Source organism: Bacteroidia bacterium (assembly GCA_041391665.1).
Taxonomy (GTDB): Bacteria; Bacteroidota; Bacteroidia; order J057; family J057; genus JAGQVA01.
Window position 1 is genome coordinate 2,076,175 of the sequence record JAWKNO010000001.1, and the last position, 230,686, is coordinate 2,306,860.

General features: G+C 45.8%; 164 protein-coding genes, 3 tRNA genes, 1 rRNA gene and 1 pseudogene. 82 read left to right on the top strand and 87 right to left on the bottom strand.

Annotation, left to right across the window (positions count from 1 at the left end; genetic code table 11):
- The first annotated feature begins 71 nt into the window (after positions 1-71).
- The 6 genes from R3D00_08720 to R3D00_08745 all read left to right on the top strand — a co-directional run bounded on the left by R3D00_08720 (position 72) and on the right by R3D00_08745 (position 10,959).
- Positions 72-1,346, top strand: a complete 1,275-nt coding sequence (locus tag R3D00_08720) for a neutral/alkaline non-lysosomal ceramidase N-terminal domain-containing protein (protein ID MEZ4773253.1) — start codon at positions 72-74, stop codon at positions 1,344-1,346.
- 30 nt (positions 1,347-1,376) lie between these two features.
- The gene (locus R3D00_08725) at positions 1,377-2,105 is read left to right on the top strand and encodes a formylglycine-generating enzyme family protein (protein ID MEZ4773254.1); all 729 of its coding nucleotides are present in this window, start codon (positions 1,377-1,379) and stop codon (positions 2,103-2,105) included.
- A gap of 595 nt (positions 2,106-2,700) precedes the next feature.
- The gene (locus R3D00_08730; GenBank protein MEZ4773255.1) at positions 2,701-5,685 is read left to right on the top strand and encodes a COR domain-containing protein; all 2,985 of its coding nucleotides are present in this window, start codon (positions 2,701-2,703) and stop codon (positions 5,683-5,685) included.
- A gap of 11 nt (positions 5,686-5,696) precedes the next feature.
- Positions 5,697-6,416 carry an SUMF1/EgtB/PvdO family nonheme iron enzyme gene (locus tag R3D00_08735; protein MEZ4773256.1) on the top strand — a complete coding sequence of 240 codons (720 nt, stop codon included), beginning with the start codon at positions 5,697-5,699 and terminating at the stop codon, positions 6,414-6,416.
- A 1,743-nt stretch (positions 6,417-8,159) separates the two neighbouring features.
- The gene (locus tag R3D00_08740; protein ID MEZ4773257.1) at positions 8,160-9,002 is read left to right on the top strand and encodes a formylglycine-generating enzyme family protein; all 843 of its coding nucleotides are present in this window, start codon (positions 8,160-8,162) and stop codon (positions 9,000-9,002) included.
- 511 nt (positions 9,003-9,513) lie between these two features.
- Positions 9,514-10,959, top strand: a complete 1,446-nt coding sequence (locus R3D00_08745) for a caspase family protein (protein ID MEZ4773258.1) — start codon at positions 9,514-9,516, stop codon at positions 10,957-10,959.
- A 29-nt stretch (positions 10,960-10,988) separates the two neighbouring features.
- Here R3D00_08745 and R3D00_08750 read toward each other — a convergent pair whose 3' ends face one another.
- The 3 genes from R3D00_08750 to R3D00_08760 form a co-directional block, all read right to left on the bottom strand.
- Positions 10,989-11,324, bottom strand: a complete 336-nt coding sequence (locus R3D00_08750; GenBank protein ID MEZ4773259.1) for a hypothetical protein — start codon at positions 11,322-11,324, stop codon at positions 10,989-10,991.
- Positions 11,293-11,625 (bottom strand): nucleotidyltransferase domain-containing protein, encoded by a 333-nt coding sequence (locus R3D00_08755; GenBank protein MEZ4773260.1) that lies wholly within the window; start codon positions 11,623-11,625, stop codon positions 11,293-11,295. The genes R3D00_08750 and R3D00_08755 overlap by 32 nt, the downstream gene beginning before the upstream one ends.
- Before the next feature lie 67 nt (positions 11,626-11,692).
- Positions 11,693-14,071: a glycoside hydrolase family 31 protein gene (locus tag R3D00_08760; protein MEZ4773261.1), complete on the bottom strand. Its 2,379-nt coding sequence runs from the start codon at positions 14,069-14,071 to the stop codon at positions 11,693-11,695.
- Between the two features lie 378 nt (positions 14,072-14,449).
- On the opposite strand from R3D00_08760, the gene R3D00_08765 reads away from it, so the two are divergent.
- The 4 genes from R3D00_08765 (at position 14,450) to R3D00_08780 (ending at position 20,758) form a co-directional block, all read left to right on the top strand.
- Positions 14,450-14,890 (top strand): hypothetical protein, encoded by a 441-nt coding sequence (locus R3D00_08765; GenBank protein ID MEZ4773262.1) that lies wholly within the window; start codon positions 14,450-14,452, stop codon positions 14,888-14,890.
- 171 nt (positions 14,891-15,061) lie between these two features.
- Complete coding sequence (locus R3D00_08770; GenBank protein ID MEZ4773263.1) at positions 15,062-16,144, top strand: efflux RND transporter periplasmic adaptor subunit; 1,083 nt, start codon at positions 15,062-15,064, stop codon at positions 16,142-16,144.
- A 26-nt stretch (positions 16,145-16,170) separates the two neighbouring features.
- Positions 16,171-19,332: an efflux RND transporter permease subunit gene (locus R3D00_08775; protein MEZ4773264.1), complete on the top strand. Its 3,162-nt coding sequence runs from the start codon at positions 16,171-16,173 to the stop codon at positions 19,330-19,332.
- The gene (locus R3D00_08780) at positions 19,325-20,758 is read left to right on the top strand and encodes a TolC family protein (protein MEZ4773265.1); all 1,434 of its coding nucleotides are present in this window, start codon (positions 19,325-19,327) and stop codon (positions 20,756-20,758) included. The genes R3D00_08775 and R3D00_08780 overlap by 8 nt, the downstream gene beginning before the upstream one ends.
- 109 nt (positions 20,759-20,867) lie before the next feature.
- On the opposite strand, the gene R3D00_08785 is transcribed toward R3D00_08780, so the two are convergent.
- On the bottom strand, positions 20,868-21,842 hold the full coding sequence (locus R3D00_08785; protein ID MEZ4773266.1) for a YceI family protein: 975 nt from the start codon (positions 21,840-21,842) through the stop codon (positions 20,868-20,870).
- A gap of 271 nt (positions 21,843-22,113) precedes the next feature.
- Between R3D00_08785 and R3D00_08790 the strand changes: the two genes are divergently transcribed.
- Together R3D00_08790 and R3D00_08795 are read left to right on the top strand one after the other, a co-directional pair.
- On the top strand, positions 22,114-22,509 hold the full coding sequence (locus R3D00_08790; protein ID MEZ4773267.1) for a cupin domain-containing protein: 396 nt from the start codon (positions 22,114-22,116) through the stop codon (positions 22,507-22,509).
- 229 nt (positions 22,510-22,738) lie between these two features.
- On the top strand, positions 22,739-23,182 hold the full coding sequence (locus tag R3D00_08795; GenBank protein ID MEZ4773268.1) for a hypothetical protein: 444 nt from the start codon (positions 22,739-22,741) through the stop codon (positions 23,180-23,182).
- 255 nt (positions 23,183-23,437) lie between these two features.
- On the opposite strand, the gene R3D00_08800 is transcribed toward R3D00_08795, so the two are convergent.
- Positions 23,438-23,511: transfer RNA gene (locus R3D00_08800), tRNA-Met, on the bottom strand.
- Positions 23,512-23,821: 310 nt separating this feature from the next.
- Between R3D00_08800 and R3D00_08805 the strand changes: the two genes are divergently transcribed.
- Both R3D00_08805 and R3D00_08810 read left to right on the top strand, forming a co-directional pair.
- Entirely contained in the window at positions 23,822-28,234 is a 4,413-nt protein-coding gene (locus R3D00_08805; protein ID MEZ4773269.1) for an AAA domain-containing protein, read from the top strand.
- A gap of 65 nt (positions 28,235-28,299) precedes the next feature.
- On the top strand, positions 28,300-29,406 hold the full coding sequence (locus tag R3D00_08810) for a Fic family protein (GenBank protein ID MEZ4773270.1): 1,107 nt from the start codon (positions 28,300-28,302) through the stop codon (positions 29,404-29,406).
- Here the strand turns inward: R3D00_08810 and R3D00_08815 are convergent.
- The 6 genes from R3D00_08815 to truB all read right to left on the bottom strand — a co-directional run bounded on the left by R3D00_08815 (position 29,403) and on the right by truB (position 33,855).
- Positions 29,403-29,819, bottom strand: coding sequence for a PIN domain-containing protein (locus R3D00_08815; GenBank protein ID MEZ4773271.1), 417 nt, complete (start codon positions 29,817-29,819; stop codon positions 29,403-29,405). The genes R3D00_08810 and R3D00_08815 overlap by 4 nt on opposite strands.
- Complete coding sequence (locus tag R3D00_08820) at positions 29,797-30,033, bottom strand: DUF6364 family protein (protein MEZ4773272.1); 237 nt, start codon at positions 30,031-30,033, stop codon at positions 29,797-29,799. The genes R3D00_08815 and R3D00_08820 overlap by 23 nt, the downstream gene beginning before the upstream one ends.
- A gap of 83 nt (positions 30,034-30,116) precedes the next feature.
- Positions 30,117-31,631, bottom strand: a complete 1,515-nt coding sequence (locus R3D00_08825; GenBank protein ID MEZ4773273.1) for a PH domain-containing protein — start codon at positions 31,629-31,631, stop codon at positions 30,117-30,119.
- The gene (locus R3D00_08830) at positions 31,624-32,148 is read right to left on the bottom strand and encodes a PH domain-containing protein (protein MEZ4773274.1); all 525 of its coding nucleotides are present in this window, start codon (positions 32,146-32,148) and stop codon (positions 31,624-31,626) included. The genes R3D00_08825 and R3D00_08830 overlap by 8 nt, the downstream gene beginning before the upstream one ends.
- Positions 32,149-32,225: 77 nt before the next feature.
- On the bottom strand, positions 32,226-33,164 hold the full coding sequence (locus tag R3D00_08835) for a bifunctional riboflavin kinase/FAD synthetase (GenBank protein MEZ4773275.1): 939 nt from the start codon (positions 33,162-33,164) through the stop codon (positions 32,226-32,228).
- A gap of 7 nt (positions 33,165-33,171) precedes the next feature.
- Entirely contained in the window at positions 33,172-33,855 is a 684-nt protein-coding gene (gene truB / locus R3D00_08840; GenBank protein ID MEZ4773276.1) for a tRNA pseudouridine(55) synthase TruB, read from the bottom strand.
- 190 nt (positions 33,856-34,045) lie between these two features.
- Here truB and R3D00_08845 point away from each other — a divergent pair, with 190 nt between their 5' ends.
- Complete coding sequence (locus R3D00_08845) at positions 34,046-35,839, top strand: acyl-CoA dehydrogenase family protein (protein MEZ4773277.1); 1,794 nt, start codon at positions 34,046-34,048, stop codon at positions 35,837-35,839.
- A gap of 259 nt (positions 35,840-36,098) precedes the next feature.
- On the opposite strand, the gene R3D00_08850 is transcribed toward R3D00_08845, so the two are convergent.
- The 4 genes from R3D00_08850 to R3D00_08865 form a co-directional block, all read right to left on the bottom strand.
- On the bottom strand, positions 36,099-36,785 hold the full coding sequence (locus R3D00_08850) for a hypothetical protein (protein ID MEZ4773278.1): 687 nt from the start codon (positions 36,783-36,785) through the stop codon (positions 36,099-36,101).
- 419 nt (positions 36,786-37,204) lie between these two features.
- A complete protein-coding gene (locus R3D00_08855) occupies positions 37,205-38,122 on the bottom strand; it encodes an SIMPL domain-containing protein (protein MEZ4773279.1) in 918 nt (305 codons plus the stop codon).
- Between the two features lie 11 nt (positions 38,123-38,133).
- Positions 38,134-38,478 (bottom strand): hypothetical protein, encoded by a 345-nt coding sequence (locus R3D00_08860; protein ID MEZ4773280.1) that lies wholly within the window; start codon positions 38,476-38,478, stop codon positions 38,134-38,136.
- A gap of 98 nt (positions 38,479-38,576) precedes the next feature.
- Positions 38,577-39,476, bottom strand: a complete 900-nt coding sequence (locus R3D00_08865; protein MEZ4773281.1) for a PHB depolymerase family esterase — start codon at positions 39,474-39,476, stop codon at positions 38,577-38,579.
- Positions 39,477-39,568: 92 nt separating this feature from the next.
- Here R3D00_08865 and R3D00_08870 point away from each other — a divergent pair, with 92 nt between their 5' ends.
- Positions 39,569-41,008 (top strand): sulfatase, encoded by a 1,440-nt coding sequence (locus tag R3D00_08870; protein MEZ4773282.1) that lies wholly within the window; start codon positions 39,569-39,571, stop codon positions 41,006-41,008.
- 26 nt (positions 41,009-41,034) lie between these two features.
- Here R3D00_08870 and R3D00_08875 read toward each other — a convergent pair whose 3' ends face one another.
- From R3D00_08875 to R3D00_08945, 15 genes are all read right to left on the bottom strand, one after another.
- A complete protein-coding gene (locus tag R3D00_08875; protein MEZ4773283.1) occupies positions 41,035-41,676 on the bottom strand; it encodes a class I SAM-dependent methyltransferase in 642 nt (213 codons plus the stop codon).
- 32 nt (positions 41,677-41,708) lie between these two features.
- Positions 41,709-42,302: a hypothetical protein gene (locus tag R3D00_08880; GenBank protein ID MEZ4773284.1), complete on the bottom strand. Its 594-nt coding sequence runs from the start codon at positions 42,300-42,302 to the stop codon at positions 41,709-41,711.
- Positions 42,299-43,384, bottom strand: coding sequence for an alpha/beta hydrolase (locus R3D00_08885; protein MEZ4773285.1), 1,086 nt, complete (start codon positions 43,382-43,384; stop codon positions 42,299-42,301). Before R3D00_08885 ends, R3D00_08880 begins: the two co-directional genes overlap by 4 nt.
- Positions 43,385-43,532: 148 nt before the next feature.
- Positions 43,533-45,935: a glycoside hydrolase family 95 protein gene (locus tag R3D00_08890; GenBank protein MEZ4773286.1), complete on the bottom strand. Its 2,403-nt coding sequence runs from the start codon at positions 45,933-45,935 to the stop codon at positions 43,533-43,535.
- Between the two features lie 22 nt (positions 45,936-45,957).
- Positions 45,958-46,341 (bottom strand): DUF3037 domain-containing protein, encoded by a 384-nt coding sequence (locus R3D00_08895; protein MEZ4773287.1) that lies wholly within the window; start codon positions 46,339-46,341, stop codon positions 45,958-45,960.
- Entirely contained in the window at positions 46,319-47,104 is a 786-nt protein-coding gene (locus R3D00_08900; GenBank protein MEZ4773288.1) for a HipA family kinase, read from the bottom strand. The genes R3D00_08895 and R3D00_08900 overlap by 23 nt, the downstream gene beginning before the upstream one ends.
- Before the next feature lie 151 nt (positions 47,105-47,255).
- Positions 47,256-47,867 (bottom strand): outer membrane beta-barrel protein, encoded by a 612-nt coding sequence (locus tag R3D00_08905; GenBank protein MEZ4773289.1) that lies wholly within the window; start codon positions 47,865-47,867, stop codon positions 47,256-47,258.
- A gap of 150 nt (positions 47,868-48,017) precedes the next feature.
- Complete coding sequence (locus tag R3D00_08910) at positions 48,018-48,617, bottom strand: GNAT family protein (GenBank protein MEZ4773290.1); 600 nt, start codon at positions 48,615-48,617, stop codon at positions 48,018-48,020.
- A 4-nt stretch (positions 48,618-48,621) separates the two neighbouring features.
- Positions 48,622-49,158, bottom strand: a complete 537-nt coding sequence (locus R3D00_08915; protein ID MEZ4773291.1) for an RNA 2'-phosphotransferase — start codon at positions 49,156-49,158, stop codon at positions 48,622-48,624.
- A gap of 4 nt (positions 49,159-49,162) precedes the next feature.
- Entirely contained in the window at positions 49,163-50,068 is a 906-nt protein-coding gene (locus R3D00_08920; protein MEZ4773292.1) for an alpha/beta hydrolase, read from the bottom strand.
- Between the two features lie 59 nt (positions 50,069-50,127).
- Positions 50,128-50,688 carry an AAA family ATPase gene (locus R3D00_08925; protein ID MEZ4773293.1) on the bottom strand — a complete coding sequence of 187 codons (561 nt, stop codon included), beginning with the start codon at positions 50,686-50,688 and terminating at the stop codon, positions 50,128-50,130.
- 37 nt (positions 50,689-50,725) lie between these two features.
- Positions 50,726-51,649, bottom strand: coding sequence for a helix-turn-helix domain-containing protein (locus tag R3D00_08930; protein MEZ4773294.1), 924 nt, complete (start codon positions 51,647-51,649; stop codon positions 50,726-50,728).
- A gap of 71 nt (positions 51,650-51,720) precedes the next feature.
- Entirely contained in the window at positions 51,721-52,296 is a 576-nt protein-coding gene (locus tag R3D00_08935; GenBank protein MEZ4773295.1) for a Crp/Fnr family transcriptional regulator, read from the bottom strand.
- Positions 52,297-52,337: 41 nt separating this feature from the next.
- Positions 52,338-52,982 carry an FMN-binding negative transcriptional regulator gene (locus R3D00_08940; protein ID MEZ4773296.1) on the bottom strand — a complete coding sequence of 215 codons (645 nt, stop codon included), beginning with the start codon at positions 52,980-52,982 and terminating at the stop codon, positions 52,338-52,340.
- Positions 52,983-53,206: 224 nt separating this feature from the next.
- Positions 53,207-54,373 (bottom strand): glycoside hydrolase family 5 protein, encoded by a 1,167-nt coding sequence (locus tag R3D00_08945; GenBank protein MEZ4773297.1) that lies wholly within the window; start codon positions 54,371-54,373, stop codon positions 53,207-53,209.
- Between the two features lie 478 nt (positions 54,374-54,851).
- Here R3D00_08945 and R3D00_08950 point away from each other — a divergent pair, with 478 nt between their 5' ends.
- Positions 54,852-58,865, top strand: a complete 4,014-nt coding sequence (locus tag R3D00_08950; GenBank protein MEZ4773298.1) for a two-component regulator propeller domain-containing protein — start codon at positions 54,852-54,854, stop codon at positions 58,863-58,865.
- Positions 58,866-58,977: 112 nt separating this feature from the next.
- On the opposite strand, the gene R3D00_08955 is transcribed toward R3D00_08950, so the two are convergent.
- Together R3D00_08955 and R3D00_08960 are read right to left on the bottom strand one after the other, a co-directional pair.
- Positions 58,978-60,537: a RagB/SusD family nutrient uptake outer membrane protein gene (locus tag R3D00_08955; GenBank protein ID MEZ4773299.1), complete on the bottom strand. Its 1,560-nt coding sequence runs from the start codon at positions 60,535-60,537 to the stop codon at positions 58,978-58,980.
- Positions 60,538-60,572: 35 nt separating this feature from the next.
- Complete coding sequence (locus R3D00_08960; GenBank protein MEZ4773300.1) at positions 60,573-63,527, bottom strand: TonB-dependent receptor; 2,955 nt, start codon at positions 63,525-63,527, stop codon at positions 60,573-60,575.
- A gap of 525 nt (positions 63,528-64,052) precedes the next feature.
- On the opposite strand from R3D00_08960, the gene R3D00_08965 reads away from it, so the two are divergent.
- The 6 genes from R3D00_08965 to R3D00_08990 all read left to right on the top strand — a co-directional run bounded on the left by R3D00_08965 (position 64,053) and on the right by R3D00_08990 (position 73,902).
- A complete protein-coding gene (locus R3D00_08965) occupies positions 64,053-65,456 on the top strand; it encodes a carbohydrate-binding protein (protein ID MEZ4773301.1) in 1,404 nt (467 codons plus the stop codon).
- A 147-nt stretch (positions 65,457-65,603) separates the two neighbouring features.
- Entirely contained in the window at positions 65,604-68,117 is a 2,514-nt protein-coding gene (locus R3D00_08970; GenBank protein MEZ4773302.1) for a glycoside hydrolase family 3 C-terminal domain-containing protein, read from the top strand.
- A gap of 18 nt (positions 68,118-68,135) precedes the next feature.
- A complete protein-coding gene (locus tag R3D00_08975; protein ID MEZ4773303.1) occupies positions 68,136-69,590 on the top strand; it encodes a hypothetical protein in 1,455 nt (484 codons plus the stop codon).
- Positions 69,591-69,633: 43 nt separating this feature from the next.
- On the top strand, positions 69,634-70,581 hold the full coding sequence (locus R3D00_08980; protein ID MEZ4773304.1) for a sugar phosphate isomerase/epimerase family protein: 948 nt from the start codon (positions 69,634-69,636) through the stop codon (positions 70,579-70,581).
- A gap of 45 nt (positions 70,582-70,626) precedes the next feature.
- Positions 70,627-72,069 carry a PQQ-dependent sugar dehydrogenase gene (locus tag R3D00_08985; protein ID MEZ4773305.1) on the top strand — a complete coding sequence of 481 codons (1,443 nt, stop codon included), beginning with the start codon at positions 70,627-70,629 and terminating at the stop codon, positions 72,067-72,069.
- Between the two features lie 24 nt (positions 72,070-72,093).
- Positions 72,094-73,902 carry a glycoside hydrolase family 2 TIM barrel-domain containing protein gene (locus R3D00_08990; GenBank protein MEZ4773306.1) on the top strand — a complete coding sequence of 603 codons (1,809 nt, stop codon included), beginning with the start codon at positions 72,094-72,096 and terminating at the stop codon, positions 73,900-73,902.
- Between the two features lie 112 nt (positions 73,903-74,014).
- Here R3D00_08990 and R3D00_08995 read toward each other — a convergent pair whose 3' ends face one another.
- Entirely contained in the window at positions 74,015-74,611 is a 597-nt protein-coding gene (locus R3D00_08995; GenBank protein ID MEZ4773307.1) for a hypothetical protein, read from the bottom strand.
- Positions 74,612-74,648: 37 nt separating this feature from the next.
- On the bottom strand, positions 74,649-75,872 hold the full coding sequence (locus tag R3D00_09000) for a serine hydrolase domain-containing protein (protein ID MEZ4773308.1): 1,224 nt from the start codon (positions 75,870-75,872) through the stop codon (positions 74,649-74,651).
- A gap of 399 nt (positions 75,873-76,271) precedes the next feature.
- Here R3D00_09000 and R3D00_09005 point away from each other — a divergent pair, with 399 nt between their 5' ends.
- From R3D00_09005 to R3D00_09030, 6 genes are all read left to right on the top strand, one after another.
- On the top strand, positions 76,272-77,159 hold the full coding sequence (locus R3D00_09005) for an ABC transporter ATP-binding protein (GenBank protein MEZ4773309.1): 888 nt from the start codon (positions 76,272-76,274) through the stop codon (positions 77,157-77,159).
- A 36-nt stretch (positions 77,160-77,195) separates the two neighbouring features.
- Complete coding sequence (locus R3D00_09010) at positions 77,196-80,822, top strand: M1 family aminopeptidase (protein MEZ4773310.1); 3,627 nt, start codon at positions 77,196-77,198, stop codon at positions 80,820-80,822.
- Between the two features lie 27 nt (positions 80,823-80,849).
- A complete protein-coding gene (locus tag R3D00_09015) occupies positions 80,850-81,224 on the top strand; it encodes a hypothetical protein (protein ID MEZ4773311.1) in 375 nt (124 codons plus the stop codon).
- Positions 81,225-81,289: 65 nt separating this feature from the next.
- Positions 81,290-84,352 (top strand): two-component regulator propeller domain-containing protein, encoded by a 3,063-nt coding sequence (locus tag R3D00_09020; protein MEZ4773312.1) that lies wholly within the window; start codon positions 81,290-81,292, stop codon positions 84,350-84,352.
- 61 nt (positions 84,353-84,413) lie between these two features.
- A complete protein-coding gene (locus tag R3D00_09025) occupies positions 84,414-85,631 on the top strand; it encodes a hypothetical protein (protein ID MEZ4773313.1) in 1,218 nt (405 codons plus the stop codon).
- Between the two features lie 118 nt (positions 85,632-85,749).
- Positions 85,750-86,886: an ATP-binding protein gene (locus R3D00_09030; protein MEZ4773314.1), complete on the top strand. Its 1,137-nt coding sequence runs from the start codon at positions 85,750-85,752 to the stop codon at positions 86,884-86,886.
- Between the two features lie 4 nt (positions 86,887-86,890).
- On the opposite strand, the pseudogene R3D00_09035 reads toward R3D00_09030, so the two are convergent.
- From R3D00_09035 to R3D00_09050, 4 genes and pseudogenes are all read right to left on the bottom strand, one after another.
- Positions 86,891-87,409, bottom strand: a pseudogene (locus tag R3D00_09035) (thiamine pyrophosphate-dependent enzyme).
- Positions 87,410-87,417: 8 nt separating this feature from the next.
- A complete protein-coding gene (locus tag R3D00_09040) occupies positions 87,418-89,115 on the bottom strand; it encodes a T9SS type A sorting domain-containing protein (GenBank protein MEZ4773315.1) in 1,698 nt (565 codons plus the stop codon).
- A gap of 6 nt (positions 89,116-89,121) precedes the next feature.
- Positions 89,122-90,489 carry a T9SS type A sorting domain-containing protein gene (locus R3D00_09045; GenBank protein MEZ4773316.1) on the bottom strand — a complete coding sequence of 456 codons (1,368 nt, stop codon included), beginning with the start codon at positions 90,487-90,489 and terminating at the stop codon, positions 89,122-89,124.
- Between the two features lie 131 nt (positions 90,490-90,620).
- Entirely contained in the window at positions 90,621-90,872 is a 252-nt protein-coding gene (locus R3D00_09050) for a hypothetical protein (GenBank protein ID MEZ4773317.1), read from the bottom strand.
- A gap of 138 nt (positions 90,873-91,010) precedes the next feature.
- Between R3D00_09050 and R3D00_09055 the strand changes: the two genes are divergently transcribed.
- The 7 genes from R3D00_09055 to R3D00_09085 all read left to right on the top strand — a co-directional run bounded on the left by R3D00_09055 (position 91,011) and on the right by R3D00_09085 (position 99,504).
- On the top strand, positions 91,011-91,955 hold the full coding sequence (locus R3D00_09055; protein ID MEZ4773318.1) for a hypothetical protein: 945 nt from the start codon (positions 91,011-91,013) through the stop codon (positions 91,953-91,955).
- A 100-nt stretch (positions 91,956-92,055) separates the two neighbouring features.
- Complete coding sequence (locus R3D00_09060; protein ID MEZ4773319.1) at positions 92,056-93,117, top strand: endo-1,4-beta-xylanase; 1,062 nt, start codon at positions 92,056-92,058, stop codon at positions 93,115-93,117.
- A 28-nt stretch (positions 93,118-93,145) separates the two neighbouring features.
- Positions 93,146-94,114 carry a T9SS type A sorting domain-containing protein gene (locus tag R3D00_09065; protein MEZ4773320.1) on the top strand — a complete coding sequence of 323 codons (969 nt, stop codon included), beginning with the start codon at positions 93,146-93,148 and terminating at the stop codon, positions 94,112-94,114.
- 202 nt (positions 94,115-94,316) lie between these two features.
- Positions 94,317-96,476 carry a T9SS type A sorting domain-containing protein gene (locus R3D00_09070; protein MEZ4773321.1) on the top strand — a complete coding sequence of 720 codons (2,160 nt, stop codon included), beginning with the start codon at positions 94,317-94,319 and terminating at the stop codon, positions 96,474-96,476.
- Positions 96,477-96,479: 3 nt separating this feature from the next.
- Entirely contained in the window at positions 96,480-97,094 is a 615-nt protein-coding gene (locus R3D00_09075) for a Uma2 family endonuclease (GenBank protein ID MEZ4773322.1), read from the top strand.
- A 30-nt stretch (positions 97,095-97,124) separates the two neighbouring features.
- Positions 97,125-98,762 (top strand): carboxylesterase family protein, encoded by a 1,638-nt coding sequence (locus R3D00_09080; GenBank protein MEZ4773323.1) that lies wholly within the window; start codon positions 97,125-97,127, stop codon positions 98,760-98,762.
- Positions 98,763-98,859: 97 nt separating this feature from the next.
- On the top strand, positions 98,860-99,504 hold the full coding sequence (locus R3D00_09085) for a response regulator transcription factor (protein MEZ4773324.1): 645 nt from the start codon (positions 98,860-98,862) through the stop codon (positions 99,502-99,504).
- Positions 99,505-99,508: 4 nt separating this feature from the next.
- Here R3D00_09085 and R3D00_09090 read toward each other — a convergent pair whose 3' ends face one another.
- Both R3D00_09090 and R3D00_09095 read right to left on the bottom strand, forming a co-directional pair.
- Positions 99,509-100,321 carry an aminoglycoside phosphotransferase gene (locus R3D00_09090; GenBank protein MEZ4773325.1) on the bottom strand — a complete coding sequence of 271 codons (813 nt, stop codon included), beginning with the start codon at positions 100,319-100,321 and terminating at the stop codon, positions 99,509-99,511.
- A 1-nt stretch (position 100,322) separates the two neighbouring features.
- Positions 100,323-101,573 carry an AAA family ATPase gene (locus tag R3D00_09095; protein ID MEZ4773326.1) on the bottom strand — a complete coding sequence of 417 codons (1,251 nt, stop codon included), beginning with the start codon at positions 101,571-101,573 and terminating at the stop codon, positions 100,323-100,325.
- 169 nt (positions 101,574-101,742) lie between these two features.
- On the opposite strand from R3D00_09095, the gene R3D00_09100 reads away from it, so the two are divergent.
- Genes R3D00_09100 through R3D00_09110 form a run of 3 tightly spaced genes read left to right on the top strand, consistent with a single transcriptional unit; the run spans position 101,743 to position 105,174 of the window.
- Positions 101,743-102,012: an OadG family protein gene (locus R3D00_09100; GenBank protein ID MEZ4773327.1), complete on the top strand. Its 270-nt coding sequence runs from the start codon at positions 101,743-101,745 to the stop codon at positions 102,010-102,012.
- A gap of 43 nt (positions 102,013-102,055) precedes the next feature.
- Positions 102,056-103,966 (top strand): biotin/lipoyl-containing protein, encoded by a 1,911-nt coding sequence (locus R3D00_09105; protein MEZ4773328.1) that lies wholly within the window; start codon positions 102,056-102,058, stop codon positions 103,964-103,966.
- A 2-nt stretch (positions 103,967-103,968) separates the two neighbouring features.
- Complete coding sequence (locus tag R3D00_09110) at positions 103,969-105,174, top strand: sodium ion-translocating decarboxylase subunit beta (GenBank protein ID MEZ4773329.1); 1,206 nt, start codon at positions 103,969-103,971, stop codon at positions 105,172-105,174.
- 102 nt (positions 105,175-105,276) lie between these two features.
- Here the strand turns inward: R3D00_09110 and R3D00_09115 are convergent, their stop codons facing one another.
- Positions 105,277-105,693 (bottom strand): hypothetical protein, encoded by a 417-nt coding sequence (locus tag R3D00_09115; GenBank protein ID MEZ4773330.1) that lies wholly within the window; start codon positions 105,691-105,693, stop codon positions 105,277-105,279.
- Between the two features lie 283 nt (positions 105,694-105,976).
- Here R3D00_09115 and R3D00_09120 point away from each other — a divergent pair, with 283 nt between their 5' ends.
- The 3 genes from R3D00_09120 (at position 105,977) to R3D00_09130 (ending at position 108,524) form a co-directional block, all read left to right on the top strand.
- On the top strand, positions 105,977-106,660 hold the full coding sequence (locus R3D00_09120) for a DM13 domain-containing protein (GenBank protein MEZ4773331.1): 684 nt from the start codon (positions 105,977-105,979) through the stop codon (positions 106,658-106,660).
- 6 nt (positions 106,661-106,666) lie between these two features.
- Complete coding sequence (locus R3D00_09125; protein ID MEZ4773332.1) at positions 106,667-107,533, top strand: hypothetical protein; 867 nt, start codon at positions 106,667-106,669, stop codon at positions 107,531-107,533.
- Positions 107,534-107,609: 76 nt separating this feature from the next.
- Positions 107,610-108,524: a bile acid:sodium symporter gene (locus R3D00_09130; protein MEZ4773333.1), complete on the top strand. Its 915-nt coding sequence runs from the start codon at positions 107,610-107,612 to the stop codon at positions 108,522-108,524.
- Positions 108,525-108,557: 33 nt separating this feature from the next.
- Here R3D00_09130 and R3D00_09135 read toward each other — a convergent pair whose 3' ends face one another.
- Positions 108,558-109,874, bottom strand: a complete 1,317-nt coding sequence (locus R3D00_09135; GenBank protein ID MEZ4773334.1) for a Gfo/Idh/MocA family oxidoreductase — start codon at positions 109,872-109,874, stop codon at positions 108,558-108,560.
- A gap of 81 nt (positions 109,875-109,955) precedes the next feature.
- Between R3D00_09135 and R3D00_09140 the strand changes: the two genes are divergently transcribed.
- Together R3D00_09140 and R3D00_09145 are read left to right on the top strand one after the other, a co-directional pair.
- On the top strand, positions 109,956-110,633 hold the full coding sequence (locus R3D00_09140) for a CAP domain-containing protein (GenBank protein MEZ4773335.1): 678 nt from the start codon (positions 109,956-109,958) through the stop codon (positions 110,631-110,633).
- Positions 110,634-110,650: 17 nt separating this feature from the next.
- Entirely contained in the window at positions 110,651-112,177 is a 1,527-nt protein-coding gene (locus R3D00_09145; GenBank protein MEZ4773336.1) for a sulfatase-like hydrolase/transferase, read from the top strand.
- Positions 112,178-112,180: 3 nt separating this feature from the next.
- Here the strand turns inward: R3D00_09145 and R3D00_09150 are convergent, their stop codons facing one another.
- A complete protein-coding gene (locus tag R3D00_09150; GenBank protein ID MEZ4773337.1) occupies positions 112,181-113,323 on the bottom strand; it encodes a Gfo/Idh/MocA family oxidoreductase in 1,143 nt (380 codons plus the stop codon).
- A gap of 167 nt (positions 113,324-113,490) precedes the next feature.
- On the opposite strand from R3D00_09150, the gene R3D00_09155 reads away from it, so the two are divergent.
- Entirely contained in the window at positions 113,491-114,186 is a 696-nt protein-coding gene (locus R3D00_09155; protein ID MEZ4773338.1) for an NUDIX domain-containing protein, read from the top strand.
- A 27-nt stretch (positions 114,187-114,213) separates the two neighbouring features.
- On the opposite strand, the gene R3D00_09160 is transcribed toward R3D00_09155, so the two are convergent.
- The gene (locus tag R3D00_09160) at positions 114,214-116,403 is read right to left on the bottom strand and encodes a glycoside hydrolase family 3 N-terminal domain-containing protein (GenBank protein ID MEZ4773339.1); all 2,190 of its coding nucleotides are present in this window, start codon (positions 116,401-116,403) and stop codon (positions 114,214-114,216) included.
- 142 nt (positions 116,404-116,545) lie between these two features.
- On the opposite strand from R3D00_09160, the gene R3D00_09165 reads away from it, so the two are divergent.
- On the top strand, positions 116,546-118,396 hold the full coding sequence (locus R3D00_09165) for a sodium:solute symporter family protein (protein ID MEZ4773340.1): 1,851 nt from the start codon (positions 116,546-116,548) through the stop codon (positions 118,394-118,396).
- A gap of 18 nt (positions 118,397-118,414) precedes the next feature.
- The gene (locus tag R3D00_09170; protein MEZ4773341.1) at positions 118,415-119,617 is read left to right on the top strand and encodes a glycosidase; all 1,203 of its coding nucleotides are present in this window, start codon (positions 118,415-118,417) and stop codon (positions 119,615-119,617) included.
- On the opposite strand, the gene R3D00_09175 is transcribed toward R3D00_09170, so the two are convergent.
- Positions 119,610-122,666 carry a ThuA domain-containing protein gene (locus tag R3D00_09175; protein MEZ4773342.1) on the bottom strand — a complete coding sequence of 1,019 codons (3,057 nt, stop codon included), beginning with the start codon at positions 122,664-122,666 and terminating at the stop codon, positions 119,610-119,612. The two genes, R3D00_09170 and R3D00_09175, sit on opposite strands and share 8 nt — an antisense overlap.
- Positions 122,667-122,873: 207 nt before the next feature.
- Between R3D00_09175 and R3D00_09180 the strand changes: the two genes are divergently transcribed.
- From R3D00_09180 to R3D00_09205, 6 genes are all read left to right on the top strand, one after another.
- Complete coding sequence (locus tag R3D00_09180) at positions 122,874-123,362, top strand: T9SS type A sorting domain-containing protein (GenBank protein ID MEZ4773343.1); 489 nt, start codon at positions 122,874-122,876, stop codon at positions 123,360-123,362.
- Positions 123,363-123,414: 52 nt separating this feature from the next.
- Complete coding sequence (locus R3D00_09185; GenBank protein MEZ4773344.1) at positions 123,415-125,001, top strand: tail fiber domain-containing protein; 1,587 nt, start codon at positions 123,415-123,417, stop codon at positions 124,999-125,001.
- Between the two features lie 30 nt (positions 125,002-125,031).
- The gene (locus tag R3D00_09190; GenBank protein ID MEZ4773345.1) at positions 125,032-125,382 is read left to right on the top strand and encodes a hypothetical protein; all 351 of its coding nucleotides are present in this window, start codon (positions 125,032-125,034) and stop codon (positions 125,380-125,382) included.
- 319 nt (positions 125,383-125,701) lie between these two features.
- Entirely contained in the window at positions 125,702-126,862 is a 1,161-nt protein-coding gene (locus R3D00_09195) for a mannonate dehydratase (GenBank protein ID MEZ4773346.1), read from the top strand.
- 20 nt (positions 126,863-126,882) lie between these two features.
- Positions 126,883-127,977 (top strand): plastocyanin/azurin family copper-binding protein, encoded by a 1,095-nt coding sequence (locus R3D00_09200; GenBank protein ID MEZ4773347.1) that lies wholly within the window; start codon positions 126,883-126,885, stop codon positions 127,975-127,977.
- On the top strand, positions 127,974-129,464 hold the full coding sequence (locus tag R3D00_09205) for a PQQ-dependent sugar dehydrogenase (GenBank protein MEZ4773348.1): 1,491 nt from the start codon (positions 127,974-127,976) through the stop codon (positions 129,462-129,464). The genes R3D00_09200 and R3D00_09205 overlap by 4 nt, the downstream gene beginning before the upstream one ends.
- Before the next feature lie 6 nt (positions 129,465-129,470).
- On the opposite strand, the gene R3D00_09210 is transcribed toward R3D00_09205, so the two are convergent.
- Complete coding sequence (locus tag R3D00_09210; protein ID MEZ4773349.1) at positions 129,471-129,845, bottom strand: helix-turn-helix domain-containing protein; 375 nt, start codon at positions 129,843-129,845, stop codon at positions 129,471-129,473.
- A 122-nt stretch (positions 129,846-129,967) separates the two neighbouring features.
- On the opposite strand from R3D00_09210, the gene R3D00_09215 reads away from it, so the two are divergent.
- From R3D00_09215 to R3D00_09230, 4 genes are all read left to right on the top strand, one after another.
- Positions 129,968-131,479: an alpha/beta fold hydrolase gene (locus R3D00_09215; GenBank protein MEZ4773350.1), complete on the top strand. Its 1,512-nt coding sequence runs from the start codon at positions 129,968-129,970 to the stop codon at positions 131,477-131,479.
- 1 nt (position 131,480) lies between these two features.
- On the top strand, positions 131,481-132,254 hold the full coding sequence (locus tag R3D00_09220) for a DUF481 domain-containing protein (GenBank protein MEZ4773351.1): 774 nt from the start codon (positions 131,481-131,483) through the stop codon (positions 132,252-132,254).
- Positions 132,251-132,868, top strand: a complete 618-nt coding sequence (locus tag R3D00_09225) for an NAD(P)-binding domain-containing protein (protein MEZ4773352.1) — start codon at positions 132,251-132,253, stop codon at positions 132,866-132,868. The genes R3D00_09220 and R3D00_09225 overlap by 4 nt, the downstream gene beginning before the upstream one ends.
- Before the next feature lie 77 nt (positions 132,869-132,945).
- Positions 132,946-133,815, top strand: coding sequence for a hypothetical protein (locus tag R3D00_09230; GenBank protein ID MEZ4773353.1), 870 nt, complete (start codon positions 132,946-132,948; stop codon positions 133,813-133,815).
- Between the two features lie 10 nt (positions 133,816-133,825).
- Here the strand turns inward: R3D00_09230 and R3D00_09235 are convergent, their stop codons facing one another.
- Genes R3D00_09235 through R3D00_09250 form a run of 4 tightly spaced genes read right to left on the bottom strand, consistent with a single transcriptional unit; the run spans position 133,826 to position 138,023 of the window.
- Entirely contained in the window at positions 133,826-135,172 is a 1,347-nt protein-coding gene (locus R3D00_09235) for a TolC family protein (GenBank protein ID MEZ4773354.1), read from the bottom strand.
- 17 nt (positions 135,173-135,189) lie between these two features.
- Positions 135,190-136,326 (bottom strand): FtsX-like permease family protein, encoded by a 1,137-nt coding sequence (locus R3D00_09240; protein ID MEZ4773355.1) that lies wholly within the window; start codon positions 136,324-136,326, stop codon positions 135,190-135,192.
- 10 nt (positions 136,327-136,336) lie between these two features.
- The gene (locus R3D00_09245) at positions 136,337-137,293 is read right to left on the bottom strand and encodes an HlyD family efflux transporter periplasmic adaptor subunit (GenBank protein ID MEZ4773356.1); all 957 of its coding nucleotides are present in this window, start codon (positions 137,291-137,293) and stop codon (positions 136,337-136,339) included.
- A gap of 31 nt (positions 137,294-137,324) precedes the next feature.
- Positions 137,325-138,023 carry an ABC transporter ATP-binding protein gene (locus R3D00_09250; protein ID MEZ4773357.1) on the bottom strand — a complete coding sequence of 233 codons (699 nt, stop codon included), beginning with the start codon at positions 138,021-138,023 and terminating at the stop codon, positions 137,325-137,327.
- A gap of 120 nt (positions 138,024-138,143) precedes the next feature.
- On the opposite strand from R3D00_09250, the gene R3D00_09255 reads away from it, so the two are divergent.
- On the top strand, positions 138,144-138,815 hold the full coding sequence (locus tag R3D00_09255; GenBank protein MEZ4773358.1) for a winged helix DNA-binding protein: 672 nt from the start codon (positions 138,144-138,146) through the stop codon (positions 138,813-138,815).
- An 82-nt stretch (positions 138,816-138,897) separates the two neighbouring features.
- Here R3D00_09255 and R3D00_09260 read toward each other — a convergent pair whose 3' ends face one another.
- The 4 genes from R3D00_09260 to R3D00_09275 all read right to left on the bottom strand — a co-directional run bounded on the left by R3D00_09260 (position 138,898) and on the right by R3D00_09275 (position 146,193).
- The gene (locus R3D00_09260; GenBank protein ID MEZ4773359.1) at positions 138,898-139,698 is read right to left on the bottom strand and encodes a hypothetical protein; all 801 of its coding nucleotides are present in this window, start codon (positions 139,696-139,698) and stop codon (positions 138,898-138,900) included.
- A gap of 250 nt (positions 139,699-139,948) precedes the next feature.
- Positions 139,949-140,941 carry a dihydroorotate dehydrogenase-like protein gene (locus tag R3D00_09265; protein ID MEZ4773360.1) on the bottom strand — a complete coding sequence of 331 codons (993 nt, stop codon included), beginning with the start codon at positions 140,939-140,941 and terminating at the stop codon, positions 139,949-139,951.
- Between the two features lie 18 nt (positions 140,942-140,959).
- The gene (gene nifJ, locus R3D00_09270; protein MEZ4773361.1) at positions 140,960-144,532 is read right to left on the bottom strand and encodes a pyruvate:ferredoxin (flavodoxin) oxidoreductase; all 3,573 of its coding nucleotides are present in this window, start codon (positions 144,530-144,532) and stop codon (positions 140,960-140,962) included.
- 32 nt (positions 144,533-144,564) lie between these two features.
- Positions 144,565-146,193 (bottom strand): NAD(P)-binding protein, encoded by a 1,629-nt coding sequence (locus tag R3D00_09275; GenBank protein ID MEZ4773362.1) that lies wholly within the window; start codon positions 146,191-146,193, stop codon positions 144,565-144,567.
- Positions 146,194-146,671: 478 nt separating this feature from the next.
- Here R3D00_09275 and R3D00_09280 point away from each other — a divergent pair, with 478 nt between their 5' ends.
- Complete coding sequence (locus tag R3D00_09280; GenBank protein MEZ4773363.1) at positions 146,672-147,190, top strand: DUF1295 domain-containing protein; 519 nt, start codon at positions 146,672-146,674, stop codon at positions 147,188-147,190.
- A 37-nt stretch (positions 147,191-147,227) separates the two neighbouring features.
- On the opposite strand, the gene R3D00_09285 is transcribed toward R3D00_09280, so the two are convergent.
- From R3D00_09285 to R3D00_09340, 12 genes are all read right to left on the bottom strand, one after another.
- Positions 147,228-150,653: an alpha/beta hydrolase-fold protein gene (locus R3D00_09285; GenBank protein ID MEZ4773364.1), complete on the bottom strand. Its 3,426-nt coding sequence runs from the start codon at positions 150,651-150,653 to the stop codon at positions 147,228-147,230.
- A gap of 21 nt (positions 150,654-150,674) precedes the next feature.
- Complete coding sequence (locus R3D00_09290; GenBank protein MEZ4773365.1) at positions 150,675-151,397, bottom strand: SDR family NAD(P)-dependent oxidoreductase; 723 nt, start codon at positions 151,395-151,397, stop codon at positions 150,675-150,677.
- A gap of 41 nt (positions 151,398-151,438) precedes the next feature.
- The gene (locus R3D00_09295; GenBank protein ID MEZ4773366.1) at positions 151,439-152,281 is read right to left on the bottom strand and encodes an alpha/beta hydrolase; all 843 of its coding nucleotides are present in this window, start codon (positions 152,279-152,281) and stop codon (positions 151,439-151,441) included.
- 45 nt (positions 152,282-152,326) lie between these two features.
- Positions 152,327-155,686, bottom strand: a complete 3,360-nt coding sequence (locus tag R3D00_09300) for a ThuA domain-containing protein (GenBank protein MEZ4773367.1) — start codon at positions 155,684-155,686, stop codon at positions 152,327-152,329.
- A 157-nt stretch (positions 155,687-155,843) separates the two neighbouring features.
- Positions 155,844-158,420, bottom strand: a complete 2,577-nt coding sequence (locus tag R3D00_09305; GenBank protein MEZ4773368.1) for a transglycosylase domain-containing protein — start codon at positions 158,418-158,420, stop codon at positions 155,844-155,846.
- 202 nt (positions 158,421-158,622) lie between these two features.
- Entirely contained in the window at positions 158,623-159,642 is a 1,020-nt protein-coding gene (locus tag R3D00_09310; GenBank protein MEZ4773369.1) for an AAA family ATPase, read from the bottom strand.
- 93 nt (positions 159,643-159,735) lie between these two features.
- Positions 159,736-160,659 (bottom strand): J domain-containing protein, encoded by a 924-nt coding sequence (locus tag R3D00_09315; GenBank protein ID MEZ4773370.1) that lies wholly within the window; start codon positions 160,657-160,659, stop codon positions 159,736-159,738.
- Between the two features lie 106 nt (positions 160,660-160,765).
- Positions 160,766-161,197 (bottom strand): Hsp20/alpha crystallin family protein, encoded by a 432-nt coding sequence (locus R3D00_09320; GenBank protein MEZ4773371.1) that lies wholly within the window; start codon positions 161,195-161,197, stop codon positions 160,766-160,768.
- 180 nt (positions 161,198-161,377) lie between these two features.
- On the bottom strand, positions 161,378-163,816 hold the full coding sequence (locus tag R3D00_09325; GenBank protein ID MEZ4773372.1) for a TonB-dependent receptor: 2,439 nt from the start codon (positions 163,814-163,816) through the stop codon (positions 161,378-161,380).
- Between the two features lie 360 nt (positions 163,817-164,176).
- A complete protein-coding gene (locus tag R3D00_09330) occupies positions 164,177-164,692 on the bottom strand; it encodes a DUF4199 domain-containing protein (protein MEZ4773373.1) in 516 nt (171 codons plus the stop codon).
- Positions 164,693-164,705: 13 nt separating this feature from the next.
- Complete coding sequence (locus R3D00_09335) at positions 164,706-168,371, bottom strand: M1 family aminopeptidase (protein ID MEZ4773374.1); 3,666 nt, start codon at positions 168,369-168,371, stop codon at positions 164,706-164,708.
- A gap of 35 nt (positions 168,372-168,406) precedes the next feature.
- Positions 168,407-169,303, bottom strand: coding sequence for an ABC transporter ATP-binding protein (locus tag R3D00_09340; GenBank protein MEZ4773375.1), 897 nt, complete (start codon positions 169,301-169,303; stop codon positions 168,407-168,409).
- Positions 169,304-169,451: 148 nt separating this feature from the next.
- Between R3D00_09340 and R3D00_09345 the strand changes: the two genes are divergently transcribed.
- Positions 169,452-169,628 (top strand): type II toxin-antitoxin system VapB family antitoxin, encoded by a 177-nt coding sequence (locus tag R3D00_09345; GenBank protein MEZ4773376.1) that lies wholly within the window; start codon positions 169,452-169,454, stop codon positions 169,626-169,628.
- A 299-nt stretch (positions 169,629-169,927) separates the two neighbouring features.
- Here R3D00_09345 and R3D00_09350 read toward each other — a convergent pair whose 3' ends face one another.
- A complete protein-coding gene (locus tag R3D00_09350; GenBank protein ID MEZ4773377.1) occupies positions 169,928-170,233 on the bottom strand; it encodes a helix-turn-helix transcriptional regulator in 306 nt (101 codons plus the stop codon).
- A gap of 163 nt (positions 170,234-170,396) precedes the next feature.
- Here R3D00_09350 and R3D00_09355 point away from each other — a divergent pair, with 163 nt between their 5' ends.
- From R3D00_09355 to R3D00_09375, 5 genes are all read left to right on the top strand, one after another.
- Positions 170,397-171,560: an ATP-binding protein gene (locus R3D00_09355; GenBank protein MEZ4773378.1), complete on the top strand. Its 1,164-nt coding sequence runs from the start codon at positions 170,397-170,399 to the stop codon at positions 171,558-171,560.
- Positions 171,561-171,704: 144 nt separating this feature from the next.
- Positions 171,705-173,141, top strand: coding sequence for a DASS family sodium-coupled anion symporter (locus R3D00_09360; protein MEZ4773379.1), 1,437 nt, complete (start codon positions 171,705-171,707; stop codon positions 173,139-173,141).
- Positions 173,138-174,475: an ATP-binding protein gene (locus R3D00_09365; protein ID MEZ4773380.1), complete on the top strand. Its 1,338-nt coding sequence runs from the start codon at positions 173,138-173,140 to the stop codon at positions 174,473-174,475. The genes R3D00_09360 and R3D00_09365 overlap by 4 nt, the downstream gene beginning before the upstream one ends.
- 5 nt (positions 174,476-174,480) lie before the next feature.
- Complete coding sequence (locus tag R3D00_09370) at positions 174,481-174,963, top strand: response regulator (GenBank protein MEZ4773381.1); 483 nt, start codon at positions 174,481-174,483, stop codon at positions 174,961-174,963.
- A 38-nt stretch (positions 174,964-175,001) separates the two neighbouring features.
- Positions 175,002-175,739: a DUF2490 domain-containing protein gene (locus R3D00_09375; GenBank protein MEZ4773382.1), complete on the top strand. Its 738-nt coding sequence runs from the start codon at positions 175,002-175,004 to the stop codon at positions 175,737-175,739.
- A 29-nt stretch (positions 175,740-175,768) separates the two neighbouring features.
- Here the strand turns inward: R3D00_09375 and R3D00_09380 are convergent, their stop codons facing one another.
- The 7 genes from R3D00_09380 to R3D00_09410 form a co-directional block, all read right to left on the bottom strand.
- Complete coding sequence (locus tag R3D00_09380; GenBank protein ID MEZ4773383.1) at positions 175,769-176,464, bottom strand: RloB family protein; 696 nt, start codon at positions 176,462-176,464, stop codon at positions 175,769-175,771.
- A complete protein-coding gene (locus R3D00_09385) occupies positions 176,449-177,741 on the bottom strand; it encodes an ATP-binding protein (protein MEZ4773384.1) in 1,293 nt (430 codons plus the stop codon). The genes R3D00_09380 and R3D00_09385 overlap by 16 nt, the downstream gene beginning before the upstream one ends.
- A 167-nt stretch (positions 177,742-177,908) precedes the next feature.
- The gene (locus R3D00_09390) at positions 177,909-179,738 is read right to left on the bottom strand and encodes a phosphoenolpyruvate carboxykinase (GTP) (GenBank protein MEZ4773385.1); all 1,830 of its coding nucleotides are present in this window, start codon (positions 179,736-179,738) and stop codon (positions 177,909-177,911) included.
- Positions 179,739-179,850: 112 nt separating this feature from the next.
- Positions 179,851-181,236 carry a sodium-dependent transporter gene (locus R3D00_09395; GenBank protein MEZ4773386.1) on the bottom strand — a complete coding sequence of 462 codons (1,386 nt, stop codon included), beginning with the start codon at positions 181,234-181,236 and terminating at the stop codon, positions 179,851-179,853.
- 70 nt (positions 181,237-181,306) lie between these two features.
- Positions 181,307-185,707 (bottom strand): hypothetical protein, encoded by a 4,401-nt coding sequence (locus R3D00_09400; protein MEZ4773387.1) that lies wholly within the window; start codon positions 185,705-185,707, stop codon positions 181,307-181,309.
- Positions 185,708-185,734: 27 nt separating this feature from the next.
- Positions 185,735-186,757: an adenylate/guanylate cyclase domain-containing protein gene (locus R3D00_09405; protein MEZ4773388.1), complete on the bottom strand. Its 1,023-nt coding sequence runs from the start codon at positions 186,755-186,757 to the stop codon at positions 185,735-185,737.
- A gap of 149 nt (positions 186,758-186,906) precedes the next feature.
- Positions 186,907-188,412 carry an ATP-binding protein gene (locus R3D00_09410; protein MEZ4773389.1) on the bottom strand — a complete coding sequence of 502 codons (1,506 nt, stop codon included), beginning with the start codon at positions 188,410-188,412 and terminating at the stop codon, positions 186,907-186,909.
- A 123-nt stretch (positions 188,413-188,535) separates the two neighbouring features.
- On the opposite strand from R3D00_09410, the gene R3D00_09415 reads away from it, so the two are divergent.
- Entirely contained in the window at positions 188,536-188,967 is a 432-nt protein-coding gene (locus R3D00_09415; protein ID MEZ4773390.1) for a hypothetical protein, read from the top strand.
- Between the two features lie 73 nt (positions 188,968-189,040).
- Positions 189,041-192,178 carry a M4 family metallopeptidase gene (locus R3D00_09420; protein ID MEZ4773391.1) on the top strand — a complete coding sequence of 1,046 codons (3,138 nt, stop codon included), beginning with the start codon at positions 189,041-189,043 and terminating at the stop codon, positions 192,176-192,178.
- 3 nt (positions 192,179-192,181) lie between these two features.
- Here R3D00_09420 and R3D00_09425 read toward each other — a convergent pair whose 3' ends face one another.
- The 9 genes from R3D00_09425 to R3D00_09465 all read right to left on the bottom strand — a co-directional run bounded on the left by R3D00_09425 (position 192,182) and on the right by R3D00_09465 (position 203,898).
- Positions 192,182-193,597, bottom strand: coding sequence for a hypothetical protein (locus R3D00_09425; protein ID MEZ4773392.1), 1,416 nt, complete (start codon positions 193,595-193,597; stop codon positions 192,182-192,184).
- 511 nt (positions 193,598-194,108) lie between these two features.
- Entirely contained in the window at positions 194,109-194,969 is an 861-nt protein-coding gene (locus R3D00_09430; protein MEZ4773393.1) for an ion transporter, read from the bottom strand.
- Positions 194,970-195,333: 364 nt separating this feature from the next.
- Positions 195,334-196,473 carry an acyl-CoA dehydrogenase family protein gene (locus R3D00_09435; GenBank protein MEZ4773394.1) on the bottom strand — a complete coding sequence of 380 codons (1,140 nt, stop codon included), beginning with the start codon at positions 196,471-196,473 and terminating at the stop codon, positions 195,334-195,336.
- A 31-nt stretch (positions 196,474-196,504) separates the two neighbouring features.
- Complete coding sequence (locus R3D00_09440; GenBank protein MEZ4773395.1) at positions 196,505-199,381, bottom strand: hypothetical protein; 2,877 nt, start codon at positions 199,379-199,381, stop codon at positions 196,505-196,507.
- Positions 199,382-199,421: 40 nt separating this feature from the next.
- A complete protein-coding gene (locus R3D00_09445; protein ID MEZ4773396.1) occupies positions 199,422-199,949 on the bottom strand; it encodes a putative metal-dependent hydrolase in 528 nt (175 codons plus the stop codon).
- Positions 199,950-199,981: 32 nt separating this feature from the next.
- Complete coding sequence (locus R3D00_09450; protein MEZ4773397.1) at positions 199,982-201,130, bottom strand: ATP-binding protein; 1,149 nt, start codon at positions 201,128-201,130, stop codon at positions 199,982-199,984.
- Positions 201,131-201,226: 96 nt separating this feature from the next.
- Positions 201,227-201,679, bottom strand: coding sequence for a response regulator (locus R3D00_09455; protein ID MEZ4773398.1), 453 nt, complete (start codon positions 201,677-201,679; stop codon positions 201,227-201,229).
- Positions 201,669-203,159: an ATP-binding protein gene (locus tag R3D00_09460; GenBank protein MEZ4773399.1), complete on the bottom strand. Its 1,491-nt coding sequence runs from the start codon at positions 203,157-203,159 to the stop codon at positions 201,669-201,671. Before R3D00_09460 ends, R3D00_09455 begins: the two co-directional genes overlap by 11 nt.
- A gap of 85 nt (positions 203,160-203,244) precedes the next feature.
- Positions 203,245-203,898 carry a histidine phosphatase family protein gene (locus tag R3D00_09465; protein ID MEZ4773400.1) on the bottom strand — a complete coding sequence of 218 codons (654 nt, stop codon included), beginning with the start codon at positions 203,896-203,898 and terminating at the stop codon, positions 203,245-203,247.
- Positions 203,899-203,974: 76 nt separating this feature from the next.
- Between R3D00_09465 and polA the strand changes: the two genes are divergently transcribed.
- Complete coding sequence (polA, locus tag R3D00_09470; GenBank protein ID MEZ4773401.1) at positions 203,975-206,740, top strand: DNA polymerase I; 2,766 nt, start codon at positions 203,975-203,977, stop codon at positions 206,738-206,740.
- Positions 206,741-206,808: 68 nt separating this feature from the next.
- Here the strand turns inward: polA and R3D00_09475 are convergent, their stop codons facing one another.
- Together R3D00_09475 and R3D00_09480 are read right to left on the bottom strand one after the other, a co-directional pair.
- Positions 206,809-207,618, bottom strand: a complete 810-nt coding sequence (locus R3D00_09475) for a M48 family metallopeptidase (GenBank protein ID MEZ4773402.1) — start codon at positions 207,616-207,618, stop codon at positions 206,809-206,811.
- Positions 207,619-208,214: 596 nt separating this feature from the next.
- Entirely contained in the window at positions 208,215-209,666 is a 1,452-nt protein-coding gene (locus R3D00_09480) for a hypothetical protein (GenBank protein MEZ4773403.1), read from the bottom strand.
- Between the two features lie 239 nt (positions 209,667-209,905).
- Here R3D00_09480 and R3D00_09485 point away from each other — a divergent pair, with 239 nt between their 5' ends.
- From R3D00_09485 to R3D00_09505, 5 genes are all read left to right on the top strand, one after another.
- Positions 209,906-213,580, top strand: a complete 3,675-nt coding sequence (locus tag R3D00_09485; GenBank protein MEZ4773404.1) for a carboxypeptidase regulatory-like domain-containing protein — start codon at positions 209,906-209,908, stop codon at positions 213,578-213,580.
- A 24-nt stretch (positions 213,581-213,604) separates the two neighbouring features.
- A complete protein-coding gene (locus R3D00_09490) occupies positions 213,605-217,582 on the top strand; it encodes a hypothetical protein (GenBank protein ID MEZ4773405.1) in 3,978 nt (1,325 codons plus the stop codon).
- 82 nt (positions 217,583-217,664) lie between these two features.
- Positions 217,665-218,738 carry a PorV/PorQ family protein gene (locus R3D00_09495; GenBank protein ID MEZ4773406.1) on the top strand — a complete coding sequence of 358 codons (1,074 nt, stop codon included), beginning with the start codon at positions 217,665-217,667 and terminating at the stop codon, positions 218,736-218,738.
- 133 nt (positions 218,739-218,871) lie between these two features.
- Positions 218,872-219,348, top strand: coding sequence for a transcription elongation factor GreA (gene greA, locus R3D00_09500; protein ID MEZ4773407.1), 477 nt, complete (start codon positions 218,872-218,874; stop codon positions 219,346-219,348).
- Between the two features lie 13 nt (positions 219,349-219,361).
- Positions 219,362-219,757, top strand: a complete 396-nt coding sequence (locus R3D00_09505; GenBank protein ID MEZ4773408.1) for an HIT family protein — start codon at positions 219,362-219,364, stop codon at positions 219,755-219,757.
- A 5-nt stretch (positions 219,758-219,762) separates the two neighbouring features.
- On the opposite strand, the gene R3D00_09510 is transcribed toward R3D00_09505, so the two are convergent.
- Positions 219,763-221,466 (bottom strand): T9SS type A sorting domain-containing protein, encoded by a 1,704-nt coding sequence (locus R3D00_09510; protein ID MEZ4773409.1) that lies wholly within the window; start codon positions 221,464-221,466, stop codon positions 219,763-219,765.
- Positions 221,467-221,481: 15 nt separating this feature from the next.
- A complete protein-coding gene (ruvC, locus tag R3D00_09515; protein MEZ4773410.1) occupies positions 221,482-222,036 on the bottom strand; it encodes a crossover junction endodeoxyribonuclease RuvC in 555 nt (184 codons plus the stop codon).
- Between the two features lie 87 nt (positions 222,037-222,123).
- Here ruvC and R3D00_09520 point away from each other — a divergent pair, with 87 nt between their 5' ends.
- The 9 genes from R3D00_09520 (at position 222,124) to R3D00_09560 (ending at position 230,605) form a co-directional block, all read left to right on the top strand.
- Positions 222,124-223,146, top strand: coding sequence for a lysylphosphatidylglycerol synthase domain-containing protein (locus R3D00_09520; protein ID MEZ4773411.1), 1,023 nt, complete (start codon positions 222,124-222,126; stop codon positions 223,144-223,146).
- Positions 223,147-223,155: 9 nt separating this feature from the next.
- Entirely contained in the window at positions 223,156-224,286 is a 1,131-nt protein-coding gene (locus tag R3D00_09525) for a glycosyltransferase (GenBank protein ID MEZ4773412.1), read from the top strand.
- Entirely contained in the window at positions 224,283-224,555 is a 273-nt protein-coding gene (locus R3D00_09530) for a hypothetical protein (GenBank protein ID MEZ4773413.1), read from the top strand. Before R3D00_09525 ends, R3D00_09530 begins: the two co-directional genes overlap by 4 nt.
- Positions 224,556-224,567: 12 nt before the next feature.
- On the top strand, positions 224,568-225,674 hold the full coding sequence (locus tag R3D00_09535; protein ID MEZ4773414.1) for an ABC transporter permease: 1,107 nt from the start codon (positions 224,568-224,570) through the stop codon (positions 225,672-225,674).
- A 35-nt stretch (positions 225,675-225,709) separates the two neighbouring features.
- Positions 225,710-226,936 carry a PP2C family protein-serine/threonine phosphatase gene (locus R3D00_09540; GenBank protein MEZ4773415.1) on the top strand — a complete coding sequence of 409 codons (1,227 nt, stop codon included), beginning with the start codon at positions 225,710-225,712 and terminating at the stop codon, positions 226,934-226,936.
- Between the two features lie 82 nt (positions 226,937-227,018).
- Positions 227,019-228,413: a nucleotide sugar dehydrogenase gene (locus R3D00_09545; protein ID MEZ4773416.1), complete on the top strand. Its 1,395-nt coding sequence runs from the start codon at positions 227,019-227,021 to the stop codon at positions 228,411-228,413.
- Between the two features lie 389 nt (positions 228,414-228,802).
- Positions 228,803-230,319: ribosomal RNA gene (locus R3D00_09550) — 16S ribosomal RNA — on the top strand.
- Between the two features lie 118 nt (positions 230,320-230,437).
- Positions 230,438-230,514 (top strand) — tRNA-Ile (locus R3D00_09555).
- A 17-nt stretch (positions 230,515-230,531) separates the two neighbouring features.
- Positions 230,532-230,605: transfer RNA gene (locus tag R3D00_09560), tRNA-Ala, on the top strand.
- Positions 230,606-230,686 lie beyond the last annotated feature (81 nt).

The window sequence follows — 230,686 nt, forward strand, 5'->3', positions numbered from 1 at the left end:
GGCTTTTGGGGAAAATGGGCGTCTGTCCGTTTACAAAATTGTGTATCTTTTCTCCCTCAAAAGAAAGCTATATGAAAACTACCAACTTCCTTCTCCTCCTTTTGCTGGGCATTTTCCCTTTTGCGGGCATTTTTTCCCAAAAAGATCAGCCGAAACAGGAAAGTAATCTCCGTGCCGGCATAGCAAAAATTAATATTACCCCTGCTGTACCCATTCTCATGAGCGGGTATGGAAACCGCGTAGAACCATTTAAAGGGGTTCACGATTCTATTTTCGCAACGGCCATGGTATTTGATGACGGTACACATCGGGCTGCCATGATCACTGCGGATCTCATCGGATTTTCCCATGATTTTAGTTCGGAGGTGGCAAAACGCATCGAAAAAGCCACGGGAATCTCCCCCGAATATATCATGCTCGTCGCCACCCACAACCACGGAGGCCCTGCCAACCGCACTTACGGCGATGGTGCCGCACCTGAAACGGAAGCCTATATCAATGCTCTGAAAGACAAACTGGTAGCCGTCGTTCAAACAGCGGCGAGCCGCCGTCAGCCCGTAAGGATGGGTGCGGGGACAGGCAGTTGCACAATGAATATCAACCGCCGGGCACGACTGGCAGACGGCAGTATATGGCTGGGCCGTAATCCCGACGGCCCCTGCGACCACACGGTATCGGTTGTCCGCATCGACGATATGAACCGCAACCCATTGGCAATATTTGTCAACTGGCCCTGCCACGGTACTGTCAGCGGACAGGACAATTACCAGATTACCGGAGACTGGCCGGGCGCTGCTGCCCGTTTTGTCGAAAAGGCCTTTGACGGAAAGGTGATCGTTCCGGTTACCGCGGGTGCTTCTGGCGATATCAATCCGATTTACGGTCCCGGCAACGATTTTCGCGACATCGACGCGATCGGGATGCTGGTCGGCGAGGAAGTAGAACGCGTCGCGAGATCCATCGAGACCTTCCCCAATGGAAAAATAGAAGCCATTCAGAAAACCGCCTTTGCCCAGGGAAAAAAACCACTGGAAACCCGCGCACCCAACCAAAAACCAGAGTCAGGCCCTGACGTGGAACTACGCTTTTCCACATTAAAAATCGGCAAGATCGTATTTGCCGGCATCTCAGGAGAACTTATGACCGAGATAGGCATGCGCGTCAAAGCCGATTCACCCTATGCCAACACCATCGTCATTACCCATTGCAACGGGAGCAGCGGCTATCTCTGTACCGATGCCGCCTACCCCAAAGGCGGGTATGAAGTCATGGTCACCCGCTGTATGCCCGGCACCGAAGCCCTGATCACGACGACCATGAGGGAGATGGTTCATGCTTTGGAGTGAGGGGGAGCTATTATACTAAATAGAAATGAAATGCGAGATTTTCCCTATCTTCCCATCATGTCTGTTTCCCAACCTGCCACACTATCCATCCACACCGAAACCTTGCCCGGCGGGCAATCCTTCAATATGGTCAAAGTTGAAGGTGGGAGATTTTTGCTGGATGACAAAATCGAAACCCAGATTAGTACTTTTTATATGGGGCAGTACCCTGTAACGCAGGTTTTGTGGGAGGCTGTGATGGGGGAAAATCCTTCAAGTTTTAAGGGCCGTTACCTGCCGGTAGAATATGTGTCATGGATTGATTGTCATTCATTTTTGAAAAAGCTCAACCGACACCTGGGTTTGTCGGGCAACAGCGCCTATCGCTTGCCGACAGAGGCAGAGTGGGAATATGCCGCAGGTGGGGGGATCTACCGATCTGGGAATGAATATGCAGGAAGTTCCAGACTTGAAAGTGTCGGCTGGTACAGAGAAAATAGTCATCGTGAAACCCAGCCCGGCGGTTTACTCGCCCCCAATGAACTGGGAATTTTTGATATGAGTGGAAATATCTGGGAATGGTGTGCCGATTGGTATGGCAAATATACTACCCCCCCTTTGAATGACCCCAAAGGCCCTGAAAATGGCCGTGTCCGTGTGCTCCGCGGGGGTAGCTGGAGCAGCAACGAGTCCGACTGCCGCGTTGCCTTTCGCGACTTCTACCTCCCGGACAGCCGCAGCAGCATTATTGGCTTTCGCCTCTCCAGGACGGGTTTGTAGGGAGGGTTTTACCTTTTTGGTTTTTTACCTTTCCCGAAGGGATTTACCTTTTGCAAGGGCCGCATTCAAAATCACGCTTTATAAAAACGTCCCGGAACGGGACAGAAAGAAGTTGACGCGCAGGAAAAATCTGCGATTTGAGGTTTGAGAAGGTCCCTCCTCGCTATCGCTCGTTCGGGATGACTTTGCGATTTATAATGAGATGTGCTTCTCCGGCTGGAGAAGCAGGGCTGCGCGCTTCGGCGCATAATGAGAAGGAAATTAATAGGGGGCGCCGGAAGGCTACAAACATTTGACCTCTCCGAGGTCTTTGCTGATAGCAAAACCCGGCGAAAACTAGCAAAAACACCCTTTTCCGTTTTTCCCGGCTTCGCCAATCAAATGCACCTGAGGCATCTGCCAGGCAGAAGGGTATAGACCACGAAGGTCGGCTAGACTTTTGTCCCTTGCGCCTATATGCCGATGTCCTTTACAATTTCATGCTTTCATCTATTTCCCCAATAAGTTTTTATTCTCTAACAAAATAACCCCAACTTTTTTTATCAATAATGCCGGGAAATGGTTATTTTTTGTCGCTTCGTCGTAATATAGCCTTATGTCTGAATCTGAGATCCTCCAAAAATTGAAAACCTGCCTCAACCAGGTGCCTGTACCTTCCAAAGAAACGCATCTGCCGATTGATCTGCATTTGCAGCGGTTTATGGTTCCTGCCCGCGATAGCCGCCCGGTATATCATATCGAAGCGGGCGAACTGGTCGCGCTGAATCTCTCCGGAATGGGGCTGGATGACAATATTTTTCGCTCACTGCAGGATTTTCCGCACCTGCGGGCGCTCAATCTTATGGGCAATTCTCTCCTAAAGATTGATTTCCCCGATAAACTGGCACAAATCGAATACCTCGATCTGAGCAATATGCAGTCACTCCGGGAATTGCATTTTTTGTCCCCCCTTACAAAACTAAAACGGCTGGATATCAGCGCCTCCGGATTGGAAACTCTGACCTTCTGCGATGGTTTTACTTCGCTGGAAGTCGTTCAGCTTCAGGGAAATCAACTCTCCACGCTCGAACTTCCTTCGGGCCTCGTCAGCCTTCGTTACCTCGACCTGAAAGGCAATCGCCTTCAATCTTTTTCTTCCAGGGGTGAGTGCCCTGCCCTGTGGACGCTGTATCTGGATGGAAACCAACTGTCCAAAATTAAGGCGGATTTTCTGTCGCATTTTCCCGGCCTGGGCAGACTGCGGCTGGAAAATAATCCGCTCCACGGATCGATATTAAACAATATCCGGGAGAATTCGACTGATACCCTGGCTTTCATACGGCGATATACCACCGATATGAAAGGAGGATCTGACAAGGACAGGGAATGTAAGGTGCTGCTTCTCGGCAATGGAAACGTGGGTAAAAGCTGTCTTGTCAAACGACTGGTCTATAATCAGTTTGAAAAAGAATGGCACTCTACTCATGCCATATCACTCGAACAGTTTCCTCCGGCAGATCAGACCCTCGTCTCCCATCCGGAAGCTTTGGCGGAAGCGCGGGAGACCATAAATCCCTATCTGCTCAACCTCTGGGATTTTGGCGGCCAGGATATCTACCACGCCACTCACCGGTTGTTTATGCAGGAAAATGCAGTGTATCTCCTGCTATGGGATCAAAAAACGGAGAGCAAAGACTTTACCTACCGGATAGAGCAGGGAGAGGAACGTAAATATGAAAATTTCAAACTCAAATACTGGCTGTCTTATGCCCAGTCTCTTGGCAAAAACAGCCCAGCCATTGTAGTGCAGACCAAGGCTGGAAAAGATCAGAAACAGGAGCCTCCCGGAAATGTGAGAAGCGTATTTACCCCCGCATTTTCCCGGCTGGAGTTTCTTCATATAGAATCCGCCGATGACAACTGGAAGTCCAATGGATACAACCGGCTGATCAGAGAAATCAGGGATGCCGTTCAGGAAATAAAAGAAAAACATGAATTTCCCGCCCTCTGGTCCAATATCCGCCAGGAGATACGAAATCTTCAGAAAGCTGGTAAAAAACGCCTGGAACAGGTAGATTTTTACCAGATAGCGAAAGCAGTGGAGGAACCTATGGATGTGCTTCACTGGCTGACCCAGAGCGGGGTGGTTTTTTACAAGCAGGGATTGTTTAACGACGAAATTATCCTCGATCAGGGCTGGGCGATAGAGAAAGTATATACGCTGTTTGACAGAGACAGCATTTACTACTCCTTTCTGGAAAGGAAAAACGGTACTTTTTCCGGCAGGGATCTGGAAAAATGCTGGAAAGAAAACTCCGAAGCCGAGCGGGAATTGTTTGTGAGTTTTATGCTTTCCTGCGAATTGTGTTTTGAGACAACAAAAGAAGACAGGGAGCGATATCACACCCCTTTTCCCGAGCGAACCTTTATCGCACCGCAGTTGCTGCCGCCAAAGGAGGATTCCCACGAACTGATCTGGAAAGACAAAGAGCCGCTTTATGTATGTATGGAGCACGAATTTCTGCATTATGGCGTCATTCAGAGTTTTATCGTGAGGGTTCAAAAGTGGGGTATTTCTAAAAAAATATGGAAAACCGGCATTCTTCTGGAGGAAGGTGCGCAGATGGTTCAGGTGGAAGCGGGGAAGGATGTGGTAAATGTGAAAGTTACCAGAGGATCTGAAAAGCTGCTGGCCAAAATACGAAGAGAACTGGCAGATGTGCAGGGCGATAAGGTCTCGGTTTTGGCAGGTTATGATGGAAACAATTTTGCGCAGCTTGCAGACATCGAAGAACTATTGACCCGGGGGAATAATCAGGAGATAAAATGTACCAATGGGCAATTTATTCTGATAGATGGTTTCCGCCCGTTTTTTTCCAAAATCCTGCATCTGCATAAAAAAGAGGATGTTTTTCGAGAGGAAATGTTAATAGAAGAAGTCCGGGAAACCGAAGAAAAATCCCCCGAAAAACAGCCTTTTGTAATGCCCGAAAAAGGCCTGCCGAAAGTCTATTTCTCTTATGCGTGGGGTGATCCGGATGATGCGGGGCAGAGCAAGGAAGACCTCGTGACGGCAATGTTTGAATCACTTGAAGCAGAAGAAAAATTCCAGCTACTGAGAGATAAAAAAAATATAGCCTACGGAGATCTGATCAGTAGTTTTATGAAAGCATTGGGAGAGGGTGATTTGATCGTCGTATTTATTTCCGACAAATATATCCGCTCCGAATACTGTATGTATGAGTTGTATGAAATCGCCCGTAACAGCGGTTTTGATAAAGAAAAATTCAGCAAACGGGTGTTGCCGGTGAGAGTTGAATCTTTAAGGCTAGATGATTTAAGTGTTCTTAAAAAATATTATACGCATTGGGAGAATGATTGTACAGAATGGAAAGAGTTTGTAAAACAACGAATTGAAAAGGGAAATATGTCCGAATCTTTAAACAGGCGGATGATGATTCGTACCTATATCGAACAAAAACTCGGAGACCTGATTGACTGGGTGCAGGATATGAATGCTTCTACATACAAACTTCTCTCCGACAATGATTATCAAATCGTCAAAGAAGCCATCGAAAAAAGATTATCCGGCGCTCAGTAACCCTTCTGCCTGTGAAACCCTATCTGATATTACCCCATATCCCGCATTCTGCCATGATCCCGGTTACGGGGAATGGTAAGGATTTGCGTGATTATTTTATCGGACAATATCCGGTAACACAGGCACTGTGGGAGGCTGTAGGTGTAGAAAATCGTTCTTCGTTTATAGGCCCGGACCGGCCTGTGGAAAGTGTACACTGGTATGACGCAGTGGAGTTTTGCAACCGGCTGAGCGAAATGTGTGGTTTGGAACCTGTATATCAGATTGATAAAACAGTCAAAGATCCCAATAATCAAAGTAATTTCGACGATCTCAAATGGCTGGTCATTCGGAAAAAAGATGCCAACGGCTATCGTCTTCCGACCGAGGCGGAGTGGGCGTTTGCTGCCCATGGGGGAATCTATGGCTCAGGTTTGGAATTTTCGGGAAGTTCAGCTCTGGATAAAGTCGGTTGGTACAACGAGAACAGCCATCGCGAAACCCAGCCAGTGGGTTTGTTTGCCCCCAACGAACTGGGACTTTACGATATGAGCGGTAATGTTTGGGAGTGGTGTTTTGACTGGCTTGGTGAAAAATCGGGTGATGATCCCAAATCGGGCCATTTCCGTGTGCTCCGCGGGGGTAGCTGGTACGACGTCGCGTCCTTCTGCCGCGTTGCCGATCGCCGCAGCCTCCACCCGGACGTCCGCATCGGCGATTTTGGCTTTCGCCTCTCCAGGACGGCCTTGTAGGGAGGGTTTTACCTTTTGGGCTTTTTTACTTTTTACCTTTTGCAAAGCGCAAAAAATGGGCTGGGTAAAAGGAGAAATCTACGATTTGAGGTTTGAGAAGGTCTCTCCTCCCTTCGGTCGTCGAGATGACGCGCCGCGTTAAAAGAAAACGCGCTTCTCCGGCCGGAGAAGCGTTTTTACGGACGGAAGTCCCGTCATCTCCGAATGGAGTCCTCCGGACCCGAACGAGCGATAGCGAGCCAAAGGCCCCTTTCGGGGAGGGACCTTTTCAAAAGTTATCTGCATTGCAGATAACTTTGCAAAAGGCGTATTCAAAATCACGCTCTATAATAACGTCCCGAAACGGGACCAACCCTGAAGGGTCCGAAGGACTCCTTTCGGAGGTGGTATTATTATAGGCCAAGCGGCCATCCCCAAATTTTCCACAAAGTAGCGCGTCGTTGCGCGCGCAAAGAAATAAAAAAACTATGGGCGGCCTGTTGGCTACAGATCAAAGATGCCTTCGGTACATTGGACACCTCCGGCGTCCCTGCCTGGGCAGAAAGAAGTTAACGCCCGGAAAAATCTGCGATTTAGGGTTTGAGAAGGTCCCTCCTCGCTATCGCTCGTTCGGGATGACTGTCTGGGCAGTTTGAGTTGCGCTTCTCCGGCCGGAGAAGCACATTTATACTAACACCGTCTGTCATCTCGACGACCGAAGGGAGGAGAGACCTTTTCAAAACTTATCTGCATTGCAGATAACTTTACAAAAGATGCATTCAAATAAAAACGTCCCGAAACGGGACAGAAATAAGTTGACACCCGGAAAAATCTGCGATTTAGGGTTTGAGAAGGTCCCTCCTCCCGTTGGTCGTCGGGATGACCTGTTATGTCAATAATAACGTGCTTCTCCGACCGGAGAAGCGCATTTATACTAACACCGTCTGTCATCTCGACGACCGAAGGGAGGCCCTTAGGCCCCATTAAGGGGAGAGACCTTTTCAAAAGTTATCTGCATTGCAGATAACTTTACAAAAGGCGTATTCAAAATCACGCGCTATAATAACGTCCCGAAACGGGACCAACCCTGAAGGGGTGGTATTCTTATAGGCCAAGCGGCCATCCCCAAATTTTCCACAAAGTAGCGCGTCGTTGCGCGCAACCAGAAATAGAAAATTGGGGGGCGGCTGTTTGGGCTACAAATCGAAGATGCCTTCGGTACATTGGACACCTCCGGCGTCCCTGCCTGGGCAGAAGGAAGTTGACGTGCAGGAAAAATCTGCGACTTAGGGTTTGAGAAGGTCCCTCACTGCGTTCGGGATGACTGCTTGGGCAGTTTGAGTTGCGCTTCTCCGGCTGGAGAAGCGAAGTTTCTTTTAACGCGGTGCGTCATCTCGACGACCAAAGGGAGGAGAGACCTTTTCAAAACCTATCTGCTTTGCAGATAACTTTGCAAAAGGTGCATAGAAATAAAAACGTCCCGAAACGGGACCAACCCCGAATAGAGTGACAGTATTATAGCTAAATCGGCCACCCCCAAGTTTTCACAATGTAGCGCGTCGTTGCGCGCAACTAGGAATAAAAAATTGTGGGGCCTCAGTAATGGGACTAAGTTTTTCAGGCGCCAGGATTTTTCCCGCCATAATACGGAGGAAACATTTCTCCAAAGTATGAACAGTTATTGGGCATATCTTAATTCTTTTGATACCTTAGGGTTACGAAGGCAAATGGTCAGACAAGGTTTTTAAACTAAAACTTGATACAATGACACTACTCACCAATACCTACACCATTCATCAGGAAAAGCTCGTAAACGGGGTTTCCTTTAATATGGTTTTTGTGGAAGGCGATAAGTTTATTATGGGAGATGATGAGGGGGACTACGGAAGTATTTGGGAACCTAAACCCGCGCATGAAGTAGAGTTGGGAAGTTTTTATATCGGGCAATATCCCGTCACGCAGGTTTTGTGGGAATCTGTGATGGGAGATAATCCTTCTTATTTTAAAGGCTATGATCGCCCTGTGGAAAGGGTACACTGGTATGATAGTGTAGAGTTTTGCAACCGACTGAGTGAGAGGTGTGGTTTGGAACCTGTTTATCAGATTGATAAAACGGTAAAAGATCCCAATAATCAAAGTAGTTTGGGTGATCTCAAATGGCTGGTCATCCGAAAAACAGGTGCCAATGGATACCGCCTTCCGACAGAGGCAGAGTGGGAGTATGCCGCACGTGGATGTATATACCGGTCTGAGAATGAATATGCAGGTAGTGCCAGGCTTGAAAATGTTGGCTGGTTTCGCGAAAACAGTCATGGCGAAACCCAGCCGGTGGGTTTGCTTACCCCCAACGAACTGGGACTTTACGATATGAGTGGCAATGTTTGGGAGTGGTGTGAAGATTGGTTTGATGAAAACTATTACCGGGAATGTTATCAGACAGCTGTGGTAAGCAATCCAAAAGGCCCGGAAAAAGGCCGTTACCGTGTGCTCCGCGGGGGTAGCTGGGACGGCGGCGAGTCCGTCTGCCGCGTTGCCTTTCGCCTCAACGGCCTCCCGGACGACCGCTACAGCTTTTTTGGCTTTCGCCTCTCCAGGACGGGTTTGTAGGGAGGGTTTTACCTTTTGGGCTTTTTTACCTTTCCCGAAGGGATCTTTGACTTACCTTTTGCAAGGGCCGCATTCAAAATCACACCCTATCCAAAACGTCCCGGAAGGGGACCAACCCTGAAGGGTCCGAAGGACTCCTTTCGGAGGTGATATTATTATAGGCCAAGCCGGCCACCCCCAATTTTTCACAGTGTAGCGCGTCGTTGCGCGCAACCAGAAATAGAAAATTGGGGGGCGACTGTTTGGGCTACAAATCGAAGATGCCTTCGGTACATTGGACACCTCCGGCGTCCCTGCCTGGGCAGAAATAAGTTGACGCCCGGAAAAATCTGCGATTTGAGGTTTGAGAAGGTCCCTTTCGGGGGAGAGACCTTTTCAAAACTTATCTGCATTGCAGATTGCTTTTCAAAAATAGCATTTTGGGAAACGGGAAGGCCATTTGTTGACTCAATAAAATTTTTTGTATTTTTCGTTATCCGAAAATCCAGTATAAATTTACCAAAAGCACATCATGGCTGACCGCAAGCTGAAATGGGACCAACCATCCGCAGAAAACGCCTATCCTTTGCGCACCAATCACCTCCTGGCGATTGGGATAAATGCCTACGAACATGTAGGGCATTTGGGAAACTGTGTGATGGATACGCAGGCGCTGGTCAACGTGCTGACAGAAAAATATCAGTTTGAACCCGCGCAGGTAACTACGCTGTACGACTACGAAGCAACCCGGGTGGCGATCCTGGATACGCTCGACAGGTTGTCCCGTCAGCTTTCGGCCAACGACAATCTGCTGATCTACTTCGCCGGGCATGGATACTACGGCGAGCACGTCAAAAAAGGATACCTTGTCCCGGTTGACGGCAAAATCGAAAGCATATCTTCTCTGATCTACAATTCCCAGATTCGCGATTATATCCAGGGTATTCCTGTACATCATCTGTTTCTGATTGTGGATAGCTGTTTTTCCGGAGAACTTATCCTCCGAAAAGCGGAAACAGCGGAAGAAAAAGGCGGGGAAATCTACGCCCAAAGGGTAGATGCCTTCCCGTCGCGTTGGGGCCTGGCAGCCGGGAGGATCGAAGTGGTGTCCGACGGATTGATTGGCGATCACTCTCCTTTTGCCAAAAGTCTGATTACCTTCCTCGAAAAAAATCCTGCAGATATATTTTCCGCCTCAGATCTCATTCAGCACGTCAAAAAAATCACCACCTACAACGCCCGCCAGACGCCTGTCGGTGGCGTACTGCAAAATGCCGGTGATCAGGGCGGCGAGTTTGTCTTCCGGAAAAAGGGGGTAAAAACAGTTTATCCTGCCCAGTCCATAAACTCTCCCCAGACACAGGTCGTCAGCACTTTTACTCCGGAGAAGCCGAAAATCTATTTTTCCTATGCCGGTGAGACGAATGAAACAGGTGAGAGCCGTGGCGCGATTGCAGATGCCCTCTATCATGCGCTGGAGAAGGAAAATTTTACTGTGATCCGCGACAAAATGAACCTCGAATACGGCGGCCTGATCAGCAGGTTTATGGAAGAGACCAGCCGTGGCGAGCTGATTGTGGTTTTTCTTTCCGACGAATATATCCGCTCCGCCTACTGCATGTTTGAGCTGTATGAAATTGCCCGCAACAACAAGTGGGAGAAAGAAGCCTTTGCGAAAAGGATACTTCCTATCCGGCTGGAAACCCTGCGCCTCGACGACCCCACCGAACTCGAACCCTACTTCAAATACTGGGAATCGGAAGCTGTCAAATGGAAGGAATTTATCAACAAACGCATGGAAAAAGGCAATGCCAGTCGCGCACAGCAGGAGCGGTATATGATGGTAAATGAAATCAACCAGCGATTTGGCGACCTGGCCGACTGGCTGCAGGACATTCAGGCGATGACCCTTCCCCTTCTCTCCGAAAATGATTTTCAGCGGGTAAAAGAGGCGATAGTGAAGCGGGTTGGGGGGTAAAGTTGCGGGATGGTTAAGCCCATAAAGGCTTATTCTTCTTTTAGAAGTTCCTCGACTGTTTCGCTCAGATCAGATAATTTATACTGAACAAAATTCCACAAGTTTGCCGGGCGGGCAGCATCGTATTGATGAACTAATGTATTCCTTCTATTAATAGCTTCATCCTGTCCGGGAAAATAAAGTTGAAGCTTATTTAATTGGTATGCAGCTTCACCGATAATCGCCAATTCTCTTTCTACGGATCGAATAGTTTTCAAGTCATTACAAAACTCGTCTTCTGTACTTATTCCATCCATGTGAACCAGCCGTATGTCTTCAATACTCTGAAGAATATCAAACAGATACTTTTTCTGCTTCCGCGTCATAAATTAAAATCTTCGTTTCGTCAACTTCTTCTTTAAAATACGGGTTTCGCAGACCGGGATACCACACCAAATCTATCGGATGTCCGAGGATTTCTTCTACCTGATCCTTGAATGCAAAAAAGAAATTAATGGAAGTCAGACCAGACAATTGGGAATGGTCAAGCTCATATAACATATCAATATCAGAATCAGGGCGAAACTCTGGGGTTAAAACAGAGCCAAACACCCACAATTTGCTGAAATGATACTTTCTGCAAAGTTGTTTTATCCGATCAATATTTGGATGTATTACAGCAATCATTAGGTTGAATATACGATTTTCTCAGGAAAATATCACAGATTATCCAATCTTCAACCTTCCCCCTGCCTCAAAATCCTCCAAACCTCACATCCTTCGGCAAATCCGTTTTCTGCAATTGCCACTTTTTGCCCTGGCGGGTCATTCTGATTTCGCGCAATACGTTGTCTTCCGGCAGGCACAGCCATCCGCTGGCTTTGCTGTCGCTGCCGTAAACGGCCAGTTCGATGTTTTTCCAGTCCATCTGGTCGGTGGACTGCGCTACCTGGATTTTGGGTAAAATCGCGCCCGATCTGACCAGAATGATGGCCTCAATCTCACCAGCTTCGATGGTGTGCCAGCCCCTGCCATAAGTTTTTCCTGTCTGATAATCAACCCATTCCCCTCCGGGAAGATAGACGGCGCGGGAGGTTTTCCCCTCCTCAAACAGCGGCGCAACCATGATGTCTGAGCCAAACATATACGCATCATCGACTTCCCAGGCTCCGGGATCGTCGGGGTATTCGATCAACAGTGCGCGAACCATCGGCAATCCCTTCTCCGAAGCGATTTTCGACTGGGCATACACATAAGGCATCAGCTGGTACTTCATTTCGATGACTTTACGGAAATAGTTCTGGAAGTCGTCGCCATAGTCCCACGGCTCTTTGGGCGGCTGCCCGTGGCAGCGGGTATGCGAGGACATTGCCCCGAAAGGCAGCCACCTCCGGTAAAGGTTTTCTGGCGTGCGTTTCGTAAATCCGCCGATGTCGTGACTCCAGAAAGTAAATCCCGAAAGCCCCAGCGACAATCCGCCCCGCAATTGCGCCTCCATGCCCATATCCGAACTTTCTGCATCGCCGCCCCAGTGTAGCGGATAACGCTGACTGCCTGCCCAGGCACTGCGCGCCCAGATGATCTGTTCGCCGTTGATCTCCTGTGTCAGGTCTGATACTGTCTTGTTGTACCGCAATGGGTAGAGATTGTGTTCGTAAAAACCGGTACTCCCATTGGCGTAAAGGCCATTGTAGGGCGCGGCTTCGCCAAAGTCCACCTTGATCACGGCAACGCCCATCTTCAGGAGGGTACCGATTTTCTGCCGATACCATGCCACGGTCTCCGGATTGGTAAAATCGAGGACGGCGTCTTCAAAAGGAATATTGCCTTTGGCATTTTTGACGTGGAGGCCTTTTTGAATGATTTCGGGAAAAAGTTTGTTTTGCGGCACAAAATAGGGCAGTTGCCACAGGCAGGTGCGAAAACCGTCGGCCTTCAGGTCAGCGATCATTTTCCGGGGGTCGTCAAAACGGCTTTTGGCAAATTCGTAATCACAGCGCCAGTCAGTCTCAAACCAGCCGGTATCAAAGTGTAAGACATCGGTGGGGATTTTATTCGCCCTGAGTTTAGCTGCCACATTCCGCCCGTCTGCCTCTGAAAAATAGGTAATTCTGCTCATCCAAAGCCCAAATGACCACAAGGGCGGCATGGGCGCTTTTCCGGTAAGATTGGTATAGGAATCGAGAATGTCTTTGGGTTGTCCCAAAAAGATAAACAAGTCCAGCGATTCGTCTCCAATCAATAATTTATTCGTAGCGCCGTAACTCTGCCCAAAATCGCAGGTGATGGGGGAGGAGGTATGCATAAACATTCCGTAACCCCTGCTGCTCAGGAAAAACGGAATCGGTTTGTACATGCCCGGCGTTTCTACTCCGTTGGGGTCGCAGGTGTAGAGGTTGACCTTTTGGCCGTATTTGTTGAGGTTGGTGAAGGATTCTCCACAACCAAAGATTTTTTCGTCAGGCGAAAGCTCAAATACTGCGCCCACACTTCGGCTGTAATCCGCCGCCCTTCTTACAAAAGCAAAAGGCATATTGGCACAAAACCCTGCATTGTCGCTGCTGTGGCGTGTTTTGGTAAGCACTTTTCCGCTGGCATCAAAAAATTCTACCGCCCAGGGTTTTTCCCATACAATCACTTTTCCGTGGAGACTGGTGTATTGATGACCGCCTTTGACTTTGTTGTACACCCAGTCCTGAATATGATTTTCCGGTTCTGAAACCAGCATGAGAGAGGGTTCATTTTTTTGAATAACCGTTCCGGTTTTCATCTGTAACCGCACTGTGCGACTGTCGATAAATTGCAGGGAAAAAGGCATAACCGGGTTTTCCTCGTATTCCGTGGCGGGAAACTCATTTTGCGCCATGGGGCGGAAACCGTGTTGTGTGAAGTTGAAGGCATGGGCGGGCGTATAACGCATGCGCTGCCAGTTCAACAGCCCTTCCGCCGTAGCGGGATTAAACGTAACGAGGCTATCGGTAAAAAAGTAGGTATTGAGGTAATCTTTAAAATCGGGGCTGAGATCGACGGGTTCGTTCATCAGCAATTGCTGATTTTGCCCCGACAAGTTTGTCAGCGCAAATAAAAAAACCACAAAGAGGAAAATCGCCGGATTCAGTCTGAAAAAAGCCATGAGCAATAGGGGTTAAAAATCAATGACTTCAAGTTAAGCTGAAAAATGAAAAGATTATATGAACAGTTTCATATTTGCCGAACTACTGGTCAGGATCAAGTCGCTGCTCCGAAGAAGCAGCAAGGCTGACGCCCGGAACCTACGAAGCAGAAGTGTTTAGTGAAAATGAGTCAATAGGAAGCATACGATTCTCTTTTCGGCAGCATTTTCCTTCAAAAACGCATGAGGGGACCCCATTTTTCTGAAGAGGAAGATGGGGTTTTTCTATTCATTGTTTTGCGAAATGCATTTCCCAATTGTAAATCACGACGTTAACAAAAAATTAACGTTCGCCACTTGTCCGTATAATCAAGTTGGTGTAAATTTGCCCGCCAAGTAATGAAAAACTGTTTAAGAAATATTCTGACGCTGTGTGTCTTTTTGTTGACTGTAAGCAGCCAGTTATGGGCCCATGCTGGCCGGGAGAATATTCAACAGTCTTCAATAAAAATTTCAGGAGAGTCAAAACGTGCCGGATTTGATATTGGCGAATTTGATCTCACCTCCATCCTTAAATTTACTTCAGCTACTCCGGAAAGGGAAAATCCCGAACTAAAGATTTCCATTCTTCCCTATGAGGAAAAGGAAGAGGATGAGGAAGACAAATTTGTTTCTCTTCATAAGAATTCGAATAGCGGTCATAATTTTGATGTTACAGGCCACATCCTGATACCTGCCTATTATTTTCAATACCTGACCCAGTGTTTGCCGCCCCATGAACCAGCTGGGGAGCCCTTGGTTGGCGATCGCTCTATCCTGTTTCGCGTATTTAGGATTTGATTCACATCTTATTGGGGTAACCTGAAGTTGCCTTAAACTTAGCCATATTTTTTATCCCTCCCCTCCGAGCCCGCTTACCATTTGGTCAGCAGGATGTTTGTGTATAATGGGTTTTTTGTCCATTTGAAAATAAAATCTTTAAAATAATTATTTGTGAAAAGTATCACTATCATGAAGAGACTTCTCTTACCTGTGAGTTTGTGTGTCTTATTGTGGCATACGAGCTGCGAATCCAAAAAGGAAAAGGAAGAATCAGAAGCCAAATTTCTGGTTACCACTCCTATGAAAATGGACACCACCGTTACAGACGAATATGTGTGTCAGATCCATTCTATTCAGCATATTGAATTGAGGGCCCTGGAAAAAGGTTATTTGCAGAATATCTATGTGGATGAAGGTCAGTTTGTCAAAAAAGGTCAGCTGATGTTTAAGATCATGCCCAACCTTTACGAAGCTGAGCTCCAGAAAGCACAGGCCGAAGCCAGAGTCGCAGAGATTGAATATCTGAATACCAAATCGCTTGCTGACAGCAATATCGTATCCCAAAACGAACTGGCTATGTCGCTGGCCAAATTTGAAAAGGCCAAAGCCGAAATGTCTCTGGCGCAGGTTCATCTGGGATTTACTGAAATCAGGGCGCCATTTGATGGGATCATGGACCGCTTGCATGTACGGTTGGGGAGTCTCGTGGAAGAGGGCGAATTGCTTACTTCCCTTTCCGACAACAGCAAAATGTGGGTGTATTTCAACGTACCTGAACCCGAATATCTGAATTATAAAGTCAAAGCGAGTCAGGGGGAAAAGACGGTTGTGAATTTGCTGATGGCAAATGGTCAGGTATTTGATTACCCCGGACTATTGGAAACCATTGAAGGCGAATTTAACAATGAGACGGGTAATATCGCCTTTAGAGCTACTTTTCCCAATCCCAAAGGACTCCTGAGACATGGGGAAACGGGCAATATCCAGTTGCCGATAGCGCTGAAAGATGCACTTCTCATTCCACAGAAATCCACATTTGAGGTTCTTGACAAGAAGTATGTATTCGTCGTGGATCAGGAAGGGGTAGTAAAATCAAGACAAATTACTATTGGGGAAGAGCTTCCTCATTTATACGTGGTGACCGAAGGCCTGGAGGAAAATGATAAGATTCTCCTTGAAGGTTTACGTCTGGTAAGAGAAAATGACAAAATAGAATATGAACTGATGGAGCCTGCGGCTGTGATCACACAGTTGGAGTTGTATGCAGAATAATTCACGTATCCTGAAAACCAAAAGAAATGTTTGCTAACATTATTCACAGACCCGTCTTTGCTATTGTAATTTCGGTCGTCTTCCTTTTCATCGGTACGTTGGCGATCAAACAGCTACCGATCTCTCAATTTCCGCAGATTGCGCCTACAACAGTAAGTATATTTATCGCTTACCCTGGCGCAAGCGCGGATGTATTGATCAAATCTACTCTGATCACACTGGAAAATGCTATTAACGGTGTTCCCGGTATGAGATATATGACAACGGATGCTACCAGTGCCGGAGAAGCTACAGTCAGTGTAATCTTTGACCCTGGTACGGATCCCAACCTTGCGGTTATACAGGTGAAAACAAGGGTGGACCAGGTGATGCCGCTTTTGCCCGAACTGGTTCAGCGGGAAGGGGTAATCATTTCTCCTATTCAGCCCAGTATGCTGATGTATGTCAACCTGTATAGTACAGATGAAGAGCTGGACGAAAAATTTCTGTACAACTACGCAACGGTCTCTATGATCCCGGAGATACAGCGGATCAAAGGGGTCGCCAGAGCCCAAATTCTCGGTAGCCGCAGATATGCTATGCGTGTATGGCTGAACCCGGACCGCATGCGGGCCTATAATATCTCCATTGAAGAAGTGATGGAAGCGATGGGTGAACAAAGTATTATTGGCCGGCCGGGCAGGATCGGACAGAGTTCTGGTATTGCTGCGCAGTCTCTGGAATACGTACTCACCTATAAAGGGCGCTACAATACACCGGAAGAGTATGAAGGAATTATTATCCGGGCCAACTCGGAAGGGGAAAGTATCCGTTTGAAAGATATCGCCACCGTGGAGTTGGGGAGTGAATTTTTTGACATCTACTCCAACCTGGATGGCGAACCGTCGGCAGCTATCGTATTGAAGCAAAACTACGGCAGTAATGCCAGTGATGTAATTAAAGAGGTAAAAGTGCTTCTGGAAGAGATGAAACGGAGTTTTCCTCCGGGAGTTGATTACAAAATCAGCTATGACGTTTCTCAATTTCTGGATGCCTCCATTGAGAAAGTGCTTCATACGCTGGGCGAAGCGTTTATTCTTGTAGCCATTGTTGTGTTCGTGTTCCTGGGTGATTGGCGTTCGACGTTGATTCCTACCCTGGCTGTACCGGTGTCGCTCGTCGGAGCATTCTTTTTTATGCAGTTTTTCGGACTCTCCATCAACCTGATCACCTTGTTTGCACTTGTGCTTGCGATCGGTATTGTGGTGGATAACGCGATTGTCGTAGTCGAGGCGGTACATGCCAAGATGGAGGAGAAAAATATGTCCCCCTACGGTGCTACCAAAGAGGTGCTTCAGGAAATCAGCGGTGCCATCATTGCTATCACACTTGTAATGACAGCGGTATTTGTGCCCCTGGTATTTATGACTGGTCCGGTTGGGGTATTCTATCGCCAGTTTTCGATAACTATGGCAACGTCCATCATCCTCTCAGGGGTTGTGGCGCTTACCCTTACCCCAGTGTTGTGTGCCATGATTCTGAAAAACAACCATGGTAAGGAAAAGAAAAGGAACCCATTGACCCGATTGCTCGATGCCTTTAACCGCTGGTTTGAAAGGGTCACCGGAAGATATACCAACCTCCTTCGGAAAATCGTCAGCCGGCGCGCACTCACTTTTCTCATCCTCATAGGATTTTGTGTGGGGATATTCTTTGAAAACCGGGTACTTCCTGCGGGCTTTATCCCCGGAGAAGACCAGGGTACGATTTATGCGATTATCCAAACCCCTCCCGGTGCTACGTTGGAAAGAACCAACCAGGTATCGCAGAAGCTTCAGAAAATATGCGAAGAAGTAGAGGGGGTAGAATCGGTTTCTTCACTGGCTGGTTATGAGATTATGACCGAAGGACGAGGATCCAATGCCGGTACCTGTCTGATCAACCTGAAAAACTGGTCTGAGCGGGAGAAGTCTGTGAAGGAAATCATGGAAGAACTTGAAGAAAAATCGAAAGGCCTGGGCGCGGTGGTAGAGTTTTTTGAACCACCGGCAGTTCCTGGCTTTGGTTCTTCCGGAGGCTTTTCGCTGCGTCTGCTGGATAAATCGACAAGTACCGATTACCAAGAGTTTGATAAGGCAAATAAGGAATTTATGGACAACCTCAGCAAGCGAAAAGAGCTGACGGGTCTGTTTACTTTCTTCGCTGCCAACTACCCGCAGTACGAATTGGTGCTTGACAATAAAGTTGCCATGCAGAAGGGCGTATCGATCGGAAAAGCGATGGAAAACCTGAACATCCTGATCGGTAGTACCTATGAACAGGGATTTATCCGGTTTGACCGTTTTTTCAAGGTGTATGTTCAGTCCGCGCCCGAATTCAGAAGGCTGCCCTCCGATATTTTGAATTTGTTTATCAAAAATGAAAGCGGAGAGATGGTGCCCTATTCGGCATTCATGACACTCAAAAAACAACAGGGGCCAAACGAAATTACCCGTTACAATATGTACAATTCTGCGGCGATACGGGGGCTTCCTGCACCAGGATATACCACCGCAGATGCGATTCAGGCCATACGGGAAGTGGCGAGTGAGACTTTGCCTAAGGGGTATGACATTGCGTGGGAAGGGCTTTCCTATGACGAATCCAGCAGGGGAAATGAGTCGGTCTATATTTTCATTATCGTACTGGCGTTTGTTTACCTGGTGTTGGCAGCACAATACGAAAGTTTCCTGTTGCCTCTGGCGGTAATTCTTTCGATTCCACTCGGGATATTTGGATCGTTTTTCCTGCTGAAAATGATGGGGTTGGATAATGACATTTACGCTCAGATAGGAATGATTATGCTGGTAGGGTTGCTGGGAAAAAATGCCGTACTGATTGTGGAGTTTGCCGTTCAGGAAAACCGGCATGGAGCCTCCGTTTTTGAAGCAGCTATCGCCGGTGCAAAAACGCGTTTTCGCCCGATTCTGATGACTTCATTCGCCTTTATTGCGGGGTTGATTCCACTGGTAATAGCGACTGGCGCTGGTGCCATTGGTAACAAGACCATTGGCTCCTCTGCACTGGGAGGGATGCTTTTCGGTACCCTCTTTGGGGTAATCATCATCCCTGGCTTGTACTACATTTTCGGCAAAATGGCAGAGGGCCGCAAGATGATAAAAGATGAATACTTTAGTCCAATCACAGAAGTAATCGCGAACAATGATTAATCGTAAAATAATTCAATATCTGGCTTTGGCCTGCATCCTGTTTGTATTTCAGGCCTGTTCGATTCCTGCATTGGTAGAGAAAACTGAAAATCGCGCCCTTCCCGGGAATTATAGAAATTCGCAGGATACTACCAATTCGGCAAAGGTCGACTGGCGGGACTATTTTACCGATGCATACCTGTATGACCTGATCGAAACTGCTCTGAAAAACAACCAGGAGCTGAATATCGTTCAGCAGGAAATTAATATTTCCCAAAATGAGGTCATGGCCCGCAAAGGAGAATATCTGCCTTTTGTGAATGTGCAGGGAGCTACGGGGGTGGAAAAAGTTGGTAGATACACCAGCCAGGGTGCCAATGATGCCAACACGGAAATCAGACCCGGAAGGGAATTCCCTGACCCGCTTCCTGATTTTATGCTGGCTGGGTATGCTTCATGGGAAGTGGATATCTGGAAAAAGCTGCGAAACGCAAAAAAATCGGCTTTGACCCGGTACTTGTCTTCTGTCGAAGGAAAAAACTTTCTGGTAACCCAGCTGGTTGCGGAAGTTGCTGGTTCTTACTTCGAACTAATGGCACTGGATAATCAGTTGGAAAATGTGCGGCGAACTATTGAAATTCAGCAGAATGTCCTGAAAATCATCAAACTTCAGAAGCAGGCTGCAAAAGTTACCGAACTCGCTGTGCGAAAGTTTGAGGCGGAAGTGCTCAAAAACCAAAGCCTTCAGTACGCCCTCCTGCAGGAGATTACGGAGACGGAAAACAGGATCAACTTTCTTCTGGGTAGGTATCCGCAGCCGATTCAAAGAAATTCGCAGAATTTCACAGAAATGGTGCCGGAGGCTATTTTTGAAGGGATTCCCTCACAGTTGCTGGCAAACCGGCCCGATATCAGACAGGCAGAGCTGGAACTGGCAGCGTCAAAGCTGGATGTGCAGGTGGCCCGGGCTGAGTTTTACCCATCGTTGCGGTTGACCGCGGGTCTGGGGCTTCAGGCATTTAATCCCAAATTGCTGGTCACTACGCCTGAGTCCATTCTGTTTAATCTGGCTGGCGATATGGTAATGCCCGCCATAAACCGGAACGCGATAAAGGCAAATTATTATTCTGCCAATTCAAGACAGATCCAGGCGGTTTACAGTTATGAGCAGTCGGTGTTAAATGCCTATATCGAGGTTGTCAATCAGCTTTCAAATGTCAGCAACCTGGAAAGTAGCTACCAGTTGAAAGTGAGTCAGGTTAATACGCTTACGGAGTCGGTGGACATTGCCACCCGGCTTTTTCAGTCAGCGCGCGCCGACTATATGGAGATCCTCCTGACCCAGCGCGACGCGCTGGAGGCGAGAATGGAAATGATCGAAACCAAAAAACAGCAAATGGATGCCATGGTCAGAATATATCAGGCCCTGGGCGGTGGATGGAATTAGGTAGAGAATACGTGAAAATCTACGGTTTAAAAGGATTTTTTGGATTTTTACATGCATTAAGGAACCCCATCATTCTGAAAAGGATGATGGGGTTTTTGTATGGCTTACCTTACTTTTGCACTTTCTTAAGCTCAAAGTCAAAACTCACGGTTACCTCGTCTCCTACTTTGATGCTTCCAAGAAACATGACGGGTGGCTCCATATTATAGTCCGTCATCTTTATCTTTTTGGAAACAGACAGTCGTAAATCACCATTTTCCAACTCTTTTCCTTTTGCAGAAAGAGACACAGGCTTGCTCATACCTGCCATGCTGAGATTACCGCTCGCTTCAACGGTAACGATATGGGAGTCGCTTATTTTTACCACAGCATTGCTAAAGGAGTAAGTAATGAAAGGATTCGCGTCTGATTGAAATGTTTCATAAGTTTTATCGTCCATCTTTTTTCCCTCTTTGCTTTTCAGCCCTTTGACAGGAATTTTAATTTCTGCATTCTGAATGGTAGTAACGGATTTTTCATTTTTCTGGAAAACGCCTTTTCCCTCTATCTCAGTGATCTGCGATTCCCATTCATGCAAGGTAGAAGTGCCTTTGACTGTTGCACTCAACAATTTTAAGGTGAATCCTACAGGCATCGCAGAAACGGGTTCTGCAATAACTACGGGCTTATCAATGGGTTTGGGCTGTTCCACAGGTTTGGGTGGCTCGACAGGTTTGGGTTCTGTAACACTTTTGGGCTGCTCCGCAGGCGTGGGTTCGGCAGCAGTTTTAGGTTGATCGGCAGGCTTTGACGGGGTGACAGGCTTGGGTTTTTCAACCGGTTGGGATTGGGCAACAGGCTTTGGCTGCTCCGCAGATTTGGGTTCTGCCACAGGCCTGGGCGGGTCAACGGTTTGGGGCTGATCGGAAGATTCCGGTTGGTCAATAGAGGTAGGTTGATCTATAGGTTTGGATACCGGTTCACTGATTGTCGTTTCAGTATCCTTTTGCGGGTTGGTTGTCGCTGAGGGACTGCATTGCAAAAATATAATCGATAATACAATGCTTGACATAGCAAAGGTCAGAGAAATGGAATATGTTTTCATTTGATTTATTTTTCATTCTGCAAACACAGTAAGGTAATAATCTCTCATTTAGAAAGCATTACACATAGATACCAGGATGTTACATGAATCACATATTTTAGGGTGAAAGCAGGTTTTTGATATAGCAAGTGCTACGAAGACCCCGACATGCCAAAAAGGATGATGGGGTTTTTGTATTTAGATTTTCCTGGGTAAATTTCATTCATAAGCGGAAGAAGGTATAAGTAGATATCCGCCAGGTCACGGGTACTCAAACACACAATATAGTATTATGGAAATATCTAAGAATGGTTCACGTCCGTCGGGTAAGGGACAAGCGGACTGGTTTACAGGTATAGTCCGAATGGACCCCTTGTTTCAGGCAAAAGCTCCGGCTCGTGTAGCTGGCCTGAGTGTTACCTTTGAGCCGGGTGCCCGGACGGCATGGCATACGCATCCGCTGGGTCAGACACTGATTGTAACCGCAGGTTGTGGTTGGGTGCAGAGTGAGGGAAGCCCGGTTCAGGAAGTCCATCCCGGAGATGTGATTCGTTTTGCACCCGGTGAAAAACACTGGCATGGAGCCAGCCCAACCACAGCGATGACACATATCGCCATACATGAAGAGCTGGACGGTAATGTGGTTGACTGGTTCGACAAAGTTACGGATGAGCAGTACCGAAGGTGATGGTGATTGAGGTGGTCCCCAATCATTGGACAGATTTTGGGAAATGGGGTAGCAATTGACCTGTTAGGTCAGTACACCCCAACCAAACAGGTCGTATTTAAGGGCCTTTTACACCGACTATCATAGACGCAGGTATTGAAACTTAATTTTTTCATTATCAATGGAATACTGTTTAGAAACACTTTCTTAAGAATATTTTGAAAACCCCATCAGGCTCAAAATGATTTTTATGAAAAAGAAAAATATAGTTCTCGCCTTAATAGCTTTATGTTTAATTATATCCAGCTCTTGTTCTTCACTTAAAAGTACAAGGATTAGATATGAGTTTCCTCCTGAGATTAATGCGGCTCTTAAAGAAGGTACCGATAAATTAGAGAAGCTTTATGGCAATGATTTCAATAACTTGAAATTTTTTGCTGTCATCTTTGGTGATATTGAAACCAACATTGTGATTAATACGCAATACAGTCAACCTGATCAAATTAAAAATTTGATCAGGAGTACTAATAGATTCGTGTTTTTGGGCCGAAGGGAAAAGCTTCCGGTAATCTTTTTGTCAGATATACACAGTACCCTTTTTAAAGAATGGAAGTTGAAATTAATTCCATATGGAGGGTATATAGTCTCTCTTGATAGTGAGAATAAAGTCAAACATACTGGATTTTTACTTTAGACCTGATGCAGCTTAGGGGAAGATGATCTGGTGCCTGAGGTCGTCCCTATATGGGGCCTTCGGCTCGAAATATCCGGTGGCTGAGGCACTCGAAGGCCCGGGAATGATAGCCCACTACCGGTGGCTTCGAGAGCCTCAGCCGCCGGTTATATGACTTCAACCACCGGATTTTCTCCCCACCTCCAGCAATCTGTCAGTAAATATGTCCCCCAAAAACAAAAAACTCCCCAATATCTATCAGGGAGTTTCCTTTCGTGGCGCAGGGGGGAATCGAACCCCCGACCTCAGGGTTATGAATCCTGCGCTCTAACCGACTGAGCTACCGCGCCGAAATCGAGTGCAAATATAAGGGGTTTTCTGGTTTAAGAAAAAGTTTTTTGTTTACGATTGTTTCATACCCAAAGTTTCTTTCTGTAACCCGCTGTTTGCTTCTTCCGTAAATCCTTCTGTTATTGCTCCGGCAATCTTCTGATCTCCCCCCTTTAATACAGTTTTGTCATCTCCGGATGACCGCGCAGCTTTTACAGCCTGCTCTTTGTTTCTCTGTCTCGCCGAATGGCTCCTGATACCGGAACTGAATCTCCGATTCCTTCTTCTGGTTTTGCTCCGCCATTCCCCCGAGATAACGAATGAAACAAAATGCAAACAGCCACTTCCCAACTTCTTCCCTTATCCGCCACTCCGCTGGTAAACCTTTTCGCTTACATTCGCGACCTTTTTACCAATACCCGGCCCTCGCTCCGCTTCGATACTGACCCGCATAGCCCCGCCTGGCTCCTCGCCAATCTCGCATCTCTCGCTGCTGATCCTCAGCTTTCTACCGCGATTTCCTGCCAGTGGAAAGACAACGATCAACCTGTACTGAAGATCCAACGGGTTGAAAACCAATTGTTTGAGCAAAGTTCTGAAAGAATTTGCCTCTTTGACGAACTTCTCAGCCAGGTCAACGGAAAACCGCTGGAAGAAGTCCAACACCTGACTTTCCCCCCACAACTCGACAACTGGGTATCGATCTCCGTTCAGGACGGACTCGTACTGGTGGAAAAAATCGCTGAAGCCAATGGTTTTGCTACCACTCTTAACCAGACCTATGACGCCCTGCACGACCTTTTTTATACCCTTCAGTCGCAACCCGACCGGCAGATTTGCCTCTCCTTTGGCCTGATATCAGGGAAAATCGGCGGCAATTGGTATCGCAATTTTTTGTTTCATATCCCACTGAAAATCAGCCTCAAACGCCAAACCATTTCGCTGGAAGCCGATACCCTCGCGCATGTCATCACCTGCGAACAATCTTTCTCCGATCTGCTCGATCAGCATTTTTCCCGGGAACCGGAAGAAAAGGTGCAGGAGCGGAAACTGCGCATCCTTCGCGAAGTGGACAGCTTCAACAGCCAGAGCAGGGAGTTCAGCTTTGAACCTGACTATTTGCGGGGATCGTTTTACGAATCGGCGGTAAAGATTGCAGAGGTTTTCCCAAGGGTAAATGACCGTTTTTTCACAGAAGACCAACTCAATTTTGCTCTCCCCGACCTCTCCGAAGATGGCGAAATCACCCTTTCATTTTCTCCCGTTATCCATGTCCGCAACCTCGCTACCGGCGTAGTGATCGCCCGCGATGCTGACAAAATCATTTCCCGGATCAATGAACTCGGTACTCAGGGAGAAAACGAATCTATTCCCGATTTTTTCAAAAAACTCTTCAGCCTGCGCAAACCGGGCAATCCCCTTCGTATTGCCTACCGGACCGAAAATAAATCTGCCGGGTTTTCTCCGAAAGTTTCCGAAACCCTGCCCGAAAGATTCCTGTTCCCGCTTCCCTACAACCAGGAACAGCTCAGTATTGCACAACAACTTCTGCGTCAGGATGCGGTAACTGTACAAGGCCCTCCCGGAACAGGCAAAAGCCATACAATCGCCAATCTTGCCTCACATTTTGTGGCGGAGGGGAAATCCATTCTGATCGTCTCCAAAAATGCCAAAGCACTCGAAGTCATTAAAGGCAAACTTCCTCCTGCCATTCGCAACCTCGCGGTGGCTTTGCTGGAAGGCAACCAGAATCAGGAGGAGCTGAAACACGCCATTGATGCGGTGAAAAATCACCTCAACCAAATCTATGACCCCGCAGAAACTGCTCGCCTGGAAGCAGAACTGACTGCGCTCGAAAAAAATTATGCAGAACTGCGGGCCGATCTTTTGCAGAAGATTCGGCAAAATCAGCGTACACTCAGTCTCTACGATCCCCGGAAGAGAGAAATCCTTACCGATACAGCAGCAGGCTGGGCATCAAGCTGGGAAAAACTTGACCGGGAAAATGTTTTGATTCGCGACGAAATTCCTTACGAAGCGGACACCGACGGGCTGGCGGATGGAATCCGCGAACTGATAGAACTGATACGGGAAACAGACCCGGAAATGGCGAAGGTCAACTTACCGGAAGAAACATTGTTTCCCGACCTTGTGCGTGCTGAAGAGATCATTACGGCGTTGGAGAAGATCGAGGCCAGCCTGGATTTAACAGCGTATGTTTCCACAGACACGCGTCTGCTGGAGGGAGAATTTTTTCAGATGATCGAAGAAATGTATGCCGTGTGGCAGGAAGTTTCGCCCTGGCAGCCAACACTTCGCCATGCTGAACTAAACATTGAAGAGCTGGCAGCGGTATTTGCCGACTACCGGGATCTGCGCGATGAAGTGGAACTTTGCTCCCGCGACCTGATAGGTTGGGACGTATCGGGCGTCATTGGGGCCGATCCCGACGAAATGCTGGAATCGCTCCAAAAGCTGCTGCTGAAATTTGGCGACGCAGGAAAACTGAATCTGCTACAGAAAAAGCTCCTTCCCGAAGCGCAGCGTATGTTCCTTTTGGTTACCATCAATGGCCGGGAGGTCAGAGGAACGGAAGACCTGAAAATCATCGAATCAGTACTCCTTCAACAATCCCGGCTCAAAAAACTGTCGATTGTGGTAAACAATGCCCTGGCTTTTACCGGGCAAAAAACCTCCGCTCAAACTGTACTGAAAGTGTATCATGAATGGGAAACCCTGCTTGTTAATCTGGAAAAGCTGTATGCCTTTAACCAAAAACTCCGCAACCGCAATCTGCCTCCGCTGGACATTCGGAGCGACCAGGCAGAATCGGAATGGACTTTTCTTCTCGGGCTGGAAAATTTCTATCGCTATCAGGAACTGGCCGGAGAATGGAAGACAATGATCCAACCTTTGCTGCCATTCGTACACCAGCATACGGCTATACAAAAACTGGCAGATCACTGGGAAAACCGGAACCTTACCGGTGCGGAGATGACCCTGGCGGAGATCCAATCGATCCGGCAAAAAGTGCAACAGGCAGCCATTCTTCAGGAGAATCTGGAGAATTTGCGGAATCGCCTGCCATTAACCGTTGCAGAAATAGAAAAAAATACTGAATTCGATTGGCCGCTGGATGAACTGGAGCTGGGAATTTTTATCAAAAAGCTCGAAAGCTTTCTTTCCGAAACCCTCGAAATGCTGGGCAATCCCAATGATATATTTATCCAGCTCCAGGCCAATCGCCGCCAGCAGGAAAGCCTGATCTGTGAACTCGTTGCCCTCAAAACCTGGCAGCACAAACAGGCGTCCGTTACCGACCAGCAAAAAGCTTCCCTCTCCGCCTGGCGCAACGACCTGATCAATATTGGCAAAGGCCACGGTAAAAATACCGAACGCAATATGGCCTCCGCCATCGCCAATATGCAACTTGCCCGCGAGGTGGTCCCCATCTGGATTATGCAACAGGAGACAGCCATTTCCTTTTTCCCCGATCCTCAGCCGGGCCAGTTTGACCTGCTGATCGTGGACGAAGCCAGCCAGTGCGATATCAGTATGCTAAACCTGATTTTCCGCTGCAAAAAATGTATCATCGTCGGAGACGAAAACCAGACTTCTGTAGCCACGCAGGCACGGCTGTTTCCTATCGACCGCACCAACCAACTTCTCGACCGGTACCTGATTCACCATCCGTTTAAGCAGCAGTTTAATATCAACAACCGCAGCGCGAGTATCTACACCCTGAGCGGGGTTATTTACCCGAATATCATCAGTCTGCGCGAACATTTCCGTTGCCGTCCGGAACTCATCGGTTTCTCCAACCGGTATGTGTACGATTCACACATCATTCCCCTCCGGACGGTCAACAACAGTGTATATGGTTCTGCGACCGAGGTGCATTATGTCGAAGATGATCCAAAAGACGAACGCAAACCCGCCATTGTCAAAGCAGCTGTACAACTGATCGCCGGATTGGTGGAAGATGTGCAGGCAGGCCATTTGCCGAAAATGCCGACTGTGGGCATACTCTGCCTGGACTCCTCCAACGAAGCACACCGCGAATTGCTGATTCGGGAGGTTGGCCGTCATCCGCTGATCAAAACCGTAGCCGATGAAATCGAACTGCTGGTCGGCACTTCCCGCGAATTTCAGGGCGATGAACGCGACATCATGCTGCTGACGACGACCGCCAGCCATAAGTTTGCTGAAGGGGGAAATATCCGCGCGCCACGGGCGGTGCTGGGAGAAGAAATGATGCGGATTTACAACGTAGCCGTAAGCCGGGCCCGAGACAAGGCAATTTTGCTGCACAGCATTCATCCGGAGGCAGTCGCACGTATGAATCCGGAGTGTTTCCGCAAAAGACTGATCGATTATTTTGAGCAAAACAGCGCCGATGGCGGCGAAAAACTGCCATTTATCCAACGCCCGATGCATCCTTCAAAAGGAATCTGTGGGGAAGAACTGTACCAATGGGCAGAGGATTCCGGCTGGGGAGAATATCTCCATCCACAGTACAAAATCGGCCCTTACCAGATCGATCTGGCAATTCTCAATGGCGGGCAGAAAATCGCCCTGTTTGTGGACGGAGCCAGAGAAGAAGATCATGAGGGAAGCGAACGATCCGCAGATCAGCAACTGGTACTTGAGCGCGCCGGATGGCAGTGTCTGAGAGTACAGGCCTTGCAGTGGATGTGCAGCCGGGGTGAGATCAAAAATACCTTATCAGAGATGATGAGCTGAAAATAAACGACTAATCGGCTCAAATTTTTATTATATTTGAGCCGATTAGGTAAAATAATCGGCTCATGTTATACAACTGGCAGCAAGAAGACTGGCCCAAGTTCACGTATGATCTTTCCCTTGTGGAGGATATATTGTATGCTTTCGCTGAAAAAGGCGGAAGTGTAGGGGGGCTGTTTAGCGCATTGCCGGAAGAAATGCAGGATGAAGCCTTCTTAGACCTGATGGTAACAGAGGCGATGAAAACCTCCGAAATAGAAGGTGAATATCTCGGTCGCGAAGATATCATATCATCGATTCGCAATACGCTGGGCATCAGTCATTCCTTCCACGATGTGAAAGATAAGCGCGCAGAAGGAATCGGAGAATTAATGGTGCTGATAACGGAAACCTATCAGGAGCCTTTGTCGGAGGAAACTTTATTTGTCTGGCATGAAATGATCATGAAAGGAAGTCGCGGGGTAAATAAAGGCCAGTGGCGCGCACATACCGAACCCATGCAGGTGATCTCGGGGCCGGTTGGAAGGGAGAAAATTCATTTCGAAGCCCCACCTTCAGATCGGGTGCCGGAGGAAATGGCAAAATTTATTAAATGGTTTAATGATACCGCGCCCGGTGGTAGCCGGGAAATTACCAAACCCGCTGTGCGGTCTGCGGTTGCCCATGTGTATTTTGAAAGTATTCATCCTTTTGAAGATGGAAATGGCCGAATGGGGCGGGCGATTTCAGAAAAAGCATTATCACAGGGGATGGGTCGCTCTGCTTTGCTCAGCCTCTCCGGAGCAATTGAAGCTGAAAAAAAAGCTTATTATGAGGCAATTATGCAGGCACAGCGGTCCAACGAAATTACACCCTGGATCCGATATTTTGCCTCTGCAATCCTCGATGCACAACTGCGCGCTGAAAAACAAATTATGTTTATTCTCCATAAAGCCCGGTTTTTTGACCGGTATAAAACTCAGCTCAGCGAGCGACAGACGCAGGTTATCCGCAAAATGCTGGAGGCAGGTCCGGATGGGTTTGAAGGCGGTATGAATGCCCGGAAATATATCGCCATCACCCGATGCTCAAAAGCTACCGCTACACGTGATATGCAGGATCTGGTGGAGAAAGGTATTTTTATTCCAATTGGTGCCGGGCGCAATGCCCGTTACGAACTCAGGCTGCTTTAGCTAATGAATGGATTAGAGATCCGAACGTTTCCAATTTTCTGATTGTGCTGAAGATCTTCCGTATAAATAGTTGTGCAGTTTGCACTTTTTGCGGCACTGATAATCAGGCTATCCCAGAATGATAATTGATTCAAAATGTGGATGTCAATAGCGTCTGAAATCTGTGGAATATCAATTTTCACGGTTTCAAATTCGCTGAAATCCTGGATGATTTCTTTTACAGCCAATGCTGAAACCTGGTATTTTTTGATCATAACCGCTGCAAATTCGTTCAACACCTGAGTAGATAGAACGAAGGATTTCTTAGCCTTTTCTTTTATCAGGATATCCAGACATTTTTTCTGTTTATCCGGCTCATCCGAACTAAAACAATAGATGAGGAAATTGGTATCAAGAAAGACTTTTTCGGTCATAGATTTCTGATCGGTTCCACTTATTATCTTTGGTTTGAATGCGGATGTTGGATGTATGGCTGATCAGCTTTTGAACTGGATCATCAGATTCCCCAATTACATGTTTGCGGAGCAGGTTCCGGATAAATTCATTCAGGGAAGTACCGTGTCTGAGCGCATATTCTCTGCTTTTCTCCAGCAAATCCTCAGGAATTGATAAGGTAATATTTTTCATCACACGTATTATGTGCGCAAATGTACACATATTTATTCCCTAAAACAAAACTAACTATATCCACCTGTCCGGAACTAAACCCCTTACATCCAGTCCCGCGAGTCGGATTCTGACTTGTAAAGGACATAATCTCTGACCTGGCGGGCAAACGAAAGGCTGATATAAGGAATGCTAATATGGCCGGCGGCTGTGTAAAGCGCCAGTGAAGCCAGTTGGTACCTGCGTTGGTAAGGACTTTGGCTGATTTTTACAGCCTGGGTTTTGTACAAATGGACAAGGGTGTGTTTGGTACCAATAATTCCCGACCGGGTCATCAGCGTACCTTCATTGATCCACCACCGCCAGCGCATCTGAAATCTGCGGCTCAACAGCCATACAATTGGCACCCACAATAAAAACCATAATCCCTGCCAGTCTGCTTCGATCATTCGCGGAATCATAAACGCAATAGCCGGAAGAATCCCAAAATACAATACATGACGGCTGATAATCCGTGGGCTGATCGTATGTTCATTATAGTTTTGCCGTAACGCTCGTGGGAAATTGGTCGAAATGATTTCTTCCAACTGCGGCTCATAACAGCCGGGAATACTGATCGATCGCCGGATGCTGACTTCCATGCTGGAGGCCTGGTAGAGATTGACCGTAAAAAGCCCGAATATTTGTTTTAGCGGATCAGTAAACCAGCGTATAATCTGAATTTTCTGATGAGCAGCGGATTGTTCTTTGCGATTGAGCAGGCCTGCGATGATCTTAAACCCTTTTTCCGTTTGCCAGAGTTTGAGATTAAAATATTGAAGCGCGGTGCGAAACATGGAGACAACAAAGGCCGCTATTAACAATACAGAAACTGCGGCAAAAAACCACATCCAGCCATAAAGCATCTGGAAATTCACGATTTCCTCAGCGATATAGTTGTACGAATCTTCCTTTACATCATCAAAAAGCTGAAGCAGACCGAAGATCGATCCCAGCAAGACCAGGGCTGTACGAATATGATTCTGGCTGACGCCTACCTTCATCAGGTCAATCGGCCCCATGCTGAAAACCAGTTTGTCTGGCGTGCGGACCACGGGTATGGCAGCCATTTCCCCGTCGGATTCCCCTGACGTATCCGTAGATTCTTTGACGAGCGCTTCCTTCCTTTGCAAAATATAATTGCGGAGGGCTTCTGCATGTTCTCTGCTCAGTGCGTCAATATTGAGTTCTGATTTGGACGAGCCTGCGGTATCCACTTCCACGCTCACGACATTGAGAATCTGGTGGAGAATATTTTGGTTAAAATTGATGGTCTGTATGCGATCGAAGGGAATGTTGAGCCGTGTTTTTTGCAATACTCCTTTTTGTATGAGGAGCTCGTTTCCCTTGACATGAAAATAATAGTTGAAATAGGAAATCAGGGAAAGAACCAACTGGATAACCGAGATTACCAGCAGCGTACCAAAAAGATAGGCCATATAAGAATCTCCCCGGTTAAAAACGATAAAAATGACCAGTGGCCAGAACCGCCTGGCAGCCTGCCGGAGGAATTTGATCAGGATAAACGCAATCGCGAGCGGAGATTGCCGTTGCGGTGTATCCAGTGAAAAATTATTCATTTCCATCATGGACGATTTGACTTAGGATATAGTCCTTCATCTGTGTAGCCTTTTCCGGATCCAGTCCGGAGATTTCGAGGTCAGTACTTCCGCCTCCGGCTGTATATATTTTGAGGCTTGCCAGCCCAAACAGTTGTTCCAATGGTCCCCGGCTCACTTCACTGTGCTGAATCCGCTGGTAAGGAATGGTGGTAACACTTTGCCATATAAGTCCGGTGCGGTAAGTGATGTCTTTTTCCCGCATGCTGTATGATTTTTTCTTAAAAGCCATGGGTAAAATGATCATTTGAACCACCAGTAGCGTTGACCAGAGGATAAACCATATCATACCCGCAACCGGCGGTAAATCTGTAAAAAAGCTTACAATACCGGGAATAATCAGAAACGCCATGAAAGTCAGGGTGCCGATATACTGAACTTTCAGAAAGGCAGGATGAAGCGGGGTTTGGGGAGCATCTTCAACTGATGGCAAAGCCTCTAAAGTTACCGGCTGGTTTGTGAATAGTAGGGGTTCCATATCAAATCATTTGACCTAAAGATAAAGCAGAATTTCAGGAGTTGGAAATAATTCCTCACCTGGCCTGTTCGAAGCAGTTATTGCGAGTACTTCCTGATTAGCCCTTCACCGTAGGCTTTGTCTTCGTTCATGGCGTAAATAAGCGCATCCAGCGAGTCAAATTTTTTCTCCCCGCGCATCCATTCCAGCAACTCTATGCGGAGCGATTTTCCATAAATATCTCTGTCAAAATGGTAGATCCAAACCTCCTGCGAGCGTTCAAATTCGCCCATGGTGGGTTTTTTGCCGATACTCATCAATCCCCAAAACGATTCATTTTCACACAAAACCTTTACAAAATAGATCCCGTCGGCGGGGATAAGTTTGCGGGAATCTTCGGGTTGGATATTGGCAGTGGGAAAACCGAGCAGGCGCCCTTGCTTTTCTCCGTGGATCACTTCTCCTGCAAAAGTATAGGGATAACCCAAATACTGATTGGCGGAAGTGATATCGCCATCAGCCAGCGCTTTGCGTATTTTGGTACTGCTGATATTGGCGTTGTCTATGGTTTGGGCGGGAATTTCTTCGACCGAATAATTTCCTTCCTCTGCTAGTTCGAGCAGTTCTTCTATGCCGCCGGTCCGGTTTTTTCCAAAGTGGTGATCATAGCCAATGATGATTTTCCGGATACCAACGGTTTCGATAAGTATATCGCGGATAAAAGCTTTGGAGGGAATTCTGGAAAATTCTTTGGAAAAAGGGATGACCAAAAGTTTGTCTATCCCCATATTTGCCATCAGCCCGATCTTTTCATCGAGCGTTTGGAGCATGCGCAGAGGGTTATTTTCCGGGAAAAGGACGAGCCGGGGGTGCGGATGAAAGGTAATGACTACCGATTCGGCGTTTTCCTCTTTGGCTGCGGCTATCAGCCGGTTGAGTATTACCTTATGGCCAAGATGTACCCCGTCAAATGTGCCTATGGTTGCGACGTTCCGGTCCCCTTTTTTAAATGCTTCCAGCGATCTGTAAACTTCCATCGTCCAGTTATAAATTGCGGTTTTTTGTACTGAATTTTGCGGCAAAATCTCCGATTTCCCACGCGCCTTCCAGGCGATATGGGCCGATGGCCGTTCGTTTCAGCTCGCGAATATAGCCGCCAACTCCCAATACCTGCCCCAGGTCATGAATCAGCGAACGGATGTACGTGCCCTTGCTGCAACGAATCCGGGCCGCAAACAGTGGCGCTGCAGATTCTGTCTCCAGCAGGGAAAATTCGTAAATACTTACCTGCCGGGGTTTTAATTCGATTGACTGACCTGCCCGTGCAGCCTTGTATGCGCGTTTTCCATCAACTTTTACCGCAGAAAATATGGGCGGCATTTGTGTGATTTCTCCACGAAAGGCAGACAGTGCGGATTCTACATCTTCACGGGTGATATGGCTGGCGTCGGTGATATTTTCTTCGGGGTACTCTGCGTCGTAAGATGGGGTAGTGGCCCCCAGCTTAAATATTACCTCGTATTCTTTCTCTAAATCCTGCACCTGGTTGATTTGTTTGGTATGACGGCCGGTACAAATAATCAACAGACCGGTTGCCAGTGGATCCAGCGTGCCGGCATGGCCTACTTTTTTGGTTTTGACCGTATTGCGGACCTTACTGACCAGGTCAAATGATGTCCAGCCTTTGGGTTTATTAAATAGCAGGGTCTGTCCTTCTTCGAAATTCATTTCTATCACCAGGGGGCAGTTTTTATTTTTCTCCAAAAATACATGGATCACGGCGTAAGAACAAGGTATAAAAAATCTAAAACTGTTATGCATGCATAACATATTTTTTTTATATTAGCTGCTGAAAATGTATGCATGCATAACAAACACAGACGAGAAACCTTCGTAGAATATAAAATACCTAATTACTATGGATACTGTAACCAATAATCAAGCAATCAAAGGTGGCGAGTTTCTGATGCGGGAAACAGAAGCCCGGGATGTATTTATCCCAGAGTCATTTAGTGAAGAACAGCAGATGATGGCCGATGCCTGTCGCGATTTTGCTGAAGCTGAAATTTATCCTCATGTGGATCGGATGGACAGTCTGGAAGAAGGGTTTATGTCCTCATTACTCGAAAAAGCCGGGGAGCTGGGGCTATTGGCGATTACGGTTCCTGAAGAATATGGTGGTCTGGGCATGAGCTTTAATACTTCCATGCTGATCGCAGATGCGCTCGGCCCCACGGGTTCATTCTCCACGGCATATGGTGCCCATACGGGTATCGGCACACTCCCGATCCAGTATTATGGTTCAGAAGCGCAGAAGGCCCGTTACCTTCCCAAACTCGGTTCCGGGGAGTGGAAAGCCTCGTACTGCCTCACAGAGCCTGATTCGGGTTCGGATGCCAATAGCGGGAAAACCAAAGCGGTACTCAACGAAGCAGGCACCCATTATCTGATTACCGGCCAGAAAATGTGGATTTCCAATGCTGGTTTTGCCCACGTGTTTATTGTATTTGCCAAAATTGAAGATGATAAAAACCTCACAGCTTTTATCGTTGAAAAAGATTTTGGCGGCATCACCATGAATGACGAGGAGAAAAAAATGGGCATCAAAGGCTCTTCCACCCGTCAGGTATTTTTTAATGAGACTCCCGTTCCGGTAGAAAATATGCTCTCTGACCGTGGAAACGGTTTTAAAATCGCCGTTAATATCCTCAATATTGGTCGTATCAAACTGGGTGTTGGTGCTGTGGGTGGTGCCAAGGCGGTTGCTGCCCTGGCAGTTCGTTATGCCAATGAGCGTATTCAGTTTGGTCAGCCTATCGCCAACTTTGGGGCAATTCAGCACAAACTGGCTGAAATGGCCATCAAAACCTATGCATCGGAAGCTGCTTGTTACCGCGCCGGACAAAATATCGAAGACAAAATCAACGAACTGGTAGCCAATGGGCTTTCAAAGGAAAATGCTATTCTCAAAGGCCTGGAACAGTTTGCCATCGAATGTGCGATCCTGAAAGTACACGGTTCTGAAATTCTCGATTTTGTCGTGGACGAAGGGGTACAGGTATATGGAGGAATGGGTTTCTCTGCTGAAGCGCCTATGGAGCGCGCCTATCGCGATGCCCGTATCACCCGCATTTATGAGGGAACCAACGAAATCAACCGGATGTTGATCGTAGGCATGATCCTCAAACGCGCCATGACTGGCGAACTCAACCTGATGGGCCCGGCAATGGCAGTATTTAAAGAACTGACTTCATTGCCTGATTTTGGTGGAGATGACACCCGTCTGTTTGCCCCTGAGAAAAAAATCATTGCTAACCTCAAGAAGGGTTTATTGATGGTCGCCGGAAAAGCTGCACAAGATTTGGGCGGAAAACTCAATGACGAGCAGGAAATTCTGATGAACCTGGCCGATATGGCGATAGAGATTTACGCAGCAGAATCTGCCCTTCTGCGCAGTGAAAAACTCGTTACCATGCGGGGTGAAGCAGAAAGTCAGCATCAAATCAACCTTGCAAAGGTATATATTTACGAGGCAACGGATGTCGTGTACAGAGCCGGAAAAGAAGCGATTGCCGCATTTGCCAAAGACGATGACCAGAGCATGTTGCTGATGGGACTCAAACGTTTTACCCAGGCCCGCCTGGTAAATACAAAAGCCCTCCGCCGTGAAATTGCCGGCTATATGATCGAAAAAAACGGATATCCGTTCTAGGCTGGAACGATTTATAGAACCAAACTACACAACCTCTTCCGCAAGGGAGAGGTTTTTTTTGTTTCGGAATTATAAAGTAATTGCGACATAGAATAGGCATCGATCACAAAGAAACCGCAAATGAGGGAAAATCTGGGAAAATCTGCGTTTTACGTGTATTTGTTTGTCCTTGACAATGAGAGATAGGGTTCACGCAGAGTTTCGCAGAGTGCCACGCAAAGTAACGCAGAGGCTACTTTTTCCCCAATCTCAAGTATAATTATTCAAAAAATTTTCCAAATACTTCGATATATGGATCACGTTCCAATACAGTATAGAAAAAAAATGCACCAAGCCACCCGTGGAATACCCCCAGCACATACAGATTTTTTATTCTCAAATACACAATTGAGTAGAAAACAGCGAGAAGGCCTGTTCCGCCAATGAGGTACCAAAATGGGTAATGAACCATTGCAAATACAAGAGCGGTAATACCAACTATTGCAATTTTATGTAATCTCAATCCTTCCATATCCTGTAGATTTCCTGCAACCAACCCGATAATAAGGAATTGTTGAATGGTACCCCATATGGGATAAAGAATTAAAAGAGGAAGGATGTGCCATGTAACCATTAATGAATTTTGCAGAAAACCAATTACCCAAAATGCTGACAGTGCAATTATCCCAAAAGGAAGCACTAAAGAAAATGTACTGGATAGATTACTTCCGGTAAATCCCCAATATGTTAGAATTTTCTTATTCTGCTTGTATCTGAAGTAGACGTAAATGCCCCAGAACAGGCAAACAATTGTGATATAAAAAAATCGCCAGTTTAGCCAGTCCATAAAAACAAATTTCCCTGTTCCGGACACAATGACGGCGATAATCTCAAACCATCTTCTTTTGTCAGAAATTCCTACAGATAGTGATTCTGAATGATCCATACCTTTATTTTCTATGTTCATTTTTTGTAACTACTTAGGTACTCATAACACGTTGATTTTTTCATGTATTTGCCCGTAGGCAAACGTCGAATAGGCGTGCAAGGACGCGCCGATTGAGCGAAAAAAGAGGGGGGCGGCCGTTGGCTATAATAATATCACCCCTTCGGGGTTAGCTCTGCGAGCCGTTTCCCAGACCGCAGCAAAACTGAACGGTTTCTCAGGCCGGAGCAAAACTGAACGGTTTTTCGGGCCGGAGCAACGGTGAACGGTTTTTCGGGCCGCAGGCCTAACCCCGAAGGGGTGATATTATTATAGCCAACGGCATACCTCCCTCAAATCATTTCGGAGGCGCGTCTATGCACGCCCTTTGGACTGTTACCCAGTTTTCAATCTATCAAGAGAACGTAAGTAGTTACCATTTTTTATAACCGCGAGAAGTGCTAGTCTTTGTGACGTTCATATTTGACCTGAATTTCAAAAACAGCCTGGAGACCTATTTCTATTTTTTCCGGGTTAATACACTTATCAAATTCAGAAAAATTGATCTCATCATAATATCTGGTGGTTTTTTTCCTTTCTTCCTCTACAAATCTTTTCGATCCTGAACCATAATACTCCAGGCCAGAGGATTCAAAAGCCTGGTATCCTTTGTACCGCTGACTGGGGAATACAAATTGAAATTGTTCACTGAAAATCATTGCCTGATCTGATATTTTCAGGTTGGTAGCAAGCAGGTATAGCTTCTTCTTTTTCTCAATAATGGCAATAGCTTCATAAAACAGCTTTTCATAAACACCTTCTATATCATATAGTATATAATCCAGTTTTACTGCATCGTGAATATCATTTTGAGCCGCGAGGCTTATTAGTTGTTCTACTAATGCCAAAGAATCAAACCGGATAATAACATTTTTGTTAATTTCATATCCTTCTTTTTGCTGGGTTGCTGATTTTTTTTCAAGATCATAACCATAAATGGGATACTGGGCAACCACATCAATATAAATATCCCCTTCATTTATACCCAGGCGTTTGATATCATTCGTAAATGAATTAATTCTATTGTTAATCAATTCATTAGATTTTAATAGGGACTCGGCCTGTTGACTAAGACTGAAAGTGATTTTATAAGCGTCTGCTTCAAGATTCATCAGAATTCTTCCTGTAATAAGAAAAGTTGAATCTGAAACAGAAACTAAACGCTTATATGGTACGAATGAGTTGGATTCTACATTCGATTTACTTTTGGTGTTCCAATCTCTGGTCGGATTGTCAAGTATATCGGCAGTCATCATCTGGCCTTTAACTGTCGGCGATAAAAGAACTATGAATACCCAAATCTGGAGGATCCTTTTCATAATTATTATAATTAATATTCATATACAGTGACAGGGACTGGACTGCCGTGGAAGTGATTGGTATGTACAAAATATAACACCCCCGGACTTTTTACATCGAGGGAAACATTAAACGTATCGGCTTCCTGATACAGATAATGGCTGGCATCTGCGGTACGGTTGTTTCCATTGCGGTCGTAGGTACTTCGCATATAGGCGCGCATGCCCAGACGGAGATACGGAATTTTGTCCCAGTTCAAATAGGCATCGTTACCTATAGGAATAGTGGGAAGTTTTATTTCCTGAGAATACGCCGTATGGAAGCATAAGCCTAAAAATAAAACAGCGAAATAGCAGCGAAGGTTTAGTTTTCCCATGGATGGCAAGATAATATATACACAGCCAGGCTTTATAACCTGATTTTCAAGATACACATTGGTGGGAGAACTTTGCTGCTGTAGCGAAAAATTCCGGGTTAAAATACACTAAAGAACTTCCAGATTTCTTCGGCTATATCAAACTCCCCTTCCATTACAGGCCAATCGTGTTTGCCATTTTCCACAGTGTACATCCATACCTGATGCCCGATAGCAGAATGGATATATTTTTGGGTGATGACTGGTGTATCATTTTCGGGGATCAGGGTATCGGAGTCTGCGACGAGGCTACAATTGTTTCGGGCGATATGAAATTGCAGGTTCTCTTCCACAGAAAGATAGGGCCCGTACCCTTGTTTGTCCGCCATATCTCCTTCCCACCAGGTAATAGGATCGGCGTTTCCGTTTGTCATAAAAACAGGGATCGGGGATGATTGGGCACAGGAGTCAAAAATGCCTTTCATCATACATCCTGCAACCGGTGCAACGGCTTTGAATATATCGGATGCCTGGCAAGCCAGCATATTGCACATATCTCCGCCATTGGACATCCCTGTGGCGAAGGTGCGGGTTTTGCTGAAACGGTATTCACTTTGCAGGTGTAATGCGAGGGTGGAGAGAAAGCTGACATCATCCACCTCCATATTTTGGTGAAAGGAATAGCCCACTTGCCAGAAGGTATTTTTGCTGCTGTCTGTAAGTCCCTGCGGATAACAAACTGCAAAGCCATACTTATCGGCAAGGGTGTTCATGCCTGTACTCTCCATCATATTGCGGGCATTGTCGGTGTAGCCGTGAAGCACAAAAACAAGTGGCGCATCTGCCTTCAGAGATTCTGGAAGATAGAGGTAAAATGTTCTTTCGCGGTGATCGATGGTCATCGCGGAATGGATCAGGTTCTGATTTTCCGCAAGCGGTTTTTTGCAAGCCGTTGAAAACAGGCTCAGGATTGAGAGGAAGCCGAGGATGAGGGCATTTGGGCGGAGAGGAGACTTCATGGAGTATGGTTTTTTTCAAAAATAGTTTTTAAAATTTTCCTCCCTACTCCAAAAATCTATATTTTCCCTTTTTCCATCCCTTATCCTGTATCATGCGGTTAATTTTTCTTTCGATTCTGCTGGCCCTGATTCTGCCCATTTCTGCTTACGCTCAAAGTAAAAATGGCCAGCCCAATATTCTTTGGCTCATAGGCGAGGATCTCGGCCCTGAACTCAGCTGCTACGGTCATCCGGAAGTACAAACACCTAACCTCGATCGTCTTGCCGCCTCCGGCGTGCGGTATTTGCATGCGTTTTCCACCGCGCCGGTTTGCTCGCCCAGTCGCTCGGCTTTTATGACAGGCATGTACCAGACCAGCATTGGCGCGCACAACCACCGCTCACACCGCGATGATGGCTATACCCTGCCCGAAGGCGTAAAAGTCATAACGGACCGACTTCGGGATGCGCAATATTTTACCGCTAATATCCGCGATATCTCCGGCGACCCGTCAGAAAAATTTTTTCGGGGAACAGGCAAAACCGACTGGAATTTCTCCTACACCGGCAAACCTTTTGATTCGGATAAATGGGCCGACCTTAAAGGCAATCAGCCTTTTTACGCGCAGATCAACTTCTCCGAAACTCACCGCGGCACCGACTGGAACGAAGCGCATCTGCATATTGACAAGCCGGCTGATCCCGAAAAAGTGGTTTTCCCGCCCTATTATCCTGACCATCCGGAAGTGAGAAAAGACTGGGCACAATACCTGAATGCCGCCATGGCCCTCGACAAAAAGATCGGTTATGTGCTTCGCAAACTGGAAGAAGACGGGCTCGCCGATAATACGGTGATTATTTTTATGGGAGACCACGGCCGCGCCATGATACGGGGCAAACAATGGCCTTACGAAAGTGGGCTTTCTATTCCCCTGATTATTTCCTGGCCACAAAACCGCAATTTTCCGCTGCCAGCGGGTTTTGTACCGGGCTCTGTCAACGACCAACTCGTGCAAACGATCGATATTTCTGCAACTACGCTTGACATTGCCGGTATTACGCCTCCGCTCATCATGCAGGGGCGGGTGATCTTTGGGGTGAATGCGGCGCCTCCCCGGCAGTTTGCCTTTGGGGGACGCGACCGCTGCGACGAAACGGTGGACCGGATTCGCACCGTGCGGGACAGCCGGTTTCGCTATATACGAAATTTTTATCCCGAAAGGCCTTTCTTTCAGCTCAACCGCTACAAGGAACATCAGTATCCGGTAATCAAGCTCATGCGCGGTCTGTATGCTGAAGGTAAGCTCACACCGGATCAGGCTTATTTGTTTAACCCTACCCGCCCGGCTGAGGAATTGTACGACCTGCAAACCGACCCTTACGAAATTCACAACCTCGCTGGGGATCTGCTTTACCGGCAAAAACTCGAAGAATTGCGGTCTGTCCTTGATGCCTGGGTTGCCGAAACCAATGATCAGGGACGAATACCTGAGCCACCCGAAATTCCCGCTTACTGGGAAGAGCAGGCGAAAAAAAATCACGAGAAAAAGTAGAGAATAACTGATGGCTGAAAATCAGGTTAACGTTGTCCCGAGACTATATAAACGGTCTTCACGTTAAACTGCTCTATGTCTGTGCAGCCAATCAGCATCTCAAGATCACCGGCAATATCCTTCGAGTAATCCCAGCCGGTAGCGTTTGAGTAAACATAGGCGAGCAACGGGTTCAATACCTGCCATATTCCGGATGGAAGCTTCGCCTCTAAAAGCGATATTTTTTTGCCTTCTTTGAGGAGGTTAAGCGCCTTTTTGAGCGCTTCTTTGTGGTTGGGAACCGCGCTGAAACCAAAGGTGGAAAGGATGCCGTCTGCCTGTATATCCAAAGACAAACGGGCAGCGTCTGTCTGAACAAAAGTGATATTGTGCCAATGGTTTTTTGCGGCTTTTTTTCTGGAAGCGTTGAGCATATCGGAGGAATAGTCAACGGCGATGATTTTACCCAGAGGTCCGACTGCCTTGTATAGGAAGGGCAAATTTAACCCCGAACCACAGGCAATGTCTATCACGGTATCTCCGGGTTTTAGCTGTAAGGTTTGTACCGCCAGTTTCCGCAGGAAAGGATCTCGCCCAAACAGTGTGACAATGCTGACGATTTTGTATAAAAATGGATATCGCCCCCAAACACGATATACTTTTTCGATGTGATTGAGGGCGAATTTCATAATAGAGGAGATTGCTTTGAATGGAGTAAATGCTAGAGATGATAATTCAACCCCGCTTCCAGCGCAAAATACAAAATACCTCCATTGTAATTGGGAACTGCGTACATAACCTGCGGTTTAATAAAAATCCCCACAGGAATATTTCTTTTTATACTTAAGTCTTTGCCAAAAGTGAGGGAATAATTGGTGACGAAATAATTATATCCCGCATGAATTTTGCCAATTTCTCCGTCAGCATGGATTTCGTACACATGAGGAACCTGTGTTCTCATATATCCTACGCCAATGCCAACCGCCTTATAGTTTCCTTTTCCGTTTTGCCGGGAAAAACCCATCTCTGGTAAAACAAAAATACCCGTCTGATAATCCCTGTGATAAAAAACACCTGCGGAAGGGCTGATTTCAAATGCTGTCAGAATGGATTTTTCCTTGCCTTTGTTGTTTATCCGCGATTTTTCCCAGCTTTTGACAGGGTAGGTAAGGCCAACTTTAAGCCCTGGATGAGTGGCTAGTTCTCCAAGGTAGGAGATATTGATGGTAGCGGGTTTGAGATTCTGGGCGTGGAGGATGCCCGCTGTTGTCATGAATACTCCAACAGCCAGTAATAATTTTATTAATATTTTCATTGGATGAACTGATTGATGAGGTTATATAATTCTTCTGGCTGATGGGTAAATATTTCGTGGCCGGCTTTGTCTATAATCTGTATCTGCTTAAGAGGGGAGGTGATTTGGTTGAATGTATAAGTTAATTCTTCGGGAACGCAGATATCATCAAATCTTCCCGTAACCAATAGCAATGCCTGATGGTCAATGGTCGGCAACTGGTTGATCAGCTGATACGCTTCCTCTTCAGCGAGGATACGGGTGCCCAGGCCCCCTTCCTTATAATCATGGCGAAGGTATGCAGGGAAAGGATTGTAAGGCGAACTGAAAATCTTTAAGTATTCGCTGAATTTTATTGTCTTTTCGCCATAGTAGGAGTAAATCAATTCTTCTACGTAAGCATTCCACTGGTTCATCAACTGATAAGGATTGGCTCCGGGAAGTTTTTCAATCACCGGGGTTTCCTCCAGCCATTGTAATACTTCATTCCATCTGCTGACATTATTACCCCGGGAAATTTCCAGGTTTGCGCTATTAAGAAGGAATTCTCGTCTGAATTGCCAGCGTAGTTGTTCGCCATTTATATCTGTAGTTACAGGACCGTTTAGTGAGATATACTTTTTCGGAATGCCGGTTCTACCATACTCAACCATATATCGCAGGGTCAACCCACCGCCAAAGCTATGGCCCATTAAAATGATCTCCGCATCATAGGCTTTTTCCAAAAAGGCAGCGACTACGTGAATATCCTGCACGTAAGTGACCAGGATGCTGTCTCCCAGAGAAAAGTTCCCCTGTTGATTTCCCGTCCCTCTTTGTTCATAATATGCGATGGCATAGTCTTTTTCAAGCGTGTTTTTCCAGCCGGGGTAATCGATAGTTGCAAAGTCCATCGTATTGCCTGCCGGGCCTCCCTGTACATACAGGATGATTTTTTTGCTGGCGGTATTTCCTCTGATCCATACAGGGATGAGGAAGTCTCCATTTTTTACGTGGAAGGTATCGTTTGCACTTTGGCTGATCTGAAACTCTTCCTTTGAGCAGGAAGAGGATACAAAAATCCATAAGGAAACGATAACCATAACAATTCTGTTTGGTTTCATTTTGATGCTGATTTTGATGTTGGAGGTACAGCAGATCGTGTCAACTATCTGCTGTGTGATAGAACATAAATACAAGCACCACCATCCAATGGTTGCGCTGACTTTTGTAAATTTTTAAAAGGTGATTTCTTGCCGTACTAAAAATATTCTACCAATTGATTTTGACAGTTTGTCCAGCTTTGAGTGTCAGGTCTTTCTGAGTGGTTCCATAAATCAGCCTGACTTTGCTGTCTTTTTTTGCCGAAACACTCAGTTTTTTCAGCATTTTATTTTCCCATTCGAAGGCAAGCTCATATCCACCGCGGGCGCAGAGGCCTTTAGCAGAACCTGTCTCCCAGGCATCGGGCAGCGCAGGCAGGAGCCGGATTTCCGTTTCGTTTGATTGTACCAGCATTTCCACAACCGCCGCCGCGCCGCCAAAATTTCCGTCAATCTGAAAGGGAGGGTGTGCGTCGAATAAGTTGGGATAGGTGCCGCCGCCCCGTACATAGTCAGTTTTTACTCCGTCGGGCTCTACGTAATGCAGCAATTCCCGGTACATTTTATAGGCGCGGTTTCCGTCCCAAAGTCTTGCCCAAAGATTGATCCGCCATCCTTTAGACCAGCCGGTAGTCTCATCGCCTTTGATTTCCAGTGTTGTGCGGCAGGCGTCAGCCAGTTCTTTTGTTTTTTGGGGAGTTATCTGGTGCCCGGGGAAAAGTCCAAAAAGATGTGACTGATGACGGTGTTGGGGCTCTGCATCTTCCCAGTCATAGTACCATTCCTGTAGATTGCCTTTTTTGCCAATGGCGTAGGGGTGGAGTTTTTCGAGTGCGGTTTCCAGGCTGGCCCGAAAGTCTTCATCGATTTCCAATACCTGTGATGCCCTGATGGTCTGCTGAAAACACTCTCTGATCATGGCAAGATCAGCTGTAGCACCATATAATGTTGCGCCTTTGTAGCCGTCGGATGTGATATAGACATTTTCCGGAGAGGTGGAGGGCGACGTAATCAATCTTCCTTCTTTATCTTCTACCAGCCATTCGAGGCAAAACTGAGCGGCTCCCTTCATGATCGGATACCCTTTGGAGCGGAGGAAATCTGTGTTTTGAGTAAACATATAATGTTCCCACATATGGGTACTCAACCATGTCCCGCCCATATTCCAGTTTGCCCATACGGGATCTCCTTTGCCAAAATCACCTACCGGATTGCTCATGGCCCAGATATCCGAGTTGTGACAGGCAACCCAGCCACCGACGCCATAAAATGTTTTGGCGGTAATTTTTCCGGTTTCTGCGATATGCTCAATGAAGCTCAGCATAGGTTGATGCATCTCAGAGAGATTGGCATTTTCGGCCAGCCAGTAATTTTCTTCTGCATTGATATTGATGGTATAGTTGCTGCTCCACGGTGGGCGCAGGTGTGGATTCCATATTCCCTGCAGATTGGCGGGTACGCCGGGGGTGCGCGAACTGGCAATCAGCAGATACCGTCCATATTGGAAATATAATATCTCAAGATTTTTGTCTTCTTCACCTTTGGCATACCGTCTGAGTCTTTCGTCGGTTGGAAGGTTGGGCGCAGCTGTCTCTCCCAGTTGAAGTTGGACGCGGCTGAAAAAGGATTGGTAATCTTTCAGATGCGCTTTTTTCAGTTGCTGATAGGTTTTGGCGGAGGCTGCTGTCAATTGCTGTAAAGCGAGTGCGTGATGGTCTTTTCCTTCTGTCACCGGGTTTTTGTCGTACCCGTTGAAACTGGTTGCAAGGGATACCAGTATAGTCGCTTCGCTTCCATTTTCAAAGGAAAGGCTGCTCTCGGTAGTTGTTACCGGGCCATCGGCATGTGTAACTGCAAATAAAGCGGTAAATCTCGTTCCCTTATTTTCATCAAAAACTATGGCATTGGGCATATTGCCGCGATAGCTGGGTTCTGCATGAATGGGCGCATAACCGGTTGCTTCGAATGTTTTGCCTGAGGCAGTGGTCTTGTACTTAAGCAAACTTTCAAAATCAAGGGAGAAGTTTAATGATCCCTTTTTGCTGCTTTTCATGTGAATAACCATCACCTGGTCTGGGTAAGAGACAAAATATTCCCGCTGAAACCCGATCCCGTCAGCCTGATATGTGACACGCGAAATCGCCTCATGGATATCCAGTTCTCTGTAATAATTTTGCGGAGCATCATGGTGTTTGGTGTGAATAAACATCGTACCTAGCGGGGCATAGGACTGCGAAAATGATCCCTGCAGTTTCCTGTTGAGCGAATCAGCGAGCCGGTAATTTTCATTTCGCAGTGCTTCTCTGATCGCCGGAACATAGGTATGGGCGTCAGGGTTCATATTCGGGTTTACCGGTTCGCCTGACCAAAGCGTGGCGTCGTTTAAATAGATTTTGTCGGACTCCACGCCGCCAAAAACCGAAGCGCCTGTTTTTCCATTTCCCAATACCAGTGTTTCTTCAAAGTATTCGGCTGGCTGGTTGTACCACAGGATATGGTCAGATTGTGCGTTGGCACTGATTCCGCCTGAAAATGAGATGGATAGTAATAGAATAGTAGCCCTGAATTTCATATCGTAAAGATTATTCCTGAATTCAACTTACATATTTCTCAAATAAATCATCGATTACTGCATCCGGATTTTCGCAGAGTCCGGGGTGAATTTTTGAGCTTTGAATGATGGTGCTGCGGGTAGCCGCAAGCCAGCGAAAGCGACTGGGCTGGTCCAACTGGGCGATTTGGCCTCCTTCTTTGCTGCCTGCGGAAATAAGTTCCCAGGTTTTCAGATAGTCGGCCACTTCCTGCAGGTCGAGGTGAGGCGCAAATGCGCGGATTTTGTTTTCGTCAATATGGTATTTTACCCGGAGGTATTTCTTTCTTTTACAGAAAAGAATCACTCCGACATTGATAAATTCTTCGCGCTCGACTTTCGGTACGAGGCGGATAAATGCATATTCAAAAACCTGTTTTTCTTGCATTTGCGGCCTCCTCGGTTAGTCTGTCAATATTGGCGAGTTTTGTGGTTAAAAACTCGGTATAAACATTTTTTCTTTCTTCGGGTGAATAGCTCTCTTCTGTCAACCAGTCGTCGGGAATGACAGAGACAATGCCCCGGATCGTTTCTTCCGTGACAGAATTTTTAATTTCTTCTTTTGCCTGTTCGAGCTTAGTCGCCCTGATCATGAGCACATGATCTTTGATAGAGGGGAAAGTACTGTTGGCGTAGTCCCGCCATTTTTCCCAGGCATGATGGAAATACAGACTGGCTCCGTGATCGATGAGCCAGAGCTCTTTGTTCCAGTTGAGCATATTGGTGTTGCGCCATGTGCGGTCCACATTGGTAATCATGCTGTCGAGAAGTACGACTTTTGACGCAGAAAGTTCATCCGCAACGGATACAATCGGGTCATAGGTAATGGCTCCGGAAAGGTAATGCAGGCCAAGATTCAACCCCGTGCTGAATTTCAGCAGGTCCTGGATTTCTTCGTCTGGTTCTGTTGCGCTGAAGGAAGCATCGAGATTCATAAAAACCAGTTCGGGTACTTTCAGTCCCATGGCCCGGGCGAGTTCGCCGCCAATCAATTCTGCAATCAGCGCTTTTTTGCCTTGCCCTGCACCGCGGAACTTCATCACATACAGAAAATCGTCATCTGCTTCAACGATTGCAGGCAGTGAGCCTCCCTCACGAAGGGGGGTTACATAGCGGATAACGTTTACCGTTCGAATTTCTGGTTTATTCATTGACCCGGATTTGTTTCAAAATTACAGAAGAAACGGGAGAATATCCTCTGATTTCTGCCTATCTGGAAATGGAGGTATTTTGGAAGGCAGTATAAGATGATATTCTCCCGGTCAAATCTCTCCGGATCGTTGCTGAAACTACAAAAGGGTTTTATTGACTAAGCCGAACCCCCAGTCGTAATGCGAGGTGGTTTTTGTTGCCGAAGTTTTGCGCTTCATCGGGCTGGTTGGTCAGCCCTTGTCCGTAGTTGACACTGAAAACCACCTTTTCCAGGGCATATCCCAGCATGGCATTCACGCCCAGTGTGAATCTTCCTTCCTGGTCGGGCGCGCCGAGCGCATAGCCGGAGTTTTGTGTGTCAGCAGCGATGGTTACGGTTCGTGTGCCTGACATACCCACCCAAAATGAAGGGCCTGCACCTACAAAAAAACCTTTATCTTCTCCAGCTGTATAGACGAGCTGAACGGGAACCTCCAGATAGTTTACTACCATTCTGGTAAATTCGGTTTCGTCCAGTTCGTCTTTCCATGTTTTGTTTAACCAGTTGATCGCCGGCTGAACCGAGAGATTTTCCGCTATTTCCACATTGTAAAACACGCCAACCGTAAAGCCCTTTGCGCCGCCTAGTTTGTCCAGCCCATCAGCCGTAGGAAAAGATTCTCCAAATACACCTACCATACCGCCCTGAACGCCTATTTGGGCATGCGCCAAGTGCAGCGTAAACAAATAAACCAGTGCTGTGATTATCAATTGCTTTTTCATAAAAATACATTTTGAATGGTTAGAATACCGGCTGAAAAATTAAGCCGGAAACAGCCATAGACACATCACCAGATGTGGGGATATTCTGGTATTTCCGAAGGAAAACGGAGGACGTGGGTTCTATTAGAGGAGAAGTTGTCAGGAATAATGTTAATCTGTGTATCGCTTCAGCTTATACTCCAGAGAAGTTTTTACCGCGTTCCATTCGCTGTTTAATATGGAAAAAACGACGGTGTCTCTGTAATTGCCTTTGCTGTCAATCAGGTGATTTCGCAGTACCCCATCCTGTTTTGCGCCCAGGGAGGCAATCGCATTGCGTGAGGGCGTATTGTGCCAGTGGGTTCTGAATTCAACGGCAATACAGCCCAGTTTTTCGAAGGCATATTGAAGCAGGAGGTATTTGCACTCTTTGTTTACGCCGGTTTTCTGATAGGACTTTGCATACCATGTGGTGCCGATTTCGAGTCGGTGGTTGACGGTGTCGGCATTCATATAACGGGTAGAGCCAATTACTTTTCCCGATTTTATATCGATCACTGCAAAGGGAAGAGATTTTTCCTGCTCGTACTCAGTCAAAGCCTTATGGACATATTTTTCCGTACCCGCCGCATCTGGTACGGATGTGTACCACAGCTCCCAGAGGTTTCCGTCTTTCGCTGCTTCAATAAGACCGGGAATATGTTCCGTTCCCAGTGGTTCCAGGCGAACGAAATTCCCGGATAGTGTGATTTTATTCAGCCACCTTTGCATGAGGTTATTCAAAAATAATATACTTCCGATCTACCTCATCTGTGAGCCAGACCATATTTTCGGAAAGATAAAATCTGAATCCGTCTTTGACCATTTGCCCGCAATTAATTTTAAGAATTACCGGTTTTCCATGGCGGGAACCCACTTTTGTGGCTGTTTCTTTGTCAATGGACAAATGCACATGCTGTCGGCTCATCTTCTTCAGCCCTTCTTTCCGAATTACTTCCAGATTGCTGGTAGCGGTTCCGTGGTAAAGGATTTCGGGTGGAATTTGTTCCTCCAGCGCCAGGTCAACGGAAACGGAGTGCCCCTGATTTGCCCGGATGCGGTTTTGTTCTATATCCAGTTTAAACCGCTGCTTATCATTGGTTTCCACGATTTCTTTCAGCTCTTCGAAAGTGATTTCTTTTCCGCCGGTCTTCATTTTTTCGAGCAGTTCATCCACATCTGCCCAGCCGTTCTGATCGAGATTCAGATTAATTACTTCAGGTTTATGCCGCAACACAAGACTCAAAAACCTGCTCACACCTTTTGTTTTCATTATTTCAGGTTGAATATATTTTCTGCCTGATATACTTAAGCGCCGGGCCAAAGGTTTCTATTCCATGCCCGACATTTTCAAAAATGTGTATGTCCCTGAGTGATTTGATGTATGTACGGGCATTTTCCACAGATTTTTGGAAAGGGAAAAGCAAATCTTTATCTCCCTCAAGAAGAAAGGTATCTACCTTCACCGAAGACAATTCTTCTCCCATATAATAGGGTTTCTGGGTACGGTCTTTATACCTTTTGAGGGCAAACACTTCGTAGTCCACAATGAGTTTTTCCGCAACCGGAGAAAGCTGGTGATGGGGTTTGGAGAATACTGCTTTATCCAGAAATTTCAGCACATTCTTATCTGTAGGGCTGATGATGGGCAGAAGGTTGTAATACAGATTTTTCCATTTAAGGGAAAAGGGCTGAAGGCAACCCGGATTCAGTAGAAAAATGCTTTTTATCCTTTGCGGACTGACCATTGCCAGCTTCATACAAATCAGCCCGCCAAATGAGGCTCCGGCTATATAACTCTCACCAGCCGCCAACTGAGTCATTACCTCATCTGCCCAGAAGCCATAATCCTCCGACTTAATATCGGGTGTAGCTCCATCACTCAAATTGGGGAGGCCATTGGTTTCGATGAGGAAAATGCGAAGATCTTTTCCCAGATGGTCAAGATTCCGGTCAAAATCCCAGAAAAGTGCAGAGGTACGGGCGCCGGGAAAAATGACCAGGGTTTCCCTAAAGTCATCCCGGGTATTGATTCCCCAGACATGGGTATTGCCGAGTTTTGTCTGAACGGAATATCGCTCGTATTTTCTATTATTGGCCTGTTCCAGCCTGTTTACCCAGTTTTCAAATGTTTGTTTGTCCTGGTCAGGGCTTTTGAAAAATGAAGTTGCTTTGATTTTCATGTGGGGTTACGATCTTGATTATCAGACGTATCAAATTAATAGAAAATCCGCAACAGTTGTTACAGCCCAAACTCTCGTTGAATCATTTGCGCGACTTCTTCCGGAGCTATATGGGTATTATCAATTTTAAATATCCTTTTATCGGGAAATTCTCCTTCCAGTGAAAACATCCGGTATTCCTGCTCTGAATGTAGCAGTGATCGCTCTGACATCTCCAGATTATTTTTTGATTCCTTGTGACTCAGCCGGTGCGGATGGCGGTTTCTTATCAGCCTGACATCGAGATCAGCGCTCAGTTCGACAATAAAGACTTCGGGGTTACGGTCGGCAAAAACGGCGATCATCTCGTTTATGTATTCCTCATCTTCTTTCATATCAAATGCCCAGACCATGGTAAAAATCAATCCGGGCAAATCACTCCGGGCGATCTCACGGAAGATGGAAAACCTGATTTCTTTATCGAGTCTTGTGAGATGAGGGGTTCCAAAGTCAAAAAACTTGTTGACAAGTTCCAGCGACATGTGGTTGTGAAACAACTTCAGGCCGGTCAATTTCTCCAGTTCCTGCCCGACGGTCATTTTTCCTACTGCCGGTGGCCCTGCAATGATTACCAGTTTCATCAAATAAAATTTATTTTACAGGCATATACGCAGTTTGTCATTCAATGGGTATAAAGAAATCCACGATACACTTGCCTTCAGGGTGCTCCCGGAAATTGTTGTAAAAAATCTCAAATGGGTTTCTGTCGGCTTTTTTATACCCGTTTTCATTCATCCACATAAACAGCCCTGTCCAGGCTTTCTCAAATTCATCCAGTGTAATTTCATAGCTGCCGGCTATACATTTTCCTGATTCTATGGTCGTCAGTCCGATTTCGCCACTTGTCTTTTCCGGTTGATCCAAAACCATACAGGCACTGATTCTCACCTTATCAGGGTGGGTAATTTTGAAACTGTCGTGGTAAATGGTTACCATCCTGACTCCGGGTTTGTCAAGCAATCCTTTGGGCGTCGCCCAGCGCAGGAGTGTATGGTAGGCATTTTCCACATTCAGGTGGCCGATACAGGAAACATAAGCCAGATTCATGGCAGGGACTTCCCTGACTTCAATTTTTGCGTTCATCTTTGTCCAGATTTTAATGTTTTCGATGACACAAATATATTGTTCAATGCTGGGGTAGGCTTGTCCATTCTTGCTTTCGATTTGCCTGATCTTGCTAAACCTGTGTGGGTTCTGGTTTCTGAATGCAGTGGGACTTACGCCATAGAATTTTTTAAAAGCCCGCGTAAATGCCGAATTGCTGCTGAACCCATTTTGAAGCGCAATTTCTGTAACGGGTATGTTTTTTCTATGAAAAAGCCATGAAGCAGCTTTTTCGAGCCTGTGGCGGGTTACGTATTCATTCAGGGTTTCTCCCGTCATTGTTTTAAATATCCGGTGAAAGTGAAAAGGAGAGAAACAGGCAACCTGGGAAACCGCTTCGAGCGAGAGATCACCATCGGGATTCTGGTCAATAAACTGAAAAACTTTGTTGATCCTGCTGATATAATCTTCCTGCATTTCGGTTTCCTGAGGTGTCATTTGCTGGTTTAGTTTATGAATTATTTTCGGATGAGCCTATGTTTTTTTGTGTTTTTTACTCCAGCCCATTTTCACTGATCCCGCCGGATATTTCTCCTTATTCTGCTTAAAGAGGTAGGCGTTACGCCAATATAGGAAGCCAGGTATTTTTGAGGAATTCTTTGCAGATAGCCGGGCTGGTTCATCAAACTCAGGTAGCGTTTTTCTGCCGAATCTTTTTGCAGGGCCGTAAATCTTGTGAGCAAGTTTTGTATTACATCTTCCCAGAACCTGCGCATGGTTTTTTCCAGCACGGGCATCTGGTCGCAGAGACTCAGCAATTCTGATTTATGGAGGGATAGGATTTCGGTTTCTTCAATCGCTTCGAGGAAATAATCGGATGGGGCTCCGCTTAAAAAACTCGAAAGTTCGATCGCCGAATGGTTTTCAAATGAAAACCACACCGTAATTTCCACTTCATTTGCGATGTAATACAGCCTCAGACAGCCTTTTTCAACGAAAAACAACTTATCACATACCTGCCCCTGACTCAGCAAAAATTCCCCCTTTCTGATGGTCCTGCGTTCAAAACCTGCAACCAGTTCATCCATTACATTATCGGGCAGCCGGGCATAATGGTCGAAGAATTTTCGCAACGCAGAACTCATGGACAGCAGGATTTTGGGAAAAGATAACTTTTTTTATTGTCTTATTTCCCTTCATCCGGGAAAACCACTTTTTTTCTTTTTTCCATTTCACCGGCAATCACCTGTCCATCTTCGTCCTGTGATTTCAGTCTGTGAATGATATTGTGATAACTTTCCTCATCCCTGTCCTGGCTTAGTTTAAATACGTTGTCCATTTCGAGCACTTCAATTTCAAATGCTACAATGGCCTTCATCACTTTATCTTTAAACTCCTTCGGAAGGTTTTCAAAAACAGTAGGTGAGGATGAATTGCCCTTCTCAAAATGGAGGGAAGTCTTCTGGAGAACGTCTTCCAGCGCCAGATCATCGAGGAACCGGATAATCCCCCTTGCATGAACGCTCATATAATTCCAGGTAGATGCTTTGTGAGGATTGCTGTACCAGGTTGCACTTACGTAGGTATGATTGCCCGTAAAAACCACCAGCACGTTTTCATTCTGCAAAAAGGCTTTATGATGGTCTGTATTTTTCATGATATGCCCACGCAGGATTTTCCGGTTATCTTTTTCCTCAATAAAAACGGGAACCTGAGTAGCTACCGGTTTATTTTCAGAATCACTTCCGGCCAGAAAAGCAAAAGGATGCTGGTCAATAAACGCTTTGATTACCTGCGGGTCTTTTTCCTTGTAATAGGGTAGGTTATACATAAGGGTTTTTGTTTGGGACAAATTTTGGAGGAATTTTTCAGAAAAAAATTATCCTGTGGCAACTTATACCCGCATAAGCTAAATGTATAACCCTACAAACTCCCGGGAGGGTTGTTGAAAATCCCGACTGCAAGTTCAACCCAGATGAAAAACTAAAAAAACACGTTTCCCTGATCCGGAAAACGTGCTCTTTTGGGTCTATGGAATTTTGATGATAAAAAAAATCAGGGTGCCATCATCGTAGGCACTATATTGTTGGTAAAATTATAGTTACCGGTAGCGTCTTTGGCAATAAGCCCAAACCATCCCCGGTCATCCCAGGGGGTAAATGACATATTTTCAGCCAGGGTAGTAACCTTAATGGTTTTGTAATACCCCCGGACAAGGTCTGTGTTGCGTTCGCCGTTATTGGATTGTCTTCCCACACCAAATTCGCCATAGTTGATAGGGACATCCAGAATTTTCGCATGTGCGCTGACCTTTCTGATAGCTTCTTCGATCGTGCTGGTTCCGGGCCAGGCAGAATTGCTGCCCGTCTGTCCGCAAAACGACCAGGGATCATAGGAATGAACCTGAATCGCGAGGTATGGATCATTTCCTCCGCCGGGCAGTGTTGATTTGGTCGGATACACTTCGTCAATCATACCCTGGTTGCCCTGTCCATTGGGGGCAACCATAATGATGCGGAAGGCGTTACTACCGCCGGTTTCACGGATGGCCTTATATCCTACCTCATTTACCTTACGGGTATAGGAGAGTGCGGTTGATGAGTTGGGCAGGGGCCAGCCGCCGTTCCATTCGCCCAAATTTCCCTCCGGCTCATTCAGCACTTCAAATATAAGCTGGGGCGGATAATCTTTGAAATGGGTGGCAATCCCCTTCCACAGCGTGGCAAATTTTGTATCATAATCAGCAGAGCCGTTGTAGTGGTCTTTCAGCCAATGTTCGTGATGTGTGTTTAAGACTACATACATATCGAGGTTAATGGCATAGTCAATGACAGCTTTTAGTTCAATAAATCTCGAATTCTGAAAATTCACATTTCCATTTGCATCTGCCAGTGTGTTTCCACCCACACTTTCCATCCAGGTTACCGGAATTCGCACATGCTTCATGCCCGCATTCCGGTATAAGTCGATAATTTGCTTTAGGGATTCGCGATTGGTTGGGTTAATACCATTGTCAAAAGTATTGCCCAGGTTAAAACCAGCGCCCATTGCAGAAATCACTTCCCTGGCACTGGGCCCATCGAGAACAGGGGGTTCCCATTTAGGTTCAAAAGGCTCCTGCGAACAAGCGCAAATGACCATTGATATCAACAGTAGGATAGCTGCAAATCGGGGAAAATCCCGGAGTAACCGGGGAGTGTTAGCTTTTCGTGTCGTCATCATTGTTTGTTCGGTTAGATGATTCGCTATAGTTCGTTTCTGCTATAGATAGTAAATAGCAAATATTGCTCTTTGAGATACGAGTGAAGGTGTCTGAGAATCTTTCTTTGGGGGGGTAAACGTACGTTTTTGCTGATTCTGCTCGTTTAAGAACGATTTTATAGCAAATATTCGCACGAAACCTGCTATCTGGTATGCAAGAAAGAAGTCTCAAAAATGGTAGCCTATGATCATGCATCCAGTTATATTGCTTAAGAGAAAATGTGAGATGTGGACTGCATTGGAAATGGTAACAATTATGGAGGCAATCGTAATCAATTTCATAGAAAATACGCGAACTTCATTTTCCTATGCCAAGGTGTTCAAATATCTTTTTCTCGCGATAGCGATGTCATTCCTAACTCAGAGGACTCCCGTCTATGGACAAAGTTCAGATTTGTATTTTGAACATATAAACTATGATAAAATTTTCGCGCCCAGCATGATTTCCAGTATTGTTCAGGATGGGAAGGGGTTTATCTGGCTTGGGACGGAAAATGGTTTGCTGAGATATGATGGATACAATTTTATCAAATACACAAGGGACCGAAATGTCGCCGGGAGTATTAGCAATAACCATATAAATATTATATTCGAGGATAGCGATACAAATCTGTGGATTGGTACGAGCAATGGCGTTAACTATTTCGATAAAGATAAAAAGATATTTTCCCCGATTGACATACTTCCGATCAAAGGAGGGCGTAATTATATAAGTTCTATCATTGAAGATAGCGATAAACGAATATGGATAGGTACATTTGGGGGCGTAAAGCAGCTTGATAAAGAAAAACACCTGCTGCTAAGCGTTTCTAATGATTCAAATGCAGAATTGTTTAATAGCGCAAGGGTACTTTCCCTGTATTATGATAAAAAATTGGGTGTATTGGTTGGAACCTCCAATGGGATACAGGCCTTTGACCCCAATACAGGAATGAATGAGGAACTTCCGGATATTTTTAAGGAAAACAAGTCGTTTCTTCAGGCGAAGGTTTGGAAGATTGCCAGGGATGAAGATGGCGACTTATGGTTTGCGACAAAAAGTAATGGTGTATTTCATTACGCCAGAAAACAAAACCAATTGATAAACTATGTGGAGGATTTTGAAAGTGAAACTGCGATTGCCTCCAATTGGGTTTACGATATTTTGCCTGTTGATAACCATACGATTTGGTTTGCAACCATTGACGGGGTAAGTGTGTTGAAAAAAGACATCGGGGCATTCACCAGTTACCGGCACAATGCTTTTAACAATTACAGTCTGAGTGATAATGAAATAAAGTCTTTCCTCAGAGATCGGAGCGGAAGTATATGGATAGGTACAAGTGCGGGCGGCTTAAATTTTTTCAACCATACCAATTACAATTTCATAAAAGTAGGAGAGACCATAGCGCCCAATTTTGGATTAATCAACCCTATTGTAAACGCCCTGGTTAAAGAAAGTGAAGAGTCGCTCTGGGTAGGGACAAATGGGGGCGGCTTAAATTTTCTGGATTTTAAAAATAAAAAGATCTCTTCTTATAAGATCAACAATACGGACAAAATAAAGTCCAGTAACATGATTAATGTACTGGCGAATCTGGATCAGGAAAACCTGTTATGCGGGACTGTCAACGGTCTCTATCAGTTTAATAAAAATACCAGACAGTTTAAAAATATACCGCTAGCAAAAAATGATTCCTCCGGGCAATTTCCAATAACAGGGTTGTTGGTTGATAATAAGGAAATATGGGTTGCGACTGAAGGGGATGGATTAAAAATGTTAACTCCCCAAAATTCGATTGAGATCTACAAAACCGGTAATGGCGATCATTCGCTCAGCGATAACTTTATTACGGATATCGAAAATGCGGAGAACACAATATGGATAGCAACTCAGGATGGCCTGAATCTTCTTGATAAGAATTTAAAAGTGATTACCAGCATCTATCGGAGTGGAGGGGCGAATACACTATCCAATAATAATCTGACTACTTTATTTATAGACTCAAAAAACAGACTCTGGATTGGGACAGACTATGGTGGACTTAATCTTTTTGATGAAAAATCCCAAAAGTTTTATGTTCTGAATAAATCAATCGGGTTGACAGACAATTCCATCAAGAGTATTGCGGAAGATGACGATGGAAATATTTGGGTGAGTTCTGATGATTTACTGTTTAAGATAAAATTCATCAATTTTACCCTTCCTTTTCATGCATCTGATGTAGAGATTACTTCCTATTCTTCGAATGATGGTTTGTCGCTGGGGCAATTTTCGCGAAACAGTAGTATTCGGTTAAATAGTAATAAACTGGTGTTTGGTGCATCCAAAGGGCTGGCGATATTTAATGCGGCTGCTATTACTAAATCTCCCAATACCAGTGATATTGTGCTGACTAAGCTTAAAATTCACAATCAGGAGGTGAATGTTTCTGATCCTGACTCTCCCTTAAAAAGGGATATTTCCAATACTTCTGAGATCAACTTAAACTACGATCAGGGTTATTTGGAAATTGAATTTAGCGCCATGAATTTTGTCAATCCGGAGAACAACAGATATGCCTATAAACTGGAAGGCCCGGGAAGGGAAGATGATTGGCATATGATAGGCAGCCAAAATGGAGTTAGTTTGTCTGATCTGGCTCCCGGACAATATGTATTCAGTGTAAAAACGACCAGTGAGGATAATACCTGGAACTCCCGGATTAAATCCTTAAAAATCAACATACGACCTCCCTGGTGGAAATCCGGGTGGGCGTATCTTGTGTATTTTCTATTCTTTCTGACGATTTCTTTGGTTGTGATAAGATTTGTCAATATGCGGGTACAACTTAAGCGAGCCTTGTTTATCGAACACGTTGAAAAAGAAAGGCAGCAGGAAATGTACAAAATGAAGCTGGATTTCTTTACCAATGTCTCACATGAGATTCGAACGCCCCTGTCATTAATGGTCGCACCTATTGAAGATCTTTTGGAGATTGTGGAGAAAAACTCAAAAATTGAAGAAAGGCTTAAAACCATCAAGAATAATTCAGACCGACTACTAAAATTGGTTAATGAGTTGTTGGATTTTAGAAAAGCGGAAAGTGGTCGCCTGAAAATTTATTGCGAAAAGCAGGATATTGTTTCTTTTTGTTTTGAGGTGTATGAATCGTTTAAAGGGGTTGCCGTCGAAAAAAATATTGAATATAAATTTGCCATAGATTCAAGTTCCATACCTGTCTATTTTGATAGGTATCAGATGGAGAAGGTCTTATACAATTTGCTTTCCAATGCATTTAAGTTTACAAAGGAGAACGGCAAAATTGTACTTTCAGTTGAAGGCTCCAATAAAAATGAAGGGTGGATCAACATAAAAATTAAAGACAACGGAATAGGAATTCCCGAGCATAATAAGAAAAATATTTTTCAGCGATTTTTCCAGATTGAAGATCGCGGGGTTAATAATACTGGAACAGGGGTAGGTTTAGCACTTTCAAAAAGCATCATTGAATTACATAAAGGCGAAATCAGTCTGATAGATGAGAATGACTCCTGGTCAACTACTGTATTTCAAATCTCATTACAATTGGGAACCGATCATCTGATGAAAGGCCAGATAGTCGAAAAAGATTTATCGATTGAAGAGTTTTTTACTGATGCTGAAGAAACACTGATTTCAAATGAAATATTGGATCATTTACCCTCAAATCTGAATGGAAATGATGTTGAAAAAAAGACCATATTAATCGTAGAGGATAATGATGAGTTCCGGAAGTTTGTCGCAGACATTTTGAGTGAAGAATATAATATTCTGGAGTTTCCAAATGGCAAAGAGGCCGTCCAGTATCTGGAAGAAGAAATCCCTGATCTGATCATCAGCGACGTCATGATGCCTGAAATGGATGGCCTTGAGTTATGTGAGTATATCAAAACCAATGAGAGCACCAATCATATTCCGGTTATTTTATTAACGGCCAAATCATCTATAGAAAGTAAAATAGAAGGCCTTTCAACCGGTGCGGACTCCTATATCGCCAAGCCCTTTAGCGTGAAAGTCCTAAAGCTGAATATTATAAATTTGCTGTCTTCCAAAGAAATACTGAGACATAAGTATAGCGGCAACTTTATCATTGATTCAGACTTGAAAAAATTGACAACGCCCGAAGAGTTGTTTATTAAGAAGTTAATGGAAGTCATCGAATCGAACCTCGAAAATCCTGATTTTAATGTGAGCGAACTTGTCAGGGAAATCGGTATGAGCAGAACGATTCTCTATAAAAAAGTAAATACGCTGACCAACCATTCCGTGGCTACCCTGATCAAATATGTGAGACTGAAAAAAGCTGCCGATATACTTACCAATACCAGTTATCCGGTTTCTGATGTCGCATTTATGGTGGGTTTTAATGATCGGAAACACTTCAGCAGGGAGTTTAAAAAGGTGTACAAACTATCCCCTACAGATTATAAAAATGCTAAACTGTCTGTTTAGTGATCTCAGGCAGGCTGCTCAGGGTGAATGTTTACTGTCAGGACAAAAAAAATGGGGCTGGAAATTACGCCAGCCCCTCCCTTAGTATGCAAAACTTACCTACGTAACATTGTTAGTATCCCGGGTTTTGAGGGAAGGTACCCATCAAGTCAATTTGACTTTGTGGAATAGGACAGGTTACCATGTGCGGTGCCATAGGATAGGGGATCAAATTGGTAGAAGATGAACCAAATCTGTAGTGTGCATTCTGTCTTTCAACCAAAAGTCCTAAGCGCTTCAACAAAAACCAGCGGTTTCTTTCCATCGCCAATTCACGTGCGGATTCTTCCAAATATGTATCCAGCGTATAAGATGTGAAGTTATAGGCATTACTGCCATATGCTCTTTCTCTGATGGCATTGATGTATTCCAGGGCTTTCCCCTCATTGCCAAGCCTCCAGTGTGCTTCTGATCCCAGCAGATAGGTTTCCGCCAGCCGGTACATAGGATAGTCTTTCCAGCTATCATTGGTCAATGCGCCTTTTTCAGCATCGTAAAACTTCTTTAAGCTGAAGTGATACCTTCTGAAATTGTCATCATACGCTGTAACAGGAATTACCTGTCCAAACCTGGGTGAATTCGGATTATTGACGACGTAGGTTTCCGGGTAATAATAGGTTGTATAGCGCTTATCATTTTCTTTGTCGTACAAAGATTGAAGATAATCGTTGGGAAATGCCCATCCCAGTGCCTGACCGCCGTATTCTACCTGCTGGATAAAATCACCCGATGACTGCTCATAAAGTCGCTGTGTGAAAACGCTGCCAAACCATGTACCTGCACCTCCCGCGAGGTTGTCCCCTGCACCTGTTGAGCCCAGTGCCTCATCTCTGACAATGGCAAATAGCATTTCACTGTGGTTCAGGTTTTGACCAAATACATTCTCCAAAGCAACCAGGCTTTTACCGCTCTCATTGATGATGGCATCAAACTGCGCAGCAGCTTCAGCCCAGTCATTTTGCCACATGGCACTTTTGCCCCGGATATGTCTGGCTACTCCTTTCGAATACCTTCCGTAAGGTTCGTCATAAGCGAGATTCGCAATCGCAAATTCCAGGTCACTATCAATCAATGCATATACATCATCGGGATTAGCGGGTTTGTAAGTTACCGGGTCGCCGGCATTTTCCGGTGTGGTAGCTGTGGTATCCAAAAGGATATTGTCATACATTCTGATCAGATCAAAGTACAACTCAGCGCGAATGACCTTAGCCTGAGCGACGAGATGATTTTTTTTGTTTGTATCCATCTCGATGTCTTCGGCGCTCGTAATGATTGCATTACATCTGTCAATGATCTGATAGCCTTCTACCCATTTATAAGACCAAAAGCCTACTGCCGTATGGGTAGATGCCTGATATGGGGTGAAATACGTCCTGACCATTCCCAGATCTGTGGCAGCCATAAAAAACAAGTTGGCCCGTAAAGGATCATTTTCTCCTCCCGGAACATTGTAGGTTCTCATCAGGTTGTAGAGGGCATTCACGCCCACTGCCAACCCATCTTCTGTTGTGTAGATATAATCTACAGAGATTTGATCCAGCACGATTTCGTCCAGGAAGTTCTCACATGAAGTAAGCCCCAGGGAAATGATGAGTGCAAAAATCAAAAAACTATATATGCTCTTTTTCATAATTTGAAAGTTTATAACTTCTGACTAAATGATTATTAGTTAAAATTCACTTGTAACCCTGCGACAACTGTCACCGCTTCCGGATACTCGTTTGGATTTTTTTCCGGGCTATAAGACTGGTAATCTGTGATGGTAATCAGGTTACTGCCTGTTACGTAAATTCTTAGCCTGCTCAGGCCTCTGGAAGCCAGTACAGTCTGAGGGAGTGTGTACCCCAATGTGACATTTTGTAAACGAGTGAAAGAAGCATCCTGAAGTGCCAGCGCAAACAGGTTGTTGGGGTCATTGGATTCATTGGGTCTGGGGAAATTTCCGGTTGGGTTTTCAGGTGTCCAATAATTCTGCTTGATACCATTTTTAATTCCGCGTAAAGAGCCTCCTTCACTGTAGCCAACCAGGAACGTGTTATATCTTGTAACTCCCTGTACGGTATTTACATCGGCAGAAAAATCCAAAGATTTATATTGAACACTAAAATTCAGGCTTCCAAACCAGTCCGGACCTGCTTTGGTAAGTACGCGGTCATTGGCTGCATTTAGCTGACCATCATCAGGATATCTGTCGTATAGTTTGACATCTCCAGGTTTTGCACTGGGCTGATGTGAACTTACGATATCTTCCCCTTCCTGGAAAATACCCACAGCCATATATTGGTAATAGACATTGATGGGCTGACCAATAAACCATCTGTTGGCTACGTCATTGTCTTCAATTCCATCGCCATCCTCATCAAGACCATAGAGGCTGATAATTTTATTGACGTTTTTAGAGAAAATAAAGCCCAGATTGATATTGAAATCTTTCTTTCTGACCAGCGCACTATTAAAAGTAACCTCGAACCCTTGATTTTCTACTTCGCCCAGATTGGTTTTCTTTCTTGTATAACCTAGCCCGGCATTCAGTGCCTGATCGACCAGCAGGTTGGTGGTACGGGTGTTGTAAAACTCAATGGTTGAAGTAATGCGGTTCTTAAACAGGCCCAGGTCTATGGCAGCGTTTAAGGTAGTGGATGTTTCCCATCTTAAATTGGGGTTTGGAAGAAAATCTCCGGGTACATAGCCCGACACTTTTACCCCATTGATGACGTAATCTCTCTGCAAAGCAGAGCTTAAGCTCTGATAGGGTGCGATGGCTTCATTTCCTACACTACCATAGCTGGCTCTCAGCTTCAGGTTGTAAATAGGGGTGATGTTTTCCATAAACTTCTCATGATGCACATTCCACCCAAGACCTACAGCCGGGAAAAATCCCCATTTGTTATTGGCACCAAATACAGTAGATGCATCTGCCCGGCTTGAGAGGGTGACATAATATTTGGAATTATAATCGTACTCAGCTCTCGCGGCTGCTGATAATAATGCTCTTCTGTTACCTGAAATAAAAGGTGTATTGGTAGCCGCAGCTTCCAACCCATAGATGCCGAGAATATCGTTTGGAAGATCGTTTGAATTGAGCGCCAAACGATTATATTTTGATTCTGTAACACTTTGTACGGCCGTCAGGCTCAGGTTGTGTTTGGTGCTACCCAACTGAGGTTTGTAGGTCAGAATGTTCTCAACCTGCCATTCCACATTGTCCTGAAAAGTAATACTTCCCCTGCCCAGTCCGCCATTCGTAATACCAGTGATGGATTCGGAACTGTTATAAGACAATGCCTTGCCATTCCACGACCTTCTGCTTGCATTTAGCCGATAGTTCAGTCCTTTGAGAGGGCTGATATCCAGAAAAAGATTGATAATATCATTTCTGTTTTGGTTCTTCGTATTGGTCTCATAAATATCAATTAAGGGGTTCTTGTTTTCCTCAAATCCTCCTGGAAGATAGCGGAGCGAACCATCGTCATTATAAACCTTTCCGAGAGGTGAAGTCGTAATAGCGGTAAGCAATATGCCACCAACGTTGGGACTGTTTTCAGTTGAATACTGAAACGAGGTATTCATTCCCAGTTTAAACCACTTATTGACTCGTTGATCGAGGTTGATCCTTGCAGTCACCCTGGTATAATCGGAGTTGTCAATTACGCCTTCCTGGTCAAAAAGGTTGAAACTTGTATACACGCTTGTTTTTTCTGTACCAGAAGCAATGCTAATATTGTGGTTCTCTGTTCTTCCGGTGCGCAATATTTCTTCTTCCCAGTTGATATATTCTCCCGATTCTATACTTGCGATTTCGAGAGGAGACATCACATCTGCGTCATTGCGGTACACACCCAGGTTGGAAGTTCTAAAGGCTTCTCTTTTCAATTGGGCAAATTCATCCCCGCTATAAATATCAAAATTCCTGTTGATCGTCTGAATGCCGGAGGCTCCGGTATAAGAAACGGATGACCGTCCTTCCTTCCCACGCTTAGTTGTAATCAGAATCACGCCGTTGGATGCTCTGGCGCCGTAAATAGATTGGGCAGCTGCATCTTTCAGGATTTCCAGCGAAGCGATGTCATTGGGGTTGATATCGTTGATATTACCAACAGGAACCCCATCGACAATTACAATAGGCGAATTGCCCCCGTTGATGGAGTTTTGACCACGAATAAGAATATTGGATGAAGCGCCCGGCCCTCCGTCACTCAGCGTAACCAGTACGCCTGCTGCTTTTCCCCGAAGCATCTCTCCAATATCGGAGGTCGCTACCTTGGTCATATCTTCTGGTTTTACAGATGATATTGAGCTAATCAGATCGCTTTTCTTTTTGGCGCCATACCCAATCACCACGACTTCTTCTAATGTGCGTGAATCATCCTTTAGGGTCAGATTTATTTTGGTCTGCGTTCCTACCAGGATAGAAACGGCTTCCTTTCCATAATAAGAAAAGTTAAGGGTTTGCTCCGGCGTGGCTTTGATACTGAATGCTCCATTGTCGCCCGAAAGTGTGCCGATGGCAGTGCCCTCAATAACAATAGTTACCCCCGGCAAAGGTGCGCCGGATTCATCCAGTATAGTTCCTGTAATAGCGTTTTGTTGCGCATCAGCATTTGTAAAGACAAATCCCATTATTAGCAATAAGAGGCTTGTCCTCAAACATATGCTAATCCGAAAACGTCTTCCTTTGTGAGTTTTGTTTTTCATCATAATAGCATTAAGTGTTTAAGTTTATAGTCAGTTCGGTTTAAAAAATGTTAGTTCTAATAACTTTACTTGGATAGCAGGCAGCAGATTTTGACTCATATTGGGTGAAAGTCCCCTGATTTTCACCTCGTACACAGGTAGGAAAGCGAGTAACATAGATGACTCAAATATGACGCATGAAAATCAATAGCAGGGGATGCAAATATTCGTTTGTAGGGGTTTGTATGTGCCTGCTGTGATCTGCTTATGGAGATTCAGGGGGATTCTCAAAACGTACATATTACCCCCTAAAGAAAGATTCTCAGACACCTTCATTCTAATCGTAATTGGCAATATTTGCCTGGCAGGTAGATGTGTTCTTCAGACTCTTTGGGTTCCCCTGGGTTTTATCGTGTTGACAGGAAAAAGCGAATTATTAATTACGATTAACAACTAACTATCTTAATGATCATGTTGAAAAACATACACTCACTCAAACTACTATACCTGTTATTTTTTCTTATAATAGGTTTCTCATCATGTAAAGAAGATGTGCGGGTAGTAGAGCTTTTCGAAAAAGGCCAGTTGAATGCTACTGCATCCACTACAAGTATTAAGGCAGATGAGACCGTTACTTTTGAAGATAATTCTACCAAAGTACAATCTTTAAGCTGGACGTTTCAGGGCGGATCGCCCGCTACTTCAACGGCACAAAATGTTACGGTCACTTATTCATCCGGTGGAACCTTTGAGGCAAAGCTGGTGGTACTATTTATTGATAATACAACGGCAGAAAAGGTGTTTACCATTGACGTAGAAGCCCCGCCAATTCTTCAGGGCCCTTACAAAAGTGCACCAATTTCCATCCCGGGAACTTTGGAGGTAGAGAATTATGATGTCGGAGGAGAGGGGTTGGCATATCACGATACAGAAGCCGAAAACAAAGCTGTAACTGCCGGTAGTGCCAGATATAGACAGGATGACGGAATAGATCTGGAAGTAAGTGCAGATGGCAGCTTAGTAAATATTGGTTATACCGCCGCTGATGAATGGGTAGAGTACACCGTAAATGTTCAGGCGTCCGCTGCCTACGATTTTGAATTTTTTGTGGCATCCAGCCCTGGAGGCAGTGCAATTAAAATCCAATTGGTAGTCGATGAAACAACCTTTACAGATTTGGGCGAACTTCCTGCCTTCCCCGGTACCGGGGGATGGGGTACATATGTTCCTGTCAAAGTGGAGGGCATTAACCTCGATGCCGGCCAGCAAATCCTCAGATTGTACTTCACCGGTGGAAGCGTAAACGTGGATAAGATCAACATTTCTGCACCGGGTGTGGTAGTGGTTGAAAAGTATGGGATCTATACTGAAGGCTCTGCAACAGCAGGTTCTATCGGCGTTACTACTCAAAACAACTCTATGGTTGCGATTAGCGCCACTACAGATGCCTATGAAGGAAGTGAAGCGCTATATATTAAGTTTGACCCCACCACAACAAACCAGTATGGCGTACATGCCACCCTGCTTCCCGATCCCAGTCCTTTTGATGCTTCTGCTTATTTAGGGGGGTATTATAATGTTGCGCTTAAGACGACTTCCGTGGGTAAAATGAAAATCCGAATCAGAGATGGCTCCGGTGGCAATTTCTGGGTAATGCTGGACGACGCCGTAAAAACCTATGGCTTTGAAAGAGATGGCAACTGGCATGCGCTCAAAATTCCACTTGCTGATTTTAAAACTGACGGTGGAGCATCACCTGACCTTTCCACTTTGCAAAATGTATTTGTTTTGAGAAGTGATGAGCAAAGTGCCACTCCTGCTGCAGGAGAAGATTGGGACTATTATGTAGATGATATCTATCTGACAAAAGAATAGAACCCGCTCACCATTAGCTCTGATAAGGAGATATTGTATAATAAAGCGATCTGGTGATTCTTTTGCACCAGATCGCTTTATTACTGATCGACTGCCTGCCCGGTACTTGGGCGCATCCTTTTATCTTCCCTAAAATGGATCTGTATAATGAAAAGGAATTCCTCTCTTCTATTATTTATCGCCACGTGGTTTTTTTTCTTGGTTTTTGTAAGGTGTGCCCCGCTGCCCGAAACCCAAAACCCACTCAAACAGCGTCTCGATACGCTGCTGTCTGCAATGAGTATGCAGGAAAAAATCGAACAACTTTACTATTTGACAGACGGCAATGAGCGATTAGGAATACCTCAGTTTTCAGGAAGTGACGGGCCTCATGGGATAGGCAATGGTGCAAAAGGTTATTCCTCCTTCCCCGTCACAATCGGAATGGCTGCTACCTGGGATCCCGGCCTGATCGCAAAAGTTGGCAGGGCAATCTCGCTGGAACAGGCCGCCAGAGGCAAAGACCGTATTGCCGGCCCAACACTCGATCTGTTAATCGATCCCCGCATAGGAAGAGCGCCAGAGACGATTGGCGAAGATCCGTTTTTAGGAGGGCGAATTTCTGAGGCTTTTGTACTCGGCCAAAACACTACCTCTGTGTTTGGATCTGTCAAACACTATAATCTGAATACATACGAAATCAACCGCAGAACCAACGATTACCTGAGTGATGAAAGAAGTCTCGTTGAGTTTTGGGGATACCATTGGAAAAGAACCATTCAGCAAGGGGGGGCGATGTCTATCATGTGTGCCTATAATTGGGTGAATGGCGATAAGTGTGCTGAAAATAAATACCTGATTAAAAGCCTGCTGAGAGATCATTGGGGATTTGATTTTTACACTATGTCGGATTGGGGAGGATTTGGTGAAACCGGAAAAGCCCTGAATGCAGAACTTGATTTTTGTGAAGGGAATAATCTCTACATCAAAGAACTGCCTTCAGGCGTAGCCAATGGTATATTTGACAGCGCGCTTGTAGAAAGGGCCGCAAGAAACGTTTTGCGAACCAAGATCTTATCTGGTATGATTGATGGTGTGCCTACTATTTCAAAAGACATTATTGATAGCAAAGCACACAGAGAACTTGTGTATGAGAGTGGGCTTAAAGGCCTTGTTTTGCTGAAGAATACAAACCATATCTTACCTCTCGATACAAATGACCTGACCTCGGTTGCAGTCATTGGCCCTAATGCAGCCGTCCTTCCATTGGATGGCAACAGCAGTTCCAAAGTGATACCTGCTTATACCATACCTGTAGAACAGGCTTTGACGAGAATGCTGGGCCCAGAGCGGGTACATTACGCAAAGGGTTGCAATATCAATGACCAAGACCAGTCACAGTTTGCGGATGCGATTGCGGCAGCCAGCAAATCCCAGGTTGTGGTATTCGTAGGAGGATTAGATCCTACCGTTGAAGGGGAAGGGTATTTTTTGGACAAAGAGGCGGATGAAAAAGGGGGCGGTGCCGTTACCCGCCCCGACAGACCTTCTGGTACGGTTTTGCTGCCTGGGATGCAAAATGAACTGATACAAGAGATCGCCAAAGTAAACCCCAATATCATTCTGGTCGTGATTTCCGGAGGGATATGCAGTGTTACACCGGTGATCGACCATATAAAAGGGCTGGTTTATGCATTTTATCCCGGACAGGAGGCTGGTCGGGCAATTGCGGATGTCTTATTTGGTAACTATAACCCTTCAGGTAAATTGCCTGCGACTATGCCGAAAGATGATTCGCAGATTATTCCCATCAGCCCCGATTTTCGCGACCTGGTGACAAAAGGTGCAGGGTATAAATGGTTTGATTCTCAAAATCTGGTTCCTGAATTTGCGTTTGGCTCGGGTTTAAGCTACACCACTTTTGAATACAGCAATATTCGGGTAAATAAAAAAAATGCAAAGGTCGGCGAGTCTATAGAAATCGCCTTTGATCTGAAAAACACAGGAGAACTCCCTGGCGAAGAGGTTGCCCAACTTTACCTTTCAACGGCGAAAATTTCTCCTGCTATTGATATGCCTTCGAAGCAATTACGCGGATTTAAAAAGGTATTATTAGCACCCGGCGAAACAAAAACGGTCACGCTCCTCATTGGTCCGGAAGAGCTGTATGTGTATAATGAAAAACTGGCATCCTATCAGGTTCCGGAAGGGGAGTTTATCGTCAGAGTCGGTGGCGCATCAGACAAACTTACCCTTCAGACAACGTTTACCCTGGGCGCAGCCGATGCAACCCCCGATCTCTCTATTGCCAATATCCGTACGATGCCCGCATTCCCCAAAGAAGGAGACGAGGTCGTTTTTATCGCTTCATTGATCAATAATGGTACAGGAGCAACCCAAAAAGGCGAAGATCACCTCATTCATTTCTACGTAAACGGCAAAAAGGTTGCAACTTATTACTCTAAGTCTGTCGCCATTCCGGTTGGCGGTATGGAAATGATCTGCGCGCAGGCAGTAAATCATCGAAACTGGATTGCATCTAAGGGTGAATTTATGATCACTGCAAAAATAGATGGCGATTTATCGGAAGATTTAAATCTTAACAATAATAGTTGTCGTGGCCAATTGGTGATACCTGATGGAAAGGTGATCCCCTATTCAATGGTAGAAACTATACAGTAACCTAATCAGACGATTTTTATGAAACAGCTATATATGTGGCTATTGGCTATAGGTTTTCTTTGTGCCAATCCGCTTAACGCGCAGAATGCAAAAACAGTGAACCTCACGGTAGTTGCAGATTCTGTTTTGCCCTTTCATCAGGTGAACGCCAGAAAAAATGCGGGAGACCCGGTCTGGAAATCATATACGGCAAAGACTATAGACCGTCTTCCGGGATTCAATTATTCCAATGATCCTGAAACAGATAATTATGGTGGCTGGAAAATCGCCCGGTCCACAGGGTCGGGCTTTTTCCGTGTCGAAAAACAAGGCGACCGGTGGTGGATTATTGATCCCGAAGGAAACCCGTTTATCCATAAAGGCGTTGCCGTGTTTCGTCCCGGAAGATCTGAAAATCAGAAAGCCGCACTGAAATCAGAATATGGCACAGACCGGGATTGGGTTCGGGAGGAAACAAGTTTTTTAAAGGATCATGGCTTCAATGGAACCGGAGCCTGGTCAAATGTCGATCTCATGAGGGAAAATGAAGCGCCATTGGTATATAGTGTCATCGTAAACCCTATGGGCGCTTATAAATCCCAGCATAAGAAAAAATTTGGAGGGAAATATGAAGCGGCCGGATGGCAGGGATACCGATACGATCTTGCAATGGTTTTTGATCCTGAATTTGATATATTTGTTGAATCTGAAATTTCGAAAATAGCTAAGTATAAAAATGATACATACCTGCTTGGGTATTTCACAGACAATGAATTGCCATGGGTCAACGATGCATTGGACAGACATCTGAAATACCTGGGAAAAAATGAGGCAGGCTACATCGCTGCGAAGAAATGGTTGGATGAACGAAAGGGGAAAAATGCTTCGCCTGATGATATTACAGCAGAAGACCGGCTTGAGTTCTCGGGGTTTTATTTTGAAACCTACATCAAAAAAGTAGCAGATGCAATCAGGAAATACGATCCCAATCATTTGTATTTAGGTTGCAGATTTAATCAGGAAAAGGAAGAGTTGCAAAATCCGAAAATATTTGAAGTCGCAGGGAAGTATATGGATATCGTCTCTATCAATCATTACCGGAAATGGGAACCTGTTCAGCCCCTCATGCAAGACTGGGAAAAATGGTCGGGGAAACCCTTCCTCATTACAGAATGGTATACAAAAGGGGAAGACTCCGGACTGCCAAATCGTACGGGGGCAGGGTGGAATGTTCCTACACAGCTAGATAGAGGCTATTTTTATCAAAACTTTACCATTGAACTTTTGAAAAGCAAATCTTGTGTGGGCTGGCATTGGTTTACCTACCAGGATAATGATCCGCTGGACTTAACTACAGACGAATCCAATCGCGACTCCAATAAAGGTATTGTGAACAGCAATTTTCATCACTATACGCCCTTGCTGGACAATATGAAAATGCTAAATATGCATACCTTTGAGTTGATTCAGTATCTGGATCAATCAACGGATTAAGGAGGGTGAATAACAAAAACGCTACGACTAACTACCGCACATTATGGCAATATTTTTCAGAAAAAAAATCCGGATTTTTATGCTGCTGCTTGTCGCTGCAGGTTCATGGATTGCCTGCAATCCTGAAATGAAGCAGGAAACACAAGCCACTCCGGCACCAGACCTCATCCCCGGTCTCAATGCTTATTCTTTCAGCGACCTTCTCTCAGCCAGAAACTCCCGTGATAAACAACCGGTCTATACTCTGTTTAATCTGCTGGACTGGTGTGCATCTCAAAATATTAAGGCACTGGACCCTACGGCTTACTTCTTCCCTACCTATCCGGAGGTGCCTTCAGATGCGTATATCCAACAACTGAAAGACAAAGCCGCGGAACTGGGTATCACCATTACCGGAACCGGAATACGGAATAATTTTGCCTCTCCAGACTCGGCGGTAAGGGCCGAAGGGGTGGAGCTGGCTAAAAAATGGATTGTCGTAGCATCAAAACTCGGCGCACCTGTTCTCCGGGTGTTTGCCGGCGCTATTCCCAAAGGGTATGAAGATAAATGGGATGTGCCCGCTCAATGGATGATAGATTGTTATAAGGAACTGATTCCCTATGCAGAAAAATACAATGTGAAAATCGGCATACAAAATCATGGCGAAATGCTCCAAACTGCCGAACAATGCCTCTATGTATTAAAAGCGGTGGATTCAAAGTGGGCAGGTATAATTGTTGATACCGGAAATTTTAAGACGGAAGATCCTTATAAAGATATTGCAGCCGTTGTCCCTTACGCGGTCAACTGGCAGATTAAAGAAAGCCCCCGCGGAATTGGAGCAGAGGAAAAAACAGATTATGTAAGACTAATTAACATCATCAGGGATGGGGGATATAAAGGGTATTTGCCCATAGAAACACTGCTCGTACGCGATGTTCCCTATGATCCATTTGCCTTAGTCCCGGCCATGATCAAAGAACTACAGGCTGCTATTGATTCAAAGTGATGGATAAGAAAAGTTTACAATAAAAATTAATTCAAAAGGAGAAGTATGAAAAAGGGATTTAATATTTTGTTTGTTTGGATGATATCGATTTGTTTTTGGACGAGTTGCGCTCCGGAAAATAAAGAAGGAAATGATGATCATTCGGCAGTTGGGGTAGTGGATAGCGCGATAGTCCGGGCTACCGCTCTGTACCAAACCAATTGTTCCGGCTGCCATGGCGAACAAATGCTGGCATTTGCAGACCGTACATGGAAACACGGTAAGGATCGCGACAGTCTGATCAAGTCTATCACTCATGGATATGCAGACGCGGGTATGCCTCAATGGGGGCAGGTCTTTTCTGAAACCCAGATCGCCGAGCTGGCAGACTATATTCAAACGGGAATTGAACATGTCGCGAAATATGGATTCGAGGAAATTAAACTTACTTCTGATACCTTCCAGACTGAGCAGTTTTCCTTCAGCCTGGATACCATTGCCGAAGGTTTGAACAATCCCTGGGGTATGGCTTTTCTTCCTTCAGGAGAAGTATTGGTCACAGAAAAAAAGGGTATCCTGTATCTCGTAGATCAAAAAGGCAACAAGACTGTCATTAAAGGTTCTCCCAAAGTGAGATATGACTCCCAGGGAGGTTTGCTTGATATCATTCTTCATCCCAACTTCGAAGAAAATCATTGGCTGTATATCAGTTATTCGGACTTTACGGTCGAAAAAGGTGATACCATTTCGGGAACTGCCATCAATCGGTACACCTATCTCAACAACCAGCTCACCGAGCCTCTGGAAATATTCCGTGGACGACCCTATACCAAGGCAGAATGGCATTACGGCTCGCGGTTGGCATTCGATAATGACGGCTACTTGTTCTTCACGGCAAGTGACCGTGCCAATCAGAATGAAAATCCTCAAACGCTGGAAAACCCCAAAGGAAAAATTCACAGAATATATGATGACGGCCGTATTCCCGAAGACAATCCGTTTGTGGGCCAGCAAGGTGCTGTACCGTCTATTTTTACCTATGGTCACCGCAATGCACAAGGCCTGACCCTCAATAAAGCCACAGGTGTCATGTGGGCACACGAGCACGGTCCAAGAGGCGGCGATGAGATCAATATTGTGAAAAAAGGTGCAAACTATGGATGGCCGGTGATTTCATATGGGATCAACTATGACGGAACTTCTTTTACCAAACTATTGGAGAAGGAAGGAATGGAGCAGCCGGTTCATTATTGGGTGCCTTCGATTGCCCCTTGTGGTATGGCTTTCGTCGAATCAGATCTCTACCCTGGTTGGAAAGGAAGTTTGCTTGTCGGCTCTCTCCGGTTCAACTATCTCAACCGCTGTATCATCGAAGGTGATAAGGTCATTGGAGAAGAACAACTGATGAAAAATATCGGCAGGCTCAGAAATGTAAAACAAGGCCCTGACGGTTATATCTACATCGCAGTTGAAAATCCCGGATATGTTTTCCGGTTAATGCCTGTTTAGTACAAAAAAATAATATATCAACACATGAATTATTCTGTAACGACGCTGCTGATATTCCTGTCAGCCTGGAATACTGTGCTCATTGCTCAACAAAATCAATACGCCGATTTGCTCCAAAACATTGGCGGCAGAGACAACATAACCCTCGATGGTGTATGGCAAATAATCGTTGACCCTCTGGAAAATGGTTACTATAACCATAGATATTTGCCCAAAAATGACGGTTATTTCCAAAATGCTAAAGTGCACGCCCCATCGGATCTCGTAGAATATGATTTTGATACAGATCAGGAACTGGTTGTGCCGGGAGACTGGAATACTCAGATGGAAAAACTCTATTATTATGAAGGAACCATTTGGTATAAAAGATCTTTTGATTTTGCGAAGCAGGAGGGTATGTTGACCTATGTGTATTTTGGTGCAGTCAATTATGAGGCAAAAGTTTACCTAAATGGTGAGTATCTGGGCAGTCATATCGGCGGATATACACCCTTTCAATTTGATGTAACCGATAAACTGAAAGAAAAGGATAACTTCCTCATCGTCAAAGTTGACAACAAGCGGAAAAGAGAGGCGGTACCTACGGTCAACACAGACTGGTGGAACTATGGCGGAATCACCCGGTCTGTACATCTCGTGAATGTACCCAAACAGCATATCACGGATTATGTGGTCAAGCTCTCAAAAGAAAATACAAAGACCATCGAGGGCTGGGTTTCAATCGCAGGGGGAAAGGCTGGCGACGCCGTTACGATTTCCATCCCCGAACTCAAACAAACCCACACGGTCAACGTGAATGTTGAAGGGAAAGCCACCTTTAAAATAAATGCAAAACCAGCGTTGTGGTCGCCCAAAAATCCTAAACTATATCAGGTAAATATCAGCACTGATCAGGATAAGATTCACGATGAAATCGGTTTTAGAACCATCGAGACTCTGGGAAGCAAAATTCTCCTCAATGGAGAAAATATATTTCTCAAGGGGATTAGCATTCATGAAGAGGCACCCTTTAAAACAGGCAGAGTAACTTCTGCAGAAGAGTGTAAAATTCTCCTGCAATGGGCCAAAGAACTGGGCTGTAATTTCATCAGGCTTGCACACTATCCTCATAATGAGGCAATGGTGAGGGAGGCTGAAAAAATGGGACTGATGATTTGGTCAGAGATTCCGGTTTACTGGACAATTCTTTACGACAACCCCGAAACCTACAGCAATGCTGAACAGCAGCTGACAGCTATGATTTCAAGAGACAAAAACAGAGCGGCGATCGTCCTCTGGTCGATTGCCAATGAAACGCCTGTCAGTGAAAGCCGAAATCTTTTCCTGAAAAATCTGGCTGCAAAAGCACGGGCCCTGGACAACAGCCGGCTCATAACTGCTGCATTGGATACCCAATCAGGAAGAGATGGCGAAAAAATAATCGATGACCCCTTAGGTGAAATTGTGGATGTCATAGGCATCAATAGCTACTGTGGCTGGTACACAGGTGCGCCGTCTTCCTGCCCCGATATCGTCTGGACCAACCATTACGACAAACCCATGATCATGAGTGAAGTAGGTGGCGGAGCCTTACAGGGATTTCATGGCGACCCCAATGAAAGATGGACAGAGGAGTATCAGGAGGAAGTTTATAAAAATAATATTGAGATGATGCGCAATATTAATTTCCTCGCAGGAGCATCACCCTGGATATTGATGGATTTTCGCTCTGCGAGAAGGCATTTGCAGAAGATTCAGCATGATTTTAACCGAAAAGGTTTGATATCTGAGCAGGGCGTGCGCAAAAAGGCATTTTTTATTTTGCAGGATTATTATTTGAACGAAAACAAATAGAACAACAATCCAAAATTAAAATCATTCCCTCAGGCACTGGTTATTAAGACCAGTGCTTTTTTTATGTGGCAGCTATTCTGACAAAGAGGGCATCTGCCGTTGGGGCAATGTATTACCCTCTTCTTCTTTCCAGTAAAATCATCATCATAAGTCCCAGCATGATCCTGTCATCATCATCATTGTCAATATTTCCCACTTTGTCGACCTCAAATTTTCGACCAAAGAAGGAAGGTTGTTTTTTGAGACGGACGATGATTTCCCCACTTTGATCTGTGACGATATAGGAAGGATTGAAAAAGTAGCCGGTGAACATTGATAAAATTGGTACCTCACCCAACAAAGAATCCCATACTTTCACCCAGGCATTTTCTTCTCTGATATGGTATTGGACTTTTTCAAATTGATCGATTAATTCATACTCTGATTTCCAAATAGACCGCCACCCTTTTCTGACAACTTTTCCAAACGTTTGTCCGGTATTGTCATAAAAACTATAGGCAGCAGAAAAGTCAAGCCACCGGTCTGCCTTTATCTGATAATTGGTTTTTGACCGGGTTTCGTCCGAATAGATCGAAATATCTTCCTTTAACTTAAATAGTTTTTGCCTGACATAAGCGATAACCCGACCGTTGGCGTCAGTTGCTGTGAAGTCATTGGAAAGAGTAGAGATTTTGAAAATGAAAGTAATCGGAAATTTTAAATTTTGCATGACACGTACCTGGTGTTTTGTTAGTAGTAAATATACCTTATTTCGTCTGCGCTGGTGCATATGGCCCATACACAGCATCCCGAAATTTTTTGTGCACCACACCTGCGAAAGGCATAATCTGGACAAATAACACAGCTGTTAAGTCATTTACGGGATCAACCCAAAACAGTGTACTGGCAGCGCCATCCCAGAAAAATTCACCCACTACGCCATTGTTTTCCTCTGCCGAAGCAGGTGGTCGCATTCTCACGGCTAAGTCGATCCCGAAACCGACCTGTCCTTTGCTGGGGAGCCACATGCGTTGTGAAATGCTGTCATCCAAATGATTGGTGGCCATAAGTTTCACCGTTTCAGGTTTCAGCACAGTAGCTCCATCCAATGTGCCTTCATTCACCAGCATACGGGCAAACCGCATATAGTCGTCCACTGTGGAGGTGAGTCCCCATCCCCCGGGAGTCAGCGCTAAATGATTGATGTTAAAAGCATGTGCCTCTTCATCAGGCAGTTGTGTGAGTACTCCATCGACGTTTCTGTACATAGCAGACATTCGGCTGCGATCACTTTCCGGAACAAAATATCGGGTCTCGCTCATCTTCAGTGGTGTGAGCACTTTTTCCTGTAAATAATCGGCATAAGGCTGGCCAGACAACCGCTCGACCAGAAAAGCCTGTACATCAACCGAAGGGCCATAAGCCCACTGAGTGCCCGGCTGGAACATTAAAGGTAGTTTGCCCATTTTTTCGGCCATCTGTACGAGTGTGTTTTCTCTGTTCAGTGGATCAGCTTCTCTGTACAGGTCCCCCAAAACGGGCATATTGGGGTTATTGATAAATCCTGCCGTATGGCGGGTAATGTCTCGGATGGTGATAGGACGGTCGAGTGGTTCGAGAATCATTTCTCCTGTGGCCGAGTCCATCCCGGCATACACCTGCATATCCGCAAATTCGGGTGCATACTTGGAAAGTGGGTCATCCAGCTGAAATTTCCCTTGTTCATAAAGGGTCATCAATGCAGTACCCGTCACGGGTTTCGTCATTGAGTAGATGATGGCAATGGTATTTCTGTCCATAGGCACTTTGGTTTCCCGGTCTGCGTAGCCAAAGGCATTAAAATACGTCTCATTATTTTTTTCGAAGATCAACGCTGAGGCACCAGCTACAATACCCGATTCCACCAGACTGTTGAGGGTGGAATCAATTCGCGCTTTGGTTTGTTCGGTGATGATCTTGGATTCGTTTTCTTTGGGGGTGCTGCATGCCATCATACACAGCAGCGAAAGGAGTAGAATGCTTTTCGTAGTATTCATAACAGTAGAGGTAGGATTGCTTAATATGTGTTTTTCGGATTGAGGAGGTTTGGTAAAATAAATCCGATACTTAAAGATAGTGAAAATTTTGGGTTCACAAATTAAAGGTGAGGGATGAACCATCGTGCCATGGGGGGCCTTCATTTCCCAAAGACGCAAAGAAAGCGGGTGATAACCCCACTCAATCGTCGAATAATCACCTCGTTTTGCAGAACGACGGGCCTGCCTCGCAGAGAAAACAATCTAAACCCGTAATTTATCGTCAATTTTTATCGTCTCATCGCCGGTTCTGACAACCGCAACAGTTTATTTTTCATCTATGTATTAAATTGTGCTGCTAAATAATCCGAAAATATGAATCTGGTTATCTCCAATCTTACCCAAACCTATCCCAACGGTGTGCAGGCGCTGAAAGGGGTAAATCTGAATATTCCCACCGGTATGTATGGCCTTCTGGGACCCAATGGTGCCGGAAAATCGACCCTCATGCGGATTCTCGCTACCCTTCAGGAACCTGATGCCGGGGAAGTCTGGCTTGGCGATATCAATGTCCTGACCCAAAAAGATGAAGTGAGAAAGGTGTTGGGTTATCTGCCGCAGGAATTTGGTGTCTATCCCAAAGTGAGCGCAGAAGTACTGCTCGATCACCTTGCAGTGCTCAAAGGGGTAACTCAAAAAGGTGAAAGAAAAGATCTCGTCGAGCAACTTCTCCTCAAAACGAATCTCTACGACGACCGAAAGAAAAAACTCGGTGGCTACTCCGGCGGTATGCGCCAGCGTTTTGGCATTGCCCAGGCTTTGTTGTCCAATCCCCGCCTCATCATCGTCGATGAGCCCACCGCCGGCCTCGACCCCGCAGAGAGAAACCGCTTCCACAACCTGCTCAGCGAACTGGGCGAAAATGCTGTTGTCATTCTCTCCACCCATATCGTCGAAGATGTGACCAAACTCTGCACAGACATGGCCATTATCAATAAAGGCGAAATCCTGATGACCGGCCACCCTGCCGAAGCCGTAAAAAACCTTGCCGGAAAAATCTGGCGGGTGGTCATCGACCGCGAAGAACTCGAAGATTTCCGCAATAGCTATACTGTCATCTCCGATCAATTAATGCCTGCCGGAAAGATGCAGCTGGATGTATTTGCCGGAACAGATCCCGGTGAGAAATTCCGGGCGGTAGAACCCGACCTGGAACACGTGTATTTCTCCCACATATTTGGCGGTCAGCGCCAGGCTGTTTAGGTAATTCGTCTTCACATATTCAATCGCTACAACACTATGTTTACGGAAATACTTCGTTTCGAATTGTACTACAGGTCTCGAAGACCTGCTACCTATATATATTTTGGTCTCATGTTTTTGCTGGCATTTGGTGCTATTGCATGGGAAAACCTGACCGTCGGCGGCGGCACTGGACTCGTAAAGGAAAACGCACCTACCGTTCTGTCTATGGGAATGGTTATTCTGTGTGCAGTCCCCGGATTTTTTATCTGCTCTGCCATCATGGGGGTACCGGTACTCAGGGATTTTGACCACCTCACTTTCCCCATGATTTTTACCAGCCCCATCCGAAAAATCGATTATCTGGCAGGGCGTTTTGCCGGTTCTTTTCTGACTGTATTTTTTGTCTTTCTGGCGGTTCCGCTGGGGTATATGATCGGTTCTGTCATGCCGTGGCTGGATCAGGAAAAAATGCTCCCTTTTAACCTCTGGCATTTTATTCAGCCGTTTTTCTTGTTTGTTGTCCCCAATCTGCTGATTTCAGGTACTTTGTTTTTTATGGGCGGTGCTCTAAGCAAAAGGTTATTGTTTGTATTTGTGCAGGGCGTAGGGTTGCTGACTTTTTATATGGTGGGGGCGAATATCAGCCAGGAGCTGGACAACCGGGTAATGGCTGCCCTATTGGATCCCATTGGATTGAATCTCCTGAACGTGACTTCTCAGTATTGGACCGTGATGGAGCAAAATACACAGCTCTATTCCCTTACCGGACTGGTACTTTGGAACCGAATCCTCTGGCTGGCCGTAGCGGTTGTGACATTCGCCATTACATTCCGCTTTTTTAATTATAAGATTGCGGGTAAAGGAAAAAAGAAAACCTCAGAAACCCGCGATTCCCTGGAGTTATTGCCGGTAGCACGGAATATTTCTCTGGTAAACCCTACAATCACAGAAGGACTTTCTACCAATATGCAGCGAATTTTCAGTCTCTCCCGCCTGTATTTTGCGGAGATCGTCAATTCGATTCCTTTCATCGCGATTACGCTGATGGGAATTATCCTGCTGGTACTCAATGCGTTTGAGTTCAACTCGATGTATGGTACTGATGTGTACCCTACGACCTATTCGGTACTGGAACTGCTCAGTGAGTTTAATCTGTTTTTTGTGATTCTGATAGTCTTCTATACCGGCGAACTGATCTGGCGGGAGAGAGATATACGGATGAATCAGATTTACGATACCCTGCCTGTTCCCAATTTTGTAGGGCTGGCCGCCAAGTTCCTGGGTTTTATCTATGTGAATGTGGTGCTTCTGACCGTGTTGATGTTTACCGGTATCGCGATACAGGCGGCCAAAGGGTATTATAAGTTTGAGATACCTGTTTATCTCTCCGATTTGTACACAGATAAACTCGTGTTTATTATGTTGTTTACCCTGCTGGCGTTTTTTATACAGGTGGTCGCCAACCAGAAATATCTGGGACATGCGCTGATTATCCTGTTTTTTATGCTGGTATTTTTCGTTTTCCCGGAGATGGGGCTTGAGCATATCATGTTCAGGTTTGGTGCGATGGATCTTGGTACATTCTCTGATATGAACGCCTACGGGCATTTTGTTTCACCGTTTTCCTGGTTGTCGGTGTACTGGATAGGTTTTGCGCTGATCCTGTTTGCCCTGAGTGTGGTTTTTGCAATAAGGGGTACCGATGTGATTTTGAAAACCCGGGTAAAACTGGCAGGAATGCGCTTTTCCCGTCCGGTGATTGCGTTTACGCTTGCGGCATTGCTGACTTTCACAGTGTCGGGTTGTTATATATTTTACAATACCAACGTGCTCAATGAATATCACAATTCTGATGAGCGGGACAAGCAACTGGCTGATTATGAAAAAACACTCAAAAAATATCAGGACATTCCACAGCCTAAAATCGTAGAGACCGGGCTAAACGTGGATATTTTCCCTTATGACCGCGATTTTGATGTGAAAGGGTATTATATTCTGAAAAATAAAAACGACGTTTCTGTCAGTCATATTCATATCCAGCATTCACCGGAACCGGGGATGAACATTAAAGCGCTGACCTTCACCCGCGTGGACACGATGCCCGCAGTGAAAACCGTCATTTCGGAGAATTATCCTGATTACAAATATTTTGTCTATGAAATCACCCCGCCGCTTGCACCGGGGGACAGCCTCCGCATGGACTTCACCGGAGAGTTTCGCACCCAGGGTTTTGTGGAAGGCGGTTCCAATACCAGTATAGTATTTAACGGTACGTTTTTCAACAACAACTACTTCCCCGGAATTGGTTATGAACCTGGCGCGGAATTGGCGGATGACGACGACCGGAAAAAACATGACCTTCCCAAAAAGGAGCGCATGCGCGAGCGCAATGACCCCATCGGACAAAAGATCAATCTCGTCGGAGACGACGCCGATCATATTCGCTTTGAGATCACCATGAGTACTTCTGAAGACCAGATCGCCATTGCCCCGGGGTATTTGCAGAAGGAATGGCAGGAAGACGGTCGCAGGTATTTCCATTACAAAATGGACGCCCCGATGTTTAATTACTACTCCATGCTTTCTGCGCGGTATGAAGTGCAGCGGGAAGTGTACGAAGTTCCCAACGTGGGGCCTGTCAATCTGGAGATCTATTACAACAAAGGGCATGAGTACAACCTCGGGCGGATGATGGAGGGTATGAAACATTCGCTCACTTATTATTCTACACATTTTAGCCCTTATCAGTTTCGGCAGATGCGCATTCTGGAGTTTCCCCGCTATGGCACATTTGCGCAGTCCTACGCCAATACCGTTCCCTTCTCCGAAGGCATAGGATTTATCATGGACATAAAAGAAGACGATGTGGACATGGCCTATTATGTAACGGCCCACGAAATGGCGCACCAGTGGTGGGGACATCAGGTAACCGAAGCGCAGGTAAAAGGCAATGCCATGCTTTCAGAGACCATGTCGCAGTATTCGGCGCTGATGGTGATGAAGGAAAAATATCCGCCCGAAATGATGCAGAAGTTCCTCAAATACGAACTCGACCGCTATCTGCGCGGGCGAGCCGCCGAAACCAAAAAAGAAATGCCCCTCGAACTCGTAGAAGCCCAGGGATATATCCATTACCGCAAAGGTTCGCTGGTCATGTATGCCTTGCAGGATTATATTTCGGAGGACAGTGTAAATGCCGCGCTTCACCGCTATGTAAAGGATTGGGCCTGGCGGGAAGACCGTTATGTAACGTCCGATATTCTGCTCGACTATTTCAGACAGGTTACGCCCGACAGTCTTCAGTATATTATCACCGATTTGTTTGAGACGATTACGCTGTTTGAAAACCGCACCAAAACAGCGGCCTACGAAACCCTTTCCGACGGAAAATACAAGATTTCCCTTGACATCGAAACCATCAAATACCGCGCTGACAGCCTGGGTAACGAAACCGAAATTCCTGTCAACGATCTGATGGATATTGGTGTATTTGGAAAAACAGCTGCCGGAAAAGACACCCTCATTTACCTTCAAAAACACAGAATCAGAGGAAAGGAAAACCATTTTGAAATCGAAGTCGGAGCCAAACCCGTAAAAGCAGGTATTGATCCGATCAATAAGCTGATTGACCGGAACCCGGAGGATAATGTGAAAGAAGTTGAAAGTAAGGAAGCGATATAAACTGAAAAAAGATCAAAATTAACAGATATGATCAAAAACCTTGAAATTGCTCAGATCCTTCGCTGGACAGCGAGGGTCTGGGGCATCCTGAGCCTCGCCTTTCTACTCTTTATGATCGGCGGGCATATCTTCGGAGACGAACCGCAAAACTTCAACAACAACCGGGAGATCGTCAGCCTGATTTTTTTTCCGGGTGGGGTGCTTGCCGGTTTGCTGATTGGGTTTAGGTCGGAGAAATGGGGCGGGATAATCGCGGCGGTAAGCATGGCTGTGTTTTTTGTAATGGCTCCGAATGCCCTCAGTACCGCCTGGTTCTGGCTCATTGCTGCACCTGCTGTATGGTTTCTGGCTTACTGGTTTTTCTTTGGAAGGAAGATCGTTGTAAACAAATTCCCATCCTAAACTTCGGGGCCTGCATACTTCCTTAATTCCCCCAAATTGCTGAAATTGGGGGAGATTCATACTGCATGCACCGGTACGCTTTCCTATTTCTTGGATTATTATCAGGAACTCTCTTTCTCCGGGGGCAAACCATCACGCTGCCTGCCTTACATTACGCAGCGGAGGATGGATTACCTGACTCAAAAGTTCGTTGTCTGTTGCAGGACAGCCGCGGGTTTTTGTGGATAGGTACGGAAAATGGGCTTAGTTGCTTTGACGGGCGGATGTTTAATAACTACTTTTCCGGAGAAGGTACGGATCCTATATCCGGCAATTATATCACTGCGATTACAGAAGACCGTACCGGGATCTTATGGATTGCGACACTCGATGGCGGGCTTACACGACTGGATATGGGTCAGCCTGAGGGAGATAGGTCTCGAATATTTTATTTCCTCCCCGACGATAGTACTTCCCTGCCTGTCAACCGGCTGCGCTGTCTGATAGATTTTGATGATGATTATTTGCTGCTTAGTGGAGAGCAGGCACCGGTAGTTTTTGTAAATAAAAAAACTTTTCAGTTTCTCTCATGGAAAGGCGAACTCCCGCTCCATCCGTCCAATGCCATCACCAGTCATGATCTGGGGAAGGGCTGGCTTCACTTCCTAAAGAAAATTGCACCGGGTGAAATTCTGATGTCATTTCTCAACAACCGCCGCGTTCTGGCAATCGATACACACACGGGGCAGCAGGTTCAGGGTTTTAATCAACCTGACTATTTCGCGGGAGACCAAACGTATGTCTGCATGGCATGGGATGAAAAATACGCTTATGCCGGCGGCTGGCAAAATGGGATCACGTATTGGGAACGAGCGGGAGATGGCTTTACAGAAAAAATTCAAGTCCCCGACGAGGTTGAAACCTTGCTGATGTTTTCTCCGGGCAGACTCCTTGCCGGGGGCCATAACAAAGGACTGTTTGAGATAAATACAACAACCCGAAGTATTCAAAAAATAGATCTTTTCCTTAAAAAGGGTAAGCCATTGAATCCTGAGAGGATTATGGCAATGATCATGGATAAAGACAGCAGCATCTGGCTGGGAACCAATGCCGGACTTATTCGCCTGTCTCCTGGCAAAAAAAACAGCCAGACCGGTCTTCTGCTCCCTTCTGAAGACAGTAAGCTGATATTTGGAACCGGAATCTCCCCGGAGGGAAGGCCTATGATCTTTTCGTCAAAAGGAATCTACGAACAGCAAGTTGAAAAAGGCGATTTTACCCTTCTTTCCTTCACATGGAAAAACCAGCCGCTTCAGGTTACCGGACTTGTAAAAACTTCCTCTTTCGGATGGGTAATGGGCACGGAAAACGGGTTGTTTTTTTATGACCCGGCAAACCGAAAAATTCGCCCTTTTCCTCCGCTTATGCAGGTTGAGGGTTATACACTGGTTTTTGATTTCTTTCAGATAAGAAATCTCTATGAAGATACGATTGCTGAAGAGCCGGTGATTGTCGCCGGTGTGCTGGGGTATGGGGTAATCGTCATCAACCTCGCAAAAAAGACGATCACGCTGTTGATCGACCAAAAGGATTGCAATACCTGCATCAAAATCAATCTTGTCCGAAAAGTTTTAAAAACGCCAGACGGGAATTATTGGGTTGCGACTTCACGCGGGTTGTACTACTGGGAGTTTGATCATAGAAGCGTTGGAGGCCTATTTGTACCTTACTACCATTTGCCTGAAAATCCGCACTCTCTGTCATCTGATGATATCCTGGATATTGCGCTTGACGAAGAAAATACGCTTTGGGTAGCTACCCGCAATGGGCTTAATTCCATCGCGGGAACAGACATCCGGCGATATAAATTTCCAGTTTCACGCGGTAATGTTATACTCTCCGTCGTGCCCGCCGGCGGGCGAAATGTGCTGGTATCCTCTACCGCAGGAATGGGCCTTTTTGATCAAAAAACCCAGAACTTCTCTTATATATCCGAAAGCAATGCTTCGGGTGCAGATGCCCCATGGATGGCAGGTCGGGCCATAAGCAATCAGTCCGTACTCGTCGCAGGGCAAAATCACTGGGAAATAGTGCGGGTGGAAAATTTGCGCATATTGCCCGAACCCCCCATCCCGTATCTGGTTGGGTTTTCTGTGAATAATCGCCCCCAAATGGGCGCTGAAGAATATACGCTGGGTTACCGGGATTATTTTTCTGCCAGAATCAGCGCACTGAGCCTGAACCATTCTTCTGATTTTGATCTTGAATACAGGTTTGGCGCTATAGATCAGGTCTGGCAGGCATTGCCTGCCGAAGGAAGTATTCTGATGTCGAACCTTCGCCCCGGAAAACACAATCTGGAAGTGCGTGTGGTCGCAAAAAATGGCGAAATTTTTCATGAGACTTCGATACTGCAATTGCGGGTGCGTCCGCCATTCTGGCTTTCCTGGCCATTCATTCTGAGTATGGTCGTGCTATTTACAGGTAGCGTATTTTCCTTATACCGGTATCGCCTGTTTCAGCATCAAAAACGCCTTGCCATCCGCATGGACATTGCCAGCGACCTTCACGATGAGGTGGGTTCTGCACTGGGAAGTATTTCGATGGGCAGTGAACTCGCCGGGAAATTTCTGGAATCAGATATCGACAAATCAAAGCAGGTTCTGGAAAATATTCGTTCGATAACCGGAAAAACCCTGCAAAATATGGCCGACATTATTTGGGCCATTAACCCCAAACACGATCAGGGCGAAAAAATCACTGCCAAGATGCGGCAGGTAGGAAATGATCTCCTGGGTTCAGGGGGAATTGCCGTCACCTATACTTTTGGCCCGGAAATAGAGCCTCTGCGCCTGTCCATGCATGCGCGAAAAAATATTATGCTCATCTACAAAGAGGTATTGCACAATATCACCAAACACGCATCGGCTAATTCGGTCGCAATTGATTTTTTAATCTACCGGAAACACCTGATCCTCAAAATCAAAGATGATGGCAAGGGGTTTATTCCCGGTTCATATCCTGGCAATGGCCTCGGCAATATGCAGCGAAGGGCTGAACTTTTAGGCGGGAAGCTCGATTTGCATACGGAACCGGGAGAAGGTGTGGAGGTGATTTTAAAAGCCAATCTCCTCAAAATACGCGAGTAAAACTCCTGATTTCTTCATATTGAAAATCTTAAAATGTTGTAAATTTGCCCAAAACAACTCTATGCCAAGACTCTCTTTCTCTCTCCTCGCTGCGTTTATTTTGATTCTTCTGAATTTTTCCTGCCAATCTTCTTCCAACTCCGGAGAAACGGAATCTTCGGAAAAAAATGAGCTAATGGCTGAAGCCGCTGAAGAAACCAACGAAATGGACGGACAGCCAGAAATGACGCTTTTTGCTATCAGGGTGGATAAACTTCGCATGCGCAAAGAAGCCGGGCAAAAGGGCGAACTGGTTACCTATATGGACGAAGGGGAATTTGTTACAGGTATGGGAGAAGTCAGCGATTTTGTCGATACGCTGGAGTTGAGGGGAATGTATTATCGTGAACCTTATTATAAGGTAGTGTCTTCACGTCCTGCACAGGAAACCGGCTATATTTTTGGTGGTGGGCTTCAGCCCGTATATATCGGCCCGGCAGAAGGGGCGCCTGATCTCGCAAAACTTGCCGCCTTGACCGCTTTTCTCAAATCACTTCCCGCTTCAGAACTTACCTCCGGTTCGCAGGCCTGGGAGTATCTCCGCAAAAACTTTCCCAATGAAACGCCCGTTGTGAGCGATGCCGCTTTTATATTATTTCGCAACTTTATGGAGAAAATGGAGATGGAAGGCATGTTTTACAATCTGGTAGAACAGGTGGAATGGCAGGAATCAGATTACAATCAGATCTACGCGGGGAAATTTAATATGGCTAAAAATCCGATCACGGCTTCTCTGGCCAGGAATGGTTTTGCGCTCGGAATAGCTGAAGGTTCTGTATTTCCGGTTGCTGACAAAAAAGCACAGGCTGATTTTTTTAAAAATCGCGTAACCTCTCCCATGAAACAATATATTGAGTTGGATTTCGCTGATTTTGAGCGTCCGGCTATGGATGACGGTGGGATTACGGTGCCGCTTGAAGACTTTGCAGAACGGGCTATTGCCTGGGAAAAATTTGAAACCGCGAATCCCCGGTTTTTACTCAGCGGAATTGTGCATGAACATGCCAAATGGATGGGATTGACTGTGCTCGGAGGTGTTGACAATACGCCTGTTGCAAACTATGAGACTGAAGAGATTTCCGAAGAATTTGAAAAAGTGTGGAATTCCATCCTTGCAAAATACCCGGAAACCCGCCTCGCCGGCCATATCAGAGATTTACAGGGCATTGTGAAAAAGTCGGGTGATAAATATACCTCCGAAGCAAGAGTCTATGTAGATCGGCTGTGGGAGCAGGAGTAGCGGTTTTGCAGCACCAACCATAAAAATTAGCCTTAATTCCTATGGTCAACCATAAAAATTCGCGCGAATTTTTATGGTTGGTGAAATTTTATGTATCTTTCAGAAGAAAGATTAGCATATGATTTCCCGCTTACTGAAAAAAAATATAACCACCCGATTGGCGCAATCCGATAAAGTTTTGATACTGTATGGCGCCAGACAGGTGGGGAAAACCACACTGATTCGTGAAATACTAACGGAATACGATGGGCGTGTATTAGAAATAAATGCAGACCGCCAGCCCTACGCTGAGGTACTTTCCAGCCGGGATTTTGACAAACTTAATGGATTGGTCAGTGGGTACGATTTGTTATTTATTGATGAAGCCCAAAGAATTCCGGATATTGGTATTAACCTGAAAATCTTATATGACAGCCTTCCCGGCTTAAAGATCATTGTTACGGGTTCTTCATCTCTTGATCTTGCCAATCGGGTTCAGGAGCCGCTAACTGGTCGCACATGGACGTATCGTTTGTACCCGATTTCAGTAGGAGAGTGGAAGGAATATTCTGGTGAAAATGATTTTGAAATCAGCCAGAAACTGGAGACATGGATGCGTTTTGGCTTATATCCTGAAACCCTTTCATTTGAAAATCACGATGATAAGCGGGCCTATTTGCAGGAGCTGACCAGCGCATATCTTTATAAGGATATTCTGGCGTTGACAAACATACAGTATCCTGAAAAACTGAGACAACTCCTTAAGCTACTTGCCTTTCAGGTTGGCAGTTTGGTTTCCATTCATGAGATAGCAACTACACTTCAGATCAATCGTGATACGGTTATTCATTATATCGACTTGCTGGAAAAATCATTTGTAATATTTCGTTTAGGTGGTTTTAGCAGAAATCTTCGAAAGGAAATAGTAAAAATGGACAAGATCTATTTTTACGATATGGGAGTGAGAAATGCATTGATAGAAAATTTTTCAGAACTCTCTCTGAGAAATGATATCGGTGCACTTTGGGAAAACTTTTTGCTGGCAGAAAGGCGCAAAAAAATGGAGTATCAGCGAATATATGCCAATACTTATTTCTGGCGTACATATTCCGGCGCGGAAGTTGATTACGTGGAAGAACGTGACGGTCAGCTTATGGGTTATGAGTTTAAATGGAAAACCGGCAAAACCAAAGCTCCCGCCACCTGGCTTGAAACGTACGAAAATGCATCCTGGCAATTAGTGAATCGCGATAATTTCACAGAATTTTTGGGATAACCGCCTAAATCAACCCCACATCCGTAATCACTTCCAGCAGTGCCGGGCCGTCGTGTGCCATGATTTTTTTCATAGCCTCCCGCAGATTTTCGCCTGTTGTTACTCTGATTCCCGGCGCGCCGCAGCTTGTGGCATATTATGCGAAGTTGGGATTTACGAGATCTGTAGCCCAAACTTCAAATTCTCCTGCCCGTTGCTCTTTAGATATTTTTCCTAACTCGCTATTGTTGAGGATAATGGTTTTGATCGGCATGTGGTACTTTACTGCTGTGGTGATTTCTGCCAGATATTGACAAAATCCGCCGTCACCTGCAACTTCAATGACAGGCCTCGTATCAACTACCGCCGCCCATGCACCCATCGCTGCCTGAAAAGCAAAACCAATAGAACCGAGATAACCCGACATAAGGAAGGTATGATTTTTACTTTCAAGGTACCGGCCAAATGAATAGGCGTTGTTGCCGACGTCCACACACATGATGGCGTTCTCCGGAGCGATTTCGTTCATCGCATCAAAAACCGCAATCAGCACTAATGATTCACGATAAATTTTCGGGTTGTTTGTATGTTATCGAATAAAATCTGGACGAAATAAATTCCCACGGAAAAATCGCTGGTTGGAATTTGATATTCATATAAGGGGATATGAGGATATGTATGGAAAACTTCCTTTCCCTTCATATCACGGACACTGAATTCCCTCATGATTTCTGTACTTTTAATGGTTATCGCTCTATCTGAAGGATTGGGAAAAACTTCAATATTGGCGGTAAATGGCTGCTCATCGATTGCGGTTAATGGTTGTGTATATTCGGCTAAAAAGATATCATAAAATGTACTATTCGAAGAAACCGTAACCGTTCCGGGGCCGGGATCCACATCACAGACGCCGCCATAAAAAGCAGAGAGATAAAAACTTCCATTTGGGTTTACTACCATGGAATTGCAAAATGCGGAAGTGCCGCCGCCGAGCATTCCCGCCCAGACATAATTCCCGCCTATATCGTATTTGGCTACAAATCCATAAATACCAGTACCGGCAGTTAAAACAGCTGTACCTGCACCGGGATCAAAATCGGAAGCGCCTGTAAATACGCCAAATATATAGATAGCGGATTGGTCGTCAACCTCAATTCCCCGGGGAGAATCGAGACCCGTGCCACCTGATGCATTTGCCCAGATGAAGTCCCCGTTGTCGCTGTATTTGGCAATAAAAAAATCCTGACTACCCAGTGAAGTAAAACTGCTGGTTCCTGCACCTGCGTCAAAATCAGCGGTTCCAAGGAATACGCCACAAACCACCAGATGCCCATTTCCATCTTGTCTAAGACCTGAAGGCCGATCGAGATCAGTTCCGCCAAATCCTTTTGCCCAGACCAGATTTCCTGCTGTATCCAGTTTTGCCAGATAAGCATCAGTACTACCGGCGGCGTTCAGGCTGAGCGTACCACTCCCCGGATCAAAATCAGCATTTCCACTGAATGTACCTGTGATATACAAAGAATTGCTTTGATCAGAAATGATTTCTACTGCTTTTTCTTCCCCAGTTCCCCCGATACCTGCAGACCAGATAAAATTTCCGGAAGAATCATACTTTGCAACAAAAACATCGCCCAAACCCACAGGCGTGAGATTGTCTGTGGTAATGTTTGCATCAAAATCAGCCAGTCCAGTAAATGTCCCGTGCAGGTAAATATTTTCGGATTCATCTAGATCTATAAATGATTCTGCCTGAAATGCACTACCTGTAATTTTTCTTACCCAAACGAAGTTGCCATCGGCGTCATACCGGGCGAGGTAAAGGTTTTGTGTGCCGGTGGCGGAGAGTTCTGCAGTACCCGGTCCCGGATCAAAATCGGCAGTGAATTCAAAATAACCGGAAACATAAAGTCCGCCGGATTTATCTACTTCGATGGAATGTACGACATCAATACCGGTTCCGCCAAAGCTGAAAGCATGGATGAAGTTTCCCTGTGGATCGTATTTTACAATAAATGCGTCGGCAACTGTACTATGTGAGATAAGGTTATTTGTATTTACTCCGGGGTCAAAATCTACGGTATCCTGAAATTGCCCGGCCATGTAGATATTGCCCGCCTGATCTGTCGCGATTTCTGCAACGATTTCATCAGCTTTTCCACCGTAAGTGTGGACCCATTGGAGATTTTGTGTGTATCCTGTGAAAACGGAAAAAAGGATTGTTGAAAATAGTAGAATTTTTTTCATCATGACTGGCTATTGGTGAATGACTATTTTTTGTGTGAACACTTTGTCCTCCGTTTTCACCTGAACAAAATAAATTCCGCTTTCGGAGAGTTCGGCTTCGATTTGAGTTTGTCCCCGAATATATTTTGTTTGAACAACCTGCCCAAGAGAATTCAGGATAACCATTTCCCTGCTTCCTTTTGGCGGGTGAATGAAAAATCGCCCGTTAGCAGGATTCGGATACATTTCAAAGGCAGGAATGGCGAAGTCCTCAATAGCAGTCACGCCGCCATTCCATTTCGCTACGTACTGATTGCCATTGCTGTTGGTGAAACTCCCCCCCGCGTAAAGATTTCCGGATGCGTCAGAGGTCAGCGTCGAGATTTCATTATTTGCATTTAGTGCGGCATTTCCTGCACCCAGTTCTGTCCAGTTTGTACCGGTCCATTTGGCTACATAAGCATGGAGGGTATTATTTTTAAATGCTCCGGCAGCATATATATTTCCTGAAGGGTCACTGGCAATGGTGAGGATCGTACTGCTTTGAAAACCAGCGTTTAATGCGTTGGCACCGGTACCGAGCGCGCTCCAGTTTGTGCCGTTCCATCTGGCCACATACCAGATTTGATTGGCATCCCTGAAGTCTCCGGCAGCGTATACATTTCCTGCAGGATCGGAGGTTATGCTGTAAATGAGATTGTCAGCGTTGAGCGCATTACTGCCTGTACCCAGTTGACTCCATGTCGTACCATTCCATTTTACTACCTGGGTTTTGCCGCCTCCCTGAAATCCGCCTGCGTAGATGTTCCCATTTTTGTCAGAATGGACAACTGTCGGAAAGCCGTCGGCGTTGAGTTCATTTCCCCCGGCACCCAGTTCTGCCCAAGAGGTGCCGTTCCATTTTGCGATATAGGGTTTGGGGGAAGTGCCTGCAAACCCCACCGTAGCGTAAATATTTCCCGAAGGATCGGCAGCGATTGAGTAGATGCCAACATTGGAGACCAGTACATTATTGCCGGGGCCAAGTTCTGCCCAGGTTGAGCCATTCCATTTGGCGACATAGTTATTTCCCTGAGCATTGGTGAATGCTCCGGCGGCATAGACGTTGCCTGCTGTGTCACAGGCTAAAGAAAGTATATAGGAACTAGGGTTCAGGGCGTTGGCACCGGTACCCAGCTCTGACCAGGAAGAGCCGTTCCATTTGGCCACATATTTTTTTCCCGAACCGTTGGTGAATAGTCCGGCAGCATAGACATTTCCGGACTTATCCGCACAGATGGCGCCAATCCCACTGTTTGCGGCCAGGCTATTTGCGCCACTGCCCATTTCACTCCAGGTTTGAGCAAAAAGAGACATTGGGATCAGGAAAGTGAGGCAGATCGTTATGTAAATTTTCATTCTGGTAGGGTAGAATCAAGTGAAAAAAAGATATAGGAAAGCCTTTCGGGTTGTTGGCCCGGCCGGATATTCAAACAATAAGTGTATAGTTAATCAACCCGCTATCTATTCTTCCCAGCGGAAGACATCCTCTACGGCCATTTCAAATCCGTCGATGACGTTGGATCGAAGCAAATATTGGTTGAAACCATCCAGTGAATGCCATAGACAGGTGGATGATTAATAACTTCGCCCAAAATAAATTCGGCCTTACGGTTTTCGTCTACCTCTGCCCAGAAGGTATGGCGGAGGGTTTGTTCCGCCTCCCATTCTGCCTGCAGGGCCTCCAGTAGCTGGGGCATTTCAGGCGAAGCCATTATGGTTTTGATAATGTCCCTGGTCATAAGGTAAATATACGATTTTTTTACAAAAACAGGTATCCGGCCATTCCCGAATATTCGGGATTGAAGCAGGAAAATAACAGGCATAACTTAACGCATTATTTTTCTCATTGATTTTTCTATACTTTGAAAATGGACGTAATGAAGACTTATATCCTGCTTATTGTTGCCCTCATAGCCATTGCGGGCTGTGCCCAAACGAATTCTTCCAATACCTATGCTGAAAATGATAGCCCCAACATACCTGCCGATATGAATACTTCTGATTTCTCCCGCCAATCTTCAGGCAATGGCAACGGCGGTCAGTTGACCATCCGTCAGGGCCAGTTTTTTACTTATGCAGTACCGCCCGGGTGGCGAGTCTCCGAAGACGGCCAGTTTGCCGTAGTGCTTGTCGCTCCCGACAATGCGGCTGTGACCATTATGGTAGGAAATTCCGGCATGCCGGTCAACTATCCGCCCGGACAATACCTGTATGAAAAGCTGATAGCAGGCGGTTATACCAATCTTCAACTCAGCCAGCCGCGCCAGGGTACGCCTGTGACGGGTTGTCAGTATGCTTATACATTTGATTATACCTATAGTGTAAATGGCGTCCCTTGTCGCGGACAGGCTACTTGCAGCGTGGCGCCTTCCTACGATGCTGCTACCATGGTGGTAACCTGTGCAGCTTCTCAGGCCAGTCAATGGCAATCTTATGCCTCATGGTTGCCTCAGGTCGCGGCACAGTTCTCTGCCAACAACGGAGCAGCCTTCGGTATGCGGGGGATTATGCAGCAAAACCTGCAAAACTCCACCGCCTACGGCGAAGCTGCAAGACAGTACCGCGAATGGTCTCAGCAAAACTGGCAACAAGTCACGGATCAGCGCAATCAGTCTCAAGACCGCAACAATCAGCAGTTTCGCGAGAATCTAGGCGCTGTACAATCCTACACCAACCCTTATGATTCACGTTCTGTCGAACTTCCCACCACCCATAGCTACTATTGGGTAAACCGTCAGGGAACTACCTGGGGTACTAATGACCCCGGAGAAAATCCTAATGTCGGCTCTACCCAGGAATGGATGCGGATGCAAAAACAGTAGATGAAGGGGATTTTGGCAAGTGTTAAAACAACGCTGGGAAATGTTATCGCGTTTGATGAATACAGCATAAGTACCTGTCGTAACCAAAGTTTACCTTCCTATGAAAACAATTCTTCTGATAATCTCTTCCCTGTTTACCCTTCTTTTTTGTAGCTGCAAAGAAGAAGTTCCCGTCACAGGAGATGGATTTACCTATACCCCGACAACTGCGCTTAGAGATAAAGCGTCATTCCCTTTTGGCGTGGCAATTCAGGCCGGCAGAATTTCCAACCCTGCTTATGGAAGTCTTGTTTCTAAAGAATTCAGTAGCCTGACGGCGGAATATGAAATGAAACAGAATATCACCGCTACCGGCCCCGCAACTTACAATTGGACGCCAACAGATCAGATCGTCAATTTTGCTCAGGCCAATAACCAGCGTGTACATGGTCATGCTCTCTTATGGCACAGTGCAGTCCCCGACTGGATTACCAATTTTTCAGGTAGTTCGGCTGAGTTTGATACGGTGATGAAAAATTATATTCATGCAGTTGTGGGGCGATACAAAGGTAAAGTCGCCAGCTGGGATGTCGTCAATGAAGCCTTTGAGGATCAGAGCGGAAATCTCCGCAATACGGTTTTCCGGACAAAAATGGGGGATGATTATATAGCTCGTTGTTTCCAGTACGCGAGAGAAGCTGATCCGGATGTATGGTTGTTTTACAATGATTACGGAACTATTTATGACAACAAAAAACTCGACGCCATGCTGGCAATGATCGATGATTTTCAGACCCGGGGAATTCCGATTGATGGGGTAGGGTTTCAGATGCATATTTCTTACAACTGGCCCTCTCTTTCGCAGATTCAGAATGCCGTAGACAAGGTGAAAAGCAGAGGGTTGAAAATCCATTTCTCCGAACTCGACATCCGCGCCAATCCTGACGGAGACCTTACCCAACTGACTACAGACAGGGCCACCGACTTACAGAAGCGGTACAAAGATATTGTTACCCTGTACAAAGGCATTCCCGAAGCGCAGCAGTTTGGCATTACGGTTTGGGGCCTGAAAGACAATGAAAGCTGGCTGATCAATTTTTGGGGAAATCCTGAGTGGCCCCTACTTTTTGATGCTGAAAGTAAGTATAAACTTGCGCATAAAGGCGTAATTGAGGCACTATAAACCCATCTCTCAGTATAAATTTATACCAATGAAGCGATTTTACATTCTGTTATTTTTCATTAGCTGTTTTTCTGTTTCTAATGCACAGTTAACTGTAACCGGCTTTACCAATTACAGCCTTCACGGCTTTAATGTTTTGGTCAATGACCAGGCCATCAGTCAGCATGCTACTGCAACCCAGGGTGCCGTAGATTACCTCGATACCCTGCTGTTGCAGATTACAGAGATCGGGCTGGCGCAGGATATTATGGATTCTTTGCTAAAGGTGCCAATATTCATGGAATGGGCACTGACCACCGGCTCTGCCTGGTACCATCCCGATGTCAACTGGCTGATACAGAATGGTTACAACCCCGCTAAAGCCAAGGCAGTGGAAATCGCCAATATCACCAACTTTGTCAACTGGTCAAAGCAAAACCAGCCGCTCATGATTATGCACGAACTGTCTCACGCCTATCACGACCGGGTATTGGGTTTTTCGTACAGTCCGATTCTCAATGCATACAACGCAGCCATGAATGCCGGAATTTACAATTCGGTTCCTTATAATCCCGGCAACGGCAATGCCCCATTTAACCAGCCCGCTTATGCCAAAACCAATGAACGCGAATACTTTGCAGAGATTACCGAGGCTTATCTGGGCGAAAATGATTATTTCCCTTTTGACAGCACCGATCTGAAAACCCACGATGCTTTGGGTTATGCAGTCGTAAAGGATGTCTGGCGGTTTAATGCGTCAACGGCGATAGAGAAAAATCTTCGTGGAGAAAATCTGCAGATTTACCCCAATCCATCCCAGGGGTATATTCATTTTGAACTTCCGGCTTCTGTGATTCCTGATCAAATCAATATCTTCAATATGACTGGGGCATCTGTATTTAGTGGTAAGCAGACAGACTCCCGGTTGGATGTCAGTGCGCTGTCCTCCGGAACGTATTTTCTCTACGTGTCTGACAAATACGGCGAAACCTACAGGGGAAGGTTTGTCAAAGAATAGTACTTATAAAAAAATCAGCCAAACCAGCCCTTCATTCAGCAGGGCGATGGTAAGTATGACACCGCCAAAAGAGCCAGATCATCGTTGACCTGTCTGCGAATAGAAAATCATATGGTTACTCCCGAATACTCGTAATTGAACAGCCTTCCTCTAATGCCGAACTTTGAGGAAATCTGTTTGATTATCATAAGCTCGATTTCTCATGAAAAAGTTCTGGCTGGTTTTCGTTTATAGTATTTGTCTCATTGTGACCCTTTCTGCCCAACCCCAATGGGTACCGGTGAGTCCGTTTGGTGGAGAAATCCGCAGTGTATGGCAGGTAGGCAGCGATTTGCTCGTCGGCACGGGTGCAGGCATTTACAAAAGTACAGATGGCGGGCTTACATACAAAGAACATTCCCGCGGGATACCTTCCGGTGACATCATTTCACTTTTTGCTTCCGGAAATACTTATTTTGCATGTATCCGCGACAAAGGCATTTACACCAGTACCGATGGCGGCATAACCTGGGCACTTTCGCTTAAAGGCGGCTACCTGCGGCAGGATGGGTTTGGCAGATCCGATATTCAGCAGGTGGGCAATAGCGTATTTGTGCGGGGATACAACGTGGATAGCCTGTATTTTACCGACAACGGCGGACAAAGCTGGACTTCAAGGAAAATTGACAATAGCTTATTTAACAATACGTATTCCGCGGGAAACAGCCTGTTTGCTTACAGCTTTAATGCTTTGGGGGCGCAGGCCGGTCTTTACCGTTCCGATAATCAGGGGCAAACCTGGAGCTTAAGCGCTGGCGGAATGCCACCCGGAACTTTTATCGCCTCCGTGCTGACCATCAATGATACCCTGTTTGCCTTAAATAAGCACATTTGGCGGTCCGTTGATGGTGGTGCCAATTGGGTGCAAATGACTACCGATACCCTTAAAACCCCCACTTACAATAATACCTTCAGTCCGGAATGGTTTACCTATGATGGCACTTATATCTGGGGGCAAAACGGCGGCAACGCAGATCTTACGCTGGCTCGCTGGAAACAGGGAGATTCGGGCTGGAAGCCGGTTAATAGTGGCCTTAATTCACTGGGGAATACTCATATCATCTATTCGCATGGAGGAAAAACCTACCTTAGCCGAAAGGAGGGGCTGTATTCTACCAGTCAGGCTGCCGTGAACTGGACTTTGGCACCCCTCACCGGACTGAATGCCATCCCCGTCAACGATATTTTCGTGGAAAACTCCCTCGCACTTGCAACCAGCGCCCCCCAGTTTCTGACTACCACTGACCCCGGTACACAATGGACGCAGAAAAACCCGGTCAATATAATTGATGATCAGCCTTTTTACAGTATCGCAAAAATAGGTGGTAATTATATTTTGGGCGTTAAGGATGTATTTGGAGTACTCGAAACCTATGCCTCCACAGACCAGGGAAATACCTGGACAACAGCCAGCAGTAATGTGTATGATATCGCCCCGGCAGCATCATTTTTGGTTAGGGGAGACAGTCTGATTATTTACGGTTCGTATGGCGGAACACCGGCTGCGTATATTGCCGGAAATACAGGCCAAAAGATACAAGATATCAGCAGCGGTCTTTTTGGTTGGTCATTTGATGATGGGGTTCCCTCCATGACCGTACACAAGGGCGATTTGTATTGTGTGATTACAGGTTTTTCCAGTCCATTTACTAAAATCAGGAAATGGAATTTCCCATCCGGAACATTTTGGGAAACCGTAAAGGAAAAGATTGACAACCAGTTTTTTGGTGCTTACGCCATCTCTTCCTGGAAAGATAAACTTTACCTCGGCATGGCCGGCGGAGGCGTGAAAGTATCGGATGACGACGGCGCCTCATGGACTGACTTGAATGGCGGACTTTCAGGTGAGACGCCTAATGCATTTCAACCAGCGGGAGATTCCCTGGTGATGGCTACCGATGCGGGTGTATTTTTGCTGAAGTCTGGAAATAACACATGGGAAAACCTTTCGGAAAATCTACCGGTAGGCAATATCCGCAAAATTCAGGTTTCCCCCTGGTATATCTGGGCTTTGACAGAAAATGGAGGCGTATGGCGTTTGCCCCGCTTTGCAGGGGTGGATGTAGATGAACTTTCTTCGCTGGAAGTGAATTTTTACCCCAACCCCGCAAAAGATATCCTGACAGTGGAACTGCCCTTCGCGTCATCCGCTACTTTTACACTTTTGGATATCCAGGGAAAAAGGATCCATCAATGGACATTTTCCGACACGAAAATCACCTTAAATCTGCCTCCTCTGGATGCAGGCGTTTATCTGTTAAAGATCGAGCAGGGAGGGCGGAGTACCGTGAAGAAAGTCGTCATGGGCGGAAATAACCGATGATTTTTGTATCTTGCGACAAAGCAGGATATCATGGGCGAAAAAGCACTGGCAACCTACGGCATCAAAGAATACCTTAGTTTTGAAAAAGAAGCCGAAACTCGGCATGAGTTTCACAACGGGGAGATTTTTGCCATGGCGGGAGGGACATTTAATCATGGCCTGATCGGACTTAATATTGGCATGGAACTAAGTCTTTTGAGTAGGAAAGCTGGATGTACAGCCGTAAACGGCGATGTGAAGATCCGGATCGAAACTTCCAATCGTTTTCTATATCCTGAGGCATCTGTGATCTGTGGGGAGGTTGAATTCAGCAAAGACGATCCGAATGCCATAATCAACCCTGTACTCATCGCAGAAGTGCTTTCCGAGTCTTCGGAAGCCTACGACCGGGGCGCAAAATTTATGTACTACCAGCAGATTCCATCTTTCCGGGAATATATCCTTATTTCCCAGCTTTATCCGGTGGTTAATATTTTTTACAAAAAAGACGATGCGATATGGGAAATGCAGACCATTATAGGTCTGGAGGGGGAGTTTGAGATTCGCACTTTGGGCGGCATTGTGAAGATGTCAGATCTTTACCGCAATACCCGCGACCTCACCGACCCGTTGGCTTAGCCCCTTATCATTTCCACTATCTATACTACTATGATTAAGTTTTGTCTTTTGATGGCACTATGCCTTTTCTTTGCTGTTTCCGTTTTTTCCCAGAGAAATAACAACTATTTTCCTGTACAGGTAAAAACAGAAAACGGAATCATTGAAGGCGATTACGATGTGCAGACAGGTATGCAGTTTTACCGTGGCGTTCCTTTTGCAAAACCACCCGTAGGCGCACTTCGCTGGAAAGCGCCACAACCTCTGGAAAACTGGGAAGGCGTACTTTCTACCAAAAAATTTGCCCCTAGACCTGTGCAGGGAGTCGTCTTCGGCGATATGAGAAGCCGGTCAGATGGCCTCAGTGAAGATTGTCTGTACCTCAATATCTGGACTCCCGCCAATCGAAATACCAAAAACCTTCCTGTGCTGGTGTATTTCTTCGGTGGAGGTTTTGTAGCCGGTGACGGTTCTGAGCCCCGCTATGATGGAGAAAGTATGGCAAAAAAAGGTATTGTAGTTGTTACGGTTAATTACCGGCTCAATATTTTTGGATTTTTTGCACATCCTGAACTGAGTGCAGAAGCACCTTACAAAGCATCCGGAAACTATGGACTCCTCGATCAGCACGCTGCGCTGCAATGGGTACAGCGCAATATTGCAGCATTTGGCGGTGATCCTAAAAAAGTGACCATTGCCGGAGAGTCGGCAGGTTCTATTTCTGTGAGTGCACAAATGGCGTCGCCGTTATCCAGAAATCTGATAGCCGGTGCAATTGGTGAGAGTGGTGCGGGGATTCATCCCACACTTGCTCCGGTACCTTTGGCCGAAGCCGAAAAAACCGGGCTGGAATTTGCCCGGAATGCAGGGTATCCGACATTGGCTGAGCTTCGCGCACTAAGCACAAAAGAGGTTTTTGAAATCTATCAGGAGTCCCGGAGGTTTGGTTTTCCGACAGTGGTCGACGGTTATTTTTATCCCAAAACCATTCCGGCAATTTTTACAGCTAAAGAACAGGCCATGGTGCCGTTGCTGCTGGGATGGAACTCTGCCGAGATACCGGGAATCGCTTTCACCCAGGGACTTCCATTGACTGAAGAAAACTATGTAAAAAAGGTAAAAGAAGCGTATCCTAAAGAGTTTGAAACTGTATTAAAATTGTACCCTCACGGTTCTGAAAAAGAAATTGAATTGTCTGCCACGGCACTTGCTTCGGACGGGTTTATCGCATACAGCACCTGGAAGTGGTTTGACTTACATCGGAAAAACAGTGATCAGCCTGTGTATCGGTATTTGTACAGTAAGTTGCGCCCGCCGCTGGCTGATCAGGGGTTTGTTTCAGGCCTTGCAGGAGGAACCGTAAAAAAGGATGCCGGTACACCTTCGGAGCCAGCCCCGGTCGGCGCGCCTCACGCATGCGAAATCGAATATTGTATGGGGAATTTGCACCTGGTGTATGAATATGCCTGGACGGAAGATGACTATCAAGTTTCAGAAACTATGATGAGTTACTTTGCCAACTTTATCATTCACGGTAATCCCAACGGAAAAGATCTTCCCGACTGGCCGGCAGCTCAAAAAAATGACCCCAACCCCGATGTAATGGTGATTGATGTAAAATCACAGTCCGTAAAAGCCAAAGATGATGCCCGCTATTTGTTTCTGGATAAAGCTTATGGGAATAATTAACCCTATGTAATTGTAGCAAGAACCTTACGTTCACGAACATTCGGGATTGATTGTGAATGGCGTTTCGCTTAGTATTGAAACTCTCATGGGAAACGATATGTCCAAAATTCGGGTGGCTGCTTTTGACGATCATCCTGCTGTACGGCAGATGCTGGAATTGCTCATAGATGCGCAAGAGGATATGTTATGTGTTGCCGTATGGCCAGATACCCGCGAACTGATGGCCCGGGTGGAAAAAGCCGCAGCCCATGTGATTGTCATGGATATATCTATGCCCGTTATGGACGGAATCGAAGCTGTCAGGCATATCAAAGCAAAATTTCCGGCTCAGCGTATTCTGATGCAAACAGTTTTTGAAGATGAGGAAAGAATCTTTGAAGCGATCTATGCAGGCGCTTCGGGATATATCCTGAAAAACTCCGGCAACGATGCGATTATCCAGGCAATTCGCGACGTACATGCCGGAGGTTCACCCATGACCCCGAGCGTAGCTGCGCGGGTGTTGGAAAAATTCAGGGTGACCAAACCCGAAACCCCCGATACCGAAGACTATCAGCTCTCTTCCCGTGAAAAAGAAGTGCTTGCCCTGCTTGTGGAAGGCCTTAGTTACAAAATGATTGCCGGTAAACTGGAAATCAGTTTTCACACCGTCGATGCCCATATCCGCAAAATCTATGAAAAACTTCACGTCAGAAGCATGGGCGAAGCCGTGAGCAAGGCTATCAGGAAGAAGATTGTGTAGGGGGTTACCAACTTAGTGCTTCTGGTGCGGTTGAAAAAAGCTCGTTTAGTTCGGGTATATGATTATGTTGGCGTTTCATTTCTGCCCATACAGTTGGATGAAGTTCTTGCTGGATATTTTGAATAAGCTCTGCTGTTTTGCTGGATTGGGCCAGATTTCGCTCGATAATATATTCTCTCAGACGAGCTTTGTAATTCCCATATGCAGATTTTCTAGCCCTGACCAAATCATCCCGAATATTAAGTTTTAAAATCTGGATAGTATAATAGGCTCTTTGGTATGCTTCGGATTCCTCATCCTCCTCTATTTCAGTGAACATAAAAGAATCGTTGATATCAAGAAAAAGAAAATCCAATGGGTTTTCGTTGCGAGGATTTATCAAAACAGGATCTCCTATTGGGGGAGGCTGTTTTCTCACTTTCTTTAAGGAATACTGAGAAGTTAAGTTTAATTGTTCTCTTGATTCTTTTTCGAAAATTGCAAATTTATTGCTTTTGGGTGAGTTACATGGGCCACATGCCAGCAAAAAATTATTCCATACGAAAGTCTTCTCAGGGAAGATCACTTTTGGGAAGAAATGCTCAATTTCATCGGCATAAGAGTCCTCACAATAATGGCAACGTCTGGCTCCGGAACACATTGCGGCAAGCTTTTCTTTAACTTCCTCAAAAGGATTGTTTTGCTTGCGATGAGGCCAGATTTGCCTGGCTTTTTCTATTCTATCCTCATATAAGGTCAACCTGTCAATTTCAGCCTGGTAGGAAGACAGTGCCTGATTACAAGTTTTAGATAAACTTTGGGGAAATAACCTGGTCATATCAGACTCCTGTTGGCAATATTTTTCTTAACATCTCAAGCTCTGTCAATTCCTGTTTGGAGAGACTGCCTCTAAAAGATTTTTTATTCAAATCCGCAAGCTTTTCCCGCATTTGTGTTGATTTAAAAGAACTGGTAATATTTTCTCCGAAAACCTCAGTACCATAGGCATCAAGTATATTACCATAAACAAGCCGCTGAAATTCTGTGCCTTCAACTTGACCTGAAATATTTTGGGATTCGCTAGCTGCTATCCTCCATATAGAACCAAACTCTGATGCACGACAGATCAACGGACTATGAGTTGTAACTATAAATTGAATTTTTGGGAAATATTTTATTAGCCAATATCCTATTCTTGTTTGCCAGGTCGGGTGAAGATGTGCATCGACTTCATCAATCAGGACAACTCCTTCTAAGGAAATAACTAGGTTGCCATCAGAAGTTTTTTCGAAAAAATCTTCTGTCTTTTTTTCTGGAAAAAAGATGGTCATCTGCCTGATTAATTCCAGCATCAGGCTTAATACAGATCTATAACCTTCACTTAACCAGTCTATAGGTACCTTATCGCCCTGAGGAGAAGTGAAAAATACACCTTCTGAAGATATTTCGCTAAGCTTGAAACCATTAGGTAAAAGAGAATCCTGGTTAATAAAATTTTGCAATCTATCAATAAAATCACCGTCTTTTTGTTTTTCAAGTTTGCGAAATTGAAGCTTACTAAGCCACTCATCTACCATTACATAAGCAACTTCTGATTCAAAAAGTGATATGTGTGCTGCTACCCGGTGATCTACATCAAATAGTTTGTTGTACTGCGAATTCCCTCCTGTCAATCGCCGGAATGGGCCAAAAGAAGCTGAGAACCACTCATAGGTTCCTCTCCATAATCGACTTTGCTCTCCTTTAGTTCCACTGAAGAAAACTTCTCCCGCTTCCGAAGAGAAAGTTAATTCCAGCGTTTGTGGTTGTTTCGGAGGTATGTTAGCTTTTTGGGCTTCTTCTGTACTTGGGATGAGATCAATTTGTATGCTTCCCTTGGTTTGCCCAAGTCTAAGGAAGCGTTTTTCATTATAAAGGAAAGATTTAAACCTTCCCGGACCACAAAGACAAACAGAAATTGCTCTTAGTATTCCTGTTTTTCCTGTCCCATTGTCTCCAATAATCACGTGCCAACCCGCATATTGTGGAAACTCCAAAGAGAAATGATGAATTGATTGGATATTTTCCAGTGTAACATTTTTAATGTACATGCTATTGAAGTTTAGTATAAGACCTTCCCATCACTAATTATATAGTAAAAATACAAAATGTAAACAATTATTTATATAAGCCTTGGCCATCATTATATGTGTAGTTTTTATTCCTCATTTGAATTCCAACCTGCATTCTGTAAATTGGGAGTTTTCGTAAAAACTACGCATGAACGAAAACATTCAGACAGCAATCGTACTACTGACCGTGGGGATGATTACCATTTTTGTGGTGTTGTCCCTGGTGGTCCTTTCCGGAAACATACTGATTAGACTGGTAAATCGCTATTTTCCTGAACACGCACCTCCCCCTCAATCTGCCTCTCTTCCTTCAGCCGGTTCTGCCATTCCCCCCAATACCCTCGCGGCTATCGTTGCTGCGGTGGATATCGTCACTGGCGGTAAAGGAAAAGTTTCTGCTGTAAAAAAAGAAATCTGATCATCGCCTATTTTTTTATACCCTAACCCTTCCCTGAGATATTATGTCAAGAGAAATAAAACTCTGCCTGGTGTACCGCGATATGTGGCAGTCGGCAGGCAAATACGTACCTCGTGTAGATCAACTCACCCGTGTAGCAGGCCCCATTATTGAAATGGGTTGTTTTAGCCGTGTAGAAACCAATGGTGGTGGATTTGAGCAGGTAAATCTGCTGTTTGGAGAAAATCCCAACCGCTCCGTGCGCGAATGGACCCAGCCTTTCAATGACGCGGGCATTCAAACGCAAATGCTCGAACGTGGGCTTAATGCTCTTCGCATGACTCCCGTCCCTGTTGACGTCCGCAAGCTGATGTTTAAAGTAAAAAAACTTCAGGGTACGGATATCTCCCGGTCCTTCGACGGACTGAATGATCCGCAAAATATTAAAGACTCAATCCGTTACGCAAAAGAAGGCGGAATGATCGCCCAGGCTGCGCTTTCCATTTCTCACTCCAAAGTTCACACCGTGGACTATTACCTCAACCTTGCGTTTGACCTGATTGAGGCCGGCGCTGACGAAATCGCTATCAAAGATATGGCAGGTGTCGGAAGGCCCGCTTCGCTTGGGAAAATTGTTGCCGGAATCAAGAAAAAACACCCCAATATTCTCGTTCAGTATCATGCGCACTCTGGTCCGGGTTTTTCTGTAGCATCCTCTCTGGAAGTTGCCCGCGCAGGTGCAGATATCATTGATGTCGGAATGGAACCGCTTTCCTGGGGTACGGGGCACGCAGATTTGCTGACGATTCATGCCATGCTGGAAGATGCCGGGTTTTTGGTCCCTCCGGTAAATATGGAAGCATACATGGAGGTGCGTACGCTCACTCAGGAGTTTATCGATGACTTTTTGGGCTACTATATCAGTCCTTCCAACCGGTTGATGAACTCGCTGCTCATCGGCCCCGGTCTTCCCGGCGGGATGATGGGCAGTCTTATGGCTGACCTCGAACAAAATATTTCCAGTCTCAACAAATGGCTGGCTAAAGAAGGAAAACCTGCGATTACAGAAGATGGTCTCCTGATTATGCTGTTCAACGAAGTGGAGCATATATGGCCGATTCTGGGCTATCCGCCACTGGTTACACCCTATAGCCAGTATGTAAAAAACCTTGCGCTCATGAACGTCATGCAGATGATCAAGGGAAAAGAGCGCTGGTCCATGATTGCCGACAATGTCTGGGATATGTTGCTGGGCCGTACCGGCCAGTTGCCTTCACCTCCCGGAGAGGAGATCGTCGCCCTTGCCAAAACGCAGGGAAAGGAGTTTTTCAAAGGCCACCCGCAAGATTTGTATCCCGATGCGCTGGATAGTTTCCGCGAGGAAATGAATAAAAACGGCTGGGACTACGGACAGGATGACGAAGAGCTTTTAGAACTGGCCATGCACCCTGAGCAATACCGGAGTTATAAATCAGGTAAGGCAAAAGCCGAATTCGAAGCAGACCTCGCCAAACGAAAAGCGCCTGTAGCTGAAACCCCATCTACCCCCAATGTTCCTGCTGTACCCTTACCACCGCAACAGTTTTACCAACCCAAAACCATGCACATCAATGTGAACGGTGAAAACTTTGTGGTCGCCGTATCTTATGATGAAACTCCACAGCCGCCGGCAAAAGAAGTTCCCTCCGGCAATCCCGTTTCTCCGGAAAAAACTGTTTCCAATGGTTCTGCCAATCATACAGATCTGAAGGAAATTCTGGCTCCTTTGGAAGGCAAATTCTACTTTACCAAAGAACCTTCAGACAAACCGGTAAAACCCGGAGATCAGGTAAATAAAGGTGATGTCATTGGTTATATTGAATCAATGAAAGTGTATAATGCCATATCTGCGGACAAAAGCGGGAAAGTCGTGGAGGTGTGTGTGAGCAATGCCGCAGCCGTGGACGAAGACGATGTACTGATCAGGATTCAATAAGCATGGAATTATTACACAAACTCTGGGAGATGACCGCCTTTGGCGAGTTATTTTCTTCTCCGGGAACAATGCTGATGCTGGTCATCGGTTTTGGTTTATTGTATCTGGGAATCGGAAAACAGTACGAACCCTTACTGCTCGTACCCATCGCTTTCGGATTATTACTTGCCAACTTTCCCGGCGGCAATATGGGCGTAGTACCTTCTACTGAAGAAAACGGGATCATGCACATGACGCTACTGGAGATTGCCAAGGACTATGGCATCATGAATTTTGTCTATTATGCCCTGATCAAAACAGGTTTTCTCCCTCCGATTATTTTTATGGGAGTGGGAGCCTTGACAGACTTTGGTCCGATGTTGCGAAATCTGCGTCTCGCATTTTTTGGTGCGGCTGCGCAGATCGGCATATTCACGGTTTTGTTTGGTGCACTGGCCGCTGGTTTCAGCTTGAAAGAAGCGGCTTCAATGGGCATTATCGGAGGTGCAGACGGGCCTACAGCCATTTATACGACGATTATTCTGGCACCGCACCTCCTGGGGCCTATTGCTATTGCTGCGTACTCGTACATGGCGTTGGTGCCTGTAATCATTCCTTTGGTCGTGCGGTTTACGATGAGTAAGAAGGAGTTGCAGATCAATATGAAAGAGATGGACCGGCAATTTCCCAGTCCCAGGCCGATCAAAAATCTTCGGGCAGTGAAGATTTTATTTCCGGTTGTATTAGGTACCATCGTCTCCTTGCTGGTGCCTTCTGCCGTGCCACTGGTGGGTATGTTGCTATTTGGAAATCTGGTGAAGGAAATCGGTACTACCACAGAAAGACTTCACGATGCAGCTTCGGAGCCCATTATGAATGCCGCTACAATATTTCTCGGGCTGTCAGTGGGGGCTACGATGACTGCCGAGGCATTTCTCAATTACAAGACGATTATGATTGTGGTGGGCGGATTTCTGGCTTTTGCGATTTCCATCGCCGGCGGCATTTTTGCAGTGAAAATCTACAATCTGTTTTCCTCAAAAAAGATCAATCCGCTGGTTGGCGCTACCGGGCTGAGTGCCGTGCCAATGGCTTCAAGAGTGGCAAACGAACTGGCATTAAAAGAAGATCCTTCCAATCATATTTTGCAGTATGCGATGGCAAGCAATATTTCGGGTGTGATTGGTTCTGCTGTGGCTGCGGGGGTGTTGATTTCCTTTCTGGCTTAAAAAACAGCTATTTTCCTCTAAAAAGTACGCCAGTAAGTCATTGTTGATTTACTGGCGTATAATTTTATTATGCAGGCGGGTTTTGGCCTTACACGAAAAGGGCTATTTTTTTACTTTAGGTGCTTTTTTCCACCCGGTATACATCTCACTGTCCAGATCAAAAACGAGGAATAATTTTTCACTCTTTTTGAACTTGTGGCTCTCTTCGAAAATACAATCCACGCTGTAGTTGTTTTCAATGGTATGTTCCTCCCATGTACCATCATACAGTGCCATGTTGACGACTTTCAGATCATGTTCTCCCACCGGAACAGAAACCTTAAAATTCCCTCCTTTTGTCTGAGGCGCTTCCTGTGATTCCCCGGCCATTTCACCATCGATATATACAATGCATTTGGTATTGTGGTCATACCCGGGCTCAACGTTCAGGAATTTGAAGTTGACCGTTAGATCTGCTTTCTGAGCAATAGCAAATGAACACAAAAACAGGGTAATCAGTAAAATGCTGGCTTTTTTCATAATCGTAAAGATGAATAACCTTTTAAATGAATATTACAATTTTGGTACATAACACGAAGCGTCAAATGTAACGGGATTTCGGAGATTTTCAAGAGGAATTGATCCAGCCTGAAAAATATTTTTTCGCATCAGACACACATATAATCCAAAAATGTAAGCTGTGATACTTTTGTGATCTTTTGGTGAAAAACCTGTGAAACCATATTCGCAGTTTTGTAAGCAGGAAGACATACGGATCATACTCCGGCTTCTAATTTTATCCTCCATTAAAACCTGGAAATACATGAAACAACTGATTTATCTCTGGTTTATTCCCACGCTTTTGCTTTCTGCATGTATCGGGGATGATATTATTTTTGATTTTGTCGGGGCGTCTGTAAGAATTTCCAATCCGCTCGACAGCCTGGCTACAGGAGACACTCATACTTTTGAAGCTGTTTATTTCAACGAGGTTGGAAATGAAGAACCCGCAGTATTTAGTTGGAGCAGCCGCTCGCCTGATATACTTTCGATTACAGAAGACGGAATTGCCACTGGCGTAATGGAAGGAAACGCTGAGGTGAGAGTATTGGCATATCAGGGAGATGATATAGTTGCTGCTGACAGTTTTTCCGTTGTGGTAGGTGGGAAAACGGTAGTTTCCGGCGGATCGTCCCGTACCGGTACTATCAAAACAACCAGCAGCTATTTACTTCAGGGAAGTTTTGTGCTAAGTCAGCAGGGGCAAAATCTCGTGCTGGAATTGGGCGATGACTACGAAGCATCCACTGCACTTCCGGGGTTGTATGTTTATCTGACCAATAACCCCGGCACAAATGTCGGTGCGCTGGAAATTGGGGCAGTGAAAGTATTTAAAGGCGCACATTCTTATATAATCCCTGAGCCTGCCCAGCTTTCCAGCTACAAATATGTACTCTATTATTGTAAACCCTTCAGCGTCAAAGTCGGTGACGGTGAAATCAAATAACATAACATGAAGACCCGTATTTCTTTTCTCATCATGACAGCAGTCTTCGGCATTCAGGCTGTTTTTGCCGGGGGCGGATGGCCACAGGAAAAGGGCCATGGATACTTTAAGGTTTCTCAGTGGTGGCTTATCTCCAATCAACATTTTACAGATGTCGGGCAGATTGATCCCAATGTAACCAATAAAATATTTAACACCAGTTTTTACGGTGAGTATGGCATCACGCCACGGCTTACAGGGATAGTCTATGCGCCATTTTTCAGCAGGGCATTATTTAATAATATCCGGTCAGGAACAACCAGCGAAATCCTCGTTCCCGGTGAGGCGATCAACTCATTTGGCGATACAGATGTGAGTGTCAAATATGGATTAACGCCTAAAAAATCTGTGGCCGTAAGTGCTACGCTGACCCTGGGGCTTCCTTTGGGAAATTCACGCGGCGGATCTCAGGGCAATCTGCAGACCGGCGATGGCGAGTTTAACCAACTGATACAGATCGATGCCGGAAAATCTTATAAGCTTTTCGGGAAAAATGCCTACGCCAATATTTACGCAGGATTCAATAACCGCACGGGCGGGTACTCTGACGAATTTCGTTTTGGCGCGGAGACGGGGGTGCAGTTGTTTGACAACCGGCTGATAGCACTGGTGAGGGTGTATGGGGTAAAATCCTTCAAAAACGGAACCCTTGCCGATGCCATTACCAGTACCAGTATATTTGCCAACAATAGCGAGCATATTACCATTTCTCCGGAAGTCGCCTGGAAATTTGGTAAAAACTGGGGGGTATCTGCTACCGCAGGCGGAGCAGTGTATGGTCGGATTATTTTTGCCAGCCCTGCCTATTCTGCCGGAGTATTTCTGACTATTTAATACATTGGTCTGATCGTCCAATCGTTTCCCCTAAGGCTTGTAAATCGCTTGAAATTCGGTTACTTCGGATAACCGTATGCGTATCATCAGTATTATTGTCAAATATTTTTGGGTCGTGATGCTCGCCGGTCTGGTGGCAGGGCTCCTTTGGCCTGTATATAGTCAGTCTTTGATGCCACTATTGGAGCCGGTACTGATTTTCCTTTTGTTTCTGGTTTTTCTGAAAACCGACTTTCTGGAAATCCTCAGTGGTATCAGCAACTTTCGGCTGATGGCCTATATTTCGGTTATGTTTTTAATCGTGATGCCTGTTGGCGTATTTTACATGGCAAAGCCATTTGATCCTCAGCTGGCAGCAGGTTTTCTGTTATTGACTGCAATGCCTTCGGGTACGGCAACGCCGGCACTTACCGACCTGATGAAAGGCAATGTCGGGCTCTCCATGAGTGTGGCGATTATTACTTCATTGCTGGCACCGGTTACGGTCCCGCTGCTTATGTGGGTCTGTTTGGGTGCTGAAGTCGAACTCAATCCTTTTGATTTGTTTCGCAAGCTGGGATTTTTAGTCTGTTTACCATTGGTTATGGCAGCGGTTGTCAAACGTATTTCTCCCGCACTGATCACCAAAACCAAACCCTGGTACTCTTTCGTGAATGTGGTTATTTTTGGGGTATTTGTGTATGCAACGGTGGGTTCGCAGCAGGCGGCTATTCTCAAAAACCCGTTGGATCTTGTAGGACAAGTTGTCGCTCTGTATATCCTGTTTGGATTTCTTCATCTGGCAGGCTATCTCATGGGCTGGAAACTGGCTCCCAGAGACCGCCTTACCATTACGATTTCCCGTGCTTATATGAATAATGGTATGGCGATCGTACTTGCTGCCCGGTTTTTTGATCCGGCAGTTTTGATACTGATGATACTCTCGGAGTTTCCATGGAATACTTTTCCCCTTCTGCTTCAAAAGATAGCTCTTCGCAACAAATGGATATAAGTTGCTGATATGTTCTGTTAGGTGGGGATAGATTTATGGCAATTCCCAGGGCTTCCTGTATTTCGGTTTCACCAGCGCGCTGGCCGCTTTATTTCCGCCAAAGCTCCGCTTCTCTTCATCCCACTCCAGCCGCGACCCCGTGCGATAGGCAATATTTCCCATATGCGCATAAAACGCTGCTGCATATCCGTCTTCCACGGTACAGGCCGGGCTTGTTCGGTTCCTGACAGCATCAATAAAGTTGGCCGCATGCTCCGCATGGTAACTGTTTTGTCCCTGCTGCCGGGGCCTAGTTTCTATAACATCTTTACCCTCCCGGGTTTCCGGATATATCTGCCAGCTTTCCCGGTTTACCACCAGGGTCCCATTCTCGCCCATGAATGCAATCCCATATACTCTGTCATACTGCTCGCGCTGTATCCCGCCATTGTGCTCCCATGTCAGGGTAAATCCGTCCATTTCATACAATACATCCAATGTATCAGGCGTCTCAATCGCCTGGTTGATGTAATTGTAAATGCCTCCTGCCGCAGACACAGCTTTTGGCGCTCCTTTGACTTTCATTGCCCATAATACAATGTCCAGCAAATGTACGCCCCAGTCGGTCATCAGTCCGCCGCCAAAAGCCCATTGGTGCCGCCAGCCGCCATGAACACGGCTCGCATTGTATGGCTGCGCTGCTGCTGGTCCCAGATACATATCCCAGTCAAAACCTGCCGGTGGTGTTGTATCAGGTACTTTGGGCAGTCCTTTCCCATAGTTAAAATTGGCCCATACCTTTACTCTCCGTATATGTCCCAATTTTCCTGATTGTACAAAATCAACGACTGTCTGCCAGTGTTTTCCGCTGCGCTGCTGTTGACCGACCTGAACAATCCGGTTGTATTTCCCCGCAGCTTCTGCCATGACCCTGCATTCTTCAATAGAGTTGGCCATGGGTTTTTCCACGTATACATCTTTCCCTGCTTCACAGGCATGTACCATCTGAAGACAATGCCAGTGGTCAGGCGTGCCGATGATGACGATATCTATGTTTTTATCGTCGAGCAATTTGCGGTAGTCAGAATAGTTTGCAGGCGTTTTGCCTGTCAGTTCTCCGATCTCTTTTGTCCTGTCTGCCAAAACCTGACTGTCTACATCACAAAGGGCGGCGCACGCCACTCCGTCAATTTTAAGGTGGTTTTTCAGGTCAAAGGCACCCATTCCCCGACAACCAATCAGACCCACACGCAGGATGTCAGAAGGCGCAACTTTTTGTATTTTCCGGGGAAATGCGCGCATACCCAGCAACGAGACTCCTGTCAGCGCAACGCCAGAGCTTTGGATAAATTTTCTTCGCGAGTATTTCATGATTCCTTATTTCAGATAAAGGAAATTAACAAAAAAATCCTTGTAAATTTATTCTCGTAAGAATTTGCAGAAACCCATTCTATGAGAAACCTGATCTTGTTGTCCCTGGTTAATTTTCTCTTTATTTCCCCTATCCTGAGCCAGAATCAGGAGGTCTTCCCTGATAGCGCTTACGCAAAATATACCTGGCAATCCTTTGTGAAAATGCCTCAGCTTAAGGATACGCTGGATTGGGAGAATGTGGACTACAGCCTGTTGAATGCCGCCGTTTTTTTCCTTACCAATAAGTCCCGTGAAGAAAACCGCAGGAAACCGCTCGTATTTTCGCCCGCTCTCCGGGATGTGGCAGATTACCATTCATCTCAAATGGCTCAGTACGAATTTGTGGATCACTACAACCGGCGAAACCCAGCATACAGTACGCCTGAAAAGCGGGGGAAACGGTTTAAGGTGGACGTGATTGCGGAAAATGTGGCCAGTTCGTTTTTATATGACTATAAGTCCGGCACCAATTTTTACCGTGCGAGCCGGGGAGATAGTTTCGATTTTTATGATAATGATAACCGCCCTATCTTGCCACATACCTATTTGGGTTTTGCTACTCAGATTGTCAATGACTGGATGTCTTCCAAAGGCCACCGCTCAAACATTCTTCACCCGGGGTTGCATACGTTGGGTTGTGCGATCAGAGCAGGGAAAAATGATATGGCGGAAGGAATGATTCCGATGGGATACGGGACGCAAAATTTTGGACTATAACAGATTGATCTACTACTATGAATTTTCGTATTGAACGTCTTTGTCTGAGCCTTTTTTTGCTACTGGCGGCTTGTGCTAACTCACGGGAGAACGCACCCGATGAAATACGCAATATCGTGTTTATCATTGGCGATGACCACGCAGCCTATGCCATTGGGGCATATGGCAACCGCGATATTCATACGCCGAACCTCGACCGGCTTGCCAATGCCGGAGTAATGTTTCGCAGTGCCTACGCCAACGCTCCGGTTTGCAGTGCTTCGCGCCAGTCTTTGCTTACCGGCCGTTATCCACACGCAGCCGGCGTTACGCTGCTTCGCACCCCGCTGCCTGATTCACAGATAACCGTTGCCGAACACCTCAAAACCTTCGGCTACCATACCGCGGCCATTGGCAAAATGCATTTCAACAATCAGCTTTCCCATGGATTTGATACGCTGATTGAGCGAAAAGCCTATCAGAAGTACCTTGAGGCAAATCCTCCGGCTCCTGTACCTGATTCTATTGCAGTCAGACCTCCCTGGCATCCGTTTCGGGATCATGCCCGCGTCTGGCTCAACTCGGAAGCATTGCCTTCGGCTTATGCTGATAAAGATGATATCGGAACCTTTTATGCGCATGAAGCCAATAAGTTTATGGAGGCCAATAAGGACAACCCCTTTTGTATGTGGGTGGGGTTTCACGAACCGCATTCTCCTTTCAATTTCCCGGTAGAATTCAGAAACAGATTCCAGGGAAAGGATATGAAACTTCCCCAGGGTACGGAAGAGGACGATCAGTGGATTCCTGAAGTGTTTGCAGACCTTACCGATGAGGAAAAAAAGGGCATTATTGCTGCGTATTATACATCAGTAGAATATCTGGACAAAAATGTGGGCATTATTCTCGACCAAATCGAATCACTCGGTCTGGTGCGAAATACCATGATTGTCTATATCGGCGATCACGGCTATTTGCTCAATCATCACAAACGTTTTGAAAAACATATGATGTGGGAGCCTGCGGTTCATGCGCCAATGATCATTTGCGCTCCCGGCCACTTCCCTTCGGGTATTGTCATAGATCCTTTGGTAGAATTTGTAGATCTCGTACCAACCTTGCTCGAAGGATTGGGAAAACCGCCGATGGAAACCGCTCAGGGAAAGAGTATGATGCCACTGATCATGCAAAAGAGCTCGCTTCACAAAGATTATATTTTCTCCGAATTTCTGTCCGACAACAAAGCCATGGTGCGGACCAAGGAGTGGAAATATATTTTTAGCACCGGCAAACGCGATCTCGGGCAGGGCTATGCAACCGGAAACCCACCACCAGGCATTACGCATCGCCTGTATGATCTGGCTGCAGATCCAAATGAAACCACTAATCTGGCTGGTAAACCTGACTACCAGGGCGTACTGGGCGAAATGCAGAATATCATGATTTCCCACTTCCGGCGTACGCATCCAAATGCAGCAAATGTACCGGAGAGTGATTCTGCCGAAACAGAACTAGCTGCGTTCTGCGAACCACCGGAAGGGGATGAAGATCCTGATACTCGTTAATCATCAACCCAGGGTAATGCGTTTGCCATCCTGGGCAATAGATTGATAAATCGCCTCAATGATTTTCATATCGCGGAGACCTTCTTCCCCCGATATGTTGTGGTCAGCTTCGCCGGTTTTCAGGCTTCGGGCGACGCCGTCCATATGGGCAGCCTGCTGGTTGATTCCCTGTATCTGCATAGGCCCGTCGCTGGTTTCGCCTTTCAGGCCGCTGTAGCTATACACCGGGCGAATGTCAAACCAGCCATTTTCAGCAGCTGCATATAATCGCTGAATATTGGAGTTGTAAGTGGTTCCACAGTTGGCGACAGCACCGGAGGGGAATTCCATCTGCCAGAAGATGGTTTCATCTACTTCCGCAAATTTGACCGGATCGGTTTTGTATTCCCGTGCCGTGACGGCAATCGGTTCTTCATTGGTAGAATACCGCGCCCCCTGGATGACATAAATGCCCACGTCCATCATGGCCCCTCCACCTGCAAGATTTTTGCGCAGGCGCCATTGCGTAGGGTCGCCGATGCGAAATCCAAAACTAGCTTCCACAATCTTTATTTCCCCATAGACTTTTTCCTTAGCGATACGCATGGCTTCCATGCTAAAGGGATCGTAGTGCAGGCGGTATCCAATATAGAGTTTTCTTTTTGCGGCTTTACAGGCAGCAATCATTTGTTCGGCCTCTGCAACACTTACGGCCATAGGCTTTTCGCATATGACATGTTTGCCGGCTTTTGCAGCGCGGATGGTATATTCGGCATGCATGGAGTTGGGCAGGACTACATAGACAATATCGATGTCGGGGTTGTCGGCTATGGAGTCAAAATTTTCATAGTTATAGATATTTTTATCGGGAATATTGTATTTGGCTTTCCACTCTTCGGCTTTTGCCGGTGTACCAGTGACGATGCCCGCCAGGTAGCAGTCTTTGGTTTCGAGGAGGGCAGGTGCAAGCTGGTTTTTGGCATAATTGCCGAGACCTACCAGCGCAATGCCGAGCTTTTTCCCGCTTTCATCCTGCGCACAGGCCGAAAGGGCAGAAAGGGAGAGACCAGAGGTAGCCAGGGCAGCCGCTCCCAGCCCCAGCGAAGACTGGCGGATGAAGGTGCGACGGTTGGTAAGATGTTTGGGTGTTAAGTCAGAATTTTTCATAGCAAAGGGAATTAACAGGATATTACAGGATGATTGAAAAGATAAGGTATGCTATTATAATATTTATCATTTGAGAATAAACAATTTTCCTCAAAAAAAGGGCTATATTCGAGATTTTAAGCTGAAGAAACTTTTTTTATACTTGCATTTTTCAGTCCCGGTTATCTATGCCTACTATACCGCCTCCCGGATCATTATCCTCAGTTACGATTGACTGCCCGATTTTTGGCTTTGATGATTTTATGCTGAAAATACTGCTCGTCAAGCGCGATATAGAGCCATCTAAAGGAATGTGGGCTTTGCCCGGAGGATGGATTTTTAAGCATGAAAATACAGATGATGCAGCAAAACGTATTCTCGAAGAAGCTACCGGGGTGCGTGATATTTACATGGAGCAACTGGGCGTTTTTGGCGACGTCAACCGATATCCGGGGGAGCGAATTATTACCATTGGATACACCGCACTGATCAACCCGCATAAGTATAAACTCCGCCATGGCCCCGATGTCAGTGAGGTGCGTTGGTTTGATACAAAAGCTGTTCCCCGCCTTACTTTTGATCACAACGAAATTGTGAAAAGTGCCCTGGAACATCTTAATAAACGTTTTCGCGAAGAACCTATCAGCTTCGAACTACTTCCCCGCAAATTTACCCTTCCCCAAATCCTCAGCCTCTATGAGTCAGTACTGGGCATCGAGATGGACCGCCGTAATTTCCGAAAAAAAATGCTTCAGCTTGACATCCTTGAAAAGCTGGAAGAAAAACAGAAGGGGGTCGCTCACCGCGCTGCGAGTCTGTATCGGTTTGATGAAAAAAAATATAAAGAGAATGGCTTTCGTTTTGTGATAAGAGATGGAAAGTGATCTGGAATGGATGCCAATGGCCAGATATTACGATTCATTCAGTTCAAACCTGAGACTCATTTCTCCCACTTTTACCAAAAAACTTCCTGCTTCCAGCAGTTGATTTCCCTCGCTGTCAGGAAAAGTTAAGTGCTGGTTGGGACGAATAATAAAGGTGCTGATCGTTTCTTCGCCCGGAGCCAGTGTCTTTTTCTCAAAAAAGCGCAGTTGTTTTACTGGGCGGGTAATAGAAGCATATTCGTCAGTGATATACCACAAGATGGTCTCTTTTCCGGGGCGCGATCCTGTATTTTTGATTTTTACCGTAGCCTCAATCACACCATCGGCAGAAACATTTGGGCTGCTGATCTGCAGGTCGCTGTAAGCAAAGGAGGTGTAACTTTTTCCTTCGCCAAATTTCGCCATATGTGTTTCATTGTCGGAAAGCATGCGATAATTGTCCAGATCCATCAGCCGGTGATCATAGGGATAAAAATGCCCTGGCCATGCCGGCCACGAGAAGGGTAGTTTTCCGCTCGGATTTACTTTCCCTGCGATCACTTCTGCGATTGCCTGTGCGCCTTCAAAACCCGGCAGCCCCGCCCAGATAAATGCCTGACATTGCGGATATACTTCCCGGATTACCCGGGGTCTTCCCGAAAGCATGACAACCACAACGGGTTTTCCGGTGGCATGGGCGTCTCTGATCCATTGCTGCTGCCCGGCTTCCAGGGTCAGATCATAGATATTTCCCGAACCTTCCGAATAGGGATCTTCTCCCACAACCACAATGATAGCATCTGCGTGGACTGCGTCGGATGCCAATGACTCTTTAGTTGAAAGTACCACCTCTGTATCGGGATAGATTTTCTTTAAGCCGGTAAAAACAGTGTCCAGATCTTCGGGAAAGATTTCATCTGTATGGGGAATCCAGCGAAGCGTCCAGCCACCGGCCAGCGTTTTTTTCTGATTTGCATGCGGACCACATACCACCAGCTTTTGGATTTTCTCAGGCTGGAGTGGCAGCAGGTGTTGTTCATTTTTGAGCAACACGATAGACTCCCTTGCCGCTTCAAGCGCCACATCCGTATGGGCAGGCGTTTTGATTCTGTCAAAGCGGTCATTGCGGGGATAAGGATGCTCAAATAATCCCAGGTCAAATTTGAGTTTCAGAATACGGGCGACAGACTCGTCGATTCTCGATTCGGAGATGGTGCCTTCTTCCACCAATGCTTTTAATAACCCACAAAAGTCTGTGGTAAAAGGTGTCATAGACATGTCGATTCCGGCTTCAATAGCGATACGCACGGCTTCTTTAGGCGTTGAAGCCACTTTGTGCAAAGTGTGCAGCCGGATGACATCTTCCCAGTCTGTAACGACCACGCCCTTGAAGCCCAACTGTTCGCGTAGTACATGGGTAAGTAGCCGGCGGGAAGCATGTACAGGCACGCCATTGATTTCTGATCCGTTGATCATAAATGTTTTTACCCCCGCTTCAACTGCTGCGCGGAAAGGTGGAATAAAATATTCGTACAATACCTGATCGGGAATTTCCGCCGGTGTGCGATCCCATCCTGATTTGGGTACAGAATAGCCGAGAAAGTGTTTGGCACAGGCGGCCTGCCGGTAAGGTGCTGTTTCCTGATTGTCTTCGATGCCTCTGATCGTGGCTTTGCCCATGACGGCACATACCAGCGGCTCTTCGCCAAAAGTCTCATAATAGCGAGGAAAACGCGGGTCCCGGCCCACGTCAAGCACCGGGGCAAATATCCAGTGATGCCCGAGATCTGCCGACTCTAAGCCCGTGATACGGGCCAGTTTTTCCGGAAATCCGGGATCAAATGTGGCCGCAAGGTTGATGTTGTGAGGGGAAATGGTGCTGTTTTCGATATAGTTTGCGCCATGGACATGGTCAATCCCATAAATGACCGGAATGCCATGGCGGTCGATGCTGAGATTGATTTGCTGAAGGGCGAGTGTATATTCGTACCAGGTTTGAGCGGAGACAGCGATTCCATTGAGAAAGGAGCCGATATGATGGTCTCTGATAAAGGCTGTCGCCTTTTCCGGAGCGAATGAGAAATCATCGCCCGGGCTTCCGTCAGCATTGAGGATAACCTCCTCAAGAAGCACAGAATGTGTGATCTGGGTCATCTGACCAATCTTCTCAGCCAATGTCATTGCCCGAAGCAGGGATTGGATTTTCTCTTCTAGGTATGTGTGTGAAATCGTATTCATAAATCAAATATTGGCTTCCTTGCGAATATACCTGTCCTGTCCCATACCGAAACAACTCCTGATACAACAGGATGGATGGCGAAAAGTGTTTCCGCATATTTCTTAAAAGTTCCTGTAAAAATACCACTATCAGAAATAATCCATGCAGTTACAGGCCATAGATATCGTAATTATTGTCGGATACCTTATTCTGACAATAATCATAGGATTTTATATTTCCAAAAGAGCTTCCGCCAATATGGAATCCTATTTCCTCGGCGGCAACTCCATGCCCTGGTATATACTGGGAATTTCCAATGCTTCGGGCATGTTTGACATTACCGGTACGATGTGGCTGGTGGCGCTGATATTTGTCTATGGGGTAAAAAGTATATGGATTCCCTGGCTGTGGCCGGTATTTAATCAGATATTTCTGATGGTATTCTTATCGATGTGGCTTCGCCGGTCAAATGTTATGACAGGTGCAGAGTGGATCAATACCCGGTTTGGGGACAGGAAAGATGCCAAATTTGCCAACATCATCGTCATTGTATTTGCATTGGTGAGCGTTATCGGTTTTCTGGCTTATGCGTTTCAGGGGATTGGTAAATTTTCCTATACATTTCTTCCCCATTCCATCGAATCTTCAGCTTTTGGTACGATACCATTGACTCCCAATGTGTACGGACTGATTTTTATTGGGATAACGGCCATCTATGTGATTAAGGGTGGGATGTATAGTGTAGTGCTTACGGAGGTGCTCCAGTTTGCTATTATGACAATTGCCTCGATTTCGGTCGGCGTCATTGCTATTTTTTCAGTTTCGCCCGAAACCATACAGGCGATTGTTCCGGATGACTGGCACAATATTTTTTTCGGGTGGAAACTTACCATGGACTGGCAGGGGACGATGGCTTCGGTCAATGATAAAATCGTATCGGATGGCTACGAATTGTTTACTTTCTTTTTTGTGATGATGGTCTTTAAGGGGGTGCTGGTGAGTCTGGCAGGGCCTGCCCCCAACTATGATATGCAAAGGGTGCTCGCTACAAAATCTCCCAAAGAAGCCGCCATGATGAGCGGATTTGTTACTGTTGCATTATTTTTTCCCCGTTATATGCTCATTGCCGGAATCGCTGTCATGGGCCTGGTCGGGCTTCACGAGGTGGGATTTGATCCGATATATAATGCAGCAGAATCAGCTACAGACTTCGAACTGGTACTTCCCTATGTGATAAAAACGTATCTGCCGGTAGGTTTGCTGGGCCTGCTGCTGGCCGGACTTCTGGCTGCGTTTATGTCCACTGTTGCCGCTACGGTTAATGCTGCCCCTGCTTATCTGGTGAATGATATCTATAAAAAATATATTCGCCCCGATGCCACTGAGAAAACCTATGTCAGAATGAGCTATCTCGCCACGATTGCCATTGTGATTATTGGCGTAACTTTTGGCTACGCCACCGATTCGATCAATCAGGTTACACAGTGGATTGTCAACGCGCTCTTTGGCGGTTATGCCATCGCCAATGTGCTAAAATGGTACTGGTGGAGGCTCAATGGTTATGGTTATTTCTGGGGAATGGCAACAGGTATTGCAGCCTCACTGTTACTGCCTTATGTGGACGTTTCATTCATTCCCCTGACTCCTGATCTCGCCAAGTTTCCTATCATGCTGATTATTTCTCTGATCGGATGTCTGGCCGGCAGCTACCTGACCGCTCCCCAGCCTATGGCGGAACTGGTAGAATTTTACAAAACCGTGCGCCCGTGGGGATTCTGGAAACCCGTGCACGATCAGGCAGTGGCAGAAGATCCCGGATTTGTCAATCATTCCTCTTTCCGCAGGGATATGGTAAATGTACTGGTCGGTATTGTCTGGCAAACTTCCATCATTACCCTGCCCGTTTATCTGATACTTGGAAAATATGTATATTTATTTGCAGGTCTGGCGGTTACAGTGCTTGCATCCTGGGTGCTGAAACGCAACTGGTATGACAAACTGGAAGAAAACTGATTAGGAGAGCTACGTTTTATGGAGTATTCAGAATTTAAAGAGAAGGTGCAACACCTATTGCACCAGCATGAGGTGCTTATCCGGCGGATAAACCCCAAACACCCCAACGGAAACGGAATCTATGACAGGTACGAATATCCGGTGCTAACGGCTGCACATACGCCTGTTACCTGGCGTTATGACCTTGATTTTCACACCAACCCCTATTTAATGGAACGTATGGGAATCAATGCAGTATTTAATCCCGGTGCGATGTTGTGGGAAGATAAGATCCTGCTTATCGCACGTGTTGAGGGAGCCGACAGAAAATCATTCTTTGGCATTGCCGAGAGTAAAAATGGTATTGACGAATTTCAGTTTTGGGATTTGCCCGTTCTGCTTCCGGAAGTCGAAGACCCGGATGTGAATGTCTATGATATGCGTATGACTATCCACGAAGATGGCTGGATATACGGGGTGTTTTGTACCGAAAGAAAAGATCCTCAGGCCCCTCCCGGAGATATGAGTGCAGCCGTTGCCCAATGCGGCATAATCCGCACCCGAAATATGCAGGACTGGGAGCGCCTGCCTGATCTCAAAACCCCCTCGCCACAGCAGCGCAACTGTGTGCTGCACCCGGAGTTTGTGGAGGGAAAATACGCGTTTTACACACGTCCGCAGGACGACTTTATCAACCCCGGCAGCGGCGGCGGCATCGGCTGGGGGTTGCTGGAAGATATCACGCACCCGGTGATTTCTGAAGAAATCATCGTCAATTACAAAGCTTACCATACAATCAAAGAAATGAAAAACGGCCAGGGGCCTGCTCCGATCAAAACGGAACACGGCTGGCTCCATCTGGCACATGGTGTGCGAAATACCGCTGCCGGACTTCGGTACGTCCTTTATACCTTTATGACGGATCTGGAAAAACCCTGGGTCGTTACCTATGAACCCGGAGGTTATTTTATCGCTCCACAGGGAAAAGAGAGGGTAGGGGATGTCTCCAACGTCGTTTTCAGCAACGGATGGGTAAAAAAAGATAATGGAGAAGTCTATATCTACTATGCTTCGGCAGACACGCGCATTCATGTCGCGACGACGACGGTAGATAAACTGGTCGATTATACCATCAACACGCCGCCGGACGGCATGCGCTCTGTTGCCTGTGTGGAAGACCGCACAGCCATGATCCGGAAGAATCTGATTCTCTTACAGGACAAAAAACAATTTGCTAACTAGACTTTCCCACCACTTTCATGGTGCCATTCATCATGCGCCAATGTCCGGGAAATGTACAGATGAAAGGATAATCACCGGGCGTCGCCGGAGCCTGAAAACGAATTCTTATTGTCTGCTTGGGATCCACCAGCCCGCTGGCATGGAGAACCTCCTTCATTTTGGGGATATACCCCTGTTCCATTCCTTTGGGATCTTGCGCGAGCTTGTCCGCTTCTGCACCCACCTTTTCCATAGAACCAGGCGCAAGAATCAGCAGATTGTGCTGAAGCAGGTCTGTATTTTCGAAGGAAATCTCCACCATCTCACCAGCAACAACGTTAAAGGTTTTCAGGTCATATTTCATCTGGTTGGCGATGGTTTTGATTGCGATCCTTTTTCCTGAAAAATCACCTTCCGGATTGATGAGTGTCTGTGGTCCGGAGTGATTTTGTCGAAAAGTCTCGACCAGCGGCGGCACCGCATGGTCTTTGGCTGCTTCCATAAAACCCTCCTGATGGGTATGTGCTGCGACATAGAGCGCCTGTGAAAGCCATGGATCAGAAAGATTGATCTCGTCAGCAGTTGCTGCATAGAGGGCTCTGCCTGTCTCTTCTGCCGCTGGCATGTCTGCCAGGGCGAGGAAAGCGGCCAGCCGCGTATGAAGGTCGCTGTCAGCGACCAGCCCGGCTGCCATCAATTCATTTCTCGCCCACCAGGTCCTGGGTATGACCTGCGCCGCCGCTTTGCGAACCCCTGCCGCCGGATGGCGGAGCGCGGCAATCACTACTTTATTGGCGGCATCATTGTTTCCACTCAACGCACCCAGCCCGTGAATCGTCCACAAGGCGTGGACTGCCGCGCCATTCAGACCGATTTCATCGACGGACTGGTCGTTGACCAGTTTGTAGAGTTCGCTCAGGACATCCTGATCGCCTCTCTCAACCAGCAGCCGCTGGGCAGTCATTCGCCAGAAAAGATTATCGCTTTTGAGTGTTTTTACCAGTTGCGAAGGTTTGTCTTTCGACAGTGTAACGGGTTTGTACGCAGGCGCATTTTTATACATGATCCGGTAGATTCTCCCATGTTCCCGGTCCCTTAGGGGATTTATATGGGCATTTCCTTTGCCGTTTTCGGCCTGATAACCGCCTCGCTCCGGATTGGGGGTCGGGTTGTGCTGAATGATAAAGTTGTACCAGTCGAGTACCCACACCGCGCCATCAGGGCCGACTTCGGCGTGCACAGGCGCGACCCATTCATCCGAACTTGCAAGCAGGTTCCATCCATCGAGCGTTTTAAAGCCTGCACCGTCTTTCTCCAAAATGCCTTTGGCAAGCAGCCTTCCGGTCGGTTCGCAAACCATGGCGATGCGGTTCCAGTACTCCTGGGGAAAGGCTCTGGCGGTGTAAAGATTGTGACCTGCTGCCGCTGTAAATCCGCCAAAAACGTCCACCTGCCGGATATTTTTTGTAATTGGGTGGAAGGGATAATAAGCGGCAATTTTCTGACTTCCTTTTGCCTGTAGCCCCGGTACTCCCTCAAAATAACGGTTGGGAATGCCCATATACCAGCTGTGTGCATTGTTGGCAGTCGAACCAAACACATCAAATGTCTCCGAAAATCCCAGCCCCCACGTATTATTGCTGGTGGAGGTCAGAAATTCGAAGGAGGTGACGTCTGGTGTGAAATGGTAAAATCCCTGGCGGAATTTGTAGTCTTTTCCTGCAATGGTTCCCTCAAAACCGGAATAACCAACTGTTCCCCAAATCTGATTGTCAAAGCCGTATTTGAGGTTGGACGGGCCTGCGTGAGTATCAAATACACCCCAGCCGGTGATGATTTTTTCTTTTATATCGGCCTTGTCGTCGCCGTCGGTATCTTTCAAAAACAGAAAATCCGGTGCCTGGGAGATAATCGCTCCGCCATTTACCAGCACGATACCTGTGGGAATATTCAACCCTTCGGCAAACACGGTAAATTTATCCGCCTTACCATCTCCGTCGGTATCTTCGCAGATTTTGATACGGTCATCGCCTGATTCATTGTCGCGTACTTCATTGGGATAGTCAACGGTTTCAATCACCCAAAGCCTTCCTCTTTCGTCCCATGTCATCGCGATTGGATTGATTACGTCAGGTTCGCTGGCAAACAATTCAAGGTCAAACTGAGGCGGAACCTGAATAAACTTTTGTGATTCGGGCTGGGTAAAAGGCAGCTGATAAAGCGGCTGGGAGGGTCTTTTTTCGTAGTTGGCGATCGTTGCCCGCTCTTCGTATTGGTGTTCGGGAAAACTAAGTTGTGACCAGAGGTTGGTTACGCGTTCTCCCACTGCCCAAAGAATGCCCTGCTCCATAAGCGCATGAAAACCCGGATTGCTCCAGGTGCGTTCGTCGTGGCCATAGGCAGTATAAAAAACCCGTCCTTTACCGGCATTGCGCACCCATGTCCAGGGTTCGCGGTGATCGCCTTCGACTCTTTCCATAAGTACTGTACGGTCAGGATTGAGTTTGTCGTGGACATAGGTTTCGTCCCACGTTTCAAAAGGCTGGAGGTTTTTTGAGACGGGATGTTCGTGATTGATGATTTCGGCAGTAAAAACGGCCGTATCGTGGGACTTAAACTGTCCGCCTACCAGCGATACATATTCGGCAGAATTGCGGAAGCACCAGGAGGCGCAGTGAACAGGAATAAACCCTTTCCCACCATTGACAAAGTCGAGAAGTGCTTTTTCCTGAGAAGGGGTGATCGAGTCGTGATTGGCGTAAATAACCAGCCCGTCATACCAACTAAGGTTCTCGCCATTGAGATCATCGGGATTGCTGGTGTAAGTAATGTTGATTCCTTTGTTGGAAAATGCATCTATCAGCAAGGGTGCATATTTGGCAGAGGGATGATGTTCGCTGTTGTGTCCGAGAAACAGGATTTCAATTTTTCGGGGTCGGTCATCGGCCCGTTTTCCCGGGGTGTTTTTGCAGGCTGTTAGTGAAAATATGATAGTCAGAATAACTGAAACGCCCAAAAGCACCTTAAAAGAACTAAGGCGTTGGTAGGAAATAGCAGGCAAATGATTCATAGCAAATAGTAGTAGATTATCGATAGCAAGTGAATAAATGTAACATCAATACCATGACAATCCAAAATATGCGGAATCCATTTTTCTTTTAAGATATAGACTCAGATATGGTGTAAGATAGGAGAAGAGTTTGTGTTTTTGTGAAAAAAATAAAAATGCTTCTTGAATAATCAAATACACCTGCAATTACCCATAAACCAAAATTTCATGAAAACAATTTATTTCCTTTTGCCATTATTGGTTTTTCGAATAACTGGCTTTGGGCAAAGTATTGAACCTACAGTCATCGGGGCTGCCGGTTCTTATCTTAGCGGAGCGAATGCCCAGCTCAGTTTTACCGTCGGAGAAATGATGGTAGAGACCTATTTGTCTGCCGACCATATCATTTCGCAGGGGTTTCACCAGCCCTTTGATTATTTTGTTGGTATTGAAGAGGATGATTACCATTTGGGGATTTCCATCTATCCTAATCCCACCCGTGATATACTGATTGTAGAAGCCGGCGATCACACCGAAAATCTGGATTTACAATTATATGATATGCAAGGTAAAATGCTTGCGACCGACAAAATGTTACCAGGGACTTCCCGGTTTGAACTCTCTATGCAAGCGTATTCAGATGGCGTTTATTTGCTGCATGTGATCTCCGGAAATCGCAGCCAAAAGGCGATCTACAAAATCCAAAAAGTCAATTAACCACATGAATTTTTCAGTAAGGCCTATTCTCAACCTAAATAAAACCAACAACATGAAAAAGGTAATTACCTCCTTATTCTTTTTGCTCTGTATTGTCTTTTCATTTGCACAATCACCTGCCCTGCTAAACTATCAGGGTATCGCCCGCGATAATTTGGGGAATCCGTATATTTCCACAACTATTAGCCTTCGGATCAGTATTCGGGAGACTTCTGCAGCTGGCACAGTTGTATATCAGGAAACGCACACTCCCGACACCAATCCCCTGGGGCTTTTTAACGTAAGTGTCGGTGCCGGAACCGTTGTTTCTGGTGATTTTAGCGCTATTACCTGGGAGTCAGCAGCCTTCTTCATGGAGGTAGAACTTGACCCGACAGGAGGTTCTTCTTTCCAGTCTGTAGGCGTGAGCCAGCTCCTTTCCGTGCCCTATGCCTTACATGCCTCCACGGTAAGTAATGCAGATGATGCTGATGCAGACCCTACCAATGAGTTGCAGGATTGGAGCACACTGCCTGGTATTCCTGCCGGATTTGCAGATAATGTGGATGATGTGGACGATGCCGACTCAGACCCCACCAATGAATTGCAGGATTGGACTACGCTGCCAGGTATTCCTGCAGGTTTTGCCGATAATGTGGATGATGTGAATGATGCGGATGCGGATTCTACGAATGAATTGCAGGACTTGATATTAAATGGAGACACCCTCTCCATTACAAACGGAAACTTTGTGCTCCTGCCTACGGCTAGCGGCGGTGGTGGCTGGACCGCAAACGGGAATAATATCTATAACAGCAATACCGGTGGGTTTGTAGGTGTTGGTACTACTAATCCTTTAAACCTGTTCACCGTTGGAGATACCGGCCTTTTCCGCGCAGCCTTCGGGCATTCCGGAAATTTTAATGAGATAGAGTCCGGTCGCCTGGTATTTACGGAAGACATCGCCTTTAATGGCACCTGCGGCTTTGAGTTTCACCATAATGGTGCAGAAAATACACTTTCAGTGGTTTCGGGATGTACCACTTTGGGCGACACATCATTGGTGCTGACCCGAACCGGAGAGATGAGGATCCCCGAGCGGGTAAAAATAGGTGAAAACTCAAACCCATTAGCAGATGTCCATATCAAACAAAGTTCTGACGGAACTTCGCCCTCAGGTGCAGGTATTCGGCTGGAGGAAGGAACTACTACCAATTTGTGGCAGGTGTGGTCTGGAGCGAGCTTATTGCGGTTTGCCTATAATGGGACTCAGGTCGGCTACATTGACAATGCGACCGGTGCTTATACCCAGACTTCAGATTTCAGGTACAAGTCCGAAATAAGCCCTATGGAAGATGTGCTGTCCGGAGTAAGGCAGTTGCGTCCGGTGGAATACTATTACAACCATCATAAAGAAGGATTTAAGGCAAAAGGATTTATTGCACAGGAAGTAGGCGAAGTTTTCCCTGAACTGGTGAGTCATTCACCCGGGTCGGATAAACTGGCGCTGGCTTATAGTAACTTTAGTGTACTTGCCATTAAGGCTATTCAGGAACAACAGGAGATCATTGATTCCCAGCAATCACAGATCGACGAACTGAAGGCCCAGGTTGAAGAATTGATGGAACTGAAAGCACTCGTGGAGGAATTGCTGAAATAGAGATAAAGTGAATTGGAAAATCCGGGTTCAGTGCTGATTGTCAGAGCTGAACCCGGATTTGTATTTTGGGAAAATACAATATATTTTATCCTTCATTTTATCCCTTTCCGCAGCTTTATGAAAGAGCAAAACTCCTTTTCAGTAACGGGCACCGCACAAAACAGCAAAGCCGGTGCTGTGGTTATTTCAGCCAATCAGGAAGTATATTACCTTGAAGGGATCGACCATTGGGATGAGGAGCAAATCGGAAGGGAAATTCAGGTTTCGGGAGAATTGGTTACGGAGAATTTTGGCCAGGAATATCTGAGAAACGAAAAAGGAGAATGGAGCCAGGGAATTGCCGGCGAAAAACACACGATCCTCAGACCCGTCTGGCGCTGAGGATTGAGGCACAATCTTATTCAGTAAATAAGTCTTCCAGTGTCAGTTCGTTGATCGTCTTCACTTGTACCTTTTCAATAAGATAAAGCCAAATCCAGCCTTCAATCCGGCTTTAAGTGGTAAAAAAAGTGAGATAAAGCCAAATCCAACCTTCAATCCGGCTTTAAGTGGTAAAAAAAGTGAGATAAAGCCAAATCCAGCCTTCAATCCGGCTTTAAGTGGTAAAAAAAGTGAGATAAAGCCGAATCCAGCTTTGCGGTCATTTATACACTTTTATCCAAATTTCCCTTAAATTGGATCAGCTATATACTACTGACTCATGAAACCAGAAGAAAAAAAGCCTTCCCTCTCCCTCAGCCGGCGGCAATTTACCCGCACCCTTACAGGAAGTCTGCTCGGCGCAGGACTCCTTTCCTCAGACTCCGCAAATGCTGCGGAAACGCCTCCCCAACCCCGCAAAAATACCCGCCACCATGTCGGGGGGGACTACCACGTCGTCATGTCTGACGACGACCATGACTGGAACGAACGCCAGCGGTTCTGGACCAACTCCCGCAATTTTGAATACCATGCCCGCTGCGGTGTCAGACATTTTACCAATATCATGAGTGGTGTTTGGAACGCCGACGAAATGAAACGCTGGAAAGATGACTGCGACAAATACGGAACAGTCTGGGAAGCCATACGCATGGACTCTGCGTACATTTACCTCAAACCCGGCCCGGAGCGTGACAAAAAACTCGAAGAAATCGCCGCCAACATCCAAAAGGCTTCTAAAGTCGGAGTAAAGGTAATCACCATGCACTGGACACTGATTCCCATCCGGCGAAACGGCCATACACCGGGGCGCGGAGGCTCCAGCTACCATTCCTTCAAACTCGAAGATAACTGGAAAGACCTTCCGGTTGGATCTCATGGTATCGTAAGCTATGACGATTATTGGGAAAGGATTACATATTTCCTCAAGACGCTTATTCCCGTCTGTGAGGAATATGATGTCAGGCTGGCGATTCACCCCTACGACCCTCCGGGTCTTCCCCGTGGTTATCAGGGTGTTGATAACTGGGACGCAGCGCCTGCTTCCGTTTTTGATTCGCTCAAAAAGTACGAATCCATCGTGGACAGCCCCTACAATGGATTTCAGCTTTGTCTGGGTACAATTATGGAGGGGTTGGAAAACCCTAAAACTGAACTGCTTCCTATCGTGAAGTATTTTGCCAAAAAGAAAAAAATCTACCAGATCCACATGCGAAATATCCGCGGCGGCCTCCACGATTTTCAGGAAGTATATATCGATGAAGGCGAAGCTGATTTTATTGAAGTGGTTCGAATTCTTCGCGATGCAGATTATGAATGGTCCATTTGCCCTGACCATGTGCCTACGCATCCTGATGATCCACGCGGTTACCAGGCATTTGCACAGGCTTTCGGCTATATCCAAAGTCTGATTGACGCCGCCAATGCCGAGGTAAAAGGATAATCGCTGCTAAAATTAATCCCATGAGAAGATACTGCTTTCTTCTGTTGATGTTTTTTACGCTCCGCCTGACCGCCCAGCCTGCCGATACGGTCCGGATTTCCCTTAATGCCATTGCCGGTCTTCAATACGACCAGGTGCGGTTTGCGGTCAAACCCGGAGCGATAGTAAAAATTGTCCTCACCAACCGCGACGAAATGAACCACAACCTGGTGTTTACCCGCCCCGAAAAACGCATAGAAGTTGTGGAAGCTGCCATTGCCATGGGCAATCAGGGGCCGTCGCAAAACTATGTTCCGAATTCGTCTGAAGTATTGGCATTTATTCCATTGCTGGAACCGGGAAAAACAGACTCCGTCATCATGAAAGTGCCGGGGAAAACGGGTATTTATCCGTATGTATGTACCTTTCCCGGCCATGGGTTTGCGATGTACGGTGCGATGTATGTAACCTACGGCAATCTTCCCTCTGCTGCTGATGATCCTAATATCCCGCTTGCCCGCCGCAAAGATACGCCTGAGCCCGCCCGCCATGATCATATGGCTCCCTCCGGTCATCCATATCAGCCCTCACCACCTTTTTTCTATCGGGTGTTGATGCCTGATGCCGGTCCGGCAGCGATTGCGGTCAGCCTTCCGCAGGAATTGTCCTATTGCTGGGATGCCGGTACTTGCCGCCTGCGTTATGCCTGGAGTGGTGGTTTTCTGGACATGAATGATTACTGGAACATCAAAGGCGAACTCAGCGCCCGAATCCTCGGGACGATTTTTTACCGCGACAAAACCACTTTTCCTTTGCGAACAGGAACGCCAGATCATATTCCCGTTGTGGAATTTAAAGGATACCAGTTGATTCGCCAGTATCCGGAATTTCATTATTTATTAGACGGAATGGATGTGTACGAACTGATTCAGCCGAAAACCGACGGATCGGGTTTGGTGAGAATATTCCGGATTCCCTCTGCGCAGCAGTCCGTGTGGTTTGTCCATGGTTTGGAAGACGGTGTTGCCTACGAATCTTCAGTCGGGAAATGGAATGGCGAAAAACTACTCCTGTCACCCACAGATGCAAAAAAAATTGTTATTACCATGACCAAAGCTGAGGGGCAAAAACCATGAAAAGTATCGGTTACGCTTTGGCGATTTTCTTACCTTTTCTGCTGGCCAGTTGCACAAAGACGGCAGAAAATCATTTACCCGCCGAATCCTATATCGTCGAAAATATCGTTCTGCCGGAAGGTCTTGAAGGGGAAACCGGGGCACTGGCCTTTCTGCCTGATGGCCGCCTGGTAACCTGTTTTCTGCGCGGAGAGGTCATGATTTACGATCCGAAAACCGAAAAATGGCAGCTATTTGCCTCTGGTCTTCATGAGCCGCTTGGATTATATCTCTTCAGTGAGTCGGAAATGCTCGTGATACAACGCCCCGAACTTACCAGACTGAAAGATACCGACGGCGACGGTCGCGCCGACCTGTTTGAGACAGTAACTGATGATTTTGGCATGACCGGCAACTACCACGAGTGGAATTACGGCCCGGTTAAGGACGCAGAAGGCAATTTGTTTATTTCTCTCAACACCGCTTCCGAATACGGGCATGTGATGAAGGAAGTAAGGGGAAAACTCGATACCACCCTTGTCCCCGGCAATCCCAAACAGAAATTTTCCGCTGTACCTTACCGCGGATGGGTAATGAAATATACCCCTGAAGGCAAACTGATTCCCTATGCCTACGGATTTCGCTCTCCCAGCGGACTGGTAATTGACCCATCAGGTAAGCTGTTTGTTACAGATAATCAGGGCGATTGGGTGGGAACCAGCACCCTGTACCATGTGGAAGAAGGGAAATTTTACGGGCATCCGGCCAGTTTGCTCTGGACAGAAGGCTGGAGCCGTGGTGATCCTTCCAAACTCCCTGTTGCAGAACTGGACAGTATGCGAACCAGAGCCAGCGTATTGTTTCCCCACGGCATTATGAGTTCCTCCCCGACACAACCCGTAGTCGATGACACCGGCGGTAAGTTTGGTCCATTCGGAGGACAGATGTTTATCGGAGAGATGAACCAGGCGCGCATAATGCGCGTGATGCTGGAGGAAGTAGGGGGAGCGTTACAAGGCGCATGTCTGCCGTTTATCGATGAGAGAAATTTGCTGAAAGGCAATAACCGACTCGCATTTGCGCCCGACGGAAGCCTGTGGGTGGGGCATGCCGCCTATCATTTTGCGGGAGACAAAGGCATTCAGCGGATTGTATTTACTGGAAAACAGCCAATGGATATTTACAGTATGAACCTAACGACGAAGGGGTTTTCGCTGACCTTCACCCAGGCTTTGAACGACTCGGTTGCTGAAGACCCGACTAATTACAAAATGAAGCGATATTACTACGATTACCATCTGAAATACGGTTCTGACCAGTACGATGTGCAGGAGGTCAGCGTCGGGCAGGCCACCCTTTCTTCCGAGAGAACGGAGGTGAACCTGACCTTACCGGAGGTAAAGGCCGGATATATATATGAACTCACCCTGAAGAATATCCTTTCGGCAACCGGAGATACATTGACCAATACGCTGATTTGTTATACGGTCAATCATTTGAAGGAATAACTTCTTCTAGGGCAGATTTTTGTGTTTGGTTATTTTCTTCTGCTCTATGCCAAACTCCGCCATCAGGTCAAGACCATAGTTTCTGATCACTTCAACGACTTTTATGGCTTTTTGGCCTCGGTCTGTAATAGAATATTCAACTTTGGGGGGAACAACAGGAAATACTTCCCGGTTGATAAATCCTTCCTCCTCCAATTGCCTAAGCTGAGTGGTAAGCATTTTATGCGTGATATGGGGAATATCTTTTTTTAATTCTCCATACCGCATCACTCTGTCCTTTAATCGCCATAGAATAGGCATTTTCCACGTCCCGCCAATCCTGTCCATGGCAAATTCTACCGGGTTGTAGTATAGTTTGTTATTGTATAAAAATTCGGGCATGGTCTTAATGTATTGATTATGAGGATACTTTCTTAAAAGTGTGTATCGCTCAAATTGGTAAGTATATTGTTGCAGGCAGTATTCCTGTTGAAATTTGCTATACCAAATAAATAAATTATATCATGACCAGAAAATTTTTAACAACCATTCTTCTTCTACTCATAAGTATCACATCTTATGCACAACATAATGCCGGCAACAACGGCAAGGTTTTATTAATCGCCTCCAACCCCGCGGTCAGCGAACAGACCGGATGGCCGATAGGCGTATGGGCAGCAGAAGTCATTCATCCTTACTGGGAGTTTTCTCTTGCCGGTTATACCGTAGAAATCGCCAGTCCTCATGGCGGCGAAGTCAAGATCGATGCGTTTAGCGATCCGGAAGATGCCAGTCAATACGCGGCCTGGGATTACCTCTCGCTGGGATTTTTGAAAGATTCTGCAAAAGCTGCTTTGCTGAAAAATACGCTCAAATTGTCGGAGGTAAATCCCGATGATTACAAGGCCATAATGGTATGCGGCGGGCAAGGCCCCATGTACACGTTTATTGACAATGCCGAGCTTCATAAGTTTTTCGTTGATTTTTATCAGACCGGTAAACCTACCGGGGCTATTTGTCACGGAACCTGTATTCTTCTGAAAGCCAAACTCCCCAATGGTAAATATCTGGTGGAGGGAAAAAAATGGACAGGTTTCGCCAATAGCGAAGAAAATTATGCAGATGCATACGTCGGCCTTCAAATTCAGCCCTTTCGTATTGAAGACCTGGCGCGTAAAATGCCCAATAGCCAGTTTTCAGTCGCTCCTATGTTTGAGTCTTATGCAGTTGCAGATGGAAACCTGATCACCGGGCAGCAGCAAAACTCCGGCTCAGAAGCTGCCAAGCTGATTATCGAAGAATTGGAGAAAGACAAAAAACGCTATCCTACCTATGTCCTCGTTCATGGCGCGTGGAGTGATGAAAGTGCCTGGGGTTTTGTGCGCAACGATCTGGCTAAAAATGCCAATGTCGTGGTGGTGAACCTTCCTGCCCACGGTGCAGATAATACTTATGGGGCCGGTATTGGCTTAAACGACTACGTAAAAACCGTATCCGACGCGATCAACCAACAGTCGGGAAAAGTAATTCTGGTCGGACATTCCATGGCCGGACAGATCATTTCTCAGGTAGCTGAAAATATGCCCGAAAAAATTGACAAGCTTATATATGTAGCTGCTTATCTGCCTAAAAATGGAGAGGATATTACTACGCTTGCCAAAAAAGACAATACCAGCAAAACCGGCCCTGCGCTGGAGTTTAATGCCGACTATTCGCTGGCAACCATCAAAAAGGAAGTGGTTCATGACCACATCTGCGCCGATTGTCCTGACTATATGAAAGATGTGCTGGTCAAATACCACCGCGCAGAACCAGTAAAAGCCTTAAATGACAAAGCCACTTTGTCAAAAGCATTTGCCAGTGTCCCCAAATACTATATTTCGACCACTAAAGATGAAGTGGTGCCTTATACCCTTCAGCAGCAAATGATCAAGGACAACGGAACCATTAAAAAAGTATATGAATTGCCTACTTCACATCTGCCTTTTGTTGTCATGCCGGGAGAATTTTTAAACATTTTGACCAGCATTAAATAGGATGAAAAAAACAATCATTATGATCATTATGCTTTTGTTGAGTCTGGGTAAAATTTTTGCCCAGCTCAATGAAAGTGATACTCTCCGCTTTCAATTGCGGGCAAGCCTTTCCGGCAATTATCAACAGGGAAATGTAGTGTATTTTGCCTTAAGGAGTAAACTCGACCTGACGTTTGCACCTTACAAAAAGTGGGTGCTTAAATCGCAGAATAACAGCCTCTATCAGGCATTTTTTTCTCAGAAGGCAGACAACGATATTTTCAGCCGTAACTTTCTGTACTACAATCCCCGGGGCAGAATATATCCTTTTGCCATTGCTTATGTCTCCTCAAATTTTCGCAGAAAAATCAATAACCGCTATTTTGCCGGCGCAGGTGCTACCTGGCAGGCGGTCAATACAAAAAATCATGTATTGAAGTTTTCTGCAAGTGCCGTGTATGAAGCCACAAAGTTTAATGCAGACACCTACAATTATGATGAATACAACGGTAATAGTAATATAAATCTTTGGCGGGGTACGTTATACCTTGCCGGTCAGCATTATCTTTTTGAAAGGCAGATTCGCCTCTTCTATGATGCCTATTGGCAACCGTCTTTTGACAATGCAGACAACTACCGCACACAGGCGGATGCAGGAATGGATTTTCCCGTTTGGAAGGGCGTTTCAATGAGTATTTTGTATACATTGACTCATGAGCATGTAGTCGCTCAGAACATAAAACAGGAAGATAAAATTTTATCCTTTGGTTTAGCATATAATTTTAAACGAAAATGAATATCACAATCATCGGTTCGGGCAATGTAGGTACAGCTTTGGGTAAAGGATGGCTGAAGGCCGGGCATGCAGTTGTTTTTGGTGTGAGAAATCCTGAATCACCTAAAACGCAAAAAGCGATGACGCTTATCTCCGACGCGAGTATTAAGACGATTGCGGAATCAGTCATTGATGCAGAAGTAATCGTGATTACTACGCCTCCCGAAGCAGTACTGGCACTTATTCCCCAACTGGGAGATATCTCGGGAAAAGTAATCATTGATACCACAAACGCTATCCGTACCAAACCCGAACCTTATCCCACCGCTTTCCATGCGATCAGAGAGCTCGCCAAAACCGACAATATCGTAAAGTGTTTCAACTCAACGGGTTTTGAGAATATGCTAAACCCGGTGTATAATGGCGTCGGGATAGATATGTTTGCCGCCGGTAGCAATACGAATGCAAAACGAGTCGCAGAAAAACTGGCGAAAGATATTGGTTTTGAAACCTGTTATGATTTTGGCGGTGATGATAAAGTAGAGCTGCTCGAAAAACTGGCGCTGAGCTGGATCAATCTCGCCATTATGCAGGGCCATGGCAGAGGGCTGGCATTTAAGCTGGTGAAGAGGTGAGGGAAATTTTAGGGTAATATTGCAGCCGTCTGTAATAATTTATGTCAACCCATCGAATTCTTAAAAAAAGGAGCCACATGAAAATCACCCTCTCAGCCCTGTTCATTTTTCTGATTTTCCTTGCAGGATGTAAGGATGTACCCCCTGTTGCTCCTGTAGAGGAACCTGCTTTTGATATGTCAGTAGTAGGGGATTATCTTCTGTATGATAAAATGGTTGATTTTCCTCAGGGATTTATTTGCAGCGACCCTTATGCCATAGAAATCAGTAAGGTAAATGATACCTCCATTGCTTTTAAGGACCCGACAAATACCTATACACTGGCGTTTAAATCGGAATCGGAAAATACATTTACCTTTAGTTTTCTGGATATTTTTCCAGGCTCTACTTTTGGAAGGCAATATACGCTTATCCATTATCCATGTGCCGACTCTATTTATTTTTCCTCAACGGAGACTTATTCCGGAAAAGGAACAGTTGGTTATGGTAAAAAAGTAAATGGAAAAAGCTGCCCCGTTAGCACTGTTTCAGGTTTTGATCCGCTGCGGTGCGACCAGGGGCAGGGAAATGCATATTGTTATAGCTCCGCCAACACGAAGATTAACCTGAATTTTGGTGCCATCGGGGAAATGCTATATCTCTCCGCAGATTCTTCTACTCAGACTGTAAAGTTCGGTATTCCCTACAAATTGGAGATTACAGTTCCTTCCGATTCTTCTTTGAAAGTTTTGGCGGGTGATTATCGGATCGGGCAACCATCCGCAGGTGAAAAACCTGTAAAGGAAATATTTATCAGCGATAATGCTTTATTCAGCGTGTTTCTCGAAGACTTTCAGTCTGGAAATATGAACATTAGCAAATCCGGGGAGACTTACACAATTTCATTTGATTTTTCCTGCAATGAGAGGTCCCACTGGACCGGATATTACCAGGGTTTAATAAAATAAAAGGCAGGCTTTATTCCCCTTTTATCTTATTTGTCAGCAGATTCAACTGCCCCGAGGATTTTGCTTTTTCCAGTTTTTTCTGCAATAATTCTGCTTTTTGCTGGTTGAGGTTGCCGGTTTCTTTTTGAAGGTCAAGCTCCTGGCTGTTCAGATCATAGGCATTGATCTGGCCTTCCTGAAACCGATCTTGCAGGATCTGAATATTTTCTTCCATCAGGCCGATATTTTCTCCCGACATTTCAATTTGCGTATTCAGATACATGATGTCCTGAGATAACTGAAGGATATTCTGGTTCAGTTGGTTTTTCTGCTCCTCTATCCGATACCTGATTCCTTCAGACTGAGTGGCAAACTGAGAGATACGGTTGGGGGTATTTTCGCTGATGAGAATGGGAATTTTCACCGAAAGGCCAACATAACTATTCCCATACCAGCTATTGCTCTGAAAAGGGGAGAAGCTATCGGAAAATTGATTGGCGCCCAGAAATCCCTGCAAACCTACGGTTGGTATATATTTTTTCTTTTCGTTTTTCATCTGTAACCGAGCCAATCCTCCCTGGTAGTGCAATTGTCTGATCGAAGGAATAGAATCCATCTCCAATTCCGGAGACAGGTCAAACAGACCCGGTGTTTCAAAAGGACCAAAATCAAAAGCAGATTCAAAAACCGTAGTGAGCGGCAGGCCTGTGAGAAAACTAAGGTATATCTGTTCTTTTACCTTTTCAGATTCTGCCTGCCGAAGTTGGGCCAGGGTGTTATGATGATTTAACAGTGCTTTATTTAGTTCTGTTTTCAGCACTTTCCCTTCTTCAAATCGCGCTTTGATAAGTTCCCACGACCTGAAAGTCCTGGCCGTATCGATTACCGCATTCTGCTGCTGAATACTGCGGAGATATACAGCCGAGAATGTTTTCATCACCTCATAGATCAGTTCCTCCGAAGCGATTTGAAGGTCCGCATTTTTGATTCGTTCATTGATTCTGCTTTCTTCGATTCGGCTTTTCACAGAGGCATCAATGATGGGCTGATATACAGATATCCCTGCATTTTGCTGCCAGGCGGTACCAAATTTTATCGCACGGGTTTCGTCAGTGGGGATCGGGGCAAATTCTCCGACTGGAATAATCTGACTGGGAATAATGGGGTTATACCTGTATTCGTAAGAAAGAGAAACTTGCGGCAGATACTTTGCGAGCAGCTCCTGGCTTTGCAAACCGGCAATCGTATTTTCTGTCCTGATTGCCTGTATATCTGCTTTATTATTGAGGGCTGCATCTATACAATCTGTCAGACTGAGCGTTTGGGCAAATGAATTTACCGAAAAAAGAATCGGTAAAATGAATAATAACTTTTTCATTATTCTGGTTTTTGTTTTTATCTGAATACGGATGCGGGTTCTACGCCATTGATTTTCCGAATAGCAAACAGAGAACCGCCCACGGATATAAAAAGAGTAATCAAAAACAGGCCGGCAAGTTCTGCGGCAGAGAAGGTGATGACCAGTCCGGCGCCGGAAACTCCCTTTCGGAAACCTTCCAGCAGGAGCCAGGCCAGCAGAAAACCTACCAGTGCAAACAACAACGACTGGGTCAGAATCAGCTTCCTCACATAGCCGTCTGTTGCTCCTATGGCTTTGAGCGTGCCATAGTCCTTGATTCTGTCAAGTGCAGATGAGTATAGTGTGAGGCCGATGATAAAAAAACCGCTGATGATGGCAAACACAACGAGGGAACCGACGCTGGTACCGATATTGGAAGAAATCGTAATAAAGCGAATGGTTGTATTTTTCAATTCCTGCGAATCCCAGGCCTTTACTCCATAAATGGCATTGTTGATATTGCTGACCACCGTTGCAATTTCATATCCGGGCTTGACACTCACCGCGATGGCGTTGATTTTTGAATCGGGATAATTGGCAAAATACCGGGCTTTGGAAATGGTGGTGTAAAAAAACGATCCGGCAAACCCCCGGGCATTTTTGGTTTGTACTTTGATAAAGGCACTTTTTCCGTTGATTTCCACACGGGTGCCAATATCTACGGGATTGTTGAAAATGGATTCATCGTAAAATTCTGCCGTGACAGCACCCTCTTCGTTCAGCGACATGAGATTGCCTTCGTTGATCCGGTCGGGTCTGGGGCCTGCTACAAATACGGGGGACTCGCTGCCAATCAGAAGGATGGGAGCAGTTTTTCCGTTGGAAAACTTTACCGATGCGCCTGCTGCAATGACCGGGTAGGTGGTTTCGACACCTTCAATGCTACGGATTTCCCTGACCAGTCGTTCGTCGAGCATGGCGAGTTCGTTGGCATTTTGGGTAATATTGTCCACAACCCAGATCTGCCCAATCTCCTGCCGGGAATTGTCAATCAGTCCACCCATCAGGTTGGTCAGAAAGCCGAGAATACCCAGCTGCTGCCCGATCAAAAATATACTAATGACAATGCCTGTGATGATGCCTATGCTTTTGGCCCTGTCAAATTTCATAAACTTAAATGCGATGCGTATCATATTTCGGTTGTTAAAGTTTTATTACGCATTCTACTTTTGCATTCAGAATCAGTTCTGCGTTTCCATCAAGCGTAATATGTATCTCCCGCACCCGACGGTCTTCCTGGTCGTTGGCTCTTTCGGAGAAAAGCGATTTTTTCTTAAGATAAGGCGAAAGAAAAGTGATTTTTCCGGTGGCAATGGTCTGCGCACTTCCCACAATACGTATGTCAACTGGTTGACCTGTTTTCACTTTGTCTGAGAAGAGTTCATCTACCTCTGCCCGAATGATTTTATTTCCCTCAGGTGCGATATCCGCATAATTTTCATATTGATTGAGTGCCGCACCGGTTTTTACCAGCATATCCAGAATTACCCCGTTGTAGGGAGAACGGAGGATCTTTTTTCGGGCTTCCAGCTCGTAGATCTTGAGCTGCTCGTATAACTCGCTTAGCTTGTTTTGGGAAAGCTGAATGGCGAGTTTTCCCTTTTTGAGATTTGCTTCGAGGGTTTCAACTTCCGTTTTTAGGTCGTCAGCAAACTGAGTGGTTTCCGCACCTTTCTGGACGAGATTTTGGGCGGAAAGTAAATGCCTCTTTTTATCTGCCAGCTGTATTTCCGTTTCATTGACAGAGGCTTTATCGAGTTCGATCTGCGTTTGCTGGGTTTTTATCTGAGTTTTAAACTGGGTGATTTTCAATTGCTCTATATCGTCGTCGAGTCTGAGCAAAGGCTCTCCTTCTTTCACCATGTCTCCGTCATCTTTAAAAATCTCACTGATGACGCCTCCGGAAGTAGCCGATAGACTGACAATTCCGTTTTGGGGCTCTGCTTTTCCGATGGCGACAATCTGCTCGGGGGCAGGCGGTATCACGATTGTGCCGTCCTGAACCTGTACTGCACCTGTTGTTTTTTCTTCCTCCTGCTTATCAGCACCGCAGCCAGACAGCAGAAGTAGGACAATGAATGAATAGGCGAATGATTTCATTGTGTATATAAGTTTGATTCTGAATAAATTTTTAATGCATGAGGCTTTCTTCGAAAGGTGTCTCTGAGGCAAAGCCATTGTTGACATAAATAATCCGGTCGGCAAACTGCATGAGCCGGGAGTCGTGAGTTACGACCGTGACAGATTTTCCGGTTGTGGACAGCAGCTTTAACTCTTCCATGACGGTGGCTACACTTTTGATATCCAGCGAGGCTGTAGGTTCATCGCAGAGCATAATTGCCGGATCGGTAACCAATGCGCGTGCGATTGCGGCTCTTTGCTGCTGACCACCGCTGAGCATTTTGGGAAGATTATTCATCCTGCTTTCCATCGCGACTTTTTCAAGGGCGGTCTCAGCCCGCTGCCGGGCTTCTTTTCGGCTTACACCCATCAGCAACAGCGGCTGCATCACGTTTTCCAGCGCAGTGAGTGGCGCCAGCAGGTTGAAACTCTGAAACACAAATCCGATGTTGTTGAGGCGGATATGGGCCAATGCTTTCTGCGGCAGACCGTTTACCCGTGTGTTGTTGATATAAACATCTCCGCTTGTGGGGAAAATGACACAGCCCAACAGGGAGAGTAATGTGGTTTTTCCGGAACCGGAAGGACCTATGATCAGCGTCAGCTCGTTTCTTTTAAAGTCAAAGGAAGTGGGCTGTAAAGCTATTATAGTCGTATCCCCCGTTTTGTACTCCTTACTCGCTTGTTTTACGCTTGCAACTATATCCATTTGGTACGTTGACGTTAATTATTTGGCAATATTAGTACAATAAAAATCTTTTTCCAATTTATTTTTGAATGATTTCGTACTTTTTTTTATATATTTGGGACGTTATAAATCTAAATAGGTATGAATAAGAAAGAAATCCTCGTCGAACTGATTGAAAGACTATTTGCTTTTGAGGCTGAAAATATCAATATGGACTCATGGAATATGGGGGATTTTATCGCTTACCTGAATGCCCAATACCATACTGAAAGCACCGAAATAAGGAAGCTGGAAGGGGAAAATGAGTCGTGGATGAACGATACCTATGGGGGCGTAAATCAGGACATTTCTATTTTAATCGTGCTGATGTCCAAATACGCCAAGCTCTATACCAAGAAAGCACTGAAAGAAAGCCCGATTCAGACTACTGAAGAATTTGCCTTTCTCATTACCTTACTGACGCACGAAAGCCTGACGAAAACTGAGCTTGTCAATAAGATGATTATGGAAAAAACTTCCGGGGCGGAAGTTTTGAAGCGATTGCTTAAGCAAAAACTTATCCGGCAATTTGAAGATATGCAGGACAAGCGGAGTGTAAGAGTCGCAATTACCGACGCCGGACGGCGGGAGATTATTGGCATTTTGCCGGAGATGAGCAAGGTGTCGGACGTTGTGGTGGGCAATCTCGACCAGAATGAAAGAAATACCCTTGCATTTCTGTTAAAAAAACTGGACTACTACCACAATGATATTTTTATGAATAAGCGCAGTGCCGGGCTGGAAGACCTGATCCACGAGGGGCCCGGTATATAATTTTCCTCTTTAAAAAATGCCCGGGGGCGCGGAGACATGGGGTTGTGTGTCTCTGCGCCCCCGGCAATACATACGGCGCGGCTTAGTGTTTTACATTTCCGTACTTATCCACCCGCTCCCATATAAAGTCTCTCACCCCGTCCATTCCGTCGATGATGGACATGGAAGTGCGGTGGATGACATTGAGATACTGGGTGTATAAAAAGGTTTCCTGGCTGTTGAGTTTTGCATTTCCCTGAAACGTGTAGTAGTATTTATTCTGGTTGATGGTCATATTCAGCCCTTTGGCGGTGAGGTCGGAAATGGTTGTCTCGAATATGAAATTGTCTCCCATCTCGGTGATTTCTTTGATCTGGAGTATATTGTCATAGACCACATAGTTGTACAACGTTCCGGTCTGGTTTGTTTTTCCTACAAATACAGTCCCATCGCCCAAAAATTTAAATACTTCGCCATTTGTTTCCCACTGGCCGGTGAGCTGGTAAAACAGGGATTCGGAGCGAAGTCTGACTTTTTTCCATTCTTCCAAAACGGGTGCGCCTTTATATGTGTAATTCCAGCTTGTTCCTTCCGGGGCATAATACATCACAAAACCCTTCTGGCTGAAGTTCCGGATTTCATATACTTGTTTGTCTCCGTTAAAATACTGGAGAATCAGTTGTTTACCATCCCAGGAATAGGCGCCCCAGCCGTATAGTGGATCGACATAACCGCCTTTATAGTCCCATTGAACATGGAAGAAACCATCGGGTAGCAAAACGAGGTTGCTGGAAGTCCCGCCCGGTGTTTCATAGGTACCTAAAGAGAACCAGGTGCCTGCAATGTTTTGTCCAAAAGCAAAAGAAGAAAGTGCCATGAGGATAAAAAATGTGATCGGTTTCATAATGATAAATTTTGAATGTGGGTGAAAAATTGGTTTGTCGTATGATCACAAAGGTGGGACAAATGGCAGGGCAGGAGGTATCAGCTATGTCGCAATTGATTTTGATTATGTTGCAAAAATAGATGGATGGCCCAAATTTGATGAAAAAGCCAAAGCGCAAACCCCAAAAGGAGCTTGCGCTTTTTTAAACTCAAAAAAATCAGCCTGGTATTTTTTTATGGAGGTGGGAATACCTTCCTGGCTTTTCCCATCACGCTCCTTCGAGAATGCGAATATAATTGGCGCGCTCAAATGCGGTCGGATCGCTGACGTTTTGCTGGCTCATGACACCTCTGAAGTCTTCGACTGATTTGAAGTTTTTGGCTTCCATCCAGTTGGCAATTTCGTAGTTCATCGCTGCAAGTACGCCTATACCGTGTTTGTAAAGTGCGGAGGCTGTCATCGCGATATCTGCACCTGCCAGCAGGTATTTGATCACTTCTGTAGCACTGTTGACGCCGGTCGTCGCGGCCATGGCGGCTTTGGTTTTTCCGTACAACATCGATATCCAAAGTAGTGGCAGCCGCAGCTCATTGGGATGACTGTACTCCAGGTTTGACAACACTTTGAGTTCGTCTATGTCAAAATCTGGCTGGTAAAACCGGTTAAACAATACCAGTGCGTCGGCACCTTCCTGTTCCAGCTTCATCGCCATATTTCCCATGGAAGAAAAATATGGGTTGAGTTTGACAGCGATAGGTATCTCTACAGTAGCTTTGAGCTTTTTCACAATGTCTAAATACCGCTGCTCGACGTCTAAAGCGGTGAGTCGAAAATCGCCTGGGATATAAAACACATTCACTTCCAGGGCATCCGCTCCAGCCTGCTCCATTTGCCCTGCATATTCTATCCAACCCTCATCCGTAATACCGTTGAGACTCGCGATAATTGGCATATCGACTCTTTCTTTGGCGCGGCGGATGATGTCCAGATATTTTTCAGTGCCTACACGGTATTCGTCTATGTCGGGAAAATAGCCTGAGGCTTCGGCAAATATGTTGGAGGTCGCAGAGAAAATATTGTCATTGAAGGCGTTTTCTCTTTTGATCTGTTCTTCAAACAGGGAGAACATCACGACGGCGCCTGCGCCCATGTCTTCCATTTTGACAATATTCTCCACTTTCTCAGACAGCGGACATGCCGACACCACGAGCGGAGACCGCAGTTCCAGGCCCATATAGGTTGTTTTCAGCTTAGGATTCATGAATCAGAAATTAAGGGTTTACATGACGGGTTGGAAGTCGCTTGATTTCCAGGTTGACATATCTTCGTAGGTTTGCCACCGGAGATCCACCATTTCCTGAGCCAGCGTCATCAGTCGTTCTGCTTCTTCGGGATTGGTTCTGGTGAGAATCTTATACCTCAGTTCGTTGTACGCGTAATCTTTCAGCTTGATGGTCGGTCTCGGAGAATCAAGCACAAATGGATTTTTACCGGCTTTGCGCAAGGAAGGGTTGTACCGTATCAATGGCCAGTATCCGGAAGCTACTGCCAGATCCTGTTGCGTGAGGCCTTTTTCCATATTGATGCCATGGGCGATACAATGGCTGTAAGCGAGAATCAATGAAGGGCCGGGGAATGCCTCCGCTTCGCGCAGGGCGAGCAGTGTCTGTTGCGGATTGGCCCCCATCGCGATTTGCGCCACATATACGTTGCCGTAAGAAATGGCCTGCATAGCCAGGTCTTTTTTACCCACCCGTTTTCCTGCCGCTGCAAATTTGGCGGTAGCCGCTGTCGGCGTTGCTTTTGAGGATTGTCCGCCGGTATTGGAATATACCTCCGTATCCAGCACCAGAATATTGATGTTTTTTCCACTGGCCATGGCGTGATCCACACCAGAAGAACCAATATCATAAGCCCATCCATCACCTCCTACCAGCCATACACTTCGCGGTGAGAGGCTGTCTGCCAGCGACAAAAGATTTTGTGCTTCGGGTGAGTCAAGCATCAGCAGCCGGGCCTTGAGGGTGGCGATATTCATCCGCTGTTTCTCAATCTCTGACTCCCGGCTTGTTGGCGCACTCAGTATGTCGTCCACCAGGGTATGGTCCAGCACAGGGCGGAGCTTTTCCAAAAGGCCTATCGCAATGTCTCTGTGTTTGTCTGCGGTGACGCGCATGCCTAGGCCAAACTCTGCATTGTCTTCAAACAGTGAGTTGGACCATGCGGGTCCTCTTCCGTCTTTATTGGTTGTCCACGGTGTGGTAGGCAGGTTTCCGCCATAAATGGAAGAACAACCGGTGGCATTTGCAACAATCAGCCGGTCTCCAAACAACTGGGAGAGCAACCTTACATAGGGTGTTTCCCCACAACCCGCACATGCGCCGGAGAACTCAAACAATGGCTCCAGAAACTGCGCGCCTCTGACCAGCGAAAAGTCGAGCTTGGAGCGGTCATTGACGGGTATTTTTTCAAAGAAATCAATATTTAGCCGCTCTTTTTCCAGCAAAGGCGCTTTTTCTTTCATATTGATGGCTTTGACAGTGCGATCCTGTGGATCCGTTACCGGACAAACTTCCACACAGAGGTTGCAACCCGTGCAGTCTTCAAGATAAACCTCCAACGCATACTGCGTGGCAGGGAATCCCCGTGCATTGATCGGCGCAGATTTGAAATCCTGAGGTGCTTCTTTCAGATAGTCTTCATGGAAAAATTTGGCTCTGATGACACTATGCGGACATACAAAGCTGCAATTTCCACATTGGATACACAGGTCTGGCTCCCAAACCGGAACCGAGTCGGAAACATTTCGTTTTTCCCATTTCGTCGTACCACTCGGATAAGTGCCATCTTCGGGAAGCATACTTACGGGCAGTTGGTCGCCCTGACCGCTCATCATCATGCCGGTGACTTCCTGTACAAAAGCTGGCGCATGTTGAGGGATAAGTTTTTGCTGTTTTTTCAGACTGTCTGCAATCCGGGCAGTATTTACTTCATATAGATTGGCCAAAGTGGCATCTACTGCTTTGAAGTTTTGATCAATGGCAGACTGACCTTTTTTCGCGTAGGTTTTTTTGATAGCCTTTTTAATACTTTCTATGGCTTCTTCTTTGGGTAAAACACCTGAAAGCGCGAAAAAACAGGTTTGCATGATGGTATTGATCCGGCTTCCCATTCCCGTTTCACGGGCTACACCGGAGGCATCTATTACATAAAATTTAAGTTTTTTGTCCAGAATCGTTTGCTGTACACTTTGTGGAAGCTGATCCCAGACTTCATCTGCTGAGTAAGGACTGTTTAACAAAAATGTTGCACCTTTTTTGGCATAGGAGAGCATTTCTGTTTTGTCAATGAAGTTGTATTTATGGCAGGCAATAAAATCTGCCTGTTTGATCAGGTAGGGCGCGTGGATCGGATTTTTACCAAACCGCAGGTGGGAAACAGTCTGTGCACCTGATTTTTTGGAGTCATAGACAAAATACCCCTGTGCATACATATCGGTATTTTCTCCGATAATCTTAATACTGTTTTTATTGGCGCCTACCGTACCGTCTGCTCCCAATCCAAAAAATAGTGCCTGAGTCATGCTCGAATCAGGAATTTCCAGGGCAGCATCATAATCGAGGCTGGAAAAAGTTACATCATCGTTGATACCGATGGTGAAGTGGTTTTTGGGGGAATCTTTTTTCAGTTCGTCGAATATACCTTTGACCATCCCAGGGGTAAATTCTTTGGAAGAAAGCCCGTACCTGCCGCCTGTGACATCGATCCATGCTGGGATTTTTTTCTGTTGCCATGCTTCCGACAGTGTGCTCAGTACATCCTGATACATAGGCTCGCCGATGGCTCCGGGTTCTTTGGTTCTGTCCATGACGACCACTTTCTGAACCGTGGGAGGCAGTGCATCGATGAAAGCCTGTGAGAAAAACGGGCGATACAGTCTGACCTGAAGGACCCCTGTTTTTTCGCCGGTTTCATTGAGAAACCGGGAAGTTTCGATGGCAGTCTCAGCTCCGGAACCCATGATCACCATCACCCTGGTGGCATCTTTAGGCCCAAAGTAGTCAAACAAACGATATTGTCTGCCGGTCAGCTGGGCAAAGACATCCATTTTTTGCTGGACGATGCCTGGGGTATTGAGATACCAGGGATTGACGGTTTCCCTTCCCTGAAAATATACATCAGGATTTTGCGCTGTACCTCTGATAAACGGATGATCGGGACTAAGCCCGCGTTTTCTGTGGGCGATTACATCCTGATCGGAGATCATGGCGCGAATCTGTTCCTCTGATAACAGCACGATTTTGCTGACTTCGTGAGAAGTACGGAACCCGTCGAAGAAGTGTATAAAAGGTATGCGGGATTTCAGGGTGGCGGCCTGTGCAATCAATGCCATGTCGTGTGCTTCCTGCACAGAAGCGGATGACAGTAAGGCAAAACCTGTAGTCCGGGCAGCCATTACGTCACTATGATCGCCAAAAATAGAAAGCCCCTGAGCTGCCAGTGATCTTGCTGCAACATTAAAAACGGTCGGGGTAAGTTCTCCGGCGATTTTATACATGTTGGGCAACATCAGCATCAGGCCCTGCGAAGCCGTAAATGTCGTAGTCAGCGAACCGGTTTGAAGCGCACCGTGGACAGCACCTGCAGCGCCGCCTTCACTTTGCATCTCAATGACTTCGGGGATATTCCCCCAAATATTGGAGATGCCTTTTGATGACCATTCGTCTGCAAATTCGGCCATCGCAGATGAAGGTGTAATCGGATAAATGGCGCATACTTCATTGACCCGGTAGGCAACAAAAGCCGCCGCTTCATTTCCATCTATCGTGATATATCTTTTCGAGTCACTCATTTGTCGTTTTTTTTCTGGCGTAAATCATTGGGTTAGGCCTCCTCGTCAATCATCTCAATGGCATGACATGGGCATTGCTCATAACACACTGCGCATCCGGTGCAGGCGTTGTAGTTATAGGCATACCGCTTGCCTGGCCCGAGTTTAATAATGGCATCTTCAGGACATGCGCTGAAACAGCCGTCGCATTCGAAACAATTGCCGCATGACAGGCATCGCATGGCTTCGTATTTAGCCTCTGTATTTGTCAGGCCGGCCACTACTTCGGTAAAATCGCGGACTCTTATCTCGGGCTCTTTGTGGATTTGCTCTTTTTGTGGTGCTTCAGTTTGATACCACATATGGAGCCTTTCAAAACCTACAATGGGATGTTTGGCTTCTTTCTGCCAGGTTTTTTCCCGCAAATAAGCATCAATATGCCGGGCCGCTTTTTTGCCATGGCCAACAGCAATCGTTACGGTTCGCTCACTGGGGACCATATCCCCTCCGGCAAATATGCCTTCATATCCTGTCATCATGGCTTCGCTGACGATAACCGTTCCGTCGCGGTCAAATTCTATACCGGGTATGTCTCTCAGGAAACCTGTATCGGTGTTCTGGCCAAGGGCGAGAATAAGTGAATCTGCATCCAGGTCTTCATATTCTCCCGTACCTACCGGTCTTCCGTTTTCAATTCGCATGATTTCCACTTTGAAGGTGGAATGGTCAATTTCCTTGATGGTTCGAAGCCAGTTGATTTTTACGCCTTCAGAAAGTGCTTCCGCCGCTTCAAAATCGTGGGCAGGCATATGCTCGCGGTCGCGGCGGTAGATAATGAGGGGTTCGTAGCCCAGACGTTTGGCGACACGTGCTGCGTCCATTGCGGTATTACCACCGCCGTAAATGGCCACTTTCCGGCCCAGTTTGGGTGCATTTCCGTGTTCTACTCCTTTGAGAAAAGTAAGCGCATCAATGATTTGTCCGGCATCTCTCGCCGGAATATCCACTTTCTGCGAAATATGCGCTCCCACAGCGATAAAAACTGCATCAAAATTTCCCGCTTCTTTTTCTGCCAGGACATTTTCGACTTTGTGGTTGAGGACAATTTTTACCCCCATTTCTTCGATTCGCCTGATTTCGGCATTGAGCTCTTCCCTTGGCAACCGGTATGACGGAATGCCAAAGTGCATCATACCCCCTGCTACCGGGCCCGCTTCGTGAATTTCGACGGTATGTCCCAGCCGGGTGAGATGATAGGCGGCAGAAAGGCCGCTCGGCCCTGCACCGATAATGAGGATTTTTTTCCCGCTTTTTTTCTTTGGCACCGGAACTTTCCATCCCTCTTTTATCGCCATATCACCCAAAAACCGCTCGACCGCATGGATCGAAACCGTGCTGTCGATAGAGGTTCGGTTACAACTGCTTTCGCAGGGGTGATAACATACCCTGCCATGAATGGCAGGCATGGGGTTGTCTTCAATGAGTTTTTGCCAGGCCGCTTCGTATTGCTCTACTCTGACTAAGGATAACCAGGCCTGAATATTTTCCCCTGCCGGACATGCGTTGTTGCATGGGGGGAGAAAATCAACGTAGATGGGTTTTTGGTCTCGCTTAGGTCCTGTCCCTTTACCATGACTCTGTAAGTCAGGGGGAGAGGTGAGGTCTTTTTTGTCGATGGGCATATGCTCTGTATGGTTTTTCGCCATACAAATTGCCTTTATCCTTTTCCTTTAGGTATGAAAATAATCACTTTAAAGAGTGATATGTGTCAGCTTTTTAAGTGATAATAGTCTGTGGAAATACCTCTCATGAAGTGGTTGGCTCACAACCTCCTAAATATTGGGTTTACAACATTTGCATACAGTTTTATCCGGGGGAAGTATGAATTGTACGCCACAATCTGCGGATATATTTTCCGGAATTTTTGCCGATAGTTGTGTAGATTGTTGATGAAGGACAGTGAAAGGTGTCACTTAAAATGTTATACCAATGGACTTATACTCACAAAAAAGTAAAAGCATTCCTCAAAAAATCATAATTCATCTTCTTGAAATTTTGCTGCTTTGGCTGTCCTTTTGGATCTTATTTCAAGGTGGAGGGGAATGGTGCGAAAATCATCTTCATATTCACCATGCAACCGAAAACTTAGATAGAAGAAGGGTGATATTCATCTTCAACCTGATCACTTTCTTCCGCATGGCTTATATGATGATTTTTCTGTTGAAAAGGAAAATACCCTGGGAGGAAAGTATCAGCGTTCCACTGGCTTTTGGGCTTTATTATATCGGTTTTTCTTTATTCGTTTTACCCACTTCAAAATCGGTTGATATATTTGACTACCTGGCAATTATCCTGTTTATCGTTGGATGTGTGCTAAACAGCGGTGGGGAAATCTTACGTGGTAAATGGAAAAAGAATCCCGGGAATAAGGGAAAAATCTATACCGAAGGGTTTTTCAGATATTCCCGCCATATCAACTATTTTGGAGATATCCTGTGGGTAATCGCTTATGCGATGATGACAAAAAATATTTACTCGGCCACAATTCCGATATTTTTGTTCTGCTTCTTTGCCTTTTTTAATGCGCCTAAACTTGACAGTTACCTGAAAGAAAAATATGGACAGGATTACGACGAGTACGCAAAAAAGACAAAAATGCTGATTCCATTTTTATATTAGCCAACCTCAGATTGCGCATTTTTCCTAAATGCCCACATCACTTTTTGGGCGGATACAATATCAACAACGCTTCATAAATCGCGTTGTGTAATATCGTGCCGTGGTCTTCTTTCCTGAGAAATTTAAAGTGAACGGTGGTTTGGCTGCGGTTAGCTTTCCCGATGGTCTGATATAGTTTTTTTGCGTCTTTTTGCATGATGGGCCCCTCAGTACCAACAGAAATATATACCTGCACGGGTTCGTCCTTCTGGCTTGCCAGAAGTGTTTCTGCCTGATGTAGCAGCGATCCGTTATCCCACCAGAGACTTGGGCTGACGATCAGATAGTCGCTGAATAAATGCATCTTTTTCAGCAAAATCTCTGACGCCAGCAATCCGCCCAATGACTGGCCTATCAAAATCCGTCGGTCGCTGACATTGTAATTTGCCTGAATGTAGGGTTGTAGCTCTTTTTCAATAAAGCCGATAAACTTTTCTGACCCGCCTGTAGTGGGAAACTCAGCTTTTAGCTCTGCATCGGTTGTGGGAAAGGTGAAGTCCCGCTTTCTGTCAATATTGGCGATACCCACCACAATGGCTGGTGGCATACCCATCTGCAACTGGAAAAACTGAACCAATCCGACAATGTGTAGAAAATCTTCGTTGAATGTGCCGTCGAGCAGGTAAATCACCGGGTATTTTTCCTGAGCTTTTGGATCATATCCTTCTGGCAAATAGACATTGATCGTTCTGTTTTCATGGAGAATGGCGGAGTTGATTGTAGCGGATTCCCCAATTTCCACTGGTTTTTTCTCTTCAGGTTTTGGTTGTTCATTTTCCAGACTCACACTGACGATCCCCAGATGATGTTCGGCTGACAGGGCAGGCGCTGAAAGTCCGGGGCCGATCGATATTTGCAATCCTTCAATGTCCGCGAGGTTTAATGGTTCTTCATTGCCCCCCATGAAGTAATAGGGCAAAAAACCGGGATAGGGGCGGGGCATGGTTACGGTTTGGACCTTAGCCATCTCCTCGAGGGGAATTACATATTCTGCCATTTCTGTACTGAGCGTGATAACTTTTCCATAGGCATTTCCCTTCCGGGTAACCAGCGCGATCTGCACGGATTCGGGCTGCTCATGAAGAGAACGGGCTTTAATGACGAGGTTTTTTTTAGCATTAAGCTGCCCGCTCAAATGGTCGATCCGGGGATTGAGATAATACCGCACGGTATAGTCGTAAATGACTTCGCCATTGAGGTTCTCGCTATCTCGCTGAAACAGGCTGCTGACATTGATCTGATACTCAGACTCGTTGGGCAAATCGGTAGGGACTAAACGTGAATCTCTGGACCAGCGGCTCACCGAAAGCCCTCCGGCATCTTCCTGTGCGTTGAACAGATACAGCGGCTGTGTGGGTTCGATTACCCGTACGGTGTAGGGCTCCCGGTCGTAAAAATTCCACCGATAGGGAAGCCCTTCTGTACCAGCAGGGAATGTTTGTGCGCGTGGGCCATTTAGCACATAAATATAATAAGTCAGCGAACCTGGATTGATTTGTTCTTCAGGAATCTGTGCGGTATAGGTAAAGCCGCTTTCCTTCTTCATGTCGATCAGTTTCCAGCCTCCGGGACCACTGGTAACCTGAAGTTGAACTGACAGACCGGTATCCGGACTGATCACCTGAGCTTCGATGGTCAGGGGCGTATGGGCCAGGGTCACTTCTGCGGGATGATGAACCAGCAGATTTTTGCTGACGGTTGTTGCCGGTGCATAAAATTCGCCGAGGGAAATGTTTTGCCATTTTTCCGAGGCAAGCCGGGTTGCTTTTGTGCCTGATTTTGTGAGCAGATAAGTGCCGGGTAAAATGGCAAATGTTCCTTCCGAAACCTGCGGGTGATGACGATTTCCGCTGTTTAGCGGTTGGATGGTAAAGGATTTGCCTAAATCTCCCAGATGGATTTCCATGGCGTTTTTATTCCACTGCACAACCGCCACGGTTTTTTCCAGGCTGTTTCTTCCATAGGGATTATCGATGATCAGAGGATCGGGGAGTACTTCCAGTCGCCATACGCCGTCTTCGAGTTTATCGAGAAAATAGGCTCCAGTACCCTCATAAGATACAATGGGCGAACTCCCGTGCCCGGCGAGATGATGGAGCGCTGACTCATTGTTTGGCGCGATGGAAGTGTTGTTCGTGTAAAAATATTTCCCCCCGGCATTATACATCGCGAGGTTCTGCTCATAACTTACCAAAAACCCATCAAAGGTTGAATTGTCAGGATAATGCCCGTAATCTTTATGTAGGGGAACGGTATGAAAAACCTCAGAACTGATTTTCAGGCTGAGCGCCTTGTCAGGCGCGTAAATCAGGTTCATATAATGTGTATTGTATTCTGTATTGGCGTAAGCCAAAAACGTAGGATCATACGCAAAATGGGCCGCAATCTGAATGCCTGCCTCCCGGAATGAACGCGCCATCGCGGGGTAGATATAGGATTTCCCTACATCAGCTGCATCAAATTCATATACCAGTTTTGCGCCTTTGTATTTTTGAATCGTCTCATCAAAGGGAATGTGATAGTCATCTACATTCGGTAAAAAATTTCCGGGCAATTCCTTCTGATAACCCAGTCCTGTCGGATACCATTGAAACGTTCCCCCCTGAATACCGCCTTTGAAATAGGCTTCTGCCAGATGTACACTATGGCTGATATTGTAAAACACGGGATTAGCATAACCACTTTTTCTGACAGCAGAGACCATGCGCTTTACAAATTCAGTTACCTGCTCCGGGGTTCCCTTATGGTGGGGCTCGTTGCTGATTTCAACTGCCAGCAGGCGGGGATCATCCTTATAGGCTATGCCTGTATAAGGATTGACGTGGCTCATAAACTGGTACAGGTAGTTTTCCTGCGCTTTGATGGCATCGGGGTTGGTCAGGCAGTTTTCTTTGCCATATTTGGCTGAAAACCCGGGGGTTTTTTCATCGGGTTCAGGCCAGCCATTGCCCCAGTAAGCGATAGGCGTCAGCACGTAGTTGATATTTCTTTCTGCCAGTTTTTGCAGCAGGTAATCAAACGCATGCAGATGTTCGTTTGGGATAAGATTGCCCAGCGAATCACTGATTTCTGTATCCCAGACATGGACACGGTACAGGTCAAATCCCAGTCTGGAAAAATGGTATATATCTGCGTCAATAGCCTTCAGTGGGTCAACACCCAGGGTTACTGCCGAGCGATATGCGTGGGCAAAAGGAACCGTATAGTTTCCCCCAAAACCATGGATTTCTTCATGATTGTTTACCCATCGCATGATACCTTGTCCGTCAACATATACGCTTTGGTTGGCAGGCCGGCTTTTTTCCTGCGCGAAGGTATTTGTTTGGAAAATAGAAAAAACCGACAGCACAATCAGTGGTAAAAAAAAGCGCAGGCTTTTGGATCTTGAAAAGGTATAACGAAGGTCACTGGTAATATCAGCCATGGAAAAAAGGATTTGTTCAGGTTATGGATTCATCCGGGTAAATGTATTTTTCAATTCATCTGGGTTAGCCTTTAGCATCACCTCGCTGAATCCAAAGGTTATTTCTGTTTTTCCCTGTGCCAACTGCTCAAATACAGATTCGATAAAAGCGCTCACCGGGGGTGCAGAGTCATGAAGGCCTTTTCCTCCCAGATCCGTATTGAGGGCGGGCGGTATCAACTCGATGACTTCGATGTTTTGAGCCTTTAGTAAATGTCGGAGTGAAAGGGTAAAAGAGTGAAAAAATGCTTTTGTGGCAGAGTAAACCGGTACTTTGGTAAGCGGTACAAATGACAATCCTGAAGTTACATTTACTATCGTTTGGAGTGAGTCCAGCTTCATGAATAGTGTCGACAGGTGAATGGGGGCTTCTACATTGATTGAAATTTCTGCTTTTGCCCGCTCATAGAAGTTGTCCTCTGTGGGGTTCATCCATTGCTGTATGCCTGCATTATTAATCAACACATTTACATCTTGATGGTTTTCAGCTATCCAGTCAAATAGGGAAACTCTTTCGCTTTCCGATTCCAGATCGCAGACCCGGGTAATGACAGACGGGAATGCGTCTGCAACAGCTTGTAGTGCCGAAGCGCGCCTTCCGCAAATGATGACCGTATTATTTTCTTCAATAAACCTTTGCGTAAGGCCCAATCCAATCCCTGTTGCGCCTCCGGTAATTAGTATCTTGTTGTTTGAAAGGTTCATGTTGAATGGGTTTTTGTGTTTATCAGTAGCTGAAAAGTATATCAATCAATTTTCATCAGTGGCTCCCCGACAATCATTCCCAGGGAGATGAGAAACTTGTCGGCTTCCAGGACGGTTTTCTGGTAATTTTGCAGATGTTTAAAGTTAAAAAAACCGTGTCCTTCACCCTCATACAAATGCAAATCGCATCTGCTGCCAACCTTTTCCATGACAGTTTTATAGTAGGCAACGGTTTCTACGGGAATCAGTTTATCTTTTGTTCCAAGGAAAATAATCGTAGGGGGAGCACCTGCGACAATGTTGTGAAGCGGGGAAAAATCCTTGTATTGATCCTGGATCCGCTCATATCCATATCCTCCCGGGCCATTGTCAATCACAGGGTTAAAAAGTACCAAAGCATTTGGCACACAACTCATGGATAAATCGTCGCCCGGGTCATTATAAGAGGTGACCAACGCTGTAGCGGCAGCCAGATGGCCGCCCGCCGAACCACCCGATGCGATAATCTTTTCCGGATCGATATGATATTTCTCCGCATGACTTCTGACAAAGCGGATGGCAGATTTGGCATCCTCCAACGATTGGAAGGGGGTAGTTTGCTGACGGGATTTTACCCGGTAGTCAGCCAGAAAACAGACAACTCCCCGTTTTGAAAAATATTCTGCATGTGGCGCAAATTGCTCTGTACTTCCGCCATTCCATCCACCACCGAAGAAAAAAACCATGGCCGTAAGGTTTTGCCCGGAATCAAAATCTGGTGGGAAAATGACATCCATATACAGCGCAGTGGTATCAATCTGCCTGTACAGGACGCGAGTCTGTGAAAACCCTGATAAGCCCCACAGAAGCAGGGCTATCAGAGGTAAAGAAATTTGTTTCGTCATAATTACAGACTATATATTCCTGTCAGGGATATTTACTTGTCTTTATCAGAATATAAGCTCGATCGCGTCAATATTCGCAATGACTTTGCTCCGGTCGCTTTCGTTGTGGAAAATCAGGTAGATATCGTGTTTACCTGTATTGGGTTTAATCATGACCGGGTAAGTGATAAACGCGCTCTGGGGTTTGTTGTAGGACCATTTGGTTTTTCCCAAAATTTCCCCGTCGCGGCTATCCATGCGTATTTCGACTTCTCCTTCGTAAGGATAGTTACCGCGGAACTGCGCCATGATGTTGACTTTTTTCAAGCCATCAAGGTCCTGGTCCTTATACATAATAAAACGTCCATCGGTAATGTCTCCGAGCAGTTTTACATCGCGGGAATTGCCCGTCGTGATCCCATTGCTCATACCGTCGTTGTCTTCAGCTTCCAGTCGGGGATATTTCAACACCACACGTGCACGGGACATGATCGGCTGGATGGCGCCTTGTCCTTTGTCCTGATAACTGGCCATCAGAATGTACGATCCCTGTGTTTTGTTTTTAGTATGTTCTGACAACAGAATATTGCCCTTAACCGGCAGGTTGGCGGCTTCTGATTTGGCCGGGCCTGCGTGAAGGCTGAGGATATAGGAAACCATTTCGCCCACTTGTTTTCTATTGAGCTGTGGGTGTGCAGACATCATTCTTTCTCCCCATACGCCAGAACCACCATTGATCACTTTACTGACCAGATAGCTGGTGTCTTTCAGCGAATATTTTTCTGCGACCGACTCATAACTGGGGCCATTTACCTGCTCATTTACGGCGTGGCAGGCTTTACAGTCAGATGCGTCAATCAGTTGGCGGCCTTTGGGTAGGGTAGGTTGTACCTGATGCCCCTGAGAAACGGTTGTAATATCCTGTCCCTCCGGAATATAGGTGAGTGTAACCGTTACATCCTCCGGAGCAATGGACCCATTTTCGGTACTCCCATCTTCTTTGTCATTGACTATTACTTTGTAGTCGAGTTTGCGTCCGTCCCAGTAATACTCATTGCTGCCGGTGATTTCGATTTGTACCGAAGGCGGTTCATTACCAGCCATAATTTCCATTGTCGTACTGGCCTTTTCTCCTGAGGGATCGGTAACCCTGAGCGTTATCTCATACACACCTTCTTTATCAAAGGTAAATGAAGGGTTTTCTTCTTTTGATTGTACCACTGCGCTATTGAAAAACCATTCGTAGGTAAGCGCGTCACCGTCAAAATCTTCAGATGCTTCTCCGGAAAAATTTACGGTCAATGGCAAACCACCAATCTGTTTGTCGGCGGTGATTCTAGCGAGTGGCGAACGATTTCCACTTTTGTATTCTATCCGGGACAGCCTTGCATCATAGTTTTGAGCAAACCACTTTTCTCCATATTCCAAAATATACAAACTTCCATCCGGGCTGAATACCATATCCATGGGGTTCGAAAAATCAGAGCTGGCCATAAATGGTTCTGCTTTTTCAAAATTGGACGAATCATCAAGCGTTACGATGTATATCCATCCGCGAATCCATTCGTAGAAAAATACCTTTCCTTCAAAATAATCGGGAAAGAGGTGAGGCGCACCTTTAAAGTTGCTGGCGTGGAAGATCGGTCCCGCCATAGGGTTTTTTCCGCCGATACCTACCCATGGAAATTCATTGGATTTATCGTAGGAGTACCAGATCATCGATTTCTGGATAGGCGGTAGATTTTTAATCCCTGTGTTGTTGGGAGAATTGTTGACCGGGTGTTCGGGATCAAACTTCTGGCCCGAAACATTAGTTTCAAAATCATAATCAATATAAGCCTGGTTGTTGCCACGGGTATAAGGCCATCCCCAGAAGCCAGCATGTCTCGCCTGGTCAAGCTCATCCAATCCTTTAGGGCCTCGGGTTTCATCGTCTTTACCGGCATCGGGCCCAACATCTCCCCAATAGAGATAACCGGTTTTTGAATCCAGCGAAATACGGAAGGGGTTCCGGCAGCCCATGACAAAAATTTCAGGTCTTGTGCCTTCTGTTCCCGGAGGAAAAAGATTTCCTTCCGGAATGGTATAGGTTCCGTCTGCTTGTGGGGTGATGCGAAGTATTTTCCCTCTCAGGTCGTTTGCGTTGCCTGCCGATCTTTGTGCATCCCAGGCACTGCGGCCTTCACGTTCGTCGATAGGGTCAAAACCATTGGATGCAAAAGGATTGGTATTGTCACCCACCGAAATATAGAGGTTGCCATCGGGACCAAACTCCAGCGAACCTGCCGAATGGCAGCATTCATCGCGCTGAACAGTAATTTCCAGCAACACTTTCTCTGAGCCGGTATCGAGATTCTGCCCATCAAATACGAATCGTGAAACATGCTGTTTGGGGATGTCCACATCCGGAGAATAAAACAGGTAAATCCAATGGTTTTCACTGTATTTGGGGTCTACCGCAATCCCCAGCAGGCCATCTTCATGGAGTTTGTGCACAGGAAGCTCTATAATAGTTCGCATAGAATCGGCTACAGGGTCAAACATTTTCAGCGCGCCTTTTCTTTCTACCATCAGGACTTTTCCATCGGGTAGCACATCTATTTCCATTGGTTCATTCAGGTTTTGGGCGAGTATGGTACGGGAAAACCTGTTTTCCAGTGGAACCCTGTCGGAGTGAGCCAGGGCATAATTTCTTTTGTTTTTTCCAATCGCATACTGAATGCCACCCAAGAGATGCTGGAGGTACATTTCTTCCTGATAAGCTTCATCTGTATGACCAAACTCTGTGTAAAAAGCGCGCCCTCCGTCAAATTCGTGGTACCAGGCCATCGGGTGAAATTCGCCCATTTTCCCTCCTTCGTAGGAGGATTCGTCTATCTTCACCAGGACATGAACGTCTTCGTTAAAGTTTTTAAAATTGTACCATTCGTCTGTTCTTGTCCATTCGTCGGGCAGCATTTTGGTGGACGCATGGTTTTTATCAACGACTACCAGTTTTGCTTCTTGTATTTTGGGGTGACTCTCAAAATATGCACCCACCAGTTTATTGTACCAGGGCCATTCATATTCGGTGTCAGTGGCTGCATGGATACCTACAAATCCGCCACCTGCCTGGATATATCGCTCAAAATCAGCTTGTTGATAGTAGTCTAATACGTCTTGTGTGGTATTAAGAAATATTACCGCGGAAAAATCCTTTAGATTTTCATCTGTAAAAATGGAAGCGTCTTCGGTAGCCACTACCTCATATCCCTGGGAAATGCCCAGTTTTTCAATAGCCTTTACCCCAGCTTCGATGGAGCTGTGTCGAAACCCTTTGGTTTTTGAAAATACCAGCAGCTTTACTTTTCCTCCGCCGGAATCACAGGACCAGGTGAAGGTGATGACCGAAAAAATTAAAATCAGTCGAGTCAAAATGGATCTCATAGTTTGTCAGTTTAAACGTAGTTACGTAGTCAGTTTCCGAAATTACCTATATTTCGCGATGTCTGCCAACTAGGGCGCGGGAATATAAGAAAAAGCCATTCAAATACTTGTTGAAATGGTTTTCGCGGAAATATACTGGTAACTATTGGTATAGATTTTACCGCTTCGGTACAATGGTATCCTGGGTTGATTCCGTGGCAGAATCCTTTACGAGGCTTTCAGGTGGGACGTCTGGGTTTGGAATGGGATCCTGGGTGGTGGCAGACGGAGAACCTGATTTATCAGAGCTGGCATTGGTTACCGTCGCCGTGGTTTTTGCCTGTGTTTTTGCACAGTCAAGGTTGAGGGTGTAATCTTCGGGGGCGGTAAATTTCCCCCTTTTTACCCCGGTTTTCGAATCATTATAGACCATTTGCATATACTGGCCAAAGATGGGGAGTGCCGTGCGCCCGCCCTGGCCGTTGGCGTTTTCGAAGTGTACTTTCATATTTTCGGCACCTACCCAAACGCCTGTAACAAGTGCCGGGGTAATACCAATATACCAGCCATCGGCATAATTGGTCGAGGTACCCGTTTTTCCGCCTATCTCATTGTTATTGCAAATACCGTAGCTGTACAGTCTGCGGGAAGTGCCGCCGGGCTCTTCGACTGACCCACGAAGCATAAAGACCATACTGTATGCGTCGTGCTTACTGATGGCTTTTTGGGGTTTTGGCTTAAAGACTGCGATCTCTTCGTCGTCATATCCAATAATGCGATCTACCAGACGGGTCTGACACAATCGGCCTTCATTGCAAAATGCAGTATAAGCACGGGTAAGCTCAAGGAGAGACACCGAGCTTGGTCCCAGCCCGATAGAAAGCGTTTCGTCCAGGTCGCTTTCAATTCCCAGCTTGCGGGCCATTTTGATGACTTCATCCGGGCCGATTTGCTCAGTCACCTGGGCGGCAATGGTATTGACGCTTTTTGCCATGGCCGACCGCATGGTCATTTCTTTGTTGGTGAATACCTCGTCTGAGTTTTGGGGGTCCCAGACTTCTTCTTTTCCGTCATTTTCGGTCAGAAAAGAAACCTGCTTGTCGGTAAACATACTGCACGGTTCGAGGTCATTTTGAAGAGCTGCTGCATACAAAATCGCCTTAAACGTGCTCCCTGCCTGTCTTTTGGCCTGATCCACATGGTCGTACTGAAACCAGTTCCAGTTTGTGCCCCCAACCCATGCTTTGACAGCCCCTGTGGTTGGCTCTATGCTGACCAGTCCGCAGTGCATCATCTGAGCAATATGTTTGATCGAGTCCACCGAAGATATCCAGACTTTCCGTTCATTATTCTGAAAAAAAAGGCTTCTCCGCGCAGGTTTGTTCATCTCTTTCAGTGCTTCTTCTTTGGTCTTTCCGCTGGCGACCAGCCGTTGATAAGTATCAGACTGCTCGATCAGGGATTGTAGAAAAACCTCCGTAGGCATGGGCGGGAGTTCCGGTTTTTTTTGTCCTTTTGGAGGCGGGTTTTCTTTCAGATAATCTTTTTTCTCCTGTTCTATCTTGCTGTCAAACCAGTATTTATAGCCACCAAACCCGGACTCAAAACTGCGCTGAATAGTGGTCATATTTTGCTTCACAGATGTTTCTGCGTAGCGTTGCATGCGACTGTCTATGGTCGTGTAGATTTTTAGCCCGTCAGTATAGAGGTTGTAGTTATTTTCTTCGCACCATTCGGTAAGTTCCCTCACCAGTGCCGCCCGGAAGTAGGGCGCGACGGTTTTTTCTTTAGCGATTTCCCTGATTTTCAGTCGAATGGGTCTTTTTTCGGCTTTGGCTTTTTCTTCAGGCTGTAGGTAGCCATATTTTTCCATTTGAGAGAGGACAACATTTCGCCTTTCGAGCGCCAGTTCCGGATTTCTTCGTGGATTGTAGAGGCTGGGGCCTTTCAGCATTCCGATAAGAAGGGCAGACTCCTCCACTTTCAGGTCAGCCGGTTGTTTGGAAAAATAATATTCACTGGCAATTTGGAGGCCGTGGGAATTGTTGCCAAAATCCACTGCGTTGAGGTAGAGGGTAATGATTTCTTCTTTTTCGAGGAAAAACTCAATTTTTAGCGCAGTATTCCACTCTTTCAGTTTGGCTACGATGGTATTGACGACAGGAATAAGCCCCAGCAGTCCCCCCGAACTGGTTCGGCGGGTATTGTAAATATTTTTGACCAGTTGCTGCGTAATGGTACTGCCTCCGCGTTTGCTTCCGCTTACAGTGGAAAATACCGCACCAAACAGGGCGTAGATATCGAGTCCCGAGTGTTGATAAAAGCGAATGTCTTCTGTTGCAATGAGTGCGTCCAGGGTCTGCGGGTTGATTTCTTCAAAAGTTACGGGTTTTCTCCGCACGATATAAAAACTGCCCATGAGTTGGTTGTCGGCAGAATATATTTCTGTGGGGAGCGACACACGCGGGTTGATCACATCGCGCATGCTGGGCAGGTAACCAAACAGCCAGAGGAAATTGATTTCCATGGCCACTACAAAAAGCACAATACAGATTACGCCTGTATAGCCGACACGCAGAATTTTTTTCCCGAAACTGGCTTCCTTAAAGTCTTTTCGGTTAAATATCGAATAGAACCAGAGTTTTTGCCATGCCTTTCTGAGCTTTTTGAGCCCGATAGCCAGGACAGCAAAAAGCGACAGCCAGGTACTTTTTCTGGATACAAAAGCCAGTGCGCGTTGAAAAAATTCCAGCATAAACCAGGTCTTCCAAAATTTATGCTAAATATAGATGGAAAAATTGAGGTTTTCAGATTTTGCCTAGAGGAGAATTTTTGCCAGCTGACTAAAATGATTGATCGGCTTTTTCTGGCTTTTTAATCAATTTTTTAGGTTAAAATCCAATATGCCGCAGGAAATTCCGGTCGTAGATTCTATGCAAATTTGTATCCTAACGCACCTATTTTGTAGTGGCGGAATGATCTGTTGTTTTGCTGAAGGTTAGAAACCGCTGATTAATCAGTATTACTGCTCTTTCAAATCTCTCCTCCCAGCTTCCGGTAATGGTGTCAAAGGCGATACCCCGGGCATTGAGGGTATTTTGGTGGAAAAGGTCGAGCTCGTTTCTTCGCTCGCGATCCAGTCTTGTTCCGTCCTGTACAAATGGTGCATCTGGTCCTAGATAGAGCCATAAATCAAACCGGTTGGCTTCTTCAATGTAATCGGTGGTGGATAAGTCTGTACCGAATAAATACCTGGAATACGACCGGGTTGTGTTCACATCTGTATCGGAAAACAATAACCGGTTTGCCAGTTTCTGTTTTTCTTCAATCATCTGCGCATGCCGAAATGCGGTTTCTTGCAGCAGTTCTGGCGTGCAGATTTCTGTCCGGGGAATAATCTCTCTGCCTGCTTCGGGTACAAATACGGTCTGATAGTGTTGTGCCAATCGTTCCGTAATCGTGGTTTTTCCCGTGGATTCGGACCCGCAGATGCATATTTTTTTGACAAAAAAGGGTTGGGCCGGTTTGCTGAGATAATCCCAGTAAAACAGCGGATTGGAGAGAATCTGACTCGCTGAGATGGGCGCTTTTTCCCTGCCTGAGTCATAACTTCTGTGGTGACATTGCAGAAAACCGGCGAGGTAATCGCCATAAGGCTCAGAACTAAAGACTATATCTATGGGTACAGGCATAATCTGCCTGATTTTATCTGCCCAGATTTTTGAAACTTCCTTTGATGAAACAGAGGTATTGGGCAATTCCTGTTCATCATAATGAAGCAACACGGGGACTGCCCGTGGATTGTTGGCGTAAGCCGCTTTTACCCACTGCAGCCTGATATCCCCGCTGATAGATTCGGTCTGAGAAGCACATATCAGAATATAAAGCCTGTCACAGTGATTCAATCCAAAATCAATAAGCCCAAGATGTCCCCGGTGGAGGGGGTGAAATTTTCCTAAAACCAAACCAGCCATCATCAGATACCAGCGATTATGAGTTTCCGTGTATAAATAAAATAAGCCCCGAAAATATAAATATTTCACGGGGCTGCGACAAGTTATCGTTTGGGGTTAGGCTGCTCTCAGGTCTGCGAGTTCTTTCAGCAGATTTTTTTCCTTCTCAGAGAGGTGATGTGGAATTTTAGCCTGAAGTGTCACATACAGATTGCCTGACTTTGTTTTTTTCTCATTTTCGGGTAAACCTTTTCCCGCAATTTTTATGGTTTTTCCAGGCTCTGTTTCTGGTTGAACCTGAATCCGGATTAATCCTCCCGGAGTGGGAATTTCCACTTTCCCCCCCAGCATAAGGGTATAAATATTAACCTTTGTCTCGGTTTTCAGGTCAAATCCTTCGATCTGAAAATTGGGGTGAGGTTCTATTTTTATCTGAATATAGAGATCTCCTGCCGGTCCCCCGTTGACGCCTGGGCCTCCTTTACCTGTGAGCCGGAGCGTTTTCCCGTCTGTCGTACCGGGTTTTATTTTAATCCTCAGGTTTTGGCCATTTACTTCAAATGTGCGATGGCTTCCGTTGAATGCCTCTTCCAGGGTAATGGGAAGTTGGGCCTGGTAGTCATTTCCTTTTTGGGTAAAAGGTTTGCGACCGCCCTGATTCGTTCTGCCAAAGGGATTGTTGCCTCCAAACATCTGGTAGAAAAAGTCAGAAAATCCTCTGTCATCCGTAAAAAACTCATTGGGATCACCCTGATAGGTATAATAAGTGCCTCCACCGGTACCTGCATTTCCAGCGCCGCTATTGCCTTCTTCTGCGTATTTCCAATTGGCACCATACTGGTCATATTTCTTGCGTTTTTCCTTGTCGCTCAACACTTCATACGCCTCGGATATTTCTTTAAAGCGGTTTTCAGCTGCTTTATTGTCCGGGTTTTTATCAGGGTGATTGATCTTTGCCAGCTTGCGGTAGGCTTTTTTGATCTCATCCTGCGAGGCCGTTTTCCCGATGCCGAGTATTTTGTAATAATCTTTAAATTCCATGACTGTGTTTATTGAAAAAAAGGGCCAGGAGAAGAACTCTTCCACCTGACCCTCCATAAGACCTCACTTATGAACCCCACTACTCTTTAGTCGTACATAAAACGCCCTAGGCGATTTCGATTTCTTTTGGTGCTTTTACCTTCGCTTCTTCCCTTTTGGGGAGTGTCAGGTGGAGCACACCATCTGTGTATTTTGCTTCGATCTTTTCACTGTTTACTGTTTCAGGCAGGCGGAAAGAACGGCTGAAAGCACTGTAGCTGAATTCTTTGCGGGTATAAGTTCCGTCTTCAGCAGTCTCTTCGTTTTTGTTCTCTTTGGAAGACGAAATGGTCAGAACATGGTTGTCGAGATTTACTTTAAAGTCTTCTTTTGCCATGCCGGGAGCTGCAAGTTCCAGCGAGAAGTTTTCGTCAGTTTCTTTGATATTGACAGCTGGTTGTGGGCTGGCGAAACCAGTATTTGTATCCAGCCAGTCATTTCTCAGAAAATCATCCCATAAAGTAGTTGGGAAAAACAGGTTTCTTTTTACAAGTGTCATAATGTTATCCTCCTTTTTGTTTGTTGTTTATCTGTGTTTATATAAGGAAATAAACAACTCCTGTACCGTGAGCCATTTTGAGGCAAATTGGCGTTTGTAAAGCGAGGTTGCTGACAGTATGGCTTGTTTTGTTGAGCTTATTATGACAAAGTGGCCGGTAGTGATATGGTTTCCTCAATCTTACCAGTCGATCTTGTAGAAAAATAGTGGCAGGAAGCCCAGTTGATACTCCTCTCTGATGGGGTTCCCGCTTGGATGATCGGGTGCATAGGTGAGCGTAAGGATATTTTTTATATTTAATACATTCACCAGATCGATCGAAAATTCATGGGTAACTTTCGGTCTGTTCCACCTGTAGGATGCTTTTCCATCTACCCTGAAATAAGGTCGGAACTGTTGTGTGTTGACCTTGTCATCCTGATAAATAATCTCCAGTTCTCTCGCTGAGGCGACTTCATCCACCGGGCCGTACCATCTGCCACCTACAGTCGTAACTTTTGCTCCAAGCTGAAAAGCAGAGGTTTCGTTGATAGTGAATTCCTTGGCAACCAGTCCGTTAAAAGCATAACGTCCGTTGAACGAGGTGTTGCGCAATACGCCGTCGCTGCCGGTATATTTGGCATCAAACACAGATCCGGTAAGTAAGAAATAATATCCCTTGCTGAAAAACTTCTCAATGGTAAGCTCTACCCCAAAATTTCTGCCTGTTCCTTCATTGACAAGGGTGTCGGGAAAAAACCTGGAAAAACCAGCACCGCTGTTGACCAGTGAAAATGAACTGGAACGCAATTCGACGGGAACCTGATACAGATACTGATAATAGGTCTCTGCTTTCAGCCTCATATTTTTGGCTAATGTCCAGTCATAGCTCAATACGGCATGTATGCTTTTGGTCAGGCCCATGTCGAGGTTTTGTTCCTGGGGATCGCGACCTTTTGTTTCATAGCCAAAGAAATACAGATAGGGCGACTGAATCTGCGAATGTAAACCTGTACCAAAACTCAGCCTTTTGCCTTCTGCCAGTTCGTAGGAAAGCCCAAGTCTGGGTTCGATCGGACTGAAGCTGTTTTTATTGAGACTCCAGTACAAACTGGTAATACCTGCTGTGAGTGATAATTTTTCACCGACTTTCGCTTTGTATTGCGCAAAAGGTTGTATCAATGCTGCCCCCTGATTGGCGTCCCATCGGATTCTCCAGGGATCGAGTGTCGGATTTGCGCCGGGATTGACAACCCTGACACTGTCGATATAGTTCATATGATACCAGTCTGCATTTACACCGAGCTTCAGGTTGTGGCCGGGTTTGATTCTTTTGTTGAAATGAAAATAGGCGGAATATTTAGTCTCATCATAGGTATAGTCGAGAATTTCGGGAAGTGAGTCAACCACAAACTTTCCGGCCTCCACATGGCGAAAGATCTGTTCGTGGTGGGAGGTAGCTACCGATTTGGAAACTGCTACGCTGGTTTTGATATAGGTATCAATATTGATAGGGTGGGTGTATGAAGCTGCGATAATACCTGTATTGGTCCCAAAGTATTGATCCCGGTCATTGGAGCCAAATATCAGGGTTGAAGAGTCTGGTGCGACCTGGTCACTTAAGATAATGTCGATATTACTGAGCCCTCCGATTCCCCAGATGGATATTGTGCCGCCACTTTTTTGTGGGAGATTAATACGAAATGAGCCGTCCTGATACTGTGGAATGGCATCGGTACCTACATTAATACCCATAAAACTGAAAAGTCCCAATGTAGAGTAGCGGTAGGTAGCGAGGTAAGATGCGCCAGTTTTTTTAGAGATAGGTCCTTCAGCCATAAGCTCTGTACCGAGGAAACCCAGTTGCCCGCTAAATTCGTGTTTTTCGTTATTGCCATTTCGCATCTTGAGATCAAAAACGCCTGCAATTCCGTTGCCGTATTCGGAGGGAAACGCCCCGGTGAAAAAGTCAGAGTTGGCGAGAAATTTATTATTGAGAATAGTAACGGGCCCGCCGCCTGTGCCGGGGATTGCAAAGTGATTGGGGTTTGGGATATTGATTCCATCCAGCCGCCAGAGTACACCCTGGGGGGAATTACCCCTGATGACAATATCGTTGCGGCTGTCGTCTGCCCCCTGCACACCGGCATAGTTGGAGGCCATACGGGCGGGTTCCCCACGGCTGCCTGCATAGAGGTTGGTTTCCACTACAGAAAATTGACGGGCACTTACGAATGCGAGATCGTTGCCGACTTCTCCATTTCTTCGTGCGACCAATACGACCGTATCGGAGGTTACGCCGGAGGATTCCATGCTGATGTTGAGAATGACCTCTTTGGCAGAAGTAACCTCAATGTTGTTGAGAACTACCCGCTCGTAGCCGATATAGCTAAAAACAAACGCCTGACGCCCTACCGGTACACCTGTGAGGCGAAACTCCCCGTTCTCGTCAGTATATGCACCGATTCCTCCGCTTCCTTCTCCCTGAATCAGGATGGCCGTAACACCGGCAAGGGGATATTGAGACTCCGAATCCATGACTTTTCCTCGTACAGTTTGGGTCAGGGTCTGGCCATACGCGTATTGCGCAAAAAACAGAACCCAGAAACCCAGTCGATAAATGAGTGTTCTTACTTGCATAATCGTTCAGTTAATCGTAGGTGAAAAGCTAATAATAGGAGAGAACCTGTATTGGGGAAGTGCTGATTGATGGCAAGTTAGACACATTCATACTCCCAAAAAATGAATTTTCCTTTTATACTTCCATTAAAACAGGGCTTTTCCCAAAACCTTTAAATGTAAATGTCGCCATTTGCAAAAATTGCAAATGTAAAAATACCCGCAGCAAGGTTTTTGTGTCTTTTGCAAAAAAAAGGGGCGAACCGGACTGTTTTTAATAAAAATTTTGAGGCTGAAAATCGTGATTCCTGAAAAAAACAAATCCCCGATCTGAGACGTAGCCTGAGATCGGGGATTTAAAATAGATGTACCAGAAAAACATCATGTGTTGGGTGCCGGATCGTTTTTCATAATCGCTGCCAGAATGAGCGCGATAATAGCTGCACCAGCCGCAGCCATCACCAGCCCGACCGGAATAGCGATATAAGGCACCATCATTTTTTCTGTAATGCCCATGGCCATATCAATGGCTTCCTCTGTCATTGCAGGATTTTCTTCCATTTTCATGCGCGTAAACTCCAGCACTTTCTCCGTGGTGTCAGGAGCAATCACAGAAGTGTAAATCTGATTGATAATGAGCGAAATCGTGCTGGCGAGAAAACTGGTAACAAAACCCAGGCTAAACCCTTTGTTGAAGGTCATAAATCCCTGGTTCAGGCTTTTATATTCTCTAAAAGTGAGAACCAAACCACCGATAGTGATTACCCAGGAAAGCAGACTGAGGGCAGTATTGTCAAATTGATTGGTGGCAAGCAGGACAATGCCGTACGCAGCCGCTGCGATACCAATGATAGGGCCGTATTTTAATGCTGTTGGTCTGATAGGTGTAAATTCCATAGTAGTTAAAAATTTAGTTGTCTTTTTTCACAGTAAGTCTTCTTGTATTATCATCAGGTTTGCGGTCAATGAGTTTGTTGTAGGGGTCAAATCCTACTTTTGTAGGTTTTTCGTCCACCCAAACAATCAATGTATCCACTGACTGAGTGATTTTTTGCTTTTCAAAGTAGAGTGTTTTTTCCTCCCATTTCCCGTCAACTTTCTCTCTCGCAAAAACACCCACATCAATATAGTCATTTAAGGGAATTTCAGTCTCTTCGCCTTTCCCATTGTCCCGGATTTTTTTCGCTTCTATGGCTATAGAGACTTTGTACCGACCGTTTTCTTCAGCGTAGGTAGCATCTTTTACCTGGTTGTCAAACAAGGTAATAGTTTCAAACATATCGGTTAGCACATATTTCAGCGAGTCGGGCGTAACGGCCTCCACATATTGTTTCCATTCCTTTGTAGTCGTATAAGGCGGATTCTGGAACTTCACTTTAGATACATAGCGTTTCATCGCAGCATTGAGTGAATCTTCTCCTATATAATCTTTCAGAGCATACATGATGACGCTGCCTTTGTTGTAATGAATATACAACTGGTTTTCTGAAAGCAATGCCGGTAGCTCTTCTTTTCGCTCGGAGGTACGGTTCCGGAGATAACTTTCCATTTCGTACTTCAGATATTTCTGAATATTCTCCTGGCCAAATTCTTTCTCCATCACCATGATTGCAGAGTATTGAGACATCGTTTCAGACAAAAACTGGAATCCCTGCACGGCACCTCCGATTACCTGGTGGGCCCACCACTGATGCCCCAGCTCATGCGCCGTAATATAAAACGGATAGTCCACATCGTCTTCATCCACATCTGCAATAAAACCTATCGCCTCAGAGTAGGGGATGGTATTGGCAAATGACTGAGCAAACCCTGCATATCGGGGAAACTCCAGAATCCGAACCTGCCGGTGCTGGTAGGGGCCAAAGTTTTCGGTATAGTAAGCCAGCGATTTTTTCATCGCATCCATCATCCGGTCCAGGTTATAGTCGTGGGGTTTATGATAATAGATTTCCAGATTGATCTCCCGGCCATCGGGCGCCTGCCATACATCGCGTTTGACTTCGTAGCGGGCTGAAACGATGCTGTAAAAATTGACCATCTTCGAATCCATTTTGTAATGGAAATAGCGTCTGCCATTTTCCTCCCATTCCTTTTGAAGATAACCGGGAACAACAGCAATCTGGTCAGGATCGGTACTCACGGTCGCCTCAAAGTCAATCCAGTCAGCATCCTGTGCAATGAGTGTATAATTGATGGCAACCGTATCGTCAATCGAAGGGAATCTCGCTCTTTCCCCCAGGCCATATTTTTCACGAATTTCTGTATCTCCCAACTCAAAGTTTCGGTTGTACCCGATGGAAGGAAAATACCCGTGGTTGAAGAAGGTGCCGTTGTAAACCAGGCTGGTATTGGAACCAGAATTGGGGAAGCCGTTGATTTCGTATTTTTGCTCAAAATCCATAATCAGGGAATCTCCGGGCAACAACGGATTCTGCAATTTGTAGATGCGATAACCAAAATCCTCATCAATCAAGGCCTCTTCAAAAGGACGATTGAAAACTAGTTTGGAATACTCCTGATCACTGTCAATATTGAGGTGAAGAGAGTCAATCGCTACTTTTGTTTTGTTGATCAGCACATAACTTCCCGAGGCGTTAAAAGCTCTTTTTTTCGGGAAAAGATCAATATTGAGTTTGATGGCAGTGATTTTGGGTTGGGGAATGCCGTCGTATTTTTTGTACTTTTTCTCAAAATCGGCCAGCGATTTTTCCCGCTCTTCGGAGTTGGTAAACTCGTTCAGCACATTGGTATTGTAGTAGATATAGCTTCCCATGCCGATGAATATCGCAAGACCCAAAGCTAGCGTAGCCAATGAACCTCCGGTAAAGTTTTGCCGGAGAAGGTTTATCCGTGCCTTCATACTGGATTCTGTACCGCGCTGCCAAAGCAGATTCGTCAGTAATCCCAGCACGATAAAAAATCCACCCCAATAGAGTTTGAAGGCAAAATAGGGCCACGTAAAATGGCCGTAGCCGTTCATATCTGAATAGGCAAGCCCGGGGTCGGAATACATTTGCAGCATATTGTGCTCGATATTGAGCAACCCGAGGCCGAGGGAGTTAAACATATACACCAGCACCACCACAAAAAATCCCACATACTTGTTGTTGACCAGGGTCTGGATAAAAAATGCGAGAACGGTGATATATACATAGTCAATAAACCGGTAACCAAATAGCGTCTTCAGGTATAGCCCGATCTCAAAGCGGAAATACTGCTGTACGGCCTGAATAATTACCCCCGCAACCATAATTACGGTCAGCAGCAGGAGGACAATTCCGAGCATAGAGAGCAGTTTTGATATAAAACTCAGCCAGTTGGGTACCGGCAGGGCATCGTACAATTCATTCATGCTCACTCCTCTTTCCTTCCAGATCAATTCGCCCGAATAGAAGATAATGATGGCGACCATAAACAGGTGGAAGTTGGAATTGAGCAGATTGAGTATCTGATAAGTAACCGGCAATGTCGCGGTGCCAAAAACCTGCCCGGAAACGGTTCCTGCAAACGCCGCGGAGACCACCATCATCAGCACACCGATACTTGCGATAGCGATAAATATGGGGCTGATGAGTATTCCCCGGAACTCACGTTTTGCCAGCAGCCAGAGTTGTGAAAGGTAGCGGTTTAGTCCAAACTCCTGGGTAACAGGTGGCAATTCGACCGCTTCGATGGGCTCAATGATTTCGGTTTCTGTGGCAATGATTTGCGGTGCTGGAGAAGGCGTTGCCGATTTTTTCTTTCCTGTGTCAAATGCCTGGGTAAATGGGAATTTGAGATAGGTGATGACTCCCAGTCCGGCTGTTACGCTCATCCATAACAGGAGGTTGAGGCCTGTTTTGGCGGTAAGTGGCAGCAAAAGGCTATTTTTTTCTACCACTGTCCAGTATTCGGTTTCTTTGAGGAAAGCTACGCCCGTCGATGGGTCGAGAACAGAAGCCATGAGGTCATTGTCGAGCTGGTTGGAGAGGTTGGATGCGAAAGAAAACAGCACCAGAATAATCACAGCATTGAGATAGATCAGCAACTGATTGCGAGTCAGGGCGACGGAGCCAAAGAAAATCGTTCCACTAAAAAGCGTATAGGGAATAATGGACATCAGGTAGGGGTTGAAATAATTCATAAACCTGAAGGGTCCGATTTTGGAAGCCTCCACATAGGGCATAAGTGTGGAGATGTAAAAACCAATTCCCATCATAAACATGGCGGCGATGGCAAAAACCATGGAACCCGCATATCTGCCACCGAGGTAGTCTAGTTTGGTAATGGGTTTGGTAAAAAACAGTGGATGCGCATCGTATTCAAAGTCGCGGTAAATGGGTACGCCCATAAAAGCAGCAATCACAAACGTGCCAAACAACTGCCCGAAGGAAATCATATATTGATGCAGGTTGTAAGGCGAATTGGCAAAATTTTTCCCGCCGCCTGTGAGAGAGTTGGCGACAGAAAGTTCCAATCCTCCGGCCATGAGGCTTCCCAGGCCCCAGCCCAGGAGCAGCATAATAGCGAAATAGACATAAGTTGCCGGTCTTTTGAGCCGGTACTTCAGTTCAAAGAGGAATATATATTTAAACATAGGATTTTTCCAGGTTGAAATGGAGGATGAAATGACTATCCGGCAATCGCGTTAGGCAGTGCATCTCCGGTTTTGATATGGAGGAAATACACATCTTCCAGATCTGGAGCAACACTTTCAAAATCAGCACCCGGATTCGATTCGGAGAAAACCCGTACCCGGAGTTTTCCGGCTGCGTGGCGGGTGGAGATGACTTTATATTTTTCAGAAATTGCCGTTAGCATTTCAGGTTCGGCAACGGTCTGCCATACCTTTCCTTTGATTTTTGCGATGAGGTCGGCGGGCACACCAGCCAGTACCACTTCTCCTTTGAAGATAATGGCCATATTGCGGCAGAGGTCGCTTACGTCTTCCACGATGTGAGTGGATAGGATGACGATGATATTTTCACCGATTTCGCTGAGCAGGTTGTGGAAGCGGTGGCGTTCGGCGGGGTCGAGCCCTGCGGTAGGCTCATCCACGATGATGAGTTTGGGGTTGCCGAGGAGAGCCTGGGCGATGCCGAAGCGCTGTTTCATCCCGCCCGAAAATTTGCCCAGCATCTTTTTGCGGTCGTTGTAGAGGTTGGTCTGGTGGAGGAGGGCTTCGACGATGGATTTCCGTTCGCGGGAATTGTGAATGCCTTTGAGGGTAGCGAAGTGGTCGAGCATTTCTTCCGCTGACACGCGGGGATAGATACCAAAAGACTGAGGGAGATACCCGAGCACTTTGCGGACTTCCTTTTTATCGTTGAGGAGATCGAGGTCGTCGAGGAAAGCCGAGCCGCTGTCTGCCTCCTGAAGCGTAGCGAGCGTACGCATGAGGGTGGACTTTCCTGCGCCGTTGGGACCAAGCAGGCCAAACATGCCGGTAGATATTTCGAGGCTTACCCCTTTGAGTGCCTGGGTGCCGTTGGGGTAGGTTTTGGTGAGACCGTTGATTTCGAGTTGCATGAGGAGAATCTTCTTTTGTCAGATTAGTAGCGGCAAGGTAAAAAAAATTACGGTTACTCTACAGATGCAGGGATTTCTTCTGCGAATGGAGGGGTTGGGTCGGTGAAATGTATATTCGTAAATTAGGTGTATAAATAATAATCCAAACATGAGAACAAATATTGTCATAAACCCTCAGCTAATGGAGGAAGCCATGAAAATCAGCGGATTGACTACTAAAAAAGCTGTGGTGGAAGAAGCCCTGAAATTATTTGTCCAGATGCAGCACCAAAAAGCATTGCTGAACCTGAGGGGAAAATTGAAGTGGGAAGGAGATCTTACATAACGACCGCGATTTTGATCCAATGGCGGATTATTTGGGTTTGAAGGTTTTTTAATTTTTGATATTTAAATCAGCGATTCTGCCCGTGGCAGATTTAATCCTTAAGCTTTGCGTTGAGGCGCAGCCTGACCTCGGAGAGGTCTTATGTACCTATGGCATCTTCGTCTCCGATGGAGTCTACGATTTGTAGAAAGTGAGCGGATCTTTTGATTTTTTCCCCTTTGCGTTGCGCCGATGGCGGGTCGAGAGAATAGGTTTCTCTCCCGAAGGGATCTTTTCGGCCTTCCCGGGGATCTGCGACCTTACAGTCGGATCAATAACTCAAGCTGGCCGCCGAGGCCGACTTCAACAATTCGCTGAAGGGTTGAAAGCCGCACTTCTTTTAAGTTATTTTCGATTTTGGAAATATACCCTTTGTTAGTGCCACACCGTCGGGCAAGTTCCTCCTGCGTCAGGCCTTTTTCCCGACGGGCTTGTTGAATCAAAAAGCCAATTTTAAAATTTTCATACCCCTGCTCAAACTTGTCGCGTTTGGCAGTTCCTTTTTCGCCGTATTGTTCGTCAATAAATTGGTCAAGGGTTTTTAACGAAGCCGATTTTTTCTGCATATTTTTCTATTTTAATCCGAAAAATATCATTCCCCTGATGAAGTCTGCAAGGTAGATTTTATACAAAAAAAGAAAAGTTGTCCGAATAAGCAACTTCCTTTGGGTGAATAGATTTTATAAACTTATCCCGCCAAATTTAAAATTTATTTTTAAATTTGGCGGGATGGAGGTAATAAGCAGACATATTTCAATAGCTCTTCGCCAGCGACTGCTGGATTTTCCGGTTGTGGCGATCACCGGTCCACGCCAGGCGGGCAAAACCACCCTGGCCCGCACCCTGATGGCTGAAATGGGCAAACCGTCGGTTTATCTCGACCTCGAACTGCCCTCCGATCTGAATAAACTTACCAACGCTGAACTCTTTTTGCAGGAACACGAAGACAAACTCGTAGTCATAGACGAAGTGCAGAGGAAACCGGAACTATTTCCCCTTTTACGTGCCTTGGTTGATCAAAGAAGAGTGCCGGGGCGATTCCTGATACTGGGATCGGCTTCGCCGGAACTTCTTCGCCAAAGCTCAGAAACCCTTGCCGGGCGCATCTCCTATCTGGAATTGCACCCATTCAATATCCGGGAGCTTCCCCAACCAGATTTTCGCACACACTGGCTACGTGGTGGTTTCCCTCCTGCCTTGCTGGCTTCATCCGATAAATCTGCCTTTCAGTGGCTGGAAGATTTTAGCATTACATTTATTGAGCGCGACCTCCCGCAGTTTGGTTTGAATGCTCCCTCTCAGACGCTGCAAAATCTGTTGCTTATGCTTACAGGTTTTCACGGCGGGATTCTCAACCAAAGTACCCTCGCCAATTCGCTGGGGCTTTCGGTGCCTACGGTCAAACGTTACCTCGAATATATCGAACGCGCGTACTTCATTCGTTTTTTACTGCCCTGGTATGCCAATATCGGTAAGCGGTTGGTAAAATCTCCTAAAGTATATTTTCGGGATAGTGGCGTTTTGCATTATTTTGCCGGGATTTCGGACTTATCCCACCTTCTCGGTAATAAGATTGCAGGTGCTTCCTGGGAAGGATATGTGATACAACAGGTACTGGCCAATTTGCCATCAAGGGTGTTGCCCTTTTTCTACCGCACCAAAGATGGTTCAGAGCTGGATATGGTGCTTGTAAAAGGAAATCAGCCGTGGATCAGCCTGGAAATAAAATTTACCGACACCCCCTCTCTGAGTAAAGGAAATCATATAGCTTTTGCCGATGTAGGTGCGCCACTCAATCTCATTATTACCCCAACTGGAGGAGATTACCCGCTGGCAGATAATATCCGTGTTTGTGACTTGGCGAGTATGTGGAAATATATCCATCATTCATAGCGCGGGGTATCCATAGCGCGGGGTTTAGACCCCGCGCTATGGATGATGGATGTCAATGACAATAATCACCTCCCCCGGTGACTCTCTGATAATCCGCCTGAAGTGAATCTGCCGTAGTTTTGGAGCATCATTAAGATCGCTACCATGGCATTTGCACGCGTCCTCCGGGACAAAAAGAATCTGAAATTATTCTTTTCCATAATCCTCCCCCTGATTCTGCTGATCCTTCCCGCTTCTGCCTTCGGCATCGAAGGGCTGACGGTGATTCAGCAACGTGTGATTGCGCTTTTTGCGCTGGCGGCATTGTTTTGGGTGCTGGAACCCATCCCCATCTTTGCTACCTCTATTCTCCTGATTACCCTCGAACTGGTCATGATTTCCGACAGCAGTTTTCTTCCCTTCCGTGGGGAAGCGACCGCAGAGTTTGGAAATGCGATGTCCTACCACGAAATCATGGACACCTTCGCCTCGCCGGTGATCCTGCTGTTTCTGGGCGGATTTTTTCTCGCCGCTGCGGCTACCAAGTACCGCCTCGACCAGAATATTGCCGGGGTCTTGCTCCGCTATTTTGGTGAAAAACCTCACTGGGTCCTGCTGGGACTGATGAGCATTACAGCGGTTTTCTCGATGTTTATGAGCAATACGGCCACTACGGCCATGATGCTGTCCATCCTCATTCCGGTGCTGAGTATTTTCCCTCCCAAAGATCCGGCTCGTACAGCCTTTGTGCTGGGAATTCCTGTTGCGGCCAACCTGGGGGGTATCGGCACCCCTATCGGCACCCCTGCCAATGCAATTGCGCTGAAGTTTCTGGCTTCCTCGCATATTTCCTTCGGCACCTGGATGGCGTTTGGTGTTCCTATTGTCATCCTGATGTTGCTCTTTGCCTGGCTACTGCTGGTACTTTTTTATCGCACCCCTACCCAACAGATCAGACTCAATATTCCGGTATCTTTTGTCAAAACCCCAAAAGCGGTTATTGTCTATGTGACCTTTTTACTTACGGTTTTCCTTTGGCTGACTGACTTTCTTCACGGCATGAATGCTTACGTGGTCGGACTGATTCCCGTAAGTATTTTTCTGGCTACGGGCATTATCAATAAAGAAGATCTGAAAGTCATCAGCTGGGATGTGCTGTGGCTGGTTTCGGGGGGGATTGCCCTTGGGCTGGCGCTGACAAAAACAGGGCTGGCGCAGGCTGTGATTGATAGTATTTCGCTCGATAGCATGTCTCCTGTGGCTATTTTTATGGCTGCCTGTCTGATGGGGATGTTGCTGGCAAATTTTATGTCTCACACCGCCACGGCCAACCTGATTCTTCCCCTTCTGGCAGGATTGGGCGCTTCGGTTGCGAGTCTCGCTTCGGTGGGAGGAACGGAACTGATCATTATCGGTACGACCATCAGTACCTCACTGGCGATGTCGCTGCCGATCAGTACGCCTCCCAACGCACTGGCGCATGCCACCGGGCTGATTCAGACCAAAGACCTTGCAAGGGTAGGTATTTTGATAGGGATCACCGGGATCATAATTGTAGGGCTGACAATGTACATTCTTCACACCAGTCATTTTTTGTCATGAGCCATCTCCTCCATACAAGCAATAACCTGGCAGAGCTGAAGAAAAAATACTTTGCCGATGAATCCCGGCATATCGTCATTCAAAAGGGAGAAACGCTGCTGACCGGGGAGAAGACCAATACCCGTCTTTACCTTGTGCTGGATGGTCGGCTGGATTGTTACCTCAAAGATGAAGATGGGAAAGACTATGAGGTGCAGCAGAGTACCAATAATATGTTTCTGGGTGTGTATAGCTTTTTTAGCGCTGAACACAAAAGTTACCTCACCGTAGTTGCCGCAGAAGAAAGCCGGCTTGCATATCTGGAGAAAAGCAAAACGCTGGAGGAAAGTGAAGATTTTGCCCGCGATTTTATGCCGGTCATAGTACATGAAATCTACCTCCGGCAGATACTTTCTCAGGAGATGGATAAAGAGCGGCAGGCTGCGATCAAAAAACTCTATGAATCTGAAAAAATGATTGTGCTCGGGCAACTGGCTGCGGGCCTTGCCCACGAACTCAACAACGCAGTCGGCTCACTGGAACGCAATACCGAATGGCTGATCGATGAACTGAGCAGTTTTCTGATGAAAAAAGACCTGCTTTCATTTTTCATTGATCCTCTCGAAAAGGGCCAGCAACTCAGTACCGCTCAGATCAGAGAGCGGAAGGAATCACTGGAAAAAGAATTTGACATTCCTTCCAAAACAGCCAAACAGCTTGCCCGCACCCATTTGTCAGACGAGCAACTTACCGCGATCGTCCGAAACGGAATGAAAAACTTTGACCTGATACGTCAGGTATCTGAAGCAGCCATTGTCCTCCACGATATGCGCGTAGCCGCTACCCATGCAGCCCATGTGGTAAAATCTGTGCGCGATCTGGGAAGCCAGAATTACCGGTTGCCAATCGAAACGAGTATAGAAGAAACCATTACACAGGCACTTGTCCTCACCAAAAATCTGACGAAAAAAGTAAATGTAAAAATCGACAGACAAACCGAAGGCCGGCTGTTGGCGAGCCCGGGCGAACTGGTCCAGGTATGGGTAAATCTCATCAAAAATGCCTGTGAAAGTATGGTACAGGCCGAAACCAAACATCCGACACTATCTATCACGATAGCTGAGGAAGCCCATTTTTTTACCACAACCATTTCAGATAATGGCACGGGCATTTCAGATGATGTAATGAAAAGAATATTTGAGCCCAACTTCAGCACCAAAGTAAATGGGCTGACTTTCGGGCTTGGACTGGGCCTCTCTATTGTGAAAAAAATTATCGATAGTTATCTGGGAACAATTACCATTGAAAGCAAACCTGGTCAGACAGCGTTTTGTATTCAACTTCCTAAACCTTAACCATGATGGAAAAAATATATATCATCCTTGTCGAAGACCAGCGCGAAGTGCTGCAGGCAGTAGCCAAAGATCTTGAATTTTTTGAAGATGCTTTTGTGATCGAGGAATGTGAGTCTGCGGATGAAGCATTTCAGCTAATGGAGCGTGTGGACAAACAGGGCTATATGGTGGGGCTGGTAATTTCAGACCATGTGATGCCCGGGAAAAGCGGTGTGGATTTTCTGATTGAAGTCAAAAACGATGTGCGTTTTCAGCACACCCGCAAAATCCTCCTTACTGGTCTTGCCACGCATCAGGACACCATTCGCGCGATCAACCTGGCCGCGATTGACAAATACTTCGAAAAGCCCTGGAAGTCAGAAGAATTGATAGCCGGAGTAAAAACCATGCTTACCGGATTTATCTTGGAAAAAGGCGTGGATTATAGGCATTTTTTGCCCTGGCTCGATCAGGTAGTGTTGTTTGAATCGCTTAGGAAAATGACCTGAAAGCTGAACCCGTTCAGCCTCAGAAAAAAATAAATGTTATGAAAACTTCAGAAAAAAATCGAATTCCCTGCTTTATCGTTTCCTTGATTGTATTTGCGCTTGTGCCCGGTTTTGTACAGGGGCAAAACAAAACGATTGTCAATTCGCAGCATATCTGGCTGGCTTATATGACATCAACTAAAATCAATAAAAACTATTCCCTTTGGAATGACGTCCATTACGTACCCAACGGTTTTTTTATTGCCCGTACAGGTCTTACCCGGCACTTTGACAATATCAGCATTACCGGTGGATATACATTTGCGTTACTTCCTATGCCTACGCCAGAACACAATCTGGGCAGAATAGAACACCGTCCCTGGGGGCAGATTCAGGTCGTTCATCCGGTGAACAACACTTTCTCTATTATCAACCGTATCAGATATGATGCGCGGTTTAAGGAAATTATGATTAATGAAAAACAGTCGGATGGGTATATGTTTGTCAACCGGATCAGGTTTATGTCAGGTATCCGCAAGACTTTTCCCAAAGCTGCCTTTGACCAATACACGCCATTTCTTTCTATGACCAATGAAGTAATGATCAACTTCGGGAAGAACGTCACTTTTAATACCTTTGACCAGAACTGGTTTCAGACCTCAGCAGGTTTGCAGCGGAAGAATCTCTCCGTACAGATTGGTTATATGAATATATATGCCCAGACTGGAGTATCGCAGTTTTCATCAGGCCATACCTTGATGATGTGGGTTACGCATAGGTTTTCCCTGGAGAAATAACTTATTGACCTGCTTTTGAGAGTAGGTTTCTATGATTTTAATTTTATCAATTCTTCCACCAACTTCCACACCATAGTACAAGGATTTTGATTGGCAAAATCCTGCCGGGCCTCGTATTGATTTTTCAGGCGTTTTGCGTTTCGAATGGCATCTTCCTGGCTGCCATATTTATTTAGCAACTCATACATCTGTTTACTATTTTTTTCGTAACGAAATCCTTCACCCAGAATGGGTTTAAGGTTTTTTTCGATCAAAGACTTAAAATCTGTACGAACCATTGCATTCTCATAGTACTGAAAGTGCAATAAATACCATAACTCAAATGCTTCATTGCTCCATGCACAGCCAATTGGTGGTTTATTCTTTTGGCAACGTACAATGGCATTGTTAAAATCGCCTGGATCAAAACTATCCCGGTCGAAAACTACCCATAGATGGTCAACCGCCCTGTTTAGGTTTTTCCCGTATTCATTTTTCAATCGCAATGCCTCATCTAATAGGGACAGAGTGTTTCTTCCTGTTCCTGCTATATCAATCTGATATGCAGTCAGAACTCCTTTCGGCAAATCTTGTTTCAGCCCTTCAAAATAATTAGGTTCTGTAGCTTCCCCCTCGCATACAATAAGATAATATTTTCGCTTATTGCGTATATTCTCCTTACGTGCCTTCTCTTCTCTTGCAAATCGATTTAACCGATCATTGGGAAATTTTACTTTTCTTGCCATTTTGCTACAACGTTTGACAGGTTCCCAATAAACGGAATTGCACCATATCGACCTTCGATATAATCTTTTTCGAATGACCGGTCCTTGCGAATGGTTTTGCCTTCTTCCTTATATTCGACAAGAGAATACATATCAGATGCTCCATACTGATCTTTTTCAACAAAATAAATCTGATCCCTTCGGTAGTTCCCGTAGTGCAATAAGTTGGTATCGTGTGTAGCAAAAATCAGTTGTGAATGATGGGGATTAAACTGATTTGAGTTAAACAATTTTGTAATGGCAAGTGTCAACAAAGGATGCAAACTGGCATCCAGTTCATCTACCACAAGCACTCCTCCGTCATTCAGCACGTCAAATACGGGTCCTGAGATGTTGAAAAGCTTATTGGTACCTGAAGATTCCTGGCCTCGCATATCAAATTCGACTTCACCGACGGGTTTGTAGTCATCATTATATTTTTTATGGACAGTTTTAATGTCAATTCTGAATGCTCCTTCCAGATCTGTTACCAAATGCTTCATCAGATTTTCCGGCATATCTTTAGGAAGATCTCCTGGCTCAAATGGCTTTTTGTTTATGGATATATTGTCAAAACCCAAATCCAGTTTCTCGTAGAAATCCAGCAGGGCAGAACGGGTTTGTTTGTTTTCAAGCATTTCAAAGGTTACGGCTTTATAACCTTCGTGGCTCAATCCTGAGATTGTGATGAGGTTATGAAACCACCGCATGATTTTTTTTGCAATCTCACCATTAAACTGATCTGCAACTGCAAGAAACAGCGCATTTTCCCTGGTGCGTATTTCCAAATTTTTACCTTCGGGAAAATCTTTCATCACTTCAATGCCGCCATCCAAACGAACAAACATGGGCTTTTCTGTGTTTTTTCTCGCTTCAAATAACCATTCTGCCTGAATTTTTTTGTCATCAACCTCAAACCCATACCGGTAACGGATATCATTAATTATAAAAACTGCCTCAAAAAAGGAAGGTGACTTTTCTGTCTCTGTACTTAGCAAATAGGGGGTAATATCAAGCTCGTTGAGGGATGTGTGCTCAAATGATTGTAGTACTAATCTCCGCATCGTGGATATAGCACGGATAAAATTACTTTTACCACTTGCATTTGCACCGTAAATAATTGCTCCCTTTAATAAAGATACACGTTCATTTGTGAATAAATTGGTATCACCATATTCAGTTATTGACGAAGCAGCAAGGCTGAGCGTAGTTTTGGCTTTGAAAGAAAGAAAATTGCCAACCGTAAATTCAAGTAGCATAAATCTTTTTCTGAGATATTTTCTCAAATATATATATAAATATATATTTTAATCGCAAAATTTGAGAAAAATTCTCACTATCAAGGTTTTTTCTGACTCAATTTCCCTCAAAAAAAAATGGGTCCCCCCAAAATGGAGGATGACCCATTATTCTATTTTACAGATCGTCAGATCCTTTCCGGTTCCAGCTTCCATTTTGCGGCGGAGCGCCAGAGGCCGGAGAGTAACAATTCCCGCATGAATATATATTCTTTGGGAAGTTTGTCGTACATGCGTTCGAAGAGTTCGGCGTGAGAGAGAAGCTCCTGCTTCCATGCTTCCCGGTCAACGGTCATAAGCTCTTCAAAATCCTCTCTCGAAAAATTTTCGAGTCCCCGCCAGTCAATATCATCGTAGTGAGGCATCCAACCAATAGGGCTTTCAACTGCGGATGATCTCCCTTTTACCCTTTGGATGATCCACTTCAAAATCCTCACATTATCGCCAAAGCCCGGCCATAGGAAATTGCCTTTTTCATCTTTGCGAAACCAATTGACATTGAAGATGCGTGGAGGTGCAGACAAGTCCCGGCCAAACTGCAGCCAGTGGTTGAAGTAGTCTGCCATGTGATAACCGCAGAAGGGCAGCATCGCAAAGGGGTCTCTGCGTACTTTTCCCTGTTCGCCAAAAGCGGCGGCGGTTGTTTCAGAGCCCATAGTGGAAGCCGTGTACACGCCATAACTCCAGTTGATCGCCTGATATACGAGCGGTACAGTTGTGCTTCTTCTGCCTCCGAATATGAAGGCTTCGATGGGTACACCGTCAGGATTTTCGACATTTTCGTCAATGCTCGGATTTTGTGATGCCGGAGCCGTAAAGCGAGAGTTGGGGTGTGCAACGGGTTTGCCGCTGTTTGGGTCCCATTTATTGCCATGCCAGTCAATGATGCCTTCCGGTACTTCTTTGGACAGGCCTTCCCACCATACGTCTCCATCGGGGGTTACCCCTACATTGGTGAAGATGGTATTACTGGCGATAGACTTGATTGCGTTGGGATTGGTTTTTTCATTGGTGCCAGGTGCAACACCAAAATAGCCGGCTTCAGGGTTAATGGCGTGCAATTGTCCGTCTTTGCCGGGTTTGATCCATGCGATATCATCGCCCACAGTAGTGATTTTCCAGTCGCTGAATTCTTTGGGCGGAATCAGCATGGCAAAATTGGTTTTACCACAGGCACTTGGGAAAGCCGCAGCCAGATAAGTTTTTTCACCTTCAGGGCTTTCGACTCCCATAATGAGCATGTGTTCGGCCAGCCACCCTTCTTCCTGAGCCATGGTGGAGGCAATGCGCAGGGCAAAACATTTTTTACCGAGCAAGGCATTTCCGCCATATCCCGACCCGTAGCTGACAATAGATCTTTCTTCGGGATAATGGACAATATATTTGAGCGTTGGATTGCAAGGCCATTTTTCATCGGCCTGGCCGGGTTCCAGCGGAGCGCCTACGGTGTGCAGACACTTTACGAAATCACCATTGGGTCCCAGCACATCAAGTACGCGGTTACCCACGCGGGTCATGATATGCATATTGACGACCACATATTCGGAGTCTGTAATCTCTATACCGATTTGCGACATGGGAGAACCTACTGGGCCCATACTGAAGGGAATGACATACATGGTGCGGCCTTTCATGGCTCCCCGTAAAACTACGTCAAGTTCCTCCTTCATTTCCCTTGGATCCATCCAGTTATTGGTTGGGCCGGCATTTTCTTTTTTGCGGCTACAGATGAACGTCCTGTCTTCGACCCGCGCTACGTCACTGGGGTCTGAAAAACAGGCAAAGGAGTTGGGCCGTTTGGTTTCATTTAATTTGATGAAGGTGCCTTTGGCTACAAGGAGTGCGCACAGTTCGTCGTATTCGGCTGTCGAACCGTCGCACCAGCGCACATCATCAGGGGTCATCAGATTTTTGATCTCTTCTACCCAGCTTATTAAGGATTGATTTTCTGTTTGCATATTTTTTTGTTACAAACAACGGAATCAATCGAAATGGGAAAAATGAGTTTTGCCTGTTGTAGAAATGATTAAAATCTTTTTAAAAATTATAAAAGTTATAATAGGCTGTAGATCAAAACACTGTCATCCCAAAAAATTTCTCCAGGATATTAGAGATAAATATCGCACCGAGAAATACAGGGCAGATATACGTGATCATTATCCTGACAAATTTTTCCAATACAGAACCGGGATATTTCTCATATCCGGAGGATATTTCTTCGCTCATATTGGCAAGGCCCCATTTGCGGGAAATAAATATACACATGAGCATGCCTCCAAAGGGAAGTCCGATTTCCGAAAAGAGGTCATTGACCAGATCGAGGAAGGATTTTGCAGAACCGCCATAAGTGATGTTGGAGAAAAATTCTACCCCGCCCTGCGACAACATACTGGGCAGGCCCAAAACGAAAATCAGGCTGGCCATGACAATTACTGCCTTTTTTCTGGTCCATTTTTTTTCATCCACAAAATAGGCTACCGCTACTTCCAGCAGGGAAATCGTCGAGGTCAGCGCTGCAACCGAAAGCAGCAGGAAAAACAATCCTCCAACCACGCGCCCAATCATGGGGCCAAACTGCGCAAAAATGCCTGGTAAAATCGTAAATACCAGCCCGGGGCCGCTGGCTTCGGGAGGTGTCCCCTGCGAAAATACCAGCGGAAGCATAAGCAACCCGGCCAGAAACGCGACTGTAGTATCTGCCACTGTAACGATCGCTGCTGCCGAAGGAATATTTTCTTTTTTACCTATGTAAGAGCCATAAGTGATCAGTGCGCCCATACCGAGTGAGAGGGAGAAAAATGCTTGTCCCAAAGCAGAGTTGATGGTGCCGAGGTTCAGCTTACTGAAATCTGGCAGCAGATAATACCTGATACCTGCACCAGCATTGGGCAGTGTCAGTGCATAGGCAATCAGCAGGAAAAGTATAAAAAACAACATCGGCATCATGATCTTGGAAGCAAGCTCAATACCTTTCTGGATACCGCGCAATACGATGACCGCCGTGAGAATCATAAAGACAATGGAAAATGCCATATTATCCCAGAAGTCGGCTACATAACGGCCAAAAAACGCTCCGTAATCTGGCTCAGAGAGCAGGTTTCCAAATGATATTTCCAGAAAATAACCAAAAGCCCAACCTGCCACCACATTGTAAAATGAGAGAATCATAATCCCGCACAATACCCCCAGCAGACCCACATTTGCCCAGCTTTTGTTCCCTGCGTTCAGATAAGCCCCATAAGGATTTGACTGTGTACGCCGGCCAATGGCGATTTCTCCCACCATTACAGGAAAGCCGATCGCTGCAACAAAAATGATATACAATAACAAAAAAGCACCGCCGCCGTTTTGGGCAGTTTCGTAAGGAAATTTCCAAATGTTTCCCAATCCAACGGCGGACCCCGCAGCTGCGGCTACGAATCCGAGTTTGTTGGAAAATCCAGTTCTGCTGGCCATAAGCTCTTGGTTAATTAGTTTTTATGAATAATTCAGTATTGCAAGATATAAAAAAGTTCGGAATGGCCTTTTAATCTTCCTTTTCTACATTTTCGTCTTTCCCTTCCATGCCGATACTGGATTTTACTCCACTCAGAAGCGCTCTGAGCCAATGGGCAACAAATACCTTGCTGGGATCAGCCTCATATTCAATTCTGCCTACGCGCAAAATTCGCCTTTTGGGATTTCTCGCTCTCACTACAAGTGCATTGGCCATTGCCGTAGCAAATCCTCGTTGGGAGATTTGGTTTTCTTCGTCTTCCTTGATTTTTTCTTCGACTACTGATACTTTCAGGTTTTCATACTCAAACCACATTTTTCCCCGGGCTGCCCGCGCCGTGCCCCTTACTCTGAAAGCCAAATCCGTTGCCTGTCCGCTGGCTACTCGCACCCCTGCGGCTGGCTCCAGTATGGAGTTAAAACTGGTCAGATCCATTGGGCCGGCGGTGCCCTCAAATGTGTAGGGGTTGGCGGTATCTCCCAAAGGATAATGAAAGACCATTTCGAGTTTTCCTTCTCCTTTTACCAATGCCTGAGCGCGCATCGACATTTCGGTTTTTTTGGAGGGAAGAAGTTTCTCCGGGTTATTGGTGGCATTTTTCAGCACAGCATGGATACTGTTGAGGTAAATGAACCCCGGCCGGTCTACGCGATCGACCCGCTCAAAATAGTTGACGATCCCCTGGCTAAGCACGATGCTGTCCACATCTATGCGAAAGGAAAGTGACTTAAGTAAATCCTGTGGTACAGGTGGTCGGCGGTCTGGGTCCTGCGAAAAACGTTTGTCTTTGCGGATCAGCAGATTGGGCTGTTCTATATGGATTTGCCGGGCAATGATATCTCTGTTTTGAAGCAATGCGTACAAATCGGCATCGTCAAATTGTATTTGCCCTGTGTTTAACTCAAAATAGTCAATGGTGTAGCCATGTTCTACGATATAGTCATACACATTGTAGTTGGAGGTCATGGTCAGCGAATCGATCGTTACGGATTCATCGGAGGAATTTACCTTTAGGTTGTGGAGTGTGAGCAGATACAGGCTGTCTTTGAGCGGAAGCGTGTAGCTGTCAACTGTAAATTCAAAGTCGTCGGAAAATAACATTCTTCCGGGCCGAACCATGTTGAGCGGATCGGGAATAAACCGGTAGAGCCGGAACGTGAAACCCGGCAGAAGCAGGGGTAAAGTGGTATCCCCTTCAGGGAGAATTTGCTCAAATATTCCATTTTCAATGGAAAAGCTATCCAATGCCACCCTGTGAAAATATTTTTCCATGGTTTCATACAGGCGAATATTTTCCATTCCCCGTTTTGGCGCATTGGCTTTTTGTGAAAACATCGAAATCCTGGGCCGGTTGATCGTAAATGCACTGAGATTCAGCACGCGATCAAAATACAACTCGTTGGCTCTCAACCCCGCCAGTCGCACCGAAGGAATAAACACATCAAATAGCTGGTCTGTGTTTTTATTAGCCGGATGATCGGTTTTTGGGGTGATTTGTATTTCTTCTGCTGTAATACTGGAATCTGAAGTGGAAATCCCAATGTCTCCGATTGTGATGGTATAAGAACTGTCGGGCAGCATAAAGGAATAATCTCTGATGCTCATCCCGATATCAATATCATCGGCATAAAAAGGGTTGTTGGTTTTTTTCCTGGCCGCAGAATCCAGCTGGAAATTGGAGATCAATACCACGATATCCTTAGCCGTGAATGTACTCTCCGACAAATGGTTGTCTTCATTAAATTTAAATACGCCATTCATCACCAAAAAGGATTGGATTCTCAGGGCATGCAACTGGTCTGAGATCAATAGATATAAGTCGCCTTTTGCCAGTGAGTCTATTTCATTTTTGCCTAAATCAGGATAGTTTACCAGCGAAAGTTCCGGATCATAAATGGCAACCCTTTCAAGGTCAAGGATTTTCTCCTGATATAGTTCATAGCTGTTGAGGCCTTCAATCGTAAGGTTAGGTGAGTAAAACCTGTACAGATTGCCCGCTGTGGGCTTTGCCTGAGATTCATCGGGGCTGATGTGAATTTCACTGATGGTGATTTTTTTCTGAGCCGTTGAAAAGTATATTTCTCCTGTACTTATGGTGTGAACGCTGTCTTTCAGTATTTCCTCAATGCCGTGAACCGTCACCTGAATATCTTTGGAAAAAAGGAAATTTTCCGGACCAATATGGCTGTCAGAAGTCAGTTTGAAATCGCTGATCTTAATATCCATGGAAGGGATATCAATTGTCGCGGAGGCTTCCTTTTCTGCCCGGACACGGGAAAATGCGGCTGAGTCAACCACCAGCTTGTGGACTTCCAGTGCATTAAGCTTTGAAGCTATATAGGGATAGAGATCGATGCTGTCGAGGGACAGGAGTTCTGCTTTATGCGGATAGTTGATAGAACTATGCAAGTCGATTCTGGGCTGTGAAAGGTGCACACTGTCAATATCCAGTGTTTTGTAGAGCCATATTTGCCGGAGGTTCAGTCCGGATAAATACACCCGGGGAATAAATCCATGGATATGGTTATGGTTGGCGGAGTCATTTTGTCCGGCAAGCGTATCACGGGGGATAATTTTTACAGATTCTGCATAAATCGCAGAGTCTCCGGTGGAAATGCCTATGCTGGTTGCCTGGATGGCATAAGAGCTGTCTGGGAGCAGAAATGAATAGTTGGCTATATTGCCTTTGATGGAAATATCGTCTGCATACCAGGGATTTTCTCTTCGCAGGGTAGTATCTGGCGAAAGCCTGAAATTTTTGATATGAACATTGATGTCTGATGCGGCAAATTCGTTGTCATTGGTGGTTGTGGAGGTATTAAAATTGAATCGCCCTCCCTTGACAAAAAAATTGCGGATGGAAAAAGAGCGGAGTTCGTCCTCGACGAGGCTATACAGATTGGATTGTGCCAGCGAATCGACGACTTCTCTTTTTACCTGTGGCTGGTTGATCAGCTCAGCCAACGGCTCGCGAATTTCCACCCACCCCACAGACAACACCCGGTCATACCAGACCCGGGGCAGGTCCAGCCCATACAGACTCACCTGCGGTACATTAAGTGAGACCACATCCCCTCCTTCCGTCAACGCCTGGGCAAATTTTTCTGTTGTGGCTCTCAGGTTGAGATTTTTAAGGAAAAATACGCCATCTGGCGCCGAAACCCTCGCCGGTCCTGCCCGCAGGGTATAGTTCCCTTTAGAGAGTCGGGTGCGGAGGTGCGTAAAATTAAGCTCGATTTGGTCGGAAAATAGCAGTCTGTTTTCATTTGGTACCAACAGGCTGGAATCCAGCTTTACGCCTAAAAGATTCAAATCCAGGCCTTCAACTACTAAAGTCCCCGTTGTATCATTCCAGTCCCTGACCTGCCGGTAAAGGCCGCCTTCGACGGTCATTTCTTTGGCAGTGATGCGGTCAAACCATGGAATAATTTTTTCAAAAACTCCTGCTGCGTCAAAGTTGGCCGAAATTTCAGGCGATTTTCCCGGTTTGTTTTTTCGGAGAATAACCGGCTCGATAATCCGCACATGAGCCAGATCAAGTTTTCGCTCAAACCATGCCTGATATAATGGCACACCTTCTATCAGAAGTTGCGGAATGTTGATATCAATCGATTCGTGGCGTTCGGTTTTCCCCCAAACTTTACTTCCAGGCTGGATGCGAATATTCTCTGCAAAAATTTCTTTGGTCAGGGTAGAGACCCCCAATTTTCCTACCCGGATGACATAGCTGCTGTCAGGAAGGACAAAAGAATAATCCTCAATATTCATCTGCGCAGAAATTTTATCTGCGAAAAATGGCCTGTCCCATTCCGGAACGGTGGCAGAATCGATCCGGAAGTTGGTCATTTCAAAGGAAATGTCGCGGGCGGTGAAGGCATTTTCGTGCGGTGTTCCCGGATGATTGTAAGTCAGCGTTCCTCCTACCATCTGGAGCTGTGAAATCTGCAAAGTCTGAACAAATTCGGAGATGATTTCATACAATTGTTCTGGTCGGAACCGGCTTTTTTCGGTGACCCGTTCGGGGAAACTGAAAACCTGAAGGTCGCAATCGTAAATTTTGACAGATCGGATATGGGCATCGTTGTAGCGGATGACGCGATAGAGGTCGAGGAAAGTTATTTCTATTGAGGGAATATGGAGGGTAATAAGAATAGGGCGCGCCTGACCTGCTGTTACCAGCGAATCAAAGCGTGTGGAATCATAAGCGATCTCTACGCCGGTCATGGAGAATGTACGGTTGAGCAGACTCCATTGAACCGAAAGCGCTTCAAGCGAGTATAAGCCGCGGGTGTTTTGTGCAACAGATTTTGAAGCTGCAGTTTTTACTATCGGCCCCAGTATAAAGCTAAAAAAAATCTGGGCTGCGATCAGGAAAAACAGAAAAATTCCGATCACCCATTTCCACCAATTCCGGACACGACTTAGTGCCATTTACCTGTTTTAGGACAAAAATAAGGATTATTCACTGAATTCGTATGGATGTTCAATACTGCTTATCTGATCTACACTGAAAATGATGACTTCCTCCTTTTTTCCTTTCAACTGGACCTTTCCAATTTCTTCAAACTGGAACTGCGAAAGGTTGTGAATATGATTGTAAAGATGCTCTGAAATCAGGAGATATTTGCCGTAGAGGTTGCAGCATCCCTGAATCCTTGCAGCGGTATTGAGCACATCGCTGTGATAGGCAATTTCTTTTTTTATCACCCCGACTTCTGCCACCATGACCAATCCGATATTTACACCAGCCTTAAACGCAGGCACAAGGTCATACTTATTGAAATAATACTCAGCCCGGCTTTGGATGCTTTTTTCAAAGGAGAAAAAAGCTCGCAGACAGTTGGCATTCTTAAGGCCATCTTCCACTGTCCAGGTAAGTACTGCTTCATCGCCGACATACTGATAGACTTCGACATTGTGTTTGTGAATGGTGTCAGTCAGATCATAAAAACAATCCTGAATCAGCTCACTGTATAAAATATGCCCAAGCCGCTCGGCGTAGGTAGTCGATGATTTCAGATCAAGGAACATAAAAATACGGGACTCCTCTTTGGGGCGGTGATATTTTCCACTGATGATATTGTACAGGATGCCGGGGCCAAACATTGCATTGATTTGCCTGATCAGGTTAAAGATAATACTCACAACACCAGTGTAAATCAGCAGAACAATGGCTGTTTTTGAAAGCATACTCTCCTGCAGCAATCCTATAAATGTAGTGTCGAGGCCACCATCAAACATTAGATGGGTAACCAGGATAGAATGTAAAATGATCAGCAGGGTAAGAACAATATGGAAGAATGTCCGGATCAGTATGACCAGCCAGTAGGCTGTTTCCTTTAGGATTTTTTTATCGAGAAGGATATCCAGTAAGCCAAATGATAAGCCAAAAGCCACACCTGTAAATAATCCCTGAAGGAGGATTCGCATCGGGATGCCCCGCTTGGAAATATGCAGTTCAAATATGGCTTCTTCCTCCACTCCATAGAGGCGTATGAGGGAAAACAACAGCGCTGCCCCGACCCAAACCAGGATGGAAATGCTTATATTGTGTAGTTGTTTTTTGATATTACTCAGAAGTTTTGCGCACTCAGCTTATTTGCCAACTAAAAATAAGACAAAATGTTGAATCAGGAAAGGTTTTCCGCATTGGGCAGGCTGACGTAAAAAGTTGCGCCTTCGCCTACTTTTCCTGTCGCCCATACTTTTCCCTTGTGCCGGGTAATGATTCGTTTCACGTTTGCCAGACCAATTCCCGTTCCTTCAAAGTCATCTTCTCCATGTAAACGCCGAAAAACGCCATACATCCTGTCCTCATACTCCATATTAAATCCTACGCCGTTATCGCTGATGCTAAAGAGTGTATCATTTTCCCGCATAGAACCTTTTACAGCAATTTGCGCTTCTTTTTCTTTGCTGGTATATTTTATAGCATTGGATATCAGGTTCATAAATGCCTGTTCGATAAGCATTTCATCTGCATAAGCATCAGGAAGATTTTCCACATCGAAATGAATGACCCGGTGTTGTTCCTGTTCCACTAAAACCCTGAAGATATTTTTAATTAATGGCGTCATTTGTACATGGCGCAGGACGATCTCTTTTTTATTGATGCGGGAATAAGCGAGTAAATCGTCTATCTGACGGCTCATTTTTTGAGCAGCAGCAGATATATAGGCCAGCGATTCGAGGTTTGCGCCTTCGAGAATCTTCCCGGCTTTTTTTTGAAGGAGTTGTGAATATCCGTTGAGATGACGTAGCGGGGCGCGGAGGTCATGGGAGATAGAATATGCAAAACTTTCCAACTCTTTATTGGAGCTTTCCAATTGCTCCGTTCGCTCGATCACTCTTTGCTCCAGTTTTGCCCAGCTTTCGGCCAGTTTTTTTTCGGCTTTTTTCCGTGAGATATAATTGCCAATTGAGTTGGCTACGCTCATGAGTAAATTTTCTTCGGTCTGCGTCCATATTCTCTCGGTAAGGCAGTCATCAAAGCCAATGAAACCCCAGAAAAACTTGTCGACAAATATTGGTACAACCAAAATGGAAACAATATCCTGAGGTTCAAGTATGGCTCTTTCTGAATCAGGAAAGTCCTTCACCAGGCCTTTTACCGTATGCCCGTTGCTTAACAAATCCCTCCAACGGACAAATCCTTCTTCCGTAAAAGTTGCGTCTTGAAGTTCTGGATTGTCAATTTGTGGAAGAATAAAATTGGCGGTAATTTCAAAACGTTGACTGGTACGCAGGGTATTTGTTTGAGATTCATATATGTTTTCAAACAGATACACTCTGCTTGTTTCCGTCGCTTCCATGATGGCGCGTAAAGCGTCGGTTACGGCCGCCTGATAATCCTCTTGTACCAATAGGCTCATGGTAGCATGATTGATACCTTTCAGCAGCCTGTCTTTGTGCAGGAGTGCCTGATTGACATCGACGAGAACATTTCGTAGCAAAAGGTTTTGCTCTGAAGGCGTTTGGAGAATAAATTCGTAATAAATGGCCAAATTGCCCATGCCTAATACCCGTTGCCGCTCTGAGACCATTTTTTCGATAACGGATATGGAGTAAGGGGGAGTAGATGCCGGTGCCGGTAACTCCCGAAAGAGAAATTCTGCAATGTCATTTATTTCCGGCATTTTCATTATTACTCACGGATAAGATGGCTGGTCGTTAAACGAATCTACTTTATGTTTAGGACTTACCCGAATGATAATCAGTTTTTCTTAAATATTTGAATATTATTGTATAAAAAACTACATATGAAGTATTTAAGCATTATTTCCTTTTTCCTGACCTGTATGAGTCTGCTTTCAGGTTGTAAAAGCCAGGATTATCAGCCCGAAACCTATCCCGATGCACAAATCATTTTTGGATCAGGTGGCGGTTTTACTGGTATGGTATCTACTTATGTATTGCTGGAAGACGGTCGTATTTACGATAAAGCACCTACGAGTGATAGTTTTTCTCTCCTGAAGAAAGGGAAGAAAAAAATGGCCAAAGCTCTTTTTGCGCAGCTGAATGAAATGAAAATGGCTGAAACTACCGTAGATGCCCCGGGGAATCTGTATTATTTTATTGAGATGAAAGGTCCTGACCCCGAGACTTATCGACTTGTATGGGGTGATCAGGCGGCAGAGGTTCCCGATACCTTACTTTCTCTTTACCGTTCCCTGATGGACGCGACAAAATAAATGAGTTATATTTACTTTTAGGTAACGGAATCTGCCATGTTTTTTCTTTGGTAAACAAACAAACAAATACACTATGAAATTCAATCCATTTCTACGCACATTCACACATTTGCTGTTCCTGCTGATCCCTACGTTTTTACTGGCTCAAAATATGGATCCTTTTTCCAGTAAAAAGAAATCTCAGCAAATTATTCCCCAAACTGCAAATCCAACGGGAACTATCGACAGTAAAAATGTGCAAATTCTTTCCGGAGCTACACCACATGTCAATGCTGCAAACCTGACGCCTTTTGGGCATATTGCTATTCCTCCGGTACTTACCACCCGTAATCAATCCCTGCATCAGATAGAAGTCTCCAGAGATCAGGAAACCGGCATGCCCGTGTTTATTGAAAGCACAAACCCACAAAGCGCCCGGGCCAGCTTTTCTTCTGATACTCAGGCTGAAGCGGCTGCAAAAGATTATCTGGAAGAGATTCAGTCTGTCCTCTCCATTCAATCAGCCCGGGATGAGTTCGAAATAAAAAGTATATCCAAAGACCAGAATATTACCCACGTCAAACTCAGCCAGATCTTTGAAGGGGTTCCGGTTTATGGGGCTGAAATTATCGTTCATTTTGTGTCGGCTGATAAAATTCTGCTCAATGGGCGCTATGAGCCAACACCTGCCATTACCGATGTCATTCCTGATATTACCCCCGCAGCTGCAGCGCTCATTGCGTTACAGGATGTAAGTGCAAAAGCAAATCTTGTTACCCTTACGGAAGACCAGGAGAAATTATTAAACTATTTTGGACCTGAAACCGAACTTGTCATCTACCGCACACCGGGTTATATCCGGTCACAGCGTCTGGCCTGGCATTTGACCATTCGTCCCAACTTCATTGAGCGGTATGAATATTTTGTCGACGCCAAAACAGGGGCTGTGCTCCATGCTTATGACCATACCTGCTCGATTGGGCCGGTGACAGGCCAAGCCAATGACCTCAGCGGTACAAGCCGTACAGTCAATGCCTTTGAGTATGCCACCAACAATTTTGTGCTGCTCAACATGGCAAAATCTATGTACCACGGCTCTAGCAGCAACCCACAAAATGGAGATGGTTATATCATTACCGCTGACTTCAATAATACCTCTACGCAAAACCCATCCTACAATGAAATCACTTCCGGCAATAAAAACAGCTGGAATGCGACTGCCGTTTCTGCGCATTATAATGCAGGCGTAGCGTATGATTATTTTCTCAATACATTCGGCAGGGTTTCGATCAATGGTGACAGCGGAGACATCGTTTCATTTATCAATGTTCAGGATGAAAATGGCCCGATGGACAATGCTTTCTGGAATGGGGCAGCGATGTTTTATGGCAATGGCAACCAGGCATTTACTCCTTTAGCCAAATCGCTTGATGTCGGCGGGCATGAAATGACGCACGGGGTGGTTCAAAGTACTGCCAACCTCGAATATCAGGGACAGTCCGGTGCACTCAATGAATCCTTTGCCGATGTATTTGCCGTCCTGATCGACCGCGATGACTGGACGCTGGGTGAGACGGTTGTCAAAACGGCTGTATTTCCCTCCGGTGCATTGCGCAGTATGTCTGACCCGCACAACGGGGGTTCTGGTCTCAACAGCAATGGCTGGCAACCCAAACATATGAACGAACTCTATACCGGTACACAGGATAATGGCGGGGTACATATCAACAGCGGTATTCCCAACCACGCTTTTTATCTGATTGCAACGGCTATAGGAAAAGAAAAGGCAGAGCAGATTTACTATAAAACACTGAAAGACTGGCTGACGCGATCCTCCAAATTTGTGGATCTCCGGGTAGGGGTGCTCAACGCCGCCAATACGGTTGCAGGGGTAACGGCAGCAGATAAAACAGCCATCTCCAATGCATTTGATCAGGTAGGAATTCCCGGCCCCGGTGGAAGCGGCGGTAGTGGGGGTGGTACCAATGGCCAAAACTACCAGTACCAATTGCCCATAAACCCCGGGCCTGACTTTATCGTGAGTACGGACGTCAATAATGGAGATCCGGTAGAATTATATATTTCCAGCACTACAGGTACCAATTTTCAGGCACTCAGCAATACTACACCCTATAGTAAAATCAGTGTTACGGATGATGGCAGCGAAGGCTATTTTGTCGGCGACGATCACCATATCTATGGCTTGTACCTGAATGCTGCTAATCCTCAGCAGACCAAACTAACTACATCACCAGAATGGGACAATGTTGCCATTTCCAAAGACGGGTCACGCCTTGCAGCGATTTCCAATTCGATTGATACTTCGATCTATGTATTTAATCTGGCTGCTAATCCAATTACAGGCGTAAAATTCCGTCTCTACAATCCGACATTTGCCCAGGGCGTCAGCACAGGTGATGTCTTGTATGCCGATGCGATCGAATGGGATTATTCGGGCGAATATATCATGTACGATGCGTACAACGAGATTACCAATGTTTCCGGCACAAACCTCGAATACTGGGATGTCTCATTTATCAGAGCATGGAACAATGCCACCAATAACTATGGAGATGGTACCGTCTCCAAACTTTTTTCCAATCTGGATGAGGGGGAAAGTGTGGGCAATCCGGTATTTTCCAAAAATTCGGCAGCGGTCATTGCCTTTGACTATTTTAATACCATTGACGGCACAAACTATCTCCTTGGAGCTAACATCGAAACAGGTGACATTGGTACCATTTTCCAGAATGACCGTCTCAGCTATCCGAGTTATTCGAAGGCAGATGATAAGGTGATATTTAATGCACAGACGAATACAGGTGTCGAAGTTGTCGCTGTGATTGGACTGGCCGCAAACAAAATCAGCTCTGCCGGTAATGCTACGGGACTGATCAGCGATGGGAAATGGGGGGTATGGTATGCACAAGGTAATCGCAATATCAATATTGCGATTGAAGATGAACTGCCGGTGGATGGAAATATCCGCCTGTACCCAAACCCTGTGGTGAGTAACATGAATCTTGAGTTTGATCTGAAACAGCCTGGTGTCGTACGTACAGAAATCATGGATCTCGCCGGTAGAATTGTCAGCAAATCCGCCTCAGAAAGATGGACAGCGGGACCGGTTTCGCTGACACTTTCGCTCGAAAATCATCCTGCTGGCGCCTATTTTGTGCGAATTTGGGTTGACAATGCCGCCAAAACCTTGAAGGTGATCAAGTCCGAATAACGATTATTGAGTTCCCCCCATCTGCATAGGCATTTGGTTGAGATTAAACTCCATTCGGAGCGGGCCATAACCCAGATCCACAGCCGTTTTGCCTTTCAGATTGGGGGAAATATTTTGCCCTGTCAAGAGTCCCAGCATACCTTCTGCACCTTGTGCCCATGAAAGGGTCATGATGACTGTCATCTCTTTGCTTTGCCCCGGGCCAACCGAAGGGTTGTTGTTGCCGGGAGCAACTTCAAAACTAACCGGCGAATAAGTAGCATTTCCCGCCACGAGTTGTGCTTCTGTCAGGAGGCTGGGTGCCTCAATGGAAAACTGATTGTGGTTGATAAACCGGAAAGGAATTTCCACCTTCAGCCCTGTAACACCGGCGCCGGGAAAAACAACCAGCGGCTCTGCATTTTTGAAGGCAGTCCACTGTGTCTTAAGCAGATTGAGGTTGGTCTGCGAATTGGGAATCAGTTTGCTTACGATCTGCTCAAATACCGGGTCACCCTCCTCCGGTGGTGAAAGTAATTCGCCTTTCATGGTGTTCCAATAGCCGTTCATCTGGTTTCTTTGTCCTCCATCTGGGAAACTCACATTGATAAAGTTTGCTACTGCGTCGGAAAACATATCGATGCATGGGCGGGGCTGAGGAAAATGAGGACATTGGAGTTGTTTCAGCTCAGAAATAAATGGATAGATCAGATCTTTTTCCAATTGTGCCGTCATGATCTGATCTACAAATGGGGTGATAGCGTCCTGATAAATACCGAGGTTCAGTGTGTCCATTTTTCCAAGAAAATGCACTTTTGCCGGGCGTGAGGAAAGACTTACGGAGGGTAGGGCAGGGAGGCGAATGGTATCTCCAAAGGCAAATTCGAGGGTATGTTCGCCAAGTTTTTCTTTAAGTACGTCTTTCAGATTGAGGGCTTCGGTGATTTGGTTTTGTGGAAGGGCAACACCAAAGTTGGCGAGTTCGTCAGCAAAATCGGAAAGGTCGAGTTTAATGACAGACTCAAATTCGAAGTAATTGTCTTTTCCCAGCACATTCCAGGTTTTGAAAATCCCTTCCGGATTAAGGTCGAGGGTAAAGGTGTAGGTTTCGATTTTCTGGGCTTTTGGGGGCACGGAGAAAGCCGGGTGATTGCCGATTTGCCCGGGAATTTTTTTTCCATTGAGTTTGAGCGTAACCTGATGTTCGGGAATGGTGAGATTTTTGTTGAATGGATTGCGAAAAAGGAACCTCAATCCCAGGTTTAGTTTGATATCGGTGAGCTGAGAGCCAGGCTGAATGTTTTGAATATCAATCCCCCGGAATCCCACGGTGGGCACGGTATCCTGGAGGCGGAGGATTTTTGGGGAGCAGGATAGAAGGGTACAAAGTGCGGTGAGAAGGCACAATGTGATGACTGAAAAATCAGGTTTGTGATACATATCAGGTAAGATCAGGGTTGGTGGAAGATGTACCCGAAATGTAAAAAAAGTTACCATGGAAAAACAAAAAACCCCCGGGAGGTTATCCCGGAGGCCGATTAAAAAGGACTACTACTACTCGCGAGATGTAGGGGAAGGATTCGAACCTTCATGAGGTGGTTAGGCTCCCCCACCAATATGGGGGGGAGCTTTATCCCAAACCCTCGCCCCCGAGACAGGAGGGTATGGCTACCGATTTTCATCACCCTACATTGAATACTTAAATCAAACTATGGCATGGCTGAAAGAACTTTTATTGTGTGTGTTGTGCCCTGTTGTATGATACAATATTACAGCCCTTTTTGCGATATTGCAAATATTTTTAAAAAATTATGAAAATTTTTTACCGAAAGGGGATTAAAATTACAATTAATTAATGTAAAAATCACTTTCATTTTTGTATACAACAGATAATCAGGCAGTTAGTCAAAACTGCGTTTCGTTAGTTGTTCCGGGTTAGCAAATTGGAAAATTATTGGCCATTATCTGCGGATTCCGCAAGGGGAGGCATTTCTGGCAATATGGGCTCCTGGGGTAATACTGGTGTAGCGTTTTTTTGGTCCAACAGGAGATTGAGTTTGCGGTTAATTTCTTCAATTTGAAGCACCATATTGTCGTTGTTGTCCCTGACCATTTCCTCCACAAAAATTGCATTCACAATAGAGAGCCCAAATAACCCGCCCGAGATGACAATGGTAATGAAGTAGAGTTTGGTAAAAAACACACCGATCGGGCTCATATTGGAGTTTTTTATCAGTTCCTCCGGTACTTCATACCATCCTTCAATGGTGAATATTTTAAAAATATTGTAAAAAGAAATCAGTGGATCGCCAAACTGATCGGGAGCAATACCCTGAAACATCCTGCAACTGACCAAAGAGATCACAAAACTGTAAATGAAAAAGGCCAGCAGCACAAATATGGAAGCGTGAAAGGCTCTTCGCACACCCGCAATCAGTTCCTGAATATTGGGGATAAATTTGATGAACTTAAAAAACCTCACCATTCGTATTACGCGGAACACAAACAGGATCGAAAAGTTGGGGAAATTGGATTCAAAAAGGAGTAGAAAAGAGGGAATGCTCATGATCAATATCGCCAAATCAAACTTATTCCACCCTGAGCTGATATATTGCCGCCACCCGCTCATACTGATCTTCGTGACAGCTTCCATCAGAAAATAAAACAAAAAGACTGCATCCAATGCTTCAAGTAGCAGCATCAGGTCAGGTTTTAAGTCAAATGAGAGCAAAAAAAGAATTACCGCATTCAGGCTGATCACCATGGCGACAGGCCTGTCATGGGTAAATAAGTGTTCCAGCTTCGATTTCATGGCAATCACAGAATTCCAATCGGCGTAAAACTACAATTTTTCCTGAACTCTTTTGCTCCCCCTGGTTTTTTGCCAGACAGAATCAGCCGTTCATGAGCAATTTCCGTCCGTTCAACACAACCGGGATTTGCATGTAAGATTTTTCCCTAAATTGTACTTATAAACAAAGGCAAATACTACTGCCCAATACAATAAATAAGAACTGCTCTTAGAGCCGCTATACAAAAACGATGCAAACAATGGTCAAAAACTCCCGCAGGACATAAGAAGTTTGCATTAGGTTTTTACATAGCAGTATTAGCCGGACCCCGCTGACCATTGGTTGGTGGGGTTCCTTTTTTCAGGGCCCGGCCTTGAGAGGAAATTATTTGGTTAACCCCCGGGCAATCACGATTTTCTGGATTTCGCTGGTTCCCTCGTAGATTTGAGTGATCTTGGCGTCTCTCAACATCCTTTCGACGTGATATTCCTTGACATAGCCGTTTCCTCCATGAATCTGTATGGCTTCATCGGCACAAAACATTGCGGTTTTGGAGGCATAGAGCTTGGCCATAGCTGCGGAGACTTTGTATTCCCTTCCGGCATCTTTTTCTGTAGCTGCTTTCCAGATCAGAAATTTGGCGGCTTCGATTTCTGTTGCCATTTCGGCCAGTTTAAACTGTATGGCCTGATGGTTTTTGATTTCTGTACCAAATGATTTTCGGATATGGGAATAGGCCAGTGCCAGCTCATAAGCACCTGTGGCAATGCCCAGCGCCTGCGATGCAATACCAATACGGCCACCATTCAGGGTTTTCATGGCAAACACAAAGCCGAAGCCATCTTCCCCGATACGGTTTTCTTTAGGTACTTTTACTTCGTTGAAGTTGAGGGAATGGGTATCAGATCCTCTGATTCCCAGTTTATTTTCTTTGGGCCCCAGTTCAAAGCCTTCCATTCCTTTTTCCACAATCAGGCAATTGATCCCTCTATGGCCTTTTTCTCTGTCGGTATGGGCCATGACGAGGTACGTATCTGCAATGGAGGCATTGGTGATCCAGTTTTTGGTGCCGGTAAGCACATAATGATCGCCTTTGTCTATAGCGGTGGTACGTTGCTGGGTAGCGTCGCTTCCTGCCTCTGGTTCTGAAAGGCAAAACGCTCCGATATGTTCACCTGAGGCAATTTTTGTCAGATACTTTTGTTTCTGGTCTTCATTGGCAAATTTTTCCATTCCCCAGGCAACGAGGGAGTTGGTGACGGATAAAATGACGGCGGCTGATGCATCCCATTTGGCGATTTCGGTAAGGGCAAGTACATAAGACATTGTATCCATACCTCCTCCGCCATACTGAGGATTTACCATCATTCCCATCAGGCCCAGCTCTGCCATGCGGTTGAGCAGTTCTTTGGGGAAATATTGTTTTTCATCGCGATCAATCACCCCCGGCTTGAGTTCATTTTCTGCAAAGTCCCGGGCCATTTGTTGCACCATCAGGTGCTCTTCTGTTAATTCAAAATTCATTGGGCGAGTAGTTTGGAATAAAACTGCAAAACTAAGATTTTTCGGGCATTATCTCTCCATCCTTTTCCAACTGTTTTCTGATTTCTCTTGCTGCCTGCCTTGTCATATGAAATCCCAGGGAGCGGTAAGCCTCAAACTGTGCATCATCAAAAAACTGGTCTGCCGTGGTCTGGTGTGGGAAATCGGGGTATTTGCTGTGATAGTTGGAGGCACTTACCGGCAGTATTTCCTGATTCAGCGAAGACTTAATGTAGAAAATTGTGCCAAATGTGCGGTCAGGATAACCGATTTTGCCAATGACTACAGACCGCGGGCTCCGGGTGATTTTTCCCGGCTCGGGTTGAGATGGAATCAGCGGGCTGAGATCTATTTCTATATCGATATTTTCCTCAATATTGGCCATCCGTATGGCATGACTGAAAGACTCAAACAGAAAATCCCGGTCTTCTTCAAAATCGCAGATGATGATATATTTACATCTTCGCTGCAATAGCGGCAGGAGGCCGAGATTATCTCCGGTATGGCCTCCGTCGGATACATTTACCAGTCGTCGGTCAGCCGTCAGTAAACCCGAAAGTTCCTGAACCAGATAATACGGCCAGAAAGTATATTTCCATTTAGGGTTTTTCCAGTTGGGATCTCCATAGTTTCTGTATCGCCAGGGGTTTTCTGTCCAGTACCCCAATCGAAGGTTGAGCAACGTCGTAATGAAGGTTTGGGCAAAATAGCTTGACATGCCCATACCCGAACTTACGGCGGCAGCCGAAATGGTCATAGCCCGGGCCAGTTTGGTAGATCCATCGCGGTAAATATCTGATCGAACAAACCCGGTGCTGTAAGACCCTGTGTAGTTTCTGGAAAAAATAAAATGGTCTGACTTGAGATCTTTGCGTGTCAGCTCATTGGATCCCTGAAGGTTGACGGCTGTTACGATCAGATGATAGGGGCTTTTGGGATTGGGTTTCCATACGGTACCGTCAGGGTCGGTTCTGTTTTCCGGGTCTGTGTTTTGAACGGCCGTTCGCTCCGCAATCTGTTGCCATCCCAAATCTTTGATAGCAATATTTTCATCGTTGCGGAGGTTTACCAGCGGCATTCCCTGCCGTGTTGGTTTATCCCGGATCACCCTTCCATCAGTCTTCAAAAAGGCTTCGGATAGCCGGTCTCTGTAAAAATAATGTAACGAAAGCCGGTTTGAATTGACAAACATACCCAATCCGATAAACAGGAAAAGTGATCCGCCAAAAAACCAGCCAGGCAGATAAATGTCATTACTTTTGGTTATCAGGATACTCGTAATCGCTGAAGCTGCCAATACCACAAACAGGATCATGGACAGGGTAATGGCCGGAATTTTTAATTTTTGTAAAAGGCTCGCCAAAAATCCTTCTCCTTTAACATTTCCGGAGACTGCCAGGTACCCAACCCCAATAGATGCCAGAGACGAAATACTGGAAGTCAGGGTCATGAACAGTTTGTTGAAAAAGAAGCTAAAAGAAAACAACAGCAAAATACCTATTGGCATCGCTATGGAAATCACTAAAGCATAAAGCGCGCCACCGCGCAATACGCCATCGAGTGACCGGGCGATACGTGTATGACGAGAAGGGAAATTGGTAAATGGAAGGAAAAGATAAATCGCAAGAAACAGGCCTGCTGCAAATGCTGCCGGTAGGCCAAATATAATCCAGTAGTCGTTTTGGGTGATTTGACCGGTTGCCATTCCCTGAAACCACAGAACCACCGTGAGTATGGGCCCTCCCAGGATTCCTGCCAGGTTGTACCGGCGGGTAAACAGCATTTCATAATAATTTTCAAGGGTATGTCCCGACCGGGTTTGTTTCGCCATATTTCCCTTTTTTAACTCTTCCCGGGCTTTTTCCAGTTTTTGGAGAATATTTCCCACCCGGGAAATAAAGTACAGGCCCGTAACCACACCCAGAATGGCCATAATCGCCGGAATGATACTATGCTCTGCCAGCTTATCATTGATCTTGGCGATGAATACAACTACATAATCATGCCAAAAGCTCCCCAACTGTTCCGGCAGTGTCATCGCAGCCACACCTTCAGCCTGTACGGGGTAAAGTTGCGCCTGATATTCTTTGAGCTCAGTGAAAAAATCTCCTCCTGAGATATAGTCAAAAACAATATAATTGATCGAAACAAATACGGTCAGTGCCAGCGAAAAAAGCAGGATATTGTGGATAATACCCGCAAATACTGCCCCCACGAGCCTTTGAATGGAAGAACTGAAAATACTTTTCTCAGTGGAAAGATATTCTCCATGGGACCGCAGATGATGAATCTGGTGGCGGGCATCTATTTTGACTTTGTCGGGTCGTGTATAGCCAATTACCAATTCATCCGGAGCATTTTTTTTCGCATCAGGGGTTTCGGGCTCCATTTGAGAAGGCATCCAGCGGGGACGCGACTCCGGGAATGCGTTGGATAGCGGTTGTTCGGCGGGGGTTGATTCTGCTGGTTTGGTTTCGATCAGCAGCACCAGTGGCGAGGTATCTGTGTCCAGGCCGGGAATCGCCTTTTGGGCTTCTTCTTCTGAAAAGTTGTCGGGGTGAATAAATTTTTCAGAAGGATTATTCATTAATGTTGAAAGGCAGGAGGCCATATATCCGCCGCCGGAAACAGAACTCATGTAGTCCACCTTGCGAAGGATTCCCTCTACAATGAGTTTTTGAAATACGCCAAGGGTAAGAGTTGCCGCGCGAATTCCTCCCCCTGAAATCGCCATGCCCCAGATATTTTTCAGATCAGTATCTGTGTCTTCGGGATGGGATTCACCATAATGTTCCCGCCGTTGGCGGATATATAACTTTTCGGATTCGATGACTTCCTTCAGGTCGGAAGTATAGGCAGGGAACTCAGATAATGCAGATCGCTTCGACATAACCGGATTGAGGATACTAATAATGTAACAATGGGGTTGCTTAAAATGTTACAAGTGCGATATGAGCCAGGTGGTGGCGGCAGTGCCATTCGTAGAGCCCCAGCATATGATCAAGGTCTATTTTGCCTTGTTCGGGGTGGGTAAGTCTGGTCTCAAAATCACTTTCTGTCATTTGGTTGAGCATCGCTACCCAGCGCGCATGCAGCCCTTCCAGTAATGTCAGCGAATAGCTTACCGGGCCATGAGCCGCCTCCGGCATTTCTGCCCAGGCCTTCTGGTTGTAGGTCTTAATCAGGGGCTCATCTTCGGTGAGGGTCCACTTAAACCTTATATAACTATTGAGGTGACTGTCAGCCATATGATGTACGACTTGTCTGATCGTCCATCCTTCGGGACGGTAAGGCGTATCAAGCTGAGAATCGGAAAGATGTTGAACCAATTGCCGTACCCGGGCGGGCGTTTCAGCTATGGTCTGAATCATCGTTTTTCTCTGATCTGGTGTCAGTCTGCCGGGTCTGGAAAATCGTCCGACAGGATAACGCAGGTGTTCAAGTTGGTCTTCGCTCATATAGGTTGTTTCATCAAAAATATATTGTGAACTTAACCTTTTGGGAGCGTAAAGAAAAATGTTGTACCTAAACCCGGCTGAGATTCTGCCCATATTTTTCCTTTGTGCCGGTCAACGATTTGCTGACAGATTGCAAGGCCTACACCATCTCCCGTGTATTTGTCTTGTGAATGTAGTCTTTTGAACATTTCAAATATTGTATCAACATATCGGGGGTCAATACCAATGCCATTATCGTTTACAAAAAATGTCCAGTCACTGTTTGTCTCCTCTACACCGACTTCAACTACGGGTGGCCGTTTATCATTAAATTTGATGGCATTTCCTATGAGGTTTTGGAAGAGTTGAAAAAGTTGATTGGGATCTCCTGAAATTGTGGGCAAATGGCCGATGGATACAGATGCATTGTGTTTTTCGATTCGGGCGCTAAGGCCAATGGTTACTTCCTGAACAAGCTGATTACAATCTACAGGAACCATTTCATTTTCAACTGTTTTGATTTTGGAATAACGATAAATTGCGTCCAGAAGATTATGCATACGAAACGTCCCATCAACAGCAAATTTCATAAACTCAGTTTCTTCTTCATCCAACCTGTCGCCCAGCCTGGCCTTGAGAATCTGAAGGTAGTTACTTACCATTCTGAGGGATTCCTTCAGGTCATGTGAGGTGATATGAGCAAATTTCTCAAGAGATTCGTTGGATTTTTGAAGCTCATAGGTCCTTTCAGCAACTTTTTGTTCCAGCAACCGGTTGGCTTCAATCAACGCATTTTCGGCTAGTTGTTTTTCTACAATATGCTGGTGTTCCCGAAGCGCCCTTTCAACAATCCTTGGCATATTAGTGAGCGTCGATTCACTTTTTACGATATAATCCATGGCCCCTTGCTTCAGTGAACTTACCGCAATTTGTTCATTCCCCTGACTGGTAAGGATAATTACCGGAATGGATGATTCTGCAAAATATCCATTCAGAAGGTCTTTTCCTGTCCCATCTGGCAATAGCCAGTCGATAATTGCAATATCAGAGTTCTGATGATACATATTTTCAGTAACCTCAGAGATATTATGTGCAATATAGAACTCGACAGAATGTTCCCATTTCTGAAAGGCGCGGCGAATCAATTCAATGTGATCCGGATTATCTTCAACAAGAAGAATTTTTTTTGAAGAATCTGTCATTTTAACTAATATTTTCCATATCTGAATTTTTACAACTGATGTGGGAGAATGTATTGTTAGAATAAAAAGTGACTACTCACAGGGAGGATATTGGGGCTAGTCTTTGGGAAGTTTATTTCGCTTAAACCAGTAATATCCAAGGTCATGTATCAGGGTAGAAAACTTGTCAGAACCGGTAGGCTTGACAAGATAGCTATTGGCGTGATATTGGTACGCTTGACGTATATCTTCTTCTGACCGTGAGGTCGATAATATGACGACAGGAATTTCCTTTAATCTTTCTTTCTGTTTGACAAAGTTGAGAAACTCAATGCCATTCATGAGGGGAAGGCGAATATCGAGAATGATAAGATGAGGAACCGGAAACTCCTCATGATCTTCAAAAGGGCTTCTGTTCAATAAATAATCCAATGCTTTTTCCCCATTTTCCATATGGAAAATTTGGCTCTGTATTTTTATACTTTTCAGACTTCGCCGGATTAGTTCTGCGTGGTCATGGTTATCTTCTACAAGAAGAATATTGATCATGGGGGTCAGTTCAATTTGCATGGATGTGACTTTTGGGAAGTGAGAAGAAAAATGTAGTGCCTTTACCAATACCCGCTGATTCTACCCAGATTGAGCCGCCGTGAATTTCTATGATTTTATGACATAAAGCCAGCCCGATACCCGTGCCAGTATTGTGCTGGTCTAATTTCTCAAACAGATCAAAGATCTTTTTGTGAAACCGTGGTTCAATTCCTATTCCATTATCCTTTACCCAGAAGATCACATCTTCTGACAAGTCCGGATTTTGGGGGTTGGAAGGATGCCAGCCAACTTCAATTTCAATTTCTTTTTTAGGAATACTGTATTTGATGGCGTTTTCAATGAGGTTTTGTATGACTTCTCTCAGCCTTACGGGGTCTCCGACAACTGTCGGCAGGTTGGATTGTACTTTGATCTTAGCGTTTTTTTCTACAATCGCCCCATGGAGCAATGCCTGTATATCCACGACGATCTGATTCATGTCCACTTGCTGACTAGTGGAGGTGGTTCGGCTCACTCTCGAAATATCCAACAATTCATCCAGTAATTGCCCCATTTTTTCGGCAGCATTGCTGATCCGCTGGAAATCACTCAACATCTGACTGGTGGCTGTTTCGCTAAACTCCTGTTTGAGCAATGATAAAAATCCCTGAATGGTGACAAGTGGGCTTTTTAGATCATGGGAAACTGAATACGTAAACTTTTCCAGCTCGGCATTTTTTGTCTGTAACTCACGTATCAGGTTTTTCTGTTGGCTTTCATATTTTTTTCTTTCAGTTACATCAATCATAAATGCCAGTGTATTCTCAATTTGTTGTGTTTTGCCAAATAATCCAATAGCGGAAAGCATGACATCCATGATATCTCCATTTTTTTTCACGATTCGATACTCCCGGTTCTTGGTAATACCTGTGGCAAAAAAATTTGGCAGCGATTCTTTTACGGCAATTTGTCTTGATTCCGGGGTCATAAATTCCACGATCCCTCGACCGATCACCTCTTTCCGCTGGTACTGGAGCACTTCCAGCCAATATTCATTCACGTCAGTAATGATGCCTTGAGTGTCAATCGAGTGCATCATCACGGGCGTATGATTATATAATATCCGGTAGCGGTTGTCGATCTGTTCAAGATTTTTTTGTGTTTTGACCAATTCCGTTACATCGGATGTGATTACACCAAAATCGTCATCAATGGGAAAAACATTAATATACATATATCGGTCTTCAAAGCCATCTCTGGATACTTTCTCCTGCCATTTTGTTGGTTTTTTTTCTGAAAGCACTTTCAAGTACCGATTGTACCGGGGCGTCTGGTCTAACCCAGGCATGAGTTCATGCAAATGTTTCCCTATGACTTGGTCCTTGGTAAGACCAGGATGAAACGTATCAATATAGTGCTGGTTTAAATCCAATAGATACATATCAGCACTCCACAAAGAATAGGTTTCCCCTGCTGAGTTCCAGAACCGGGTAAGTTTGTCGAAGGGTGAAGTCTTCACAATTTACATTTTTACGGGTCAGACAATTTCAATATAAAAAATTATCTTCACAAACCGTATCTTCTTATTGGAATATTATCAGGACTTAGTAGTGCCCAATAATTTCCGTTCCAGCCAGATGGGCAAAATCATTGACTCTTTCAACCATCCACCGGGCTTTATGAAATTGCAGAGCGGTGATCGAGGTGTTGTGGACCACTGTATGAAAAGTCATAGATGGGGAAGCATCCAGGATTTTTCTTACCAAAGATTTTATCGCAAATCCATGCGAAAAAACCCCAACGTTACAATCCCGGTCTTTTTCCAGATTTTGGATCGTCTGATCCATCCAGTGATACATGCGATCTTCGACTTCCTTCTGCGATTCGCCTCCCGGAGGCTTGAAATTGTGTGGATCCGCCTTCAGCAGTGTCCGAACTTCAGGGGTATAATACTCCTCCCGGTTTTTTCCCTCCCATTCTCCCTGGGAAAGCTCTACCAGTTCTTCCGAATAAACTACTCTGCCATAGTCAAATCCTATATTTTCACAGGAAACCCGGGCCGTTTCCATTGCCCTGATCGCAATAGAACTAAATACGTGGTCAAAAGAAAATTGCTCTCTGGCAAGACGTTCTCCGAGCAATTGTGCCTGAATATATCCCCGGTCGGAGAGCGGATAATGGTTGCTGCGGCCGCCGATCAGATGGTTGTTGACATTTCCCATACTCTCGGCATGCCTGAAAAAATAGACTGTAATCATAGGAATGCAAAAATGGGGCATTTACCCCAAATCGCAAATTTATTGTTAGATTGCCTGTGTGTTAAACCAAAAAAGAATGTCCAAACATAAACTTTTCCTGCTTGACGGTATGGCGTTGTTGTTTCGCGCCCATTTTGCTTTTATCCGCGCACCACGGATCACCTCCAAAGGATTAAATACCAGTGCGGTATTTGGTTTTCTCAATACGTTGCTGGAAATCATCTCAAAAGAAAAGCCCACCCACCTCGCCGTGGCACTTGATACCAGCGGACCTACCTTCCGCCACCATGAGTACCCCGAGTATAAAGCGGGAAGAGAGGCGATGCCTGAAGACCTGGCAAAAGCCATCCCCTATATTTATCAACTGCTGAAAGTTTTGGACATTCCTGCCCTGGTTAAACCCGGTTATGAGGCAGATGATATTATCGGTACTGTCAGCCACCAGATTTCCGGCGAGGAATTCGATGTGTATATGGTCACCCCCGACAAGGACTACGCCCAGCTTGTCAAAGACCACGTCTTTCTCTACAAACCCCGCTCAAAAGGCGGAGGGTTTGATATACTCGGGCCCAAAGAGATTGAGGAAAATTTTGGTGTACCGCCTTCAAAAATTATCGACCTGCTCGGTCTGCAGGGAGATGCCGTGGACAATATCCCAGGTATCCCAAAAGTAGGCCCCAAAACAGCGGTTGAATTGATTCAGCAGTTTGGTTCTGTCGAATCGATTCTGGAAAATGTAGATCTGGTTACGAAAAAGAGTATTCAGGAAAATCTCAGAAACTTCGGCCCCCAGGGTATTTTATCCAAGAAACTCGCCACCATTATGGTTGATATGCCGATCGAGTGGACCGAAAAAGACCTTCGCCTCGGCCATGCTGATCTTGAAGCCCTCGCGCCGCTGATGGAGGAACTGGAGTTTAAGAATATCGCGCTCCGCCTGCTCAATAGTTCCCTGAATCCTGTGCAGGTTGCTGATAATAATGATGGTGTCGGGGTACAACAGGAGCTGTCATTTGAAACCAGTCATAATACCCTCGAAAATACCCATCACGAGTATCGCTTGTTGAAAACGGCGGAGGAACGGGCCGCACTTATCGACAAAATCAAAGCCGCAGGAGAATTTTGTTTTGATACAGAAACCACCAATCTCGATCCTATGATGGCAGAGATTGTGGGGCTTTCCATCAGCGTAAAAAAAGACGAGGCGTATTTCATTCATTTCCCGGAGAACCTATCTGATCAGGACGTGAAGGCGATCTTAAGCGAATTTCAGGAAGTGCTTACCCATCCCCATATTCTCAAAATAGGGCAAAACCTTAAGTATGATATCCTGATGCTCCGCAACTATGGAATCGAGGTTGACGGGCCAATGTTTGACACCATGCTGGCGCACTACGTCATCAAGCCGGAGGGAAAACACAATATGGATGCAATGTCTGAGGAATACCTCCATTATACCCCCGTCTCGATCGAAACGCTGATTGGACCCAAAGGCAAAAACCAGAAAACCATGCGTGAAGCCGACCTGGAACCGCTGGTGGAATATGCATGTGAAGATGCGGATATTACTTTCCAGCTCAAAAAAGCACTGGAAAAAGACGTGAAAAATGATTTTGTCTTTGAAAAAATCGAACAGCCGCTCATGCCGATTCTGGCCGAAATGGAGTTTGAAGGTATACGGATTGATAAGCAGGCGCTCGATGAATATTCGGAAGAACTGGCAGGACGTCTGGTGATCCTCGAAAAGGAAATTTATGACCTGGCAGGAGAAGCGTTTAATGTCAATTCTCCCAAACAACTGGGTGAAATTCTTTTTGATAAACTGGGGTTAGGCAAAGGAGCCAAACAGAAAAAAACAGCCACCGGACAATATGTAACCAATGAGCAGGAATTGTCCTATCTGGCTGGAACCCATCCATTACCAGACCGTATTCTCGCTTTCCGGGGCGTAACCAAACTGAAGTCCACCTATGTGGACGCATTGCCTAAAATGATTAACCCCAAAACCGGCAGGGTACATACGACTTTCAGCCAATCTGTAGCAGTAACCGGGCGATTAAGCTCCGTAAACCCCAACCTTCAGAATATCCCGATCCGCACTGCCGATGGCCGGGAAGTCCGGAAAGGATTTATTCCCCGCAGTGAAGACTATCTGCTACTATCTGCTGACTACTCGCAGGTCGAGCTGCGCATCATGGCAGCGATGAGCCAGGACCCCAATATGATGGAAGCATTTGTCAACCGTGAAGATATTCACCGGGCTACTGCTGCAAGAGTATTTGGGGTATCTCCGGAGCATGTTACCTCCGAACAGCGATCCCGCGCAAAAACCGTCAACTTTGGCATTATCTACGGTATTTCTGCTTTTGGCCTGAGCCAGCGAATGGGAATCAGCCGGACAGAAGCCAAAGAGATTATCGACGCATATTTCTCCCAATATAGCAGGGTACAGGCGTTTATGGACGAATGTGTGGCCTCGGCTCAGAAAAAAGGGTATGTGGAAACACATTTTGGCCGAAGAAGATATCTCACCGATATCAACTCAAAAAATGCAACGGTAAGAGGATTTGCAGAGCGGAATGCGATCAACTCCCCGATTCAGGGAACCGCCGCAGACATCATCAAACTGGCGATGATTGGAGTAGCTGCGGCTATGAAAAAGGAAAACCTGAAATCAAAAATGGTGCTTCAGGTACATGACGAACTGGTATTTGATGTACACCGCGATGAGGTATCGGTGGTAAGAGAGATCGTCCGGGAAAAAATGCTTACCGCAGTAGATATCGGCGTGCCGATGGATGTCGAAGTGGGAGTAGGGGAGAACTGGCTGGAAGCGCATTAATATACAAAAAAGGGCTGCTTTTCACAGATTGAAAAACAGCCCTTTTTTTATAGATTTAACCCGAATCGCTACTTACCCTTATACTTCTTCGCAAGTTCAATGGCTTCAGGTGCCCATGCTTTGAGATTCGCAGCCCTTGTTTCGGGTGAAGGGTGAGTGCTCATAAATTCGGGGGGAGCCTGCCCGCCGCCTGCTGCCATTCTGTCCCAGAAAGGACTCGCCGCATATACATCATACCCTGCAATTGCCATCAGATACAAACCGATATGGTCTGCCTCAGACTCATGTTTGCGGCTAAAGGGAAGCAACGCACCGACCGTCGCACCTGCACCATATGCCTGAAGGAAAATATTGCGGGTTTCCGCAGGTTTGTCGCGCATCAGTACATCGATAGCTACGCCTCCGGCCTGAACGGCCAGTTGCTGGGTCATCCGCTCGTTGCCGTGGTTGGCTAGTGCATGGGCAATTTCATGCCCCATAACAACGGCAAGGCCGTTTTCATCTTTAGCAATGGGCATAATGCCTGAGTAAACTACTACCTTGCCTCCGGGCATACACCATGCGTTTACCGTTGAGTCGTTCTGTATCAGGTTGAATTCCCACTGGAAATTCTCAAGCTTTTTTTCTAATCCATTGGCTTTGTAGTAGGTCTCGGCAGCTTTCTGAACGCGAAGTCCGACCCTCTTTACCATGTCCACCTGCTGTTTGTTGGTGGATATTTTATTTTCCTTGAGAAATGCGTCATACTGCGTAAAACTCATGGAATTCATGGTCGCCTCCGGGAGAAGTTTGGCCTGCCTGCGATTGGTAAACGGTACCCGAGAACAACCTACTAAAATCAGAATGAAGATAATTGCAAAAAAAACGATCTTTTTCATATACAAAAGGTTTAGGATTGTGAATGTCAATACAATTAACGTATTCCACAAAAATATTGCCTTAAAGGCTGAATTTCTATACTGTATGCAGATTGCTCTGCGAAATTCCGGTTTTAAATGAATAAGTTTTTGATGTAATCAATGAAAATATTTATTTATCTGATAATCAGGTATTTAAATTGAGTCTGTGTTCAGTCAAACTACGAAAAGTCGGTAACATACGTTTTCAATTGTAGTAGTAGGTAGAAGAGTGATTGCGTACTTTCACTAACTGCTAAAACTTAGACGGAAAATTGTATCACAAGTAACTTAACCAAAGTAATTATGGAACTATTTTTATCTCTTTTGTTCTGGCTATTTGGTCAGTCAGCTCCAAATCCTCAGGCAAATCAGGTTCCCTTAAATTCAAACGTTGGAAACCAAAATTATTATGTTTCCCAACCAGCTACCCCTTCTTCCCAACCTGTAATGGATGTGATAGAACGGCGTCGAACGATCCTGAGGAATGGGTTGCAGCATACCATTATTATTTTTGAAGACACACATTTCCGCCCCGGAAAAAACTAGCCGGAAAAAACTATTGGAAACTGACGCTTTTATTCTGCTTTTTGTGCCATCCAGTCTTCAAGCCGGATCATTTCTGAATTGTCATTAATGTAGGTAATTGGTTGTTTTTGAGATTGTTCATCTTCAATCTCTTGCTGTATTTCTGATAAAGTCTCGGAAAAGGCATAGTTGTTTTTGTACCATTTCATCAGAATTTTAATCAGGAATACTGGGCGAATGACTGCCTGGTTTTTCTGCGTTCGTTTGATAAACTGCCGCATATTCAGGATTTTGGTTTCCATCAGATCCGAATTTCCCATCTCATACATGATCATGATTTCCAAAAGTCTCAGGTGAAGATTCATGCCAAACTTATCTGAAAGCAGGGGCGTGGTATCATTGAGTTTGAGATAGGCTTCCTTGAAGTTTTGTTCTTTGAAAAGAATACACGCGTGAAAATAATGCCACTTGGCCGCCAGCATTTTTGAAGCTTCAAACTGCGGATGCGCCAATGCTTTGAGGATATACTTTTTGGCTTCTTTGAGGTCCTGCGCATCAAATGCCACACGAAATGTAAGCTCTAACCCTGTGAGATAATTCATCTCATCCTCGGAAAATATCTCCAGCGTCTTATGGGCATAGGTTTTGGCTTCAGAAAGGTTTTTCAGCCGGAGATTGACCTGTGCCAGCTGGCCGTAAGCGGAGGCTAGTTCCTGCTCCGAGTATTGTGCGCGATCTTCCTGAATAAGTCTCAGGTATTTTTGGCAGAAGTTTAAGGCTTCCTCGTCCTGATGAGCAATCTGCATATAGTAAATCTCGCTGAGATAGTATCTTTTCAGAATCAGCGGATGGCCCGTAGAAACAGAAATATCGCGGATTTTGTCGATGGTTTTTCGCAAATCTTCTCTCTGCTTAGGCTTAATCGCCTGGTTGATAAGAAGATTGGAAATCGAATAATACAAAATCATGGCTTCATTGATGGAGGAGAGGAGTCGGTTGGCTTCCAACAGGCTTTCGGTTTTCTTCTCAAATTCCTTGACAGAGCTTCGGATGCTGTGCGTGCGATACAAAAGCAGTTCTGCCTGAAAATTTTCGTTGTGCAGTGCATACTTATCGGCGGTGGCGATTACCTGAAGCAAAAGATTTTTGCTGGCAACATATGCGCCCCTGCCCAGCAGTATTTCACCTTGCAGGAGTTTTTTTTGTGCCTGAAGATGAGCGTTGATGGAGGGAGACTTGTAACCGGTCAGGCTTTTATCGTGCAAAACTACATTCTCCAGCATTCTTTTCAGCCGAGACTTTGTGACTCTGAATGTATTATCCGGGTCCTTCCCATAAAGTTTCTCAGAATAAAATTCTTCCTCCCGTTCTTCATACCGTGTAACCAAATCAAATAATTTACCCATCTTCTCATATTCAAAAGGAGAATGACGAATAATATGCTTAATTTGCCGTATTTCCTGCTTTGTAAGCTTTCTGACTATGTCGTAGATGAGTGTCATAAGAGAATGGATACAATATTTTTCGGAAAAAATAGAAAAAATCGTGTAATCCATTACATTTTTTCTGAATGAATACTTGATCTATATTGAATAGTTTTGAAGAATACCCCCAAAGTCTGCTCCAATTGGTTTCTTATATTGGAAATAATGCGGGGGAATTTGGAAATGTAAAAGTTCATTGGCTATTTTATCGGTCATTCGTTCAGCAAACTGTAATAAAACATCAGCCTATAGGTAATATGCTACATCGAATCAGTCTTTTTGTATTGTTTCTGGCGATTTTTGGGCAAATATCCTTTGCTCAGGATTCCGGAAAATTAAAAGGGAAAGTCCTTGATAAGGCAGGGCAACCCATTGAGTATGCAACAGTTTTGGTCTTTGATGGCGATCTCGTCAAATATGGTACCCAGACAATTGCAGACGGCACATTTAGTATTCAGCCGGTTTCTCCAGGCACCTATCGTGTGGAGGCGCGCTTTCTTCAAGGAAAAAAATCTCTGGAAGATGTTACTGTCATTTCAGGGCAGACCCGGGATATTGTCCTTAACTTTAAGGATGATGTAACGGTTACCCTTGATGCCGTTGAGATTTTCGGTACTCCCGTATTTGAAAAAGATCCTCAGGTTTCCACTACGATCAGTGGGCAGGATGTGGTAAATATGGGTACCCGAAACGTACAGAGCGTGGCAGCCCTTACCGCAGGCGTTTACCAGTCTGATGAAGGCGACTTCAGTGTAAGTATCCGGGGTGCTCGTCCGACAGCAACTGCTTACTACATCGATGGGGTGAAAATCCGGGGGCAGACAACGGTTCCTCAAAGCTCTATCGCTCAGTTTCAGGTAATTACCGGTGGTACTCCTGCAGAGTTTGGTGACTTTACAGGTGGTGTAATCAGTATTACTACCGCAAACCCATCCTCAGATTTCAGTGGGGGAGTGGAGCTTACCACTTCCGAATACCTTGATGCTTTCGGTCGGGATCTTGTCGGCCTTTCTTTGAGTGGACCGATCCTCACCCGCAAACGCGAACTGGATGGCAATGTATTCAAAACCTCTATGCTGGGTTTCTTTATCAACGGAGAGTTTGATTATAACAGGGATCAGGACCCTGCGGCGCTCGGTATCTATAAGCTTAGCGACGAACTGCTGACCGATCTGCAGACAAACCCCGTCGTAATCTCCGAAGATGGCCAGTCTTTCCGTAGCCGCGCCAACTATATTCGTGGCAATGAGTTTATTCCCATCAAAGCCAAACAAAACAATGAAAGCCTCCGGATTCGCGGCCTTGGCCGACTGGACTTTCAACCAGCAGATAATGTGCTGATCAAACTGGGTGGTACTTACGAATTTATCAATACCGACCAATGGGGAATCGGAAGCATGCTTTTTGCACCCGATCCGCAGGACCAGTTTATGGGAAATAACTATCGGGGATGGTTTCGTTTCCAGCAAACCTTTGCCGGTGGGAAAAACTCTGCAGTGAGAAACCTGTTTTACTCAATCCAGGCTGATTACTCTCTGTATCAGCGCAGATTCCAGAACAGCATTCATCAGGATCGGTTTTTTGACTATGGCTACAATGGGAAATATGATTTTGATGTTACGCCGGTTTATGGCTATATCAATGACCCGCAGAATAGCATCTCCTCCAGCCCTTACTGGCAAACCATTGGTTATGCTTTCGAAAACCTGACATTTGACGGGTCTGACTCGAAAAACCCCCTGCTGGCAAATTATAATACAGCGATTTTTAATTATATCGATCAGAATGGCTCTCCCTCCATCCGAAACCTGAATGACCTGGCTTTCCGTCAGGGGATTTTGAACGGACAGGGCGCCAGAGGGGTTTACTCTATCCTTAGCGGCATTGGCTCCAATCAGGGAGGGTATACCAAATATGATTTTGAACAATTCCGCCTTATGGGACAGGCTACCGCCGAGATCAAAGGCCATAACCTGAAAGCTGGATTTGAATTTGAGCAAAGAGCAGAAAGGGCCTACTCAATCGGAGCCAGAGGCCTTTGGGGAATCATGCGTCAGTATGCCAACTTCCATTTGCTCAACCTCGAAGATAACACCGACAACTATCAGTTTGTAACCCGGGACGGCCAGTTTCAGGATACAGTGATTGTACCGCTTCGTTATTCAGCTTCAGACCAGTATGAGTTTTCTAAAAAGCTCAGAGAAAAACTGGGACTGCCTATTGATGGTACAGACCTGATTAATACAGATGCTTACGGTCCAGATTTCTATACGCTGGATATGTTTAATGCAGATGAACTTTTAGGAGACGGGGTAAACCAGATCGTGACTTACTACGGATATGATTATTTGGGCAACCGTACACCAGCTGTCGATGCCGGATCGTTTTTCACCGATACAATCAACCGCCCGCTGAATGCATTTGCTCCTACTTATATTTCTGCATTTATCCAGGACAAGTTTGAGTTTGAAGATATTATCTTTAACGTAGGTCTACGGGTTGACCGCTTTGACGCCAACCAGCCGGTATTGAAAGATAATTACTCTCTGTACCCTGTGTATACAGCTGCCGAAGTATCTTCCGGCCAATTGGGCGTACCAGGATATACCCTGCCTTCAGGCATTGGATCTGACTTCATCCCTTATGTCAATGATCCGACCAACTTCTCTGAAGTGATTGGTTACCGAAACGGAGAGTCATGGTTTGATGCAAGCGGAACGCCAGTATCTTCTGCCGTTATCGCGCAGCGTTCCGGTGGAAAACCACTGCCTGCAACCAGGGATAATAAGGTGAGTATCAACTCGTTTGAGGACTACGAGCCACAGACGGTGTTTATGCCGAGGATTTCATTTTCCTTCCCTATCTCGGATGTCGCACTGTTTTTTGCGCACTATGACGTACTGGCACAGCGTCCGGGGCAATTGCTGGCTACCCAAAGCTCCCTGCTTGCAGGGCAGATTTCCCAGTATGCCTTTTTGGAGAATACTCCCACCGCAACAGTTACCAACCCCAACCTGAGGCCAGAAATCACCATCGACTATGAAGCTGGATTTAAGCAGAAGGTGGGTGAGCGGATGGCGTTTACTATGTCAGCTTTCTACCGCGAACAGCGCAATATGATCCGTTTCCGTCGCTTTGCCAATGCGTATCCATTCTCTTATGATACCTACGACAACCTCGATTTCGGTACGGTAAAGGGATTCTCTTTCTCCTATGATATGCGCCGTATGAACAACCTTCAGATGCGTGCATCTTATACCCTTCAGTTTGCGGATGCTACCGGTTCGGATTTCTCTTCAGCCCGAAATGTAGTGAACTTCCTGGAAGGTGTGGGTATTCTTCGGGTTCCACTTCCTATCAATACTGACCAGCGTCACCGGATTACAGGTAGTTTGGACTATCGGTTTATGGGAAGAAATATGGGGCCATCTTTGGGATTTGGGGAAAATAAAATTTATCCTTTGAAAAATTTTGGTGCCAACATGAACCTTACATTAGGGTCAGGTACCCCCTACACCAAAAATGCAGTGGCAGTTCCTTCCGTAGCCTCCGGTATCAATATCGTAAACGTCGTACAAGGTACACCCAACGGTGCCCGTAACCCATGGCAGTTCCGTATGGACCTCCGCCTCGATAAAAGCTTCTTTATCGGTGGCAAGCCCAAAAAAGAAGGTGGCGTAACAAAATCCTATGACTTTAATATCTATCTGGCATTGCTGAATGCCCTGAATACAAGAAATATCATAGGTGTTTATCGTTATACCGGCCTTCCTGATGATGACGGATTTCTTGCCAGTGATAGTGGGCAGCAGTTGATCGTAACTCAAATTGATCCACAAGCCTATATTGACCAGTACTCACTTCGGGTTTCCAATCCGAGTAACTATTCTCTTCCCAGAAGAATTCAGTTGGGTGTGATGTTTAATTTCTAGTTTGGAATACAACCAGTTATAAAAATGAATAACCTCAGGTCTTTAGGGGTGCTTACCCTGATACTTTTGAGCATTAACAGTCTTCGGGCGGAAGCACCTGTTGGCGTAAAACGCAAACAGGCGAGCGGATTCCGTGTTTCCAGTGATTGTTTGCCGCCAAGTGCGTCTGCACAGCTTGATGTCAATAATGTTCGTGCCCTTTTACATAATGGGGGCGATATGTGGTGGGATCTCGTTGGCGACCCCCGTTATGAAGTTCCCAAAGGTAGTAACCGCCACTCCATGTTTGCCAGTTCTCTTTGGATTGGTGGTCTCGATGAATCTGGTCAGCTGCGGGTTGCCGCTCAGACTTACCGCCAGTCAGGAATCGACTTCTGGCCGGGTCCTTTGTCTGGTGGTGCTTCCGGTGGTACGGCTTCTACCAATCAGGAAACCTGCGAAAAGTACGATGAGATGTTTAAGATTAATAAAACAGAAATCGACGCTTTCCGTGCGGCTTTTGCCAATAGAGATATAGAACCTTTTAATCTCGCTACATTTCCCAATGTCCAGAACTGGCCGGCAATCGGGAATGAAAACAGTAACCTGGGTTCCGACTCAGATGGATTTACGCTGGAGGCTTTTCGCCCCGATGGTAGTGTCCTTTATGCCGCTCCGTTTGTGAATGTTGACAGCGACCCATTTACTTATAACCCTGCCAATGGTGATTATCCGGATATTCAGGGTGATCAGGCTATCTGGTGGATTGTCAATGACAAAGGAAACGTCCATACAGAGACTGGTGGTCAACCCATCGGTATAGAAATTCATATGCTCGCATTTGCTTTCACTACTGCAAATGCTGTCAATGATATGACTTTCTACCTCCAGACTGTCATCAACCGCGCTGCTCAGCCTCTGGTTGATACCTACATGGGCCAATGGGTGGACTCTGATATCGGTTTCGCCTTTAATGACTATGTGGGTTGTGATACAACTAAAGGTCTTGGCTATGGCTATAACGCTACGGCCAACGATGCAGGTGCAAACGGTTATGGCCTGAACCCGCCTGCCTGTGGTGTTGACTTCTTTCAAGGGCCACTCGCAGACAGAGGGGATGGCGTAGATAATGATAAGGACGGTATCGTAGATGAAGATGGGGAAACCATTATCATGTCCAAATTTATTTACTATAACAACGACTTCTCACTTACCGGTAACCCTGAAGTAGCACAGCATTTTTATGGTTACCTCACCGGCTTCTGGAAAGATGGGACGTCTATCGTCGATAACTATAAAAATGGCACAGGGGAAGGTAATGGGTATGGTCCGTCTGACCCCGGTGATCCAACCAATTATATGTTTAGCGGCGATCCCTGTACGGGGCAAGGCTGGACTGAAGCCAACTCCGATAACCCAACCAACGAAGACCGCAGATTTCTGCAAAGTGCAGGTCCGTTTACCCTTCAGGCCGGAGCTGTGAATGAAATTGTCACCGGTGTGGTCTGGGCCAGAGGATTCTATAATGACCAGTTTGGCTCAGTCTGTGAATTGCTGAAAGCAGATGAAATTGCTCAGGCGCTGTTTGATGCAAACTTCGAATTGCTCGATGGACCGGATGCACCAGAAGTAACGGTTTCTGAATACGATAAAGAATTGCTGCTTTCCTGGACTTATCCGGAAGCGCTCCGTCTCGTTCGTAACAATTATAATGAAAGCTATCGCCAGGATGATCCGGTACTCGTTGCCCGTGATGAAACCGATCCAACATTTGAGTTTGAGGGTTATATCGTGTATCAATTGGCCGATGCTACAGTAGGACCCAATGAACTAAATGACCCCGACAGAGCAAGGGTCGTTACCCAATGTGATATCAAAAATGGAATCGGTACCATCGTCAACCGCCTTACTCAGCAGGTTGAAGGTCTCAGCGAACCGATTATCACTGATGAGGTAATGGTTCAGGGAAAAGACAATGGAATTGTCCACTCTGTAAAAGTTGACAGAGACTTGTTTGCGCTTAGTGGCGATACAAGACTAAAAAATTATACCACCTACTACTTTGGTGTAATTGCCTACGCCTACAATAATATTACTTCCGATGGAAGAAAATTTGTGCCTGGCAACCGGTTCTTTAAAGTATCTTCCGGTCTGCCGCATATTGTGGACTTTGAGCGTGTAGGGACTTCCATCAATTCTAACTATGGCGATGGAATTGCGGTAACACAGCTTAGCGGTATTGGAAACGGTGGGGTATTCGTTCGGCTGGACCCGGAAACTGAGACAGAAATCCTTAATAATGGGGTTGCTTCCCAGATCAAATTCGCTCCGGGTACTGCGCCAATTGAAGTGAAAATTACCGATCCTAAAAAAGTAACCGGGCATTATTACCGTGTGCGTGTTGTCAAAGATCAATTTGTCGAAACCGTAATTGTATCTCAGGATACCACTACCGGTGTGACAGTTGCCGATACCGTAAAAGCGGAATGGATAGTAGAAGAAAGTGATAACGCTAACGGACCATTCAAACAAATATATGCGGCTACCTATCGGATCCGTAACGATGGTTCTGCGCCCCGCCCGATGCCTCTTACCGGCACAGAAAGGGTGATCGAAGAGCAAGGATTTTCTATCAGTGTAAAAGATGTACCTGCCGCAGGTGATACAGTTTCTGCTGCAACTTCAGGGTTCATTGGGGCTGAACTAACCTTTGATGAACCAACCCAAAACTGGCTGACTGGTCTGCCAGACAATGATGACTTTTTTGGGGGTATCTGGAACTGGGTACAAGGAAGTGCCGATGGGCGTGTTTTCAAAGATCAGGAAATTTACGACCGTAATGATGTCTATCAAACAATCCTCGGTGGACGCTGGGCGCCTTACTGTCTTGCCAGAACTTTCAACAACGACCCGCAAGGTGGCGGAACGATTGGGCCTTGTTTGCCTATTAGTTTTCCTGATGGAAACCGCCAGATGAGTCCTGCAAGATTGATTAATCTGCCCAACCTGCCAGATGTCGATATCGTGTTTACCGCAGATAAATCAAAATGGTCACGTTGTGTGGTCATTGAAACCAGCCCCAACTCCGGACTTGGTTCCGGTGCATGGCAGCTCTCTGCAAAATGGCGCGATAATGTAAACAAAGAAGGGCAGTCTGAAGGAACCAAAACCCTGACTAACCATGGTATGGGATGGTTCCCCGGTTATGCAATTAACGTCAATACAGGTGAGCGGTTGAATATTTTCTTTGGTGAAAGTGAGTGGGATCAACTCAACAGGGGAAATGATATGATCTGGAACCCCACCAGCTCTTTTGGTACCAATCTGGAAAGAGTAGGAGGGCGGCATTATGTATGGGTAACTAATCAGCGGTATGATGGCTGCGAAAATATTCGCAAATTCCTTCAGAATGCCGACTACAAAGGTACCGGTGGTTTCTCTGATGCAATCTTCTTTGATCAGACCGGTAATAGCTTGTCCAACGCTTACGAAAAAGTCGCATGGGTAAGTGTTCCGATGCTCAATAGCGGATTTGATATTACTTCTCCTGAAAATATTCCTACGGATGCAAGAGTATCGCTTCGCCAGAATCAACCTTTCCGCTCCCGCCCCGGAACTTCAGATGTACCTACTTTTGAGTTCAATACGGCTGACTATGCGGTTCAAACCAACCAGACCGAAATCGCAAAAGATGCGCTGGAAAAAGTGCTTGTAGTACCTAACCCGTACTATGCGTACTCTTCCTATGAAACAGGACAGCTCGACAACCGGGTGAAAATCACAAACCTTCCGCAAAAATGCCGGGTGAGCATCTTTACTATTAATGGTTTGCTGGTAAGACAATACACCAAAGATTCTGATAACCCTGACCAGGACTGGGACCTCAAAAACCAAAGTGGTGTTCCGGTGGCCAGTGGGGTATATATCATTCATGTGGATGCCAATATCGATGGGCAGAATCTGGGTGAAAAAGTGGTTAAATTATTTGCTGTCATGCGTCAGATTGACCTGGATTCGTTCTAGGGACTGTTTTCCCATCTGCGGGCGGATTGGATAGCTTTCCGCTTGCAGATGGATATTTTTAACAGAGGCTTTATTACTGGATATGAAAAAAAATATACTTATCACAATAGCTTTAGTTGCCGGTTCTCTGTTTGCTTTGGCTCAGCCAGAGCGTGTTGGACAGGCGGGCGCTCAGGAACTACTGATCAATACCATGCCCAGAAGCTCGGGGTTAAATGGTATTGATATCGCCAGTTCCGACGGGATTGAAAGTTCAATGGTAAATCCTGCAGGTGTCGCAAAAACCTCTGGTACTGAACTTATGTTCGCACATGCTCTCTGGCTTGTGGGCACAGATATTCAGGTGAATACCTTTGGCTTTTCTCAAAATTTGGGTGAGTCTGGTGGCGTTTTAGGTTTTCAGGTGAATAGCTTTAGCCTGGGAGAATTTGTACGTACCACCGTTGATCAACCTGATGGAACATTGGGTACTTTTAGCCCCACCTATCTGAATCTGGGGCTTACTTATGCCAAAAAGTTTACAGATCGGATTCATGTAGGTTTTACCACCCGCATTATACATGAATCTACCCCGGAAGTAATCGCCAATGGTGTAGCTTTCGATGCTGGTATTCAATATCGGTCAGGAGAAAAAGAACGCCTTAAGCTTGGAATCGCACTTCGTAATGTCGGGCCTACCATGCGGTTTGGTGGCGATGGACTCGCCGGCAGAGTGCCGATTAAAACCAATAATAAATTCACCTCGACCATCAATATCCCTACGGCTGAGTTTGAATTGCCTACCAGTCTGAGTATGGGCGGATCTTATGATCTTTTCCTGGGAAGCAATAACACCGTTTCCGTTACGGCTGCCTTTATCTCCAACTCATTCTATAACAATCAGGGAGGACTTGGGCTTTCCTATAAGTATAAAGAATATGTGATCCTCCGCGGGTCATTCTTGTACGAAAATGGAATATTTGACGAAATCTACAACGGACGGTTTAATGCACATACCGGAATCTCAACCGGTGCTACTTTTCAGGTTCCTTTCAAAACCGGAAAGTTTGACAACGCCGGAAACGAAGAATTTTCTTCTTTCTCCCTGGATATGAGCTACCGTACATCCAATCCTTTTGGGGGAACTTTTGTATTTGGTGCACGTATAGATATCTAACAACCAACACACAAAATTTTAAATAATTGGGTTGACATATAGTTAACCCAGTTATTTTTTGTATTTTAATATTTTAAATGCTTCCGGTGAATGGTCTCACCGGATGTTTCTTATTTAAATCATTAGAGTCGCTATGAGTGAAGTAAAGTATTTTACAAAAGAAGGGTATGATAAGCTGATGCATGAGTTAGCAGAGCTGAAGGGTAAGGGGCGTTCAGAGATTGCAAAGCAAATCCAAAAGGCACGTGAAATGGGAGACCTGAGCGAAAATGCCGAATATGACGCTGCAAAAGATGCACAAGGGCTGCTGGAAATGAAAATTGCCCAGTTGGAGACAGTCGCGGCTAATGCCCGTATCTTGGATGAGACCGGAATCGATGCAAATAAGGCCTATATTCTCTCTACGGTTAAGCTAAAAAATCTGAAAAATAAATCTGAAGTAACGTATACACTGGTATCCGAAGAAGAAGCTAATCTGAAACAAGGAAGAATTTCTATAAAATCTCCCGTAGGAAAAGCTGTGCTGGGCAAAGAAGTCGGTGATATTGTTGAAATCGATGCACCCGTAGGTAAACTTCAGTTTGAACTCCTGAGCATTAGCCGGGGATAATCCATTTCTTCCCATGTCTACTATTTTTACCAAAATCGTCAACGGTGAAATCCCCTGTCACAAAATTGCAGAAACAGACGATTTTTTTGCTTTCCTGGATATTCGGCCATTAAAAAAAGGTCATACCCTGGTCATACCCAAACAGGAAGTGAACTATATTTTTGACCTGAATGATGATCTGTATATCGGGCTTCACCTATTTGCCCGTGAGATTGCCCGGGCTGTGGAAAAAACATGCCCGTGTGCCCGTATTGCGGTCGCCGTGATTGGCCTTGAAGTGCCGCATGCACATATACACCTCGTTCCGCTTGATGAAATCGGGGAGCTGAATTTTGAAAACCCCAGAGTGGAAATGTCTTCCGATGAAATGGCGAAGCTGGCGCTGGATATTCGCGCCAACCTCGCCTGAAGGGGTTAGTATTTTACTACTCTTTTTACCAGTATTTTTTCGCCCTGCTGAAGTCTCAACAGGTAAATTCCCGCGGATATTTCATGGGTAGGCAACGTAATGGTATGTGAACCCTGCCGTACTTCCAATGGCTTCAGGTAAAATGTTCTTCCGGTAAGATCAATCAGTGAAATACTTGCCCGCCCACTGTATTCCGTGTGGAAACTGACGGTCAATGCTTCTGTAAATGGTATCGGCATTACGCCCAGCAATTCCAGCCCGTCTGGTTCGCGCACGACTTCTATTACCCGGGAATAAAAATGGGTTCCATTGATATCTACAGCTTTTAAACGGTAATAACTGATCCCCGTTTCTGCATTCTGATCAACAAACTGATAATCGGCAACGCCATCTCCTGTGCCTTTTGCCGGTGCTTTTCCGATCGCATAATACTCGGAACCATCCAGGCTTTTTTCAATTTCAAAAAAGCTATGATCGCTTTCATTAAAGGTTTCCCATACAAGCATATTGGCACTCCCCTCATTATATCCCTCAAATCGCAGGATTTCAACCGGTAATATCGGATTGATCGGACTTCGGGATATCAGTATATTTACATCACATTGCGAACCTCTCGTTCCATCTAGGATAATGGTATAAACTGTACCTGTATTCAAATTTAGTGGGCCAAAAGATGCGTCTGCAGATGGCATGCTACTCGAAACATTAAATGTACCGCATGCAATTCTTGTGGCTACATCTGCATTGTTGCAGTTTATATTCTGTACGAGCATCGCCAGCATGTTATTGGGGCCATGAGCGCAGTAGCTTTCGCTTCCAAAATGAATATACCAGTCGTTTGAAGCCAGCGGAACCGTAAAATTGTAATAGGTGGTATTTTCGAGAAATGGTTGACACTGGTTTGGACCTGGAAAACTCCCATTATCGCCCACATTTCCATTGTAGTAGCAGGTCAATACCAGGTTTGCGCCGTAGTGATCTTCTGTAGGGGTTGAAGGTGAGCCTCCCCCGCATAAATTCTGTAATCTTTGTTTCGTCGCAAATCGGGTCGTTGCCGACATGGCATCTATCCAGTTTCCTGTAGATGGGTTGGTTGCTGCATTTGGATCTAACCCGTTGCCACTGGTGAGTGTGATTGGGGAAAGGCAACGGTCGTTGGATGGCGGTGGGTTTGTACCATTAAATTGTGGCAATACAGATACACTGCCACCGGAACCACTGGTTCTTTCAACCAATACAAAAAAATGCCCGGATCCGTCCATACCCGGATGGCGAAGTGAAAACGGTACACCTGCCGTTAATGCCTGACTGCAATATACCGTGTACTGGGTATACCCCGGCTTGGTGGTGAAAGCGGTAGAACTCCATTCGCAGGGATCACCACTGGCATCGATTGACTCAGAGTATAAAATGGACAAATTTACCGTACCACTAAACCCAAGGGTAACCAGAAAAGTCATATCATACTGGGCAGCACTGGTGCCGCCAGGAATAAACTCAAACCAGGCATCCCCTCCGCAATTGGGACAAAGATTTTGGGACGATGGATTATAATTACAATTGGAGTCAAAAGTGGTTGAACTTGTATTTCCTGTTGTAAGGGTAATTGCTGAATAACAATCATTAGCTCGAACCTGTGCGATAGACAATGAAGATGCGCACACAAGTAGAAGTGCGCGTACATACAGAAGTAAGGAATTTTTCATCATTGGTGTCTGCTTGTTTTACTGCTTAATCCTCTTTGGATTATTCTCTATAAAAGACGCCCAATCTTTGTAGTTAGTATTTTTTTGTGAAAAATTTCCCTGAAAAAAGTGACAAACGGCCACTGCAAGGCCATCAGTTGCATCCATATACGAAGACGCAATCTCCCGGCCCAGATGCGTTTCCAGCATCTTTGCTACCTGCTCCTTGCTGGCAGAACCACTTCCGGTAACCGCCATTTTTACCTTTTTCGGCGCGTATTCGAAAATGGGGAGGTCGTGAATCAGCCCCGCAGCCATCGCTACTCCCTGTGCACGACCCAGCTTGAGCATGGATTGTACATTTTTGCCGTGAAAAGGTGCTTCAAGTGCCATTTCGTTTGCCCCAAAATCTTCCACCAGGCTGCTGATTCGCTGGAAAATCTTTTTCAACTTCTCCGGATGCGAAATTTTCTGGCTGCCCAGCTTGATTACCCCACACGCAAGAAGGCTCATTTTTTTTCCCTTGCAACTAATGATCCCGTAGCCGGTAATCGTTGTGCCCGGGTCGATTCCTATGATAATTCTGTCTGACACTTCGCTTTGGTTTCTTGCGTGAAAGATAATCAATTAAAAGTTTTTTATTCCCCTGCACAAGCCTTTAACTTTGACCAAATGTTTTACATGCGCGCATTTGCCCTGAAAATATATCAGTCTCTGGCTCAATTTACCTTACCCGAAATACATGGCGTCAAACCTGGCTGGATCATAAAAGCATTAATTACACTGGCAGTTTTATCATGGGTATTTTTCAGATTAATCGGAGAGGGCGTCTCTCTTTCTGCTTATATGACCAGCCTGAATGCCATGGGGTTGCTTGGTCTGGGCCTTGCTGTTGCTGGTATGCCCCTGAATCTTGGCCTGGAAACAATGAAGTGGTGGTTTATGATAAGGAAAGCGGGCAACAGCATTCGTTTTTACGTCGCATGGAAATCGGTGTTTTCGGGGCTTACGACGGGTATTTTTACCCCCAATCGCATTGGTGAATACGCCGGGCGGATAGCTTTTCTTCCTAATCCCTCTCGCCTGCAAGGCGCGGTTTTCCTCTTCGTTGATCGCATTTGCCAGATGATTATTACTCTTTGGATGGGGACTCTGTCTATGGAGTATTTCTGGAAGTATCATCGCGAAGTAATTGTCCACGCTTTTAACCTATTACCCGAATCGTGGTTATGGATTCGACGTGCTCTGTTTCTCCTTTCTTTTGTCTTACCTGTTTCCATACTGCTTTTACCTCAGATTGCAAGGTGGTCTGAAAACCGCCTGGTACGATTGGTATTCTTTCAAAAAATCGTGTCATCCCTCGGGCGTCTCGATATGTCCGTACTGTTTCCCGTATTGCTGTTGGGACTTACCCGGTATATTGTTTTTTCCCTCCAATATGTGGTGCTTATCCGTGCCTTCGGATTTGATGGATCGTGGATGCTGATTTTTGCTATGGTCTGGATGATTTTTTTGATCAAATCCGTACTCCCTTCCATTACGCTTACCGAACTGGGTATTCGGGAATCGGTGGCACTGGTAGTGATGGGCACTTTTCTAGTCCCTGCGCATGTCGCTTTTTCCGGTACATTTATTCTCTATATTATCAATATAATTTTGCCTTCACTCCTGGGGTTGTTTTATGTGTACCGATTAAAATTTTAGCTTACGCTTATGCTGCTGGCCAGTGTTCTTACGGGTTTTTGCCTGATGATCTACATCCTTTTTATTCTGCGGAATGCCTATGCCTTTGCCCGGATTCCCTGCCCGGATAAACTTCAGCCAGAATTTCAGCCGTTTGTATCTGTCGTTATTCCCGCCCGAAACGAAGCCGAAAATATTGCAGCCTGCCTGCATGCCGTTTTAAGTCAGGACTATCCAACCCATTATTTTGAGGTAATTCTTGTCAATGACCATTCAACAGATGATACCAAAATAATCGCACAGGAGATTTCCCGAAAATATTCCAACCTCAGGATTCTTGATCTTTCGGAAACGGGTATCAACTCCTACAAAAAGGCTGCACTCACAGCCGGGATTTCTGCGGCCAAAGGTGAGATTATTCTTCAGACTGATGCGGATTGTTATATGGGAAAAACCTGGCTGGCATCTATGGTTGCCTGCTTTCATCCCCATACGGGCCTTGTTTCCGGTCCGGTCATGCTTACCTACCGGCCAAAATTACTGGAAGGTTTTCAGGCAATGGAATCGATGGGACTCGTCACAATAGGTGCAGGCAGCATGGCTGTGGGAAAGCCGAATATGTGCAACGGGGCAAATCTTGCCTACCGGAAATCAGTATTTATGGAAGTCGGTGGATTTGAGGGAATTGATGGTGTAGCTTCCGGTGATGACGAATTACTCCTACAGAAAATACACTTATATAAAAAATATGAAATGCGGTTTGCCCGCTGTAAAGACGCAATCGTGCGTACTGAGGCACTGGCAACCTGGCGCGACCTGAAAGCACAGCGGCTAAGATGGGTCAGTAAAGCCCGTTCATATAAAAACCGGTCGGTGAATACCATCCAACTCATTTCCTATTTAGGCTTTCTGACATTTCCTCTTTGGGGGCTGATGTGTTGGTATGACGAAAAATGGCTGGTTCCGCTTATTGGTTTGTTTCTCGCAAAATTGATTGCAGATTATATCCTTCTGTATCAGTCCGCAAAATTTTTTCATAAATTGCGCTTGTTACTCTGGGTTTTGCCCATGCAGCTTGCCTATATTCCTTATGTATTATGGATAGGTGTGGCGGGTAATATCGTTAAAACATATACCTGGAAAGGAAGAGAAGTGCAATGAATGATGAATTGAATGACGTACAGTTCCAGATACTGGACTCGGTTTATTTTGTAGAATCGTTTCAGAATATTCTGGAAGAATCCGGCGAACAGGTTCCTGTAGTGGTGGATGAATTGCGAACCATGATCGATCGCGGCTGGTTGCAGGTGATGGAGTTTGATGAGGCCAAAGGCGATTTTACCCGTACATCCATTTTCGATACAGATCATCTGGAAAATTATCATTTCCTGGCCACGAAAGCAGGCCTTCTTAAACACAATGGCCATTAACTCCAGCTATTTATGTCAACCCCACGCCAGATAGCCTGGAAAAAATTTCGTACTAACATTCCTGCCCTGGTGGGGAGCAGTTACTTTATACTGGTTACATTGATCTCATTGTTTGGGTATGTTATTGCGCCAGACAATACCTCGAATGCAAATCTTCAGATTCTCGAACTCGCAAAAAAACCTCCGGGAACACGCGCCTGGATTTTAGCGGTCCCGATGAAAAGTGCGGAGGGCAATCGGGCAAACTACGGGTGGTGGTTTATCGGCAAATCACAAAGCTACCAGCCTATACTGTTGGCAGATACGGCTTCGTTGCGGCAGGATGGCGGGCGAATCATGTACACGACGATTTCCGGATCAGAAGACCGGATTCAACTGGCTGATTTTGGCCTGACTGCGGAAAATTTTAACAGAGAGCTCTTCCTCAGTCAATATGTTTTTCACAGGCAATATTTTTTAGGCACAGATACTTATGGAAGAGATTTGCTCAGCCGGATCATACTGGGCGGTAGGGTAAGTCTTGCTATAGGCCTAATGGCTGTATTGATTAGTCTTGTCATGGGGATTTCACTGGGGACAATTGCCGGTTATTTTGGCGGCTGGCTGGATAAAGCGATCATGTGGCTTGTCTCAGTAATGTGGGCGATTCCTACACTACTGCTTGCCCTTGCGGTTAGTTTTGTATTGGGAAAAGGTTTCTGGCAATTGTTTGTTGCCATTGGCGTCTCTATCTGGGTAGAAGTCGCCAGAATGGTAAGAGGGCAGATATTAGGGGTAAGGGAAATGCAATTTACTGAAGCGGCGCGGGCATTGGGATTTGGCGATTTTCGGATAATGTTTCGCCATATTTTTCCCAATGTATTTAGCCCGATGATAGTGGTGGCGGTAGCCAACTTTGGCGCAGCAGTGTTGATTGAATCAGGATTGAGTTTTTTGGGAATTGGCGTGGAAGTCCCGGTTCCTACCTGGGGGCGAATGATATATGAGGGTTATACGTATATTGTATTCGAAAATGGAAAATGGCTGGCTTTTTTTCCCGGAATGGCACTCATTCTGCTGGTTGTGTCCATTAACCTGATAGGTATTGGGCTCAGGGATGCCCTTGATGTAAAACTATAATATAAAATGGCGGTTCAAAATAACCGTGCGCAGGAATGAAAAACGCATACGATACCAACGATCCGAAGAAACTATTAGACCTCAAACGACTGGAGGCCGCAGCACTACTTGATGTGTTGCGGACAATTAATCATTACGAACTCAATATCATTCAGCTGTGCACGATAGCAAGGAATGTACTCCGGGCACAGTTGGGGGTGAAAAAAATGAGTTTCTTCTATGAAACGAGTGAAGTCTGGAAGGAAGGAATGCGCCTGGGCTTTGATGGCTTTTCGGAGGATGCCGTCCTTGAAATGCTGGTTCTGAAAAAAACAACACCCATAAAGAACAAATTACAGCCCCATCTGGCAAAGCTGGGAGTTGAGTATGTCGTGCCTATTGTTAATCGCGGGGCCTCGAAGGCATATTTTTGTATTGCAGATTTTGCCGACTCAGAGATGGAAACACAGAATGATCTGATCTTTATAGAGACCCTCGGAAATATCCTGTCTGTCGGTATTACCAATAAACAATTGTTTCAGGAAAAAGTGCAACAAGAGTTTCTTCGCAAAGAGCTGGAGGTAGCCGAAACAATTCAGAAACAATTATTGATTTCGGATTTCTCCAGGTTTGCTGAAATAGACGTTTTTGGTGTAAATATCGCCCATCACGGAGTAGGGGGCGATTTTTTTGATGTAATCAAAAAAGGGAAAGGAAATACCCTGGTGTGCATTGCCGATGTTGCAGGAAAAGGCATCGGTGCCGCACTGCTGATGTCAAACCTGCAGGCCAACCTAAGGGCCTTATCGGCTCAATATGATGATCTTCGCAGTATTATCCGGGACCTCAATACGATCCTCTATGACATTACTACCGGTGAAAAATTTGTAACTCTGTTTATCGCAAAAATTGATACAGACAATAAAGTCATTACCTATATCAATGCAGGTCATAATTACCCGATTTTCCTAAAAGGCCAGGAGACACTTCGACTTGAAAGCGGATGTACAATTTTAGGAATAATTCCGTCAGTTGAAATAGATGAGTCAGAACTTACGTTTTCCTCTGGCGATACGTTGTTTACTTTTACAGATGGGGTAGTGGAGCAGTCAAATACAGAGGGTGAAATGTTTGGTAGCGAAAGATTGGTCGAAAAACTCAAGAAAATACAGGGGAAAAACGCAAAAGAGATCGTTGAGATCATAGGAGAAGAACTGTCAGGGTTTGCCGGGGAGGAAGATGCTACCGATGATATTACTATGCTGAGTGTTAAATTTTTATAAGATTCGTAAAATAATATTTTCCTAATAGTGCTTACTTAGCGGAAGATTTCCTTCTCCATAAAACGTAAATCTTTGAATTACAATGAAGCAATTTAGTGTTGACTTTCTCACACAACTAGATGGGAACGCGCAGATGCTAGCCGATCGCCTGCAAAATAAAGAAGCCTTGATCGGTGTTGTTGGTCTCGGCTATGTAGGAATGCCTATTGCACTTGAGTTTTGTAAAAAAGGCTTTTCCTGTATCGGTGTGGATGTATCATCCTGGAAGGTCGAATCTCTCAATCGCGGCCAAAACTTTATAGAAGATCTTAATGATGCAGAGGTAGCAGCTGTGGTTGAGCAGGGCCTTTTCCGTGCATCAACCAGTTATGAAGATCTTGCAGATGCAGATGTGATATATATTGCAGTTCCTACTCCCTTCAATGCCAATAAGGACCCCGATCTCGCCTATATTCTTAGTGCAGGAGAAGGGATTCGCGAAATCCTCAGACCCGGACAGTTGATTATATTAAAGAGTACCACATTTCCGGGTACGACTGAAAATTATCTTATACCGGTACTTAACCAAAGTGGATTTCATGCCGGCAAAGATTTTTATATCGCTTTCAGCCCTGAAAGAGTTGACCCTGGAAACAAGGTGTTTCATACCGTTAATACCCCTATCGTGGTAGGTGGGATTGACGAAAACAGTACGTTACTTGCTTCTCTTGCCAATAGCCAGGTGATTGAAAAGGTATACATGGTCAATAACCCTAAAGTGGCCGAGCTGGAAAAACTACTGGAAAATATTTTCAGGAGTGTAAATATCGCCCTTGTCAATGAGCTGGCCTTACTTTGCGAGCGAATGGGCGGGATCAATGTATGGGATGTCATTGACGCAGCCAGCACAAAGCCTTTTGGCTATCTGAAATTTATGCCAGGTCCGGGTGTGGGGGGACATTGTATTCCCATTGACCCATACTATCTTTCATGGCTTGCCAGAGAGTATGACTTTGAAACTAAGTTTATCACCCTCGCAGCCAATGTAAATGAAAGTATGCCGTATCATGTATGCAACCTGGTAATCCGCGAAGTTGCAAGACAGCCCATTACTTTAAGTGATGCTAAAATTCTGATTTTGGGTGCATCATTTAAGAAGAATGTAAAGGATTTGAGGCATTCCCCCTCAGAAGCGATTATTCACCGCCTGATGGAAGAAGGCATTCATAATATAGATTATAGTGATCCATGGGCTCCCGAATACGATGCAGTGGGGCGCCGGTTCTATTCTGTGGAGCTTACGCCTGAAACTATTTCTTCTTACAACTGTGTTATTCTCGTGACAGACCACGATGATTTTAATATTGAAGAAGTAGTCAAACACTCAAAACATGTAGTGGACACACGAAATATGGCTGCGGCAATCACAGAGGGCAGAGAAAAAATTACCCTTTTGGGGCATACGGAGGCTAAGCCAAAATTTGAAATGCAGCATTAGTGAAAACATGATTTTCCTAAGTTATTGTTTTGGAGGCGTTTGGGAATTTTTTTAACCAAACGCCTCTTTTTATTGTGTCCAGGCTTGCACAGGTTAGATTTATTCCCTAATTTTGATGCTCTCTTTAGGAAAAAGCGCTAAAGAAGTTTCTTTTAAAAGTTTTTAAAAAAATCTCGCATGAAAATTTGGAGATTAAAAATAATCACCTGATCTTTGCGAGGCTTTTAGAAAAACGGGTTAAAAAAAGAGTTTAACAGGGGATTGAGGAGCGGGCAAAGCGGGGAAAAAATAAGAGTTCATTGAAATACGTTAAGATGCAGAACTGAGATTTGCTTGTTGCGAAACAAGCGAAGCCTAAAGGAAAGTAGACGATATCGTAAGAGAAATCTACGATGGAGAGTTTGATCCTGGCTCAGGACGAACGCTAGCGGCAGGCCTAATACATGCAAGTCGAACGGTAAGGTCTCTTCGGAGACTACGAGTGGCGCACGGGTGCGTAACGCGTATGCAATCTACCCTCCGGTGGGGAATAGCCAGTGGAAACGCTGAATAATACCCCGTACGATTCATGAATCGCATGGTTTATGAAAGAAAGCTTTGGCGTCGGAGGATGAGCATGCGTCCCATTAGCTAGATGGCGAGGTAACGGCTCACCATGGCGATGATGGGTAGCTGGTCTGAGAGGATGATCAGCCACACGGGCACTGAGACACGGGCCCGACTCCTACGGGAGGCAGCAGTAAGGAATATTGGTCAATGGGGGCAACCCTGAACCAGCCATGCCGCGTGCAGGAAGAAGGCCCTCTGGGTCGTAAACTGCTTTTATCAGGGAATAATAATATGCTATAGGCATAGATGTAGGTACCTGAAGAATAAGCACCGGCTAACTACGTGCCAGCAGCCGCGGTAATACGTAGGGTGCAAGCGTTGTCCGGATTTATTGGGTTTAAAGGGTGCGTAGGCGGTTTGTTAAGTTAGTGGTGAAAACGTCCCGCTCAACGGGATACCCGCCATTGATACTGACAGGCTTGAGTATGTTCGAGGAAGTTGGAATGCGTGGTGTAGCGGTGAAATGCATAGATATCACGCAGAACGCCGATTGCGAAGGCAGACTTCTAGGACACAACTGACGCTGATGCACGAAAGCGTGGGGAGCGAACAGGATTAGATACCCTGGTAGTCCACGCTGTAAACGATGGTCACTAGGTGCTCGGGACTTCGGTTTTGAGTGCCCAAGCGAAAGCGATAAGTGACCCACCTGGGGAGTACGGTCGCAAGACTGAAACTCAAAGGAATTGACGGGGGCCCGCACAAGCGGTGGAGCATGTGGTTTAATTCGATGATACGCGAGGAACCTTACCTGGGCTAGAATGCCTCTGACCGCCGCCGAAAGGTGGTTTTCCTTCGGGACAGAGTGCAAGGTGCTGCATGGTTGTCGTCAGCTCGTGCCGTGAGGTGTTGGGTTAAGTCCCGCAACGAGCGCAACCCCTATTCTTAGTTGCCAGCACATAATGGTGGGGACTCTAAGGAGACTGCCTCCGCAAGGAGTGAGGAAGGCGGGGATGACGTCAAATCATCATGGCCCTTACGCCCAGGGCGACACACGTGCTACAATGGACGGTACAGCGAGTAGCGAGCCTGCGAAGGTGAGCCAATCTCTAAAAGCCGTTCTCAGTTCGGATTGGAGTCTGCAACTCGACTCCATGAAGTTGGAATCGCTAGTAATCGCGGATCAGCCATGCCGCGGTGAATACGTTCCCGGGCCTTGTACACACCGCCCGTCAAGCCATGGAAGCCGGGGGCACCTGAAGTCGGGGGTAAAAGCCCGCCTAGGGTGAAACTGGTAACTGGGGCTAAGTCGTAACAAGGTAGCCGTACCGGAAGGTGCGGCTGGATTACCTCCTTTCTAGAGAAAACAGGATCTATTGAATTTAGGTATTAGTTCTGCATCACGTATTTTCACTTAGTTCGGTTGCGAGATTGGTCGAAAGGCCAAGGGTAAAGGGCTACGGAACTAACTAGAGGGGCTTGTAGCTCAGGTGGTTAGAGCGCTACACTGATAATGTAGAGGTCCGTGGTTCGAGTCCACGCAAGCCCACCACGAAGAAGTCGTGGCTGGGGGGATTAGCTCAGCTGGCTAGAGCACCTGCTTTGCAAGCAGGGGGTCGTCGGTTCGACTCCGACATTCTCCACGAAGACGGAAGGGATCTGAAGTCTGAAGTTATTTGACATATTGTAAGAAAAGATAGAGTAGCAAAAAATGCGGCTAAGCG

Excerpts from the sequence above, each read along its gene's own strand:
- R3D00_09165 (MEZ4773340.1), top strand. The coding sequence starts at position 116,546 with ATGCAGTTACAGGCCATAGATATCGTAATTATTGTCGGATACCTTATT.
- R3D00_08820 (MEZ4773272.1), bottom strand. The coding sequence starts at position 30,033 with ATGAAAAATATTACCTTATCAATTCCTGAGGATTTGCTGGAGAAAAGC.
- R3D00_08780 (MEZ4773265.1), top strand. The coding sequence starts at position 19,325 with ATGATTAATCGTAAAATAATTCAATATCTGGCTTTGGCCTGCATCCTG.
- R3D00_09070 (MEZ4773321.1), top strand. The coding sequence starts at position 94,317 with ATGAAAAAGTTCTGGCTGGTTTTCGTTTATAGTATTTGTCTCATTGTG.
- R3D00_08835 (MEZ4773275.1), bottom strand. The coding sequence starts at position 33,164 with ATGGAAGTTTACAGATCGCTGGAAGCATTTAAAAAAGGGGACCGGAAC.
- R3D00_09235 (MEZ4773354.1), bottom strand. The coding sequence starts at position 135,172 with ATGAAAAAGTTATTATTCATTTTACCGATTCTTTTTTCGGTAAATTCA.
- R3D00_09305 (MEZ4773368.1), bottom strand. The coding sequence starts at position 158,420 with ATGCTGGAATTTTTTCAACGCGCACTGGCTTTTGTATCCAGAAAAAGT.
- R3D00_09255 (MEZ4773358.1), top strand. The coding sequence starts at position 138,144 with ATGAATAAGAAAGAAATCCTCGTCGAACTGATTGAAAGACTATTTGCT.
- R3D00_08775 (MEZ4773264.1), top strand. The coding sequence starts at position 16,171 with ATGTTTGCTAACATTATTCACAGACCCGTCTTTGCTATTGTAATTTCG.
- R3D00_09310 (MEZ4773369.1), bottom strand. The coding sequence starts at position 159,642 with ATGATGGCTGGTTTGGTTTTAGGAAAATTTCACCCCCTCCACCGGGGA.
- R3D00_09150 (MEZ4773337.1), bottom strand. The coding sequence starts at position 113,323 with ATGAAAAATTCTGACTTAACACCCAAACATCTTACCAACCGTCGCACC.
- R3D00_09050 (MEZ4773317.1), bottom strand. The coding sequence starts at position 90,872 with ATGACCAGGGACATTATCAAAACCATAATGGCTTCGCCTGAAATGCCC.
- R3D00_09410 (MEZ4773389.1), bottom strand. The coding sequence starts at position 188,412 with ATGCCGGAAATAAATGACATTGCAGAATTTCTCTTTCGGGAGTTACCG.
- R3D00_08725 (MEZ4773254.1), top strand. The coding sequence starts at position 1,377 with ATGCGAGATTTTCCCTATCTTCCCATCATGTCTGTTTCCCAACCTGCC.
- R3D00_09390 (MEZ4773385.1), bottom strand. The coding sequence starts at position 179,738 with ATGCAAACAGAAAATCAATCCTTAATAAGCTGGGTAGAAGAGATCAAA.
- R3D00_09000 (MEZ4773308.1), bottom strand. The coding sequence starts at position 75,872 with ATGGCATGCAGCACCCCCAAAGAAAACGAATCCAAGATCATCACCGAA.
- R3D00_08785 (MEZ4773266.1), bottom strand. The coding sequence starts at position 21,842 with ATGAAAACATATTCCATTTCTCTGACCTTTGCTATGTCAAGCATTGTA.
- R3D00_09135 (MEZ4773334.1), bottom strand. The coding sequence starts at position 109,874 with ATGAAATACTCGCGAAGAAAATTTATCCAAAGCTCTGGCGTTGCGCTG.
- R3D00_09140 (MEZ4773335.1), top strand. The coding sequence starts at position 109,956 with ATGAGAAACCTGATCTTGTTGTCCCTGGTTAATTTTCTCTTTATTTCC.
- R3D00_09475 (MEZ4773402.1), bottom strand. The coding sequence starts at position 207,618 with ATGAAAAAGATCGTTTTTTTTGCAATTATCTTCATTCTGATTTTAGTA.
- R3D00_09200 (MEZ4773347.1), top strand. The coding sequence starts at position 126,883 with ATGAGAAGATACTGCTTTCTTCTGTTGATGTTTTTTACGCTCCGCCTG.
- R3D00_09100 (MEZ4773327.1), top strand. The coding sequence starts at position 101,743 with ATGAACGAAAACATTCAGACAGCAATCGTACTACTGACCGTGGGGATG.
- R3D00_08925 (MEZ4773293.1), bottom strand. The coding sequence starts at position 50,688 with ATGAAACTGGTAATCATTGCAGGGCCACCGGCAGTAGGAAAAATGACC.
- R3D00_09110 (MEZ4773329.1), top strand. The coding sequence starts at position 103,969 with ATGGAATTATTACACAAACTCTGGGAGATGACCGCCTTTGGCGAGTTA.
- R3D00_09540 (MEZ4773415.1), top strand. The coding sequence starts at position 225,710 with ATGAAAAACGCATACGATACCAACGATCCGAAGAAACTATTAGACCTC.
- R3D00_09145 (MEZ4773336.1), top strand. The coding sequence starts at position 110,651 with ATGAATTTTCGTATTGAACGTCTTTGTCTGAGCCTTTTTTTGCTACTG.
- R3D00_09250 (MEZ4773357.1), bottom strand. The coding sequence starts at position 138,023 with ATGGATATAGTTGCAAGCGTAAAACAAGCGAGTAAGGAGTACAAAACG.
- R3D00_08945 (MEZ4773297.1), bottom strand. The coding sequence starts at position 54,373 with ATGATGACGACACGAAAAGCTAACACTCCCCGGTTACTCCGGGATTTT.
- R3D00_08940 (MEZ4773296.1), bottom strand. The coding sequence starts at position 52,982 with ATGTATAACCTACCCTATTACAAGGAAAAAGACCCGCAGGTAATCAAA.
- R3D00_09525 (MEZ4773412.1), top strand. The coding sequence starts at position 223,156 with ATGCTGCTGGCCAGTGTTCTTACGGGTTTTTGCCTGATGATCTACATC.
- R3D00_08810 (MEZ4773270.1), top strand. The coding sequence starts at position 28,300 with ATGTTATACAACTGGCAGCAAGAAGACTGGCCCAAGTTCACGTATGAT.
- R3D00_09535 (MEZ4773414.1), top strand. The coding sequence starts at position 224,568 with ATGTCAACCCCACGCCAGATAGCCTGGAAAAAATTTCGTACTAACATT.
- R3D00_08740 (MEZ4773257.1), top strand. The coding sequence starts at position 8,160 with ATGACACTACTCACCAATACCTACACCATTCATCAGGAAAAGCTCGTA.
- R3D00_08755 (MEZ4773260.1), bottom strand. The coding sequence starts at position 11,625 with ATGATTGCTGTAATACATCCAAATATTGATCGGATAAAACAACTTTGC.
- R3D00_09360 (MEZ4773379.1), top strand. The coding sequence starts at position 171,705 with ATGGCATTTGCACGCGTCCTCCGGGACAAAAAGAATCTGAAATTATTC.
- R3D00_09130 (MEZ4773333.1), top strand. The coding sequence starts at position 107,610 with ATGCGTATCATCAGTATTATTGTCAAATATTTTTGGGTCGTGATGCTC.
- R3D00_09015 (MEZ4773311.1), top strand. The coding sequence starts at position 80,850 with ATGATCAAAAACCTTGAAATTGCTCAGATCCTTCGCTGGACAGCGAGG.
- R3D00_08885 (MEZ4773285.1), bottom strand. The coding sequence starts at position 43,384 with ATGAAACCAAACAGAATTGTTATGGTTATCGTTTCCTTATGGATTTTT.
- R3D00_09260 (MEZ4773359.1), bottom strand. The coding sequence starts at position 139,698 with ATGAAACCGATCACATTTTTTATCCTCATGGCACTTTCTTCTTTTGCT.
- R3D00_09490 (MEZ4773405.1), top strand. The coding sequence starts at position 213,605 with ATGAATAACCTCAGGTCTTTAGGGGTGCTTACCCTGATACTTTTGAGC.
- R3D00_09380 (MEZ4773383.1), bottom strand. The coding sequence starts at position 176,464 with ATGGCAAGAAAAGTAAAATTTCCCAATGATCGGTTAAATCGATTTGCA.
- R3D00_09210 (MEZ4773349.1), bottom strand. The coding sequence starts at position 129,845 with ATGCCCGAATTTTTATACAATAACAAACTATACTACAACCCGGTAGAA.
- R3D00_09060 (MEZ4773319.1), top strand. The coding sequence starts at position 92,056 with ATGAAAACAATTCTTCTGATAATCTCTTCCCTGTTTACCCTTCTTTTT.
- R3D00_09430 (MEZ4773393.1), bottom strand. The coding sequence starts at position 194,969 with ATGAAATCGAAGCTGGAACACTTATTTACCCATGACAGGCCTGTCGCC.
- R3D00_08960 (MEZ4773300.1), bottom strand. The coding sequence starts at position 63,527 with ATGGGATTTGTCTTTACAAATGCTGATGCGCAACAAAACGCTATTACA.
- R3D00_08770 (MEZ4773263.1), top strand. The coding sequence starts at position 15,062 with ATGAAGAGACTTCTCTTACCTGTGAGTTTGTGTGTCTTATTGTGGCAT.
- R3D00_08720 (MEZ4773253.1), top strand. The coding sequence starts at position 72 with ATGAAAACTACCAACTTCCTTCTCCTCCTTTTGCTGGGCATTTTCCCT.
- R3D00_09155 (MEZ4773338.1), top strand. The coding sequence starts at position 113,491 with ATGCCTACTATACCGCCTCCCGGATCATTATCCTCAGTTACGATTGAC.
- R3D00_09505 (MEZ4773408.1), top strand. The coding sequence starts at position 219,362 with ATGTCTACTATTTTTACCAAAATCGTCAACGGTGAAATCCCCTGTCAC.
- R3D00_09265 (MEZ4773360.1), bottom strand. The coding sequence starts at position 140,941 with ATGAATCCTAAGCTGAAAACAACCTATATGGGCCTGGAACTGCGGTCT.
- R3D00_09415 (MEZ4773390.1), top strand. The coding sequence starts at position 188,536 with ATGAAGTATTTAAGCATTATTTCCTTTTTCCTGACCTGTATGAGTCTG.
- R3D00_09420 (MEZ4773391.1), top strand. The coding sequence starts at position 189,041 with ATGAAATTCAATCCATTTCTACGCACATTCACACATTTGCTGTTCCTG.
- R3D00_08860 (MEZ4773280.1), bottom strand. The coding sequence starts at position 38,478 with ATGGGAAAACTAAACCTTCGCTGCTATTTCGCTGTTTTATTTTTAGGC.
- R3D00_09080 (MEZ4773323.1), top strand. The coding sequence starts at position 97,125 with ATGATTAAGTTTTGTCTTTTGATGGCACTATGCCTTTTCTTTGCTGTT.
- R3D00_09225 (MEZ4773352.1), top strand. The coding sequence starts at position 132,251 with ATGAATATCACAATCATCGGTTCGGGCAATGTAGGTACAGCTTTGGGT.
- R3D00_09510 (MEZ4773409.1), bottom strand. The coding sequence starts at position 221,466 with ATGATGAAAAATTCCTTACTTCTGTATGTACGCGCACTTCTACTTGTG.
- R3D00_09195 (MEZ4773346.1), top strand. The coding sequence starts at position 125,702 with ATGAAACCAGAAGAAAAAAAGCCTTCCCTCTCCCTCAGCCGGCGGCAA.
- R3D00_08900 (MEZ4773288.1), bottom strand. The coding sequence starts at position 47,104 with ATGAATAAACCAGAAATTCGAACGGTAAACGTTATCCGCTATGTAACC.
- R3D00_09445 (MEZ4773396.1), bottom strand. The coding sequence starts at position 199,949 with ATGAGCGAAGACCAACTTGAACACCTGCGTTATCCTGTCGGACGATTT.
- R3D00_09455 (MEZ4773398.1), bottom strand. The coding sequence starts at position 201,679 with ATGCAAATTGAACTGACCCCCATGATCAATATTCTTCTTGTAGAAGAT.
- R3D00_09245 (MEZ4773356.1), bottom strand. The coding sequence starts at position 137,293 with ATGAAATCATTCGCCTATTCATTCATTGTCCTACTTCTGCTGTCTGGC.
- R3D00_09010 (MEZ4773310.1), top strand. The coding sequence starts at position 77,196 with ATGTTTACGGAAATACTTCGTTTCGAATTGTACTACAGGTCTCGAAGA.
- R3D00_09330 (MEZ4773373.1), bottom strand. The coding sequence starts at position 164,692 with ATGGAATTTACACCTATCAGACCAACAGCATTAAAATACGGCCCTATC.
- R3D00_09440 (MEZ4773395.1), bottom strand. The coding sequence starts at position 199,381 with ATGTCGAAGCGATCTGCATTATCTGAGTTCCCTGCCTATACTTCCGAC.
- R3D00_09365 (MEZ4773380.1), top strand. The coding sequence starts at position 173,138 with ATGAGCCATCTCCTCCATACAAGCAATAACCTGGCAGAGCTGAAGAAA.
- R3D00_08890 (MEZ4773286.1), bottom strand. The coding sequence starts at position 45,935 with ATGAAATTCAGGGCTACTATTCTATTACTATCCATCTCATTTTCAGGC.
- R3D00_08985 (MEZ4773305.1), top strand. The coding sequence starts at position 70,627 with ATGAAAAAGGGATTTAATATTTTGTTTGTTTGGATGATATCGATTTGT.
- nifJ (MEZ4773361.1), bottom strand. The coding sequence starts at position 144,532 with ATGAGTGACTCGAAAAGATATATCACGATAGATGGAAATGAAGCGGCG.
- R3D00_09450 (MEZ4773397.1), bottom strand. The coding sequence starts at position 201,130 with ATGACAGATTCTTCAAAAAAAATTCTTCTTGTTGAAGATAATCCGGAT.
- R3D00_09095 (MEZ4773326.1), bottom strand. The coding sequence starts at position 101,573 with ATGTACATTAAAAATGTTACACTGGAAAATATCCAATCAATTCATCAT.
- R3D00_09340 (MEZ4773375.1), bottom strand. The coding sequence starts at position 169,303 with ATGCAACTCGAAATCAACGGTCTCACCAAAACCTACCCCAACGGCACC.
- R3D00_08995 (MEZ4773307.1), bottom strand. The coding sequence starts at position 74,611 with ATGCAAAATTTAAAATTTCCGATTACTTTCATTTTCAAAATCTCTACT.
- R3D00_08790 (MEZ4773267.1), top strand. The coding sequence starts at position 22,114 with ATGGAAATATCTAAGAATGGTTCACGTCCGTCGGGTAAGGGACAAGCG.
- R3D00_08880 (MEZ4773284.1), bottom strand. The coding sequence starts at position 42,302 with ATGAAAATATTAATAAAATTATTACTGGCTGTTGGAGTATTCATGACA.
- R3D00_08930 (MEZ4773294.1), bottom strand. The coding sequence starts at position 51,649 with ATGACACCTCAGGAAACCGAAATGCAGGAAGATTATATCAGCAGGATC.
- R3D00_09180 (MEZ4773343.1), top strand. The coding sequence starts at position 122,874 with ATGAAAACAATTTATTTCCTTTTGCCATTATTGGTTTTTCGAATAACT.
- R3D00_09020 (MEZ4773312.1), top strand. The coding sequence starts at position 81,290 with ATGCACCGGTACGCTTTCCTATTTCTTGGATTATTATCAGGAACTCTC.
- R3D00_09300 (MEZ4773367.1), bottom strand. The coding sequence starts at position 155,686 with ATGAGATCCATTTTGACTCGACTGATTTTAATTTTTTCGGTCATCACC.
- R3D00_09345 (MEZ4773376.1), top strand. The coding sequence starts at position 169,452 with ATGAGAACAAATATTGTCATAAACCCTCAGCTAATGGAGGAAGCCATG.
- R3D00_09090 (MEZ4773325.1), bottom strand. The coding sequence starts at position 100,321 with ATGACCAGGTTATTTCCCCAAAGTTTATCTAAAACTTGTAATCAGGCA.
- R3D00_09040 (MEZ4773315.1), bottom strand. The coding sequence starts at position 89,115 with ATGATGAAAAAAATTCTACTATTTTCAACAATCCTTTTTTCCGTTTTC.
- R3D00_09160 (MEZ4773339.1), bottom strand. The coding sequence starts at position 116,403 with ATGAATACGATTTCACACACATACCTAGAAGAGAAAATCCAATCCCTG.
- R3D00_09320 (MEZ4773371.1), bottom strand. The coding sequence starts at position 161,197 with ATGACACTTGTAAAAAGAAACCTGTTTTTCCCAACTACTTTATGGGAT.
- R3D00_09285 (MEZ4773364.1), bottom strand. The coding sequence starts at position 150,653 with ATGGCTGATATTACCAGTGACCTTCGTTATACCTTTTCAAGATCCAAA.
- R3D00_09480 (MEZ4773403.1), bottom strand. The coding sequence starts at position 209,666 with ATGACACTCATCTACGACATAGTCAGAAAGCTTACAAAGCAGGAAATA.
- R3D00_09170 (MEZ4773341.1), top strand. The coding sequence starts at position 118,415 with ATGGAGTATTCAGAATTTAAAGAGAAGGTGCAACACCTATTGCACCAG.
- R3D00_09215 (MEZ4773350.1), top strand. The coding sequence starts at position 129,968 with ATGACCAGAAAATTTTTAACAACCATTCTTCTTCTACTCATAAGTATC.
- greA (MEZ4773407.1), top strand. The coding sequence starts at position 218,872 with ATGAGTGAAGTAAAGTATTTTACAAAAGAAGGGTATGATAAGCTGATG.
- R3D00_08875 (MEZ4773283.1), bottom strand. The coding sequence starts at position 41,676 with ATGAAATTCGCCCTCAATCACATCGAAAAAGTATATCGTGTTTGGGGG.
- R3D00_08980 (MEZ4773304.1), top strand. The coding sequence starts at position 69,634 with ATGGCAATATTTTTCAGAAAAAAAATCCGGATTTTTATGCTGCTGCTT.
- R3D00_09335 (MEZ4773374.1), bottom strand. The coding sequence starts at position 168,371 with ATGTTTAAATATATATTCCTCTTTGAACTGAAGTACCGGCTCAAAAGA.
- R3D00_08855 (MEZ4773279.1), bottom strand. The coding sequence starts at position 38,122 with ATGAAAAGGATCCTCCAGATTTGGGTATTCATAGTTCTTTTATCGCCG.
- R3D00_08870 (MEZ4773282.1), top strand. The coding sequence starts at position 39,569 with ATGCGGTTAATTTTTCTTTCGATTCTGCTGGCCCTGATTCTGCCCATT.
- R3D00_09065 (MEZ4773320.1), top strand. The coding sequence starts at position 93,146 with ATGAAGCGATTTTACATTCTGTTATTTTTCATTAGCTGTTTTTCTGTT.
- R3D00_08730 (MEZ4773255.1), top strand. The coding sequence starts at position 2,701 with ATGTCTGAATCTGAGATCCTCCAAAAATTGAAAACCTGCCTCAACCAG.
- R3D00_08745 (MEZ4773258.1), top strand. The coding sequence starts at position 9,514 with ATGGCTGACCGCAAGCTGAAATGGGACCAACCATCCGCAGAAAACGCC.
- R3D00_08905 (MEZ4773289.1), bottom strand. The coding sequence starts at position 47,867 with ATGAAAAAGCAATTGATAATCACAGCACTGGTTTATTTGTTTACGCTG.
- truB (MEZ4773276.1), bottom strand. The coding sequence starts at position 33,855 with ATGAATTTCGAAGAAGGACAGACCCTGCTATTTAATAAACCCAAAGGC.
- polA (MEZ4773401.1), top strand. The coding sequence starts at position 203,975 with ATGTCCAAACATAAACTTTTCCTGCTTGACGGTATGGCGTTGTTGTTT.
- R3D00_09520 (MEZ4773411.1), top strand. The coding sequence starts at position 222,124 with ATGCGCGCATTTGCCCTGAAAATATATCAGTCTCTGGCTCAATTTACC.
- R3D00_09105 (MEZ4773328.1), top strand. The coding sequence starts at position 102,056 with ATGTCAAGAGAAATAAAACTCTGCCTGGTGTACCGCGATATGTGGCAG.
- R3D00_08805 (MEZ4773269.1), top strand. The coding sequence starts at position 23,822 with ATGCAAACAGCCACTTCCCAACTTCTTCCCTTATCCGCCACTCCGCTG.
- R3D00_09175 (MEZ4773342.1), bottom strand. The coding sequence starts at position 122,666 with ATGAATCATTTGCCTGCTATTTCCTACCAACGCCTTAGTTCTTTTAAG.
- R3D00_09005 (MEZ4773309.1), top strand. The coding sequence starts at position 76,272 with ATGAATCTGGTTATCTCCAATCTTACCCAAACCTATCCCAACGGTGTG.
- R3D00_08825 (MEZ4773273.1), bottom strand. The coding sequence starts at position 31,631 with ATGAATAATTTTTCACTGGATACACCGCAACGGCAATCTCCGCTCGCG.
- R3D00_09385 (MEZ4773384.1), bottom strand. The coding sequence starts at position 177,741 with ATGCTACTTGAATTTACGGTTGGCAATTTTCTTTCTTTCAAAGCCAAA.
- R3D00_08895 (MEZ4773287.1), bottom strand. The coding sequence starts at position 46,341 with ATGCAAGAAAAACAGGTTTTTGAATATGCATTTATCCGCCTCGTACCG.
- R3D00_09220 (MEZ4773351.1), top strand. The coding sequence starts at position 131,481 with ATGAAAAAAACAATCATTATGATCATTATGCTTTTGTTGAGTCTGGGT.
- R3D00_09185 (MEZ4773344.1), top strand. The coding sequence starts at position 123,415 with ATGAAAAAGGTAATTACCTCCTTATTCTTTTTGCTCTGTATTGTCTTT.
- R3D00_09115 (MEZ4773330.1), bottom strand. The coding sequence starts at position 105,693 with ATGAAAAAAGCCAGCATTTTACTGATTACCCTGTTTTTGTGTTCATTT.
- R3D00_08950 (MEZ4773298.1), top strand. The coding sequence starts at position 54,852 with ATGATTTCCAGTATTGTTCAGGATGGGAAGGGGTTTATCTGGCTTGGG.
- R3D00_08910 (MEZ4773290.1), bottom strand. The coding sequence starts at position 48,617 with ATGCAAAGGTGGCTGAATAAAATCACACTATCCGGGAATTTCGTTCGC.
- R3D00_08935 (MEZ4773295.1), bottom strand. The coding sequence starts at position 52,296 with ATGAGTTCTGCGTTGCGAAAATTCTTCGACCATTATGCCCGGCTGCCC.
- R3D00_08760 (MEZ4773261.1), bottom strand. The coding sequence starts at position 14,071 with ATGGCTTTTTTCAGACTGAATCCGGCGATTTTCCTCTTTGTGGTTTTT.
- R3D00_09315 (MEZ4773370.1), bottom strand. The coding sequence starts at position 160,659 with ATGGAATTTAAAGATTATTACAAAATACTCGGCATCGGGAAAACGGCC.
- R3D00_08845 (MEZ4773277.1), top strand. The coding sequence starts at position 34,046 with ATGGATACTGTAACCAATAATCAAGCAATCAAAGGTGGCGAGTTTCTG.
- R3D00_09485 (MEZ4773404.1), top strand. The coding sequence starts at position 209,906 with ATGCTACATCGAATCAGTCTTTTTGTATTGTTTCTGGCGATTTTTGGG.
- R3D00_09025 (MEZ4773313.1), top strand. The coding sequence starts at position 84,414 with ATGCCAAGACTCTCTTTCTCTCTCCTCGCTGCGTTTATTTTGATTCTT.
- R3D00_09030 (MEZ4773314.1), top strand. The coding sequence starts at position 85,750 with ATGATTTCCCGCTTACTGAAAAAAAATATAACCACCCGATTGGCGCAA.
- R3D00_09055 (MEZ4773318.1), top strand. The coding sequence starts at position 91,011 with ATGAAGACTTATATCCTGCTTATTGTTGCCCTCATAGCCATTGCGGGC.
- R3D00_08970 (MEZ4773302.1), top strand. The coding sequence starts at position 65,604 with ATGAAAAGGAATTCCTCTCTTCTATTATTTATCGCCACGTGGTTTTTT.
- R3D00_09370 (MEZ4773381.1), top strand. The coding sequence starts at position 174,481 with ATGGAAAAAATATATATCATCCTTGTCGAAGACCAGCGCGAAGTGCTG.
- R3D00_08975 (MEZ4773303.1), top strand. The coding sequence starts at position 68,136 with ATGAAACAGCTATATATGTGGCTATTGGCTATAGGTTTTCTTTGTGCC.
- R3D00_09530 (MEZ4773413.1), top strand. The coding sequence starts at position 224,283 with ATGAATGATGAATTGAATGACGTACAGTTCCAGATACTGGACTCGGTT.
- R3D00_08830 (MEZ4773274.1), bottom strand. The coding sequence starts at position 32,148 with ATGGAACCCCTACTATTCACAAACCAGCCGGTAACTTTAGAGGCTTTG.
- R3D00_09120 (MEZ4773331.1), top strand. The coding sequence starts at position 105,977 with ATGAAACAACTGATTTATCTCTGGTTTATTCCCACGCTTTTGCTTTCT.
- R3D00_09295 (MEZ4773366.1), bottom strand. The coding sequence starts at position 152,281 with ATGACGAAACAAATTTCTTTACCTCTGATAGCCCTGCTTCTGTGGGGC.
- R3D00_09495 (MEZ4773406.1), top strand. The coding sequence starts at position 217,665 with ATGAAAAAAAATATACTTATCACAATAGCTTTAGTTGCCGGTTCTCTG.
- R3D00_08795 (MEZ4773268.1), top strand. The coding sequence starts at position 22,739 with ATGAAAAAGAAAAATATAGTTCTCGCCTTAATAGCTTTATGTTTAATT.
- R3D00_09465 (MEZ4773400.1), bottom strand. The coding sequence starts at position 203,898 with ATGATTACAGTCTATTTTTTCAGGCATGCCGAGAGTATGGGAAATGTC.
- R3D00_09435 (MEZ4773394.1), bottom strand. The coding sequence starts at position 196,473 with ATGAATTTTGAATTAACAGAAGAGCACCTGATGGTGCAACAAATGGCC.
- R3D00_08955 (MEZ4773299.1), bottom strand. The coding sequence starts at position 60,537 with ATGAAAAAGAGCATATATAGTTTTTTGATTTTTGCACTCATCATTTCC.
- R3D00_09425 (MEZ4773392.1), bottom strand. The coding sequence starts at position 193,597 with ATGTATCACAAACCTGATTTTTCAGTCATCACATTGTGCCTTCTCACC.
- R3D00_09085 (MEZ4773324.1), top strand. The coding sequence starts at position 98,860 with ATGTCCAAAATTCGGGTGGCTGCTTTTGACGATCATCCTGCTGTACGG.
- R3D00_08915 (MEZ4773291.1), bottom strand. The coding sequence starts at position 49,158 with ATGAAAACAAAAGGTGTGAGCAGGTTTTTGAGTCTTGTGTTGCGGCAT.
- R3D00_09125 (MEZ4773332.1), top strand. The coding sequence starts at position 106,667 with ATGAAGACCCGTATTTCTTTTCTCATCATGACAGCAGTCTTCGGCATT.
- R3D00_08815 (MEZ4773271.1), bottom strand. The coding sequence starts at position 29,819 with ATGACCGAAAAAGTCTTTCTTGATACCAATTTCCTCATCTATTGTTTT.
- R3D00_09395 (MEZ4773386.1), bottom strand. The coding sequence starts at position 181,236 with ATGGCCAGCAGAACTGGATTTTCCAACAAACTCGGATTCGTAGCCGCA.
- R3D00_09400 (MEZ4773387.1), bottom strand. The coding sequence starts at position 185,707 with ATGGCACTAAGTCGTGTCCGGAATTGGTGGAAATGGGTGATCGGAATT.
- R3D00_08990 (MEZ4773306.1), top strand. The coding sequence starts at position 72,094 with ATGAATTATTCTGTAACGACGCTGCTGATATTCCTGTCAGCCTGGAAT.
- R3D00_08965 (MEZ4773301.1), top strand. The coding sequence starts at position 64,053 with ATGTTGAAAAACATACACTCACTCAAACTACTATACCTGTTATTTTTT.
- R3D00_09045 (MEZ4773316.1), bottom strand. The coding sequence starts at position 90,489 with ATGAAAATTTACATAACGATCTGCCTCACTTTCCTGATCCCAATGTCT.
- R3D00_09325 (MEZ4773372.1), bottom strand. The coding sequence starts at position 163,816 with ATGCAAGTAAGAACACTCATTTATCGACTGGGTTTCTGGGTTCTGTTT.
- R3D00_08750 (MEZ4773259.1), bottom strand. The coding sequence starts at position 11,324 with ATGACGCGGAAGCAGAAAAAGTATCTGTTTGATATTCTTCAGAGTATT.
- R3D00_09205 (MEZ4773348.1), top strand. The coding sequence starts at position 127,974 with ATGAAAAGTATCGGTTACGCTTTGGCGATTTTCTTACCTTTTCTGCTG.
- R3D00_09545 (MEZ4773416.1), top strand. The coding sequence starts at position 227,019 with ATGAAGCAATTTAGTGTTGACTTTCTCACACAACTAGATGGGAACGCG.
- R3D00_08920 (MEZ4773292.1), bottom strand. The coding sequence starts at position 50,068 with ATGAAAATCAAAGCAACTTCATTTTTCAAAAGCCCTGACCAGGACAAA.
- R3D00_09375 (MEZ4773382.1), top strand. The coding sequence starts at position 175,002 with ATGAAAACTTCAGAAAAAAATCGAATTCCCTGCTTTATCGTTTCCTTG.
- R3D00_09355 (MEZ4773378.1), top strand. The coding sequence starts at position 170,397 with ATGGAGGTAATAAGCAGACATATTTCAATAGCTCTTCGCCAGCGACTG.
- R3D00_08765 (MEZ4773262.1), top strand. The coding sequence starts at position 14,450 with ATGAAAAACTGTTTAAGAAATATTCTGACGCTGTGTGTCTTTTTGTTG.
- R3D00_09290 (MEZ4773365.1), bottom strand. The coding sequence starts at position 151,397 with ATGAACCTTTCAAACAACAAGATACTAATTACCGGAGGCGCAACAGGG.
- R3D00_08865 (MEZ4773281.1), bottom strand. The coding sequence starts at position 39,476 with ATGAAGTCTCCTCTCCGCCCAAATGCCCTCATCCTCGGCTTCCTCTCA.
- R3D00_08850 (MEZ4773278.1), bottom strand. The coding sequence starts at position 36,785 with ATGAACATAGAAAATAAAGGTATGGATCATTCAGAATCACTATCTGTA.
- R3D00_09230 (MEZ4773353.1), top strand. The coding sequence starts at position 132,946 with ATGAAAATCACCCTCTCAGCCCTGTTCATTTTTCTGATTTTCCTTGCA.
- R3D00_09240 (MEZ4773355.1), bottom strand. The coding sequence starts at position 136,326 with ATGATACGCATCGCATTTAAGTTTATGAAATTTGACAGGGCCAAAAGC.
- R3D00_09350 (MEZ4773377.1), bottom strand. The coding sequence starts at position 170,233 with ATGCAGAAAAAATCGGCTTCGTTAAAAACCCTTGACCAATTTATTGAC.
- R3D00_09275 (MEZ4773362.1), bottom strand. The coding sequence starts at position 146,193 with ATGCCCATCGACAAAAAAGACCTCACCTCTCCCCCTGACTTACAGAGT.